Source organism: Eggerthella timonensis, assembly GCF_900184265.1.
GTDB classification, from domain to species: domain Bacteria; phylum Actinomycetota; class Coriobacteriia; order Coriobacteriales; family Eggerthellaceae; genus Eggerthella; species Eggerthella timonensis.
Genome location: NZ_FXXA01000002.1, coordinates 3,220,851 through 3,446,646, shown reverse-complemented (window position 1 = coordinate 3,446,646; position 225,796 = coordinate 3,220,851). Strand labels below are relative to the sequence as shown.

The 225,796-nt window shown below is 64.7% G+C and carries 230 protein-coding genes (1 of these 230 running past the window's edge); 169 read left to right on the top strand and 61 right to left on the bottom strand.

The genetic code is table 11. The features are described from left to right. Positions 1–62: 62 nt before the first annotated feature. The 4 genes from pheT to C1A15_RS14660 all read left to right on the top strand — a co-directional run bounded on the left by pheT (position 63) and on the right by C1A15_RS14660 (position 5,604). Positions 63–2,501 carry a phenylalanine--tRNA ligase subunit beta gene (pheT, locus tag C1A15_RS14675; RefSeq protein ID WP_101723254.1) on the top strand — a complete coding sequence of 813 codons (2,439 nt, stop codon included), beginning with the start codon at positions 63–65 and terminating at the stop codon, positions 2,499–2,501. A gap of 223 nt (positions 2,502–2,724) precedes the next feature. Further along, positions 2,725–3,591, top strand: coding sequence for a DegV family protein (locus C1A15_RS14670; protein ID WP_101723253.1), 867 nt, complete (start codon positions 2,725–2,727; stop codon positions 3,589–3,591). Positions 3,592–3,706: 115 nt separating this feature from the next. After that, the gene (locus C1A15_RS14665) at positions 3,707–4,417 is read left to right on the top strand and encodes a TVP38/TMEM64 family protein (protein WP_101723252.1); all 711 of its coding nucleotides are present in this window, start codon (positions 3,707–3,709) and stop codon (positions 4,415–4,417) included. Between the two features lie 302 nt (positions 4,418–4,719). Next, a complete protein-coding gene (locus tag C1A15_RS14660; protein WP_101723251.1) occupies positions 4,720–5,604 on the top strand; it encodes a methionyl aminopeptidase in 885 nt (294 codons plus the stop codon). 175 nt (positions 5,605–5,779) lie between these two features. Here C1A15_RS14660 and C1A15_RS14655 read toward each other — a convergent pair whose 3' ends face one another. Then, positions 5,780–7,435: an FAD-dependent oxidoreductase gene (locus C1A15_RS14655; protein ID WP_101723250.1), complete on the bottom strand. Its 1,656-nt coding sequence runs from the start codon at positions 7,433–7,435 to the stop codon at positions 5,780–5,782. A 291-nt stretch (positions 7,436–7,726) separates the two neighbouring features. Here C1A15_RS14655 and C1A15_RS14650 point away from each other — a divergent pair, with 291 nt between their 5' ends. From C1A15_RS14650 to C1A15_RS14640, 3 genes are all read left to right on the top strand, one after another. Then, positions 7,727–9,211 carry a helix-turn-helix transcriptional regulator gene (locus C1A15_RS14650; protein ID WP_101723249.1) on the top strand — a complete coding sequence of 495 codons (1,485 nt, stop codon included), beginning with the start codon at positions 7,727–7,729 and terminating at the stop codon, positions 9,209–9,211. 192 nt (positions 9,212–9,403) lie between these two features. Further along, entirely contained in the window at positions 9,404–9,649 is a 246-nt protein-coding gene (locus C1A15_RS14645; protein ID WP_101723248.1) for a hypothetical protein, read from the top strand. Continuing rightward, a complete protein-coding gene (locus C1A15_RS14640; protein WP_101723247.1) occupies positions 9,636–10,472 on the top strand; it encodes a hypothetical protein in 837 nt (278 codons plus the stop codon). Before C1A15_RS14645 ends, C1A15_RS14640 begins: the two co-directional genes overlap by 14 nt. A gap of 96 nt (positions 10,473–10,568) precedes the next feature. On the opposite strand, the gene C1A15_RS14635 is transcribed toward C1A15_RS14640, so the two are convergent. From C1A15_RS14635 to C1A15_RS14625, 3 genes are all read right to left on the bottom strand, one after another. Next, positions 10,569–10,997, bottom strand: a complete 429-nt coding sequence (locus C1A15_RS14635; protein ID WP_101723246.1) for an FKBP-type peptidyl-prolyl cis-trans isomerase — start codon at positions 10,995–10,997, stop codon at positions 10,569–10,571. A gap of 226 nt (positions 10,998–11,223) precedes the next feature. Continuing rightward, positions 11,224–11,658 carry an FKBP-type peptidyl-prolyl cis-trans isomerase gene (locus C1A15_RS14630; RefSeq protein ID WP_101723245.1) on the bottom strand — a complete coding sequence of 145 codons (435 nt, stop codon included), beginning with the start codon at positions 11,656–11,658 and terminating at the stop codon, positions 11,224–11,226. Beyond that, a complete protein-coding gene (locus tag C1A15_RS14625) occupies positions 11,655–12,938 on the bottom strand; it encodes a glutamate-cysteine ligase family protein (RefSeq protein WP_101723244.1) in 1,284 nt (427 codons plus the stop codon). The genes C1A15_RS14630 and C1A15_RS14625 overlap by 4 nt, the downstream gene beginning before the upstream one ends. Positions 12,939–13,076: 138 nt before the next feature. On the opposite strand from C1A15_RS14625, the gene C1A15_RS14620 reads away from it, so the two are divergent. The 20 genes from C1A15_RS14620 (at position 13,077) to C1A15_RS14525 (ending at position 39,674) form a co-directional block, all read left to right on the top strand. Then, entirely contained in the window at positions 13,077–14,936 is a 1,860-nt protein-coding gene (locus C1A15_RS14620; protein ID WP_101723243.1) for a polysaccharide biosynthesis protein, read from the top strand. Between the two features lie 362 nt (positions 14,937–15,298). Further along, the gene (gene argC / locus C1A15_RS14615) at positions 15,299–16,363 is read left to right on the top strand and encodes an N-acetyl-gamma-glutamyl-phosphate reductase (protein ID WP_101723242.1); all 1,065 of its coding nucleotides are present in this window, start codon (positions 15,299–15,301) and stop codon (positions 16,361–16,363) included. A gap of 36 nt (positions 16,364–16,399) precedes the next feature. Further along, the gene (gene argJ / locus C1A15_RS14610) at positions 16,400–17,662 is read left to right on the top strand and encodes a bifunctional glutamate N-acetyltransferase/amino-acid acetyltransferase ArgJ (RefSeq protein ID WP_101723241.1); all 1,263 of its coding nucleotides are present in this window, start codon (positions 16,400–16,402) and stop codon (positions 17,660–17,662) included. After that, positions 17,659–18,645: an acetylglutamate kinase gene (argB, locus tag C1A15_RS14605; protein ID WP_101723240.1), complete on the top strand. Its 987-nt coding sequence runs from the start codon at positions 17,659–17,661 to the stop codon at positions 18,643–18,645. The genes argJ and argB overlap by 4 nt, the downstream gene beginning before the upstream one ends. A 21-nt stretch (positions 18,646–18,666) precedes the next feature. Beyond that, positions 18,667–19,947, top strand: a complete 1,281-nt coding sequence (locus tag C1A15_RS14600; RefSeq protein WP_101723239.1) for an aminotransferase class III-fold pyridoxal phosphate-dependent enzyme — start codon at positions 18,667–18,669, stop codon at positions 19,945–19,947. 202 nt (positions 19,948–20,149) lie between these two features. After that, complete coding sequence (locus tag C1A15_RS14595; protein WP_101723238.1) at positions 20,150–20,578, top strand: arginine repressor; 429 nt, start codon at positions 20,150–20,152, stop codon at positions 20,576–20,578. 179 nt (positions 20,579–20,757) lie between these two features. Beyond that, on the top strand, positions 20,758–22,131 hold the full coding sequence (locus C1A15_RS14590) for an argininosuccinate synthase (protein ID WP_101723237.1): 1,374 nt from the start codon (positions 20,758–20,760) through the stop codon (positions 22,129–22,131). Positions 22,132–22,140: 9 nt separating this feature from the next. Beyond that, positions 22,141–23,541 carry an argininosuccinate lyase gene (gene argH / locus C1A15_RS14585; protein ID WP_101723236.1) on the top strand — a complete coding sequence of 467 codons (1,401 nt, stop codon included), beginning with the start codon at positions 22,141–22,143 and terminating at the stop codon, positions 23,539–23,541. A gap of 201 nt (positions 23,542–23,742) precedes the next feature. Continuing rightward, positions 23,743–25,992 carry a transglycosylase domain-containing protein gene (locus C1A15_RS14580; RefSeq protein WP_101723235.1) on the top strand — a complete coding sequence of 750 codons (2,250 nt, stop codon included), beginning with the start codon at positions 23,743–23,745 and terminating at the stop codon, positions 25,990–25,992. A gap of 112 nt (positions 25,993–26,104) precedes the next feature. Continuing rightward, the gene (locus C1A15_RS14575) at positions 26,105–26,611 is read left to right on the top strand and encodes a hypothetical protein (protein ID WP_101723808.1); all 507 of its coding nucleotides are present in this window, start codon (positions 26,105–26,107) and stop codon (positions 26,609–26,611) included. Between the two features lie 200 nt (positions 26,612–26,811). Continuing rightward, the gene (locus tag C1A15_RS14570; protein ID WP_101723234.1) at positions 26,812–27,417 is read left to right on the top strand and encodes a HEAT repeat domain-containing protein; all 606 of its coding nucleotides are present in this window, start codon (positions 26,812–26,814) and stop codon (positions 27,415–27,417) included. Positions 27,418–27,515: 98 nt separating this feature from the next. Continuing rightward, on the top strand, positions 27,516–28,613 hold the full coding sequence (locus C1A15_RS14565; protein ID WP_101723233.1) for an isocitrate/isopropylmalate dehydrogenase family protein: 1,098 nt from the start codon (positions 27,516–27,518) through the stop codon (positions 28,611–28,613). 9 nt (positions 28,614–28,622) lie between these two features. After that, on the top strand, positions 28,623–31,283 hold the full coding sequence (gene acnA / locus C1A15_RS14560) for an aconitate hydratase AcnA (protein ID WP_101723232.1): 2,661 nt from the start codon (positions 28,623–28,625) through the stop codon (positions 31,281–31,283). Between the two features lie 96 nt (positions 31,284–31,379). Continuing rightward, a complete protein-coding gene (locus C1A15_RS14555; protein ID WP_101723231.1) occupies positions 31,380–33,302 on the top strand; it encodes a Tat pathway signal sequence in 1,923 nt (640 codons plus the stop codon). Positions 33,303–33,579: 277 nt separating this feature from the next. Beyond that, positions 33,580–34,101 carry a 50S ribosomal protein L10 gene (rplJ, locus tag C1A15_RS14550; protein WP_101723230.1) on the top strand — a complete coding sequence of 174 codons (522 nt, stop codon included), beginning with the start codon at positions 33,580–33,582 and terminating at the stop codon, positions 34,099–34,101. A gap of 90 nt (positions 34,102–34,191) precedes the next feature. Then, entirely contained in the window at positions 34,192–34,569 is a 378-nt protein-coding gene (rplL, locus tag C1A15_RS14545) for a 50S ribosomal protein L7/L12 (protein WP_009305030.1), read from the top strand. Between the two features lie 221 nt (positions 34,570–34,790). Next, entirely contained in the window at positions 34,791–35,711 is a 921-nt protein-coding gene (locus C1A15_RS14540) for a DUF4013 domain-containing protein (protein WP_101723229.1), read from the top strand. Positions 35,712–35,816: 105 nt separating this feature from the next. Next, positions 35,817–37,880, top strand: a complete 2,064-nt coding sequence (locus C1A15_RS14535) for a YgiQ family radical SAM protein (RefSeq protein ID WP_101723228.1) — start codon at positions 35,817–35,819, stop codon at positions 37,878–37,880. Next, positions 37,877–39,283: a uracil-xanthine permease family protein gene (locus tag C1A15_RS14530; RefSeq protein ID WP_101723227.1), complete on the top strand. Its 1,407-nt coding sequence runs from the start codon at positions 37,877–37,879 to the stop codon at positions 39,281–39,283. Before C1A15_RS14535 ends, C1A15_RS14530 begins: the two co-directional genes overlap by 4 nt. 16 nt (positions 39,284–39,299) lie before the next feature. Then, a complete protein-coding gene (locus C1A15_RS14525) occupies positions 39,300–39,674 on the top strand; it encodes a VOC family protein (RefSeq protein WP_101723226.1) in 375 nt (124 codons plus the stop codon). A 3-nt stretch (positions 39,675–39,677) separates the two neighbouring features. Here the strand turns inward: C1A15_RS14525 and C1A15_RS14520 are convergent, their stop codons facing one another. After that, positions 39,678–40,508 carry a NisI/SpaI family lantibiotic immunity lipoprotein gene (locus C1A15_RS14520; RefSeq protein ID WP_101723225.1) on the bottom strand — a complete coding sequence of 277 codons (831 nt, stop codon included), beginning with the start codon at positions 40,506–40,508 and terminating at the stop codon, positions 39,678–39,680. A 507-nt stretch (positions 40,509–41,015) separates the two neighbouring features. Here C1A15_RS14520 and feoB point away from each other — a divergent pair. After that, complete coding sequence (gene feoB, locus C1A15_RS14515) at positions 41,016–43,559, top strand: ferrous iron transport protein B (RefSeq protein ID WP_101723224.1); 2,544 nt, start codon at positions 41,016–41,018, stop codon at positions 43,557–43,559. Between the two features lie 87 nt (positions 43,560–43,646). Here the strand turns inward: feoB and C1A15_RS14510 are convergent, their stop codons facing one another. Beyond that, positions 43,647–44,849, bottom strand: a complete 1,203-nt coding sequence (locus C1A15_RS14510; RefSeq protein ID WP_101723223.1) for an MFS transporter — start codon at positions 44,847–44,849, stop codon at positions 43,647–43,649. A gap of 244 nt (positions 44,850–45,093) precedes the next feature. On the opposite strand from C1A15_RS14510, the gene ahpC reads away from it, so the two are divergent. Beyond that, a complete protein-coding gene (gene ahpC / locus C1A15_RS14505) occupies positions 45,094–45,657 on the top strand; it encodes an alkyl hydroperoxide reductase subunit C (RefSeq protein WP_101723222.1) in 564 nt (187 codons plus the stop codon). A 489-nt stretch (positions 45,658–46,146) separates the two neighbouring features. Here the strand turns inward: ahpC and C1A15_RS14500 are convergent, their stop codons facing one another. From C1A15_RS14500 to C1A15_RS14490, 3 genes are read right to left on the bottom strand one after another with little or no spacing between them, the layout of a single operon-like run. Beyond that, complete coding sequence (locus tag C1A15_RS14500) at positions 46,147–46,803, bottom strand: DUF6320 domain-containing protein (protein WP_101723221.1); 657 nt, start codon at positions 46,801–46,803, stop codon at positions 46,147–46,149. After that, a complete protein-coding gene (locus C1A15_RS14495; RefSeq protein ID WP_101723220.1) occupies positions 46,800–48,149 on the bottom strand; it encodes a phthiocerol/phthiodiolone dimycocerosyl transferase family protein in 1,350 nt (449 codons plus the stop codon). The genes C1A15_RS14500 and C1A15_RS14495 overlap by 4 nt, the downstream gene beginning before the upstream one ends. Further along, the gene (locus C1A15_RS14490; protein ID WP_101723219.1) at positions 48,122–49,141 is read right to left on the bottom strand and encodes an alpha/beta hydrolase; all 1,020 of its coding nucleotides are present in this window, start codon (positions 49,139–49,141) and stop codon (positions 48,122–48,124) included. Before C1A15_RS14490 ends, C1A15_RS14495 begins: the two co-directional genes overlap by 28 nt. Before the next feature lie 481 nt (positions 49,142–49,622). Here C1A15_RS14490 and C1A15_RS14485 point away from each other — a divergent pair, with 481 nt between their 5' ends. From C1A15_RS14485 to C1A15_RS14475, 3 genes are all read left to right on the top strand, one after another. Beyond that, a complete protein-coding gene (locus C1A15_RS14485) occupies positions 49,623–50,207 on the top strand; it encodes a TetR/AcrR family transcriptional regulator (RefSeq protein ID WP_101723218.1) in 585 nt (194 codons plus the stop codon). An 87-nt stretch (positions 50,208–50,294) separates the two neighbouring features. After that, positions 50,295–50,927 (top strand): class I SAM-dependent methyltransferase, encoded by a 633-nt coding sequence (locus C1A15_RS14480; RefSeq protein WP_101723217.1) that lies wholly within the window; start codon positions 50,295–50,297, stop codon positions 50,925–50,927. Then, complete coding sequence (locus C1A15_RS14475) at positions 50,924–51,253, top strand: metal-dependent transcriptional regulator (protein ID WP_101723216.1); 330 nt, start codon at positions 50,924–50,926, stop codon at positions 51,251–51,253. Before C1A15_RS14480 ends, C1A15_RS14475 begins: the two co-directional genes overlap by 4 nt. A 33-nt stretch (positions 51,254–51,286) precedes the next feature. On the opposite strand, the gene C1A15_RS14470 is transcribed toward C1A15_RS14475, so the two are convergent. Both C1A15_RS14470 and C1A15_RS14465 read right to left on the bottom strand, forming a co-directional pair. After that, complete coding sequence (locus C1A15_RS14470; RefSeq protein WP_101723215.1) at positions 51,287–52,327, bottom strand: LCP family protein; 1,041 nt, start codon at positions 52,325–52,327, stop codon at positions 51,287–51,289. Between the two features lie 83 nt (positions 52,328–52,410). Then, positions 52,411–52,863, bottom strand: a complete 453-nt coding sequence (locus C1A15_RS14465; RefSeq protein WP_101723214.1) for a C-GCAxxG-C-C family protein — start codon at positions 52,861–52,863, stop codon at positions 52,411–52,413. Between the two features lie 102 nt (positions 52,864–52,965). Between C1A15_RS14465 and C1A15_RS14460 the strand changes: the two genes are divergently transcribed. From C1A15_RS14460 to C1A15_RS14445, 4 genes are all read left to right on the top strand, one after another. Next, positions 52,966–53,670, top strand: a complete 705-nt coding sequence (locus C1A15_RS14460; protein WP_101723213.1) for a response regulator transcription factor — start codon at positions 52,966–52,968, stop codon at positions 53,668–53,670. A gap of 109 nt (positions 53,671–53,779) precedes the next feature. Beyond that, complete coding sequence (locus C1A15_RS14455; protein WP_245865039.1) at positions 53,780–54,706, top strand: ABC transporter ATP-binding protein; 927 nt, start codon at positions 53,780–53,782, stop codon at positions 54,704–54,706. After that, positions 54,706–55,476: an ABC transporter permease gene (locus C1A15_RS14450; protein ID WP_245865100.1), complete on the top strand. Its 771-nt coding sequence runs from the start codon at positions 54,706–54,708 to the stop codon at positions 55,474–55,476. Before C1A15_RS14455 ends, C1A15_RS14450 begins: the two co-directional genes overlap by 1 nt. A 41-nt stretch (positions 55,477–55,517) precedes the next feature. Next, a complete protein-coding gene (locus C1A15_RS14445; RefSeq protein ID WP_101723211.1) occupies positions 55,518–56,450 on the top strand; it encodes a sensor histidine kinase in 933 nt (310 codons plus the stop codon). Between the two features lie 89 nt (positions 56,451–56,539). Here C1A15_RS14445 and C1A15_RS14440 read toward each other — a convergent pair whose 3' ends face one another. Together C1A15_RS14440 and C1A15_RS14435 are read right to left on the bottom strand one after the other, a co-directional pair. Beyond that, positions 56,540–58,243: an FAD-dependent oxidoreductase gene (locus C1A15_RS14440; protein WP_101723210.1), complete on the bottom strand. Its 1,704-nt coding sequence runs from the start codon at positions 58,241–58,243 to the stop codon at positions 56,540–56,542. Positions 58,244–58,409: 166 nt separating this feature from the next. Next, the gene (locus C1A15_RS14435) at positions 58,410–59,891 is read right to left on the bottom strand and encodes a helix-turn-helix domain-containing protein (protein WP_101723209.1); all 1,482 of its coding nucleotides are present in this window, start codon (positions 59,889–59,891) and stop codon (positions 58,410–58,412) included. 777 nt (positions 59,892–60,668) lie between these two features. Between C1A15_RS14435 and C1A15_RS14430 the strand changes: the two genes are divergently transcribed. From C1A15_RS14430 to C1A15_RS14410, 5 genes are all read left to right on the top strand, one after another. After that, positions 60,669–63,200 (top strand): ribonucleoside-diphosphate reductase subunit alpha, encoded by a 2,532-nt coding sequence (locus tag C1A15_RS14430; RefSeq protein WP_101723208.1) that lies wholly within the window; start codon positions 60,669–60,671, stop codon positions 63,198–63,200. A gap of 324 nt (positions 63,201–63,524) precedes the next feature. Next, complete coding sequence (locus tag C1A15_RS14425) at positions 63,525–64,568, top strand: ribonucleotide-diphosphate reductase subunit beta (protein ID WP_101723207.1); 1,044 nt, start codon at positions 63,525–63,527, stop codon at positions 64,566–64,568. 458 nt (positions 64,569–65,026) lie between these two features. Continuing rightward, positions 65,027–65,347: a nucleotidyltransferase family protein gene (locus C1A15_RS14420; RefSeq protein WP_101723206.1), complete on the top strand. Its 321-nt coding sequence runs from the start codon at positions 65,027–65,029 to the stop codon at positions 65,345–65,347. Next, positions 65,334–65,681, top strand: coding sequence for a HepT-like ribonuclease domain-containing protein (locus tag C1A15_RS14415; RefSeq protein WP_101723205.1), 348 nt, complete (start codon positions 65,334–65,336; stop codon positions 65,679–65,681). Before C1A15_RS14420 ends, C1A15_RS14415 begins: the two co-directional genes overlap by 14 nt. After that, entirely contained in the window at positions 65,671–66,837 is a 1,167-nt protein-coding gene (locus C1A15_RS14410) for a DUF3810 domain-containing protein (RefSeq protein ID WP_101723204.1), read from the top strand. The genes C1A15_RS14415 and C1A15_RS14410 overlap by 11 nt, the downstream gene beginning before the upstream one ends. 24 nt (positions 66,838–66,861) lie before the next feature. On the opposite strand, the gene C1A15_RS14405 is transcribed toward C1A15_RS14410, so the two are convergent. Together C1A15_RS14405 and C1A15_RS14400 are read right to left on the bottom strand one after the other, a co-directional pair. After that, a complete protein-coding gene (locus C1A15_RS14405; RefSeq protein ID WP_101723203.1) occupies positions 66,862–67,860 on the bottom strand; it encodes a Fic family protein in 999 nt (332 codons plus the stop codon). A gap of 109 nt (positions 67,861–67,969) precedes the next feature. Then, positions 67,970–68,926 (bottom strand): DUF2268 domain-containing putative Zn-dependent protease, encoded by a 957-nt coding sequence (locus C1A15_RS14400; RefSeq protein WP_101723202.1) that lies wholly within the window; start codon positions 68,924–68,926, stop codon positions 67,970–67,972. A 144-nt stretch (positions 68,927–69,070) separates the two neighbouring features. On the opposite strand from C1A15_RS14400, the gene C1A15_RS14395 reads away from it, so the two are divergent. The 3 genes from C1A15_RS14395 to cysK all read left to right on the top strand — a co-directional run bounded on the left by C1A15_RS14395 (position 69,071) and on the right by cysK (position 72,978). Further along, positions 69,071–70,522 (top strand): M20/M25/M40 family metallo-hydrolase, encoded by a 1,452-nt coding sequence (locus C1A15_RS14395; protein WP_101723201.1) that lies wholly within the window; start codon positions 69,071–69,073, stop codon positions 70,520–70,522. Positions 70,523–70,528: 6 nt separating this feature from the next. Next, complete coding sequence (locus C1A15_RS14390; protein WP_101723200.1) at positions 70,529–71,902, top strand: MFS transporter; 1,374 nt, start codon at positions 70,529–70,531, stop codon at positions 71,900–71,902. Between the two features lie 146 nt (positions 71,903–72,048). After that, positions 72,049–72,978: a cysteine synthase A gene (gene cysK, locus C1A15_RS14385; protein WP_101723199.1), complete on the top strand. Its 930-nt coding sequence runs from the start codon at positions 72,049–72,051 to the stop codon at positions 72,976–72,978. A gap of 142 nt (positions 72,979–73,120) precedes the next feature. On the opposite strand, the gene fic is transcribed toward cysK, so the two are convergent. Next, entirely contained in the window at positions 73,121–73,726 is a 606-nt protein-coding gene (gene fic / locus C1A15_RS14380) for a protein adenylyltransferase Fic (protein ID WP_101723198.1), read from the bottom strand. A gap of 34 nt (positions 73,727–73,760) precedes the next feature. Further along, positions 73,761–74,561, bottom strand: a complete 801-nt coding sequence (proC, locus tag C1A15_RS14375; RefSeq protein WP_101723197.1) for a pyrroline-5-carboxylate reductase — start codon at positions 74,559–74,561, stop codon at positions 73,761–73,763. Between the two features lie 175 nt (positions 74,562–74,736). Between proC and C1A15_RS14370 the strand changes: the two genes are divergently transcribed. Next, the gene (locus tag C1A15_RS14370; RefSeq protein WP_101723196.1) at positions 74,737–75,330 is read left to right on the top strand and encodes a hypothetical protein; all 594 of its coding nucleotides are present in this window, start codon (positions 74,737–74,739) and stop codon (positions 75,328–75,330) included. Between the two features lie 54 nt (positions 75,331–75,384). Here the strand turns inward: C1A15_RS14370 and C1A15_RS14365 are convergent, their stop codons facing one another. Beyond that, complete coding sequence (locus tag C1A15_RS14365; protein ID WP_101723195.1) at positions 75,385–76,374, bottom strand: bile acid:sodium symporter family protein; 990 nt, start codon at positions 76,372–76,374, stop codon at positions 75,385–75,387. 276 nt (positions 76,375–76,650) lie between these two features. On the opposite strand from C1A15_RS14365, the gene C1A15_RS14360 reads away from it, so the two are divergent. The 5 genes from C1A15_RS14360 to C1A15_RS14340 all read left to right on the top strand — a co-directional run bounded on the left by C1A15_RS14360 (position 76,651) and on the right by C1A15_RS14340 (position 81,326). Further along, entirely contained in the window at positions 76,651–77,403 is a 753-nt protein-coding gene (locus C1A15_RS14360) for a M23 family metallopeptidase (protein WP_101723194.1), read from the top strand. Between the two features lie 208 nt (positions 77,404–77,611). After that, entirely contained in the window at positions 77,612–78,115 is a 504-nt protein-coding gene (locus C1A15_RS14355) for an RNA polymerase sigma factor (protein WP_101723193.1), read from the top strand. After that, positions 78,112–78,915 carry a hypothetical protein gene (locus C1A15_RS14350; RefSeq protein WP_101723192.1) on the top strand — a complete coding sequence of 268 codons (804 nt, stop codon included), beginning with the start codon at positions 78,112–78,114 and terminating at the stop codon, positions 78,913–78,915. Before C1A15_RS14355 ends, C1A15_RS14350 begins: the two co-directional genes overlap by 4 nt. A gap of 96 nt (positions 78,916–79,011) precedes the next feature. Beyond that, the gene (locus C1A15_RS14345) at positions 79,012–79,893 is read left to right on the top strand and encodes an ABC transporter ATP-binding protein (protein WP_101723191.1); all 882 of its coding nucleotides are present in this window, start codon (positions 79,012–79,014) and stop codon (positions 79,891–79,893) included. A 167-nt stretch (positions 79,894–80,060) separates the two neighbouring features. Beyond that, positions 80,061–81,326, top strand: a complete 1,266-nt coding sequence (locus C1A15_RS14340) for an ABC transporter permease (RefSeq protein WP_101723190.1) — start codon at positions 80,061–80,063, stop codon at positions 81,324–81,326. A 273-nt stretch (positions 81,327–81,599) separates the two neighbouring features. Here the strand turns inward: C1A15_RS14340 and sufU are convergent, their stop codons facing one another. From sufU to sufC, 5 genes are read right to left on the bottom strand one after another with little or no spacing between them, the layout of a single operon-like run. After that, the gene (gene sufU, locus C1A15_RS14335; RefSeq protein WP_101723189.1) at positions 81,600–82,034 is read right to left on the bottom strand and encodes a Fe-S cluster assembly sulfur transfer protein SufU; all 435 of its coding nucleotides are present in this window, start codon (positions 82,032–82,034) and stop codon (positions 81,600–81,602) included. Then, positions 82,027–83,271, bottom strand: a complete 1,245-nt coding sequence (locus C1A15_RS14330; RefSeq protein WP_101723188.1) for an aminotransferase class V-fold PLP-dependent enzyme — start codon at positions 83,269–83,271, stop codon at positions 82,027–82,029. The genes sufU and C1A15_RS14330 overlap by 8 nt, the downstream gene beginning before the upstream one ends. Beyond that, entirely contained in the window at positions 83,268–84,527 is a 1,260-nt protein-coding gene (locus C1A15_RS14325) for a SufB/SufD family protein (protein WP_101723187.1), read from the bottom strand. The genes C1A15_RS14330 and C1A15_RS14325 overlap by 4 nt, the downstream gene beginning before the upstream one ends. Further along, positions 84,527–85,942, bottom strand: coding sequence for a Fe-S cluster assembly protein SufB (gene sufB, locus C1A15_RS14320; protein ID WP_101723186.1), 1,416 nt, complete (start codon positions 85,940–85,942; stop codon positions 84,527–84,529). Before sufB ends, C1A15_RS14325 begins: the two co-directional genes overlap by 1 nt. Positions 85,943–85,951: 9 nt before the next feature. Further along, positions 85,952–86,719, bottom strand: coding sequence for a Fe-S cluster assembly ATPase SufC (gene sufC / locus C1A15_RS14315; RefSeq protein ID WP_101723185.1), 768 nt, complete (start codon positions 86,717–86,719; stop codon positions 85,952–85,954). 527 nt (positions 86,720–87,246) lie between these two features. Between sufC and C1A15_RS14310 the strand changes: the two genes are divergently transcribed. From C1A15_RS14310 to C1A15_RS14265, 10 genes are all read left to right on the top strand, one after another. After that, positions 87,247–87,681 (top strand): RrF2 family transcriptional regulator, encoded by a 435-nt coding sequence (locus tag C1A15_RS14310; RefSeq protein WP_101723184.1) that lies wholly within the window; start codon positions 87,247–87,249, stop codon positions 87,679–87,681. 117 nt (positions 87,682–87,798) lie between these two features. Further along, positions 87,799–89,295 (top strand): phytoene desaturase family protein, encoded by a 1,497-nt coding sequence (locus tag C1A15_RS14305; protein ID WP_101723183.1) that lies wholly within the window; start codon positions 87,799–87,801, stop codon positions 89,293–89,295. Then, positions 89,279–90,160, top strand: coding sequence for a phytoene/squalene synthase family protein (locus C1A15_RS14300; protein ID WP_245865038.1), 882 nt, complete (start codon positions 89,279–89,281; stop codon positions 90,158–90,160). Before C1A15_RS14305 ends, C1A15_RS14300 begins: the two co-directional genes overlap by 17 nt. After that, the gene (locus tag C1A15_RS14295; RefSeq protein WP_101723182.1) at positions 90,157–91,635 is read left to right on the top strand and encodes a DUF92 domain-containing protein; all 1,479 of its coding nucleotides are present in this window, start codon (positions 90,157–90,159) and stop codon (positions 91,633–91,635) included. Before C1A15_RS14300 ends, C1A15_RS14295 begins: the two co-directional genes overlap by 4 nt. A 468-nt stretch (positions 91,636–92,103) precedes the next feature. Continuing rightward, entirely contained in the window at positions 92,104–93,228 is a 1,125-nt protein-coding gene (locus tag C1A15_RS14290; protein WP_101723181.1) for a hypothetical protein, read from the top strand. Positions 93,229–93,256: 28 nt separating this feature from the next. Further along, positions 93,257–94,177 carry a patatin-like phospholipase family protein gene (locus tag C1A15_RS14285; protein WP_101723180.1) on the top strand — a complete coding sequence of 307 codons (921 nt, stop codon included), beginning with the start codon at positions 93,257–93,259 and terminating at the stop codon, positions 94,175–94,177. A 3-nt stretch (positions 94,178–94,180) separates the two neighbouring features. Continuing rightward, positions 94,181–94,711, top strand: coding sequence for a DUF6933 domain-containing protein (locus C1A15_RS14280; protein ID WP_101723179.1), 531 nt, complete (start codon positions 94,181–94,183; stop codon positions 94,709–94,711). A 119-nt stretch (positions 94,712–94,830) separates the two neighbouring features. Continuing rightward, entirely contained in the window at positions 94,831–95,589 is a 759-nt protein-coding gene (locus tag C1A15_RS14275) for a tRNA threonylcarbamoyladenosine dehydratase (RefSeq protein ID WP_101723178.1), read from the top strand. After that, positions 95,586–96,401, top strand: a complete 816-nt coding sequence (locus C1A15_RS14270) for a TatD family hydrolase (RefSeq protein ID WP_101723177.1) — start codon at positions 95,586–95,588, stop codon at positions 96,399–96,401. Before C1A15_RS14275 ends, C1A15_RS14270 begins: the two co-directional genes overlap by 4 nt. A 114-nt stretch (positions 96,402–96,515) precedes the next feature. Continuing rightward, positions 96,516–96,887: a transcriptional regulator gene (locus C1A15_RS14265; protein ID WP_101723176.1), complete on the top strand. Its 372-nt coding sequence runs from the start codon at positions 96,516–96,518 to the stop codon at positions 96,885–96,887. 66 nt (positions 96,888–96,953) lie between these two features. Here C1A15_RS14265 and C1A15_RS14260 read toward each other — a convergent pair whose 3' ends face one another. Beyond that, positions 96,954–98,618 (bottom strand): FAD-dependent oxidoreductase, encoded by a 1,665-nt coding sequence (locus tag C1A15_RS14260; protein WP_101723175.1) that lies wholly within the window; start codon positions 98,616–98,618, stop codon positions 96,954–96,956. Between the two features lie 189 nt (positions 98,619–98,807). Between C1A15_RS14260 and C1A15_RS14255 the strand changes: the two genes are divergently transcribed. Then, the gene (locus tag C1A15_RS14255; protein WP_180953114.1) at positions 98,808–100,217 is read left to right on the top strand and encodes a response regulator transcription factor; all 1,410 of its coding nucleotides are present in this window, start codon (positions 98,808–98,810) and stop codon (positions 100,215–100,217) included. Positions 100,218–100,367: 150 nt separating this feature from the next. Next, entirely contained in the window at positions 100,368–101,255 is an 888-nt protein-coding gene (locus C1A15_RS14250) for a patatin-like phospholipase family protein (RefSeq protein ID WP_101723173.1), read from the top strand. Between the two features lie 234 nt (positions 101,256–101,489). Here the strand turns inward: C1A15_RS14250 and C1A15_RS14245 are convergent, their stop codons facing one another. Next, positions 101,490–102,071 carry a hypothetical protein gene (locus C1A15_RS14245; RefSeq protein WP_101723172.1) on the bottom strand — a complete coding sequence of 194 codons (582 nt, stop codon included), beginning with the start codon at positions 102,069–102,071 and terminating at the stop codon, positions 101,490–101,492. Between the two features lie 96 nt (positions 102,072–102,167). Between C1A15_RS14245 and C1A15_RS14240 the strand changes: the two genes are divergently transcribed. Further along, positions 102,168–103,004: a TrmH family RNA methyltransferase gene (locus tag C1A15_RS14240; RefSeq protein ID WP_101723171.1), complete on the top strand. Its 837-nt coding sequence runs from the start codon at positions 102,168–102,170 to the stop codon at positions 103,002–103,004. Then, positions 102,995–103,174 (top strand): hypothetical protein, encoded by a 180-nt coding sequence (locus C1A15_RS16880; RefSeq protein ID WP_146001867.1) that lies wholly within the window; start codon positions 102,995–102,997, stop codon positions 103,172–103,174. Before C1A15_RS14240 ends, C1A15_RS16880 begins: the two co-directional genes overlap by 10 nt. 7 nt (positions 103,175–103,181) lie before the next feature. Here the strand turns inward: C1A15_RS16880 and C1A15_RS14235 are convergent, their stop codons facing one another. Continuing rightward, positions 103,182–104,138: an L-lactate dehydrogenase gene (locus C1A15_RS14235; RefSeq protein ID WP_092199767.1), complete on the bottom strand. Its 957-nt coding sequence runs from the start codon at positions 104,136–104,138 to the stop codon at positions 103,182–103,184. Between the two features lie 169 nt (positions 104,139–104,307). Between C1A15_RS14235 and C1A15_RS14230 the strand changes: the two genes are divergently transcribed. Then, positions 104,308–105,291: a helix-turn-helix transcriptional regulator gene (locus tag C1A15_RS14230; protein WP_101723170.1), complete on the top strand. Its 984-nt coding sequence runs from the start codon at positions 104,308–104,310 to the stop codon at positions 105,289–105,291. A gap of 44 nt (positions 105,292–105,335) precedes the next feature. On the opposite strand, the gene C1A15_RS14225 is transcribed toward C1A15_RS14230, so the two are convergent. Next, on the bottom strand, positions 105,336–105,812 hold the full coding sequence (locus C1A15_RS14225; RefSeq protein ID WP_092199773.1) for a hypothetical protein: 477 nt from the start codon (positions 105,810–105,812) through the stop codon (positions 105,336–105,338). Then, entirely contained in the window at positions 105,809–106,135 is a 327-nt protein-coding gene (locus tag C1A15_RS14220; protein ID WP_101723169.1) for an HIRAN domain-containing protein, read from the bottom strand. The genes C1A15_RS14225 and C1A15_RS14220 overlap by 4 nt, the downstream gene beginning before the upstream one ends. Before the next feature lie 235 nt (positions 106,136–106,370). Here C1A15_RS14220 and C1A15_RS14215 point away from each other — a divergent pair, with 235 nt between their 5' ends. The 4 genes from C1A15_RS14215 to C1A15_RS14200 all read left to right on the top strand — a co-directional run bounded on the left by C1A15_RS14215 (position 106,371) and on the right by C1A15_RS14200 (position 113,600). Beyond that, the gene (locus C1A15_RS14215; protein WP_101721182.1) at positions 106,371–107,390 is read left to right on the top strand and encodes an IS1595 family transposase; all 1,020 of its coding nucleotides are present in this window, start codon (positions 106,371–106,373) and stop codon (positions 107,388–107,390) included. Positions 107,391–107,901: 511 nt separating this feature from the next. Continuing rightward, positions 107,902–109,740: an NAD(P)-binding protein gene (locus C1A15_RS14210; RefSeq protein ID WP_219618197.1), complete on the top strand. Its 1,839-nt coding sequence runs from the start codon at positions 107,902–107,904 to the stop codon at positions 109,738–109,740. After that, positions 109,733–112,444: a formate dehydrogenase subunit alpha gene (gene fdhF, locus C1A15_RS14205; protein WP_101723168.1), complete on the top strand. Its 2,712-nt coding sequence runs from the start codon at positions 109,733–109,735 to the stop codon at positions 112,442–112,444. The genes C1A15_RS14210 and fdhF overlap by 8 nt, the downstream gene beginning before the upstream one ends. A 166-nt stretch (positions 112,445–112,610) precedes the next feature. Then, positions 112,611–113,600: a diaminopimelate dehydrogenase gene (locus tag C1A15_RS14200; protein ID WP_092199782.1), complete on the top strand. Its 990-nt coding sequence runs from the start codon at positions 112,611–112,613 to the stop codon at positions 113,598–113,600. A gap of 269 nt (positions 113,601–113,869) precedes the next feature. On the opposite strand, the gene C1A15_RS14195 is transcribed toward C1A15_RS14200, so the two are convergent. Continuing rightward, a complete protein-coding gene (locus C1A15_RS14195) occupies positions 113,870–115,570 on the bottom strand; it encodes an FAD-binding protein (RefSeq protein WP_101723167.1) in 1,701 nt (566 codons plus the stop codon). A 197-nt stretch (positions 115,571–115,767) separates the two neighbouring features. On the opposite strand from C1A15_RS14195, the gene C1A15_RS14190 reads away from it, so the two are divergent. Continuing rightward, on the top strand, positions 115,768–117,246 hold the full coding sequence (locus C1A15_RS14190) for a helix-turn-helix transcriptional regulator (protein ID WP_092199788.1): 1,479 nt from the start codon (positions 115,768–115,770) through the stop codon (positions 117,244–117,246). Positions 117,247–117,309: 63 nt separating this feature from the next. Here the strand turns inward: C1A15_RS14190 and C1A15_RS14185 are convergent, their stop codons facing one another. Beyond that, a complete protein-coding gene (locus C1A15_RS14185; RefSeq protein WP_245865037.1) occupies positions 117,310–117,705 on the bottom strand; it encodes a peptide deformylase in 396 nt (131 codons plus the stop codon). Here C1A15_RS14185 and C1A15_RS14180 point away from each other — a divergent pair. Next, complete coding sequence (locus C1A15_RS14180; protein ID WP_245865036.1) at positions 117,610–118,509, top strand: Fic family protein; 900 nt, start codon at positions 117,610–117,612, stop codon at positions 118,507–118,509. The genes C1A15_RS14185 and C1A15_RS14180 overlap by 96 nt on opposite strands. Here C1A15_RS14180 and C1A15_RS14175 read toward each other — a convergent pair. From C1A15_RS14175 to C1A15_RS14165, 3 genes are all read right to left on the bottom strand, one after another. Next, positions 118,503–118,754, bottom strand: coding sequence for a translation initiation factor 2 (locus tag C1A15_RS14175; RefSeq protein WP_101723164.1), 252 nt, complete (start codon positions 118,752–118,754; stop codon positions 118,503–118,505). The two genes, C1A15_RS14180 and C1A15_RS14175, sit on opposite strands and share 7 nt — an antisense overlap. A gap of 278 nt (positions 118,755–119,032) precedes the next feature. Then, positions 119,033–120,460, bottom strand: a complete 1,428-nt coding sequence (locus C1A15_RS14170; RefSeq protein ID WP_101723163.1) for an amidophosphoribosyltransferase — start codon at positions 120,458–120,460, stop codon at positions 119,033–119,035. 154 nt (positions 120,461–120,614) lie between these two features. Beyond that, positions 120,615–121,958: a Na+/H+ antiporter NhaC family protein gene (locus C1A15_RS14165; protein ID WP_101723162.1), complete on the bottom strand. Its 1,344-nt coding sequence runs from the start codon at positions 121,956–121,958 to the stop codon at positions 120,615–120,617. 133 nt (positions 121,959–122,091) lie between these two features. Between C1A15_RS14165 and C1A15_RS14160 the strand changes: the two genes are divergently transcribed. After that, positions 122,092–123,099, top strand: coding sequence for an asparaginase (locus tag C1A15_RS14160; protein ID WP_101723161.1), 1,008 nt, complete (start codon positions 122,092–122,094; stop codon positions 123,097–123,099). On the opposite strand, the gene thpR is transcribed toward C1A15_RS14160, so the two are convergent. The 10 genes from thpR to guaA form a co-directional block, all read right to left on the bottom strand. After that, on the bottom strand, positions 123,096–123,650 hold the full coding sequence (gene thpR, locus C1A15_RS14155; protein WP_101723160.1) for an RNA 2',3'-cyclic phosphodiesterase: 555 nt from the start codon (positions 123,648–123,650) through the stop codon (positions 123,096–123,098). The two genes, C1A15_RS14160 and thpR, sit on opposite strands and share 4 nt — an antisense overlap. A gap of 9 nt (positions 123,651–123,659) precedes the next feature. Further along, entirely contained in the window at positions 123,660–124,523 is an 864-nt protein-coding gene (locus C1A15_RS14150) for an aldo/keto reductase (RefSeq protein ID WP_101723159.1), read from the bottom strand. Between the two features lie 100 nt (positions 124,524–124,623). Continuing rightward, positions 124,624–124,758 (bottom strand): hypothetical protein, encoded by a 135-nt coding sequence (locus C1A15_RS17365; protein WP_281254142.1) that lies wholly within the window; start codon positions 124,756–124,758, stop codon positions 124,624–124,626. 4 nt (positions 124,759–124,762) lie between these two features. Further along, positions 124,763–125,182, bottom strand: a complete 420-nt coding sequence (locus C1A15_RS14145) for a peptide deformylase (RefSeq protein WP_101723158.1) — start codon at positions 125,180–125,182, stop codon at positions 124,763–124,765. 51 nt (positions 125,183–125,233) lie between these two features. Beyond that, entirely contained in the window at positions 125,234–125,764 is a 531-nt protein-coding gene (locus C1A15_RS14140; RefSeq protein ID WP_180953113.1) for a hypothetical protein, read from the bottom strand. A gap of 57 nt (positions 125,765–125,821) precedes the next feature. Next, positions 125,822–126,724 carry a restriction endonuclease gene (locus tag C1A15_RS14135; RefSeq protein ID WP_101723157.1) on the bottom strand — a complete coding sequence of 301 codons (903 nt, stop codon included), beginning with the start codon at positions 126,722–126,724 and terminating at the stop codon, positions 125,822–125,824. Positions 126,725–126,891: 167 nt separating this feature from the next. Beyond that, complete coding sequence (locus C1A15_RS14130; RefSeq protein ID WP_101723156.1) at positions 126,892–127,368, bottom strand: helix-turn-helix domain-containing protein; 477 nt, start codon at positions 127,366–127,368, stop codon at positions 126,892–126,894. A 195-nt stretch (positions 127,369–127,563) separates the two neighbouring features. Next, entirely contained in the window at positions 127,564–129,924 is a 2,361-nt protein-coding gene (locus tag C1A15_RS14125; protein WP_101723155.1) for a DGQHR domain-containing protein, read from the bottom strand. A gap of 23 nt (positions 129,925–129,947) precedes the next feature. Beyond that, positions 129,948–130,793, bottom strand: coding sequence for a DNA adenine methylase (locus tag C1A15_RS14120; RefSeq protein WP_101723154.1), 846 nt, complete (start codon positions 130,791–130,793; stop codon positions 129,948–129,950). Positions 130,794–130,861: 68 nt separating this feature from the next. After that, a complete protein-coding gene (guaA, locus tag C1A15_RS14115) occupies positions 130,862–132,475 on the bottom strand; it encodes a glutamine-hydrolyzing GMP synthase (RefSeq protein WP_425430950.1) in 1,614 nt (537 codons plus the stop codon). Between the two features lie 400 nt (positions 132,476–132,875). Between guaA and C1A15_RS14110 the strand changes: the two genes are divergently transcribed. From C1A15_RS14110 to C1A15_RS14100, 3 genes are all read left to right on the top strand, one after another. Beyond that, a complete protein-coding gene (locus C1A15_RS14110) occupies positions 132,876–135,179 on the top strand; it encodes a hypothetical protein (protein ID WP_101723152.1) in 2,304 nt (767 codons plus the stop codon). Positions 135,180–135,365: 186 nt separating this feature from the next. Continuing rightward, positions 135,366–135,692, top strand: a complete 327-nt coding sequence (locus C1A15_RS14105; protein ID WP_101723151.1) for a propionyl-CoA carboxylase subunit beta — start codon at positions 135,366–135,368, stop codon at positions 135,690–135,692. 30 nt (positions 135,693–135,722) lie between these two features. Next, complete coding sequence (locus tag C1A15_RS14100) at positions 135,723–136,658, top strand: undecaprenyl-diphosphate phosphatase (RefSeq protein ID WP_101723150.1); 936 nt, start codon at positions 135,723–135,725, stop codon at positions 136,656–136,658. 118 nt (positions 136,659–136,776) lie between these two features. On the opposite strand, the gene C1A15_RS14095 is transcribed toward C1A15_RS14100, so the two are convergent. Next, positions 136,777–137,715 carry an AEC family transporter gene (locus C1A15_RS14095; RefSeq protein ID WP_101723149.1) on the bottom strand — a complete coding sequence of 313 codons (939 nt, stop codon included), beginning with the start codon at positions 137,713–137,715 and terminating at the stop codon, positions 136,777–136,779. Positions 137,716–137,950: 235 nt separating this feature from the next. Here C1A15_RS14095 and C1A15_RS14090 point away from each other — a divergent pair, with 235 nt between their 5' ends. From C1A15_RS14090 to C1A15_RS14070, 5 genes are all read left to right on the top strand, one after another. After that, complete coding sequence (locus tag C1A15_RS14090; protein ID WP_101723148.1) at positions 137,951–138,232, top strand: chorismate mutase; 282 nt, start codon at positions 137,951–137,953, stop codon at positions 138,230–138,232. Further along, positions 138,229–139,029, top strand: a complete 801-nt coding sequence (gene aroF / locus C1A15_RS14085) for a 3-deoxy-7-phosphoheptulonate synthase (protein WP_101723147.1) — start codon at positions 138,229–138,231, stop codon at positions 139,027–139,029. Before C1A15_RS14090 ends, aroF begins: the two co-directional genes overlap by 4 nt. A gap of 165 nt (positions 139,030–139,194) precedes the next feature. After that, positions 139,195–140,919: a Na/Pi cotransporter family protein gene (locus tag C1A15_RS14080; RefSeq protein ID WP_101723146.1), complete on the top strand. Its 1,725-nt coding sequence runs from the start codon at positions 139,195–139,197 to the stop codon at positions 140,917–140,919. A gap of 106 nt (positions 140,920–141,025) precedes the next feature. After that, on the top strand, positions 141,026–143,377 hold the full coding sequence (locus C1A15_RS14075; RefSeq protein ID WP_101723145.1) for an ATP-dependent helicase: 2,352 nt from the start codon (positions 141,026–141,028) through the stop codon (positions 143,375–143,377). A gap of 422 nt (positions 143,378–143,799) precedes the next feature. Next, positions 143,800–144,654: a DegV family protein gene (locus C1A15_RS14070; protein ID WP_101723144.1), complete on the top strand. Its 855-nt coding sequence runs from the start codon at positions 143,800–143,802 to the stop codon at positions 144,652–144,654. A gap of 219 nt (positions 144,655–144,873) precedes the next feature. On the opposite strand, the gene sdaAA is transcribed toward C1A15_RS14070, so the two are convergent. After that, a complete protein-coding gene (gene sdaAA / locus C1A15_RS14065; protein ID WP_101723143.1) occupies positions 144,874–146,496 on the bottom strand; it encodes an L-serine ammonia-lyase, iron-sulfur-dependent, subunit alpha in 1,623 nt (540 codons plus the stop codon). A gap of 295 nt (positions 146,497–146,791) precedes the next feature. Between sdaAA and C1A15_RS14060 the strand changes: the two genes are divergently transcribed. Beyond that, a complete protein-coding gene (locus C1A15_RS14060; RefSeq protein ID WP_101723142.1) occupies positions 146,792–148,159 on the top strand; it encodes a putative manganese-dependent inorganic diphosphatase in 1,368 nt (455 codons plus the stop codon). Here C1A15_RS14060 and C1A15_RS14055 read toward each other — a convergent pair. Then, positions 148,148–149,020, bottom strand: coding sequence for a LysR family transcriptional regulator (locus tag C1A15_RS14055; RefSeq protein ID WP_101723141.1), 873 nt, complete (start codon positions 149,018–149,020; stop codon positions 148,148–148,150). The two genes, C1A15_RS14060 and C1A15_RS14055, sit on opposite strands and share 12 nt — an antisense overlap. 173 nt (positions 149,021–149,193) lie before the next feature. On the opposite strand from C1A15_RS14055, the gene C1A15_RS14050 reads away from it, so the two are divergent. Then, positions 149,194–149,490 carry a hypothetical protein gene (locus tag C1A15_RS14050; protein ID WP_101723140.1) on the top strand — a complete coding sequence of 99 codons (297 nt, stop codon included), beginning with the start codon at positions 149,194–149,196 and terminating at the stop codon, positions 149,488–149,490. Between the two features lie 45 nt (positions 149,491–149,535). Here C1A15_RS14050 and C1A15_RS14045 read toward each other — a convergent pair whose 3' ends face one another. Beyond that, the gene (locus tag C1A15_RS14045) at positions 149,536–150,111 is read right to left on the bottom strand and encodes a nitroreductase family protein (protein WP_101723139.1); all 576 of its coding nucleotides are present in this window, start codon (positions 150,109–150,111) and stop codon (positions 149,536–149,538) included. 155 nt (positions 150,112–150,266) lie between these two features. Here C1A15_RS14045 and C1A15_RS14040 point away from each other — a divergent pair, with 155 nt between their 5' ends. The 11 genes from C1A15_RS14040 (at position 150,267) to C1A15_RS13990 (ending at position 163,068) form a co-directional block, all read left to right on the top strand. Beyond that, complete coding sequence (locus C1A15_RS14040; RefSeq protein ID WP_101723138.1) at positions 150,267–151,379, top strand: M20/M25/M40 family metallo-hydrolase; 1,113 nt, start codon at positions 150,267–150,269, stop codon at positions 151,377–151,379. A 539-nt stretch (positions 151,380–151,918) separates the two neighbouring features. After that, positions 151,919–152,290: a 30S ribosomal protein S12 gene (gene rpsL / locus C1A15_RS14035; RefSeq protein WP_035586133.1), complete on the top strand. Its 372-nt coding sequence runs from the start codon at positions 151,919–151,921 to the stop codon at positions 152,288–152,290. Positions 152,291–152,409: 119 nt separating this feature from the next. Next, positions 152,410–152,880, top strand: a complete 471-nt coding sequence (rpsG, locus tag C1A15_RS14030; protein ID WP_035586130.1) for a 30S ribosomal protein S7 — start codon at positions 152,410–152,412, stop codon at positions 152,878–152,880. Between the two features lie 15 nt (positions 152,881–152,895). Further along, positions 152,896–155,013: an elongation factor G gene (fusA, locus tag C1A15_RS14025; RefSeq protein WP_101723137.1), complete on the top strand. Its 2,118-nt coding sequence runs from the start codon at positions 152,896–152,898 to the stop codon at positions 155,011–155,013. Between the two features lie 33 nt (positions 155,014–155,046). Beyond that, a complete protein-coding gene (gene rpsJ, locus C1A15_RS14020) occupies positions 155,047–155,355 on the top strand; it encodes a 30S ribosomal protein S10 (protein WP_009304899.1) in 309 nt (102 codons plus the stop codon). Between the two features lie 15 nt (positions 155,356–155,370). After that, entirely contained in the window at positions 155,371–155,991 is a 621-nt protein-coding gene (gene rplC, locus C1A15_RS14015) for a 50S ribosomal protein L3 (RefSeq protein ID WP_101723136.1), read from the top strand. 30 nt (positions 155,992–156,021) lie between these two features. Then, on the top strand, positions 156,022–156,645 hold the full coding sequence (gene rplD / locus C1A15_RS14010) for a 50S ribosomal protein L4 (RefSeq protein ID WP_101723135.1): 624 nt from the start codon (positions 156,022–156,024) through the stop codon (positions 156,643–156,645). Next, positions 156,645–156,929 carry a 50S ribosomal protein L23 gene (gene rplW, locus C1A15_RS14005; protein WP_101723134.1) on the top strand — a complete coding sequence of 95 codons (285 nt, stop codon included), beginning with the start codon at positions 156,645–156,647 and terminating at the stop codon, positions 156,927–156,929. The genes rplD and rplW overlap by 1 nt, the downstream gene beginning before the upstream one ends. A gap of 494 nt (positions 156,930–157,423) precedes the next feature. Beyond that, a complete protein-coding gene (locus tag C1A15_RS14000) occupies positions 157,424–158,125 on the top strand; it encodes an ABC transporter ATP-binding protein (RefSeq protein WP_101723133.1) in 702 nt (233 codons plus the stop codon). Positions 158,126–158,135: 10 nt separating this feature from the next. Next, positions 158,136–161,714, top strand: a complete 3,579-nt coding sequence (locus C1A15_RS13995; protein ID WP_101723132.1) for an FtsX-like permease family protein — start codon at positions 158,136–158,138, stop codon at positions 161,712–161,714. A 46-nt stretch (positions 161,715–161,760) separates the two neighbouring features. Beyond that, the gene (locus C1A15_RS13990) at positions 161,761–163,068 is read left to right on the top strand and encodes a trigger factor (RefSeq protein ID WP_101723131.1); all 1,308 of its coding nucleotides are present in this window, start codon (positions 161,761–161,763) and stop codon (positions 163,066–163,068) included. A gap of 110 nt (positions 163,069–163,178) precedes the next feature. Here the strand turns inward: C1A15_RS13990 and C1A15_RS13985 are convergent, their stop codons facing one another. After that, positions 163,179–165,125, bottom strand: a complete 1,947-nt coding sequence (locus C1A15_RS13985; protein WP_101723130.1) for a putative bifunctional diguanylate cyclase/phosphodiesterase — start codon at positions 165,123–165,125, stop codon at positions 163,179–163,181. Between the two features lie 424 nt (positions 165,126–165,549). Between C1A15_RS13985 and rplB the strand changes: the two genes are divergently transcribed. The 23 genes from rplB to C1A15_RS13870 all read left to right on the top strand — a co-directional run bounded on the left by rplB (position 165,550) and on the right by C1A15_RS13870 (position 181,230). Next, on the top strand, positions 165,550–166,380 hold the full coding sequence (gene rplB / locus C1A15_RS13980; protein ID WP_009306353.1) for a 50S ribosomal protein L2: 831 nt from the start codon (positions 165,550–165,552) through the stop codon (positions 166,378–166,380). A 22-nt stretch (positions 166,381–166,402) separates the two neighbouring features. Further along, positions 166,403–166,678 carry a 30S ribosomal protein S19 gene (gene rpsS / locus C1A15_RS13975; protein ID WP_009306352.1) on the top strand — a complete coding sequence of 92 codons (276 nt, stop codon included), beginning with the start codon at positions 166,403–166,405 and terminating at the stop codon, positions 166,676–166,678. 15 nt (positions 166,679–166,693) lie between these two features. Further along, positions 166,694–167,035 carry a 50S ribosomal protein L22 gene (rplV, locus tag C1A15_RS13970; RefSeq protein ID WP_101723129.1) on the top strand — a complete coding sequence of 114 codons (342 nt, stop codon included), beginning with the start codon at positions 166,694–166,696 and terminating at the stop codon, positions 167,033–167,035. Between the two features lie 5 nt (positions 167,036–167,040). Continuing rightward, complete coding sequence (rpsC, locus tag C1A15_RS13965; protein WP_101723128.1) at positions 167,041–167,754, top strand: 30S ribosomal protein S3; 714 nt, start codon at positions 167,041–167,043, stop codon at positions 167,752–167,754. After that, complete coding sequence (rplP, locus tag C1A15_RS13960; protein ID WP_101723127.1) at positions 167,755–168,177, top strand: 50S ribosomal protein L16; 423 nt, start codon at positions 167,755–167,757, stop codon at positions 168,175–168,177. Next, positions 168,178–168,372: a 50S ribosomal protein L29 gene (gene rpmC, locus C1A15_RS13955; RefSeq protein ID WP_009306348.1), complete on the top strand. Its 195-nt coding sequence runs from the start codon at positions 168,178–168,180 to the stop codon at positions 168,370–168,372. 23 nt (positions 168,373–168,395) lie between these two features. Next, a complete protein-coding gene (rpsQ, locus tag C1A15_RS13950) occupies positions 168,396–168,656 on the top strand; it encodes a 30S ribosomal protein S17 (protein ID WP_101723126.1) in 261 nt (86 codons plus the stop codon). Between the two features lie 51 nt (positions 168,657–168,707). Further along, on the top strand, positions 168,708–169,076 hold the full coding sequence (rplN, locus tag C1A15_RS13945) for a 50S ribosomal protein L14 (RefSeq protein WP_101723125.1): 369 nt from the start codon (positions 168,708–168,710) through the stop codon (positions 169,074–169,076). Positions 169,077–169,089: 13 nt separating this feature from the next. Beyond that, positions 169,090–169,410, top strand: a complete 321-nt coding sequence (gene rplX / locus C1A15_RS13940) for a 50S ribosomal protein L24 (protein WP_101723124.1) — start codon at positions 169,090–169,092, stop codon at positions 169,408–169,410. 128 nt (positions 169,411–169,538) lie between these two features. Next, a complete protein-coding gene (gene rplE, locus C1A15_RS13935) occupies positions 169,539–170,090 on the top strand; it encodes a 50S ribosomal protein L5 (protein WP_101723123.1) in 552 nt (183 codons plus the stop codon). 107 nt (positions 170,091–170,197) lie between these two features. Then, positions 170,198–170,383: a type Z 30S ribosomal protein S14 gene (locus tag C1A15_RS13930; protein WP_101723122.1), complete on the top strand. Its 186-nt coding sequence runs from the start codon at positions 170,198–170,200 to the stop codon at positions 170,381–170,383. Between the two features lie 107 nt (positions 170,384–170,490). After that, complete coding sequence (gene rpsH, locus C1A15_RS13925) at positions 170,491–170,889, top strand: 30S ribosomal protein S8 (protein WP_101723121.1); 399 nt, start codon at positions 170,491–170,493, stop codon at positions 170,887–170,889. A gap of 16 nt (positions 170,890–170,905) precedes the next feature. Next, the gene (rplF, locus tag C1A15_RS13920; protein ID WP_101723120.1) at positions 170,906–171,448 is read left to right on the top strand and encodes a 50S ribosomal protein L6; all 543 of its coding nucleotides are present in this window, start codon (positions 170,906–170,908) and stop codon (positions 171,446–171,448) included. A gap of 36 nt (positions 171,449–171,484) precedes the next feature. Next, positions 171,485–171,853 (top strand): 50S ribosomal protein L18, encoded by a 369-nt coding sequence (rplR, locus tag C1A15_RS13915; protein ID WP_101723119.1) that lies wholly within the window; start codon positions 171,485–171,487, stop codon positions 171,851–171,853. A gap of 15 nt (positions 171,854–171,868) precedes the next feature. Next, entirely contained in the window at positions 171,869–172,396 is a 528-nt protein-coding gene (gene rpsE / locus C1A15_RS13910; protein WP_101723118.1) for a 30S ribosomal protein S5, read from the top strand. Next, positions 172,396–172,587 (top strand): 50S ribosomal protein L30, encoded by a 192-nt coding sequence (gene rpmD, locus C1A15_RS13905; RefSeq protein ID WP_101723117.1) that lies wholly within the window; start codon positions 172,396–172,398, stop codon positions 172,585–172,587. The genes rpsE and rpmD overlap by 1 nt, the downstream gene beginning before the upstream one ends. A gap of 143 nt (positions 172,588–172,730) precedes the next feature. Beyond that, the gene (gene rplO / locus C1A15_RS13900; protein WP_101723116.1) at positions 172,731–173,180 is read left to right on the top strand and encodes a 50S ribosomal protein L15; all 450 of its coding nucleotides are present in this window, start codon (positions 172,731–172,733) and stop codon (positions 173,178–173,180) included. Next, positions 173,174–174,454 carry a preprotein translocase subunit SecY gene (gene secY, locus C1A15_RS13895; protein WP_101723115.1) on the top strand — a complete coding sequence of 427 codons (1,281 nt, stop codon included), beginning with the start codon at positions 173,174–173,176 and terminating at the stop codon, positions 174,452–174,454. The genes rplO and secY overlap by 7 nt, the downstream gene beginning before the upstream one ends. A 404-nt stretch (positions 174,455–174,858) precedes the next feature. Beyond that, a complete protein-coding gene (locus C1A15_RS13890) occupies positions 174,859–175,485 on the top strand; it encodes an adenylate kinase (protein WP_101723114.1) in 627 nt (208 codons plus the stop codon). 94 nt (positions 175,486–175,579) lie between these two features. Further along, a complete protein-coding gene (locus C1A15_RS13885; protein WP_101723113.1) occupies positions 175,580–177,757 on the top strand; it encodes a cytochrome C oxidase Cbb3 in 2,178 nt (725 codons plus the stop codon). A 39-nt stretch (positions 177,758–177,796) separates the two neighbouring features. Continuing rightward, complete coding sequence (gene nagB, locus C1A15_RS13880; protein WP_101723112.1) at positions 177,797–178,525, top strand: glucosamine-6-phosphate deaminase; 729 nt, start codon at positions 177,797–177,799, stop codon at positions 178,523–178,525. Next, positions 178,516–179,652 (top strand): N-acetylglucosamine-6-phosphate deacetylase, encoded by a 1,137-nt coding sequence (gene nagA / locus C1A15_RS13875; protein WP_101723111.1) that lies wholly within the window; start codon positions 178,516–178,518, stop codon positions 179,650–179,652. Before nagB ends, nagA begins: the two co-directional genes overlap by 10 nt. Before the next feature lie 165 nt (positions 179,653–179,817). After that, the gene (locus C1A15_RS13870; RefSeq protein ID WP_101723110.1) at positions 179,818–181,230 is read left to right on the top strand and encodes an L-cystine transporter; all 1,413 of its coding nucleotides are present in this window, start codon (positions 179,818–179,820) and stop codon (positions 181,228–181,230) included. A 100-nt stretch (positions 181,231–181,330) separates the two neighbouring features. Here C1A15_RS13870 and C1A15_RS13865 read toward each other — a convergent pair whose 3' ends face one another. The 8 genes from C1A15_RS13865 to C1A15_RS13830 all read right to left on the bottom strand — a co-directional run bounded on the left by C1A15_RS13865 (position 181,331) and on the right by C1A15_RS13830 (position 190,722). Continuing rightward, positions 181,331–182,005, bottom strand: coding sequence for an N-acetylmannosamine-6-phosphate 2-epimerase (locus C1A15_RS13865; protein ID WP_101723109.1), 675 nt, complete (start codon positions 182,003–182,005; stop codon positions 181,331–181,333). A 2-nt stretch (positions 182,006–182,007) separates the two neighbouring features. Next, positions 182,008–182,952, bottom strand: coding sequence for an ROK family protein (locus C1A15_RS13860; RefSeq protein WP_101723108.1), 945 nt, complete (start codon positions 182,950–182,952; stop codon positions 182,008–182,010). 13 nt (positions 182,953–182,965) lie between these two features. Continuing rightward, positions 182,966–183,958 (bottom strand): dihydrodipicolinate synthase family protein, encoded by a 993-nt coding sequence (locus tag C1A15_RS13855; protein ID WP_101723107.1) that lies wholly within the window; start codon positions 183,956–183,958, stop codon positions 182,966–182,968. Positions 183,959–184,100: 142 nt separating this feature from the next. After that, the gene (locus tag C1A15_RS13850; protein ID WP_101723106.1) at positions 184,101–184,961 is read right to left on the bottom strand and encodes an ABC transporter ATP-binding protein; all 861 of its coding nucleotides are present in this window, start codon (positions 184,959–184,961) and stop codon (positions 184,101–184,103) included. Next, complete coding sequence (locus tag C1A15_RS13845; protein ID WP_101723105.1) at positions 184,958–186,985, bottom strand: dipeptide/oligopeptide/nickel ABC transporter permease/ATP-binding protein; 2,028 nt, start codon at positions 186,983–186,985, stop codon at positions 184,958–184,960. Before C1A15_RS13845 ends, C1A15_RS13850 begins: the two co-directional genes overlap by 4 nt. Before the next feature lie 4 nt (positions 186,986–186,989). After that, positions 186,990–187,946 carry an ABC transporter permease gene (locus tag C1A15_RS13840; RefSeq protein WP_101723104.1) on the bottom strand — a complete coding sequence of 319 codons (957 nt, stop codon included), beginning with the start codon at positions 187,944–187,946 and terminating at the stop codon, positions 186,990–186,992. Positions 187,947–188,136: 190 nt separating this feature from the next. After that, positions 188,137–189,021, bottom strand: coding sequence for an SGNH/GDSL hydrolase family protein (locus tag C1A15_RS13835; protein WP_101723103.1), 885 nt, complete (start codon positions 189,019–189,021; stop codon positions 188,137–188,139). Between the two features lie 81 nt (positions 189,022–189,102). Then, positions 189,103–190,722 (bottom strand): ABC transporter substrate-binding protein, encoded by a 1,620-nt coding sequence (locus C1A15_RS13830; RefSeq protein ID WP_101723102.1) that lies wholly within the window; start codon positions 190,720–190,722, stop codon positions 189,103–189,105. A 231-nt stretch (positions 190,723–190,953) separates the two neighbouring features. On the opposite strand from C1A15_RS13830, the gene C1A15_RS13825 reads away from it, so the two are divergent. Further along, positions 190,954–191,247 carry a PDDEXK family nuclease gene (locus tag C1A15_RS13825; RefSeq protein WP_245865035.1) on the top strand — a complete coding sequence of 98 codons (294 nt, stop codon included), beginning with the start codon at positions 190,954–190,956 and terminating at the stop codon, positions 191,245–191,247. Positions 191,248–191,254: 7 nt separating this feature from the next. Here the strand turns inward: C1A15_RS13825 and C1A15_RS13820 are convergent, their stop codons facing one another. The 3 genes from C1A15_RS13820 to C1A15_RS13810 form a co-directional block, all read right to left on the bottom strand. After that, a complete protein-coding gene (locus C1A15_RS13820) occupies positions 191,255–192,802 on the bottom strand; it encodes a recombinase family protein (protein WP_101723101.1) in 1,548 nt (515 codons plus the stop codon). An 81-nt stretch (positions 192,803–192,883) separates the two neighbouring features. Continuing rightward, positions 192,884–193,360, bottom strand: coding sequence for a hypothetical protein (locus C1A15_RS13815; RefSeq protein ID WP_146001866.1), 477 nt, complete (start codon positions 193,358–193,360; stop codon positions 192,884–192,886). A gap of 47 nt (positions 193,361–193,407) precedes the next feature. After that, positions 193,408–193,827, bottom strand: a complete 420-nt coding sequence (locus C1A15_RS13810) for a helix-turn-helix domain-containing protein (RefSeq protein WP_180953112.1) — start codon at positions 193,825–193,827, stop codon at positions 193,408–193,410. Positions 193,828–193,974: 147 nt separating this feature from the next. On the opposite strand from C1A15_RS13810, the gene C1A15_RS13805 reads away from it, so the two are divergent. Genes C1A15_RS13805 through C1A15_RS13795 form a run of 3 tightly spaced genes read left to right on the top strand, consistent with a single transcriptional unit; the run spans position 193,975 to position 194,682 of the window. After that, entirely contained in the window at positions 193,975–194,187 is a 213-nt protein-coding gene (locus C1A15_RS13805) for a helix-turn-helix transcriptional regulator (protein ID WP_101723099.1), read from the top strand. A 14-nt stretch (positions 194,188–194,201) separates the two neighbouring features. Further along, the gene (locus C1A15_RS13800) at positions 194,202–194,423 is read left to right on the top strand and encodes a hypothetical protein (RefSeq protein ID WP_101723098.1); all 222 of its coding nucleotides are present in this window, start codon (positions 194,202–194,204) and stop codon (positions 194,421–194,423) included. A 13-nt stretch (positions 194,424–194,436) separates the two neighbouring features. Continuing rightward, a complete protein-coding gene (locus tag C1A15_RS13795; protein ID WP_101723097.1) occupies positions 194,437–194,682 on the top strand; it encodes a hypothetical protein in 246 nt (81 codons plus the stop codon). A gap of 152 nt (positions 194,683–194,834) precedes the next feature. On the opposite strand, the gene C1A15_RS13790 is transcribed toward C1A15_RS13795, so the two are convergent. Beyond that, the gene (locus C1A15_RS13790) at positions 194,835–195,257 is read right to left on the bottom strand and encodes a hypothetical protein (protein ID WP_101723096.1); all 423 of its coding nucleotides are present in this window, start codon (positions 195,255–195,257) and stop codon (positions 194,835–194,837) included. Positions 195,258–195,339: 82 nt separating this feature from the next. On the opposite strand from C1A15_RS13790, the gene C1A15_RS13785 reads away from it, so the two are divergent. From C1A15_RS13785 to C1A15_RS13695, 24 genes are all read left to right on the top strand, one after another. Next, positions 195,340–195,522, top strand: a complete 183-nt coding sequence (locus tag C1A15_RS13785) for a hypothetical protein (protein WP_101723095.1) — start codon at positions 195,340–195,342, stop codon at positions 195,520–195,522. After that, on the top strand, positions 195,512–195,679 hold the full coding sequence (locus tag C1A15_RS17085) for a hypothetical protein (protein WP_180953111.1): 168 nt from the start codon (positions 195,512–195,514) through the stop codon (positions 195,677–195,679). Before C1A15_RS13785 ends, C1A15_RS17085 begins: the two co-directional genes overlap by 11 nt. Beyond that, positions 195,676–195,978: a hypothetical protein gene (locus C1A15_RS13780; RefSeq protein ID WP_101723094.1), complete on the top strand. Its 303-nt coding sequence runs from the start codon at positions 195,676–195,678 to the stop codon at positions 195,976–195,978. Before C1A15_RS17085 ends, C1A15_RS13780 begins: the two co-directional genes overlap by 4 nt. Then, positions 195,975–196,175 carry a hypothetical protein gene (locus C1A15_RS13775; RefSeq protein WP_101723093.1) on the top strand — a complete coding sequence of 67 codons (201 nt, stop codon included), beginning with the start codon at positions 195,975–195,977 and terminating at the stop codon, positions 196,173–196,175. Before C1A15_RS13780 ends, C1A15_RS13775 begins: the two co-directional genes overlap by 4 nt. Beyond that, positions 196,168–196,515 carry a hypothetical protein gene (locus C1A15_RS17080; protein WP_180953110.1) on the top strand — a complete coding sequence of 116 codons (348 nt, stop codon included), beginning with the start codon at positions 196,168–196,170 and terminating at the stop codon, positions 196,513–196,515. The genes C1A15_RS13775 and C1A15_RS17080 overlap by 8 nt, the downstream gene beginning before the upstream one ends. Before the next feature lie 19 nt (positions 196,516–196,534). Continuing rightward, positions 196,535–197,710: a tyrosine-type recombinase/integrase gene (locus C1A15_RS17385; protein ID WP_180953109.1), complete on the top strand. Its 1,176-nt coding sequence runs from the start codon at positions 196,535–196,537 to the stop codon at positions 197,708–197,710. Continuing rightward, on the top strand, positions 197,707–197,931 hold the full coding sequence (locus tag C1A15_RS13765) for a hypothetical protein (RefSeq protein WP_101723091.1): 225 nt from the start codon (positions 197,707–197,709) through the stop codon (positions 197,929–197,931). Before C1A15_RS17385 ends, C1A15_RS13765 begins: the two co-directional genes overlap by 4 nt. Next, a complete protein-coding gene (locus C1A15_RS13760; protein ID WP_101723090.1) occupies positions 197,928–198,317 on the top strand; it encodes a Lin1244/Lin1753 domain-containing protein in 390 nt (129 codons plus the stop codon). The genes C1A15_RS13765 and C1A15_RS13760 overlap by 4 nt, the downstream gene beginning before the upstream one ends. Positions 198,318–198,466: 149 nt before the next feature. Then, positions 198,467–198,883 carry a hypothetical protein gene (locus C1A15_RS13755; protein ID WP_101723089.1) on the top strand — a complete coding sequence of 139 codons (417 nt, stop codon included), beginning with the start codon at positions 198,467–198,469 and terminating at the stop codon, positions 198,881–198,883. After that, positions 198,880–199,368: a hypothetical protein gene (locus tag C1A15_RS13750; RefSeq protein WP_101723088.1), complete on the top strand. Its 489-nt coding sequence runs from the start codon at positions 198,880–198,882 to the stop codon at positions 199,366–199,368. Before C1A15_RS13755 ends, C1A15_RS13750 begins: the two co-directional genes overlap by 4 nt. A gap of 29 nt (positions 199,369–199,397) precedes the next feature. Further along, the gene (locus C1A15_RS13745; RefSeq protein ID WP_101723087.1) at positions 199,398–200,207 is read left to right on the top strand and encodes a hypothetical protein; all 810 of its coding nucleotides are present in this window, start codon (positions 199,398–199,400) and stop codon (positions 200,205–200,207) included. 5 nt (positions 200,208–200,212) lie between these two features. Further along, on the top strand, positions 200,213–200,536 hold the full coding sequence (locus C1A15_RS13740; protein ID WP_146001865.1) for a hypothetical protein: 324 nt from the start codon (positions 200,213–200,215) through the stop codon (positions 200,534–200,536). Then, positions 200,533–200,709, top strand: coding sequence for a hypothetical protein (locus tag C1A15_RS17075; RefSeq protein ID WP_180953108.1), 177 nt, complete (start codon positions 200,533–200,535; stop codon positions 200,707–200,709). Before C1A15_RS13740 ends, C1A15_RS17075 begins: the two co-directional genes overlap by 4 nt. Then, the gene (locus C1A15_RS13735; protein ID WP_101723085.1) at positions 200,706–201,002 is read left to right on the top strand and encodes a hypothetical protein; all 297 of its coding nucleotides are present in this window, start codon (positions 200,706–200,708) and stop codon (positions 201,000–201,002) included. Before C1A15_RS17075 ends, C1A15_RS13735 begins: the two co-directional genes overlap by 4 nt. Next, a complete protein-coding gene (locus C1A15_RS13730) occupies positions 200,989–201,651 on the top strand; it encodes a hypothetical protein (RefSeq protein WP_101723084.1) in 663 nt (220 codons plus the stop codon). The genes C1A15_RS13735 and C1A15_RS13730 overlap by 14 nt, the downstream gene beginning before the upstream one ends. Further along, on the top strand, positions 201,648–201,797 hold the full coding sequence (locus C1A15_RS17070; protein ID WP_180953107.1) for a hypothetical protein: 150 nt from the start codon (positions 201,648–201,650) through the stop codon (positions 201,795–201,797). Before C1A15_RS13730 ends, C1A15_RS17070 begins: the two co-directional genes overlap by 4 nt. Beyond that, positions 201,794–202,288: a hypothetical protein gene (locus C1A15_RS13725; RefSeq protein WP_146001864.1), complete on the top strand. Its 495-nt coding sequence runs from the start codon at positions 201,794–201,796 to the stop codon at positions 202,286–202,288. The genes C1A15_RS17070 and C1A15_RS13725 overlap by 4 nt, the downstream gene beginning before the upstream one ends. Then, positions 202,285–202,467 carry a hypothetical protein gene (locus C1A15_RS13720; protein ID WP_101723082.1) on the top strand — a complete coding sequence of 61 codons (183 nt, stop codon included), beginning with the start codon at positions 202,285–202,287 and terminating at the stop codon, positions 202,465–202,467. The genes C1A15_RS13725 and C1A15_RS13720 overlap by 4 nt, the downstream gene beginning before the upstream one ends. After that, positions 202,460–202,711 carry a hypothetical protein gene (locus tag C1A15_RS13715; RefSeq protein ID WP_101723081.1) on the top strand — a complete coding sequence of 84 codons (252 nt, stop codon included), beginning with the start codon at positions 202,460–202,462 and terminating at the stop codon, positions 202,709–202,711. The genes C1A15_RS13720 and C1A15_RS13715 overlap by 8 nt, the downstream gene beginning before the upstream one ends. Next, positions 202,704–203,066, top strand: coding sequence for a hypothetical protein (locus C1A15_RS13710; protein WP_101723080.1), 363 nt, complete (start codon positions 202,704–202,706; stop codon positions 203,064–203,066). The genes C1A15_RS13715 and C1A15_RS13710 overlap by 8 nt, the downstream gene beginning before the upstream one ends. Continuing rightward, the gene (locus C1A15_RS13705; protein WP_101723079.1) at positions 203,066–203,347 is read left to right on the top strand and encodes a hypothetical protein; all 282 of its coding nucleotides are present in this window, start codon (positions 203,066–203,068) and stop codon (positions 203,345–203,347) included. Before C1A15_RS13710 ends, C1A15_RS13705 begins: the two co-directional genes overlap by 1 nt. Continuing rightward, the gene (locus C1A15_RS16875; RefSeq protein WP_146001863.1) at positions 203,344–203,538 is read left to right on the top strand and encodes a hypothetical protein; all 195 of its coding nucleotides are present in this window, start codon (positions 203,344–203,346) and stop codon (positions 203,536–203,538) included. The genes C1A15_RS13705 and C1A15_RS16875 overlap by 4 nt, the downstream gene beginning before the upstream one ends. Next, positions 203,535–203,891, top strand: a complete 357-nt coding sequence (locus C1A15_RS13700) for a hypothetical protein (protein ID WP_101723078.1) — start codon at positions 203,535–203,537, stop codon at positions 203,889–203,891. Before C1A15_RS16875 ends, C1A15_RS13700 begins: the two co-directional genes overlap by 4 nt. Positions 203,892–204,047: 156 nt before the next feature. After that, on the top strand, positions 204,048–204,275 hold the full coding sequence (locus C1A15_RS13695) for a hypothetical protein (RefSeq protein WP_101723077.1): 228 nt from the start codon (positions 204,048–204,050) through the stop codon (positions 204,273–204,275). On the opposite strand, the gene C1A15_RS13690 is transcribed toward C1A15_RS13695, so the two are convergent. Next, on the bottom strand, positions 204,247–204,555 hold the full coding sequence (locus C1A15_RS13690) for an outer dense fiber protein 1 (RefSeq protein ID WP_101723076.1): 309 nt from the start codon (positions 204,553–204,555) through the stop codon (positions 204,247–204,249). The two genes, C1A15_RS13695 and C1A15_RS13690, sit on opposite strands and share 29 nt — an antisense overlap. Before the next feature lie 215 nt (positions 204,556–204,770). Between C1A15_RS13690 and C1A15_RS13685 the strand changes: the two genes are divergently transcribed. From C1A15_RS13685 to C1A15_RS13570, 25 genes are all read left to right on the top strand, one after another. Further along, complete coding sequence (locus C1A15_RS13685; protein WP_101723075.1) at positions 204,771–205,073, top strand: hypothetical protein; 303 nt, start codon at positions 204,771–204,773, stop codon at positions 205,071–205,073. Continuing rightward, a complete protein-coding gene (locus C1A15_RS13680) occupies positions 205,066–205,551 on the top strand; it encodes a hypothetical protein (RefSeq protein ID WP_146001862.1) in 486 nt (161 codons plus the stop codon). Before C1A15_RS13685 ends, C1A15_RS13680 begins: the two co-directional genes overlap by 8 nt. A gap of 384 nt (positions 205,552–205,935) precedes the next feature. After that, the gene (locus tag C1A15_RS17435; protein WP_101723072.1) at positions 205,936–206,298 is read left to right on the top strand and encodes an HNH endonuclease; all 363 of its coding nucleotides are present in this window, start codon (positions 205,936–205,938) and stop codon (positions 206,296–206,298) included. 127 nt (positions 206,299–206,425) lie between these two features. After that, positions 206,426–206,797 carry a hypothetical protein gene (locus C1A15_RS13665; protein WP_101723071.1) on the top strand — a complete coding sequence of 124 codons (372 nt, stop codon included), beginning with the start codon at positions 206,426–206,428 and terminating at the stop codon, positions 206,795–206,797. After that, positions 206,790–208,487 (top strand): terminase TerL endonuclease subunit, encoded by a 1,698-nt coding sequence (locus C1A15_RS13660; RefSeq protein ID WP_101723070.1) that lies wholly within the window; start codon positions 206,790–206,792, stop codon positions 208,485–208,487. Before C1A15_RS13665 ends, C1A15_RS13660 begins: the two co-directional genes overlap by 8 nt. 24 nt (positions 208,488–208,511) lie before the next feature. Further along, positions 208,512–209,825, top strand: coding sequence for a phage portal protein (locus C1A15_RS13655; protein ID WP_245865099.1), 1,314 nt, complete (start codon positions 208,512–208,514; stop codon positions 209,823–209,825). Continuing rightward, positions 209,818–210,399 (top strand): HK97 family phage prohead protease, encoded by a 582-nt coding sequence (locus C1A15_RS13650; protein ID WP_245865098.1) that lies wholly within the window; start codon positions 209,818–209,820, stop codon positions 210,397–210,399. Before C1A15_RS13655 ends, C1A15_RS13650 begins: the two co-directional genes overlap by 8 nt. A gap of 78 nt (positions 210,400–210,477) precedes the next feature. Then, positions 210,478–211,638, top strand: a complete 1,161-nt coding sequence (locus tag C1A15_RS13645; RefSeq protein WP_101723067.1) for a phage major capsid protein — start codon at positions 210,478–210,480, stop codon at positions 211,636–211,638. A gap of 4 nt (positions 211,639–211,642) precedes the next feature. Beyond that, entirely contained in the window at positions 211,643–211,819 is a 177-nt protein-coding gene (locus C1A15_RS17065) for a hypothetical protein (protein ID WP_180953106.1), read from the top strand. Next, positions 211,776–212,090: a head-tail connector protein gene (locus C1A15_RS13640; protein WP_101723066.1), complete on the top strand. Its 315-nt coding sequence runs from the start codon at positions 211,776–211,778 to the stop codon at positions 212,088–212,090. Before C1A15_RS17065 ends, C1A15_RS13640 begins: the two co-directional genes overlap by 44 nt. Before the next feature lie 8 nt (positions 212,091–212,098). Continuing rightward, positions 212,099–212,422 carry a phage head closure protein gene (locus tag C1A15_RS13635; RefSeq protein WP_101723065.1) on the top strand — a complete coding sequence of 108 codons (324 nt, stop codon included), beginning with the start codon at positions 212,099–212,101 and terminating at the stop codon, positions 212,420–212,422. Further along, complete coding sequence (locus tag C1A15_RS13630; RefSeq protein WP_101723064.1) at positions 212,415–212,822, top strand: hypothetical protein; 408 nt, start codon at positions 212,415–212,417, stop codon at positions 212,820–212,822. Before C1A15_RS13635 ends, C1A15_RS13630 begins: the two co-directional genes overlap by 8 nt. Continuing rightward, positions 212,809–213,147 carry a hypothetical protein gene (locus C1A15_RS13625; protein ID WP_101723063.1) on the top strand — a complete coding sequence of 113 codons (339 nt, stop codon included), beginning with the start codon at positions 212,809–212,811 and terminating at the stop codon, positions 213,145–213,147. Before C1A15_RS13630 ends, C1A15_RS13625 begins: the two co-directional genes overlap by 14 nt. Further along, positions 213,140–213,736 (top strand): major tail protein, encoded by a 597-nt coding sequence (locus C1A15_RS13620; protein WP_101723062.1) that lies wholly within the window; start codon positions 213,140–213,142, stop codon positions 213,734–213,736. The genes C1A15_RS13625 and C1A15_RS13620 overlap by 8 nt, the downstream gene beginning before the upstream one ends. Further along, the gene (locus tag C1A15_RS13615) at positions 213,736–214,131 is read left to right on the top strand and encodes a hypothetical protein (protein WP_101723061.1); all 396 of its coding nucleotides are present in this window, start codon (positions 213,736–213,738) and stop codon (positions 214,129–214,131) included. Before C1A15_RS13620 ends, C1A15_RS13615 begins: the two co-directional genes overlap by 1 nt. A gap of 152 nt (positions 214,132–214,283) precedes the next feature. Then, positions 214,284–218,204, top strand: coding sequence for a phage tail tape measure protein (locus C1A15_RS13610; protein ID WP_101723060.1), 3,921 nt, complete (start codon positions 214,284–214,286; stop codon positions 218,202–218,204). Continuing rightward, entirely contained in the window at positions 218,201–219,052 is an 852-nt protein-coding gene (locus C1A15_RS13605) for a hypothetical protein (RefSeq protein ID WP_101723059.1), read from the top strand. The genes C1A15_RS13610 and C1A15_RS13605 overlap by 4 nt, the downstream gene beginning before the upstream one ends. Beyond that, positions 219,049–221,883, top strand: a complete 2,835-nt coding sequence (locus C1A15_RS13600) for a siphovirus ReqiPepy6 Gp37-like family protein (RefSeq protein WP_245865097.1) — start codon at positions 219,049–219,051, stop codon at positions 221,881–221,883. Before C1A15_RS13605 ends, C1A15_RS13600 begins: the two co-directional genes overlap by 4 nt. 43 nt (positions 221,884–221,926) lie before the next feature. Further along, on the top strand, positions 221,927–222,874 hold the full coding sequence (locus tag C1A15_RS13595; protein ID WP_101723057.1) for a phage baseplate protein: 948 nt from the start codon (positions 221,927–221,929) through the stop codon (positions 222,872–222,874). A 12-nt stretch (positions 222,875–222,886) separates the two neighbouring features. Next, positions 222,887–223,453 carry a hypothetical protein gene (locus C1A15_RS13590; RefSeq protein ID WP_101723056.1) on the top strand — a complete coding sequence of 189 codons (567 nt, stop codon included), beginning with the start codon at positions 222,887–222,889 and terminating at the stop codon, positions 223,451–223,453. 2 nt (positions 223,454–223,455) lie between these two features. Continuing rightward, positions 223,456–223,587: a hypothetical protein gene (locus tag C1A15_RS17355; RefSeq protein WP_281254137.1), complete on the top strand. Its 132-nt coding sequence runs from the start codon at positions 223,456–223,458 to the stop codon at positions 223,585–223,587. After that, complete coding sequence (locus C1A15_RS13585; protein WP_101723055.1) at positions 223,588–223,998, top strand: hypothetical protein; 411 nt, start codon at positions 223,588–223,590, stop codon at positions 223,996–223,998. It begins immediately after the preceding gene. Next, the gene (locus C1A15_RS13580; RefSeq protein ID WP_101723054.1) at positions 223,995–224,237 is read left to right on the top strand and encodes a holin; all 243 of its coding nucleotides are present in this window, start codon (positions 223,995–223,997) and stop codon (positions 224,235–224,237) included. Before C1A15_RS13585 ends, C1A15_RS13580 begins: the two co-directional genes overlap by 4 nt. After that, positions 224,234–225,235 (top strand): N-acetylmuramoyl-L-alanine amidase, encoded by a 1,002-nt coding sequence (locus C1A15_RS13575; RefSeq protein ID WP_101723053.1) that lies wholly within the window; start codon positions 224,234–224,236, stop codon positions 225,233–225,235. The genes C1A15_RS13580 and C1A15_RS13575 overlap by 4 nt, the downstream gene beginning before the upstream one ends. Before the next feature lie 331 nt (positions 225,236–225,566). Continuing rightward, a protein-coding gene (locus C1A15_RS13570; RefSeq protein ID WP_146001860.1) for a hypothetical protein crosses the window boundary here: on the top strand, positions 225,567–225,796 show its start. The gene runs 406 nt beyond the window's last position; the window shows 230 of its 636 coding nt (coding positions 1–230); it begins with the start codon at positions 225,567–225,569; its stop codon lies off the right edge, out of view.

Sequence of the window (225,796 nt, the reverse complement as noted above, 5' to 3'; positions counted from 1 at the left end):
CTCGGCCGTATCGGGTCGGGGGATTCAGTCAGACGGGCGCTTGGTGGAAAGAGGAAGAACTGATGAAAGTATCTCTGAAATGGTTGAGTGAATACGTGGACGTGCCTGCGGACACGAAGGCGTTCTGCGACCGGCTCGATTTGACGGGCACAGGCGTCGAGGCGGTGGAGAAGACCGGCGAAGCGTACGATGGCGTGGTCGTGGGCTTTGTGGAGACGTGCGAGCAGCACCCCGACAGCGACCACATGCACGTGGTCACGGTGGACGTGGGCGCGGGCGAGCCGGTGCAGATCGTGTGCGGCGCGCCGAACATCGCGGCCGGCATCAAGGTGCCGGTGGCCACCATCGGCGCAGTGCTGCCCGGCGACTTCAAGATCAAGAAGTCGAAGCTGCGCGGCGTCACGAGCTGCGGCATGTGCTGCTCGCAGCGCGAGCTGGGGATGGGCAGCAACCACGAGGGCATCTGGATCCTGCCCGAGGACGCGCCCGTGGGCGCGCCCGTCGCCGACTACCTCAAGTTGTCCGACACGGTGCTCGACCTCGAGGTCACGCCGAACCGTCCCGACTGCCTGAGCATGGCGGGCATGGCGCGCGAGGTGGGCGCGATGTACCGCACCGACGTGGCGTACCCGCAGATCGACCTCGTGGAGGACGCCGACGCCGTCCCTGCGGCCGACCAGGTGAGCGTCGAGATCACCGATAGCTCCCGCTGCTGCCGCTACACGGCGCGCGTCATCCGCAACGTGAAGGTGGGTCCGAGCCCCGACTGGCTGGCCGAGCGCGTGGCCGCCGCGGGCGCGCGTTCCATCAACAACATCGTGGACGTGACGAACTACATCCTGTTCCTGCTGGGCCAGCCGCTCCACGCGTTCGACTTCGACACGTTGGCGGGCGCGGACGGCAAGGCGCACATCATCGTGCGCCCGGCGGCCGAGGGCGAGCGGTTCACCACGCTCGACGGCGAAGATCGCGAGCTGGCGGGCGACATGACCGTCATCGCCACGCCTGAGCGCGCCGTGGCGTTGGCCGGCGTCATGGGAGGCCTCGAGACCGAGGTCACCGAAGCCACCACCACGGTGCTGCTGGAGGCGGCCGCGTTCGACCGTGCGCACACGAGCCGCACGAGCCGCAACTTGGGCCTGATCAGCGAGGCGTCCATGCGCTACGAGCGCGGGGTGGACGACAACCCGGTGGCCCTCAACGCCGATATGGCCGCCGCGCTCATCGCCGAGGTGTCGGGCGGCACGGTGTGCCCCGGCATGGTGGACGTGTGGCTGGAGAAGACCGAGCCCGTCGACCTGACGTTCCGCGTTCCGCGTTTCTGCGCCATGATGGGCGCCGAGATCCCGCGCGAGGAGGTCGTCGACATCCTCAGCCGCCTGGGCTGCGCGGTTGCCGAGACCGACGACGCCGACGTGCTGTCCGTGACGGCGCCGACGTTCCGCCCCGACCTCGAGCGCGAGATCGACCTGTACGAGGAAGTGGTGCGCCTCTGGGGCATGGACCGCATCCCGGCCACGCTGCCGGGCGGCCGCGGCCGCTACGGCACGCGCTCGCACCTCGAGCACGTGACCGACGTCATCAACCGTGCGATGTGCGCGAGCGGCCTCAACGAGACGATGACCTACTCGTTCGCCGAGCCGGGCGACCTCGATCGCCTGCGCATGAGCCCTGAGGGCCTCGGCCAGCCGGTGGAGCTCATCAACCCGCTGAACGCCGACCAGTCCATCATGCGCCAGAGCATCATCCCCGGCCTCGTGCGCAGCGTCGCCTACAACCAGAGCCGCGGCGTGAAGAACGTGCAGCTCTACGAGACGGGCGCCGTGTTCTTCGCCCATGAGGGCAAAAAGCAGCCGAAGGAGCGCCGCCGCCTTGCCGCCGTCATGGCCGGCGCCATGGGGGAGGCCGGATGGAACGTCGCGCCCGCCGCGTTCGACTTCTTCGACGGCAAGGGAGCGGTGGAGAGCCTCGCGCGCGAGCTGGCGCTGCCGAAGCTGCGCTTCAAGGCGCTCGCGGCCGACGAGGCGCCGCACTTGCAGCCCGGCCGCGCGGCCGCGGTGCTGTCGGGCGGCACCGAACTCGGCTGGGTTGGCGAGCTGCACCCGCTGGCGGTGGACGCGTATCACGCGACGGCGCCCATCGTGGCGTTCGAGTTGGACGTGGAGGCGCTCGCGAAGGCCAGCCGCCCGGCGCGCGACTACGTGGACGTGCCCACGTTCCCGGCCGTGTCGATGGACGTGGCGTTCGTCGTGGACGAGGGCGTCACCCACGAGAAGCTCGTGCAGTGCATGACCTCGGCGGGCGGCAAGCTCCTGGAGGACGTGCGCCTATTCGACGTGTATCGCGACGACGCGCGCGTCGGCGTCGGAAAGAAGTCCATGGCCTACGCGCTCACGTACCGTGCCGCCGACCGCACGCTTACGAGCGAAGAGGTGGACAAGGCGCACGATCGCCTGGTCAAGAAGGTGTCCGGCGCCACCGGCGCCGAAGTGCGCGGGTAAGCCGGCCGCAGCGGGCCGCTCCCCGCATCGGTTGGGGATCGCGGCCCGTTCGGCGCGGTTGGTGAAGATGGTGTGACTCCGCAATCGCCGACGATGCGCGGAATCGCGCCATCGGGCATAATGGGAGCATATGAACGTTGCGGACGCCGAGGGGCGTCGGCGCACATCGGGCGGCAGAGTTTTCTGCCGCCCGATGCATGATGGGACGAAAGACGGGGCGATCATGGGGCAGAGCCGAAACGTTGCGGTGGTGACCGACACCAACAGCGGCATCATGGAAGACGAGGCCGCGCGCCTAGGGGTGTTCGTGGTGCCCATGCCCTTCGTCGTCGATGGCGTGGAGTGCTTCGAGGGCATCGACCTCGATGCAAAGCGTTTCTACGAACGGCAGCGCGCCGGCGCGGACATCGCCACCTCGCAGCCTTCCATCGTCGATTTGGGAAAACGGTGGAGCACGCTGTTGGAAACGCATGACGAGATCATCTACATCCCCATGTCAAGCGGGTTGTCCGGGTCGTGCGAGACGGCGCGCAGCCTGGCCGAGCACCTGGACGGCCGCGTGCACGTGGTGGACGACCAGCGTATCTCGGTCACGCAGCGCGAGGCGGTGCTCGATGCGCGCGCGTGGCTCGACTCCGGAAAAAGCGCAGCTGAAACGTGCGCGCTGCTTGAGCAGACGAAGCTCGACGCCAGCATCTACATCATGGTGGATACGATGTCCTACCTCCATCGAAGCGGTCGCATCACGCCGGCTGCCGCCACCATCGGCTCGGTGCTCAAGATCAAGCCGGTGTTGCAGATCCAGGGCGATAAATTGGATGCGTTCTCGGTGGTCAAAACGCTCAAGGCGGCCAAGCGGGCCATGATCAAGGCCCTGGCCAACGACGTGCGGGAGCGTTTCGGCGGCATGGAGAACGTTCATCTCTACGTGGCGCACACCGATCGCGAGGACGATGCGCAGGCCTTTGCCGGCGAGGTGCGCGCGGCGTTCGGCGCCGCCGATGTGTACGTGGATCGCCTCCCCTTGAGCATCGCCTGCCACGTGGGGCCCGGCGCCCTCGGCATCGGCTGCGCCAAACGCCAGATCTGAGGCTCGGGGCGCGACGTTGCCGAGCCGTTGCCGGACGGCAACCACTTCTGCGCCACCTCGTCCGATAATCGTCCCAGGCACGATCGCCCGGACGGTCGGCCGGGAAGGCGGCGATATGGACGATGGCAAGCGGTTGCGCAGACGGCGATGGGCGATCCTCGCCGTGATCGTCTGCGTGCTTGCGGCCGTCCTCGTGGCGATGCTCCTGCACGGTCGCGAGGTGCTCGCGTTCTTCACGAACGGCCATCGCGTCCAGCAGCAGGTGGAGCGCCTGGGGCCGCTCGCCCCCGTCGCGCTCGGGGCGCTCGTAGTGCTGCAGGAGGCGACCGTCGTCGTGCCGAGCGAGCCGCTCGAGCTGGCGGCGGGCTACGCGTTCGGTTTCTGGAAGGGAGCGCTCGTCTACCTCGCCGCCAGCGTGGTCGGCTGCCTCGCCATCATCGGCATCGTGCGGCTGTGGGGCGACAAGGTGTTGGTCGCGTTCCTTTCGCCGAAGCGGCGGGCGGAGCTGGCGCGTTTGCGCGAGGCGCGAAAGCTCGACCTCGCCATCCTCGCGGCGTTCTTCATCCCCGGCTTGCCGAAGGATCTCATGGCCTACTTCGCCGCGCTCGCCGGCATGCGCCCTGCGCACCTCGTGATCGTTACGACGGCGGGAAGGTTGCCGTCGGTGCTGGCCATCACGCTGGGATCCTCGCTTGCCGCCGCGGGCGACTGGCGGGCCATGGCCGTCGTGTTCGCCGTCACGGCCGCAGCCGTGCTGATCGGCGTCCTCGTCTACCACCGCTTCAAGCGCCGCCACGGCGGGAGCGCGGGGGCGTCGCGGAAGTAGCCTTTCGCGGCGCGTGCGGATGCCCCCGCTTCCGGTTTTTGGGCGCAAATCGGCACCCATGACAATTCGGAGGATGAAATCGAGCGGCCAAAGAACGAGCGAGCTCCCGTCACCTGGGTTTTCTTGTGACCCCAGCGTGGCAAACCGCCTCCTGCCCGCCCCGAGATTGTCAGGAGTGCCGTTTTGCGCCCAAGGTCGGGGGTTCTGCGTTTCGATTGCGGAAACCCTCGCACCGGCGGGCTTTCACGATGTTCGCGGGGGCTAACAGGGGTACAATAGCCCGCGAACGAAAGGACAACGCTATGTATGACGGCAAAGGACAGCCCGGTCGCAACGACGAATGCTGGTGCGGCAGCGGCAAGAAGTACAAGAAGTGCCACCTCGATTTCGACGAGCGCCTGCAGAGCCTCTACGAGCAGGGCTTCGAGCTGCCCGAGCGCGCGCTGCTGAAGAGTTCCGCCGACATCGAGGGCATCAAGAAGAGCGCGGCCATCAACATCGGCGTGCTCGACTACGTGTCCGGGCGCATCGGGCCGGGCACGACCACCGGCGAGGTGGACCGGTGGGTGCACGACTACACGGTGGAGCGCGGCGGCATCCCCGCGGACCTCGGCTACGAGGGTTTCCCCAACAGCGTGTGCACGTCGGTGAACGAAGTGGTCTGCCATGGCATCCCCTCCGACGACCATGTGCTGGTGGAGGGCGACATCGTGAACGTGGACTGCTCCACCATCCTCGACGGCTACTACTCGGATTCCTCGCGCATGTTCTGCATCGGGGACGTGTCGCCCGAGCGGCAGCGCCTGGTGGACGAGACGAAGAAGGCCATGGAAGCGGGCCTCGCCGCCATCGAGCCCTGGGGGCTGCTCGGCGACGTGGGCGCGGCCGTGAACGCGTACGCGAAGGAGCAGGGCTTCTCGGTGGTGCGCGAGTTCGGCGGCCACGGCATCGGGTTCGACTTCCACGAGGACCCGTTCGTGAGCCATGTGGCCGAGGCGGGCACGGGCATGGTGCTCGTGCCGGGGCTCGTGTTCACCATCGAACCCATGGTGAACGCCGGCGAGGCGCCCATCGACATGTCCGATCCCAACGGCTGGACCGTGCGCACGGCCGACCGCTCGGACACGGCCCAGTGGGAGGTCCAGGTGGCTATCACGGAAGACGGTTACGAGCTGCTGAGCTGGTAGCTCACGATCGGTCGGCGGCCGCGCAACGCGAACGCCCGGCGCCGCATCGGCGCGCCGGGCGTTCGGGAATCGCATATTCGCCCCAAACACACGCCTCAGCGCAACCAGGCGTGTTTTCGGAGCGAATATGGTTGCGGAGGAGCCGGGAAGGGGGTCGGCTCTCCTGCGCGGGCCGCTACTTCTCGGCCACCATGCGGCCGATGACGTAGCCTTCGGTGTAGCAGCGGCCCAGCGACAGGCCGAACACGGTCAGCGGGTAGTCGATGCCGCCGTAGAAGCCGCCCGAGCAGTTGCCGATGGCGTACAGGTTCTCGATGACCTCGCCTTCCGGGGTGAGGCACTCGTGGTTCGGGTTCACGTCCACGCCCGAGCAGATGGCGCTCATGCGCACGTGGCGATGGATGCCGTAGAAGGGCGGGGTGTCCACGGGGATCAGGTAGTTCGCAGGCTTGCCGAAGTCCTCGTCCTTGCCGGCGGCGACCAGCTCGTTGTAGCGCTTGACGCTCTCGACGAACGCGGCCTTGTCGGTGATCTCCAGCTTGTCTGCTAACTCTTCCAGCGTGTCGGCCTTGAACGTGTTGATCTGGCCTTCGAACACTCCTTCGCGCTCCACGTCCTCCTCGGGCATGTACACTTTGAGCGCCTCGGGGTCTACGAGCTTGCCCGGCCACTCGGCCGCCGCTTCCATGTAGTTGCTGTCGAACACCTGGCAGTAATGGCCGGAATCCTCCTTCGAGCGCAGGTAGCAGTTCATAAGCGACATCTCCACCGTCTCGCTGGCGAAGCGCTTGCCGTTCATCTTCACGGCCAGAAACGGCATGTCGCACATGGAAGCCGGGCCCGCATCGAAGTCGTGGAGCATCTTCGTGTGCGCGAGGTCCTCGATCTTGCCGCCGGCCCACACCACCATCTTGTGGCCGTCGCCGGTCTTGTTCGTCTGCTTGGGCTCGAAGTTCGTCATGTCGGGCTGGTAGTAGTGCAGCATCTCCTCGTCGTTCTGGTAGTCGCCGCACGCCACGATCACGCCTTTCGAGGCGTTGAACTGCACGTGCCCGTCCTTGCCCTTCGCGATGACCCCGGTAACCTTGCCGCCATCGTCGGTGACGAGCTGCTCGGCGGGCGTTGAGTAGAAGATCTCGACGCCCTCCTTCTCGGCGGTGGCGGCCAGCGCGCGCATGCCGTCGCCGGTGTTGTAGGGCTTGGGGCCGAAGAACGACGTGATGAAGTTGATCTGGTAGCCGTGCTTGTTGATCAGGGGCATATGTTGCACGTTGCCCTGGTCGATCACCTGCGCGCCGCCTTCGAGCGACTTCTCGATGACCCACTTCACGGCCTCGCCTGAGTTCTGCGCCCACAGCTCCACGAGCTCGCGGTTGGGACGGTGCTGGCTGTCGGCGATGAGCCGCGACACGAGGTTGGCGATGTCGGCGGGATCGCTCGTGGCCAGGTCGATGCCGCTTCCCGAGTTGCCCTGGGCGATGGCCTGCGACTCCTTCTGCAGCAGCGCCACCTTCGCGCCCGCCTCGAGGGCCGACAGCGCGGCCGGCACGCCCGACGCGCCGGCGCCTATGACCACGACGTCGAAGTCCTTCGTCTCCTTGACGTCGGCGATGGCTTCGGGCGCGGCGAGGAAGCTCGGCATGCCGGTGCGCAGGTGGCCGGCGGCCGTGGTAGCCTCGTCGGTCGTGCTCGCAGCGCTGGCCGAGCCTGCGCCGTTCGTTGCCTGCGGTGCGCAGGATGCCAGCGCCCCGGCGCCCACGACGCCCGCAGCCGCGAGGCCTCCGAACTTGAACAGATCGCGCCTGCTGATTCCATTGACGTGCTCGTGCATGATGCCCTCCTAGCGTGACGGTCCTTCGTGTTCGCCCCGCCCGGCGGTGGCGAACCCCTCGAAACGCACCATAGCCCGCCGCCGCGCGCTTGTCGTTCGTCCACGGGCCAGAAAACCGGGGTTATTTTCATCATCCTTAGGCATCATCCCATTGATGATCAGGCATTACGATGAGCAATCACCCACGTGTCGCACTGAGCGCTCTGGGCATCGGACGGCGGGTTCGCTACAATGGAGGCCACCGAAACGCTGGGGAGGGGGTGTCGGCAGGCTGTGCGCCGGCTTCGTAGTATGGTGAACGATGAGAGGGTAGAGGAAGATATCGCATCCGAGGAGCGCGACGGGGACGCGAGCGCGACGGGCGTGCGCCCTCCGGGGCCGCTGCTGCCATGGTTGCCGTCCATTCCGCTGTTCTTCCTCGGGCTGGGCGTGTACCGCGCGTGGATCGAAATTGTGTTCGTGGGCTCGTTCGTCGAGTTTCCTGCGGCCGCCGTCGCAGGCCATGACGCGTTCGACATCGTGATGATCGCCACGATGTTCGTCTGCGCCGCCTGTGCGAAGCGCATCGGGCCGCTGTTCGGGAAGCGTTCGGTGTACGTCGTCGCGGGCTTGTCGCTCACGGCGTCAACGCTCGGCATGTTCGCGTCGATCTGGGTTCCAGGGTGGGCCGACGCGCTTGCCGTGCCGGCCGTGCTGCTGGGAGGCTTCGGCATCGCGCTCGTCATCCTGCTGTGGTCGGAGCTGTACGGCTGCCTCAACCCGTTCCGCGTGGCGCTGTACTACTCGGCGTCCATGATCGTGGCCGCGCTCGTCATCTACGGCTGCCGCGGGCTGCTGCTGCCGTGGCTCGGCGCCATCGTGCTCGTGCTGCCCATCCTGTCGCTCACCACCTGCGCGGCCGGGTTCCGCTCGCTGCCGCCCGACGAGCTTCCGCGGGCCGAGCCGTCGCGGTTCTCGTTCCCGTGGAAGATCGTGCTGCTCATGGCCATCTACGCGTTCGCGTACGGGCTGAAGGAGTCGTCGATGTACCAGTCGACGTTCGGGCCGCACTCGGCGTTCGGCACGCTGGCGGTGGCCGGCATCGTGTTCGCGGGCGTCATCGCGCGCGGTGGCAAGTTCGACTTCGGCGTGATCTACCGCATCGCGCTGCCGCTCATGGTGGCGGCGTTCCTCATCCTGCCGAACGTGGGCGTGCTGGGGCAGGCCGCGTCCGATTTCTGCACGAGCGCCTCGTACACGGCGTTCTCCATCCTCATCATGCTCATCATGGCGAACCTGTGCTACCGCTACGGTATGTCGGCCGTGTGGCTGTTCGGTATCGAACGCGGCGTTCGCGCGCTGTTCACCCTGTTCGGACGGCAGGCCGAGCAGCTGCTGGGCGCGCCGGCGTTCGGGCTCGCCGGGTCGCAGGCCGTCGTCAGCGCGCTCGTGGTCATCCTCGTGGTGGCGGCCACGATGATCCTGTTCTCGGAGAAGGAGCTGTCCAGCCGCTGGGGCGTGTCGTTTTTGGGCGAAGAGGGCGACGCGGGCGACCGGGCCATCGTGAAGAAGCAGGAGCTGGCGAACCGGTGCCAGGAACTGGCGCGCACCTACGGGCTTTCGCCGCGTGAGGAGGAGGTGCTGCTGTTGCTGGCGCAGCATAAGACCGTCGGCTCCATCGAGCGCGAGCTGTTCATCGCGAACGGCACGGCAAAAACCCATATCCGCCACATCTATCGCAAGCTCGACATCCACTCGCGCGACGAGCTGACCGATTTGCTTGGATTGTTCGAATAAATTACAAACAAATGTTCGTATAGTGTGATATACTGTCGTCAACCGAAAAGAGCCAGTGCAAGCGCTGAACCGGCATCCTCGCCTTAGCCGGGCAGCCCATAGATGACAGCGGTGTTCCACGCCGTCCGTACCACGCTTGCAGGATCGAGCATCCTCCCCACGCCCTGGAACATCGTTATGAGGTGTTGCATCATGTCTGCATTCGGACAACGGTCGTCGTGCGCCTATCCCGCATCGCTCGTGCTCATCGAAACGCTGCCCCTGTGCCGCATCGTCGTGTCGGACGAGCCGGGGGAGGAGGTGCCATCCGATATCCCCCTGTTCGACGACGAGGTCGCGGCTGCGGCGGTGCCCGAATGCCCGGCGCGCTGCGTTGCGGTCATGCCGTGCGCCGACGCGCTCGCGCTGTTGGAGGAGGTCGGCCATGTCGGATGGTAGCGCTTGGGAACGCGAGGCGCTCGACGTCAAGCAGATCCCCTCGCTGCAGATGCTGTTGCGCTGCTGCGACGAGAAGCTGCTCGTTCGCGCCATTGTCGAGGATCATGCGGCGCGCGCGGGCGACTGGGGCGCGCTTCCTGCGAAGCGGCGCCGTGCGGCGGAGAAGCGCCTGACGGCCACGATCGCCACGATGCGCGGCTTGCCGCTCGACAAGAAGCGCGCACGCGGAAGCCTGCTGTTGCCGGACGAGTCGTTCGTGCTGCACGCGCGCAGCGGGCTGATCGAGCGGCGCGTATCCGCTGCGCTCGTCTCGCTCGACGACGTGCCTCGTGCGCGCCAAGCGGTCGTGCGCGGAGACGCGGCCGCCGGGGAAGGCGAGGGGCCCGCACCCCGCCCCTATACGCTCGAGCCGTGGGAGCGGACGCTCGCTTGCCGGGTATGGCTCGGCGGCTCGTGGTGCTGCCGGGAACGCTACCTCGTGCTGGCCTCGGCGTTTTGGGAGATGACGTACCTCGGGTTCGAGTACGAGCGCGTCAGCGCACGCCAAGCCGAAGAGAAGGCGCGCCGTTTGGTGGAGGAAGGGGCGCCCGATGGGGACGATGCCCGCGCGCCTTCGGGGGCGGGGACGAAGCCTGCTGAGCCGCGATCGGCGGCCGACGAGCGGCTGCGTCAGGCGAATGCGTACGGGCTCGTCGAGCCCGACCTGTTCGCGCGCGACTACCGCGATCGGCTCGCAGCATGCGTCGCGCGGCTCAACGGACAAAGCCGGCAGGCGCTTTGGTCGCGTTTGCTCGACGTGGCCGATCGCCTGGGGAAGGGCTGAGCGACGGGCAACGGATCGCGTCCGCGCGGTGACGGGCAAACGGGAAGAGGCGCCCGCAGGCGCCTCTTCCCGAGAAAAACCGATGATCGGTCGACGTTAGTCGGCGACCTCGACGAGCGTGATCTCGAAGTTGAGGTCCTTGCCCGCCAGCTCGTGGTTCATGTCGAACGTTGCGATGCCGTCCTCGATGGAGCGCACGAACACGGGGAAGGGCTGGCCGCCCGGGCCCATCATGTACACCGTCTGACCGACGGGAAGCTGGTCGCCGTTCGGGATCTGGTCGACGGGAACCTGCTGCACCATGGCCTCGTCGCGCTCGCCGTACGCCTCGGCGGCGGGGATGTGCACGTTCTTCGTGTCGCCCTGGGCCATGTCCTTCACGGCCGTGTCGAACCCGGGGATCATCTGGCCGGCCATGCAGGTGAACTCGATGGGCTCGCCGCGGTCGACCGAGGAGTCGAACTTCGAGCCATCATCGAGCGTGCCCGTGTAGTGGACCTTGACCTTCTTGCCTTCGTTGCTCATGAAGAGCTCCTTTCGAGAGAATGCAATGCCCCACAGTCTACCCGAGGGTCTCGGGCTTTCCGGATCGCGCGGCAAACTTGCTCCAAGTCGCCATAAGTCCGTAACCCCTGCTGCACCGCCCGCTTGCATCATTGGGCGCTGCCTATGAGCCACCGCGCCATGGGCGTGCCCTCATCGCCCGCGCCCGCCCGCCGCGCCACCGCGCCGTGCGCCCGCCGGCACCGGGCTAGCGATCCGGCAGGTCGTACACGTCGAGCAGCGTGATCTCGAAGTTGAGCGCCTTGGCGATGGCCTCGTCGTTCATGTCGAACACGGCAAGCTCGTCGTCGAGCTCGACGAGGCGCGCGGGGAACGTCTGCCCGTCGGGCTGCTCCAGGTTGACCAGCTCGCCCACCACGAGCTTGACGCTTGCGGGTATCTTCGCGCGCTCCACCCGGATCACGCGTTCGTCGGTGTGCTCTTCCCATGCCTCGTTCGCGCCCACGTGCGCGCAGCGCGTCTCGCCAACCGCCATGTCCCGCACCGTCTCGATGAACACCGGCGGCATCCATCCTTCCACGCAGGGGAACTCGATGGGCTGCTCGATCTGCTCGATGAACGTGGCGCCGTCGTCGAAGTAGCCGCGATAGGCCACCTTCACCATGCGGTTCTCGTTGCTCACGCTTGCTCGCCTCGCTCCGCGAGGTCGGCCAGCGTGACGCGGCGCGCGACGAGGTCGGCGAGCGGCTCCAGAAAGCTTCGCTCGTCGTCGGCCAGCCCGCGTCGCGCGATCTCGACGACGCGGTCGCACAGCTCGGCCACCGGCTTGCCGTACACCTCGGCCTCGTAGCCGCGCGCCATGAGGTCGCTCTGAGCGGCCAGGTAGTCGGCGCGCCGCACGTCGGCGAACAGCTCGTCGAGCGCATCGAGGCTTTCCGCAGCGTAGAACAGCCCCTTGACGAGCGCCGCATAGGCGATGACGTAGGGGATGGGCATGGCGTCGGCCGGCCGGATCTCGATGTAGGTCTTCAGGCGCACGTCCGTGAAGAACATGGACACCGCATGCTCCACTTCGGCGCGCGTCATCGTGCGCGTGGCGTAGATGTCGCCGAACGTGCGGTCGGAGTAGCACCACTGCTCCTTGTGGCAGGGGATGAGGATGGCCACGGTGTCGAGGATGTACTCCGCGTAGCGGCGCAGGTCGAACGAAGGGTCCAGCACGTCGGGGACGAGGCCGCAGCGGTCGTTGTCCACGTGCTGCCAGATGTCCGTGCGCACCAGCTGATGCTTGCGCGGCTTGCCCTCGAACACAGGCGTGTTGTCGCACATGAGCGAGAGCATCGGCACGAGGGCGAACGCCAGCCGCAGCTTGCGCAGGCAGTCGGCCGTGCTCGTGTAGTCGATGGACACCTGCGTCGACGCGCTGCCGCGCATCATGCAGGGGCCGTATGCGTCGCGTTCGCCCAGGTAGAGGTTCATGAACTGGTACCGGCGCTTCGGGATGAGCTCGAGCGAGCGCGCCGTGGCCGTGGGATGGTAGCCTACCGGCAGCGCCTTCTCGCCCACGGGTTCGAGGATGGAGGCAAGGCGCTGCACGAACCCGTCGAACGCGTCGCGCGCGCAGGCGAGGTCGGCGAACGGGCCTGCGGACAGCTCGATCTGCGCCGCGGGCTCGATGGTGACGGCCTCGCTTTGACGGGCGACGCCCAAGAGGTCGCCGTGCTCGTCGGTGGTGGTGCGCGGGTAGTCGGCCTCGAGCTGGCGCAGCACCCACGCAACGCCGTGCTCTCCGCTGTAGGAGACGGGGCTCAGGTCGTCGTGCACGATGATCTGCTCCAGCTCGATGCCCAGTTCGCCCGGGCCTCCGTAAGGCTTGATGCCGCTCTCGAAGTAGCTGACGATGGCGTTGATGTTGCTTTCGCGTGCGGGCTGCGCCTGCCCGGTTGCGGCTGTTTTATTCATGTAGCAAGCTCCTGAACTTCGCGTGTCCTGTGCAATCGTGCGTTACTTTGTATACAATACCGCTTTGGTCGCCGAGCATGTCGACATGTCGGCAAATCCATATCGTTTCGCTGCCCTATTCGAAGACGAGGCCCGATTTTGGACGCTCATATCACAAAACGCACAGCGATCCTGCTGCTGCTCGACATCGTCGCGACGTACGCCGCATACTGGCTTGCATCGCTGCTCACCGATGTCGAGGGTGAGGTGTTCGTCAACAACGAGATCTACTTCATGCTGGGCATCCTCGCGCTCATCAACGTGGCCGTGCTCGGCCTGTTCCACCTGTACAACAACCTCTGGGAGTACGCCAGCGTCGACGAGGCCATCCAGATCGTGCTGGCCGTCGTGCTGTCCACCCTGGTGGGCGCCGTGTTCCTGTGGATCATCGACGTGAGGCTTCCCATCCGCGTGTTCTTCGTCTCGTGCTTCATGCTCATATTCTTCATGGGCGGCATCCGCCTCGTGTTCCGCGTCATGCGCCAGAAGAAGCGCGTGCTGGCGTCCACGCAGCGCGCGTGCGACCGCCCGCGCACGCTCGTGGTGGGCGCGGGGGAGACGGGCTCGCTGGCCATCGGCCGCATGGCCTCCAAGGACCCGCTCATGCCGGGCATCCCCATCGTGGCCACCGACGACGATCCTGCGAAGTGCGGCTCGCGCATCCACGGCGTGAAGGTGGCCGGCACCACGAACGACATCGTCGAGCTCGTGGACCGCTACAACATCGACCAGATCGTCGTGGCCATCCCGTCGTCCACGCCCGAGGAGCGCAAGCGCATCTACGGCGAGTGCACGAAGACCGACTGCAAGCTGCGCACCCTGCCCAACGTGCGCGAGCTGTCGCTCGACGAGATCGGCGACGTGCGCCTGCGCGACGTCGACGTGGCCGACCTGTTGGGCCGCGAGGAGATCATCCTCAACACGCGCGCCGTGTCGGGCTACATCGCCGGCGAGACCGTGCTGGTCACGGGCGGTGGCGGCTCCATCGGCAGCGAGCTGTGCCGCCAGCTGTGCAAGGTGGCGCCCGCGCGCATCGTCATCTTCGACATGTACGAGAACGACGCCTACATGCTGCGCAACGAGCTGCTGGCCGAGTACGACGACATCGACCTCGTCATAGAGATCGGCAACGTCTGCGACGAGGCGCGCATCAACGAGGTGTTCGCGAAGTACCTGCCGGGCGCCGTGTTCCATGCGGCCGCCCACAAGCACGTGCCCCTCATGGAGCAGTGCCCGCGCGAGGCGCTCCACAACAACGTGTTCGGCACGCTCAACGCCGTGCGCGCCGCCGACGCCTACGGGGCCGCGCGCTTCATCTTCATCTCCACCGACAAGGCCGTGAACCCCACCAGCGTCATGGGCGCCACGAAGCGCATGGGCGAGATGGTCATGCAGTACTACGCGCGCACGTCGAAGACCATCTTCTCGGCGGTTCGCTTCGGCAACGTGCTGGGTTCCAACGGCAGCGTGATCCCCGTGTTCCAGCGCCAGATCGCCGCAGGCGGCCCCATCACCGTCACGCATCCCGACATCGAGCGCTTCTTCATGACCATCCCCGAGGCGTCGCGCCTCGTCATCCAGGCGGGCGGCATGGCGAAGGGCGGCGAGATCTTCATCCTCGACATGGGCGAGCCCGTGAAGATCGTCGACTTGGCGAAGGGCCTCATCCAGCTGCAGGGCCTCACGCCCGACGTCGACGTCAAAATCGTATTCACGGGCCTGCGCGAGGGCGAGAAGATGTACGAGGAGCTGCTCATGGACGAGGAGAGCACGCTGCCCACGGACAACCATTCCATCCTCATCTCCACCGGCCAGGAGATCAGCTACAGCGAGGTGGCGGCGAAGCTCGACGAGCTGGAGGCCGCACTCACCCTCACCGACGAAGAGGCCGTGCGCGTGCTGGAGAAAACCGTGTGCACGTACTGCCACACCCCCAACAAGCACGCCTTGGCGTCCTGAGCGGCGGGGCCGCTCACCGTGCCGCGCCGAAGGCTTCCGCTGTCATCCCGAGCAAGCGAAGCGAGTCGAAGGATCCCCCTCGGCGCCAGCCCCACGATGAGCGGGCGTGCTGCCGCCCTTGCCGTGGGCGCATCGTCGCCTGAAAAAAACGCTTAGGGGCCCGTTTCCGTGTTTTTCAGGCGACGATGCGCCCGAGCGACCCGCCAATTTGCACTCTAATCTTGTCAAACGCGCCGTTCTTTCATAGGATGGGTTGCAGCACTCAAAGCGCCTCAGTTTTGTGCATACGCACAAATCGGAGGCGACGCAACGGCTTGAACGTCGCGTCCGCACGGCGGACGGCAGGTACGAAGGGGATCGACATGGCGATCACGACAGGCATCGTTGGAGCGGCCGGCTTCGCCGGCATCGAGCTGACCAGGCTCGCGTTGCGCCATCCCGACCTCGATCTCAAGGTGGTCACCTCCAACGAGCTGGCTGGCACGCCCGTGGCCGCGGAGTACCCCGGCTTCATCGGAGCCACCGACCTGGCCTTCGCCACGCACGACGATCCTGCGCTCGATGCGTGCGACCTCGTGTTCCTCGCCGTGCCGCACACCGCAGCGCTCGCGATGGCGCCGAAGCTCGTCGCGCGCGGCGCGACGGTCGTCGATCTGTCGGCCGACTTCCGCCTGAAGGACCCCGCCGTCTACGAGCGTTGGTACGCCACGCCGCACACGGCCACGGGCCTGCTCGAACGCGCCGCCTTCGGCCTGCCCGAGCTGTTTCCCGACGACCTCGAACGCGTCGCGGCCGCCCGCGCGGCGGGCGAGGGCGTGCTCGTCGCCTGCGCCGGCTGCTATCCTACGGCAACCTCGCTCGCCGCGGCGCCGGCCGTCCGCGCCGGGCTCGTGCGATCCGACGCCGCCGTGGTCGTCGACGCCATCTCGGGCGTCACGGGCGCCGGCAAGAAGGCCTCGGCGCGCACGCATTTCTGCTTCGCCGACGAGAACCTCGAGGCGTACGGCGTGGCCACCCACCGCCATACGCCCGAGATCGAGCAGATCCTCGGCCTCGAGGGACGCCTCGTGTTCACCCCGCACCTCGCGCCGCTCAATCGCGGCCTGCTGTCCACCGTGAACCTGCCGCTCGCGCCCGAAGCGCCCGCCGACGCGGGGGGGATCGTCGAGCTGTACCGGCGGTTCTACGAGGGCGACCCGTTCGTGCACGTGCTGCCGTCCGGCACCATGCCGAAGACGTCGTCGGTTGTGGGCACGAACTACGCGCACGTGGGCCTCGCCGTCAACGCGACGGCCCGCATGCTCGTGGCCGTGGGCGCGATCGACAACCTGGGCAAAGGCGCGGCCAGCCAGGCCGTGCAGTGCGCGAACGCGGTGCTGGGCCTGCCTCAGACCCGCGGGCTCGAGCCGATCTCCGTCCCGGTGTAGAAGGCCGCATCCGCCCGCAACGAGAAAGAAGCCGCTATGACCGACCAACAGATCGCTGCAATGCATCCCGCCCGTGGCGGCGTGACGGCGGCGCGCGGGTTCCGCGCTGCCGGCGTGCACGCGGGTTTCCGCAAGGATCCCGAGCGCCGCGACCTCGCGCTCGTGGTCGCCGACGAGCCGTGCGCGTGCGCGGCCGTGTTCACCCAGAACGTGTTCTGCTCGGCGCCCGTCACCGTGTCGCGCGAGCATCTCGAGGGCGTAGGCTACGGCACCGCGCGCGCCGTGGTGGTGAACTCGGGCAACGCGAACGCTGCCACGGGAGAGCCCGGGCTCGAGGCCGCGCGCGAGACGGCGCGCATCGCAGGAGACGCGGTGGGCTGCCCCGCATCCGAGGTGCTCGTCGCATCGACGGGCGTCATCGGGGTGCAGCTGCCCCTCGCCCCCTTCGGAACCGGCCTGCCGGCGGCGGTGTCGCTGCTGTCGGCCGACGGCGGCGCCGATGCGGCGCGCGCCATCATGACCACCGACACGTGCCCGAAGGAGGCCGCCGTCACGTTTTCGGGCGACGGCATCGGCTACGACGGCTGCACGTTCACGGTGGGCGGCATGGCCAAGGGCTCGGGCATGATCATGCCGAGCATGGCCACGATGATCTCCGTCCTCACCACCGACGCGCCGGTTGCTCCGAACGCGCTGCACGAGGCTCTCGTGCGCGCCGTGGGTTGCAGCTTCAACAAGGTGACGGTGGATTCCGACACGTCCACGAACGACTCCTGCTTCCTCTTCGCCAGCGGTGACGCGGCGCCGGCGGGCGCGGGCGCGTTCGATCCGGACGGGCCGGCCTTCGCCCGCTTCGAGGCCGCGCTGACGAGCGTCTGCGAGACGCTCGCGCGCATGATGGCGGCCGACGGGGAAGGGGCCTCGCGCCTCGTCACCGTGCACCTGACCGGCGCGGCCGACGACGCGGACGCCGACCTCGCGGCCCGCGCCGTGGCGAACTCGCCGCTCGTGAAGACGGCCATCTGCGGCCACGACGCGAACTGGGGCCGCATCGCCATGGCCATCGGCAAGTCGGGAGCGTCGTTCAGGCAGGAAGACGCGTCCATCGACATCATGGGCCTGCCCGTGTGCCGAGGCGGGCTCGCGCAAGCGTTCGACGAGGACGAGGCGCTGCGCCGCTTCGAGCAGCCCGAGATCGTCATCGACGTCGACCTCGGCGCGGGCGAGGCTGAAACCACGGTTTGGACGTGCGACTTCACGCACGAATACATCACGATCAACGGAGACTATCGCTCATGAAGTACGCGAAGGACACGCGCCCGAAAGGCGTATCGCACAAAGCGGCGGAAGTGCTCGTCGAGGCGCTTCCCTGGATCAAGAACATCACCGGCAAGACCGTCGTCATCAAGTACGGCGGCTCGGCCATGGTCGACGCGCAGCTGCGCGCCGACGTGATGAACGACATCGTGCTGCTGAAGATCGTCGGCGTGAACCCCGTCATCGTGCACGGAGGCGGCAAGGCCATCACCGAGGCGATGGACTTCGTGAAGCTGCCCGTGGAGTTCAAGGACGGCCAGCGCGTCACCACGCCCGAGGCCATGGACCTCGTGCGCACCGTGCTCATGGGCAAGGTGAACCAGGAGCTCGTCGAGGCGCTCAACGAGCACGGCAACTTCGCCGTGGGCGTGAGCGGCGCCGACGCGGGCGTCATCGTGGCCGAGCAGGCCAGCCCCGACTTGGGACGCGTGGGGCGCATCACGCGCATCAACAGCCCGCTCATCGACGATCTCGTGGCCGGCGACTACATCCCCGTCATCGCCTCGGTGGCCCTCGGCGAGGACGGCGGGTTCTACAACGTGAACGCGGACATGGTGGCGGGCCATATCGCGGCCGCCATCGGCGCGCACAAGGTGGTGTTCCTCACCGACGTGGACGGCCTGTACGAGAACTTCGAGAACAAGGACTCGCTCATCTCGAACCTCACGCTGTTCGAAGCGCAGTACATGGTGGAGAACAACATCGTGTCCACGGGCATGATCCCCAAGCTGAAGTCGTGCATCCACGCGCTCGACTCGGGCGTGTTCCGCGCGCACATCATCAACGGCATCACGCCGCACTCGCTGCTGCTCGAGCTTCTGACCAGCACCGGCGTGGGCACCACGATGCACTCGACTGAGGAGTCGTGCACGTTCGACACGCATCCGCTGGGCAACTTCGCCTCCAAGCTGCTGGAGAACCGCCAGCACGCCGCGGGCGCCACGCCGAACACCAAGGGCTTCTAAGGAAACGAAAGAGGGACCGCTATGGGCTTCAACGAGGAACGTCAGCTCGAATCCGAATACGTCATGGGAACCTACGCCCGCAAGCCGGTGGAGCTTGTGCGCGGGCGCGGCACGGAGGTGGAGGACGCGGAGGGGCGCACGTACCTCGACTTCGTCTCGGGCGTGGGCGCGGTGAGCCTGGGCCATTGCCATCCGGCGCTCGTGTCGGCCCTCGAGGAGCAGGCGCGCACGCTCGTCCACGTGAGCAACTACTACTACATCGAGCACCGCGGCGAGGTGGCGAAGCTCGTGTCCGATCTGCTGAACGAACGCGTTCCCGAGGGCGAGCGCGTGCCGTGGCGGAGCTTCTTCTCCAACTCGGGCGCCGAGGCGAACGAGTGCGCCTTCAAGCTGGCGCGCCTGCACGCCAAGAAGCGCGCGATGGCCGCGGCCGAGGCCGCCGGCGCCGACGAGGAGGCCGTGCGCGCCGCCTCGCTGAACGCGCCGCGCGTCATCGTCACGCTCGACGCCAGCTTCCACGGCCGCACGCTGGCCACGCTGGCCGCCACGGCGCAGCCCGCCAAGCAGGAGGCGTTCCAGCCCCTGCCCGACGGTTTCATCCGCACGCCCCTCAACGACGTCGAGGCGCTCGAGGCGCTGTTCGCCAGCCAGGGCGACGCCATCTGCGCCGTCATGGTGGAGTGCGTCCAGGGCGAGAGCGGCGTGCATCCGTGCACTCCCGAGTTCTTGGCGGCGGTGCGCCGCCTCACCGCCGAACGGGGCGCGCTCTTCATGTGCGACGAGATCCAGTGCGGCATGTACCGTTGCGGCACGTACCCCTTCGGGTTCCAGCACTTCGGCGTCACGCCCGACGTGGTGACCATCGCCAAGGGCATCGCTTCGGGCTTCCCCATGGGCATGTGCGCGGCTCGCGCGCAGGTGGCCGCCTCCTTCGATGCCGGCGACCACGGCTCCACGTTCGGCGGCAGCTGCCTTGCCGTCGCAGCCGCCGAGGCCACCGTGAAAGCGCTCGCCGCCGAGAACCTGGCCGAGAACGCCGAGCGCGTGGGCGCGTACCTGCGGGCGCAGTTGGCGACGCTGCCCCAGGTGGAGGAGGTGCGCGGCCTCGGGCTTATGGTGGCCGTGGACCTCGCCGAGGACGCGAGCGCTCCCGACGTGGTGTTGGCCGGGCTCGACGTGGGCCTGCTGCTCAACTACACGGGTCCGCGCACGCTGCGCTTCCTGCCGCCGCTCGTGTGCGCGGAGGCCGACGTCGACGTCTTGGTGGGCAAGCTGAGGGCGCTGCTGAGCGCGGCAGGCTAGCTCCACCGAGCGCGCAGTGGGGGCGTTTCGCCGAGAATCTTTCTGCACTTTTTGAAATTCTGGGGTCGGAACGCTCACGGATAGGGTACTATTTAATGCATATTTTCGCCGGGTCTTGCGCAATTCTGCATACCGCGCGAAGGTGCTTGTGATCGGAACCGTATGTGATCGTTCTCGGACGGGAACAGAGAGTATCGAGGGCATGAGGAAACGTCAACAACGGCACGACATCATTCGCGACATCATTCGCGAACATAATGTCAAGACGCAGCGCGATCTCGCTCATCAGCTGCAAGCCGCTGGGTACGAGTGCACTCAGGCCACGATCTCCCGCGACATCATGGACATGGGCCTGGTGAAGTCCCGCGAGGGTTATTACGTCCTCCCCGAGGAAATGCGGCTCCAACGCATGGTTTCCGAATTGGTTGAAGAGGTGCACGTGGCAGGCAACATGGTCGTAGTGAAGACGTTCTCCGGCGGAGCCGCCGGTGTCTCCGCTGCGCTCGATAAGGCCAGCCTGCGCGGTGCATTGGGCACGGTGGCTGGCGACAACACGATCATGATCGCGGCGGAGAGCCCTGAGGCTGCCGTCGAAGTTGAGCGCGCCATCGACCGACTGCGACGACGCTAGTCGTCGACTATATTTCTTGGCAGGGAAGCTTTTCTCCCTGCACTCACCCCCACGCTTAGTACAAGCAACAGCGTCCGAGCCGCCCGGCTCGCTCGCCTGTACCCACGAAAAGCCGTGGTGCGCATACGCGCATCATGACCGGGCATCCTCGTATCGAAATCCAGGGAAGGACCCTTGCAATGGAACAGCAAAAAGAAAAAGCCGTGCTCGCGTATTCGGGCGGTCTGGACACCTCCGTGTGCATCAAATGGCTCCAGGAAGAGAAGAACCTCGACGTCATCGCCGTGGTGGGCGACGTGGGACAGGAGCACGAGGGCCTCGAGAAGATCAAGCAGAAGGCGTTGAAGACCGGCGCCGTGGAATGCCTGGTCGTGGACATGCGCGACGTGTTCGCCCAGGACTACCTGTCCAAGGCGCTGGCGGCCAACGCCATGTACGAGAACAAGTACCCGCTCGTGTCCGCGCTGTCCCGGCCGCTGATCTCCAAGCATCTCGTCGACGCCGCGCACAAGTTCGGCGCGAAGTACATCGCGCACGGCTGCACGGGCAAGGGCAACGACCAGGTGCGCTTCGAGGCGAGCATCCTCATGCTCGATCCGGACATCGAGATTATCGCCCCGGTGCGCGAATGGGACCTGCACACCCGCCCCGAGGAGATCGACTGGGCCATCGCGCACGGCATCGACGTGCCGGCCACGAAGAAGTCGCCGTACTCCATCGACGACAACCTGTGGGGCCGGGCCATCGAGTGCGGCATCCTCGAGGATCCCTGGATGGAGCCGCCGGCGGACATCTACACGATGACGGTCGATCCCACCGAGGCGCCCGACGAACCGCAGTACGTGGAGCTCGAGTTCGCGCGCGGGCTGCCCTACGCCATCGACGGCAATCAGAAGAGCTTCCTCGGCATCATCTACGCGCTCAACGAGATCGCCGGCGCGCACGGCTACGGCCGCATCGACATGGTGGAGAACCGGCTCGTGGGCGTGAAGAGCCGCGAGTGCTACGAGGTGCCGGGCGCGCTGTCGCTCATCCAGGCGCACAAGGCGCTCGAGGACCTCGTGCTCGAGCGCGAGGTGCTGCACTTCAAGCTGGGCATGGAGCAGGAGTGGGCCAAGTGCGTGTACAACGGCCAGTGGTTCTCACCCCTCAAGGAGGCCCTCGACGCGTTCCTCGCCTCCACGCAGCGCTGCCTGGCAGGCACGGTGAAGCTCAAGTTCTACAAGGGCTCCTGCACGGTTGTGGGGCGGAAGAGCGCCTACTCGCTGTACGATTACGCGCTGGCCACCTACGACAAGGACGACGCGTTCGACCACACGGCGGCGAAGGGCTTCATCCAGCTGCAAACGCTGTCGGCGAAGACGTGGGCGGCGAATCGCCGTCAGGAGGGCGCTCCGGCCGAGCTGTTCGACGCACAGAAGAAGGTCGGCCCGCTGACGAAGGGCAAGTACGAGGACGTGACGCCGGTGTGGAAGCAGGTGGTCGAGGCGGAGAACGCCGCCGTGGTCGAAGAAGCGGAAGCGGCCCTGCAGGGCGCGTCCGAGAAGGCGTAGGGGGAGAGCATGGCTTTGTGGTCGGGCAGGTTCACCGAGAACGTGAGCGAGTTCACCCAGCGGTTCGGCGCGTCGCTGCCGGTCGACAAGGCGCTGTACGCGCAGGACATCGCCGGGTCGCAGGCGCATGCGCGCATGCTGGCGAAGGCGGGGGTCATAGCTCCCGCCGACGCCGCGGCCATCGTCGACGGGCTCGATCGCGTGAAGGCGCGCATCGAAGCGGGCGACTTCGCGTTCGACATCAACGACGAGGACATCCACATGTCCGTGGAGCGGGCGCTCATAGCCGACATCGGCGATGCGGGAGCGCGCCTGCACACGGGGCGGAGCCGCAACGACCAGGTGGCCACCGACACGCGCCTGTTCGCCAAGCAGCGTTGCAGCGACCTCATGGCGGCGAACGTGGCCCTGCGCAGCGCGCTCATCGCGCAGGCCGAGGCGCATTTCGACGTCATCCTGCCCGGCTACACCCATATGCAGCACGCTCAGCCGGTGCTGTTCTCGCATCACCTGCTGGCCTACGTGTGGATGCTCACGCGCGACTTCGAGCGCCTGGCTGCCGCACGCACGGCGGCCGACGCGAGCCCGCTCGGCTCGGCGGCGCTCGCGGGCACGACGTATCCGCTCGATCGGCAGATGACGGCGGCGGAGCTCGGCTTCTCCACCGTCATCCCGAACTCGCTCGACGCCGTGTCCGACCGCGACTTCCTGCTCGACCTGTCGTACGCGTGCAGCGTGTCCTGCATGCACCTGTCGCGTCTGTGCGAGGAGATCGTGCTGTGGTCCAGCTCCGAGTTCGCGTTCATCGAGCTGTCCGACGCGTTCTCCACGGGCTCGTCCATCATGCCGCAGAAGAAGAACCCCGACTTCGCCGAGCTCATCCGCGGCAAGACGGGCCGCGTGGTGGGCGACCTCGTGGCGCTGCTGGTCACCATGAAGGCGCTGCCGTTGGCGTACAACAAGGACCTCCAGGAGGACAAGGAGGGTGCCATCGACGCGGCCAAGACGCTCGAGGACTGCCTCGTGTGCGCCGCCGGCATGATCGAGACGATGCGCGTGGTGCCCGAGGCCATGATGGTGCAAGCGAAGAAGGGCTATCTGGCGGCCACCGACGTGGCCGACTACCTGGCCAAGAAGGGGATGCCGTTCAGGCGCGCTCACGAAGTGGTGGGGCATCTCGTGCTCGTGTGCGAGCAGCGCGGCTGCGACCTCGACGATTTGTCGCTGGCCGATTTCAAGGCCGAGAGCGACCTGTTCGAAGAGGACATCACCGCGTCGCTCGACGTGACGAGCATCGTGGCCGCCCGTACCACCGAGGGCGGCACGGGCCACGCCGCGGTGCGCGCGCAGCTGGCGCTTGCCAAGGACGCGCTCGCGGCCGATATGAATGAGACAAAGGGACGGGGATAATGTCTCATTCTGCAACGTGACCGAGAGCGGCGATTCTTCTGGGAATGAGACATTATCCCCGTCCCTTTGTCTCATTCTCAACCGCTTTTTGAGCCTCCGACCGGGCATTTCTCGTTATGACCTTTTTCCAACAAACTTGTGTTGTTTCACGGGTGGTAAAGACCCGATGGTACAATGGGCGAAGTTTTTTGGAGGTGACACGTGGCTTCACGTTCGATAAAGAATCGGCCGGGGATCAAAAAAAAGCATCCGTCCATCGGCTTTCTCATGGTGTTCACGGTGATTCTCGCCGTGATCGTTGCAGGCTGTTCGGGCATCTACGCCCTTGGCTCGTCGTGGATCGGCGATCTCGAGGACTACGATGTGTCCGACGCCTCCCAGCTCAATTCATCGCTGCCGTCCGTCGTTCTGGCGAGCGACGGCACGCAGCTCGCGCGCTTCCAGGTGGAGTACCGCGATCCGGTCGAGCTCGACGAGATCAGCGACTACGTGCTGGAAGGCACGGTGGCCACCGAGGACGAGCGCTTCTACGAGCACGGCGGGTTCGACCTCGCCGGCATCGCCCGCGCGGTGTACGTCAACCTCACCGGCTCGGGCAAGGAAGGCGCGTCAACCATCACGCAGCAGTACGTGCGCAACACCATCCTCGCCGACGAGATGACCGACATCTCGTTCAAGCGCAAGGTGCGCGAGATGTACCTGTCCGTCAAGATGGAGGAGCAGTACTCCAAAGACGAGATTCTGCTCATGTACCTCAACACCATCAACTACGGCTCGGGCGCCTACGGCATCCAGGCCGCCTCGCAGCGTTACTTCTCGAAGGACGCGAGCGAGCTGACGCTGGTCGAAGCGGCCACGCTCATCGGCATCCCCCAGTCGCCGACGTACAACAATCCCATCGACAACAAGGACAACTGCCTCGCGCGCCGCAACCTCGTGCTCGACCGCATGCTGACGAACGGCTACATCACGCAGGAGGAGCACGACGCGGCCCAGGCCGAGGAGATCGTGCTCAACCCCACTGAGACGACGGTGGACGGCCTGGAGAAATACCCCTACTTCGCAAGCTACGTGCGCGACCTGCTCATGGACGAGGACGGCGACTACCGCTACTCCGAGGACGAGATCTTCAAGGGCGGCCTCACCATCCAGACGACGCTCGACGTGAACACGCAGGAAGCCGCCGAGGCCGCCGTGAGGGAGAAGCGCGACAACCTCGATCCCGCGATCCAAGGCGCGCTCGTGTCCATCGAGCCCGAGACCGGCTACATCAAGGCGATGGTCGGCGGCGACGATTGGGAGAACAACAAGCTCAACCTGGCCACCGGCGAGCGCGGCGTCGCGAACCCCGGCCGTCCCTGCGGCTCCTCGTTCAAGGTGTTCACGCTCATTGCGGCGCTCGAGGCGGGCATCAGTCCGCAGACGATGGTCGACTGCTCGTCGCCGTCGAACATCCCCAACACGGGATACACCGGATCGAACGCGCTGCAGAACATCAACAACAACAACTACGGCACTATCAGCATCCAGCGCGCGTTCGCGAAGTCGTCGAATACGGGCTTCGTGCGGCTCGAGATGGCGGTCGGCATCGACAAGGTTATCGATACGGCCAAGAAGATGGGCATCAACTCCACGCTGGAGCCGAACCCTTCGCTGACGCTCGGCCAATCGAACGTGACGATGCTCGACATGGCCAGCGCCTACGCGATCATCGCGAACGGGGGCGTGCGCATCGACCCCACGCCCATTCTCACCATTACGAACTCGAAGGGCGAGGTGGTCGTTGACAACACCACGCCCGACACCTCGCTTTCGAAGACGCACCGCGAGCAGGTCATCTCTCCTGAGGTCGCCCACGCTGCCACCGAGGTCATGAAGACCGTCGTCAACTCCGCCGACGGTACGGGCACGAAGGCGGCCTTGGCGAACGGGCAGCCCGTCGCGGCGAAAACGGGTACCTCCACTTCGTACATGGACATCACCTTCTGCGGCATCACCCCGCAACTGTCCACGGCTATCTGGTTGGGCGACCCGAACAACGTCGAGCCGATTCCTCCGAGCGTGGGCGCCGACGACGTGTTCAGCAGCTTCATGAACGTCGTGCTCGACGGGCAGCAGGTCGAGCAGTTCCCCAACGCGTCCGATCCGGCGTACAAGACCTTCTCCGACTCGACGTACCATATCGGCGGGTACTCGTCGAACTCGTCCGACAAGAGCAAAGATGAGGACAAGGACGGGGAGAAGGACAAGGAGGACACGGACAAGTCCGACGACAAGAAGAAGGACGATCCCGCGCCCGCTCCGACTCCGACGCCCGATCCCGATCCCGCGCCCGCGCCCGATCCGAAGCCCGAACCCGAGCCGAAGCCCGAACCGAAACCGGATCCCGAGCCGACCCCGACGCCAACGCCGGATGGGAAACCCAATACGGGCGGAGGAACGACAAGCTAGATTTGCAGGCTCGGAAACCGTTCTGATACGATCGCCCCGCATGCGCGGCGCGCAGCGGGGCGAACCGCTACGATAGTCCAACGATGATTCGATGCAAGAGAGCAGGTACGACATGAAACATACGAGATTCGCCAAGGTGCTCGTCGCCATGTTCGCGGGCGTTTTGATGGTGGCGGCCTTGGGCGGATGCGCGCAGCAGGATACGGCGGCCACGCAGCAGCAATCCGAGAACCGTCAATACATGACCCAGGTCAACCAAGTAATGGACGACTTGAAGACGCGCCTGGAAAGCTTCACCGACGCGGTGTCGCGCGGCGACGTGGTGGGCATGCGCACGCAAGCCGATAACGCGTTCAAGGCCATCGACGACCTGAACAACATCAACGTCCCCGACGCCCTCAAGGACATCCAGAAGGAATACGTCGACGGCACGACCGACCTCAAGGACGCGCTCAACTCCTACATCGACCTGTACACGGAAATCGACAGCGCCACCGAGGAGCAGCCGTTCGACTACTCCACGTACGACCAGCGCATCCAGGACATCAAGTCGAAGTACGACGAGGGCATCGGCAAGCTCCAGTCCGGCGACAACAAAGCCAGCGAGCTTCCCGAATAGACCCAGATCGACCTTGTGCGAACAAAGGCAGCCTTGGGCTGCCTTTGTTCTTTTTCTCGCCGCCCACGTCGCCCTTCTGGTTCCATGCGCTGTTGCGGTCGTGTTAATTCTGCGCTCGCGATCGGGGGGTTCGGAGGCGAAGGGTATAATGGAAAAGGAGAATAGCATCTGTTTTCCCACATGAGGACGAGGAGCGAGCGGTGAGCGAAAAGACGCAGGGAGCGAGAAACATCGCCGAAGAGGCTTTCGGCAACGAACGCAAGTTCAAGCAGCTGGTGGATGCGCTGTCGGGTCCGTCGCGGCGCGAGCGCCAGAACGCCGCAGCTGCGCTGTCCTTCTTCGCGAAGGACCACCCCGACTTGATGATCCCGTTCGGCACCGCCGTCATCGACGCGCTCAACCGCCCCGAAGCGCAGACGCGCTGGGAGTGCCTCGACATCCTGACCACGATGGTCGACCACGATTCCCGCACGTGCGACAAGGCGGTTCCCGGAGCCGAGACGGCGCTGTTCGACGAGGAGAGCGGTCCGGTGCGCCTGGCGGCCATGCGATTCCTCTGCAAGCTGGGCTCCACGACCGAGAACCGCTCGGAGCGGGTGTGGCCCCTCATCGACGAGGCCATCCAGTGCTACCACGGAGACCTCGAATTCCAGGACATGCTCGTGTCCGTCATCGACTTCTCCGCAGGCAAGCTGGCTCCGTCCGTGAAGGACGAGCTGGGTGCCCGCATGGCGTTCGACGCGTCCAACGGCCGCGGGCCGCTCAAGCGTCGCGCGCAGCAGATCGTCGACAACGTGCAGAAATAGTTCGCGCACGGTTTCCAACGGGCCTGTCGGCCCGTTTTCCGTCGCGCCGGAAAGGCGGGCGCGCGGGTACCGGTTGAACAATTGCAGAAGGAGAGAACATGGCATCGCATACCGTGACCCTCATACCCGGTGACGGCATCGGTCCGGAGACGACGGCCGCCATGCGGCGGGTCGTGGAGGCGAGCGGCGCCGATATCGCGTGGGAGGTCGCCGAGGCGGGCGCGCACCTCATGGAGGAGCACGGCACGCCGCTGCCCTCGTCCACCGTGGACGCGGTCAAGCGGAACAAGGTGGCCATCAAAGGCCCCGTCACCACGCCGGTGGGCACGGGCTTCCGAAGCGTGAACGTGGCGCTGCGCCAGGCGCTCGACCTGTACGTGTGCCTGCGCCCCGTGCTGTCCATCCCGGGGGCGGGCGGCCGCTACGACGACGTCGACCTCGTCATCGTGCGCGAGAACTCCGAGGACCTGTACGCCGGCATCGAGTTCGAGGCAGCCTCCGAGGGCGCGCGCAAGCTCATCGCGCTGTGCGCGGAGGAAGGCGCCGGCACGATCCGTCCCGATTCCGGCATCTCCGTCAAGCCGATATCGGCGGCAGCCTCCGAGCGCATCGTGCGCTACGCGTTCGACTACGCCGAGAAGCACGGGCGCGCCAAGGTGACCGCGGTGCACAAGGCCAACATCATGAAGCACACCGACGGCCTGTTCCTGCGGGCGGCGCGCGACGTGGCGGCCGCGCGCGAGAGCGCGGTGGCGTTCGACGAGCGCATCGTCGACGCGTTCTGCATGAACATGGTGGCGGATCCCGCGCAGTTCGACGTGGTGGTGTTCCCGAACCTGTACGGCGACATCGCCAGCGACCTGGCCGCGGGCCTCGTGGGCGGCCTCGGCATCGCGCCGGGGGCGAACATCGGCGACGAGTACGCCGTGTTCGAGGCGGTGCACGGCTCGGCGCCCGACATCGCGGGGCAGAACAAGGCCAACCCCACGGCGCAGGTGCTGTCGGCGGCCATGATGCTCGACCACCTGGGCGAGCCCGAGGCGGCCGAGCGCATCCGGCGAGCGGTGCGCGCGGTGTACGCCGAGGGCGCGTGCCTGACGGGGGACATTCGCAAGGCAACCGGCTGCGATAGGCCGGCGGCAAGCTGTACGGAATTCACCGATGCCCTGATCGTGGCCATCGGAACGTTGGAGTAAGGAGAACCCATGACGCAAGAGAACAGCCGATTCGCTTCGACGCTCGAGGTTGACGGCGCATCGTACACCTACTATCCGGTTTCCGCCATCGCGGGCTCCGAGGAGCTGCCGTACGCGCTGACGGTGCTCTTGGAGAACGTGCTGCGCAACGCCGAGACCCCGCAGGCGGCCGAGGAGCTGGCCGCGCGCATCGTCGAGGCGGGACGTGCGGGCGCGGTGGGCAGCGAGATCGAGTTCTCGCCGGCGCGCGTGCTGTTCCAGGACTTCACGGGCGTGCCCGTGTTCGTGGACTTCGCCGTCATGCGCGAGGCCTGCGCCCAGCTGGGCGGCGACCCGACGAAGATCAACCCGCAAATCCCGTGCGACCTCGTGATCGACCATTCGGTCATCGCCGACGTGGCCGGCTGCGCGGGCGCGCTCGAGCAGAACATGGAGCTGGAGTTCTCGCGCAACAAGGAGCGCTACGACTTCTTGAAGTGGTCGCAGGAGTCGTTCGAGAACGTGCGCATCGTGCCGCCCGGAGCCGGCATCTGCCACCAGCTGAACATCGAGCAGTTCGCCCACGTGGCCATGACCGCCGCGGGCGCGCCGGGCGAGACCGTGGCCTACTTCGACACGCTCGTGGGCACCGACAGCCACACGCCTACGGCCAACGGCATCGGCGTGCTGGGCTGGGGCGTGGGCGGCATCGAGGCCGAGGCGGCCGCGCTCGGCCAGCCCATCACGACGCTCGTGCCGAAGGTGGTGGGCGTGCGCCTGACCGGCGAGCTGGGCGAGGGCGTCACCGCCATGGACGTGGCCCTGACGTTCGCCCAGATGCTGCGCGCCAAGGGCGTGGTCGGCTGCTTCGTGGAGTGCTTCGGCCCCGGCCTGGCTCACCTGAGTGCCACGCAGCGCACGTGCATATCGAACATGACGCCCGAATACGGCAGCACGTGCACGCTGTTCCCCGTGGACGATCAGACGCTCGCGTACCTGCGCCTCACCGGACGCGCCGACGAGCAGGTGGCGCTCGTGGAGGCCTACGCGAAGGCGCAGGGCTTCTGGAACGACCCGGATGCTCCGGCGCGCACGTACGCCGAAATCGTCGAGTTCGACCTCGGCGCGGTGGAGCGCTCGATCGCCGGGCCTTCGCGCCCGCACGACCGCATCCCGCTGGCCGAGGCCCAGGAGCGCTTCCGCGCCGTGTGCGACGAGCGCGGGCTCGACCTGGGGCGGCATGTGGCGGTCGACCTTGACGGCGCGACCTGCGAGCTGACCCACGGCGCGCTGGCCATCGCGGCGGTGACGAGCTGCACGACGGCGACCGACCCTTCCATGATGCTGGCAGCGGGCCTCGTCGCGAAGAAGGCGGCGGAGGCGGGGCTCAAGCCCCGTCCGTGGGTGAAGTGCGTGCTCGCGCCGGGCAGCAAGGCCACCGAGCTTCTGCTCGAGCGCGCCGGGCTGCTGGACGGCCTGCGGGCGCTCGGCTTCTACACCTGCGGCTTCGGGTGCATGAGCTGCATCGGCAACTCGGGTCCCATCAGGGCCGAGCTGCACGAGGCGGCCGAGGACATCGAGCTGGCCAGCGTGCTGTCGGGCAACCGCAACTTCGAGGGGCGCATCTCGCCCGACGTGTCGCAGAACTACCTGGCAGCCCCGGCCACGGTCATCGCCTACGCGCTGGCGGGCACGATGGACGTCGACCTCGAGCACGACGTGCTGGGCACGCGCCCGGACGGCGCCCCGGTGCGCCTCGCGGACATCTGGCCGACCGACGAGGAGATCGCCGCGCTCGTGGAAAGCCACGTCGACCGCGCGCTGTACGAGGAGGGCACGCAGGGCCTGTACGACGGCGACGCGGCATGGGCTTCGCTGGGAAGCGAGCCGAGCGACACGTTCACCTGGGACGATGCGTCCACCTACGTGCGTCGCGCGCCGTACTTCGACGGCATGGAGCGCGAGCCCTCGGCGCCCGGTCGCATCGAAGGCGCCCGCGCGCTGGCGCTGCTGGGCGACTTCATCACCACCGACCACATCTCGCCCGCAGGCTCCATCGCCCCCGACTCGCCCGCGGCCCGCTACCTGGAGGAGCGCGGCGTGGCGCCGGCCGATTTCAACACCTACGGTGCGCGCCGCGGCAACCACGAGGTGATGATGCGCGGCACCTTCGCCAACGTGAAGCTGCAGAACAAGCTGGCCGACGGCAGGAAGGGCGGCTGGACGCGCGACTTCGCCACGGGCGAGGTGGCGCCGCTGTTCGACGCGGCCATGGGCTACGAGGCCGCCGGCGAGCCGCTCGTGGTGCTGGCCGGCAAGATGTACGGCAGCGGCTCCTCGCGCGACTGGGCGGCGAAGGGCCCGGCGCTGCTCGGCATCCGCGCCGCGTTCGCCGAGAGCTTCGAGCGCATCCATCGGTCGAACCTCATCGGCATGGGCATCCTGCCGCTGCAGTTCCAGGAGGGCGAGAACGCCGAGAGCCTGGGGCTCGACGGCTCGGAGCGCTTCACGGTTGAGCCCGTCGATTTCTCGCAAGGGCTGCCCGAGCCGCGCGTGGTGGACGTGACCGCCGAGCGCGCGGACGGCGAGACGGTGGCGTTCCGGGCCACGGTGCGCGTGGACACGCCCACGGAGGGCCGCTATTACGAACACGGCGGCATCCTGCCGTTCGTGCTGCGCAACCTTTTGTAAAGAAGAGGTAACGTCGGCGCCCGATCGCGATGAGCGATCGGGCGCTTTGTCGTATACTGGATACTTTAACTATTGGTACACTTGGGAAGGGATGCCGTGAAACAGACATCCGGTTTCGATGCGCTGATTGAAGCGCTCAAGCAATCAGGGGTCAACGTGGACGGTCGGTTCGACGCCGACCATGAAGCGCCGTCCGAAGGCGCGGGCCGCTCGGGCAACGGGGGAGGCTCGCAGCCTCCGCACGTGAACGTGGAGATCCCGTTCGCCGACCGCATGGCCTCGTGGGGCAAGCGCGCCCTCATCGTGGCGGCGATCGTCATCGTCCTCGTCGGCCTCGCGGCCTACTGGTGGTTCCATCCGCCCATCAACATCCACTCCACCGACACATGGATGTTCGTGGCCGTGTTCATCCTGCTGCCGCTGTTCTTGCTGTTCTGGAGCAGGTCGCACAGCTACAAGACCGGCACGAGCAAGGTCGAGCCGAACGCGGGCAAGGCCAAGGCGTTCAAGTGGGCGTCGTACCTGCCGGTGCTCGTCGCGGTGATCGGCGTGATCGGCGCCGTGGCGTCGCTGTCGATCTTCCCCGGCAACGCCGCGAAGTACGCCAACGTGCTGCAGACGACCGAGGACAAGTTCTCCGAGGACATCAAGGAAGTCAACTACTCCGAGATCCCGGTCATCGACCGCAGCTCGGCCATCCTGCTGGGCAACCGCGAGATGGGCTCCATCCCCGATTTCGTCAGCCAGTTCGAAATCTCGCCTTTGTACAGCCAGATCAACTACCAGAGCGCTCCGGTGCGCGTGAGCCCGCTGAGCTACGCCGACCTGTTCAAGTGGTTCACGAACCGTGACGGCGGCATCCCGGCGTACGCGCTCGTGAACATGACGACGCAGGACGCCGAGATCGTGCGGCTCGACGACAGCCCTATCTACTACTCGGAGTCCGAGCCGCTCGCACGCAACATCGACCGCCACGTGCAGCTGAGCTACCCGTTCTACATGTTCGACCAGAAGTCGTTCGAGATCGACGACGAAGGCCATCCGTGGTGGATCTGCCCGGTGCAGTCGCGCACCATCGGCCTGTTCGGCGGCACCACCATCAGCCGCGTGGTCATGGTTGACGCCACCACGGGCGAGACGCAGGATTTGGCCATCGAGGACGTGCCGCAGTGGGTCGACCACGCCTATCCCACCGACCTCTTGCTGGAGCAGTACAACTGGTCGGGCAAGTACAAGGACGGCTGGCTGAACTCGGTGCTGGGCCAGCGCAACGTCGTGCAGACCACGCCGGGCACCGACGGCAACCTGGGGTACAACTACATCGCCAAGGACGACGACGTGTGGGTGTACACGGGCGTCACCTCGGCCACTGCGGACAACTCCATCGTGGGCTTCGTGCTGATCAACCAGCGCACGGCCGAGTCGCACTTCTACTCGGTGTCGGGCGCGACCGAGGACTCGGCCATGCAGTCGGCCGAGGGCCAGGTGCAGAACCTGCGCTACCAGGCCACGTTCCCGCTGCTGATCAACGTGTCGGGGCAGCCGACGTACTTCATGGCGCTCAAGGACGACGCGGGCCTCGTGAAGCAGTTCGCCATGCTCGACATCCAGCGCTACCAGAACGTGGCCGTGGGCAACACGGTGGCCGAGTGCCAGAAGGCCTACCAGGCGCTGCTCGCAACGAACGGCGTGCTGTCCGAGGAGGGCGTCGACACCGGATCGCTTGAGATGCAGGGCACCATCAGCCACATCGCGCAGGCGGTGGTTGAGGGCAACTCGCACTTCTACGTGACGCTTGCCGAGGGCGACGGCATCTACGACTTCGCGCTGCCCGGCCTCATCGAGATCGTCGGGTACAAGGAAGGCGACCCCATCGCGTTCAAGTACGTGGAAGCCGAGCCGACGAACCCCGTCGAGGAGATCCTCGATAGCCCGAAGACGGGCACGGGCGAGAAGGCCGCCGAGCAGACCGCGAAGGAGGCCGACGCGACGGCCGATGCCAAGGGAGACGCAGCGTAGGGCGGCACCCGGCGTTAGCGCGGAGCGTGAAAAACGCTTGACATTCGTTTTGGGCAGGGTACAATAAACAAGCTGTTTAGTTTGTTCCGCTGCCCAAGACAGCTGGTACCGTTGAGGTTTAATCGCAGGAATGCGGCCCGCCGAGGTGGTTCTGATAAGTTTCGCGCTTTGACGACCCCTGCTGTCATGAGACGGCGGGGGTCGTTTCTTGTTCTCAAGCGACGATTCCCACCCGCGAGGGGCGGAACCCGAGTTTGAGAAGAAGGAGGTGTACTACATGCCCAACGCAAAGAATCAAGAGACGCTGGTCAAGATCAAGGAAGACCTCGCTGGCGTTTCCGCCGTGTGGGTCGTGGACTACTGCGGCCTGACGGTGAAGGAGATCCAGGCGCTGCGTACGGCAATTCGCGAATCCGGTGCGAGCTTGAAGGTGTACAAGAACACGCTCATGCACATCGCCCTGGAAGAGTCGAGCCTGCCCACGCTCGACGACATGCTTGCGGGTCCGAGCGCGTTCGTGTTCGCCGGCGACGACGTGGCTGCTGCCGCCAAGGCCGTGAAGACGTTCGCCAAGACCAACAAGAACCTGGAGATCAAGGGTGGCTTGATGGAAGGCGAGCAGGTGTCCGCCGCTCAGGTGGAGGCTATCGCATCGCTGCCGTCCCGCGAAGAGCTCCTGGCTCAGATCGCCGGCGCCATCTCCGGTGTCGCCCGCGGCCTCGCTGTTGCCCTCAACGGCGTGCCGAGCGGCCTCGCCCAGGTCACGAAGGCTGTGGCCGACCAGAAAGAAGCTGCTTAACCGCAGCGCCGGCAGCGTGATGAGCGCTGCCTAACCGAAAGTTGAAACGTACCGGTCGGACGAGATCCGACCACTTTGAAAGGAACTGACATGGCTGTTACTCGCGAAGAGATCATTGAGGCCCTCAAGGAGATGTCCCTGCTCGAGGCGTCCGAACTGGTGAAGGACATCGAGGAGACCTTTGGCGTTTCCGCCGCCGCCCCCGTGGCCGTGGCCGCCGCCGCTCCTGCCGAGGGTGGCGCTGCCGCCGAGGAGAAGACCGACTTCGACGTCGTGCTCGAGGGCTTCGGCGACAACAAGATCGCCGTCATCAAGGTCGTCCGTGAGATCACGGGCCTGGGCCTGAAGGAAGCCAAGGAAGCCGTCGAGGGTGCCCCGAAGGCCATCCAGGAGGGCGTGAACAAGGAGAAGGCCGAGGAGATCAAGGCCAAGCTCGAGGAAGCCGGCGCGGCCGTCACCCTCAAGTAACTTCTGTTCCGCTGGTCTCACGACCGCCGAACGTGCTTGAAGAAGAGACCCCCAGAATCTGGGGGTCTCTTACTGTCCGGCAGGGACGCCGTGCTGCGGGCGGCGGGGGAGCGCTGCTCAGGGAAACGGCTTCACCTTACTGACGGAATGGCAACGAAACGGACGCTGGCGAGGGCGCGCGCTTATAGTGAGTGCCAAACGCTATGGAAAAGAAGGTCACTATGCAAACCGGTTACTTCAACGCCGCTTGGCAGGACATCAAGAACTCGCCGGGTTGGTTCGGCAAGCTCGTGCTGCTGTCGCTGCTCAGCCTCATTCCCATCTTCGGCTGGCTCGTCGTGCTGGGATATCTCTACGGGTGGGCGCGCGACATCGCGTGGAACGTGCACGGCCCCCTGCCGCAGCGCATCTTCGGCAACGAGGACGGCAAGCTGTACAGCCGCGGGTTCTTCGCGCTGGTCATCGGCTTCGTGTTCATGCTGGCGCCGTGGGTGCTGGAAATGGTGTGGGGCTTCATCACCGGCATGGGAACGGCCTGGTCGGGGCGCGGACACGGCGGCGTATTCATGTTCGTTGGCTTGTCGACGATGATATTCTCCCTGCTCATCATCGCGGCGTCCTTCTTTGCGACGCTGTTCTCGTGGGTGGGCTCCATGCGCATGAGCGTGTACGGTCGTTTGGGTGCCGGCTTCCAGTTCGGCAAGATCTGGGCGATGGTCCGCCACGATTTCGGCGGCCTGCTGCGTATTCTCGGCATGGCCATCGTGCTGGCGATCGTCATCGGCATCGTCGTGTCCATCCTCGTCTTCGTGCTCGTGCTCATCGGATTGTTCATCGGCTTCGCGATGACGGGCGGCAACCTGAACATCCAGTCTTCGCATCCCGGCGCCGCCGTCTGGGCCATCGTGTTCGCCACGGGCGGCGTCATCCTCGTGTTCGCGCTGCTGTGCGGCATCCTGAGCACGGGCATGTACGTGTTCGTCGAGATGATGATCGTGCGCGCGCTGGGCTACTGGACGCGTCAGTTCGACGTGCCCGCGTGGCGCGGCCAGGACGATCCCATGCCCTTCGAGCTCGCCGGCGCTGCGGGGTACCCGCCCGCGCAGCAGCCGCCCACCGGGCAGCCGCCGATGCAGGGCTAACCTCCCGCTGTTTGTGCGATTTTGGGCCGCCGAGGCGTTGTGCTTCGGCGGCCCTTTGCGTTTGCGGTAGACTCGATGCGTACGCAAGACGGGAAGGTTGGTGCCATGGAAGCGGCGTTTCTGCCGGTAACGCGCGAGGAGATGCTCGAACGCGGCTGGGATCAGGTGGATTTCGTGTACGTGTCGGGAGACGCGTACGTCGACCATCCTTCGTTCGGCATGGCCATCATCACCCGCTTGCTGGAGGCGAACGGCTACCGCGTGGGCGTCATCGCCCAACCCGACTGGAACGACCCGCAGAGCATCGCCGAGTTCGGCGCGCCGCGGCTGGCATTCCTCGTGTCGGGCGGCAACATGGACTCGATGGTGAACCACTACACGGTGGCGAAGAAGCGCCGCCGCAGCGACGCGTACTCCCCGGGCGGCGAAGCGGGCAAGCGCCCGAACCATGCGGCCGTGGTGTACGGCAACCTGATCAGGCGCACCTACAAGACGGCTCCCATCGTCCTCGGCGGCATCGAGGCCAGTTTGCGCAGGCTCGCGCACTACGACTACTGGTCGGACAAGCTTAAGCGCTCCATCCTGCTGGATTCCGGCGCCGACCTCGTGTCGTACGGCATGGGCGAGCATTCCATCATCGAGATCGCCGACGCCCTGAACGCCGGGCTTTCCATCGAGGACCTCACGTTCATCGACGGCACGGTGTTCCGAGCCTCCTCGCTCGAGCATGTCTACGACTACGAGACGCTTCCGTCGTTTGCGGACATGCAGGCCGACAAGCTGCACTATGCGCGCAGCTTCGCGGTGCAGTACGCGAACAGCGATCCGTTCGCCGGCAAACGCCTCGTGGAACCGTATTCCGATCATGAGTTCGTCGTGCAGAACCCGCCGGCCGCGCCCCTTTCGGAAAGCGAGATGGACGCCGTGTACCGGTTGCCGTACGCGCGCACGTACCACCCGATGTACGAGGCTGCGGGAGGGGTGCCCGCCATCAGCGAGGTGAAGTTCAGCTTGACCAGCAACCGCGGGTGCTTCGGCGAATGCTCGTTCTGCGCGCTCACGTTCCATCAGGGGCGCATCGTGCAGGCGCGCAGCCACGACTCGCTCGTGGAGGAGGCCCGTGCCATCATCGAGGAACCCGACTTCAAGGGCTACATCCACGACGTGGGCGGCCCGACCGCGAACTTCCGCGGCCCCGCGTGCGCCAAGCAGCTCAAGGCGGGCGCCTGCCCGCACAAGCGATGCCTGTACCCGGAGCCCTGCAAGCAGCTGAACGCCGACCACGGCGACTACCTGCGCCTGCTGCGCCGGCTGCGCAAGCTGCCGGGCGTGAAGAAGGTGTTCGTGCGCTCGGGCATCCGGTTCGACTTCGCGCTGGCGGACAAGGAGCACGGCGACGAGTTCCTGCGCGAGCTGTGCGCCCATCACGTGAGCGGCCAGCTGCGGGTGGCGCCCGAGCACGTGTCGGATGCGGTGCTGTCGGTGATGGGCAAGCCGCGCAACCTCGTGTATCGGCGCTTCTCCGAGCGCTTCACGCGCGTCAACGAACAGCTGGACAAGAAGCAGTACCTCGTGCCGTACCTCATGTCGTCGCATCCCGGCTCCACGCTCGACGAGGCCGTCGAGCTGGCGGAGTACTGCCGCGATCTCGGCTACATGCCCGAACAGGTGCAGGACTTCTATCCCACGCCGTCGACGATGTCCACGGCCATGTACTTCACCGGCGTGGATCCGCGCACCATGCAGCCGGTGTACGTGCCGAAGAGCCCCCACGAGAAGGCGCTGCAGCGCGCGCTCATCCAGTACCGCGACCCGAAGAACCGCGAGCTCGTGCTGGAGGCGCTGCGCCGTGCCGGGCGCATGGACTTGGTGGGGTTCGGGCCCACGTGCCTGCTGCACCCAAAACCGGCGCGAAGCCGAAATCCGGCTCGAAGCCCCAAGCTGCCGCGAAGCCCAAAGCCGGCGCGAAGCCCCAGTCCCCGACAAAGCTCCAAGGCGGGCGCTCGGGCGCTGGCGCTTCCGACGGCCGTCGAGGGAAAAGTAAGGCGCCCCGTCGGCATTGATGCCGCACGACGCCCCATGTTGTGGCAAAATACTACTGGTCAGCTCGGGTCTCCTGGGTCGGGCGGCCGGAAGGCGAAGGCTCGACAGACAAGGGGTACCACGTGAGCGAGGGCAAAGCGACGCCGACGATGGGGGCTCAAGACAGCCCCGAGGCAATCTACGATGCACGGAAGCTCGGCAAGCCGAAGATGGCGGTGTTCGGGCTGCAGCACATGTTCGCCATGTTCGGCGCCACCATCCTGGTGCCGACGCTGACCGGCCTGTCCGTTTCCGCGACGCTGCTGTTCGCGGGCTTGGGCACGCTGCTGTTCCATTTCATCTCGAAGGGCAAGGTGCCCGCGTTCCTCGGCTCGTCGTTCGCGTTCATCGCGGGCTATGCGGCCATCGCGCCGAACGGCGAGGCCGACCTGCTGCCGTACGCCTGCTTGGGCGTGGCGTGCGCAGGCCTTTTGTACCTCGTGTTGTCGGCGCTGTTCAAGGTGTTCGGGCCCACGCGGGTCATGCGCTTCTTCCCGCCCGTGGTCACCGGCCCTATCGTGATCTCCATCGGGCTCATCCTGGCCAGCTCCGCCATCGGCAACGCGTCGACGAACTGGCCGATCGCGCTCGTGGCCATCGCCATCATCGTCATCGCGAACATCTGGGGCAAGGGCATGATCAAGATCATCCCCATCCTGCTGGGCGTGGTGGGATCCTATATCGTGGCGTCCGCCGCGGGCGTCGTCGACTTCACGGGCGTCGCGGAGGCGGCATGGATCGGCTTGCCGTTCACCTGGAACGATACGGTGTTCTCCATCTTCGGTGCGAACTTCGACGCGGGCCTGGCCATCACGGCCATCATCACCATCATGCCGCTCGCGTTCGCCACGATGATCGAGCACATCGGCGACGTGTCGGCCATCAGCTCCACCTGCAACCGCAACTACATCGCCGAGCCCGGCCTGCATCGCACGCTCTTGGGCGACGGCCTTGCCACCATCCTCGCGTCGCTGTTCGGCGCGCCGGCGAACACGACGTACGGCGAGAACACGGGCGTGCTGGCGCTGACGAAGGTGTTCGATCCGCGCGTCATCCGCATCGCGGCGCTGTTCGCCATCGCGTTCTCGTTCTGCCCGAAGTTCGCGGCCGTCATCGCGGCCATGCCGGCCTGCGTCATCGGCGGCGTGTCGCTCGTGCTGTACGGCATGATCTCGGCGGTGGGCATCCGCAACCTCGTGGAGAACCACGTCGACTTCATGAAGAGCCGCAACGTGCTGATCACGGCGCTCATCCTCGTGCTGTCGCTGGGCATCGCCTACAGCACGGCCGGCGCGATCGTGGTGCCGCTCGGCGGAATCACCATCTCGCTGTCCGGGTTGGCCGTGGGGTCGATCGTGGGCATCGTGCTGAACATGATCCTGCCCGGGCACGAGGACGCGGCCGGCGCGAGCGCTGCGGAAGACGAGGAGATGGACGGCCCGCTGCCGTTGGAAGGCAATCTCGAAGAGTTGAGCACGCAGAACGGCTAGAGATAAGGAGCACGCTATGATCGACCATGTGAGCATCAAGGTGAAGGATGTCGAGCAAGCCAAGGCGTTCTACGAGGCCGCGCTTGCCCCGCTGGGGTACGTGAAGGGCATCGAGTATCCCGGCGGCATGCAGCTGCTGGTGGAGGGCGAGCCCGGCGACGTGTGGGTGGCCCCGTTGCCCGAAGGGGCCGAGGCGGTTCCGACCCATCTCGCGCTGCACGCATCCGATGCCGCTGCCGTGGCCGCGTTCTACGAGGCGGCGCTGGCCGCTGGCGGCACGGACAACGGCGCGCCCGGCCCGCGCGACTACCATCCGGGTTACTACGCCGCGTTCGTGTACGATCCGGAAGGCAACAACATCGAGGCCGTCATCCACGACTGGGCCGAGTAGGCGCTAGCGCGCACGCGCGGCGAACCATACGCCGTCGATCTCGACGGCGAGAGCGACCGAGGGGTCCGCGTCCGCAAGGGCGCGGACTTCTCCGTAGAAGCGGGTCTCCCGCCGCTCGGTGCGGTCCTGCCCGCTCCAATCGAGGGAGAGGAGCTCGTCGTGCGAGAGGGGGCGGAGCGTGTCCGCGTCGTAGGTGACGGAGGCCGCGATGACGCCCAGCAGGGTGCCTGGGTTCTCGACGCCGCCGTTGGCGAGGGGCTCGTCATCTACTTGGTAGCAAATCGAGTCGGACAAAAGCTGGGTCGCGTTCTGGGGGTTGACGGCGAACGAGGAGGACGCGTGGGCGGCCGCGGCTGCGGGGTCGAAGGGGCTGTCGGCCGAGGTGAGCCGGGAGGCGGGGACGGCGCGATGTACGGAGTCGTCGACGTCGACGAGGAGCACGGGAAAGGGCGCGCCGTCGTGCGGAGGAGCGTCGCGCGGTTCGTACACGTTGACGTACGACACGATGCCCACTGCCGTGTCGGCGGCTGCCGCCAGCTTGTCCATGTCGAGCCGCAGCGTGTCGGCCAGGCTCTGCTGCGCGACGACGGCTCCCTGCGCGTCCACGGCGGCGTTCACATGCAAACGGCCCGCCCATGCGCCGATCTCGCTTTGCGAGACGACGTCGTCCAAGATGACGTAACCGGTGCCGCCGCAGGTGAACTCCGCGGCGTTGGCAGGGTTGAGCGCGCAGGGCGCGAGGTCGTCCGGCTGTGCGGCGCAACCGGCGAGGACCCCCAACGCGAGCGTTGCTGCGAGGGAGATGCGGGCGAGGGCTTTGGCGGGGGCGGTCATGGGCGAGGCTCCTTTCCGAGGTTCGTGGGAACAGGATAGGCGGCGTTCTCAAAGATTCTCTAAAGACGATTGTGAAGAAATTGTATGCATAAGCTAACTTTCATTGCTGGATGATATATGTTAGCCTAATATAACTTTCATCGAAAGCGAAGCGATCGAAGGAACTGAAACTCGGGTGGCGACGCCACGGCAGTCCGATGCTCGCCCAGCTTCGAAACAGTCTGCTGACCCGGCGGCGGAAGCTCCTCTCGTCTGGCTATCCGTCGCGCTTGCAAGCGGAGGGAACCCCCCTTTCCCTCCGCTTTTCCTTTTGCCCCGAACCTCTCATACGAACGAATGTTTCACGTGAAACATCGGGGCACGGTCTCGGCTCGTGGCGCGCGAACGCGTTCACCATGGGAAACTTTTTCGTGCGTCGTATGAGGTTTCGCGGTACCATGGATGCGGACAGAAACGAGCAAGGCGGCAGGGCGAGGGGGTCGTCCCGCCGATGCGAGGAGATACGCGTTGACAACTCTGAACGATCTTCCAATCGGCAAGACCGCGACTGTGGCCGCGGTGGGCGGCGAAGGGTCGCTTCGACAGCATTTCCTGGACATGGGCATCATCCCGCTGGTCGACGTGACCATGGTGAAGCATGCGCCCATGGGCGACCCGATCGAGGTGCGCATCCACAGCTACGAGCTGACGCTCAGGCGCGACGACGCGCGCAAGATCGAGATCGACGACGTGCGGGACGCATCCGACGCGCGGGAAAGCCACGCGCCCGGCAAGCCCGTTCCGCATCCGGGCCTCGGCGAGGGCGGCAAGTTCCACGACCGGGCGGACGAGAACCCCCTGCCCGAGGGCACGCCGCTCACCTTCGCCCTCGTGGGCAACCAGAACTGCGGCAAGACCACGCTGTTCAACCAGCTGACCGGGTCGAACCAGCACGTGGGCAACTTCCCCGGCGTGACGGTGGATCGCAAAGACGGCTGCATCAAAGGCCATCCCGAAGCGCTCGTCACCGACCTGCCGGGCATCTACTCCATGTCGCCGTACTCGAGCGAGGAAGTGGTCACGCGCCGTTTATTGCTGGACGAGCAGCCGCGCGGCATCATCAACATCGTGGATGCCACGAACGTCGAGCGCAACCTGTACCTGACGATGCAGCTCATGGAGCTGGGCTTCCCGATGGTGTTGGCGCTCAACATGATGGACGAGGTGGAGGGCAACGGCGGCACCATCCACGTGAACGAGATGGAGCGGCTGCTGGGCATCCCCGTCATCCCCATCTCGGCGTCGAAGAACGAGGGCATCGCCGAGCTTGTGGACCATGCCCTGCACGTGGCGCGGTTCCAGGAGCCGCCTGTGCGCCAGGACTTCTGCGCTCCCGACGAGCACGGCGGGGCCGTGCACCGCTGCCTGCACAGCATCATGGCGCTCATCGAGGACCATGCCGAGCGCGCGGGCATCCCGCCGCGGTTCGCTGCGAGCAAGCTGGCCGAGGGCGACCAGCTCGTGCTCGATCGGCTCGATCTCGATCAGAACGAGAAGGATGCGCTCGAGCACATCATCCGCCAGATGGAGGCGGAGCGCGGCCTCGACCGCTCGGCGGCCGTCGCCGACATGCGGTTCGGCTTCATCGGCCGGGTGTGCGAGCAAACGGTGGTGAAGCCGTCGACGAGCCGCGAGCACGCGCGCAGCACGCGCATCGACAAGCTGCTGACCGGCCCTTTCACGGCCATCCCCGCGTTCGTCGCCATCATGGCGCTCGTGTTCTGGCTCACGTTCAACGTGGTGGGGGCGTGGCTGTCCGAGCTGCTCGAAGGCGGGATCGCGGCGCTCACCGACGTGGTGGCGTCGGGGCTTGCGGCGGCGCACGTGAACGAGGTGCTGCAATCGCTCATCATCGACGGCGTGTTCAACGGCGTGGGAAGCGTGCTGAGCTTTCTGCCCACCATCGTCACGCTGTTCTTCTTCCTGTCGCTTTTGGAGGATTCCGGCTACATGGCGCGCGTGGCGTTCGTCATGGACAAGCTGCTGAGGCGCATCGGGCTGTCGGGGCGGTCCATCGTGCCCATGCTCGTGGGCTTCGGCTGTACGGTGCCGGCCGTCATGGCCAGCCGCACGCTGCCGTCCGAGCGCGACCGCAAGATGACGATCCTGCTCACGCCGTTCATGAGCTGCTCGGCTAAGCTTCCCATCTACGCGTTCTTCACCGCGGCGTTCTTCCCGGCGAACGGGGCGGCGGTGATGGTGGGCCTGTACTTCGGCGGCCTCGCGGCCGGCGTGCTCGTGGCGCTGCTCATGCGCTCGTCGATGTTCTCGGGCGAGGCGGTGCCGTTCGTCATGGAGCTGCCGAACTACCGCATGCCGAGCGCCCGCAACGTGGCGCAGATGCTGTGGGAGAAGGCGAAGGACTTCCTCGAGCGCGCCTTCACCATCATCTTTCTGGCCACGATCGTCATCTGGTTTTTGCAGACGTTCGACTTCGGGCTGAACGTGGTGGCCGACTCGCAGGACAGCATGCTGGCCGTGGTGGCCGGCTGGATCGCCCCGGTGTTCGCGCCGCTCGGCTTCGACGACTGGCGCATCTCGACGGCGCTCGTCACGGGCGTCATGGCGAAGGAGAGCGTCGTGTCCACGTTGTCGGTGCTGTTCGGCAGCACGGCGACCCTCGTGGCGGCCATCACGCCGCTCGCGGCGCTCGGGCTGTTGGTGTTCTGCCTGCTGTACACGCCATGCATCGCGGCCATCGCGTCGGTGAAGCGCGAGCTGGGCGGCCGGTGGGCGCTCGGCATGGCGTTCGGGCAGCTGGCCGTGGCGTGGGTGGCGGCGCTCGCGGTGCGCGGCGTCGGCTTGGCGCTCGAGGAGGGGCCGGCGGGCGCGGCGAGCCTTGCGGCGGCTGCCATCGTGGTCGCGCTGGCGGTGCTCGCGGCGCGGCGCATAGGGCGCAAGCGCCGCGAAGGCGCGACGGGGATAGGATGCGGCGGGTCGTGCGACGGCTGCGAGGGCTGCGCGGCGGGGTCGCGCGAGCCCGAGGAGAAGGCGGACGCGGGGGTGCGGTAGCGGCTGCCGGGGTTTGTGCGGCGGACGGGGCGCGTCGGCACGGAAGCCTCACGCGCACCGCCCGCTCGCGCAACTTGGGGCACCTCTTTATTGGGCGGTACCGATGGCTTCGGCCATGCCGTCCGGCGCGCCCGCAGGGCGGTAACGGCGCTCGTAGCGCGCGGCGAACGCCGCGAGCAGTACCACGGCGAGCAGCGAGAAGGGCACGCCGGCCAGGCTCGGCCACACGTAGGACGCCCCCGTGTTGAGCACGGCCTGGCCGATGGTGGCGCCGCATGCGTTGCCCAGGTTGAACGCCACCTGCACGCACGCCGACCCGATCATCTCGCCTCCGCCGCGCCCAACCTTCACCATGAGCAGCTGCTGGGGGCTCGATACGAAGAACATGCCGAAGGAGCACAGGAGCATGAGGCCGGCCGCCGAGACGGGCGTGCCGGAGAACGCGAAGATGAGCGCGAGCGTGACGCAGCCGATGGCCTGGCCGGCCGCCGCCATCTTGCCGGGCGACGTGCGGTCGGTGAGCCGCCCGCCCACGAGCGACCCGGCCACCATGCCGAAGCCCGCCAGCACGAGCAGCGCCGGCAGCGCGTCGGCGGGAAACCCGCCGACGTTCGTCAGCCACGGCGACACGTAGCTCCACCAGCAGAACACGCCGGTGTTGCCCAGCAGCACCGCGCCGATGACCAGCCAGGGGCCGGGCTTCTTGAGGAAGCGGAACTGGCCCGCGAGGCCCGCGTCGGGGATGGGGCGCACGGCGGGCACGAGGCGCGCGACGAGCGCAAACGAGCCGACCGCCCACACGGCGACGAACACGAACGCCGCGCGCCACGACAGGAGGCCGGCCAGCAACGTCCCGCCGGGAACGCCCACCATGTTCGCCACCGTCTGGCCCAGCACCATGATGGAAACGGCGCGGCCCTCGCAGCCGGGGTCGGCCAGCTCGCGGGCCACGATGGTGGCGGTGCCGAAGAACGCGCCGTGCGGCAGGCCCGACACGAAGCGCGCCGCCACGAGCACGTCGGCGTTCGGCGCGAGGGCGGCCGCGGCGTTGCCGAGGGCCACGAGCGCCACGAAGCCAAGCAGCAGCCGCTTGGGCGGCACCCGCCGGCCGAACACGAGGAACAGGGTGCCCACGCACACGCCGAGGGCGTACGCGGAGATAAAGGTGCCGGCCGCAGGCACGCTGACGTGCAGGCCGGAGGCCGTGGCGGGGAGGATGCCCATCATCACGAACTCGGCGAATCCGAGCGCGAACGATCCGGTGGCGAGGGCGAGCAGGCTGTTCTTCATGGCGGGAGCGGTTTCCTTCGTAGCGCGGGAGACGGGGCCGGGATAGTATGACATCGCCGCGCGCCCGGCGGGGAAAACTTGTCGGGAATATGACAAACCTTCCATCGGACGAACCCGAACCGCCGGCAAGCTTTTGGAGATTGTCCGGAGACGCTACAATACGATGCTTGAGAAGTAGCATTTATGAGAAAGTTCGCTTTGGATAACAACTCGCGAAGACAGATCGCAGATAGGAGCAGCAACCATGTCCATGATCAACAAGGAAATCGACGACTTCAGCGTCCAGGCGTTCCACAACGACGACTTCGAAACCGTGACGAAGGACGACGTGCTGGGGAAGTGGGGCGTGTTCTTCTTCTACCCGGCCGACTTCACGTTCGTGTGCCCGACCGAGCTTGAGGACCTCGGCGCGCTGTACGACCAGTTCCAGGAAGCGAACTGCGAGATCTACGCGGTGTCGTGCGACACGCATTTCGCGCACAAGGCCTGGCACGACGCGTCCGAGAACATCAAGAACCTGCCGTATCCGATGCTGGCCGACCCCACCCACAAGCTGGCGGACATCTTCGACGTCTACATCGAGGAGGAGGGCGTTGCCGAGCGCGGCAGCTTCGTGGTGAACCCCGAGGGCAAGATCGTGTGCTACGAGGTGAACGCCGGCAACATCGGCCGCAACGCCGCCGAGCTGCTGCGCCGCGTGCAGGCCAGCCAGTTCGTGGCCGAGCACGGCGACTCGGTGTGCCCCGCCCGCTGGGTGCCGGGCGCCGAGGTGCTGCACCCGGGCATCGACCTGGTGGGCAAGCTGTAAGGAGTGCCGTCGGCTTTTGTCGTCGGCTTCGCCTCGAACGCCGCAGCGGATGTTTCCGCTGCGGCGCTCGAGCATATCGGAGACCGTCTTTCGCCCAGATATTCGCCGCCCGACCTCCGTGCGCGTCTTCGTCCTTCTTTGCAAGTTTTTCGAGGTTGTGGCAAGCTCAAGCACGTTGCGATTTCGTTGACCAGGGCTTTCTCGGAAGCGTTTTGGGAGAGAGCGATTGGGAGCCCGCCAGAGGCGCGTTTTGAGCGTCTAAACCTGCCACAAAGTCGAAAAACTTGCACAAAGCGGCCGAAAAACGGTTTCGAGGGAAAGGCGGGGGCTGTGGATGATCTCGGCGTTGTCGGGGCGCATGAGCGGGATTTCGTCAAGCCGGCGGTGCGGATGGGTCTTCGGAGCGTCGAGGAGAACGCCGATATGCGTCGATGCCGTTTCGCTCGACCCTCCCTCTCAAAACGGGTTGGCAAGCGGACATCCGTTTCCCTACGCCGAGAACAGCTTGCGCACTTCGGCTACGAGCTGCTTGCGGGTGAACACGACGAGGCCCAGCAAAAACACGCTGGCGGTGAGCGCGCTCGCATAGGCCGGCACGTCCCAGGTGGTCAGGCCGAGCGCGGACAGCGCGAGCGGGATGAGGCCCAGCCCGACGTCGAACAGCAGGTACTTGGCGTAGCCCGACACGAACGTGCCGCGGAACACCGCGAGCAGCACGCCGTCGAACACGAGCGCCACGAGGCAGATGCCGGGGATGACGAACGTCGTCACCACGAGGTTGCGCGACACGAGGAACCAGACGGCGGCGATGGCCAGCAGCACGAGGAAGTAGCGCGCCACCACGCGCAAGAAGTCGGGCGTGTGCGTGATGATGTTGCGCACGAACAGGTAGTTCACCACGAGCCCGAGGCATACGGTGAGCACGATGTCGCCCGGCAGGCTCAGCAGTCTCCCCAAGAACAGCATGGCGAGCAGGCACGCCCCGGTGGCGAACGCGAGCACCGCCAGCGCCAGCGCGCCCGACTTGCGCACCTCGTTCTTCGGGAACACCGATGGCGACGCGTCGCCCTCGAGCTCGGATTGGCACAGCGGGCACCGGTCGAGGTCGCCCGACAGCCGCACGCCGCATTTTCCGCATCGCTTCATCGGCCGTCGTCCTCCCTCGCGTCCGCCGCCCCGTCGCGCGCGGGCGTCTGACCGCCCAGGCGCTTCATCGACGCTTCGATCTTCGTCTCGATGCGGTCCTCGGCCACTTCTTCGCTCGTCTTGTTCAGGTTGAGGGTGCCCTCGATGCCGCGACCGGAGAAGAACCGGCAGAAGTTCTTGATGATGTCGGGGTTCGAGAACACCGTGGATATGCCGATGCTCAGGTCGTCGCCGAACGAGCACGCCATGAAGTTCATGCCGGTGGTAGACGTGAGGATGTTGACGTCGCGGACGTAGGGGGCCAGCCGCTCGTCGATGCGGATGGCGCCGAGGTTCGACAGCGTGGTGGTCACGTCGCGCGCGGCCACGCGGTCGGCCAGCTCCAGGATGGCGTCCTTCACGAACAGCGGGGCCAGGCGCAAAAGCGGGTTCTTCTCGAGCTTGATCATGCGGTTCATGCGGCTCTTCAGCTCGTCGGCCTGCGTCGCGGCCTTCAGCTGGGCGTGCACTTGCCGGGCCACGGTCTCGACGGGCTCGTCCTCATCGCCGGGGATGTAGGACACGAAGGCCAGCCCGAAGAAGTTCTTGACCGTGGTCGACTTGAAGAAACGTCGCAGGTCGACCGGCACGTCCATGCGGATGGCCCGGTTGCGCTCGCGGCGCGGCATCTCGGCGCGGATGGAGCACATGATGACGGCGATCAGCAGCGCGGTGAGGCTGACGCCGCAGTCGTGCGCGAGGTCGAGCACCCGGCTGGCGGGCAGGTGGTACTCGAAGAACGTGGGGTCGGCCTGGTCGCGCCAGCCGGAGAGGCGGTGCACCTTCGGCGTGCGCGAGGAGGCGGCCAAGTCGGGCTCGAAGTACTTGTCGAAGCTGTTCTCCGCTTTCTGGTGATCGGACCCGTCGTACTCGGCCGGCACGCCCTCCACCCCGTAGCGTTCCTCGATGTAGGCGTGCAGCAGCGCCTTGAAGAAGCTTAAGCTGCCGCGGCCGTCCGACACGATATGCGAGACTTCGAGGTTGATGCGCGCGGCGTGATAGCTGACGCGGAACAGCACGCTCTTCGCGTGGACGTGCAGGCCGTAGCAGATGGGCAGGTTCTCGCGCTGCACGGCCGGCGGCTCGGCGGCCTGCTCGAGGTAGTGCCAGAACATGCCGCTGCGCAGGCATACGTTGAAGTTGGGGAAGACGGCCACCGTCCGCTCGAGGGCGCGCTGCAGCGCCGCAGGATCCGCATCGTCGCGCATGGTGGCGGCGTAGCGGAACACCGTCTGGGCCGAGCTGCCCGCCTGGGATGAGTAGAACTTGCCGACGTTGTCTAGTCGGTACCAAGTATCCCGAGCCATGCGGGTTCACCTTCCTGCGTCAGCTCGTCATCGTCCAAGAAGTGCTTGATGATGCGGTACGTGTCTTTGACCAGGCTGAGGATCGACGGGTACAGCAGGTAGCCGTGCACGGCGTCCAACATGCGGTAGCATTGCACCTCGCTGCCCTCCAGCTCCAGGCGCCCGGCGTACGCTTCGCCCTCGTCGCGCAGCGGGCAGTACTCGGCGCTGATCACGAGCGTGCGCGGCTGGCCCGACAGGTCGGGGTCGAGCAGCGGGGCGAAGTAGGGGTTGTCGAGGTCGGCGGGGCAGGAGCGGTACAGCTCCATGTAGCCTTCGATGTCGCGCCAGGTGAGCAGGTAGTCCTCGCCGTTCTCGCGCACCGAGTCGAACCACGAGGTGAAGGGGTCGTGGTCGTTGTACGTCACGGGGTACAGCAGCATCTGCGTGCGCGGCTCGAAGTCGCCGCGGTCGCGCGCCATGAGCGACAGCACCGCCGCGAGGTTGCCGCCTGCGCTGTCGCCGAACAGCACCACGTGCTCGGGGTCGACGTCGGCCAGCAGCGTGCCCGCGTACAGCTGGCGCGCCACCTCGTAGCAGTCCTCGGCCGCCTGGGGGAAGCGGTGCTCGGGCGCGCGGCGATAGTCCACCGACACCACGCGCCGCTCCAGCTGGATGGCCATGGTGGTGCACGCGTCGATGTAGAAGTCCACGGTGCCGTTCACCCACCCGCCGCCGTGGAAGAACAGGATGGTGCCGCGGGAGTCCTCGCACACCTTGAGCCCTTCGGCGAGCGAGAAGTCGAAGTCGAGCGGGGTGAACACGCGCAGCGGCACCTCGAAGCCGTCGGGCATCGTGGCGGTTGCCTCGTCGATGCGGCAGCGGGGGTTGGGCAGCATGAGCTTGGCGCTGACGTCTTCGGCGAAGCGCTGCGCCTTGTAGAACTCCCTGATGTCGGGCCGAAGCCTCGTTGCTGCCTTGAATGCGGCGAGTACCGCCTTGTTGATGGGCATGCGATGGCGTCCTTTCTCGGAATCCCATCGTAGCATATGCGCGCCCCGCCAAGCAGAGCGTTACGCAAGGCTCATCCAAGCGGGAAGGCTTCGCTTCCCGCTCACGTCGTGCAATCGCATCGCTCGGGAGGGGCGCGGCGTGCATGCTTTCGAGTTTCGGCTGCGACGTTTCGAAACGCAGGCGAACGGATGTTTCACGTGAAACATCCAGAACCTGTCGACGTCTCGACACGTGGGGCTCGAGGTGCGAAGGGCGCTGGGGCAATGAAGGATAAGCGAAATGGGTTGCGAGGAGGGGCGGTCCCGACTGGATGAGGCGCGCCGATCGAGCCGGGGGATCGGTGGGGCAGGCGACCGGTCCGTCGAGCATTCTCCGCCCACCTGAAATTCGTGTCGGATCTCGTTAAACATTGTTCATTGACAATCGTTCAATGACGTGGCATGATCGGTGGGGTACCGTAGCGAAACGGAAGGGTGCAGCATGGCACGAACGGTGAAGGATCCGGAGGAGCGGAAGCGCGACATCCTCGAGACGGCCATGGCGCTGTTCGTGGAGCGCGGCTACGAGGCAGTGTCCATGCGCGATATCTCGCATGCGGCGGGCATCACGCCCGGACTGTGCTACCACTACTTCGACTCCAAGCAGAAGCTGTTCTCCGCCGCCCTCGAGGCGTACGCAGAGGACTGCTGCCGCGACTATATCCGCATTCTCGACGACGTAAGCATCTCGCTGGCCGACAAGATCGATGCGCTGTTCGACGCCGTTGCCGATGAGGAGAGCTTGCGCTATCACGATTTCTTTCACGAGGAGGGCAATCGGGAATTCCATCGCCAGCTCGGCTTCGAGCTATGCGACCGCCTTCGCCCGCACATGGTAGCCGCTCTCAAGGCCGATGCCCGCAAGCGAGGCGCGACGGTGGCATCGCCCGAAGTGCTCGTCGACTTCATCACGCATGGGCAGCTGAATATCCTCGCGAGCATGGGTGCGCCCGACCCTGAAACGATGCGGCTTGTCCGAAGCTACGTCTGCACGCTGCTCGACGCGCAAACCAAGCCGCTGGACTAGTTGATGCGATCTGCCCCGGCCAGCCGGGGCATTCTTCGGACCAGTGATTGAACAATGTTTAATGAAGGTATGATGAAAGGAGCGGATATGAGCGAATCATCGACCGACGCCGTACGCGATGCCAAGGAGGTTTCGCGCCGGGCCTTCGACGCGCAGTCACCGACGTACGACAACGACATGAAGGGGGAGCATGCGCGCAGGCTCTATCCCTACGTGTTGGAAGAGGTTGCCGCCGCAGCACCCAAGCGCGTGCTGGACGTGGGGTGCGGAACCGGCGCGCTCGCGCAGCTCGTGCTGGAGGCGCTTCCCGGCTGCGAGCTGTCTGGGATCGACCTGTCTGCGGGCATGCTCGACCGTGCGCGACAGCGGCTGGGACGGTGCGCAGCGCTGCACGAGGCGGACAGCGAGCACCTCCCTTTCGCCGACGAGACGTTTGACGTGGCCTATTGCAACGATTCGTTTCACCACTACCCCGATCCGCGCCGCGCGGCGTTCGAGGCATGGCGCGTGTTGCGTCCGGGGGGCATGCTCATCGTGGGCGATTGCTGGCTGCCGGCTCCAGCCCGCTGGGTGATGAACGCGTTCATGCCGTACAACAACGCGGGCGATGTGCGCATCTACTCCGAGCGCGAGCTTCGCGATATCCTGGGAACGTGGTTCGGCGAGGTGGGGTGGAAGCGAGCCGGCGCTCACGCGTGCCTCGCGAGGGCGGTGAAATGAGCGGGTTAACCCCGGCCCTCGCGCGCTACCTGCTGGCCATCCAAGATGGCGTCGATCGGCGCGTGGGGCTGGCTGATCGGCTTGCGGTTTCGAGGCCGAGCGTGACGAAGGCCGTTGAGCGCCTTGAGGCGATGGGGCTCGTGACGGAGGACCGCGCCCATGTTCTGGTGCTCACCGCCTGCGGAGAAGGGGAGGCGCGCGCCCTTGCGGCCTCCGTGGAAGCCGTCGAGCGGTGCCTCGTCGCCCAAGGCATGGCTCCCGGTTGCGCCTATCGTATGGCCCGTGAGGGCGCTCTTACTCTGCCGTGTCCTTTGTTCCGACGGTGACGTTCGCCGCGCAAGCAGCTGACGGGCGAAGCTCTACGGCAGCTCGATCACCGTGGTGGTGCTCACCGGGGCTTCGGGGGACTCGGTGTCAGCGCTCCAGACGCTGACGGCGGGGGCCGGATCCTCTCCGGCGTCTACGGCGTCCATGAGCGCGTTCCACTCCTCGGGGCTCTCGGGCACGAGCCACAGGCCGCCGAGCTCTTCGAGGAAGTCGCCGTAGTAGGGGCCGGTGGTGCCGTACACGGTGATCTCGTCGCCCGAAGCCAGCTCGTCCGCCCAGGCCAGCTGATCGTCGAGCGGCACGTTCGTGGTGACGAGCCCCTGCAGCAGCGTGAGCAGCGCGCCGGTTTGCGTCGGATCGGCGTACGCCAGCTCGATGAAGCGGGTCATCATCTGGCGATCGACCACCTGGCGGATCATCTCTTGCTGATAGCCGGTGTCGCCGTAGCCGGTGCGAGCGCGGGACAGCGCCATCGTTCTCCACGGCGTGAGCGTCTGCTCGCCGGCTTCGTACACCTCGTCAGGATAGTCCTTCGTGTAGAAGTTGTACGTCAGGCCGTAGGGAAGGTCCACGTCGAGGCCGCCGAAATGCTCCACGATGCCCTGCAATCCGTCGAACCCGACGACGACGTACTGCGACACGTCGACGCCCACGACGTCGGACGCGGCGGCGCATTGGGCTTCGGGGCCGGCGTTGGTGAGCATTTGGTTGAGCTTGGCGGTATTGCCGTCGGGGAAGACGTAGGCGGTGTCGCGCGGCACGGTGACGAGCGTGATCTGATGACGTTCGAAGTCGAGGCGCATGAGCATCATGAGGTCGGCGTGGCCGGGCGTGTACTCCTCCCAGGAGTCGTCGCCGATGACGAGGATGTACTCGGGTTCGGGCGCAGGAGGCTCGGGCGTGTCGTTCACGACGAGGGGCTCGGACGGCGCCTGCTGTGCATCGCTTTCCTGCGGCGCCGGAGCGGAGCAGGCGCCGAGCGCGATGGAGAGCGCCGCCGCCGACGCGACGAGCAGGGAGAGCAGCCCGAGACGGCTCTTCGACGGTGTGCAGCGCAGTGCTTTGGCGATCATGCGAACCACTTCCTCATACGATAGTGCGCGACGGTTCCGTCTATGATACCCGATAGGCGGCGCGCACGGGGCGCCTATCGGGTTCAGCGGGCCGAACGCTCCAGCGCGTCGGCGGCGAGGTTGAGCGCGTCGAGGATGCAGCCGTTGCAGCTGCGCAAGGGCTGCGAGGACCCGATCCCCTTGAGCTCCGGGCACAGCGTGGAGCCGTTCTGCGCGCGGAAGTCGGCCACCAGCTGGCGCACGATGCGGTAGGTCGCCTGCTTGCTCGTGGGGTCGTCCGAGCCGTTGCTGTTCGCCATGCCGATGATCACGGCGGCTCCCGTGACGGCCCCGCAGGTTTCGGTCAGCCCGCCCATGCCGGCGCCGAGCGCCTCGGTGGCGCGGAAGCACAGGTCCTCGTCGGCGCGCACGGCGGGCGCGAGCGTGCAGGCGACCGCCTGCGCGCAGTTGTAGTTCATGCCGTGCAGCTCGAGCGCGCGGCGTTCGAGCGCTTCGCGGTCGAGCAGGCGCGGGGCGCAGGGGTCGGCGTTCGTCATGGGGATGCTCCTTTCGTGTGGTCGCAGCTATGATAGCGCTTCAGCGCGGCAGACGGTATCATGGGCCGAAGGTTTCACGTCGGTCGGTTCGGAAGGAGCGTTGTGGGCGCGCAGACCATTCTCATCGTGGAGGACGACGCGGACATCAACGCGCTGCTCGCGAAGATCGCGCAGCGCGAGGGGTTCGCCTTCGTGCAGGCGTTCTCAGGCACTGAGGCGCTGCTGCAGATGGAGCGCGCGGCGTTCGATCTCGTCCTGCTCGACATGATGCTGCCGGGGATGGAGGGATCCGAGCTCATGGCGCGCCTGAGGGGCGAGCTGGGCTCGTCGGTGCCGGTGATCGTGGTGTCGGCGAAGGCGGGCTCCGCCGACAAGGTGGGCATGCTGGCCGCAGGCGCGGACGACTACGTGACCAAGCCCTTCGACCCCGACGAGGTGGCCGCGCGCATCCATGCGGTGCTGCGCCGCACTGCAGGCGGGACGCCGACGGACGCTGGGACGGGGTGCGGCGGCGTGTTCTCCCATCGCGGTCTGCAGCTGGACGTCGAGCGGCGCCGCGTGGAGCTCGGGGGAGCCGAGATCGCGTTGACCGCGCACGAGTTCGACATCCTGCACGTGCTCATGCAGGCGCCCGACAAGGTGTTCTCGCGCGAGCTTCTGTACGAGCTGGTGTGGAAGAGCGGCTACTACGGCGAGGAGAACGCCATCAACGTGCACGTCAGCAACATCCGCAAGAAGCTGGCGGCGGCGGGAGCCGAGGGCGATTACATCAAAACCGTCTGGGGCATCGGCTTCAGGCTGGCGTGACGGGGCGACGGCGCATCTTTATGCTTTCCTTACCCTTTCTTGAGGACTTATTTCCAGCCAACATCGTAGAGTGCTCCCCGAAGCGAACCGCAAACGGGAGAAAGGGAGCATGGACATCATGGACGCGGTAATCGAAACGAGGGGGCTGACGAAGCGCTACGGCGGCTTCGCGGCGCTCGACGACGTGAGCATCTCCGTGCGTCGCGGTGGGATATTCGGGTTGGTGGGCGACAACGGCGCCGGCAAGTCAACCCTGTTCAAGCTGTTGTGCGGCCTGGCGTTTCCCACCGAGGGGGAGGTGCGGCTGTTCGGTGCGCACGAGCGCGGAGAGGTGGAGCGGCAGCGGGCGCGCATCGGGTGCATCATCGAGAGCCCCGGTTACTACCCGCAGCTCAGCATCGAGAAGAACCTCGAGTGCTGCCGCATCCAGAAGGGCGTGCCGGGCAAGGACGCGGTGGCTCGCTTGCTGGATACGGTGCAGCTGGCGCATGCGAAGGAGCGCCGGTGCAAGGACCTGTCGATGGGCATGAAGCAGCGGCTGGGGCTGGCCATGGCGCTGATGGGCGAGCCCGAGGTGCTCATCCTCGACGAGCCGGTGAACGGCCTGGATCCCAGCGGCATCGCCGAGATCCGCGCGCTTTTGCAGAAGCTCAACCGCGAGAAGGGCATCACCGTGGTGCTGTCGAGCCATCATCTGGCAGAGCTTGAGCAGGTTGCCACCGAGTACGCGTTTTTGTCCCACGGTCGGCTGTTGGAGCAGGTGAGCGCCGCGGTGCTGCAGGCCCGCTGCGCGGATTTCATCGACATCGCGGTGTCGGACGTCGAGCGCTACCTTGTGCTGCTGGAGCGCGAGCTGCATCACGAGCGGTACCAGGTGCTTCCCGATGGCGCCGTCCGCATCTTCGATCCGCAGCTGGAGGCGGAGGCGTACAGCCGCCTGGCCGCCGCGCAGGGCATGGGAGTGTCGCGCTTGGAGCGTCGCCGAATGTCGCTCGAGCAGTACTATTTCGACATGAAGGAGAAGGGGGCCGCGTGATGCTGAACTATATGAAGAGCGAATGGTACCGCATCGTGCACGGCCGCGAGCTGTACCTGTTCACCGGCGCGCTGTGCGCCATCGTGCTGGCGGGGAACGCGCTCTTGTGGGCCATGTCGACCACGCCCGACTTCCCCTATGCCACCGTGCGGTTCTCGATGAGCAACCTCATCTCGATGCTGACGCTGCTGTTCTTCATGGCGGGCTTGCTCGTGTGGGTGCTGTTCGCCGACGACCGTAAAGACGGCACGTTCAAGAACGCCATCGTGCACGGTTGCTCGCGACGAGATTTGTTCGTGGGCAAGTGTCTCGTGTCGACGACGCTCGGGCTGGGCGCCATGGCGGTTGTCCTCGCCGTGTACGTCGGCAGCGCGGTACTGTTGCTGGAAGGGCCAGCCGAGGCCGTATTCATCCTGCTCAAAGGCGTGGCGGCGGCGCTGCCGTTCACCGTGGCCTGCATCGTGCTGGGCGTGGCGGTGTGCTCTGCGCTGCCGAAGACGATCACCGCGTTTCTGGTGTGGGTGGCCATCGTGAGCATCGTCCCCGGGGTGTTGGGCGTCATCGGGATGGGCGTCGAACCGGTGGCGCGGCTCGCAAGCTGGCTGCCCGCGAACTTCTTCGCGAGCGAGGTGGCCATCAACCAGAGCGGCTTGGCGCAGTTTCTGTGGGACACGCCCGCGGGGTTGGCGAAATGCCTGATCGCCGGGTTCTCGGGGATTGCGGTGTTCGGCGTCGTCGGCCTGTGGCGCGCGAGCAAGGCTGAGCTGTAGGGGGCCCTGATGGGCTCGAGGGGCGAAGGAAGGATGCGGGTATGACGGTGGTCCTCGGCGTGCTGGCGGTGGTCGCGATGGCGGCTGCGGCGTACTTCGGCGCGCGCTACCTGCTGCTCAAGCGCTCGCTTCGGCAGGTGAACCGCGACTTGGCCGAGATCGTCGAGCGGCTCGAGGACAACCGCATCGTGAAGCTTCCCGTGCCCGAGGCAGAGCTGGAGGCATTGCTGGGCACCGTGAACCGCGCGCTCGAGATCATCCGGGGCAAGGCCGCGGCCTGCGCGCGCCACGAGGCGGAGCTGAAGACGCAGGTGGAGTGCATCAGCCACGACCTGCGCACCCCGCTGACGGCGATCCTCGGCTACCTGGCCCTCGTGGACGAGGGCGGCCTTGACGCGCAGACGCGCGCGTCGCTGGACACGGTGCGCCGCAAGGCGGGCGCGCTGCAGCGCCTCGTGACGCAGTTCTACGAGCTGTCGCAGGCGCGCAGCGAGGATGCGTCCCTTGAGCGGGGGGAGGTGGAGATCGGGCGCCTGCTGCGCGAGTCGGTGGCGGAGCGCTACCGCTTGTTCGAGGAGCGCGGGCTGGAGGTGCGGCTGCGCGCGCCCGACCGGGCGCTTTGGGTGCGAGGCGATCCGAACGCGCTCGAACGGGTGGTGGAGAACCTCGTCCACAATGCCGGCAAGTACGCGCGCGCAACCTTCGACGTGGAGGCGGTCGAAGAGGCGCGCGGGGTGCGCGTCGTGTTCTCGAACGATGTGGATGCGCTCTCGTCCGACGAGGTGGAGCGCCTGTTCGAGCCGTTCTACACGGCGGATGCGGCGCGCTCGGACGCATCGTCGGGGCTGGGCCTCGCCATTGCGCGGTCGTTGGCCCTGCAGATGGGCGGCACGTTGGACGCGCGGCTCGAGCGGGAGGACGGCGCGTCCTGGCTGCGCTTCGACCTGCGGCTGGAAGGGCTCGCGGGCCGATGAGACAGTAACCCCGTCCCTTTGTCTCATGACGAAGCGGCCGTCCGGGGACGGCCGCTTCGCGGGAGGGAAACCGTAGAGCGCGTTCGCGGTTAGGCGAAGTCGAGCTCGCCGATGGTGGTGTTCTGGGCGCACGCTTCGCCGACCAGTTGGCCGAACGTCACGCAGCGTCCGTGGCTGACGCCGGGGCAGTGCACCGGGTAGTCCTTGCCGAAGAAGTCGCCCTGCACGTTGCCGATGGCGAACAGGCCCTCGATGGGCTCGTCCTCGGCGGTGAGCACCTGGGAGTCGGCGTTCACGTGGAGGCCGAACGGGATGGTGAGCGTGGAGCACACGTTCTTCGTGGCGTAGAACGGCGCGGTCTTCACGGGCGCGAGCCACTGTGCGGGCACGTCGAAGTCGACGTCCTCGCCGGCCTCGGCCATGCTGTTGTAGCGCTCGACGGTGGCCTTGAACGTGTCGGCCGGGATGTCGAGCTGCTTGGCCAGGTCGTCGAGCGTATCGGCCTTGATGAGCTTGCCGTTGCCCAGCCACTTCTCCATGACGGCGTCGAGGCCGTCGGTGAAGCGGTCGTAGCGCTCGGGCTGCTGCTGCATGATGTACGTCTCGTAATCCGCGTCGAAGATGGACCACGCGACGTTGCCCGGAGTGTTCATGCGGGCGTTCGTCAGCATCGGCTCGAACGGCATTTCGGCGCCGTAGCGCTCGCCGTTGGCGTTCACCGCAAGCCAGCTCATGATGAAGGACGTCAGGTTGCACTCCAGCGTGTCGAGCGTGAACTGGTGGATCATCGGCGCGGCTTCGCTCTTGGACATGGCGGCTCCGGCCCACATGCCCATGGTCAGGCCGTCGCCGTTGTTGAAGCCGGCCGGCGCGTAGCAGTTGGAGTCCGAGCGGTTCGAGATGGGGCAGAACGCGTCCACCATCTCCTGGTTGCCGCCGATGTCGCCCGTGGCCAGGATGACGCCGTTCTTGGCGTTGTACTGCACGTGCTTGCCGTCCTTCGTGGTGACGATGACGCCGGTGATGCCGGCCTTCGCGTCGCCCACGAGCTGCTCGGCACGCGCCTCGAACACGAACTCGGCGCCGTTGTCGACGGCGGAGTTGTACACGAGCTCGCCCAGCGTCACGTTGACCGGCTGGCCGTCGTCGCGGGCGTCGTACTTCTCGCCGCCGCGCACGAACGACACGGCGTCGGGATAGACGCGCCACTGGCTGTCCAGCTTCGACCAGTTGCCGTACTTCGCGGTGCCGGACAGCGCGGGAACCATGCTCACGCCGTTCTTCGAGCCCAGCTCCTCGATGTAGTCGAACACCTCGCCGGAACGCGACGCCCACACGTAGATGAGGTCGTAGTTCGTGGTCTGGTGCGACGCCTGGTGCAGGAAACGGGTCGCCACGCGCGGGTCGAGGTCGAAGCCGTTCGCCTTGTGGAACTTGCTGCCGATATGGCCCACGTCCACGCCGCGCACGGAGAACGTGGTGTTGCGCTCGATGACCACCGTCTTGGCGCCGTTGCGGGCGGCCGCTTCGGCGGCGTTGATGCCCGCGAGGCCCGCGCCCACGACGACCACGTCAAAGTCCTGCGTCTCGGCGATGTCGGAGATGGGCTCGGGCGCGACTTCCCACGTGTGCTTCGTCGTGGTGGCGTCGCCCTTCGACGCGCCTGCGCTCGCGCTGTCGGACGCGGCGTCGGAGGACGCGGCGGGACTGCAAGCCGGCAGCGCGACGGCTGCGGCGGCGGCAGCGCCCGTGACGAGCGCGCCCTTCAAGAAATTCCTGCGATTGATATCCATGCAGATACCCCTTCCCTCAGGACCCCTCGGGGGTCCGTATCCCTTGGTGCCCGCTTAAGCGGGCTGCGCAGCTGAGGCGCCGCGCTGTGATCAGGGTGCGGGTTGGGGGCGTGCGCGCGCAACGCGCGAATCGCCTTATTTTGCAATATCAGGTGTCTCCCGTGACCTATTCCGCTTGCTCACGTGATTCGGGTGACGGCGTCTGATCAGGCGAGAATACGTAATCGATGAACTGCTGGCGGTCGTGCACCCCCGCCTTCTGGTAGATGTGTCGCACGTGGGTTCCCACGGTGTTCTCGGAGATGCTCAGGCGCTCGGCGATCCAAGGTTGCGTGCGCCCGTAGGCCAGCAGCACGCCGATCTCGCGCTCGCGCGTGGTAAGGCCGATGCTGTCGAACCACGCGTCGAGGCGCGCTTCCTGGTTTGCGCGCTCGTCTCCCGAGAGGTCGGGGCGTGCGCGGCCGAACAGCATCCACATGTCCTCGCTGCTGAGCAGCAGCACGGTGGCGATGACCACGAGGTAGCCCACCACGGTGGTCTCGGCGGCCACGTTGCCGTGCATCGTCTCGTCGTTGCCCACGAGCATGATGCCTATGACGGCGCCCACCACGTAGCACAGCACGGCCAAAAGCCGCATGAGCGCGATGGTTTTGAGCGGGTCGCGCGATTGGGCGTAGGATATCTGGGAGAATGCAACCCAGATGAGCAGGTCGAGGATCGTGTAGCCGCTGATGATGATGGCGCCTGAGACCCAGAACAGATCGGTGCCGAACAGAAACGCCATCATCATGAAACCGGCGATCATCGCCAGCAGCCCCACGCGGTACACGGTGCTGGCGCGTCGTTTCGCCAACACGACGATGGCGAAGACGAGCAGGCCGGTGATGCCGCGCGCCACCTGCACGAGGATGCCGTTGGAGTACCCGCCGCTTGCGATGGGAGAGAACGAGACGAGGTGCTGCAGGTAGCCGAACCCGGTCATGACGAGGGCCACGGCGCACAGCAGCATCATCGACGTGCCGAGGTGCACCTTCAGGCGCGAGCGGAGGTTGCGCTTCGGTCGCGGGTCAAGGGGAGTGGTGCGGCGATACGTGCGCAGCTCGGGAGCGATGGCCACGAACAGCGTGCCGGAAACGAGCGGAAGCAGCGCCGAGAACACGGCGGCGGCCTCGGGGATCATGAAAAGCAGCGGCGTGTCGATGACGATGGCGCACGCGAACCCGCCGGCCACGTAGGGAGTGGCGCTCCGCTCGCCGTCGTGGCAGTAGGCGGCGCCCCATCCCAGTTGGTAGGCCGCCATGAACGCGCCGGCGCACAGGCCCCCGGCCGCGAGCGCGATCCAATTGAGGTTTATGCCTGCGAGCAGGAACAACAGCGAGCCCGCCGTGCCGAGCGCGGCGAACGCGAGCGGCACGCGCTTCTGCGCGAGCAGGTTGTTGCACGCCGCAGGTTTGACGAGCGCGAGGGCGAGCCAGGGCAGCGCGAGCCCGAACACGGCCACGGTCGCGAGTTCCGCCATGAAGCCCTCGGCTTCGGGGCGGACGAAGAACATACTCATGAACAGCGCGTCGAGCCAGGCCCAGAAAAACGCCGAGCCGATGATGATCTTGATGCCGGTCGTGCCGTGCACCCGTTCCAACAGGTTCATGTCATCCCTTCCCGTTCCGGGCTTGGATTATACCAGCAATCGCTTCACGGACGCCCGCACTGAGAAGCCGGTGATAGGAAGGAGCGAAATCGTTGCTGGGGGAGGCACCGTGCCCTGCGGTTTCGCATAAGCATCCGTTCCGATTTGCCCTTTGATAGTAGAGCATGGTCGGTAGGGCGAGTTTTACGGTAATGAATCCGAGTGTTTGCGCCCGATATTTTACCGTAACAGCCGAACGAAGAACCGAGAACACCGCTTCCAGCTATTTTTGGTTGTATTTACAACGGAAAATGAACGAGATACTCGTTCAGATCGCTCCCAAAGAGCTGCTACGGTAAAATATCGGCGCAAACACTCGGATTCATTACCGAAACCCGCTTTTCGGTCAGAACGTTGCCATGTTCTTTCGAAGTCGCGACATGGCGAGGCCCCCGAAGCCTCAGGCGAGAGGCTCTTCTTCGCGCGCTTGATCCTATGATCGGGCCCTTCTTCGCGTCGTCTTTCTGAACTGGTCTGCGGACGGCGTGCGACGTCATGTTTCGGGCTTTTTGTAGCAGCGAAAGTGTTCTTCGAGCGACTGGCCGGACCCCGCTCCTCGTCTCTTTTCATGGCGCCTTGCGATCCGCCGGCCTCCCTGCGGACGCAAAGGGGTCGCTCGATGTGGTGCTCGTTACGCATTCGTTCCCCAATATGTTGCGTTTTTAGTAACATATTGTGGTACGATGGGCGCTCCAAAAACGCACTGCAATCGGAGAACGAACGAAGGACACAACCACTATGCAGATTTCCAAGCGCAACGGCAATGCGGAACCCTATGGTGCCGACAAGATCAAGCGCGCCATGGGCGCGGCGTTCGCCAGCGTGGGCAGCGTGTTGGCCGACGACGAGGCCGACCGTCTGGTCGCTGGCATCGAGCGGGCGATGGCCGATGTCGCAGCCGACGACACCATCGCGGTGGAGGACGTGCAGGACCTCGTCGAGCGCGCGCTCATGGAAGCGAACCATTACGAGGAGCTGAAAAGCTACATCCTGTACCGCGAGGACCGCGCCCGCAAACGTGCGGCGCGCGAGCGCTTGTGCGCCCAGCTCCCGGACGCGCCTGAGCTGGCCGCCGTGCTCGCTGCGGTGCAGAAGGAGTTCCCGGGCGAGGAGTACGAGCTGGCGCACCTCGCCGCCAAGTTCCTCTCGTTCGCGAAGCCCGACGCCTCCGCCGACCAGAAGCTGGCCATGCTCGTCAAGGCGGCTGTCGAGTTGACCACGCAGGAGGCCCCGCGTTGGGAGATCATCGCCGCGCGCCTGCTCATGGTGCAGTTCGATCGTGCGCTGGCGGAACGGCTGGCGTCCCGCCGCATCGAGACGTTCGCGCAGAAGGTGGCGTTCCTTGCCGAGGAGGGCCTGTACGGCGACTACATCCTGCACGCCTACACGCCCGCCGAGCTCGACGAGGCGGCCGGCTTCATCGACCTCGGCCGCAACGACCTGTTCACCTACGCGGGCCTGCAGCTGCTGCTCGACCGCTACGTCATCCGCACGCACCAGGGCGCGCCGCTCGAGTCGCCGCAGGAGATGTTCCTCGGCATCGCGTTGCATCTCGCCATGGAGGAGCGCGCGGACGAGCGCATGGGCTGGGTGCGCCGCTTCTACGACATGCTGTCCACGCTCAAGGTGACCATGGCCACGCCCACGCTGTCGAACGCGCGCAAGCCGTTCCACCAGCTGTCGTCGTGCTTCATCGACACGGTGCCCGACAGCTTGGACGGCATCTACCGCAGCATCGACAATTTCGCGAAGGTGAGCAAGTACGGCGGTGGGATGGGCCTGTACTTCGGCAAGGTGCGCGCGAGCGGAAGCGCCATCCGCGGCTTCGACGGCGCGGCCGGCGGCGTCATCCGGTGGATTCGCCTGGCCAACGACACGGCCGTGGCGGTGGACCAGCTGGGCATGCGCCAGGGCGCCGTGGCGGTGTACCTCGACGCGTGGCACCGCGATCTGCCCGAGTTCCTCGCCCTGCGCACGAACAACGGCGACGACCGCATGAAGGCGCACGACGTGTTCCCGGCCATATGCTACCCCGACTACTTCTGGCAGCAGGCGCGCGACAACATCGAGGGCGACTGGTACCTCATGTGCCCGCACGAGATCCTTACCGTGAAGGGCTACGCGCTGGAGGACTGCTTCGGCGAGGAGTGGACTCAGAAGTACCTCGAGTGCGTGGCCGATGCGCGCATCAAGAAGCGCGTCATCCCCATCAAGGACGTCATCCGCCTCATCATCAAGAGCGCCGTGGAGACGGGCACGCCGTTCACGTTCAACCGCGACGCGGTGAACCGCGCGAACCCGAACAAGCACCGGGGCGTCATCTACTGCAGCAACCTGTGCACCGAGATCGCGCAGAACATGGGCGCCATCGAGCAGCTGGAACAGCGCATCGAGGACGTGGACGGCGAGCAGGTGGTGGTGACCGTGACGAAGCCGGGGGCGTTCGTGGTGTGCAACCTGGCGAGCCTCTCGCTCGGTCACATCGACGTGGACGACCCGCGCGAGCTGGAACTGGTGACGGAAAGCGCGGTGCGCGCGCTCGACAACGTCATCGACCTCAACTTCTTCCCGGTACCCTACGCCGAGGTCAACAACCGCCAGTACCGCCCCATCGGCCTGGGCGTGAGCGGGTACCATCACCTGCTGGCGAAGCACGGCATCCGGTGGGAGAGCGAGGAGCACCTCGCGTTCGCCGACCGCGTGTTCGCCGACGTGCACTACGCGGCGGTGCGCGCGAGCTGCGCCATCGCGCGCGAGAAGGGCGCGTACGGCTACTTCGAGGGAAGCGGCTGGCAGACGGGCGATTACTTCCGCGACCGCGACCTTACGGAGGGGCGCTGGGCCGACCTCGCGCACGACGTGGCCGAGCACGGCCTGCGCAACGGCTACCTCTTGGCCGTGGCGCCCACGAGCTCCACGAGCATCATTGCCGGCACCACCGCGGGCCTCGACCCGGTGATGAACCGCTACTTCCTCGAGGAGAAGAAGAACGGCCTCATGCCGCGCGTAGCGCCCGAGCTGTCGATGGACACGTTCTGGTACTACAAGAACGCCCATCTCATCGACCAGGCGTGGTCGGTGCGCGCGTGCGGCGTGCGCCAGCGCCACATCGACCAGGCGCAGAGCATGAACCTCTACATCACGAACGAGTACACGTTCAGGCGCGTGCTCGATCTGTACCTGCTTGCCTGGGAGGAAGGCGTGAAAACCATCTACTACGTGCGCTCGAAGAGCCTCGAAGTGGAAGAATGCGAAGTGTGCTCGTCGTAGGTTGATTTCGTCCGCGGGGCGGCGAGTCGTCGGCGATACCCAGTCGCTGAGTTTCACCTGCGGGACGGGGACCGGCGCGCAGTGCCCAGTCGCTCAAACAGTCCTCGCTGCGCATGGGTGCGGCGCCGCGAAGCGAAGCGGAGCAAGTCCCCGAAGGGGAAACTCGCTTGGTGGGCACCGCGCCCCGATCCCCTGCATGTTGCTCGCTTGGTGGGCACCGCCGACGACTCGCCTAGCCGTGGGTTCAACCTGACGGGCGTCGCTTCGCTCGCCCTTTGCGCCATTGTTTGTCCGTAGCTGATTTTCTGAGAGGAAGCTCTTTTTATGAACCAGTTGAAGAAGAAGCCGCTGTTCAACCCGTTGGGGGACACTGATGTGCTCGATCGGCGGATGATCGGGGGCAACACGACGAACCTCAACGACTTCAACAACATGAAGTACGAGTGGGTGAGCGACTGGTACCGCCAGGCCATGAACAACTTCTGGATACCCGAGGAGATCAACCTCGGCGTGGACATCAAGGACTACCGCAAGCTGCCCGCGCCCGAGCGCCGTGCCTACGACAAGATCCTGTCGTTCCTCATCTTCCTCGACAGCCTGCAGTCGGCGAACCTGCCCAACGTGGGCGAGTACATCACCGCCAACGAGGTGAACCTGTGCCTGGCCATCCAGACGTTCCAGGAAACGGTGCACAGCCAGAGCTACAGCTACATGCTGGACACCATCTGCGAGCCGCAGGAGCGCAACGACGTGTTGTACCAGTGGAAGGAAGACGAGCACCTGCTGGCGCGCAACGAGTTCATCGGCAACCTGTACAACCAGTTCCAGGACGACAAGAGCCCCGAAGCGCTCGCGCGCGTGCTGGTGGCGAACTACATCCTGGAGGGCGTGTACTTCTACAGCGGCTTCATGTTCTTCTACAACCTGGGGCGCAACAACCTCATGCCGGGGTCGGTGCAGGAGATCCGCTACATCAACCGCGACGAGAACACGCACCTGTGGTTGTTCCGCAACATCTTGCTGGAGCTCAAGGAGGAGGAGCCCGCGCTGTTCGCACCCGAGCTGGTGGAGGAGTACCGTGCGATGATCAAGGAAGGCTGCGAGCAGGAGATTCGCTGGGGCCACTACGCCATCGGCGACGACGTGGCCGGCCTGAACAAGCAGATGGTGACCGACTACATCCAGTACCTCGGCAATCTGCGCTGCACGCAGCTGGGCTTCGAGCCGCTGTACGAGGGCCACGAGCGCGAGCCGGAAAGCATGTCGTGGGTGAGCCAGTTCTCGAACGCGAACATGATCAAGACCGACTTCTTCGAAGCTCGCAGCACCGCCTACGCGAAGTCGAGCGCCCTCGTGGACGATCTGTAGGAGGCGGAGATGCTGGTGCGGCCGGCGGTCGGCTCCGGTCGCGAACCAGCCAGCTGCCGTTCTTGCCGGTCCCTGCGCGCTCGGTGCGGCTGCGCCGCTGCGCCGATGCTCGGCTTTCGGCTCCTTGTGGGCGCAAAACGGCACTCATGACAATTTTCACCGGTCTGATTCTCGGCGTGAAGTCGAGAGGGATTTCGCCACCTGGGGTTTTGTGTTCAACAGGGGCTACGGTGCGTGCTGCATGCGCTGCGGAATTGTCATGGGTGCGCTTTTGCGCCCACGTTGGCGGAGCGGGGGTCGCGCCCTGGTTGGTTGGCGCGCCAGCGAAAAACCGCTTGGAGTGCGAACGAACCGCGCGTCCTGCCCACCGTTGCAGTAGATGATCCGTTGACTCGAGGCGCATTCGGGTGGGGTATACTGTGATCAATCGCCGCTGTCGAAGAGAAGAGGTGAGAACCATGCCTCCCTGTATGCTCGATGAGCTGAAGGGCAAAGTTGCCGAAGCTGCGCATGCCTACAACGAAAACGCCGAAGAACCGAACAAAATTCGAAGGGTCTCGCTCTTTGGCAGCTATGCCAAAGGGAGCGCAAGGCAAAACTCCGACGTCGATCTTCTCGTGTCGTTCACCTCTGCCGTCGTAAGCCTCTTCACGCTTGCGGAGGTGCTCTCGTCGATGGAGGAGCATCTTGAAACGCCCGTCGACATTGCACAAGAGCCTGTTCCCGATGATTCTCTTCTCGTAATCGAGGCGGTGATTCCCCTCTATGAAAGAAGTTGATCGGCGTATATTGTTGAAAATCGTATCGGAGATTCGGTATCTCGAACGTCTTCTTGGGCAGGTGGATGAAGACGCGTTCCTCGCCGATGAGACGATGGAGCGTGCTGCAGCCATGACCTCGATCAACATTGGGGAGTTGGCAAAGCGGCTCAGCGATGACTTCTTTCTCGAGAACCCTACGAGCGAGCTCAAGCTGGCTGCGAAAACGCGCGATGTATACGCGCAAGGCTACTTCACCTTATCATTCGCGACGGTGTATAAAACCGCCGTTGAAGACTACCCGCGCGTTCGCGTTTGGATAGAGGAGGCCTTGAAAGGCATGGATGGATCGTGAGCTGAGCGCGGGCGCCGATCGCCCGAAGCGCGGCATACGGAAGTTCTTGCTCAAGCGGATGCTGCTCATCCCGCTCGGCATCGTCGCGCTCGCGGCGACCGCGTACGCGCGAGCGAACCCCGATGCGGCCGAATGGTACGCTCGCGCGGTGTACCCGGCGCTGTCGAGCGTCGTGGGCTTCCTGCCGTCGCTCGTGCGCTTCTCAGTTGCCGAGTGGGTCACGGCGCTGTTCCTGCTGTTCTGCCTAGGCTACCTCATCTTCTGCATTCGCAAGCTCGTCGTGAGCAAGGGCGCGCGCCTCATGGTGGCCTACCGCAGCGCGATGGGGGTCGTGGCCATCTGCTCCACGGTGTACTTCCTGTTCACGGCCTTGTGCGGACTGAACTACTACCGGTACACCTTTACCGAGCACACCGGTTACGACGTGGAAGAGGCCGACGCCGAGCCGGCGCAGCGCCAGGAGGAGCTCGTGGCGCTCACTGCAACGCTGGCCGACGAGCTGGGGCAGACTCGGGCGCTGCTGGGCGACGACGCGGACCTGTTCGACGTCGAGCCGGGCCAGTTCGAGCGCTACGCGCAGGAGTCGGTGGATGCCATGCGGAAGCTGGCCGAGCAGTACCCGGCACTGGAGCGGCCGCTGTACTCGCCGCCGAAGCCGGTGCTCGCATCCGAGCTGATGTCGTACGCGAACATCGGCGGCATGTTCTTCCCCTTCACGATGGAATCGAACATCAACGTGGACAACCCGTCGTTCGCGATCCCCTGGGCTATGGCGCACGAGCTGGCGCATCAGTGCGGCTTCATGCGCGAGGACGAAGCGAACTTCATCGCGTACCTGGCGTGCAAGGAGTCGGACGATGCGCTGATGCGCTACAGCGGCTACCTGCTGGCGTACGACAACGCCATTTCGGCGCTGCGGAAGGTCGACCCCGAGGCGGCGAGCGCGATCGCCTCGGGGCTGTCGGCGGCGGTGCAGCGCGACCTCGCCCAGCGCGCGGAGCACTGGGCGAAGTACGAGGGTCCCGTCCAAGACGTCTCCAACGCCGCCAACGACACGTACCTGAAGGCGAACAACCAGACCGACGGCATGCGCAGCTACGGCCGCATGGTCGATCTCCTGCTGGCCGAGCAGCGGGCGGAGAGGGAGGGCGCCTAGCCCCAGAACCCCGCCGCCTCCTCCCTAGTCGCGCACTATCCAGCGACCGTTCTTGCTGGCTCCCGTACGATGGATGCGACCGTCTTTTTTGAGCGATGCGACTACGCGCTCGACCTGTCGCTTCGAAATGCCCAGCATGTCGGCCAATGCGGCCATGGTAACTGAGGGGTCGTCCCGCATGGCTGCCATGATTCTGACGTCGTTCGCCTTCGGATTTACACCGACATTTGTACCGACATTTGTACCGACATCGCGTTGTCCTTCGACGACCTCGTCAAGCGTATCGCTTATCATGCGCAACATGAATTCGACGAAGACGGTTGAATCGCTTGCTGCATCGGCTGCCGCCAGCGCGTCGTAGTATTCCTGCTGATGCTCCCCAACCATCGACTCTACGGGAAGCCAGGCGAACGCCGGCTCCCATTTCTGCAAAATGAGAGAATGCCAGAGCCTTCCCATGCGCCCGTTGCCGTCTTGGAAGGGGTGGATGAATTCGAACTCGTAATGAAAGACGCATGATTTGACGAGCGGGTGCATGGGCGATGCGCGCAGCCAGGAAAAGAGATCCTGCATGACTTCGGCAACGTAGTGTGCCGGCGTGCCTGCATGAACGAGCTTCTCGCCATCGTATACGCCTACGTTTTTGCTGCGGAAGCGACCGGATTCTTCCGTCAACCCGTTCATCATGAACAGATGTGCTTGCAAGAGATCTTCCATCGAGTAAGGATCCATGTCCGATAATGCCTCGTAGGCCTCATAGGCATTCTGCACTTCGCGAATGTCCTTCGGCGGGGCCAGGACACGCTTGCCATCCAGGACGGCGGTGACCTGCTCAATCGTCAGCGTGTTATTTTCTATGGCCAGCGAAGACTGAATGGTTTTGATCCGGTTCTCGCGACGCAATCGCGGACTGGCTGAAAGGCTTTCCTTTGCGAGGATATGACCGACCATCTGGCCTATGTCCACTATGCTGTTGACTATGGCGTCGTTCACGGTGAACGGCGGTTCGTACTTTTCGCCCATGAGCGCCTTTCCGGTGGGGAGCTTTTTCGGCAAACGGCCAGCAGGGATATTCTACTTCATGCGCATGCAGGAAGCGAATGGCGTACCCCAATCGCCTCCTGCGCTTCACCTAGCCCCAGAACCCCGCCGCCTCCACTTCTTGCAGGATGGCCTCGGCGGGCAGCAGCGTGGCTTCGGCTATGTCCGCGCCGGTGGAGTCCAGATAGCAGCGCACCAGGTCGTAGCCGCAAGCGTATCCGGCGCAGTAGGGCAGGCCCGCCGTCGGGTAGCCCTGCGCCGCAGCGATCTCGTCGCCGTAAAGGTACGCCGACAACCCGGCCATGCCCTGCACGTCGAGCGCGGCGCGGATGGCGGGCTTGACGGTGTTCTCAAGCACGTCGGTGCTCGTCTTCGTCACCCAGGGACCGGCGTTCTCCTCGCCGTACAGGCTGACGGCGAAGTTCTCGGCCAGCCCCTCGCTCACCATCATCTCGCCGAGGGTGATGTCGTCGCGCCAAGCGATGAACTGGAAGCGTACGTTGTGGTTCGTCTCGTGCGCGAGCGCGGCGGGCAGCCGGCGCACGGTGTCGTCGCTCGGCACGAGCCACGCCAGCACGTAGCCGGGGATGCCGCCGTCGCCGCAGTAGCCGTCGCTCGCGGCCAGCGCGGGATTGTCGGGGTCGCCCAGCAGGATGGAGAACAGGTAGTCCTGCACGCGCAGCTCGATGCCGCGCTCGACGAAGCGGGCGAGCGCGCGCTCGACGGCCTGCCGGCTCGCGCGCCACAGGTCGTCGTCGGCCAGGCGACGGACGGCGTCGGCCCAGCTTCCGTCCACGCGCGCGGGCGGCAGGATGCCCAGCATCTCGCTGGCCATCACCACGTCGTAGCCGCCGGGCTGCGCGGGATGCAGCGGCACGCGGTAGCAGTCCCATTTCGCCTTGAGGGGCGCCATGAGCTCGTGGCGGTAGATGTCGGCGCGCTTCGCGGGCGGCGCGGCGATCATGCGCGCGTACGCGTCGCCCGTGCGCAGCGCGCGTACGGCGGGCGGCGTAGGCGTCGTCGAGACGGCAGGTTTCTTGTGGGGCATGATGCCCTCCTCTCATCGGGGAGGCCCATCCTACGCCCTCACGTCGCGTGAGGGTCAACGCCTTCGCGCCCTTTTTTCTTCTCGTCGCCCGCATAGGCGGAAGGGCTATAATAACCGCATGTCAGCCGAAGGGGAGGAGCCCTCATGATCGTGCTTGCCGTCGTGGTCGCGCTTGTCGCGCTGCTTGCAATCGTGCTGGTGGTGAACGCGGCTCGGCTCAAGCCCACGTCCGTTCCCGACCCCCTGCCTCCCACCGACGCGTGCGGCGACGACGCCGCGGTCGCGCGCTTCCAGGAACTGCTGCGCTGTCCTACCGTATGGGACCTGCACAACCCCGACGCCGATCGCAGCGCGTTCGACGAGTTCGTCCCGCTGCTGCGCCGTCTGTACCCCACGGTGTTCGAGCGCTTGGAGCTGGAGCTGATCGACGGCTACGGCATCTCGCTTCTGTGGAAGGGAGCCGACCGCGCGCTGGCGCCGGTGGTGCTCATGGCGCACCACGACGTGGTGTCCGCCGACGCGTCCGAATGGACGCACGATCCCTTCGCCGCCGACATCGCGGACGGCAGGATATTCGCGCGCGGCGCGGTGGATACGAAGTGCATCTGGGCGGCGCTCATGGAAGCTGCCGAGCACCTGCTGGCGGAAGGGTACGTCCCTCCGCGCGACGTGTACTTCTTCTCGTCGAACGTGGAGGAGGACGGCGGCGACACGGCTCCGCACACGGTGGAGCACCTCAAGAGCATCGGGCGCGTGCCGTACATGGTGCTGGACGAGGGCGGCGCGGTCATCGACAACCCGCCGCTGGGCGTGAACGGCCAGTTCGCCGTCGTGGGCGTGGCCGAGAAGGGCGTCTTCAACGCGCGTATCGCCACGAGCGCCGAGGGCGGGCACGCGGCCCAGCCGTCGCTCGAGGATGCGACGGCGAAGCTCGTGTCGGGCCTCGACGGCTTGCAGAAGAACCCGCCTGCGTCCAAGCTGTCCGCGCCGGTGGCGGCCATGCTGCGCGAGCTGGCAGCGCACGGCGGTTTCGGCTTGCGCATCGTGTTCGCGAACCTGTGGCTGTTCCGGCCCGTGGTCGTCCGCATCATGCAGGGCGATTCCGAGACGGCGGCCATGGTGCGCACCACCTACGCGCTGACGCAGCTCGAGGGAAGCCCTGCGCACAACGTCATCCCGAAGCGGGCGGGCGCGACGGTGAACGTGCGCGTCGACCCGGGAGAGACGGTGGACGCGGCTTTCGCGCGCATCAAGGAGCGCTTCGACGAGCGCACCGCCTACGAGCTGTTCGAGGTCAGCGAGCCGTCGCCCATCGCGCCGTTCGCGGACGACCCCGCATTCGACTACCTGCGCGCCGTCATCGCGAGCGTGTATCCTGCGGCCGGCATCGCGCCGTACGTGCAGACCAGCTGCAGCGATGCGCGTCATTTCCATCGCGTCTGCCCGCGCACGTACCGCTTCGCCGGCATCTTGTTCAAGGGCGACCAGCGCAGCCGCGTGCACGGCCAGGACGAGAACCTCGACGTGGACAGCTTCAAGCGCGGCATCGGGTTCTACACGGAATTCATCCGGCATCTCGACCGATTGGGGAAGTGAGGCATCGTGGCCGACACGAAGGGGGCCGCGACAGCGGCGAAGGCGTCGAAGCAGGGCAGGTTCTTCTACGGATGGTGGATCGTGGCAGGCGGCCTTCTGATCATGGCGACCTGCTATACGGTGTTCGTGAACTGCATCCCGCTGTTCCAGACGCACATCGTGCGCGATCTGGGGCTGACGGTGGGACAGTTCAACACGGGCGTGTCCATCACCACGGTGGTGGCGGTGTTCGCGTCGCTCGTCATCGGGCGGCTCACCGACAAGTGCTCGGCGCGCGTGCTGGGCACGGTGACGGTGCTGACGAGCGCGCTCGTGCTGGTGGGGCTTTCGTTCATCACGGCCGTGTGGCAGCTGTACGCGCTGTGCGTGGTGGCCGGCATGGTGGTGGTGGCCGGTACGCGCCTTCTGGTGTCGGTGGTCATCTCGAACTGGTTCACGCTCAAGCGCGGCCTGGCGGTGTCCATCGCGCTGTCGGGCTCGGGCATCGGCGGCGTCGTGCTGTCGCCGGCCACGAGCGCGATGATCGAGGCGTCGGGCTGGCGCTCGGCGTTCCTGCTGCTGGCGGTGGTGTGCCTCGTGGCCGCGCTGCCGCTCGTGCTGGCAACGTTCAGCACCCGGCCGAGCGACAAGGGCCTGCTGCCGTACGGCGCGGGCCAGGTGGAGCAGACGAAGGCCGACCGCTCGCCCGACCGTCCCGTCAACGTGGCGGTGGGCTGGAAGACGCTGCGCTCGAGCGCAGCGTTCTGGCTGCTCGTGATCGGCTTCGTGGCCATGGGCATCACGAACGGGTGCATCATCACGAACTCCATCGCGAACATGACGAGCGTGACGGTAGGCGGCACCGAGGTGGTCACCGGCGGGCACTCTACCCTGTGGGCCGGCAGCGTGTGGTCGTTCTACCTGGCCGTGGTCATCGTGGCGAAGGTGGCGCTCGGCGCCATCTACGACCGCTGGGGCATGCGCATGGGCACGATCCTCGGCACGATCACGTCGGTGCTGGCTGGCACCATGCTGCTGTTCCCGACCACCGACTGGGGCCCCATTCTGGCCTGCCTGTTCTTCGGATTCGCCACCTGCATGGGCACGGTGGCACCGCCCATCATGGTGGTGAAGGAGTACGGCAAGAAGGACCTCGGCACGGTCACGGGCATCGTCACGGCGTTCGAGCTGCTGGGCGCCGCGGTGGGCGCGGTGGTGTCGGGCGTGATGTTCGACGCGTACCTGTCGTTCGCGCCGGTGTGGATCATGGTGATCGTGGCGAGCGTGGTCATGGGCGCGACGTTGCTGGCGTCCATCCCCGCGGCGCGCCGCCTGGTGGAGCGCCAGGTGGCTGCGGGCGCGCCCCAGCTGGACGCGGAGGGCTTCGAGATCGAGGCGTAGGCGAAGCGCTCCGTCCGGGCCGCCAAAACGCTTGACTAAAGCATAGCGTTCTAGTAGGATTTAGCGCGACACACAAGAAGCCCGCCCTGCGGGCGCCGGGCGCAGCCGGGATGGTCGCGGCCGGAAGACGGGAAAGCAGGCGCATCATGACCGTATTTGCAAGCGTAGCGGAGCTCATCGGCAACACGCCGCTCGTCGAGTTGACGAACTACGAGAAGAACCACGATCTGAAGGCTCGCATCGTGGGCAAGGTGGAGTCGTTCAACCCGGCCGGCTCCATCAAGGACCGCATCGCGAAGGCGATGATCGACGACGCGCTGGCGCGCGGAGCGATCGACGAGGACACGGTGCTCATCGAGCCCACCTCGGGCAACACCGGCATCGGTTTGGCCGCCATCGCGGCCGCGCGCGGCATGCGCCTCATCATCGCCATGCCCGAGACGATGTCCATCGAGCGCCGCAACCTCATGAAGGCCTACGGCGCCGAGCTCGTGCTGACCGACGGCGCGCAGGGCATGAAGGGCGCCATCGCGCGCGCCGAAGAGCTGGCGGTCGAGATCCCCAACTCGTTCATCGTCGGGCAGTTCACGAACCCGGCGAATCCGGCCGTCCACGAGGCGACGACGGGCCCCGAGATCTGGGAGGCCACCGGCGGCGACGTGGACATCTTCGTGGCGGGCGTGGGCACGGGCGGCACGGTAAGCGGCACGGGCGCGTACCTGAAGCGCATGAACCCCGACGTGCAGGTGGTGGCCGTGGAGCCGTCCGCGTCGCCGGTGCTGTCCGAGGGACGCGCGGGCGCGCACAAGATCCAGGGCATCGGCGCGGGCTTCGTGCCCGACACGCTGGACACCGAGGTGTACGACGAGGTGATCGCCGTCGCCGACGAGGACGCCTTCGCGGCAGGTCGCGAGCTGGTGGCGAAGGAGGGCCTGCTCGTGGGCATCTCGTCGGGCGCAGCCGTGGCCGCCGCCGCCGAGCTGGCGCGCCGCCCCGAGAACGAGGGAAAGACCATCGTGGTGATCCTTCCCGATACGGGCGAGCGCTACCTGACGACTGCGATGTTCGGCTTCTAGGGGCGACGCAACGACGCAACGACGAAGGGCCCGCCGCGGTTGCACGCGGCGGGCCCTTCTTGTTGTGGGATTGTCGCCCGAAACGGTCGGAATCAAGCCGAAAACCGACCGTTTCGGGCGACGGCAGTCTGGAAACGACGCGCTACAGATCCGCGGTTCTGTACACGGTGTAGCCCTCGTAGTGGTAGCTGGCGTCGATGCCCTTCATGTACACGTCCCGATCGTTCACCTTGTCGGTGAGCGCCTGTTTGAGCACGTGCTTGATCTCGATATCCTTGACGGGGCTTCGTTCCATTGCCAAGAGGTAGTCGTCCTTGTCGACCATGCTCCAATCGACGACCAGGCCGAGCTCTCTTTTCAGGATGAGGTCGAGCCGTATGCGCGTGCTACGGCCGTTGCCCTCCCGGAAGGGATGGGCGATGTTCATCTCGACGTACTTCTCGACGATCTCGTCGAACGATGATTGAGGCATCGAGGCAACGTGCTCCAAAGACGCTTCGAGGTACATGAGAGGCGCGAACCTGAACGAGCCTTTCGCAATGTTCGCGTCGCGGAGCGTGCCGGCGAACTCGTAGACGTCTTGGAAAAGATATCGATGAATGGCCATCAGGCATTCGGCAGTTCCGGCTTGCAGCTGTTCGAGCATGCCGTTCTCGAACAGCTCAAGCGCTCGCTTTTTGCTGAGCAGCTCTTCGGTCCTCGCTAATTCTGCAGCATCGGTGATCCCGAGCTTGTTTTCGAGCGTCATGTCGCATCCCTTCGGATCGGTCCTGCTTAGCGCTCTACTCGCCTTCGATGGCGTCGATGGCGTCGATCACGCAGCCGCGGAAGCCGTCCTTCTCGAGCGCGGCCACGCCCTTGATGGTGGTGCCGCCCGGCGAGCAGACGGCGTCTTTCATCGCGCCGGGGTGCGTGCCGGTTTCCAGATGCAGCTTGGCAGTGCCCATCATCATCTGCGCCGCGAGGCGGTAGGCGGTTGCGCGCGGCAGGCCGTGCTTCACGCCGGCGTCGCCGAGGGCCTCCAGGAACATCGCGGCGAACGCGGGGCCGCAGCCGGCGATGGAGCTGGCCGTGGACAGCAGCTTGCCGTCGACCCACTCGATGAGGGCGATCTGGCCGAACAGGTTCTCGAACGTTTTCAGCTCCTCGTCGGTGAGCGAGTGGCGCTGCTCGCAGGCCACCACGCCCGCGCCCACGGCGATGGGCGTGTTGGGGATGGTGCTGAGATGGCGGCTGTTCGGGGCGAGGATGCCCTCGTAGAACGCGAAGTCGCGCCCGGCGGCCACCGAGATCACGGCCTTGTCGGCCAGCAGGTCGCGCACCGGCTCCACCACCTGTTCGATGAGGTAGGGCTTCACCGCGAGGATGACGAAGTCGCTCGCCTCCACCACCTCGCGCGCCTCGCGGTAGGCGTTCACGCCGAGCTTCTCGGCCGTCGCCTGCAGCTTGTCGAAATGCCCGGCGCACGCGTGGATATGCTCGCCCGAAAGCGCGCCCGAGTTCACGAGGCCCTGCGCCATCGCCTGGGCCATGTTGCCGAACCCGATGAAGCCGAGCTCGATGCTGCTTGCTGTGTCCGTCATGCTGGAGTCCTTCCGTCGCGACGCGTTTTTTGCTGGGTTGATTGTACGCTACCGGCAGCCCCCGGCCAAACGGCGATTGATGACGGGTGCGAAACCGAAGGCGCGGTTCCCTTCCAGCCGGCGTGCGTGGGCGCTAAGCTTTCGGCATGCAATCCGTCGCGACGAAGGAGCTCGCATGCCTGACGCCCATATCGAAGTTCCGGGAACGCTCGTCGGCGGGCACGTGTGCCTGGCGGTGTGCGCCGCGCTGTACTTGGCGTGGTGGTGGATATTCTTCAACCCGGCCCTGCCGAAGGCGACGGGTGCGCTGTACGCGGTGGGCGTAGGGTGCATCGTGGGAGCGGTGCTGTTCGGGATAGCGGCCGTCGTGCTGATCGGGATGGGGTTGGGGGCGTTCGCAGGCGCGTCGGCGGAAGCCGTCGTTCCCGGTTGGGCGTTCGCTGTGGGCGGAGTCGTCGCGTACTTCGGGTTGGCGTACGTCACGACGCGCTTCTTCCAGCGCCCGGTGACCACCGAGCTGCTGCTGTTCGTTCTATGGGCCGCGCTCGAGCTGGCCGTGGTGAACGCGCTTGCGGGCGTCGGCGCGGTTGAGCCAGGATTAACCGTAGTGCTCGCCGTGGCCGTCGCGGTGCTGTTCGTCGGATGCCTCGTGTGCTACGTGCTGTACTTCCGCCTGCCGCCGATGCCCTCGTTCGTGGACGGCGCGCTGCCGCTTGCGGCCGTCGGCGTGTTGGCCGCCGTCATGGCGGCGCTCATCGCCCGTATGTAAGAAAAGGGGCGCGAGCCGAAGCCCGCGCCCCTTGTGCGAATTCGATGCCGTACGCTATGCGGCGGCTTGCTCGGCTTCCTCGGAATCGTCCGCTTCGTCGGCATCCTTGTCGGCCGAGCGGGCGAGGATGTTCGCGTACACCGCGCCGGAGATGTTGTGCCACACGCTGAACACGGCGCCGGGCACTGCGGCCAGCGGCATGCTGGCGAAGTGCACCGTGGCGAGCGAGGTGGCCAGGCCGGAGTTCTGCATGCCCACCTCGATGGACAGCGTGCGCATCTGGGCCTTCGACAGGCGCAGCGCGCGTCCGGTGAGGTATCCCAGCGCGTAGCCCAGCACGTTGTGCAGCATGACCACCACGATGATAAGCGGCCCAACCGTCAGCAGCTTCGCCTGGTTGGCGGCCACCACGGCCATGATGATGAGCGAGATGCCCGTCACCGACACGAGCGGCAGCACCGCCGAGGCGGCTTCGGATGCCTTCGAGAAGAAGTAGTTGATGAGAAAGCCCAGCGCGATGGGCACGAGCACCACCTGCACGATGGACAGGAACATGTCCAGCACGTTCACGTCCACGGTCTGGCCGGCGAACAGCAGCACGAGCAGCGGCGTGACGATAGGCGCCATGATGGTGGTGCATGCGGTCATGCCCACCGACAGCGCCACGTCGCCTTTCGCCAGGTACGTCATGACGTTGGAGCTGGTGCCGCCGGGGCACGAGCCCACGAGGATCACGCCTACGGCCAGCTCGGGTGGCAGCTGGAACACCATCGTCAGCAGGAAGGCCAGCACCGGCATGATGACGAACTGGGCCAGGATGCCCACGATGACGGCCTTCGGCTTCGTGAACACCACCTTGAAGTCGGCAAGCTTGAGGGTCATGCCCATGCCGAACATCACGACGCCCAGCAAGATGTTCACGTAGCTGGTCTTCACGACGGCGGACACGGGGCCGGGAAAGACCAAGGCGATAATCGCGACCGCAAGCGCGATGATCGCCATGTACTTTCCCGCGAAGTCGCTGATCTTGGTAAGCGTCTTCACAAGGGTTCCTTTCTCGAACGGTGACAGGGTTGGGAAAGTATACCGCTGTTGTGGGCGATAGGCGAGGCCGGCATTGCGGACGTGCGGGCGATGTCGGGCGAAGGCGACTTGTCGCAGCAATGTTCTTTGTTGCTAGAAGCGATTGGCGACAAAAAACGTTGCCTGCTGTCAAAGCAGCGTGTCCTGTTGATATAGTGTGAGTCTCTGGCAAGCGGCTTCCATGATGAGGAGGCGCCCTTGCAGGCTGTGGTGCGCGGCAGGACGAAAGGGGTAGTCATGGGGAAGGGCGCGTTCTTTCTGCAGGCGGTGAAACAGGCCGGAGGCCTCATGGTCATGGCCGTGCGTTACGGTGGCAGGGAACCCGATAAGCGTACGGGTGCGTCGCTCGCAGAGTACGCGCTGCCGTTTGAGGGCGCATGGACCGTTCTCAACGGCGGCGTTGACAAAGACACCTCGCATTCATGGGGCGTGCTCACCCAACGCTACGCTTACGACTTCGTCGTGCTCGACGAGCAGGGGCGCAGCTGCCGCCCTGACGCCGACCCGGCCGATCCTGCCTCGTACTACTGCTACGGCCTGCCCATCCTGGCGCCTGCCGACGGCGTCGTGGCTGAAGTGGGGACGTCGTGTCCCAACGCGCAGATCATGCTTGATGACACGGTGCATTTCGGCGGAGATGACATACGCGGCAACTACGTAGTGATCGACCAAGGAAACGGCGAGTTCTCCTGCCTGTGCCACCTGAAGCCGGGAGGCGTTCTGGTGGAGGCGGGGCAGCGGGTGAGCTGTGGGCATCGCGTCGGCCTTTGCGGCAGCTCGGGCTGCAGCTCCGAGCCGCACCTGCACTTCCATGTGCAGAAAGGCCAGAGCTTCTATACCTCGCCCGGCGTGCCGGTGCGGTTCGCGGGTGCGACGGCCGTCCCCGCGCCGTGTTACGAGGCGGCCGACCCCCGTCCGGTTCCGCCTGGGGCATACGATGATTTCCCGCCGTTCCTCACGCGCGGCTTGAAGGTGGAAAGCAGCTCGTAGTCGCCGCATTCGTACGCAACCGATCCGATGCGCGCCCTTCGTTGATCGAAGGGCGCGTCCGCATTCTGCGCCTCCTGCGCCTGCGCTGGAACGTGTGCGCGGCACGGCTTCTCCGTGTCGCGCATGCCGCTTCCGAACTTTTTTCCGGCACGCCCGCACCGGTTGCCCGTAGGATTCGTTATAGAGGATAGAGGAGGTGAAGCGGGGCTTGAAGAACAGACTGCGAGACGGCGAGGCGTTCGATCGCTTGGTCGAGGAGCACTACGACGATGTGCTGGCGTACTGCCGACGGCATGCGCCGTCCTACGACGACGCGCCGGATGTGGCGCAGGAAACGTTCCTGCGATTCGTGCGCAGCGGGCGCTCGCCGGGCGAGGGCAAGCCGCTCGCGTACCTGTTCACCATCGCGCGCAACCTCTGCATCGACGCTGCGCGGGTTCGCCGCCTGCCCGTCGGGCCGCTCGATGCGGACGTGCCCGACGGCTCGCTCGATGCGGACCCGGCGGTGGCGATTGCGGGCGGCGAGGTGGGCGCGCTGGTTGAAGCGCTCGATCCCGAGCTGCGCGAGGCGGTGGAGCTGCGCTTCGATCAAGGGTTCAAGGTTGGCGAGATCGCGAGCGTGCTGGGAGTGTCGCGCTTCGCGGTGAACCGGCGGCTCAATCGGGCGCTCGCGGAGTTGCGGCGCGGCTTGGAAGGAAGGAGCGAGGCATGAGCGGCAAAAGCAAGCGGAACGTGGAGCGGGCGCTGCGGGCGCACTATCGCGCCGAGCGCGGCGCTCCGGACGCGGAGGCGAAGGCGGCGACTCTCGCGGCCGTGCGCGCTGCGGTGGCGTTGGAGCGGCCGACGGGCGAGCGGGGTGGCGGGATGACGTTCGCCGGGTTCGTGGCCGTTCAGGCGCGCTTCGTCCACCCGCGCGTGTGGGCAGCGCAGCTTGCGCTCGTGGCGATCATGGCGGCGGTCTGCTTGCCGTCGAGCGGCATGGCGCGCGGCTTCCCGGTCGTCTCGGGTATGCTGGCGGCGGCGACGGTGCTCGTAGGTCTGCCCGACCTGCTGGCCAGCGCCACGCACCGCGTGTCCGAGCTCGAGTACGCCTGCCGCTTCGATTGTCGCGCGGTCGCCTTGGCGCGGCTCATCGTGCTGGGGTGCTCGGACGTGGTGGCGGTCACGGCCATCGCGCTTGCGGCGCCGATCGCGCTGGGAGCCGATCCCTTCGCGTCGCTCGTGCACGCATGCGTGCCCTACTTCCTCGCGTGCGCGGGCGCCCTGCTCGTTGCGCGACGCTTCCCCTCTTCGCAGGCGTTGCCGCTAGCATGCGTGTGGACGCTGCTCGTGATGGCGGGGGCGTATGCGGTGCACGCCCTCGCGCCCGACGCGTACGCCCAGGCGTCGACGTGGGCGTGGGCGCTCGTGGCGGCCGGCTCGCTCGGTTGGGCCGCGCGCGAAGTGCGCACGTGGCTCGGCAGCATCGCGGCCGGCCTCGACGTGTTCGCGCCCGCATCGACGCCCCGATGAGCCCCGCGGGGGCGGTGGCCCGCGCGCACCGCGACTCACGCGAACCCTCGCAGTCCCTCGCGAATCCGACGACCCTACGATGACAAGGAGCATGGCATGGACCTGACGATAGACCGCCTGACCAAGCAGTTCGGATCGAAGATCGCGGTCGACCGCGTGTCGGCCCGGCTCGAGCCCGGCGTGTACGGCCTGCTGGGCGCGAACGGCGCGGGCAAGACCACCCTCATGCGCATGGTGTGCGACGTGCTGCGCCCCACCTCCGGCGAGATCCGCTTCGACGGCCGCGACGTGCGCATGCTCGGCGACGAGTACCGCGCCTGCCTCGGCTACCTCCCGCAGGATTTCGGCTACTACCCCGACTTCACGGCGCTCGACTTCATGTGCTATCTGGCCGCGCTCAAGGGGCTCGACCGCCGCGCGGCGCGCCGCCGCTCGCTCGGGCTGCTGGAGACGGTGGGGCTCGCCGACGTGGCGCGGGCGAAGATCCGCACGTTCTCGGGCGGCATGAAGCAGCGCCTGGGCATCGCGCAGGCCGTGCTGAACGACCCCGCGGTGCTCGTGCTCGACGAGCCGACGGCCGGCCTCGATCCGAAGGAGCGCGTGCGGTTCCGCAACCTCATCGCCAGCTTCGCGCAAGACAAGATCGTCATCCTGTCCACGCACATCGTGTCGGACATCGAGTACGTCGCCGATGAGATCCTCGTCATGCGCGCCGGCTCCTTCATCATGCAGGGCGCGCCGACGGACATCGTCGCGGCGGTGACGGGCAAGGTGTGGGAGTGCCATGTGGATGCGCGGCGCGCCGACGATCTGGCGGCTACGAACTGCGTGAGCAACGTCCACTACGCCGCGGACGGCCATGCGGTGGCGCGCGTCGTGGCCGACGAGCCGCCCGTGGCCGGCGCGCGGCCGCTCGAGCCTGCGCTGGAGGATGTGTACCTGTACGTGTTCCGCGACGAGGCGGTTCCGCTGTCCTGACTGACAGCGGAACATGCCGACGCTGCGAAGCGTCGATGCGCCCGACCTCGCCTCTTTTTCGCTTGCCCTCACGTGCGGAAGCATGCTCGGCCGCGAAACGAAGCGATCTCGGGCACCTCGACGCTTCTCGCTGACTTTTATTCAACTGGTGGGAGAAGGAATATACCATGTTTGATCTGGTGAGATTCGAGCTCAAGAAGTTGCTCGTACGCCGTACGTCGTTCATCGCCTGCGCGGGCATCCTCGTGATGCTGTGCGGGATCATGACGCTCAACATCGTGCAGACGAAGACGGCGTCCGACACGGGAGAGGTGCTGAACGGCACCGCCGCCATCGCGTACCAGAAGGAGAAGGCCGCCTCGCACGAAGGCGTGCTGAGCGTCGAGCGCGTGCAGGACGAGGTGGCCGCGTACAAGGAACTCGCGTTCTCGAAGGTGGACCCTGCCGACGTGAGCGGGCTCAGCGACGAGGCGGCGTACGCGCTCATGAAGCAGGCGTACGACGAGGACGAGTTCCGCGCGATCTACGACACCTACTATACCTACCTGTTCTCGCCGTGGAAGGCGGGCGCGCTCGAGCCGTACCAGGTGGCGGCCCAGCTCGACGACGGCGCTGCCGACGGGTTCTACGGAGCGATCGCCGACAAGCTGCAGCGCACGCTCGATGACGGCATGGGCGGCACCTGGACGTACTCCGACGCCGAGCGCGCGTACTGGACGGAGAAGCAGGCGGCAGTGGGCGAGCCGCTCGCATACGGGTACGCGGGCGGTTGGGGCGACGTGCTGGCGTGCATCGGGTTCTTCGCCTTCGCGATGGTGGCCGTCTGCGTGGCGCTCACGCCCGTGTTCGCGGGGGAGTACCAGGATCGCACCGATGCCGTGCTTCTGGCCGCGCGTTACGGGCGTTCGAAGCTCGTCGCAGCGAAGATCATCGCGGCGTTCGTCTTCGCCACGGCCTACTTCGCGCTGGCGGCGCTGATCATCATGGGCGCGGCGCTCGCATTCTTCGGCGCTGAGGGCGGGGACCTGCCGGTGCAGGTGCTGTCGCTCGGCATACCCTACGACCTCACGATGGCCGAAGCGACGTGGGTCGCGGTGGGGATCGCCTACCTCATCACCCTCGGCTTCGCGGCGCTCACGCTGTTGCTGTCGTCGAAGCTGCGCTCGCAGCTGGCCATCTTCGTCACCTGCGCGGCGCTCATCTTCCTGACGGGCATGGTCCCTTCCGGCGGCAACGCCATGCTGTTGCACGCGCTGTACCTGTTCCCTCTCAACGCCCTGGTCGATCAGGTGCTGTTCAACTCGCTCGTGTCGTACCAGGCGGGCCCGTTCGTGGTGGACCTCGTGGGCTTGCTCGTGGGCGTCTACGCGCTCGTGCTGGTCGTGTGCGTGCCCCTGGCCGCGAGGGCTTTCAGGAGGCACCAGGTGGTGTAACGGAGAAGCGGGGGCGCTTCGCGCGCGAGGCGCCCCCGCAGCTGGCAACCCTAGAGGAAAGTCGATGCGGATCTGCAAGTTTTGGCAAGTTCGAGCCGAAATGCGAGCTTTTCAGGGTACCTGAACAAGAGCGGGCATCCCTGGCTTTTACATTATGCCTGATCACGGTTTTGCGAAGGCGTATGATATTCGTTCGAGGATAGCCAAGACGGCGCGAACTTGCCAGAATTGCACGGTGTCATCTGAACGGCCTCGTATGTCGCGACGCTCGCCCTACGCCTTGTCCAGCTGCTGGTCGAGCAGCTTCTCCAGCGTCCTCCAGGCCAGCTCGGCGCACTTGACGCGGGCGGGCATGCGGGAGATGGTCGCCAGCTCGGCGGCCTCGTCGAGGTCGGCACGCTCCTCGTCGGTGAGCGGGCGGCCCTTGATCATGTCGAGGTAGAGGCCGGTCAGGCGCCGCGCTTCGTCGACCGTCTCGCCGGTGACGAGGTCGGCCATCATGTCGGCGGCGGCCTGGCTCACGGCGCAGCCGTGGCCGGTGAAAGCGGCCTCCTCGATCACGTCGCCCCTCAGGCGCAGCGCCAGCGTCAGCTCGTCGCCGCAGCTGGGGTTCACGCCGTCGTGGGTGCACGTGGGCTCGTCCATCTCGTACTTGTAGTCGGGATGCGCGTTGTGCTCCATGAGCGCCGCAGTGTAGATGCTAGCCATTGAAGGTCCTCCAAACGGTGTCCAAGCCGGCGATGAGCGCATCGATGTCGCCCTCGTCGTTGTAGAACGCAAGCGAGGCGCGGCAGCACGATTCCACCCCGAGCCACGCGAGCAAGGGCTGGGCGCAGTGATGTCCGGCGCGGATGGCCACGTTGCGCTCGTCGAGGATGCTCGCCACGTCGTGCGGGTGGATGCCGCGCACGTTGAAGCTGATGGCGCCGTGGTGCTGCTCCGGGTCCGGGTGGCCGATGATCTCGAGGTAGGGCAGCGCCGTCATGCGCTCCATGGCCGTGCGCACGAGCGCCTGCTCGCGCGCCTGCAGCGCGTCCCAGCCGATGCCCTCGAGGTAGCCGAGCGCAGCGGCGGTGCCCACGATGCCGGCGGCGTCCTGCGTGCCGGCCTCGAACTTCTCGGGCACCGGCGCCCATACGGCCTCGTCCTGCGTGACCGACGAGATCATCTCGCCGCCCGTGAGGAAGGGCGGCATGGCCTCGAGCAGCGCGAACGAGCCCCACAGCACGCCCACGCCGAAGGGACCGAGCGCCTTGTGCGCCGAGAACGCGAAGAAATCGCAGCCGAGCTCCTGCACGTCGACCGGCATGTGCGGCACCGATTGCGCACCGTCCACCACGAGGTAGCCGCCGTGCGCGTGCACGCGTTCGGCCATGGCGGTGACGGGGTTCTCGATGCCGAGGACGTTCGACACCTGGGCGGCGGCGACGATCTTCGTGCGCGGGCCGATCTTCGCGTCGAGCTCCGCCTCCGAGATCACGCCGTTCTCGTCGGGGAACAGGTACACGAGGCGCGCGCCCGCGGCGCGGCACGCCTGCTGCCAGGGGATGAGGTTCGAGTGGTGCTCCATGATGGTGATGCACACCTCGTCGCCCGGCTCGAGCACGGTGGGGGCGAACGCGTGCGCCACGAGGTTGAGCGCCTCGCTCGCGTTGCGGGTGAACACGATCTCGCGCGCATCGGCAGCGCCGATGAAGCGCGCGATATGGGCGCGCGCTTCATCGATGGCTTCGGTGGCCTCCACCGACAGGCGGTACAGGCCGCGCAGCGCGTTCGCGTTCATGGTCTCGTAGAAGTCGCGCTGCGCGTCGAGGGCGACGGCAGGGCGCTGGGCGGTTGCCGCGCTGTCGAGGAAGGCGAGGTCGGGGTTGGCCGCCAGCAGGGGGAAATCCTGCTGGTAGGGGTTCTCGGCGATGTCGGCGGGGCCGGTTGCGCGGGTGCTCATCGAGACGCCTCCTCGATCTCTACGCCGCGGGCTGCGGCGAGGCGGGCGACGGCGGCGCAGGTGCGCTCGTCGGGGGCGTTGACGGCCGCTTCCTGGTACGCGGCGGTGACGAACAGGCGCTCGGCGTCGTCGGGGGAGATGCCGCGGCTGGCCAGGTAGAGCAGCTGCTCGGGACGAACGTGGCCGATGGTGGCGCCGTGGTTGCCCGCTACGTCGTCCTCGTCGCAGAGGATGACGGGCACGCTGCGGTTCACGGCGCGCTCGTCGGCCAAGAGCACCGTCTCCTGTTCGGAGCCGACGGAGCCCTTGCAGCCGTGCACGAGCTCGATGGTGCCGCGCAGCGTCTTCTCCGACTGGCCGCCCAGCACGCCGCTGGCGTCGAGGTTGCACACGGTGCGGCGTCCGCGCTGGTGGGCGACGTAGTTGAAGTCGCGTTGCTGGGCGCCGTGCCCCAGATAGCGCGTGCGGATGTCGAGGCGCGCGTCGTCGCCGCGCACGTCGGCGTCGAGCCCCGTGAAGGAGCGGCCCGCGCCCAGCACGGTATGGCTCACCTGCACGCGAGCGCGCTCGTCGAGCACGATGCCCGCGTCGTCGAGGACGATCCAACTGTCGTCGAGCGTCTGCGTGCAGGTGATGTCCACGCGCGCGTCAAGGCCGGCGAACACGCGCAGCCGCGTGCCCACCACGCCCGCGCCCGGATCGGGCGAATCGAGCGCGATGGCGAGGGACAGCGACGATCCCGCGGCGGCCACGACGTCGACGGCGGCCGCGTTGGCCGCGCCGTCCACGCCCTCGACGCGCACCGCGGCGCATGTGCGCTCGCCAGGGCGCGTGGCGAACACGATGGGCTCGCCCGCCACGAACTCGAGGTACTCGCGCGCTTCGTCTCCCATGCCCGTGGCGAACACGTCGCCGGGGGAGAGGTAGCGGTTCTCGAGGGCCTGCTGCTGGTAGAGGGAGAGAGCCCCGTCCTCTATGGCTGTTGCCCCATCCTCCGTGGCTGCAGGGGAAGCTGCCTGGTCGTCAACCTGGTGCGCAGCAGACGTCGGGACGCTCGCAGGCTCGGCGGGGGAAAGCGCGGCCAGGGCGGCGTCGAACGCCCCAGCGTCTCCCCGCAGCCTTTCCTCGCATAGCACTTCCACCTGCTGGGCGGCGCTCAGATCGGCGGGCAGCTCGATGTCCGCGTCGTTCATCTTCAGGCGGTGCCACGTGGGGGCGGGCATCGCGTTCGCGTGTTCTATCGTGAGGGTTCCCATTATCCGATGGCCCCTTCCATTTCGAGCTTGATCAGATTGTTCATTTCCACGGCGTACTCGAGCGGCAGCTCCTTCGACACGGGGTCGGCGAAGCCGTTCACGATCATCGTGCGCGCCTCCTCTTCCGACATGCCGCGGCTCATCAGGTAGAACACCTTGTCGTCGCCGATGCGCCCGATAGTGGCCTCGTGGCCGATGTCCACGTGCTTGCAGCGGATGTCCATGGCCGGGATGGTGTCCGAGCGGCTGAGGTCGTCCAGCATGAGCGACTGGCACGACACGCTGGCGGCGGAGTTCCGCGCGTTCTCGGTGGCCACGATGGACGAGCGGAACGTGGACGTGCCGCCGCCCTTCGAGATGGACTTCGTCTCCACGGTGGCCGACGTGTCGGGCGCGGCCAGCACCACCTTGCAGCCGGTGTCGAGGTTCTGGCCCGCGCCGGCGAACGTGATGCCGGTGAAGCTCGACGTGGACTTCCGGCCGGCCAGGATGGACATGGGGTAGAGGTAGCCCACGTGGCTGCCGAACGACCCGCTGATCCACTCGACGGCGCCGCCTTCCTCCACCACGGCGCGCTTCGTGTTGAGGTTGTACATGTTCTTCGACCAGTTCTCGATCGTGGAATACCGCAGCGAGGCGCGCTTGCCCACGAACAGCTCCACCGCGCCGGCGTGCAGGTTCGCCACGTTGTACTTCGGTGCCGAGCAGCCTTCGATGAAGTGCAGGCTCGCGTCGTCCTCCACGATGATGAGCGTGTGCTCGAACTGCCCCGCGCCCTTCGCGTTCAGGCGGAAGTAGCTTTGCAGGGGGAAGTCCAGCTGCACGCCCTTCGGCACGTACACGAACGAGCCGCCGCTCCACACTGCGCCGTGCAGCGCGGCGAACTTGTGGTCGGAAGGCGGGATGAGCGTCATGAACTTCTCGCGGATGAGCGCCTCCCACTTCGGCTCGCGCAGCGCCTCCTCGATCCCCGAGTAGACGATCCCTAAGTCGGCGGCCGTTTTCTGCATGTTGTGGTACACCAGCTCGGAGTCGTACTGCGCGCCGACGCCGGCCAGGTAGGCGCGCTCGGCCTGCGGTATGCCCAGGCGGTCGAACGTGTTCTTCACGTCGTCGGGGAGGCTGTCCCAGTCGCTCGCCTGCTCGGCGTTCGGCTTCACGTACGTCACGATGTGGTCCATGTCGAGGCCCTCGAGGCCGGGGCCCCAGTCGGGCGCCTCCATGCGCTGGTAGGTGTCGAGCGCCTTCAGGCGGAAGTCGAGCATCCAGGCGGGCTCGTCCTTCTTGGCCGAGATCTCGCGGACGATGTCGGGCGTGAGGCCCGCATCGAGGTAGCGGGAGGCGTCGGTCGCGTCATGCACGTCGTACAGCGTGCGGTCGACGTCTTCGACGTAGGTGCGGAATTCTTTTGGCATGCGGGCCTCCTAGCGCTCGATCTGCTCGAATTGCTCGAAGCCCTGCTCGTCGATGGCGTCGATGAGGGACGCGTCGCCCTCGGCCACCATGCGGCCGCGCACCATGACATGGACGCGGTCGACGTCGAGGTGCTCGAGGATGCGCGTGTTGTGGGTGATCACCACGAGCGCGCCGCCGGTCGAGCGGCGGTACGCGTCGATGCCGCGGGACACCACGCCGAGCGCGTCCACGTCGAGGCCCGAGTCCGTCTCGTCGAGGATGGCCAGCTTGGGAGCGAGCAGCAGCAGCTGCAGCATCTCGAGCTTCTTCTTCTCGCCGCCCGAGAAGCCCACGCCCAGCTCGCGGTCGAGGTAGGCCGGGTCCATGTCCAGCTCGTCGGCCAGCGCGCGCACGTGCTTGCGGAACTGCTTGCCCTTGAGGTCGCCGGCGCCCTCGCGGCCCGCCATCGTGGCGCGCAGGAAGCTGGACAGCGGCACGCCGGGGATCTCGACGGGAGCCTGGAAGCTGAGGAACAGCCCCGCGCGCGAGCGCTTGTCGGGGGAGAGGTCGGTGATGTCCTGACCATCGAACTCGACCGTGCCGCCGTCCACCGTGTAGGCGTTGTCGCCCATGACGACGTGGCCGAGCGTGGACTTGCCCGCGCCGTTCGGGCCCATGATGACATGGGTCTCGCCTGCGCCCACGTCGAGGTCGATGCCGTGCAGGATGGGGGTTTCGTCGGCCGAGGCGGAAAGCCCGCGGACGGAGAGGAGCGTATCGCGCGTCGTGGTCGTCATGTGCCGTGCCTTTCTTTAATCATATAAGTTTGCTAGGATTAAGATAAGGGCAAGCGGGAAATTGTCAAGACTTAATCCTACTTGTTTGCTAGAATTTACGGAAAGCGGTCGAAGCCGCCTTCTTGGCGCGAAGCGTGGCTTGCGGTTCCCGTCTCTATGGCGCGGGAATGCGTTTGCGAGCTGATGCGCGCGTTCTGCGCCGATTCGCGACGGGCGCGACAGGCGCGGTGCGCGATCGGCGCGAAGCGGGACGCGCTGGCCCCACGGCTTTCGTCGCGCCAAAGAAACAGGGCAACCCTACCGCTTCGGCGGCTGCCCCCCTCCTCGGGCCCGCCGCCCGTGGATGGCCGGTTGCGAGAAGGTTGACCGTCTGGCGGGCACGGCACGAACGGATGTTTCACGTGAAACATCCGCAGGGAGGAACGCGGGGTTGCCGCGCAGACGCGCGGGGTCGACGCGCAGACGCGCGGGGTCGACGCGCAGACGCGCGGCGCTCGCGCGCGAAACGGAAACGGAAAGGACGACGGATGCTCGTATCGACAAAAGGGCGCTACGCGCTCAGGCTCATGGTATGCGTGGCGCGCGCCGGCGCGGAGGGCAAGGTCGCCTTGCGCGAGGTGTCGGAGCGCGAGGACATCTCGCTCAAGTACCTCGAGCAGCTCGCCCGCCCGCTCGTGCAGGCGGGCCTGCTGCGCAGCGTGCGCGGCAAGGGCGGCGGCTACGCGCTGGCCCGGGAGGCCGCCGCCATCAAGGCCGGCGACGTGCTGCGCGCCGTCGAGGGGACCACGGCCCCCGTCGCGTGCCTCGACCTGGAGGAGGGCATGGCCTGCCCGCGCGCGGGCGAGTGCAGCACCGTGCGCTTCTGGGCCGGCCTCGATGACGTTATCGAGCGCTACGTGGACGGCGTCACGCTCGCCGACCTGGCCGGCGAGCCCGGCCCCCTGCCCGTCCCTGCAATCTAACGCGGGTGTGACGAGGCCCTAACGAGTTAGATCACGATGACTTCTCCCCTTCGGGGAAGCGATGCGCGCGCCATACAATGACCGGACAGCGTATCGAGGTTCCACCGAAGGAGTTGCATGAAACGGGTTATCGTGATCGGCGCCGGCGTTGCCGGCTTGGCGGCGGCTGTGCGGTTGCAGCATGCCGGATACGAGGTGACGCTCTTCGAGAAGGAGCCGCTCGTCGGCGGCAAGATGAACCAGATCCGCGAGGACGGGTTCACCTTCGACGTGGGGCCGACCATCGTCATGATGCCCGAGCTGTACCGCGAGGTGTTCGAGGCGTGCGGCCGCGATGCGGACGACTACATCCCCATGGAGAAGGTCGAGCCGCTCATGGACATCTCCTTCGGCCCCGACGACCGCATGCGCTTGTCGAACGATCTCTCGTCCATCACCGCAACCGTGGAGGCCATCGGCGAGAAGGACGCGCAGGGCTACTTCGAATACCTCGCGCTGCTGTACAAACGCTACCTCATCGCGAAGGACAACTTCCTGCAGCGTTCGTTTCGCAAACCCTCCGACTTCTACAACCCGAAGAGCCTCGTGGCCGGCCTGCGCCTGCACACGCTCGGCGACGCGTACTCGTCGGTGGCGCGCCACGTGCGCGACGACCGGCTGCGCAAGGCGCTCGCGTTCCAGACGCTCTACATCGGCATCTCGCCGTTCGAGGGGCCGTCGCTGTACATGATCATCCCCATGATCGAGCTCGTGTACGGCGTGTGGTTCATGAAGGGCGGCATGTACACGATGGCGCAGGCGATGGGGAGGCTGTTCCTCGAACAGGGCGGCGACCTGCGCACGTCCACGCCGGTGGAGCGCATCGTGGTGGAGAACGGATGCGCGTGCGGCGTGGAGGCGGGCGGCGCCACGCACTACGCCGACTACCTCGTGTGCGACGCCGACTTCCCGTACGCCATCACGCAGCTCGTGGACGAGGCCGACGCGCGCGGCAAGTACACGCCGCGGAGGATCGAGGAGATGGAGTACTCCTGCTCGTGCTTCATCCTGTACCTCGGCCTGGACAAGCGCTATCCCGCCGATGCCGTGCACTCCATCAGGTTCGCCTCAGACTTCGAGCGCAACATCGACGACATCTTCGACGACGCGCGCTTCCCCGACGACCCGTCGTTCTACTGCTACGCGCCCTCGTCGCTCGACCGTTCGCTCGCGCCCGAGGGCTGCTCGACGCTGTACGTGCTCGTGCCGGTGCCGCCGCTGTCGCCCGCGTCGCCGCGCTGGACGGACGCGGAGGTGGCGCGCTATCGCGACCGGGTGCTCGATCTCATGGAGCGCGAGACGGTGTACGAGGACGTGCGCGACCACATCGTGTTCGAGCGCGCCTACACGCCGCTCGACTTCGCCGAGCGCTTCAACGCCTACGACGGCGCGACGTTCGGCCTGCGGCCGACGCTCGCTCAGAGCAACTACTGGCGGCCGCACAACAAGGCCGCCGACTGCAATCGCCTGTACTTCTGCGGCAGCAGCGTCCACCCGGGCGCGGGCGTGCCCATCGTGCTGATGAGCGCGAAGCTGGCGGTGGAGGAGTTGATGCGCGATGATCGCGTCTCCTAGCGCGTTCGCCGACCGCGCCGACGATTTCGCCTGGTGCGAGAACGTGATCGAACGGAATTCCAACAGCTTCTACCGGGCGTTCTCGCTGCTGCCGGAGCCGAAGCGCCAGAGCGTGTACGCGCTGTACGCGTTCTGCCGCCTGGCCGACGATTGCGTCGACGTCGACGCCAGCGCGGCGAAGCTCGAGCAGGTGAACAACGATCTCACAGGCTTCTTCGCGGGGCGCGTGCCCGACGCGCCGCTGTGGCGCGCGCTCGACGCCGTGTGCTCCCTGTTCGACCTGGAGGCGGCGCCCTTCTTCGATATGCTGGAGGGGCAGCGCCGCGACCTGGCGTTCCGCCAGCCCGAGACGATGGGCGACCTGGAGGAGTACGGCTACTACGTGGCGGGCTCGGTGGGGCTCATGCTGCTGCCGATCCTGCATGCCGGCTCCGAGGTGGACGACGGACTGCGCGACAGCGCGGTGGCGCTCGGCGTGGCCATGCAGCTGACCAACATCCTGCGCGACGTGGGCGAGGATCTGGAAAACGGGCGCGTCTACCTGCCCGTCCGGGTTCTGGAGGCCGCGTCGTACGGGCCGGAGCGCCTGCGCGCGCACGCGGTGGACGGGGCGTTCCGCGACGCATGGGAGGCGGTGGCGCACCGCTCGGAGGAGCTGTACCGGCCCATGGAGCGCGACGTGTTCGCGCTCGACGACGACAGCCGGCTGCCCACGCTGTCGTCGCTGTACCTGTACCGCGGCATCCTGGACGAGGTGCGTGCGGGCGGCTACCAGTGCTTCGAGCGCCGCGCCGCCGTGGGACAGGACGCCGCAGCGCGGCTGGTGGGCGACGCCGTGCGCGCGCTCGAGGAGGGAAGGCGATGATGGAGAGCCTGATCGGCCTGGGCGTTTCGCTCGCGTACGTGCTGGCGGTGCTGGGCGCGTCCAGCCTGGCCGCGCGTCGGGGCGCCACGTCGGAGGCCACCCGCAAGCTCGTGCACATCGCGCTGGGCGGCTGGTGGCTCATCGCGGCGGGGTTCTTCACCTCGGCCGTGTGGGCAGCGGTGCTGCCCGCCACGTTCATCCTCGTGAACGCGTACGCGTACCGTCGGCAGAAGCTGACGTTCATGGGACGCGACGGCGGCGAGGACACGCCGGGCACGGTGTACTACGCCGTGTCGCTGACGGCGCTCGCGCTGTTCTCGTTCGGCATCGGCGCGCCGTACGTGGGCGCGCTCGGCATCTTCTGCATGGCGTTCGGCGACGGGTTCGCCGCCGTGTTCGGCTCGCGGTTCGGGAAGCGGACGATTCCCGGCGCGCCGGGCAAGACCTTCGTGGGAAGCGCGACGATGTTCCTCGCGAGCTTCGCCTCGTGCGCCGCCGTGCTGGTGACGTCCGGCGTGCCGATGGCCACGGGTATCGCGCTCGTGCTGGCGGCGGCGGCCACGCTGCTCGAGCTGTTCTCCGTGGACGGTCTCGACAACCTGTTCGTGCCGCTGGGCGTGTCGGCGCTGTACGCGGCCGCGTTCCTGCCCGCCGCGGCGTACACGCCCGCGCTCGTGGGGCTGCTGCTGTCCGGCGCGGTGGCGCTCGCGTCGTTTCGGTTGCGCCTGCTCACGGTGCCGGGCGGCCTCGGCGCCGTGGCGGTTGGCACGCTCGCGTTCGCCATCGGCGGCTGGCCGCTATGGCTGCTGCTCATGTGGTTCTTCGGCAGCTCGAACATCGCCTCGAAGCTCATGGCGCTGCGGGCCGCGAAGCGCGACGGCGGCGCGCCCGCGTCGCGCAAGCACGGCGGCCCGCGCAAGCTGCGGCAGGTGCTGGCGAACAGCGTGCCGTTCCTCGCGTGCGCGCTGGCCTACACGGCGGTGGGCGACCCGTGGCTGCTCATCCTCGCGTCGGGCGCGCTGGCGGCCAGCACCGCCGACACGTGGGCGTCCGAGGTGGGCGTGTACAGCCGTCGGCCGCCCGTGAACATCCTCACGCGCGAGCCGATGCAGCGCGGGCTGTCGGGCGGCGTGAGCCCGCTCGGGCTCGCGGCCACCGTCGTCGGCGCGACGACCTCGGCGTTTCTGGCCATGCTGCTGTTCCACTCGTTCGGCTACGCGCTGCCCACCGGGCCCGACGCGTTCTTCTTCATCATCGCGTGCGGCATCGTGGGCTCGCTTGTGGACAGCGTGCTGGGCGTGCTCATGCAGGCGAAGTACCGCTGCCCGGGCGACGGCGAGGGCGACCTCGTGGAGACGCCGCCGTGCGGCGCGCAGGCCGCGCTCGTGTCCGGCTATGCCTGGGTGACGAACGACGCCGTGAACCTCATGAGCGGCGTCGCCGTCGTGCTGCTCGGGCTGCTCGTGGTGGTGTAGGGAAGCGCTGTTCCAGCTCCGTCGCGCGCCTCGCGGAGGCCTCGGCGATGTGGGCGAGGCCGGCCCCCGGCGATGTGGCCGAGGGTTGCCCCCGTCGATGTGGACAACGGCCGACTCCCCGACGATGCGGGTGGAGCCCCCCCTCGTCGGGCGAGGCCCCCCGACGATGTGGGTGCAAAACGGCACTCATGACAATGATTTCGCGCGTTCGGCCGCCTCGTCGCTTCGGTAACGCACAAAATCCCAGGTGGCGAAACCGCTATGCCCGTTCCTCGCGCGTTCCTCCCCTTCGGAATTGTCATGGGTGCCGTTTTGCGCCCAACAAGCTGGGTGCGGCGAGGTGCGAGGGTTCTGTGGCTTGCCGGTAACGGTTGGGTGGAGTGCGCAAGGGCTTCATATTCCTCGGGTATGTTCGAGGGGAGAGACCGGCGATGGGCGCCGGCGAGAGCGACGCGAGGAGGACATGCGATGGCGCAACGAGCAAGCGATGGAAAGACCAAAACGGGCGGCCTTTTCGACGATCTATCGTTTGCCCAGGTGATAGCCGGTGCTTTGGCGGCGGTCACCTCCATGCTGCTCGCTTCCCAAATCGGCATCTACGGATCGGTCATCGGCGTGGGCGTCGGCTCCGTGGTTTCGGCCGTGGCGTCCCAGCTGTACAAGAAGTTCCTGCAACGCTCGGCCGACAAGCTGCGCGACCTGCATCCCGGCGAGACGCTGGCGATGGGGGCGAAGGGCGCGAAGGACGGCGAGGGCGCGGGCGCGAAAGGCGATACGGCTCAGGGGTCGCGCGACGGGGCGACCGCGCGGCTCGACGCTGCCGAGACGACGGCGCTGCCGACGGCCTCGTCGCGCTCCCGTTCCCGTACGCCGCGCGTGGACGATGCCTCGCTCGACGGCGACGACGTCGTGCGGCGGGCGCGCGCCGAGCGCCAGCGCAAGAAGAAGTTCAAGCGCGGCGTGGTGATCGTGTCCGTCGTATCGGCGCTGCTGGCCGTGGCGGTGTCGGCGTTCGTCATCGACTTCGTGTCGGCAGGCCAAGGCGTGGGCGCGAAGACCGAGCCCATCCTGCCGTCGCGCAGCCAGTCGGTCGACGATGCGCCGGCCGCTTCGCCCGGCGCCGACGCTTCGTCGGGCTCCTCCTCGTCTGGGACGAAGGACGACGCGTCCAAGGACTCCTCGAAGGACCAGAACAAGGGCTCGTCGGGCGATCAGGGCTCGTCGGGCTCGGGCTCCGGCTCAGGAACCGATTCCGGGTCGAGCTCGGGGTCGGGGTCGTCGGGGTCCGGTTCGTCGTCGGGCTCGGGCTCCGGTTCGGATACGGGGTCGTCGGGTTCGGGCGGCTCCACGGGCTCCGACGGCTCGTCGGGCAGCGGCAGCGGCTCGGGCAGCGGCGATACGGGCTCGGGCGGTGCGACGCCCAACACGGGCAGCGACGGCTCCAGCGGCGGTTCCGGCTCCGGCTCGGGCAGCGCGAGCGGGTCGACGGGCTCCGGAAGCACGGCCGGCTCGACGACGGGCTCCGGCGCGTCCGGCACCCTCGGCTCCGCCCAGCCGGCTGCGGCCGCGACCGCAGGGGCCGCGGCGGCGTAACGGCGCGGCAAAGGGTATACTGGCCGGTATGCAATCCCTCGCCGTCAACATCCCCGACGTCGCGCTCATCATCGAGGGCGGCGGCATGCGCGCCAGCTACACGGCGGGCGCGGTGGTTACGCTGCTCGAGCGGCAGCTGAACTTCGGCCGCGTCTACGGCATCTCCGCCGGTTCCAGCCACACGGTGAACTACGTGTCGCGCGATATCGCGCGCACGAAGGCATCGTTCGTCGACCTCGTGAAGGACCCGCGCTTCGGCGGCCTCGGCAGCTTCGCGCGCGGCACCGGCTACTTCAACGCCCCGTACCTGTACGAGGGCATCGCCGAGGAGCACGCGGGCTCGGGCGACACGATGGCGTTCGATTGGGAGACGTTCCGGCGCAATCCCGCCGACGTGCACATCGAGGGCTTCGACGCGGAGACGGGCGCCACGGTCGCGTGGACGAAGGCTGACATGCCTACGATGCGCGCCATGATGCTGCGCGTGCGCGCGAGCTCCACGATGCCGCTGTTCATGCCGCCCACGACGATCGACGGGCGCACGTACCTCGACGGCGGCATGGGCGAGAGCTGGGGCATCCTGCTCGACGCGGCGCGGCGCGACGGCTTCGAGCGGTTCTTCATCATCCGCTCGCAGGTGCGCGGCTACCGCAAGAAGCCCCTCGCCGCGCCCGTGCGGGCCCTGTTCCGCACCGCGTTTCGGACGTATCCGGCGGTGGCCGCGTGCACCATCGAGCGCTGGCGCCCCTACAACGCGCTGTGCGACGAGGTGGAGCGGCTCGAGCGCGCGGGCGCGGCGTGCGTGTTCTATCCCGAGGAGATGCCCGTGTCGAACAAGGAGACGAGCTACGCGAAGCTGCAGGCGGCCTACGAGCGCGGCTACGCGCAGGCACGGCGCGAGGCCGATGCGTGGGAATCGTGGCTGCGTCCCTCGCAGGCGACGGGGTAGCGCGTGGAGCTTGGCATCACCATACCCCTGCAGCGTCGCCTGCGCCTGCCGCGGCCGCCGTACGGCGAGGTGGACGACCTGCTGTTCTGCTGGGAGGCGCATCGCAAGGCGCTCGGCGGCTGCGACATGCTCCTGTTGGTGAACGCAAGCAACCGGTTCGCGGCGTTCGCGTGCATGCAGCCGGGGGAGTGGCGCGACTGGGAGCGCGTCGCGCTCGCGGCGCTGCGCGCCTCGCTTGCGGCCAGCGGGTTCGACGAGGACGTGATCGACGCGTACCTGTTCTTCGGCGGCGCGGCCCATGTGACGCGCACGCACGGCCGACGGCCAGTCGCGTTCCTCAACGCGCTCGTGGACAAGCTGCTGCCGCTGACGCTTCCCCTCCCGTCCGACGCGGGCGCGCCGTTCCCGCGCGAGCTGTGCCGCCTCGCCAACGAGCGGACGGCGTGCAGGGCGGCCGGCTTCGAGGGCCTCGGCCTGCCGGCCGAGCGTTTCGCGGCCGATCTCAAGCGCCTGGGGATCGGCGCCCCGGCGTAAGCGCTGCATAGCGCGGGGGTTGCGAGAGCGGCCGTTCGCGCGTGAAGTGTCGGCCACCGCTTCTCGCGCGTCCGATCGCGCGGCCCGTGCTACCATGGTCGCCGACAGAAAGGATGCGCATGACGGCAACCGGCGACACCGCCACCTCGAAACTCGAACTGATCATGGGACGCGACGGCCTCGCGCGCCTCGCGGAGTCCACCGTCATGGTGCTGGGCGTGGGCGGCGTGGGCTCGAACTGCGTCGAGGCGCTCGCACGCGGCGGCGTGGGCAGGCTCATCGTGGTGGACCACGACGTGGTGCAGGCCAGCAACATCAACCGCCAGGCCATCGCGTTTCGCAGCACCATCGGCCGCAAGAAGGTGGACGTCGCGCGCGGCATGATCGCCGACATCAACCCCGATGCGCAGGTGGAAGCGCTCGACGAGTTCGTGCTGGCCGAGAACGTCCCCGCGTTCCTGGGCGCGTACGTCGACCGCGTGGACTACGTTGTCGACGCCATCGACACCATTTCGGCCAAGCTGGCCGTCGCGCAGTACGCCGACGCGCACGGCATGCGCCTCGTCAGCAGCATGGGCGCGGCGAACAAGCTGCGTCCCGACTGCTTTCGGTTCGCCGACGTGTTTGACACGGTGAACTGCCCGTTGTGCCGCATCATGCGCAAGGAGGCGCGCAAGCGCGGCATCCGCCACCTGCGCGTGCTGTACTCGTGCGAGCAACCGGTGGCCGTTCCCGTGCGCGAAGGCGCCGAGCGTCGCGAGCGGTCGAACCTGGGAACCGCGTCGTTCGTGCCGCCCATCATGGGCCAGATGATCGCCGGCGAGGTGCTGTGCGCGCTCGCGGGCGTGGGCGCCCATGCGGGGGAGGAGCGCGTATGACGGCGTGTCGTCCCGAGCGCAGTGCGCAGCGCGGAGTCGAAGGATTCTGTGCGGCATCGGCGGTAGGCCTGTTCGATATGCACTGCCATCTGGACTTCGCTCCCGACGCGCTGACGGCAGCGCGCGGGATGGCCGCCTACGGCATGGGGGCGTTTTCGGTGACGGTCACGCCGCGGGGATACGAGCGCGCGACCGAGCTGCTGGAAGCCTGCGATGCCGTGCGCGTGGGGCTGGGGCTGCATCCCTGGTGGATCGCCGACGGCAGCTGCGACGAGCGGGACGTGGCGCAGTTCGAGCGCCTGGCTGCGGGAGAGCGCTTCATCGGCGAGGTCGGCCTCGATTTCGCGGGCGATCGCGCGGCTGCGCGCGAGGCCCAGGTTGCGGCGTTCGGGCGCGTGGCGCAGGCGTGCGCGGGCGGCGGGAAGGTGCTGTCGATCCACGCGGTGCGCGCGGCGGGCGAGGTGCTCGACGTGCTCGAAGGCGCGGGGGCGCTGGCGGAGAACGCCTGCATCTTCCACTGGTTCTCGGGAACGTCGGACGAGCTGCAGCGGGCCCTGCGCGAAGGGAGCTTCTGCTCCGTCAACCCGCGCATGCTGGCTTCGAAGCGCGGTCGCGCTTACGCGCAGGCCGTGCCCGCCGAGCGCCTGCTGCTGGAAACCGACGCCCCGTCAAAGTCCGGCGAGCCCTACGATCCTGCCGCCGAGGACGCGCGCTTGGCCGCTCTGCTCGAAACCCTCGCCGCCCTGCGCCGCACGTCTCTCGACGAACTCGCCGACCGCATAGCCCGAACCAGCCGCGCGCTTCTGGGCTAGCCTGCGTCACCGTTGGTCAACGGCGTATCGACAGGGCCGCCCGAGCGTGCTCTTCGCTGCCGCTTCCTCCTATAGTGCCTGTATGGACGCCGAAAACCGGAAGGAGGCCGCGCAATGGAGCTGGGCACGCTGCCCGAGTGGTTCACCGCGTGCGCCGAGGTGCTGGCGGTGTGCACCGCGCTGTTCTTGCCGCAGTACACGGCGTACCGCAACCGCAAGGCGAGCTACGACCGCATGCGCCGCGTGACGTCGGGGTTGCTGCGTGAGCTGGCGGACGAGCTCGAGCGATGCGACGGCTGCGACGCGTCCCAGCTCGAGAGCGCCAAGGAGCTGGAGCTGTACCTGCGCGTCTCGTTCTACGCGCTGAGCGAAGCGAAGGAGATCGCTCTGCGCGCCGAGGTGGAGCGGCTGTATCGCCGCCTCGTCGCGCCGCACGCCGATCTGCCCGCGCTCCGCCGGGAGATCGCCGAGATCTCGCGCGCATGAAGGCGGCCCGCCGGGCTCGAGAACGTACGAGCCCGGCGGGTGGGAGGGAGGATGTGCGGGATCCGGTTACGCCTTCGCGATGAGCTCGCGGGCGGCGATGCGGCCGAACACCATGCATTCGGTGATGTTGCCGCTGCCCTGGTACTTCGCGGTCCAGATCGAGCCGAACTCGCCCGACGAGTACAGGTTGGGGATGGGCTCGCCGTCCACGTCGAGGATCTGCGCCTTCTCGTTGCGGCGCGGGCCGCCGTCGGTGTTCAGTATCTCGGGGATGCAGGGGATGGCGAAGAACGGCGGCGTGCTCACCGGCGCCAGCTGGTCGGAAGGACGGTGGAACTGCTCGTCGACGCCGTTCGCGCACGAGGCGTTCCACACGTTCACGGTGTTCACCAGCTCGTCGACCGGCACCTCCATGAGCGCGGCCAGCTCCTCGATGGTGTCGGCCGTGAGCGCGTACCCGTCGGCCACCGCGTCGATCGTCGGGTCGATCTCGGTCTTCTCGGTCTGGTTCTGCAGCGTGTTGTTGGCCACGTCCTTGCCCATGTAGGCGCCGAAGCGTCTGCCCTCGGAGTCGTACACGAACCACTGCTTGTCGGGCAGGGGTAGCATCTTCCATTCTCCGCCGAAGTTCTGGTGGCCGTGACGGCAGCCGTAGTGCAGCGAAAGCGGGCCCTCTTCGCCCTTCGTGAACATCGTGGTGCCTTCCCATTCTTGGTAGAAGCGCCGCCCGTTCACGCCTACCACGATGCCGAGGGCCTTCTTCAGGCTGCGGTACGGCATGGTTTTCTCGCCGTCCAGGCTGATGCCGTTCGACCATGCGCCTGCGAAGCTGTTCATGTGCCACATGCCGGCGCCCAGCTTCGCGCAGATGCGATGGCCGTCGCCGGTGTTGAGCGAGGCGCCCGCCGCATGCATGCGCTCGAAGGACAGGTAGTCCTGCAGCATCTCGGGGTCGTTCTCGAAACCTCCGCAGGTCATGACCACGCCCTTGCGCGCTTTCGCGTACACGCTCTTGCCCTTGTCCTCGTACACGCCGCCGAGCACGGCTTTCGTATCGGGATCCTGCACGAGCGCGGTCAAGGGCGCGTTCGTCTTGCGCGTCACCTGCTCGGGGTACTGCTCGAGCACCGAGCTCAGGAACTTGCTGATGTGCTTGCGATCCTCGTCTGCGTTGTCCGTTTTGAACTGGCACTTGGGGAACGAGCCCGAGTTCTCCAGCTCGAACCACTCGGCTTTGCCGTCGCCCTGCGGCGTGACCTTGACGTCGTCTTCGGTCATGCCCAGACCGGCGAGCCAGTCCCAGTTCTCGGCTGCGCCCTGCGCGTACGTCTCGTAGACGGATGCAGGCGTGGCGGTCATGCCGCCGAGCATCGCCTTCATGTACACGGCGAACGCGTCGGGGTCGTCGGTGATGTGGAACGATCCGCTGCAGACCGGCGAGTTGCCGCTGCCGATGAGCGTGGCGCCCTTCTCGAGCAGCAGCGTGGCGTTGTCGCCGCCTTCGGTGGCCATCGCGACGGCAGTGGCGAGGCCCGCCGCGCCCGCGCCCACCACGATGACGTCGTACTCCTCGTCCCATGAAATGTCGGCGACGGACGTCGCGACGTCGTTGGCGGCGTTCTGCGCGGGCTTAGGCCCGCATCCGGCCAACCCGAAAGCTGCAGCCCCTAGAGCGGCAACGCCGCTCGCTTTGATGAAGTTGCGGCGCGAGAGCGCGTTGTTCTTATCCATGTCTCCTCCTTGGTTTCGGTGCCTCTGCTCGCTCAGCGTACGACGATTCGACCGTCTGCGATGAGACCCGGATCGGAGCAAACGCCTGGTGAGCGTGTCGCCCGAATCGGGCGAACTTGGCTTTGCCCTCGTTTGGGGAGGGACGCGGGCTTCGTTCCGTGCGATAATGCGGCGTGGGGAGGGATGGAGATGGAAGAGAAGCGGGATCGCGGAGCGTTGTGGGCGGGTACCGCCGCGATGGCGGTGGGATTCTTCGTGTGGTACACGTGCTCCAACTGGGTGAGCGCGCTGACGTACGACGCCTCGTTCTCGTACTGGTGGCTCAACAAGTCGGGTGCCGTGGTGCTGGTCACGGTGCTCGCGTGCGCCGTTTTGTGGTGGGTTTCCGTTCCTGCGCGCATTGCGCGGGTGCTCGACTGGGCGTTCGCCGGCGTGTACGCCTGCTCGCTCGCCGTGCTGCTTGGAGGGACGGGCATGGCGAAGCCGTTCGCCGAGATGTGCGGTCTTCTTCTGTTCGCGGCGGCGCAAACGTGGATGGTCGTGCGCTGGGGGTCGTGCTACGCGCGCTCGTCCACCGACGAGGTGACGCGCGCGCTGCTGCTGGCCATCGTGCTTGTTGCCGCCGCGAAATGCGTGACGACGTTCTTGCCTGAGGCGGCGACGATGGTGCTCATGCTGGCGTTGCCGTTCCTATCGATGGGGATGCTTGCGGTGCGCCTGCATGATGCGGGCGACGAACGCCGTGCCGAGCAGTGGTTCACGCGCGCGTCGCTTCCCTCGTTCGGCCGCATCGTGGTGGCGATGGCGGTGTTCTTCTTCATCTGGTCCATCCTCAACATGACCCTCAAGCACGGCACCGGCCACTACAGCTTCGGTGCGGCCGCCACGCCGGTGTACACGCTGCTGTCGCAGGTCATCCTCTTCGCGTTCTGCGCGTTCACGTACTGGTGGGTGTTCGAGCGCCGCCGTCATCTCGACATCACCGTGGTATGGCGCTTCACGTACGTGCTCATGGCGCTCGCGCTGTTCATGCTGTCGGCGTTCGGCATGGCGCAGTTCATCCAGGCGTTCACGGGCGCGGCCGTGGTGGTGGCGAAGATGTTTCTGTGGCTGGGGCTGGCGAACGTCGCGCATCACGGTCCGTTCAGGCCGCTCATGGTGTTCTGCCCGGGCATGTTGCTGTACTCGCTGCCCGACTGGCTGGGGCGCAGCGCCGCGTCGTTTCTGGGGTTGGAGTCGCTCAATCCCGCCATCGCCTCGTTCATGCTCGTGGTGACCGTGGTGATGGTGGCGTTCTTCCTGCCGTCGCGCTCGCCCGACGTGCAGCTGCTGCTGTCCGATCTGAACGACGGCGGGCCCCGGGCCATCGGGGACGGCGACGGCATCGACGAGCGCTGCCGCGCGGTGGGGGAGCGTCGCGGTCTTTCTCCGCGCGAGATCGAGATCATGCAGTACCTGTGCAAAGGTCGTTCTCGTCCCTACATCGCCGAGACGCTGTACTTATCGGAGAACACGGTGCGCACCCATTCGCGCCGAATCTACGGCAAGCTCGACGTGCACAACAAGCAGGAGCTGCTCGACCTCGTGCGCGGGGAGTGACGGCCGTCGTCTCGCCGTTCGTCGGCGCTCTGCGCTACAGCCCCTCGCCGGCACGGTGACGGTTGCGCGCGCTTGCGTTCGGCGCGGGGCGCGCACGCGTATCGTGGACGGGTACGCAGGCGGCAGCGGCGGCGAAGGAGGCAGCAGGGCATGTTGACGAGCACCGTGCACGACGTGGCCCTCGTGTTCGAGGGCGGCGGGATGCGCAACTCGTACTCGGCCGGCGCGATCAGCGTCATGCTGGAGCACGGGCTGTTCTTCGACGACGTGTACGGGCTGTCCGCAGGCGCGACGAACGTGATCGACTACCTCTCGCGCGACGCGCGTCGCAACGAGGCCTCGTTCACCACCTGCCTCGACGGCCTGTCGTTTCGCTGGCGGGTGATGCCGTTCGTGGACACCGACGGCGTCAGCGCGGCGCTGCATGGGGACGCGCGGGCCCGCTCGGGCTGCGCGCTGCCGTTCGACTTCGACTCCTTCCAAGCGAACCCGGCGCGCGCGACCATGCAGGCCATCGACCGCGACACCGGCGAGACCGTGTACTTCACCCGCGACGATTTCCCCACAGAGGCTGCGCTCATGGAGCGCGTCCGCGCCTCGACGAGCTATCCCATCGCGCTGCCGCCCACCGTCATCGACGGGCGTGCGCTGTACGACGGCGGCATCGGCCGGGGCGGCGGCATCATGGTGCCGCGCGCGATGGACGACGGGCTGCAAAAGTTCTTCGTGGTGTGCACGCGCCCGCGCGGCTTTCGCCGGCCCGCGCGCTCGAAGCGTTTCTACGATGCGTTCTTCTGGCGACGCCCTCACATGCGGGAGGCGCTGGACACCTGGAACCGGCGCTACGACGACGAGCTCGACCGGCTCGATCGGCTCGAGGCCGAAGGCCGCGCCTACGTGTTCTACGCGAACGACCAGGGCGTGCGCAACACCGAGCGCGATGTGGAGAAGCTCGCGCGCAACTACGAGCGCGGCCGCATGCAGGCCTTGTCCGAATTCGACAAGTGGGAGAGGTTTCTCTCGGGGCAGGGGGTTTGAGCTTCCGGCCGCCGCCTTGCGCACGAATTCGGGGGTCTATGTGATGCAAAATGAGGTTTTTGGCACGATGAGATGATGCGCGGCTTGACAACTCGAAACCCCACCTGGGGTTTTGGCGGCACGTGTGAGCGCGATGCCCCTCCGACGGCGCGAACCGAGCGCCCCGTGTGCCAAAAATCGGATTTTGCCGCACATGGGGCTCTGAAGACGCGCGCGGACGCGGCTCGACGACCCTTAGCGGAAGTCTTCCTCGTCGGCATGTTCCCAGCCGAACAGCGCGTCGCCCACGAGGCGGAACGCGAAGGGCAACGGCGGGCGCACGTCGCCGTTGTCGATGCGCTCGGCAATGCCTTCCAACTCCTCCAGAAGGTCGAAGAACGACAGCTCGTCGAGCGAGGGCATGCCTTCGGCCACCTCTTCCGGCGAGATCAGCAGGATCTGCAGCACGATGTCGAGATAGCCGTCGAGGTCGGCATTGCTGGCCAGCAGCTCCTCTGCCTTGTCGCGGGCGAAGAACGACTTCTCCACGCAGTACCAGCCCTTGGCCTCGGGCGCGTCCTCATCGTCCAGGTAGTCGCTGAGGATGATGCCGTTGCCTTCGAGGTCGTCCACCGAGTAGCACGACACGAGCGTCTCGGGGGTCACGAGCGGCTCGTCGTCCTCGTCGAGGTCGCTCATCACGTACACGAGCTCGGCGGCCAGCCCGTCCGCGCCCACCTCGAGCGCCAGCCCGTAGCAATAGCCCGGGTTCGCCTTGCGCGTGCCCCAGTAGAGCTCGCCGTGATGCTCGAGAAACGTTTTGACGGTAGCGGCCATGGGGATTCCCTTCGCGACGTGCCTGATCGGATCAGTCGAGTATAGAGCATCGCGGCCCGCGGTGGTACGATGGTCGTCGACCGAAAGGAAAACGACATGCCGATCATCCATCTCGACGACCTCGACGACCCGCGGCTCGCGGCGTACTCGGGCATGACCGACGCGCAGCTGCGCGATTGCCCCGACAGCGCGCACGGCCTGTTCATCGGCGAGTCGCGCAAGGTCATCGAGCGCGCGCTGGCCGCCGGCGTGCGGATGCGCTCGCTGTTCATGGAGGAGAAGTGGCTCGACCAGACGATGCCGCTCGTCGATTCGCTGCTGGACGGCGACCCTGCCTTCCCGGTGCTCGTGGCCACGCGCGAGCAGTTCCATGCGCTGACCGGCTACGAGGTCACGCGCGGCGCGTTGGCCGCGTTCGAGCGGCCTGCGCTGCCAAGCGTGCCCGACCTCCTGGCGAACGCGCGCCGGGTGGCCGTGCTCGAGGACATTACGAACTACACGAACATCGGGGCCGTGTTCCGCTCGGCGGCGGCGCTCGGCATCGACGCGGTGCTGGTCACCCCGTCGTGCCACGACCCGCTGTACCGCCGCGCCGCGCGCGTGTCGATGGGGACGGTGTTCCAGGTGCCGTGGACGCGCATCGGAGGCGAGCGCGCCTGGGCGACCGAGGGCGTGCCGCTGCTGCGCTCGCTGGGCTTCGCCACCGCCGCGCTCGCGTTGTCCGATGACGCGCTCTATCTGCACGACGAGCGCCTGCGTTCCTGCGAGCGCCTGGCCCTCGTGCTGGGGACCGAAGGCGACGGACTGGCCCCTGCGACGATCGCCACCTGCGATTACACGGTGAAGATCCCCATGGACCACGAGGTGGACTCCCTCAACGTGGCCGCCGCCAGCGCCGTTGCGTTCTGGGAGCTGAGGACGAAGTGGCGGTAGAACGTGTGCTGGATTCTCTGCTTTCCCTGCTCATCGACACGCCTCTGCCCTCATTGCGCGACGAAGACGGCGAAGTCCGTCTGTTCTGGATCGTCGTCGCAATCGCAGTCCCGTTTTTCGCCGTCGTGGCGCTTATCTTCGCAGCGCTCGTATTCGCAGGCGGCCGCTGAGCGTCTTCTACTCTAAGTCCAGCCCGGCCATCACTTCCCGCATCGTCTCCGCCGACTCCTGCAGCCTTGCCAGCTCGTCGTCCGACAGCGGCGCGGGCACCTGGTACTCGATGCCGTCCTTACCCACCACGGCGGGCATCGACAGCACCACGTCGTGCAGGTCGTGGACGCCGTGCTGGAAGTTCGACACGGGCAGGATGGGCTTCTCGTCGCGGACGATGGCCTCGCAGATGCGCTTCACCGACATGGCGATGCCGTAATAGGTCGCCTTCTTCTTCGCGATGATCTCGTAGGCGCTGTTCTTCACGTCCTCGGCGATACGCTGCATGGACTCGTCGTGGTCGAAATGGCCGCGCAGCTCGCAGAAGTCGTTCACCGGGATGCCCGACACGTTCGCCGTGCTCCAAACCGCGATCTCGCTGTCGCCGTGCTCGCCGATGATGCGCGCGTGCACGTTGCGCGGGTCCACGCCGAGGTGCTCGCCGAGGATGTACTTGAAGCGTGCGGTGTCCAGCACGGTGCCTGAGCCGATGACGCGGTTCTCGGGCATGCCCGAGAGCTTCAGCGCCACGTGCGTAAGGATGTCCACCGGGTTCGACACCACCAGCAGGATTCCCTGGTAGTCGCGGCGCGCTATCTCGGGGATGATGGACTTGAAGATGCGCACGTTCTTGTGCACGAGGTCGAGGCGCGTCTCGCCGGGCTGCTGGTTCGCGCCGGCCGTGACGATGATGATGGCCGCGTCCGCCGCGTCGTCGTAGTCGCCCGCGTAGATGTTCATGGGGCCCGCGAAGGGCATGCCGTGCGCGATGTCGAGCGCCTCGCCCTCGGCGCGGTCGCGATCGACGTCGATGAGCACCATCTCGGTGAACAGCTCGCTCTGCATGAGTGCGAACGCCGTGGCCGAGCCCACGAACCCGCATCCGACGATGGCCACTTTCCGATCATTGACAACGCGCTGCATAGGCACCCTTCCGCTGGCTCGTACGCTTATGTTCGACTGAGAACCTACTGCATGCCGCTGCCCGCGTCAAGGACGTTCATCGATTGTCTGTACCGAAAGAGGGATAGGGGTCCTATACTGATCTCATGCGCGCGAGATGCGCCGCACCGGGCCGATGCGAGGAGGAGCCATGTCCGTGAACCGTCAGAAGCTCAAGCTGCTGTACCTCATGCAGATGCTCGAGGAGCAGACCGATGCCGAACGTGGCCTCACGATGACGCAGATCCTCGAGAATCTGGAGGATCTGGGCATCTCGGCGGAGCGCAAGTCCATCTACCGCGACATCGAGGCGCTGCGCGAGTTCGGCGTGGACGTCCGCACCTACCAGCGCGCGCCGGTGGAGTACGCCGTGGAGCACCGCGCGTTCGCGTTCGCCGAGCTGCAGCTGCTCGTGGACGCGGTGCAGAGCTCGCGCTTCCTCACGCAGCGCAAAAGCGATGCGCTCGTGGAAGGCGTGAAGCAGCTTGCCTCGCAGCGGCAGCGGGAGTTGCTCGACAAGCGCGTGCACGTGGAAGGTCGCATCAAGATGCAGAACGAGTCGGTGTTCGGCAGCGTCGACCGCATCCAGGAGGCTATCGCGCGCAAGCGCAAGATATCGTTCACCTACTTCAAGTACGACGCGGCGAAGCACAAGGCTCCGCAACACGGCGGCGAGCGCTATGTCGAGACGCCCGTGCAGCTCGTGTACGCCGAGGGGTACTACTACCTGGTGGTGTTCAACGAGAAGCACGACGGCTTCGCGAACTACCGCGTGGACCGCATGGATCGCATCGAGGTGACGGATGAGCCGGCGCTCAAGAACGAGCGCATCGCCACCTTCGACGCGCGCGAGCTGGAGAGCCGCGCGTTCGGCATGTACAGCGGCGAGCCGGTGGCGGCCACGCTGCTGGTGGACGAGGAGGTCATGGGCGCGGTCATCGACCGGTTCGGCAAGGACGTGGAGTCGATGCCGACGGGGGAGGGCCGGGCGCGCGTGTACGCGACGGTGATGAAGAGCCCCGTGCTGTTCGGCTGGCTGGCCCAGTTCGGCGCGCGCATCAGCATCGAGAAGCCGGCGTCGCTCGCGCAGGAGTACCGCGCCTACCTCGCGGACATCGTCGCCGCGTACGAGTAGGGCGACAGCGCGCCTGGCCAGCCGCCCTTCGTTCATCCGCAACCTCACATCGCGCGCGGCAGCGACGCCGCATCGCGCTCGCGGACGGGCTGGCCTCCGCCGACGACGAGCCGCCCGCCGTCGTCGAGGACGACTTCGAGCTCCACGAGCAGCCCGCGTTCGTCGGCGGTCGTCACAAGATCGCTCACCCGCCGTCCGATGGCGTACGAGCAGGGGCGCAGGCTCTTCCAACGCAGCCCCGCAACGGGCGCGTCGGTTTCCACGCTGCCCACATGCAACGCGATGTGCGGCCCCCGCATCACGAACGCGGCGAGGTCGCACGTCTCGAGCCTGAGGATGGTGGGCGCGCCGGGCAGGTAGGCGCGGGAGCGATCGTCCCAGAGGGTGAGCACATCGGCCACGTACGCCCCGATCGCTGCCCGCGCCTGCCGCCGGTTGGCGACGGCCAGGCTGTGTGCGTCGTCGAACCATCGCTGGTACAGGTTCGCGAACGCCGTGGCGGCGTCGACGGGTGCGCTCATCGCGCATCCCTCACATACAGCCCCACGCGCACCTGGTGCCAAGGGTCGGCTTCCGCGTCGACCTGCAACACGCGCAGCTCGAATGCATCGGCGTGCCCGTAGCGGCACATGACCGACACCGTGCCGTTCTCGGAGGCGGGGACGTAGCCGAGCTTCGTCTGCCCGAAGTAGATGGCCATCGCTTCGGGGTCGTAGGGGTTGTCGGGCTCGGGCGCGAGGCGCAGCTCCGCTCCCGGCTTGAGCTCGCCGAGGGCGAGCGCGCCGTCCCAATGTTGGAATCCCGCGATGTGATAGGTCGCCATATGGCGCGACGGTTCGTACATGATGCTTCCTCCTCCTTCGCTTCGTTGCCGTCCATCCTACCCGCGTGCATGGGCGACGCGTGTCCCTCGCATGGGACACGCTCGCGGTTTTTCGCGGCCGCATGCGTCGATGTGCGCGAATGGCGGGGCTCCGCTGTTAAACCAAGATTGACATAGTACCCTTTCCGGGACACGGAAAGCGGGTCCCCAGCCCTACGATGCGGTTGTCGAAAGAGCATCGGGGAAAGGACCCGCCATGAGCATTATAGGCCAAGTGAAGGACATGACCCTCGCCGAGAAGCGGGATCTCGCCGACGCGCTCAGGGAGGCCATTGCCGAGGACCTCGCGCTGGCGGGGCGGGGCGAGCCCGACCGCTGCCCGAGGTGCGGCTGCCCCTCCTTCGTGCGGAAGGGCCGCGACGCGGGCGGCTCCCAGCGCTGGCTGTGCCGGGGCTGCGGGCGCACGTTCGGGGCGAAGACGCTCGGCCTGCTGGGCCGGTCCAAGCTGCCGCCCGCCGCTTGGATGGAGTTCGCGGCCTGCGCGGCCGACGCGCTGCCCCTGCGGGAGACGGCCCGCCGCTGCGGGACGAGCCTGTACACCGCCTGGTTCATGAGGATGCGGGCCTGCGAGGTCATGGGGCGCAGGCTCCTGCCCCTGCGTGGCGATTCCTTCGAGGTGGACGGCACCTACCTCCACGAGTCCATGCCGGGCAACCACTCGCGGAGCCGGTGGTTCGATCTGGGCCGCCGGCCCCACCGCACCGGGCACGACGCGGGGTCGGCGGGGCTGGCGAAAGGAGTCTGCGTGCTGTGCGGGGTAAGCGAGCTCGGGGACTGCTTCTGCGAGCTGGCGGAGGCCGAGGATTCCGCCGACATCGGGATCGTCTTGGGGGCGAAGCTGCCGGCGGGGTGCTCGGTGGCGACCGACGGGTGGAGGTCCTACAACCGCGCGGCGCTCGGGGGAAGGCCCCACGAGGTGCGCGGCGGCAGGGGCCTCGCGGCGGTCAACTCGCTCCACTCGCGCCTCAAGGCGTTCGTCGGGAGGTTCAACGGAGTGTCGAACCGCCGCCTGCAGCGCTACTTGGACTGGTTCTGCTACCGGGAGCAGTTCCGGAGCTGCGCCGGGGACCGCAGGGAGCTCCTGTACTCCCACGAGGTCTCGGGGCGCTACGTCTGCACGAGGGAGCTGGTGCACCTCGAGCCGCGTCCGTTCTTCAGCTGCATCAACAGGTGGGCCGTCGGCGAGAGGTACGGGTATATGTCAATGGTGGTTTAACAGCGGAGGCGGGGCTATGTGATGCAAAATCGGGTTTTTGGCAGTCCGCGCCCGTCTGAGACTGCTGTTTTGCGACCGCGGAAAACAGCGACCTGGGGTTTCGTGCACGACTGTTGCCGAGAAGAGCGCCAAGATTGCCAAAAACCCGATTTTGCATCACATAGCCCTGTTCCGTTGTGCATCCGGGCCCCGTTCCGCCGTGCATCCGGACTCCGTAATGCCGTGCGCTCGGGCCTCCTGCCGCCGCGCATCCGGGCCCCGTTCCGCCGTGCGTTCGGTTCCTATCCGCTGCCCATCCGAAGGTCGCGCCCCCTATTCGAGCGCATAGGCTCTCGTCGTGGAGGCGCGGTGCGCTCGGAGGACGCCGGCGCGTCCGTCCATCCCATGTGCCTTCTTCGCCGGTTGGCCCGCTGGGGGCCGCGAGCCGCTCCGTTGCGCTAGAATGACGCACGGAGACTGCGAGGCGCGCAGGCGCGCGGCCTCGATTTCGAGCGAAGTGGACGGAGAACCGTTGAGCAAGCTATCGATAGCGTCCCGTTCGCGCGACGACGCACGCATCGCCGCGCAGCTGGACGCGTACGGGCGGCGCGTGGAGGCCACCCCGCCGGGCATGTGCCCGCTGGTCGTGCAGCTGGGGATGCTGCAGGCGAGCGGCGCGCAGACCTGCGGCAAGTGCGTTCCGTGCCGCGACGGCATCCCGCAGCTGGCCGCCATGCTGCAGCGCGTGGTGGACTGCGACGCCGACGAGGCCGTGCTGGAGAACCTGCGCGCGCTCGCCGAGATGATCCGCGACACGTCCGATTGCGCCATCGGCTACGAGGCTGCGCGCCTCGTGCTCGAGGGCCTCGAGACGTTCGCCGACGAGTACGCCAGCCATCTGCACGCCCATTCCTGTCGGGCGGGCATCGGCCAGACGGTGCCGTGCGAGACGATGTGCCCGGCGCACGTGGACGTCCCCGCCTATATCGCGCTGACCGCGGAAGGGCGCTACGCCGATGCGGTGAACATGGTGCGCAAGGACAACCCGTTCCCCACGGCCTGCGCGTTCGTGTGCGAGCACCCCTGCGAGGCGCGGTGCCGGCGCACGCTCATCGACGCACCGCTCAACATCCGCGGCATCAAGAAGTTCGCCGTCGACCAGATGCCGGCCGACCGGGTGGCGCCGCCGCAGCGCAGCGTCGACACCGCGCGCACCGTGGCCGTCATCGGCGGCGGCCCGAGCGGGCTCACCTGCGCGTACTTCCTCGCGCTCATGGGGCACCGCGTGACGGTGTTCGAGGAGCGCGCGCAGCTGGGCGGCATGCTGCGCTACGGCATCCCCGCCTACCGCTTCCCGCGCGAGCGCCTCGACGAGGACATCCGCGGCATCCTCGGCGCCGGCACCATCACGGCGCGCTGCGGCGAGGCGATCGGCGCGAACGAGATGGCCGAGATCGCCGACACCTACCATGCCGTGTACGTGGCCATCGGAGCCCAGACGGGCAAGACGTTGCGCATTGACGGCGTGGATGCCGAGGGCGTCATGTCGGCCGTCGACCTGCTCGGCGCCATCGGCGACGGCGCCTACCCCGACTTCACGGGCAAGCGCGTGGTCGTGGTGGGCGGCGGCAACGTGGCCATGGACTGCGCGCGCACGTCGGTGCGCGCGGGCGCGTCCGAGGTGTCGGTGGTGTACCGAAGGCGCCAGGACGACATGACCGCGCTGCCGGCCGAGGTGGAAAGCGCCATCGCCGAGGGCGTGGAGATGATCGTGCTCGAAGCGCCGGCGTCCATCGAGACGGACGAGCGGGGGCGCTGCACGGCGCTCGTCACGCAGCCCCAGATGATCGGCCCGGTGCGCGGCGGCCGGCCGGCACCGGTGGCGGCCGACAAGCCGGCGCGCCGCATCGAGGCCGACATCGTCCTCATCGCCGTGGGCCAGAACGTGGTGTCGGCTCCGTTCGAGGAGTTCGGCATGCGGACCACTTGGGGCTGCTTCGACGCCGACGAGCATCTCGCGGCCGAAGGCTACGAGAACGTGTTCGTGGGCGGCGACTGCCAGACCGGTCCCTCCACGGTCATCCGCGCCATCGGGGCGGGGAAGGTGGCCGCGCGCAACATCGACGAGTTCCTGGGCTACCACCATAAGCTGCCCTGCGACATCGAAGTGCCGCCCGTCCGTCCGAACGATCGCACGCCCACGGGGCGCGTGGAGATCGTCGAGCGGCCTGCGCGCGAGCGCAAGCGCGACTTCGACGGGGTGGAGACGGGCATGAGCCGCGAGGAAGTCGTGCAGGAATGCGGACGTTGTCTGCGCTGCGACCATTTCGGGTGCGGCGTGTTGGAAGGAGGCAGGCACCAGTATGCCTAGCATCACGATAGACGGAACCACCCTCGACGTCGCCGAGGGCGCAACCATCCTCGATGCCGCGCAGCAGGCAGGCATCCGCATCCCCACGCTGTGCTTCCTGCGCGAGCGCAGCGCCGTCGCGTCGTGCCGCGTGTGCGTCGTGGACGTGGAGGGGCTCGACCAGCCGGTGCCCTCGTGCGCCACGCCCGTGCAGGACGGCATGGCGGTGCGCACGAGCTCGCCGCGCATCGAGGCGTACCGAAGGGTCGCGCTCGAGCTCATCATCGCCGATCACGGGCTGGATTCCACGAACTACTGCTTCTCGTGCGACAAGAACGGCGCCTGCGAGCTGCAGGCCGTCTGCCGCGAGTACGGGGTGCTCGAATCGCCCTTCGAGGCGGCGCGGAAGCGCGAGCCGGTGCTCGATTCGAACCCCTTCCTCTCCTACGACCCCAACCTGTGCATCCGCTGCCAGCGCTGCGTGGGCGTGTGCAACGACGCCGCGCACAACCACACGCTGCGCGCGGGCAAGCGCGGGACGCGCACGCTCATCGAGGCTCCGTTCGGCGAGGGCTGGCGCGCCACCGACTGCGAGTCGTGCGGAAACTGCGCGCAGGCGTGCCCGACGGGCGCGCTCACCGAGAAGCGCCGCGCGGCCTACCGTTCGTGGGAAACCGAGCGCGTGCGCACCACGTGCCCGCACTGCGGCGTGGGCTGCCAGCTCGACCTCCGGGTGTTGGACGGCGCCATCGTGGACGCCGAGGCCGCACCGGGACCCTCGAACCGCGGGCTTCTGTGCGTGAAGGGGCGTTCGGCCAGCTTCGACTTCGTCGATTCGCCCGACCGCATCCGCACGCCGCTCGTCAAGAACCGCGAGACGGGCGAGTTCGAGCCCGTCACCTGGGACGAGGCGCTCGACCTCGTGACCCGGCGCTTCACGGAGCTCATCGACGCCCACGGCGGCGAGTCACTGGCGGCGTTCGCCTGCTCGCGCTCGACGAACGAGGACATCTACCTGTTCCAGAAGATGGCGCGAACCGCCCTCCAAACGAACAACGTGGACTGTTGCGCGCGTGTTTGACACGCCCCCACGGTCGCCGGTCTGGCGACCATGCTCGGTTCCGGCGCGATGACGAACTCCATCCAGGACGTCACGCGCGAGGCGGAGGTCATCATGCTCGTGGGGTCGAACCCCGAGGAGGCGCACCCCGTCATCGGCATGCAGATCCGCGCGGCGGTCGAGCGCGGCTGCCGCCTCATCGTGGTCGATCCCCGCGACATCGGCCTGGCGGCTCATGCCGACATCCATCTGAAACTGCGGCCGGGAACGAACGTCGCGTTCGCGAACGGCATCGTGAACTACCTGATCCAGCACGAGCTGTACGACGAGGACTTCGTGCGCGAGCGCACCGAGGGCTTCGAGATACTCGCGGCCACCGTACGCGACTACACGCCGGAGCTGGTGGAGGACATCTGCGGCATCGACCGGCGCGACCTTGTGGCCGCGGCCAAGATGTACGCGACGGCCAACGCCGCCGCCATCGTGTACTGCCTCGGCGTGACGGAGCACTCGACGGGCACCGACGGAGTCATGGCGCTGTCCAACATCGCGATGATCTCCGGCAACTTGGGGAAGCCCGGCGGCGGGGTGAACCCGCTGCGCGGCCAGAACAACGTGCAGGGCGCCTGCGACATGGGCGCGGGTCCCGACGATTTGCCCGGGTACCAGAAGGTGGCCGACCCCGAGGTGGTGCGTCGCTTCGAGAAGGCATGGGGCGCGGCGCTGCCCCGCACGCGCGGCCTCAAGGCCACCGAGTGCTTCCCGGCCATGGTGGAAGGCGGCATCAAGGGCCTGTTCCTGTTCGGCGAGGATCCCGTGCGCACCGATCCCGACACGCACCACGTGATCCGCGCGCTCGAGTCGCTCGAGTTCTTCGTGGTGGACGATCTGTTCATGACCGAGACGGCGAAGCACGCCGACGTCATCCTGCCCGGTCGCAGCTATGCCGAGAAGGAGGGCACGTTCACGAACACCGAGCGGCGCGTGCAGCGCGTGCGCAAGGCCGTGGACATTGCGGGCGACACGAAGTTGGACACTGACATCTTCATCGAGGTCATGAACCGCATGGGCTACGAGCAGCCGCGTTTGACGGCGGCCGAGGTGATGGGCGAGATCGCGGAGGTCACGCCCACGTACGGCGGCATGAGCCACGCGCGCCTCGACGGCGACGAGGTGGCCGGTCGCGGCCTGCAGTGGCCCTGCCCGAGCGCGGAGCATCCCGGCACGCCCATCCTGCACATGGGGGAGTTCGCCCAAGGTCTCGGCGCGTTCTCGACACCCGACTACCAGCCTTCGGCCGAGCTGCCGGACGAGGAGTACCCGCTGGTCATGATGACGGGCCGTATCCTGTACCAGTACAACGCCTGCGCCATGACCGGGCGCACCGACGGCGTGAACGAGATCGCGGACAGCTCGTTCATAGAGCTCAACGCGCGCGACGCCGAAGCGCTCGGTATCGCCGACGGCGACCCCGTGCGCGTCTCGTCGCGCCGCGGCACCATCGCGTCCACCGCCCACGTGTCCGAGAAGACGAACCCCGGCGAGACGTGGATGCCCTTCCATTTCCAAGACGGCAACAGCAACTGGCTCACTATTGCTGCGCTGGACCGCGTGTCGAAGGCTCCCGAGTACAAGGTGTGCGCGGTAAGGGTGGAGAAGGCGTAAGCGGTTGCGCGGGAGGGACGCCCCGAAGCGTTCCTCCCGCTAGATTTCCAAAAGATTTCAAGGGCGTGGGGCTTTGTTGAAGTTGACCTTCGCGCGTTGACGATGCGGGCGGTGTCCATGCATCATTGAGCCATACTTTTTCGGAGCATCACGGTGAGGAGCGCACATGACGAAAACACGCGTCGGCATATTCGGATACGGCAACCTCGGGCGCGGCGTCGAGCTGGCCTGCAGGCAGAACGACGACTTGGAGCTGGTGGCGCTGTTCACGCGCCGCGACCCGTCAACGGTGAAGCCCGCCACCGAGGGCGTGGCGGTGTACGCCGCCGACGATCTGGCGGCGCATGCGGACGACGTCGACGTGCTCGTCCTGTGCGGCGGCAGCGCGAACGACCTGCCGGAGCAGACGCCGGCGTGCGCGAGCCTGTTCAACGTCGTGGACTCGTTCGACACGCACGCGAACATCCCCGCCCATTTCGCGCAGGTGGACGCCGCCGCGCAGGCGGGCGGCAAGGTGGCCGTCATCTCGGCGGGCTGGGATCCGGGCATGTTCTCGCTCGCGCGCCTGTACGCCTCCAGCGTGCTGCCCGACGGGCGCGACTACACGTTCTGGGGCCGCGGCGTCTCGCAGGGGCACAGCGACGCCATCCGCCGCGTCGAGGGCGTGGCCGACGCGCGCCAGTACACGGTGCCCGTTCCGGAAGCGCTCGAGGCCGTGCGCAACGGCGAGAACCCGCAGCTGACCACGCGTCAGAAGCACACGCGCGAGTGCTTCGTCGTGGCCGAGGAGGGTGCTGATCTGGCCGCCATAGAGCGGATGATCGTCGAGATGCCGAACTACTTCGCCGACTACGACACCACGGTTACCTTCATCTCGCAGGAGGAGCTCGACCGCGACCACGCCGGCATCCCGCACGGCGGCTCGGTGATCCGCTCGGGCGTGACCGGCGAGAGGGGCGAGCACACCCACGTGGTGGAGTACTCGCTCAAGCTGGACTCGAACCCCGAGTTCACCGGCAGCGTGCTGGCGGCCTGCGCCCGCGCCGCGCATCGTCTGAGCGCCGAGGGCGTCGTCGGCTGCAAGACGCTGTTCGACATCGCGCCGGCCTACCTCTCCGCGAAGAGCGACGAGGATCTGCGCGCCGAAATGCTGTAACTCGCGCGAGCCGTGCACGTCTGCGCACCGCCGCAGGTAAAACGAGCCAGGGACGGACGATTCACCATCGCCTGTCCCTGGCTCGTCCGTTTCGCGATGCAGGGTGCGCGGCTCCGCATTCTTAGCGACGCCTGGTCAGGAGACGGCTTACGCGATGCGGCCAGCCCTGTCTCGTCGGATCGAAATCCCGTTGCAGCGGGTAGGCGCCTCGAGCGCCCAGCTCACGCGCTCGAGGCAGAATGAGGAGGGGTCGACGGAGGATCGCTCCTTTAAAGGGCGAATTCCTCGTCCCATGTGCCCAACATGTGCTTCACGCTCAGCATGCCGCTCGTGACCGCGTTGAGCTTGTTGCTTCCGAACGACTTCCAAAGGTAGTGCGTGCTGCAAAGTCCCGAACGGATATTGCCCGCTGCATACAATCCCTCGATGGGCTCGCGCTCGTCGTCGAGCACCTGTCCGTAGCGGTTCGTGTTAACGCCGCCGTCGGTCCACTGCTTGTACACTACGCGATGCATGCAGTAGAACGGGGGCTCCGTAACGGATGTGTTTGCGAGGTACTCTGCGGGAACGCCGAAGTCGATATCGCTTCCACCGGCGCACACTCCATTGTATCGTGCGACGGATTCAAGGAATCGCTCCTTGTTCGTGAAGCCTACCTTGTCGGCGAGCTCCTCGAGGGTGTCGGCCGAGTGGATGACCTTGCGCTCGACGCAGTCCTCGAAGATGGCGATTTCACTCTCGTCGTTATCGAGGATCGCGGGATACTTGCTGTCGCAAATCTGATATCCGGTGTGTCCGGGCTGCTTGACGTCGGCGAGGCACATGGGGCTGGTGGAGTACCATTCGTGCGTACCCAGCGTCTCGTTGGTGTAGCGCTCGCCGGCGATATTCAAGCGAAGCCAAGGCTTCGATCCCCAACGTGACGGAGAATTCTCGACGAATTCGAAGTCATGAGGCCAGCACAGGCCGATGTCGAACGGCCCCGTGTCCTTGCCGGCTCCGATCCACCACGCCATCTTCTGCCCGTCGCCTTGCGCCGTGCCGTAGGGATTGCGTGAGAACAGGTCGCCGGTCATGCAGGGCAGCCAGTCTTGCAACATGGCATCGTTTTGATGAAAGTCTCCCGTGGCGAGAAGCACGCCCTTCGAGGCGTTCACTTTCACGTACGTGCCGTCTTCCTTCAAGCCGTAAGCCCCTGTCACGCGGCCGGTGCCGTCTCCTTCGCGAATAAGCTGCTGGGCGGGCGTCGAGTAGAAGATGCGCGCCCCCTTGCTCTCCGCCTTGTCGCAGGCTGCTTTGAGGAACTTGGGAAACCCGTTGTACACGCGATACTGTTCCTGCTTTTCGTCGGGATCGGGGAAGACGTACACCATATGGGTTGCCGTGCTGCGCTTATGGATGCCTTCGTCGATGGTGTTGTCCGGCCCGCATTCGTATGCCCAAACGTCCTTGCAGTACTCCGCGAACCACTCGACGGCATTGCCGGAGCGATCCCAAATGGTGCCCGTCACGTCGCCGTTGTTGGAACCTTGGCCCCAGTAAGCGTACGAGGCGCGCAGTCCTGCAGCATCGTATTCGATTCCGTGCTCGGCGTCGTGGGGAGAATTGTAGGCCCCGATGTAGGCGCCTTCGCCTTCCGGCGTCGAGCTCGCATTCAAGGCCACGACGTTCGCGCCGGATGCTGCTGCGTATACCGTTGCCGGCACGCCTGCCGATCCCAAACCGAGAACCAGCACCTCGCAGTCGACCTCTTCCGAGACTTTGTCGTCCGGGATGGGCGCAGGCGGGTTCTGCCAAGGCTGTTCTGACGTGGTGGCGGCATCGGCTTGTCCTTCGCTGCCGCTCGCTGCGTTTTTCGATGCGGAGCCTCCCGATTGAGGCGCGCAGCCGATGATGCCGGCTGCTGCCGTGCCCGCAGCCAGTATGCCCGCTCCCGTAAGGAAGTTTCGACGCGTCATTTCTTTACTCATCGTGCAATCCCCTTTCCAAACTGCTTTGGACCATGCGGTCGATATCCAAAGTACGCCGTGCCGCGGGATATGTATTCATCCCGGAGGGGGCAAAAGGCGTACTACCGGAAGGGGTATTTTGCTATTTGCGCAGGCGAAGAAACCGGTGAAGCGGTATATTTGACGTTCAAGAGATAAGGGGAGAGGGGCTTCCTGAGATGACTGGGGTTATAGTTCGCGGCGCTGCTCGAAACATGGTGCTTATTGTGGGAAAGGCGTGCGCTCTCAGCGTGCTCATGATGTCCCTGTCGGATCATATGAGCTCCATTGCGGGGATGCCCTATGTCGATCCTGCCTCGTTCGCTCTGTGCGCCGCCATCGCCCTTGCGATGATGCTTCTTGTCCGGCCGATGAAGAAGCGTCTCGTTCGAATAGGATTCTCGATGGCCACGCTCGTGCTCATGCTCGTCTGGTGCGGCTTGGTTGTTGCGCTTTGGGGGGATGGGCCGTTGGAGGCCGATGCGTCCAGCGTGATCCTCCTTGGCTATGCGACCGTCGGCAGGATAACCACGTTGCTCATGAACGCACAGTGGAACGTGCATATCTCGCTCAGCAAGGTCTCCGAATCCGCTCGCATTTCCTCCGCGTCGATCATGTTGGCCGTGCTCGTATTCATCTGCTCGTACTTTCTTGAGGGTTTGTTCGCGCTGTTCCTGCTCGTTGCGGCGAGTCTGGCGTCGTGCATTCTGAACATCGTCATGGAGGTATCGGTGTCTTCGAACGATGATTCGGGCTACTCGTACGCGAATGTGCGCGAACTTGACGATTTCGCATCCGTTTCCGACGAGGCCGCCAAGAGGACGCGCATTCTGTTCTTCGGATCGCGCATTCTGTACGGGATACTGCTGGGCGCAGTGGTCGGCTTGTCCCTGTACGCGCAGCCGGTGCATGTCCATGAGGTTCCCATCGCATTGTTCTGCGTGGCGGCCTTGACGCTTGGCATCGTCGGCTCGGGCTTCTTCTTCCTCGACGGCAGGTCTTCGTCGTACGTTATCGCGGTGCTTCCCCTCGCTTTGGTGCTGCTGGTGTCGACGTGCTTCTTCTCGCGGGATATCGCGCAGATGACCCGGGTGTTCGTCGTTATGACCGAGGTGGTTTGGATCACCCAGAACATTCTCCAGCTGCCTTCGTACCGAAAGATGACGAAACTCGACCCCACCTCGTTCGCCTTCGTCGAATACGCTTTTCAGATCATCCCCTTCTACCTCGTGGCTTGGTTGTTCACGTCGTACGGCGACGCGCTTCACATGATGCTGGCGGCGGGGGAGTCGCTTGCGATCGTCGAGCTGTTTGGGCTTGCATGCCTGGTCGTTGTGGCGAGTATCGCCATAGTAAGGCATATCGTGCGTTATCATCCCGCACCGCGCAACGACGAGGAATCCTTCGGCTCGGAAGCTCTGATGGCGGATACGGCGGCCATCGCGGCAATGGCGGACGAATACGGGCTCACCCCTCGCGAACGGGAGGTGTGCGGCTTTTTGGCCATGGGCTACAGCCGTCCCTATATTGCGAAGATGCTGTACATATCGCCCGATACCGCGAAGACGCACACCAAACATATCTACGCGAAGATGAGCGTCGACTCGCAGGATGCGCTCATCGGACTCATTCGCGGTGATGGCAGGCGGCAAAGATAGCGCGGCCGCGCGGACGGGCTCCTGCGGGCGTGGGACGCGGTCCTCTTTCGAGAGCCTCCTCCGTCAGATCAAAATGCCGTTGCAGTGGTCGAGCTCGTGCTGGATGATCTGGGCGGCGAAGCCCGTGAACGTGCCGGTGCGCGGCTTCATGCCGAGGTCCTGGTAGCGTACCTTGACGGTGCGGTAGCGTGTCGCGGGCCGCGTGCCCGCAAGCGACAGGCAGCCCTCTTCGGCGGGGTAGGCGCCCGCCTGCGACACGATCTCGGGATTCAGCATGACGAGGTAGGAGCCGTCGTTGTCGAAGACGATGATGCGCTTGAGCTCGCCGATCATGTTCGCGGCCATGCCCACGCAGGAATGGCGGTGCGCTTCGAGCGTGTCGAGCAGATCCTGAGCGATGGGCAGGTCGGCTTCGGTTGCCGGCGCCGATGGGCGTTGCAGGACCAGCTCGTTTCTCATGATGGGACGGATCATTGCGGGACCTTTCAGGATGACGTGGCTCTGTCGTTTGATGCGGCGTGCCTCGTTTTTCGGTGCTCTCTTGGTATAGTGTACGTGAACTTGACGGACAAGGAGGCGCGCATCGTGGACGTGATCGCATTCATGCATGACAATCGGGCGTACTTCGAGGACTTCATCACCAGAAGCACCTATCACTCGAACGCAATCGAAGGCAGCACGCTTTCGTACGCCGAAACCTATGCGATCCTCTGGAACGACAACTCGTTGCAGGTGACCGCTACCGCACGGGAGTTGTACGAGGCCATCAACCATAAATATGCGCTGGACATCGCTTTGAAAGACGTGTCGGTTCCTTTGAGCGAACGCCTCATCAAAGACGTCGCGTGCGCCATCAACAAGAATATCAACGAGATCGGCGGCTATCGCACAGTCTCCGTGCTCATCCGGGGCGCAGAGCATATCCCTCCGAAACCGAACCAGATCAATCAGCTCATGATGCAGCTCGTGTACGAACGCAATCACGACGACGATGCCGATCCGTATCTGCGCGAGGCGCGTTTCCATATCCGCTTCGAGCGCATCCACCCTTTCGAGGACGGCAACGGTCGCACGGGAAGGATACTGGTGAACCGCGGGCTTTTGGAGGCGGGCTTCGCTCCCGTCGTGATTCCCTTCGAGCGCCGTGCCGCGTATCTCTCGATGCTCGCCGACGGTGACGCGGAAGGGCTCGCCGATATGTTCCGAGCGCTCTCCCGCGACGAGGAAGAGCGCATCGCGACATTCGCCGAAGCTGCTCAGTAGATCGCCACGATCAGCGCCGCGAGGGCGAACAGGGTGCCGAACGCGGCGGCGCAGAGGCGCTCGCGGGCGGAGAGGCCGAAGCCGGCGCCGCGCATGCCGTGGGTCAGGCCAGCCTTCGCATGATGCGGGAGTGGCTCTTCGCGTAGCAGGCCGCCGGGGATGACGCGGATCTCGACGGGGGCGGTCGTGCGTTCGTGGGCTCCGTGCGTCTGGCGGGGCGGGGTTGCGAGGGCTGCGCTGCTCATGGGGGTCCTCCTTCGTCTGCTTGGTTCTCATACCGTGCATGATACCGGAGGAGCGGGGCACACCTGTCCCACTATAGGGACATGAGATAGGGGCGAGACGGAGGGGCGGGCAGTGAGACAGAGGGACGGGGTAATTGTCTCATTTTTGCTCGCAAGATGAGACAATTACCCCGTCCCTCTGTCTCACTGCCCGCCCCTCCGTCTCGCTGCCACGAAAAAGCCCGACGGCGATGCGTCGGGCTTTGCGGGTCGAAGCGGGTCGCGCGAATCCGGCGCGGTTACTCTTTGCCGGTCCAGCAGTACGTGCACACCTTCTCGGGGTCGATGCCGATGGCTTCCAGCATGCCGTCGAGCGACTGATAGCCCAGCGAGTCGAAGCGCATCTGCTCGCAGATGGAGCGCAGCAGGCACTTCCCGCGCTCGGTGGAACCGTCGGCATACTCGTCGAGGTGCTGCGCGCCCTCGTCGCCTTCCAGCTGGTGCACCACGCGGCGCGCGAGCAGCTCCATATCGGAGCGGCTGCTGGAGAAGCTCAGGTACTTGCAGCTGAACATGATGGGCGGGCAGGCCGAGCGCATGTGCACTTCCTCGGCGCCGCACTTGTACAGGAAGTCAACCGTCTCGTGCAGCTGCGTGCCGCGCACGATGGAGTCGTCCACGAACAGCAGCTTCTTGTCGCTGATCAGCTCGGGGATATGTATCTGCTTCATCTTCGCCACGCGGTTGCGCACCTCTTGGTTGCTCGGCATGAACGAGCGCGCCCACGTGGGGGTGTACTTGATGAACGGGCGGGCGAAGGGGGTCTTGCACTCCGTCGCATAGCCGATGGCGTGGGGCACGCCCGAGTCGGGCACGCCGGCCACGTAGTCGAGCGCGGGTACGCCGCCGTCGGCCGCCTCGTCGCGTGCCATGATGGCGCCGTTGCGGTAGCGCATGACCTCGACGTTCACGCCCTCGTAGTTCGAGTTCGGGTAGCCGTAGTACACCCACAGGAACGCGCAGATCTTCATCTTGTCGCCGGCGGGGGAGATGGTGCGGTACTCGTCGGGGTTCACGAGCACGATCTCGCCGGGGCCCAGCTCGTACTCGTCGCGGAAGCCCAGCTTGTGGTACGCGAACGACTCGAACGAGATGCAGAAGCCGTCCTCGCTCTTGCCGATGAGCACGGGCAGGCGGCCCATCTTGTCGCGCGCGGCGATGATCTGGCCGTCCTGGGTGATGATGAGCAGCGTGAGCGACCCGTCGATGGATTCCTGCGCGTGCTTGATGCCCGAGACGAAATCGTCCTTCTGGTTGATGAGCGCGGCGACGAGCTCCGTGGTGTTCACCTTCCCCGAGCTCATGGCCATGAACTGCCGTCCGCCGCTGGCGAAGTTGGCTTCCACCAGCTCTTCGGCGTTGTTGATGGCGCCCACGGTGGTGATGCCGAACGTGCCCAGGTGCGAGCGCACGAGCAGCGGCTGCGGGTCGGTGTCGCTGATGCAGCCGATGCCGCTGCATCCGTGGAAGCCTTGCAGGTCGTCCTCGAAGCGCGTGCGGAACGGGGTGTTCTCGATCGAGTGGATCTCGCGCTGGAAGCAGCCTTCCTCGGCGTCGTGGAAGATCATGCCTGCGCATTTCGTTCCCAGGTGGGAGTGGTAGTCCACGCCGAAGAACACGTCCAGCACCACGTCGTGGTGCGCCGCCGCCCCAAAAAATCCGCCCATTGCTTGCCTTTCGTCTTGCCCGTTGCCCGTCCGTGCCAACAAAGATTTCAGTATACGGCTCTCAGCGGCCCGAAGGAACCGGGCGCGCGCACGATTCGCGGTTTCTGCACGAGTTGCGAGCTCGGGCGCGGCACCGGATTCGCCGCGCCCGCAACTAGTTCTGCTTATCGGCCCTGTCGGGCACCAGGAAGATGAATACGAGCGAGCTGATCAGCAGCAGGAAGGGATAGAACAGAAACGGGATGATCTGGAACGCCGACACCGCGTGTCCCAGCTCGGTGGCGGCGGAGATGGCCACGAGCATCTGCGCGCCGTAAGGCAGGATGCCCTGGAACACGCACGAGAACGTGTCGAGCAGCGACGCCGTCTTGCGCTTCGAGATGCCATACGTCTTCGCCATGTCGGCCGCGATGGGGTTCGAGATGACGATGGCCACGGTGTTATTCGCGGTGGCGATGTCCATGGCGCCCACGAGCAGGCCCATGCCCAGCTGACCGCCCTTCTTGCTCTTGAACAGGCTCTTGATGCCGTTCAGCAGCGCCACGAAGCCGCCGTACTCGCGGATGAGCGCGCAGATGGCCGACACGAGCAGCGCCACCATCGTCGTCTCGAACATGCCCGCAGCGCCCGAGCCCATGTTGGCGAGGAGGTCGGTGGCGGCGGTGGCGCCCGTGGCCACCATGATGATGGAGCCCGACAGGATGCCCAGCAGCAGCACGACGAACACGTTCACGCCGATGATGCCGCCGACGAGAACGATGAGGTAGGGGATGAGCTGGACCAGGTCGTACTCGTGCACGACGCTGCCGCCGAGATCCGCGCCGAACGACAGCACGAGGATGATGACGAGCGACACGACGGCCGCCGGCAGGGCGATCTTGAAGTTCTCGCGGAACTTGTCCTTCATTTGGCAACCTTGGCCCTGGCAGGCCGCGATGGTGGTGTCGGAGATGAACGAGAGGTTGTCGCCGAACATAGCCCCGCCCATGACGCTGGCGACGCACAGCGGCAGGCTGAAGCCGGACGCGGCCGATACCGCCACGGCGATGGGCGTGATGAGCGTGATGGTTCCCACCGAGGTGCCCATCGACAGCGACACGAAGCAGCTCACCACGAACAGCACGGCCACGGCGAACTGCACGGGGACGACGGAAAGCAGCAGGTAGGCCACGCTTTCAGCGCTGTCGCGACCCACGGTGCCCACGAAGATGCCGGCCACCATGAAGATGAGCACCATGGTGACGATGGTCTTGTCGCCCATGCCGCGGCCCATGATGACGAGCTTGTCGTCGAAGGGGAGGCCCCGGTTCTGGAAGCATGCCACGAGCAGCGCGAGCAGGAAGATCACGACGACGGGGATGCTGTAGAACCCCATGGGTATGCCCATCCCGTACTCGAACAGAATGCCGAGCCCCAGGTAGCACACCAAAAACACCCCGATCGGCAGCAGCGCTTTGACATTGCCCTTCTTGGCAGCCTCGGTGGTTTTCTCCTCCATGTTCGCCCCTTCTTACCTTCGGTCGTTACGTGCGGTTTCCCATGATACCGCAAGGTGCGCGCGATGGGGGCCGGGGCGCGCGTTCGGAATGCTACACTGTGTCCGGAACGGTTGAGCGGAGGAAAGCGACGACATGAAGAAGATACTGCTGGTGGCGACGGGCGGGACCATCGCGTCGGTGGAGGACGGGCACGGCCTTGCGCCCGCCCTCGGAGGCGAGGAACTGGCGCGCTACGTCCCCGAGATCGAGGGGCTGTGCGACTTCGACGTGGTGCAGCCGATGAACATCGACAGCACGAACATGCGCCCTGCCGACTGGATGCGCATCCGCGACGAGATCGTGGGCGCCTACGACGCCTACGACGGGTTCGTGGTGCTGCACGGCACCGACACGATGGCCTACACGGCCGCCGCGCTGTCCTACCTGGTGCAGGGCAGCCCGAAGCCCATCGTGCTGACCGGCTCGCAGCAGCCCATGGCCAGCCCCTTCACCGACGCGAAGCTCAACGTGTACCAGAGCCTGCTGTTCGCTTGCGACGACCGATCGTGCGACGTGTCCGTCGTGTTCGGCGGCGCGGTGATCGCGGGCACGCGGGCGCGCAAGCAGCGCACGATGAGCTTCAACGCGTTCACCAGCGTGAACTTCCCCGAGATCGCCCTCGTGCGCGGCGGGCGCGTCGTGCGGGCCGGGGCGCCGGTCACGTGCGCGGGCGGGTGCGGAGAGCCGCGCGTGTACGATCGGATGAACGAGCGCGTGTTCGTGCTCAAGCTGACGCCCGAGATGAACCCGAGCATCTTCGATCTGCTCAAGCGCGACTACGACGCCGTCATCCTCGAGACGTTCGGCATCGGCGGCATCCCCGACTACGGCGACTACCGCCGCGCCATCTTCGACTGGGTGGACTCCGGGCGCACGCTGGTCGTGACCACGCAGGTGCCCGAGGAGGGCTGCGACCTGGGCGTGTACGAGGTCGGGCGCGCGTATGCGGGTCATCGCGGCATCCTCAAGGGCGGCGACATGACCACCGAGGCGCTCGTGGCGAAGACCATGTGGGTGCTCGGCCAGACGAGCGATCCCGACGAGGTCCGCGACCTGTTCTACCGCGTGGTGAACCACGACCGGGCGGTGGAGGAGGGCTAGGCGTCCTCGCCCTCGGCGTGACCAGTGCCGAGGCGCACCGTGCGCAACGGCTTGTATATGGCGCCTACGCGGTCGAGCGTGCTCTTGTACAGCGTGACGGCGACGGCTTCGTCGTCTTGGGGAAATGCCAGATGGGGCAGGCCGACGTGCGGGATGCGGGCGCGGCGGGCGAGGGTGAGGTGCGCCTTGAACGGCTTGGCGTCGAAGGGCACGTCGCGGTCGCGCAGCTCGTCGCGGAGGCGCGTTGCCAGCTGTTTGAGCTCGGGCGCGGGGGCGATGCCGAGCCACAGGGTCGCGTCGCTAGCGCGGCCGAATTTCCCCAGGCCGTCACTGCGCAGCGGAACGGGGGACGCGCCGGTGCAGGCGGCTTCCAGCGCGTCGGTCGCGGCGGCGAGCTGCGTCTCGCCGACGTCGCCGAGGAAGGCGAGCGTGAGGTGGTAGGTGTCGCGCGGCAGGAATCGCCCCTCCATCGACGCGCTCAACCTACGGGCGAGCGCGGCCGCGTCGTCGGCGAAGTCCGGCGGCAGGTCGAGCGCGATGAACGTCCTCATGCGGCCCTCCTATTCCATGTCGAGCGGCATCTTGTGCGCAGGTGCGGGGAAGCGGCGGTCGAGCAGCGCGAGGTCGTCGCCGGTGAGGTGCAGATCGAGCGCGGCGGCGTTGTCGCGGGCGTGCTCGGGCGCGGCGGCCTTGGGGATGGCGACGACGTTGCCCGAGCGGATGGCGAACGCGAGCAGCACCTGCGCGGGCGTGGCATCGTGGCGCGCAGCCACCTCGGCGACGGCCGGATCCTGCAGCAGCCCGCGGGCGCGGGCGAGGCGGCCGGCCTGCGCGAGCGGGCAGTACGCCATGAGGGGGATGCCGCGCGCGGCCTGCCAGGGCGCGAGGTCGAACTCGATGCCGCGCGATCCCAGGTGATAGAGCACCTGATTGACGGCGCACGCGCCGCCGCCCGGCACGCTCATGAGCTCCTCCATGTCGGCCGCGTCGAAGTTCGACACGCCCCAGCGGCGGATGAGCCCCTCGGCCCGCAGCTCTTCCATGCAGGCCACCGTCTCGGCGAGGGGCACGTCGCCGCGCCAATGGAGCAGGTAGAGGTCGAGCGCGCCGGTGCCGAGCCGGTCGAGCGAAGCGCGGCAGCTGTCGAAGATGTGCGCGCGCCCGGCGTTGTGCGGGTAGACCTTCGACACGAGGAACAGCTCGTCGCGGTCGAGCGGGGCGATGGCCTCGCCCACGAGCCGCTCGGCAGCCCCCTCGCCGTACATCTCGGCTGTGTCGATGAGCGTCATGCCGCACGCGACCCCCGTGCGCAGCGCCTCGATCTCGCTCGCGCGCCGGGCAGGGTCGTCGCCCATATGCCACGTGCCCTGCCCGATGGCGGGCACGCGCGTCCCGTCGGGAAGCTTCACGGTGCGGTTCGTCATAGGGGGCTTCTTTCCGCGTGTATGCGTACGTGCCGATTGTACGCTTGCGAAGCGAAGACAGCGCTGTGACAAGACGATGTTGCCAAGACGACGAGGTTCGTTACCCCCGCTTGGAGCCCTGTCGGCTGATGCCGCCTTTGTGGTCCGATGCCTTGTTCGGGCCCAAGCCGCCGCGCAGGGCGCGGTTGAGCTTGGGCGGCAAAGGGCGCTCGGCGGCGTTCGGCTTCTTGTCCATGCGGCTAGACCAGCTTGCCCTTGCAGTGGTCGATGCCGTGCTGGATGATCTGCGCCGTCCAGCCGGTGAAATCCTTCTTGCGCGGTTTCAGCTCGCCGTCGACCAGCTCGTCGTACCCGACCTTGACGCGGTCGAAGCGCGTTACTTTGGAGTCGGCCTCCAGCGACAGGCACCCTTCGACCGTCTTGAACGCGCCGAGCGCCTGCAACAGGCGCGGGTTGTACATGGTGTGCGGCTGATCGTCGTCGTCCAGGTACGCGATAATGCAGGTCGTGGTGCCGATCTGGTTCGCTGCCAAGCAAGCGGCGCTGTCCATCGACGTCAGCGTTTCCACGAGGTCGTCCGCCACCTGCGCGTCCTCGGCCGTGGCGGGGGTGCACGGCTGCGAGAGGATGGCTTCGTCCTTTACCAGTTCTTTGATCATGATGCTCCGTTCAAGGATGTCTCGTCGTTTGATGCTTGTCCGAGGATTTTATCATGAAGAAGGAGGCGGGTTGCTGCTGTCGCTGTTTTTGCGCTTGAGCTTGCCGGCGATGCGCGAGGCCTTGTCGGCGGCAGCATGGCCGAGCTTGGGAGCGTCTTCGTGCACGCGGGTTGCGGCGGTCTTCGCGCCGTCGGACACCGCGTGCCCCAGCTTGGGAGCCGTTGCGCGTATGTGGCCGGCGGCTGTCTTCGCCCTGGTTTTCGCCGCTTGAGCGACCTCGGGTGCAACCCCTTTGGCTTTCGCTACCGCTTTTCGAACGTAGGGCTCGGCGACCGGAGCCACCATAGGCGCGACCTTCGCCGCTTTCTTCACTGTGGGCATGGCACGGGCTGCCACGCGCTTGGCGCCGGCAGGCAAGGGCGCGAAGCGCAGCACCTTCTCAGCAACATCGACGGCTTTGTTGAAGGTTCCAGCGTACTCGGCCGCGGTCTTGATCGGAGCAGACGCGTCGTGCGAAGGTTTACTCGCGGGGCCCTTGTCCCGAGGCTGCGAGTCCAAGGTGTCAGGTGCGTTCTCGTCCATGGCCCTCCTTTGCGCGCGGTTGAAATCGGTTCGCGATCATTGTGCCGAATCGAATAGTCAGGCTTGCTCGAAATAATCTATGTCTAATCGTTTGATCTGGAAACTTCTTTCAACGGTAACACCTAAATCGTACTTGATCATCAGTTCGGCCAACCGTTGTCCGTCAATCAGAACGATCGTTGCGTGAGGATACCTATTTGCGAAATCCACCGCACTTGAGTTGAAACTTGACGTAGTAATGAACACGCCTCGTGTAACGTTGCCGAGCGCGCCCGCGAATGCCCGCAATTCGGGTCTGCCGACTCTATGATCCTTGGAGTATCGTTTTGCTTGGGTGTAGATTGGATCAAATCCAAGCGCATCGGTAGTGATGATGCCGTCGATTCCACTATCGCCAACGTATTGCGTTGCCTTTCCTTGGCCGTATCCCATCTTTACAAGTAAATCGACAATGAGGTTTTCGAAAAACCGTGGATCCTTATCTAGGATCGTGTCAAGAAGCTCATCTGCAAGTGAAGAATTGATTTCCTCGATGCTGTCTTCTATTGCCTCTTGAGGAGACTTGATCTCCTCCTCGCTCTGGCATTCGTCGATTTTTGATTTGGTTTTGTTTCTTGCAGTGTTCCAAGGATTTCTCTGCTTAATTAGTTCGCAAGTCCTTTTGTATATCTCAAGGTCAGCCGGTTTTTCTGAGAGCATGTTCAAACCTTCGGCACTTATCCGATAAACGCCTCTGGAAATGCGATCGACCAAGCCTGCTCGATGCAAATGAGAAACTCCCCAGTCTGCTCTGCTCTTGTAGGTTGCTACACCGCTTGGAGTAGATTCTTCCATTTCCTGCTGGGTTAAACCGGTCTCGCGGGCTACATCGTCCTGTACATCTCGCCATCCTCGGTCAATCCCGTCTCCCATGACTCTCAAAACAACCCCAAACATTTCCGATTGTGTGGGAATTGCCACGATTACCCTCCTCCAGCATTGTGCTTTTGTCATCAGGTTTGGCATGCTTCTGAAAAGACTAATGCGCTTAGTGTCTATAAGCAAGCAGATTAACAATGCTACGAAGCTAATTGTGCGTTTCTTCGAGGAGTGCTGGCGCGAAAAGAGCGAGCTCTTATTACGCACTTCTACGATTGCGACAGGTATTCGAAAATGCTGCGCGTGGCCAGGAAGACGCCGATGAGGATCGTGCCGACGCCGATGCCGAACAGCACGCCGCGAAGGAAGTCGCTCGGCTCCGATCCGCCGAGCAGGGGCGATAGCGCGAGCAGGCCGATGCCCGTCACGATGAGCGCGATGGCGATGATGGTGATGCGCTGGCTTTCGAGGCGCTGGATTCGGGCGAGCATCTCGATCATCTGGCCGTTGTCGTACATGCACAGGTTCTCGCGCTCGTTCTCCTCGCCGTCGAGGAGCTCGCTCACGGTGATGCCGAGGGCGTCGCACAGCTCGTTCACGATGCCGTAGTCGGGCATGCATTTGCCGCGCTCCCACTTCGAGACGGACTTGCTCGAGATGCCGAGCCGCTCCGCCAGCTGCGCCTGCGTGAGATTGAGCTCTTTGCGCTTGCGCGCGATGAACATGCCGGTTGCGATCTGGTTCACGATGGGCCTCCTGGGGCGCGATTGGTTGGCGGGGCCATTGTCGCGTGTAGGAGCCGGCGAGTCCACCGCTTAAATGGCGAATATGGGGTGAATGACAATTCGAGCGCATCTCATAGTAACGTGATGAATGCTGCTTCTTCGGTGGGTGTTTAACATGGATGGAGATTCGTCGTAGGTCACATGCGAACTGATAGATTACAAGCCGCCCAGTGTGTTTCGCTCGCTTGTTGCATTATTCGGAAGAGTTGAGGCATTGCCCGCGTGCATGACGGGTTCTTCCTCTTTGTTTTCTAAGACTAGCCAGTCGTAAATTGAAGAGATGTATTCGAAGTTGATTTGAGAAACGCTGTAACCCGGCTTGCCGATGTTGTTCCCGATTTTTTGCATATCGTTAAGCCATTTGGTTTTTGCGTTCTTGGTGCCGCCTTTTCTTCCTCGCTCGGAGGGGCGAGTCAGTATTTCTTTAAGCCCTTCGGACCAATAACTTTTATGATGAGCAATTACCGAACAGTCAGACAGCGTCAAGATATCCCATCTGTTAATTGGAGGCAATCCCGCTTCCTTTCTCTCACTGTTGATTTTCAGCACTTTCGATTCAATTTCGAAGGGAAGGCTCAGAGAGTTGCTTTCAATGAATGTTTTTACTTCGTTGATCACTCTAGCTGTGATCTTGCTAATCATTTCTTCGGAGCTCGTATTGTATTGTTTTGAGTTGTTTGTCCACCAGTCTTCGAGTCCTGCAGGAGCGAATTCGCTGAACTGGTTGTGAATTGCCATTTGCAGAAAGCGCCAATGTCTCGAAGACCCTGTTGTTCCGTATTGTGTTTTGATCTCTGCTCTTAAATCAGAGTTAAGTGTTCTGTAAAAATCTACAATAATCTCGAAAAATGGCTTCGAATGCTTTAATAGTTCTTCCGGCGAGTTCAATTTCGCCCATGCGAGGTGTTTGTTTTCGCAAAACTCTAGAACGTCGCTAAAAATGTGTAGCAAAGCGTATATGCCAGTATTGTTGGTCAGAAGACCTTGCTCGCGATCGCCTCGCTCCCACTCTTCAGGCAAGGCCTTTTTGAAATATTCAAAAGCAAGTTTTAGAAAAGGAAGGGCGAGATTGAGTCCATAAGAGTTTTCGGGTGCCGTGTTATCAAATAATCCAATCTTTTCTGCAGCTTCATTATTTTTAAAGTTGGTGAAATAGCAGCCATCTTTCAGGCCGTTTTCGATAGCGCTCATAGTGATGCACTTGTTGCCTTGTTTCGTATTCTCTCCGATTAGAATTCGATTGAAGAGAGGGGAGCTGGGGTCTTCTCCCAACTCTTGAGCGATTTTCGATCGCAGGGATCTTCTGCGCTCTGCATAGTCTTCTGATGTCCAAAAAATGTCAGCGCTTAATGTGCTTCTAAGATTCTTGGGTACAGCTTGTTGATGTTCGTTAATTTCCATGAAGAGGCGTAACTGCTCTTCCTTGCTTAGGTTTTCGAAAGCGACGACTGGTATGGTGTTGTTGTCAGAATAAACCGTGTCGGAATATCCATAAAGCCTATGCTGGCCATCAATTATGTATGCTGAACAATACTTTTTAGGAAGATGGAGCATCCCTAGCTTTGAAATACCCTCGACTTCGTTCTCTTTGTCTGTTTTAAAGTCGAATTGAAGTCCTCTTGGAGCATCGATGCTGATGATTATGGAATTTGGAAAATATCCACCCTGGTTTACAAACTTCCTTACTTCCTCAAGTCTCTTCTTCTTAATGATTCGTTGATAAGTAGGCATCATGGTGTTGTTGGCGTCATCGCGATGGAGCACGTATCCGATTTTAAGAAGACGTGAAGGTTCGATTGAAAATGAATAATACGTATGTCCTCCCATTTTTCCTCGAATGGCAGGAACTACGCAATTCATGTTCCGGATTTCCTTTTTTGCAAAAAGTCTTCCTAATAACTGATATTTCGAAGCGGAGCCTAGATGTTGTGCCAGTTTAGCGTAGTAATCAATCGTCTCTTCATCGAAATGCTCGATGTCTGCGTTCTTCAAACGATCAAGATCCTTACCGAGCGTAATATTCGATGTCGCCCAGATATACTTAATTTGTACCTTTCTTCCGAATTTGCTTTTAACGCTTTGAGTGATGCCTTGCATATTCCCTTTGAATGCGTCGATTTCTTGTTTGAAATCTCTCCTTGTGCCAGGTGCTTGAGCTGACTTGCATTCAACTATGATCACCGTTTCATCATCGGCGGCAAAAACATCAATTTGCTGAGTCAGGCAGGGATTCTCTTTACTGCAAGATATTTTAAACGATGAGTCTTTGTTCATGATATCGAAGCCCATATTGCGAAAGAGGAGCCACACCTTATTTTCCCAGCAGACATTAAAGGCCTTAGGCTTTCTCATTTTTACGTAGTCGGGATTTTTGTAGTCGAAGATATGTTCGTATCCTTTGGATATAAGCGACTCCATGGCCTCTCGGCGCTCTTTGGTATCGATATAGGCGCGTTTTCTCTCCAATTGAGATTGTCTAAGATCTGATCCTTTGCCAAGTGCGTCCCAATTGGTCATTTTTTTGCTCCTGTCGCATTTACTCAAAGTGCCAGTTTGGACAAACGTTCGTCAGCTTCTGGAACGTTTGTAAAAATGCACTCTTCGATAATTCGTCTTTCGGCTTTTTTGCCGCCGAGTCCGCTAAACCGAGATAATTCAATTTTAGATCCGCACCCTTCAAATATGTCTCTTATCGTATCATGCGCTGCGTTTGTTAGAATGAAATATGCTCCACGCGAGCGGATGGCTTCGATATATTTTCTAAGATTAAACTGGTCGTCAATAGAGAACAGCTTCTTATTGTAAGCGATAAATCCGTTGTTATTGTGAGCGACAGTGTACGGAGGATCAAGGAAAACCAAATCATTCCGCTTAACTTTTTCAAGTGAAGACTGATAACTCCCTGCGGTAATTGATGCATTCGCAAGAGCTTCGCTGGCTTTTCTGATGCGATCGAAGTCGAACTGATAGTTGTCCCTATGTCCGTAGGGGACGTTGTATTCTCCGCTGCGATTTACTCGATATATTCCATTAAAAGAGAGTCGATTGAGGTAGATAAAGCGTGCTGCGCGGATGTGTCGATCCTCGGCTTTCAGGCTCCTTATCTCGTAATAAGTCGTTTCGTTTATCGGCCATGACTTTATTTGGCTAATCACAAGCTCGACATCAGATCGAACGGCCTTATAGGTGTCAATCAAGTCGACATTGGAATCTGACAGGAAGGCTTTGTTGGGATTAAGGAAGAAGAAAACTGAAGCTCCACCCAAAAAAGGCTCATGGTAGCATTTGAATTCCAAATCTCCAACAATAGTTGGCAGATATCTGATCAGCCAATTTTTGCCACCGGCCCATTTCAAAAAGGGTTTAAACAATCCTTCAGAGTTCATGCCAGCGCTTCTTTCTAGGTTCTGTAAAATCGGAGACATTCCGGCAGCGAGAAACATACGGTCCGGCTTTATTCCCACTCGATCGTCGCGGGGGGCTTGCTCGTGATGTCGTACGCAACCCGGTTGACCCCCGAGACCTCGGCCACGATGCGACCTGACACCCGCGCCAGCACGTCGTACGGCAGCTTCGCCCAGTCCGCGGTCATCGCGTCGCTTGACTCCACGGCTCGTAGGATGATGGGGTAGGCGTACGTGCGCTCGTCGCCCATGACGCCGACGCTCTTCACGTCGGGCAGCACGGCGAAGTACTGCCACACGCTGCGCTCTGAGTTGCGCTCGCCGGTCTCCTCGAACACGCGCACGTTGTAGGCGTCCAGCTCCTCGCGGACGATGGCGTCGGCGTTCTTCAGAATTTCCAGCTTCTCGCGCGTCACCGTGCCGATGATGCGGATGGCCAGGCCCGGGCCGGGGAAGGGCTGGCGGTGCACGATGTGGTCGGGCAGCCCGAGCGCGGTGCCGAGCGCGCGCACCTCGTCCTTGAAGAAGTGATCCAGGGGCTCGATCAGGTCGAACGACACGCCGTCGGGGAACGGGATGAGGTTGTGGTGGCTCTTGATGGTGGACGCCTTGCCGCCGGTCTTGCGGGCGCCGCTCTCGATGATGTCGGGGTAGATGGTGCCCTGGGCCAGGTACTTCACCGGACGCCCGCCCTCGGCGAGGTCCTCCGCCACGGCGAAGAACTCCTTCCAGAACTGCGAGCCGATGATGCGGCGCTTCTGCTCGGGCTCGACGACGTTGGCCAGCAGCGCGGCGTAGCGGTCCTCGGCGTGCACGTGCACGAAGTCCACGTCGAACTGCTTCGTGAACACCTCTTCCACTTCCTCGGGCTCGTTCTTGCGCAGGAGGCCATGATTGATGAACACGCAGGTCAGCTGCTTGCCGATGGCTTTCGCGCACAGCGCGGCCACCACGGAGGAGTCCACGCCGCCCGACAGGCCCAGGATCACGCGGTCGCCGCCCACCTGCGCGCGGATGGCTTCGACGGCGTCGTCGATGATGGAGTCCATCGTCCAGGAGGGCTCGAGGCCGCAGATGCCGAACAGGAAGTTGTGCAAAAGCTCGTCGCCGTGCGGCGTGTGGCGCACCTCGGGGTGGAACTGCGTCGCATACAAACGCCGCTCGGCGCACTCCATCGAGGCCACGGGGCACGTGCCGGTCGACGCCGTCACCGCGAAGCCCGCGGGCACCTCGGCCACGGCGTCGCGGTGGCTCATCCACACCGTCTGCTCGACGGGCGTCTCGCCGTACAGCTCAGACGCGCCCTTGTCGCAACGTGTCAAAGCAGCGGCCCCGTATTCCCCGGCGTCGGTATGGCCCACGGTGCCGCCCAGCGTGACGGCCATGATCTGCTGGCCGTAGCAGAAACCCAAAACCGGGATGCCCAGCTCGAAGATGCCCGGGTCGATGGACGGCGCGTCCTCGGCGTACACGCTGGCCGGCCCGCCCGACAGGATGATGGCCGCCGGCGCGAGGTCGCGCACTTCCTCGGCGGTGACGTCGCACGGGACGATCTCCGAGTACACGTGCAAATCGCGCACGCGGCGGGCGATCAGCTGCCCGTACTGGGCTCCGAAATCGACGACGATGACCAACTGGCTGGACGGGGTGGATGCGTGCGTCACAGATGCTCCTTTTTGGTACATTTGACATTGTATCGATCATTTTAATCTAACAGCATCTTACTCGAAAGTGTTATCGCATCTATGTAAACGGTCGTTTCAGATCAATGATCCTTATTCTCAAAGACAAAATCTATTGCCAGTATTACCCAATCATCAAATACAATCGCGTTCATCGGTGGCATTTGGAGCTCAACTTAGAAAGCGTTGTGCTCGAAACTTGTAAGCTGTCCGAAGGAGCAAGTAAAGGTTACTTTCAGTCTTCATCGAGTAGAGTCAAATCACGATTTAATGATAAGATTGATGGGAAACAAGCTGTCAATGTGAACAATTGCGCAAAGGGCTTTCGATCGTAATGCTGATTCGTTTTGCAGCGTAGGTGACTATTTAGAGGAGCACTCTTTTGATCAAATTTACAGATGAGCGTGAGGGTCAAGAGGCATTTTATAGAGAGTTTCTCTTGCGTATCGATAGCGGTTTAACGATCGACGATATTGTCGGCGATAATAACGATGGCGTCCTCAGAGGTAATTTGATAGAGTTTAAACTTGAAATCGCAAATCTGAATAGTGTTTTGTTTCAAGCTATCAAATATCTTTCTTCGAGGCGAATCAAAGGGAAGCCGATTCCGGCAAATATAATACTGGTTTCATTGAACACTTGTAAAGCGTACGTATACAGGTCAATGCACTATCTCGATAGTATCGAAAAAGTCTATATTGGAGCAGCCTCAAAAAGAAACAAAGGCTTCATAGCAGCAGCCCCTTCCATAGTGCTGAATTACGATGATGTTTCTGATGCGTCACGGTTGATCGGCATTTTGCGCGAAAACAACTTTACAAAAATTCATATCGATGCGAACTGCATCGTTGGCTGGGCAGAACATTATTACCGACTGAGACCAGCGGCGAGAAAAGCTGACTTTTTGGGTGACAGCGAAGGCAGAGTCAAAATTATTGGCGAGATAAGGAAGCCTTCGGTATTGGCAGATTATATCCATCCATATTTGGGTAAGACCAATGTTAAGTTCAATTACCTGATGGACCAGCTTAATGATTTCATAACAAAAAAGGATTTAGGAGCATTTTACACACCGGATCCTTATGCGAAAAAGGCCGTAGAGTTGGTTAGAAAAGCTATATCGAGGGTTCCTAGTGGCAATGATTACATCATCCTTGATAGATGCGCGGGAACGGGCAACCTCGAGCGCCATCTTAACGATGAAGAACTGTCGCACTGCATTCTTTCAACGTACGAGTATTACGAATATAAAGTAATGGTTGAACTTTTAGGCGACAAAGTTCTCGAAATAATTCCTCCCATCGAAAAGGAGGATACCTTTATGGGGGGAATGGTCAGGGGGTCCGATGCGCTCTCGAAAGATTTTGTCGATAATGCAATTGTAGCGAAATACCTAAATGATCCCAACGTCACGATCATTATGTTCGAGAATCCTCCATTTGCGGAAACAACTTCACTCGAACATCAGAGAGCTGGGAAAGGGAGGCATAGCTCTTCGCAATGGAAAAATAGCTACGTTGTTCAAGAGATGAAGAAGCATATCAAATCTATCAAAAATGTGCCGAATAGCGCTTCCAATGAGATGAGCAATGCTTTTATTTGGTCAGCTTTCAAATACTACTTGAGACAGCCTACGGATAGTTACGTAGTTTTTTCGCCAGTGAAATATTGGAAGGCTCAGCATTTAGTAAACAAGCGGCTGATCGATGGGTTCGCAGGGGACCGACACCATTTTCACGCTCGAAAACACTCCTGCGTTCTTGTAGCTTTATGGAGCAACGAGGATTCGGATATGGAGGCCTTCCAGGTTCCTGGATACGACATAGAGAATGATAATCTGGGCGATCCGGTAATGCTTGATTTCAGGAGAATCGGTGGTAGCTTTAGCAAACCGTACTACGATAGGCGTCCGATAAGCGATAGCTTGAACAAAGGGGTTCTGTGCGGATGCGATGGATTGGAAAAAATAGGCGGTAAGCATCGAATCAGGGCGTTTTCTGGTAAAGATATTCTGGGTTACATGGTTGTCGATGGATCTGGATTCGATCAGCCCGACTTGCACAGTTGTCTCACGGTAAGCGGGCGTTTCAACGGAAATGGCTTTTATCTTAGGCGTGACAACTACATAGAAAAGATGCCTCTATTTGCGGCGTCTAGGTACATTTCTTACATAAACTCGTGGACAGAGCGAGGCCGAATAATGAAATCAGGCGATGGTGCGGATCGGTATAGCCGATCTGTTAATTCGGGAAAGCTTGATGGATGGTTGAAAAAGTGTTTGCTGTTTACTTGTTTAGAGATGCAGAATCACATGCGATCCTTCGTTGCTAGTGACGGCACGATTTACCGTAACGAACTATGTCTCGATACAACCAATGGCGCAACGGTAGCCAGTGAGGAACTAAGCGCATTGAAAAAGAATGAGACGGAGGAGTCCTTGTTCGAGGCGTGGAGCAATGTTATTACCGCTGCCAGAAGTTGCGAGAATTACGACAAAACAAAGACTTACGGTGTTTACCAAATCGATACTGAGTTGAATACTAGGCATAAAGATTTGGATACTGGGGAAATCACCTTTGACTACCCCGAACTAAACGGCGATATAAAGACTCTGAAGGAGTTGAATAAACGCTACTACCTTGAAGAAATCGTGCCTTTTCTTTTTGAGTACGAGTTCTTGAAATAGTTATGCGAGTTGAAAAATAGTAATGGAGCAGAATCGAAGAGGTTAATCTAGTCTGGCCTTTGGAGCCTTCAGAGTGGAGTTTATGGGGTTTCGTAAACGTGTGTTCAGATCACATCTCAAAAACCCGCACGTGTACTCCCTCTGTTTTCTTCCCATCCGCCATTGTCCTCGTGTACAATTCCCCGCATGGAGAACGCACGGGACGACATAGAGGCGCTTGACGACCTGGAGCTGGACGCGCCCGCGCCGGTGCCGGCGGCCGACGATGCGCGTGCGGCGAAGCGCCCGCGTCGCGAGGCGCCCACCGACGAGGAGCGCCGGCAGATGCACGCCTCGTTCAACGACCGCATCTCCTACCTCTGCAAGATGGCGGCGCTCGTGGTAGCGCTCGTCTCCCTTGCCACCATCGCGCTCGGGCAAGAGCTTCCCCAGTTCGTCCTCATGGGGCTGTGCCTGTCGGTGGCGCTGCTGGCCATCGCCATGCTGCAAGACCACCACCAGCGCAAACGATAACCGCATCGACTCAACCAAGGATACGCGCGCATGATCATCGAAGCTTTGAAGGCCTTCCTCATCGGCATCGTGGAAGGCATCACCGAATGGCTGCCCATCTCCTCGACCGGCCACATGATCCTTGTGGACGAGTTCGTGAAGCTGCAGGTGTCCGACGAGTTCCTGGCCCTGTTCCTCGTGGTCATCCAGCTGGGCGCCATCATGGCCGTGCTCATCCTGTACTTCCACAAGCTCAACCCGTTCTCGCCGAAGAAGGACGCCGTCGAGAAGAAGAGCACCTGGCGCCTCTGGGGCATGGTGGCCATCGGCTGCATCCCGGCCGCCATCATCGGCCTGTTGTTCGACGACCTGGTCAACGAGTACTTCTACAACAAGGTGACCGTGGCGGCCATGCTCATCCTGTACGGCGTGGTGTTCATCGTGCTCGAGCGCCGCAACCGCCGCCGCCTGCGCGAGGCCGAGGCCGCCCTCGCCGCGCCGCGCGGCCGCCATGCGCGCGCGTCGTACGGCGATGCGGCCGACGAGGCCGAAGCGTCGCTGTTCAAGATCACCGACGTGGACGAGATCGACTGGAAGACCGCGCTCAAGATCGGCTGCTTCCAGGTGCTGGCCATCATTCCCGGCACGAGCCGCTCCGGCGCCACCATCATCGGCGGCATGCTGGCCGGCTGCTCGCGCACCGCGGCGGCCGAGTTCACGTTCTTCCTGGCCATCCCCATCATGTTCGGCTGGGGCCTCGTGAAGTGCATCAAGTTCGTCGCAGCCGGCATCGCGATGACCTCCACCGAGATCGTCGTGCTCGCGGTGGGCATCGTCACGGCGTTCGCCATGTCGGTGGTGGCCATCAAGTTCCTCATGGGCTACATCAAGAAGAACGACTTCACGGCGTTCGGCTGGTACCGCATCGTCGTGGGCGTGCTCGTCCTGGGCTACTTCGTCTTCGAGAGTATGGGCATGCTGCCGTAAGCGGCGAGGACGGAGAGACAAAGGCGGGTGAGACAAAGGGACGGGGTAATTGTCTCATTTGGCTCGCCAAATGAGACAATTACCCCGTCCCTTTGTCTCACCCGCCTCACCCGCCCGCCTACGCCGCGAACAGCACGGCGAGCACGGGGATGGTGACCACGGCGAGCAGCGTGGTGACGAACGTGCCCTGCGCCATGGTCTTGCTGTCGCCGCCGTACTGGAAGCACAGCATCGTGCCGTTCGTGGCCACCGGCATGGCCGACAGCACCACGATCACGCCGAGCAGCACGGGGTCGGACACGACGAAGTGCAGGGCCAGCCATACGAGCGCCGGCGCCGCCAGCAGGCGCACGAGCGCGGCCGCCATGAGGCGCGGCCCTCCCACCAGCTGTCGCACGGGCACGTTGGCCAGCGACGATCCGATGATGAGCATCGCCGCGGGCGTGGTGAGCGAGCCCAGCGTGTCCAGCGCCTCGCCGAGCACGGGCACGCCGTGGACGCCGGCGAACGCCAGCGCGATGGCCGCGACGCTGGCCACGATGCACGGCGAGAGAAACGCCTTCGGCCCCATCTTCACCTTCACGCCGTACTCGTTGTCCGTGGCGAGCAGCCACACGCCCAGCGAGAACACCAGCACGTTGAACACGAGGTTAAACACGGTCGCGTAGATGAGCGCCTCCATGCCGAAGATGGCCGCCGTCACGGGGAAGCCGATGAAGCCCGTGTTGCCGAACATCATCATGAACCGGAAGACGCCCTTGCGCCCGTCGGGCACGCGCAGCGCGGCCGTGAGCGCGAAACCGCTGGCGACCAGCACGACGTAGCTCGCGCACGACACGGCGATGGTCCACCCGAGCTGCGCGGGCGAGGGCAGCGCCTCGGCGGTGAGCACTGCGGCCAGCATGAGGGCGGGCAGGGCCGTGCTCAGGATGAGCTTCGAGAGCTTCCGGTCGAAGTCCTCGTCCATGAGCTTGAGCCGCTTGGCGGCGTAGCCCGTGGCCCCCACGGCGAACAGGACCACCATCTGCACGAATATGTCGGCGAACTGCGAGATCAAAGCGCTTCCTTCTCAGTCGGTTCCGGATCGATGCGGCTGCGCGGCGAACGCGCGCGATTCCCAGTGTACACCGCATGTCAAAGGCGCGCGTCCGCGCGATATCCCATGAACTTCCTCGTAAATTCGCGCGGCGCGTCATCGGATCGCGTCGCTTTTGCTATGATGTCAGGCACACGTGATGCCCGCGCCGCGGGTCGAGCGTTACCGCATTTGAGAGTCATGAGAGGAAAAGCCGATGTCTGAGAGAGACAGCTCCCTGGCGGAGATCCAAGAACATCGTGCCAAGATCGACGAGATCGATCAGCAGATCGTCGCGCTGCTCAACAAGCGCGCCGGCCATTCGCTGGTCATCCGCGGTCTCAAGCCCGGAGCCCATCTGGGGCTGTACGACGCCAAGCGCGAAGAGGAGATATTCGCGAAGGTGAGCAGCTACAACGAGGGTCCCCTGTACAACGAGAACCTGTGCGAGATCTACGCCACCATTCTCAAGATCATGAAGGAGACCCCGTCCGTATGAGCGAAGCGAAGATAGCCCCCATCCCCGACTTGGGCACCCGCACCGACGAGATCACCATCTTCGCCGGCCCCTGCTCCGTCGAGTCGGTCGAGCAGTTCGACGAAGTGGCGGAATGCGTCGCAGGCCTCGGATTGCAGTGGATTCGCGGCGGCGCGTTCAAGCCCCGCACGAACCCGCACTCGTTCCAGGGCCTGGGCGAGGAAGCCCTCAAGATCATGCGCGACGCGGGCGAGAAGCACGGCCTGAAGACGCTCACCGAGGTCATGGACTCGGCGCATTGCGAGCTGGTCCACTCCTACGTGGACGGCCTGCAGGTAGGTGCGCGCAACTTCCAGAACTTCAGCCTGCTGAAGAAGATCGGCCAGGTCACCGCCGAATCGCACAAGATGGTGCTGTACAAGCGCGGCTTCGCGGGCACCATCGCCGAGTGGTTGGCCGCCACCGACTACCTCACCGCCGAGGGCAACGACAACGTGGTGCTGTGCGAGCGCGGCATCCGCACGTTCGAGACGGCCACGCGCTTCACGCTGGACATCGCCGCCATCCCGGTGATCCACAAGCAGTCGCTGTGCCCGGTGTGCATCGACGTGTCGCATCCCGCCGGCCAGCGCGACCTCGTGCCGGCGCTCGCCTACGCGGCCGTGGCGGCCGGCGCCGACTCCCTCATGATCGAGGTGCACCCCAACCCGCCCGTGGCCCTGTCCGACGGCCCGCAGCAGCTGACGCCTGCCCAGTTCGAGGTGCTCGTCGCCAAGCTGCGCGAGATCGCCGCCGTCTTCGGCAAGAAGATCGTGTAAAGAATCGGGCGCGTCCGACGGCCTGAAAACCGTCGGATGCGCCCCTTTTGTAAAAACTTTACCCGAACTTTACCTTCCCTTGACCGAGGCCTTACCGTCTCCCCGGTATCCTTTCGATTCGCGTGCTTGAGCGCTTGCAACCGACGATGCGAAGGGGAGTCCCGCGTGAACGCTCCGATGGAAACCGTGTTCGGCCTGGCTGGCGGACTGGCCGTGTTCCTGTTCGGCATGAACATGATGTCCGAGGGCCTGCAGAAGGCCGCCGGCGCCAAGATGAAGTCCATCCTGTCCCTGCTCACCTCGAATCCCGTGCTGGGCGTGCTGGCCGGTGCGGTGGCCACCGCCGTGCTGCAAAGCTCGAGCGCCACCACGGTCATGGCCATCGGCTTCGTCAGCGCGCGCCTCATGACGCTGCGTCAGGCCATCGCCGTCATCTTCGGCGCCAACATCGGCACCACGATGACCGCGCAGCTCATGGCGTTCAAGATCAGCGACTACATCTGGCTCATCGTGTTCGTCGGCTTCATCGTGTGGTTCGTGGCGAAGGATGAGCGCATCAAGAACATCGGCCAGACCGTGTTCGCGTTCGGCCTGCTGTTCGTCGGCATCGACACGATGGGCGCGGTCATGAAGCCGCTCGCGCAAAGCGACGTGTTCCTGGGGCTCATCGATCAGGTGAAGGGCATCCCCGCGCTCGGCGTGGTGGTTGGCACCGTGATGACGCTCGTCGTGCAAAGCTCGAGCGCCACCATCGCGGTGCTGCAGAGCTTCGCCTCGCAGCCCGGCCCCGACAGCGTGACCAGCGTGCTGGGGCTCCAAGGCTCCATCCCCATCCTGCTGGGCGACAACATCGGCACCACCATCACGGCGCTGCTGGCCTGCATCGGGCAATCGCGCGACGCGAAGCGCACGGCCGTGGCGCACAGCGTGTTCAACATCACGGGCGCGTTCGTGTTCATCTGGTTCGTGCCCCTCATCGCGCAGTTCGTGCAGTTTCTCACGCCCGGCCCCGAGGTGGACGTCATCGCGCGCCAGATAGCGAACGCGCACACCACGTTCAACGTCGTGTGCACGCTCATGTGGCTGCCGTTCATCGGGGTGATGGTGAAGATCGTGACGTTCCTCGTGCCGGGCAAGGCCGGCGGGGAGACGCACGATGCGCTCGTCACCCTCGACGACAAGATCCTCGGCCAGCCGGTGTTCGCCATCAGGATGTTCGGCGAGGAGCTGCAGACGTACTGCGACAAGGTGCGCTCCATGCTGGGCGCCCTGCCCGGGGCGATCGCGAACCGGGACGCCGCGGCGCTCAAGGCGCTCCAGGCCGATTGCGCGCAGGTGGAGGCCGCCGAAGGGGAGCTTGCGAACTACGCGGTGGAGCTGCTGAGCGCGGGCGCGACCTCCGAGCGGCAGGCCGCGGAGATATCCGACCTCATGTTCATCGTGGACGCGGTGGGGCGCATCGGCTCGCGCTGCGGCGAGACGGCCGCGCTGTACGGTGAGCGCCTCTCGTCCAAGAAGCCGTTCTCGGACGAGGCGCGCGAGGAGCTGGCCGAGAGCGCCGCGATGGTGTCGGACATGTACGACGCGGTGCTGCGGTTCCTGAGCGACCAGGACGCCGCGTCCGAGCAGGTGCTCGACGAGCGCCGCCGTCAGATCATCAAGCGGCAGAGCCGGGCGCGCAAGGCGCACTTCCGCCGCGTGAGCAGCCAGCTGTGCGCTCCCGAGAACAAGGCGGTGTACAACCAGCTGCTGCTGTGCTTGGAGCGTGCGGGCAACGAGTGCTCGAACCTCGTGGAGCACGGAGCCGAGCTGTCCATGTGGGGCGATGCGCTGGGCGCCGACCGGCATCCGGACGCGCCCGCCGGCGAGCTGGCCGAGGCGCTCGCGTAGCGGTTCGCGCGCTTGCGCAGATTGCGCGCGTTTGCCCGTCGCCGGCCGGGAAAAGCGGTAGAATACGGAAGCTTGATTTCACCTCCATCCGTAGGAGACTGCTCATATGTCAATCGATATCGACAGCTTGAACGGGCCGCAGCGCGAGGCGGTCGTCACCATCGACGGGCCGCTGCTCGTGCTCGCGGGCGCCGGCTCGGGCAAGACGCGCGTGCTCACGTACCGCATCGCGAACCTCATCGAGAACCACGACGTGGCCCCGTGGGAGATCCTGGCCATCACGTTCACGAACAAGGCGGCTGCCGAGATGCGCGAGCGCCTGAACGGCCTGGTGGGCCCGCGCTGCCGCGGTATGTGGGTGTCGACGTTCCACAGCATGTGCGTGCGCATGCTGCGCTCCGACGCCGAGAAGCTGGGCTTCACGCGCAACTTCACCATCTACGACACCGACGACCAGAAGCGCCTGTACAAAGAGATCATGGCCGAGTTCGACATCGATCCGAAGCGCTTCCCCGTGAACGCCCTCATGAACCGCATCTCCACGGCGAAGAACGAGCTCGTCGTGCCGAGCGCCTTCGAGAAGGAAGCCAACGACCCGGTGGGGAAGGTGGCCGCGCGCGTGTACACGCGTCTGCAAGAGCGCCTCAAGGCCGCGAACGCCTTCGACTTCGACGACCTCTTGCTGTACGCCTACCTCTTGCTCAAGAACCACGAGGACGTGCGGTCGGCCTATCAGAGCCGCTTCCGCTACATCATGGTGGACGAGTACCAGGACACGAACCACGCCCAGTACTCCATCACGGGCCTGTTGGCCGAGGGGCACAAGAACATCATGGTGGTGGGCGACGACGACCAGTCCATCTACTCGTGGCGCGGCGCCGATTTGCGCAACATCCTCGAGTTCGAGCAGGACTACCCGAGCGCCCACACGGTGAAGCTCGAGCAGAACTACCGCAGCGTGGGCAACGTGCTTGCGGCCGCGAACGCCGTCATCGCGAACAACCAGCACCGCAAGGCGAAGAAGCTGTTCACGAGCGCCGAGGACGGCGACAAGATCCAGGTGTACATGGCCGCCGACGAGCGCGACGAGGGCCGCTGGATCGCCGGCGAGATCGAGAAGCAGCGCGCGGCGGGGCTGTCGTACAACCAGGTGGCCGTGTTCTACCGCACGAACGCGCAGAGCCGCATGCTCGAAGACATGCTGCTGCGCGCCGGCGTGCCGTACCGCATCGTCGGCGGCACGCGCTTCTTCGACCGCGCCGAGATCCGCGACGTGATGGCCTACCTCACGCTCGTGGTGAACCCGGCCGACGACATCGCGGCAAAGCGCGTCATCAACGTGCCGCGCCGCGGCATCGGCAAAACCACCATCGAGCGCATCGAGCAGTTCGCGCGCGAGATGGGCATGACGTTCATGGAGGGCGCCGAGCTGGCCATCGTCGATCCGGAGCTGCGCGCGTCCGCGCGCCAGGCCATCGGCGAGTTCGTGGGCCTCATCAACGAGGCGCGCACCTACGGCGGCGACCTGCGCAAGGTCATCGAGATGATCATCGACAAGAGCGGCCTCATCGGCGCGTTGCAGGCCGAGAACACCGACGAGGCGCGTGGCCGCATCGAGAACATCCAGGAGTTCCTCGGCGTCGTCGACGAGTTCACCGAAACCCACGACGAGGACGAGGCGGACTACGCGGCCCCCACGGCAGCAGGCGATGGGGAAGGCGCCGCTCCCGCGCGCGTCCTGCGCGGCGACTCGTTGGCCGACTTCATCGAATGGGTGCGCCTGCGCACCGACCTCGACACGGTGGCCGAGGACGGCCATGCCGTCACCATGATGACCGTGCACTCTTCGAAGGGCCTCGAGTTCGACTGCGTGTTCGTGGCGGGCATGGAGGAGACGCTGTTCCCCCACATGAACAGCGTGGGAGACGCGGCCGGCATCGAGGAGGAGCGGCGGCTCGCCTACGTGGCCATCACGCGCGCTCGCAAGAAGCTGTTCCTCACCTGCGCGTACGCGCGCCAGATCTTCGGGCAGACGTCGTCGAACCCCATCTCCCGCTTCGTGCAGGAGATCCCCTACGAGCTGCGCCAGACCACGGGTCTCGGCTCGGCCGGCTTCAGCGGCACCGGCTGGGAGAAGCGCGGCAGCCGCAAGGGCATCGCCGGCAGCGGCACCGAGGCGGGCGGCGGCCGCGTGTTCGGGCGCTCGAGCGCGTCGGGCCCGAGCGGCCGCACCGACGAGCGCGCCGCGCGCGTGGGCGGCTCCTACGTGCGCCCCGGCGCCGAGAAGAAACCGGCTGCGAAGATGACGTTCGCCACCGGCGATACCGTCGACCACAAGACGTTCGGTCGCGGCAAGGTGACGAAGGTGGACGGCGACACGCTGTTCGTGAAGTTCTCCAAGACCGGCCAGACCAAGAAGCTCCTCAAAGACTACGCGCCCATCGTCAAGATCGGCTAGCGCGAAGCCCGCACCGAAAAAGGTGCGGGCTTCGTCGTTTCTGGGCGGTTTCAGCCCCCGTTTTCGCGCGATATGCCGGCAAGCCCCCCCCCTTCGAGCCGCATAATTCACCGCTGCGAAGCCAAAGGGCCGACCCGTGAGCACCCTGGCGCTGTACGATCTGGGGAAACGTTCGCGCATCCTGAAGCGTCGGCGACAAACGCGCCCGCGGCCGTCCCGAAGTCCCGGGACCGCTTCACAGCGGTGAATTTTGCGATGCCGGCCCTGTTCGCCTCGTCTCTTCGCGGTTTCGCATCCCGTTTTCGCGCAGCCCCTTGCAACGCGGCGCGCTATCCCCCATGATGGACGCATCGACGACGTGCGGCTGCCACCGGTCCACAACCCCGCGCTCTTCGTCCCGTTGGCGAGAGAAAGAGGTTCTCATGAAGATCGTCACCGACTCTTCCGTCATGTTCTCCGTGGAAGATGGCGCGCAGCGCGGCATGACCGTGCTTCCGCTCGTCGTGACCATCGACGGCCAAACCTGGCTCGAATACGAGGACATATCGGCCGAGGAATTCCTGGCGAAGGTGCGCGCGGGCGCGCTGCCGCAAAGCGCTTCGCCGCCCCCGGCGCTTACGCTCGAGGCTTACGACACCGACGACGAGGTGATCCACCTCGCCATGGCCGACGGGCTGTCGGGTGCCTACGAGGTGGCGTGCGGCCTCGTCAAGCAGGCGCGCCATCCCGAGCGCGTGCACGTGGTGAACACGCGCTCGCTGTGCGTGCCCCATCGGGTGCTGGCCTGCGCGGCGGTGCGGCTGGCCGGGCAGGGGCTCGACGCGCAGGCCGTGCTCGCGGCGCTGGACGCCCAGATCGCCACCGCGCATTCCTACCTCATCCCCGAAGACTTCGACTACCTGCGCCGCGGCGGGCGCCTCACGCCGCTCGCGGCCACGTTCGCTCACCTTGTGAAGGCGTTCCCCGTCATGAAGCAGACCGACGACGGCACCCGCCTCGAGAAGATGAAGGTGGCGCGCTCGTTCGCGAAAGCGCTCAACGCCATCGCCGACGATCTGGAGGCGCGCGGCGTAGGCGAGGGCTGCTTCCTCGGCGTGAGCCATGCCGACAACCGCGTGCAGGCCGAGGAGGCGTCGCGGATGCTGGCCGAGCGCTTCCCGGGATGCCGTCAAGGCATCTTCGAGCTGGGCCCCGCGTTCATCACGCAGGGCGGCCCCGGCTGCCTCGCCATCCAGGCCATCGATCTGGGAGTGCTTTCCGACCTCGAGATCGGCTGACGCGCGAAGGAGCCGTGCGCGTTCGACGAGGCGACGGAGGCTTCTCGACGGCGCCCGGCGCCATCGGCTTGCCGGCGAAGGCGCCCGAGCCGGGGAAGGCCGTTGCGTCTTGAGCTCGGGCGCCCCATGGGAATCAGAACAGATGTTTCACGTGAAACATCCCGGCTTCGCTCTTGCGTCCGCACGGCGGCTCGGGCTCGCGGCGCCCGCGTCCTCGCCTCACTCAGTGCGTTCGTTGCAGCCGGGGCAGTAGGCGCAGGCCGTCGGCGCGGCGGCGATGCCGCCGAGCGCGCTTTCGCGCAGCTCGAAGGGGAGCGTCCGTCCCACCTTGCGCATGGCTTCCACCGTCTGGTCGAAGTCGACGAGGTTGCCGATGCCTGCGAGCGCGATCTGGGCGCTGACCAGCGCGATGGCGGCCCCGGCGGCGTTGCGCTTCTGGCAGGGCTCCTCCACGAGGCCGGCGATGGGGTCGCACACGAGGCCCATCATGTTCGTCAACGCGTTGCTGGCCGCAGCGAAGCACTGCGCCGGCGTGCCGCCCATGAGCTCGACGGACGCGGCGGCGGCCATCGCGGACGCCGAGCCGATCTCGGCCTGGCAGCCCCCTTCGGCTCCCGATACCGTCGCGTTGCGCGTGATGAGGTAGCCGATGGCGGCTGCGGCTGCCAGGCCGCGCGCGAGATCGTCGTCGCCCAAGCCGCGCGTGCGCTGCAGCGCCAGCAGCACGCCGGGCACGACGCCCGCCGAGCCGGCCGTGGGGGCGGCCACGATGCGGCCCATCGACGCGTTCGTCTCGAGCACCGCCATCGCGTAGGCGGTGGCGCACGACAGCTGGTCGTCGCACAGCTCCCCGCCGCGCTCGTGCAGGTCGGCCAGCCTGCGCGCCTCCCCGCCGATGAGCCCGCCCATCGAGGGCAGCGCCTCGTCGATGGGGCGCTGCGCGGCCTCCTTCATCACGGCCAGCGCCTCGCACAGGTACGCCTGGGCGCCGTCGCCGTAGCCGAGGCTTTCGGCCAGCGCCGCCTCGCGTGCGAGGAACGCCTCCGACAGCGTCGCTTTGCGCGCATCGCAGTACGCCAAAAGCGCCGCGCCGTTGGCGAAGTCCAGGTCGGAGAACCGCTGGAGCGCGCCGGCCGCATCGGGCACGTCGACGCGCTCGACGTCGGCGCGCGCGTCGCCGGGGATGATGCGCACGTCGTAGATGGCGGGATGGTCCTCGATGGCCGCCTTCGCCGCCGCGTCCACCGCCTGGTCGGTCTCCAGCACGGTGTAGGCGATGTCGCCCTTGCGCTCGCGGTACATGCGCGTGGTGGCGATGTTCACGCCCTCGTCGCTGATGCTCTGCGCGATATGGGCCAGCACGCCCTTCTCGTCGCGCTGCCGCACGACGATGCTCGCGCTCTCGCCCGTGATGCGCACGTCGATGTCGTCGATCTTGCGGATGACGGCCGCCCCGCCGCCGATGCTCTCGCCGCGCACGCGCATCGCGTTGCCCGCGGCGTCCACGATGCGGATGTCGATGGTGTTGGGATGGTCGTACTCTTCGTCGGGAAGCGTGACGAACGAGAACGCGAGGCCCGCTTCGCGCGCCAGGTCGAAGGAATCGCGGATGCGCAGGTCGTCGGTGTCCAGGCCCAGCATGCCCGCCACGAGCGCCTTGTCGGTTCCGTGGCCGGTCAGCGTGTGGGCGAACGATCCCAGCAGCCTGAACTCCACCGTCCGCGGCTCGGCCAGGCACAGGCGGCGCGCCATGTAGGCGATGCGCAGCGCGCCCGCCGTATGCGAGCTCGAGGGACCCACCATGATGGGGCCGATGATGTCGGTGAGGCCGAGTGTTTTCATGGACGCTCCTCGTTCTGCTCGTTCTGCGTTCGTGCGGGGTCGGAATGTGCGCGCCTATGGTATCACGGACGGCTGCGGCCGTCTCGCGCGCGTGCTTTTTGGCTCTTTCGTGACAATTGCCCTCGAAACGGCTGATCGGGGGCCGCCCGTTTTGCCGGTACCGCTATACTGGGGCTCTCGGCGCCGCGCATGCGCGCGCATGCTCGATCCATGCGGCGACGGGGCATCCTCAAGTCAAGCAACGCGAACAGGGCCAAGGCGCATGCGCCGCGCTCTCAGGTAAGGAGTACAGAACATGGCGGCACCGATCATCGTCGTGGGCCACAAGAACCCGGACAACGATTCAATCTCCGCAGCGGTGGGCTACGCTTATTTGAAGAACGAGCTGGCCAGGCGCGCGGCGGGCGAAGGGGAGCCGTCGCAGGTGTACGTACCCGCCCGCTTGGGCCCGCTGCCTCCGGAGAGCGCCTGGGTCCTCGAGGAGAACGGCATCCCCGCTCCCGAGATCGTGGGCCACGTGCACGCACGCGTCGGCGACGTGATGACGCCGAACCCCATCTCCATCGACCACGGCGCAACGCTGCTCGAGGCCGGTCGGCTGCTGCGCCAGCACAACGTGCGCGCCCTCGTGGTGACGAACGACGACGGCACCTACCGCGGCCTCATCACCACGCGCATGATCGCCGAGCGCTACATCGCGGCCACCGACGCCCTCGAAGAAGGCGGCACGAACGAGATGGCCGTCGCCGGCGACCTCATCGCGTCGCTCGGTCAGAAAGTGGACGACATCACCGAGACCGACGTGCTCATCCTCGACAAAGAGGGCCTGCTCAAGGAGGCTATCGAGGATCTCATGTCCAGCGAGCTGCGCGAGGCCGTCGTGCTGAACGACGACGGGTTCGCCATCGGCATCGTCACGCGCTCCGACGTGGCCGTCCGCCCGAAGCGCAAGGTGGTGCTCGTCGACCACAACGAGACGCGCCAGGCGGCGAACGGCATCGAGGAGGCCGACGTGGTGGAGATCGTCGATCACCACCGCATCGCCGACGTGATGACGGCCAACCCCATCCAGTTCCTCAACCTGCCCGTGGGCTCCACGGCAACCATCGTCACGATGGAGTTCCGCCGCCACGGCGTGGAGATACCCCCGGCCATCGCGCGCGTGCTGCTGTCGGCCGTCATGACCGACACCGTCATCCTCAAGTCGCCCACCACCACACCCGTCGACCGCGAGCAGGTGGCCTATCTCGCGGACATCGCGGGCGTCGATCCCACCGAATTCGGCCTGGCCGTGTTCAAGTGCCGCGGCGGCGAGGACGACATGCCCGTGGACAAGCTCGTCGGCGCCGACGCCAAGGAGTTCCAGATCGGCGATGCCACCGTGCTCATCGCGCAGCACGAGACGGTGGACCTGCCCGCCGTCATGAAGCGCGAGGACGAGATCCGCGAGCACATGCGCCGCTTGCGCGACGACCACAACTACGAGTTCGTGCTGCTGCTCGTCACCGACATCGTGGCCGAGGGCAGCCAGTTCATGTGCGAGGGCAACCGCCGCATCGTCAACCGCGTGTTCGGCATCGAATGCACGGGCGAGGGCGGCACGTGGATGCCCGGCATTCTGAGCCGCAAGAAGCAGGTGGCGGCGCGCATCCTAGGCGCGTAAGGGCGACGGTTCGCGCCAGCGCTTTTCGAAATACGAGACGAGGAAGCCGTGGAATGCCGCGGCTTCCTCGTTGAGGGGGCCCTGCGCCGGCGCGATCTCGATGGTGCGGGCGAAGGGGGCGTCGACGATGGCCGCGAGCGAGGCGCTGCCGTCCTCGAGGCCGCCCCAGCTGCGTTCGGGCCAGAACCCCACGCCCAGCCCCAGCCCGATCATGTTCTTCACCACGGCAGGGCTGTCGCTCTCGAACGCCACGCGCGGCGCGAACCCCGCATGCGCGCACGCCTCGTCGCATACGGCGCGGAACGTGCGGCTGCCCGCCAGGCAGATGAAGGGCTCGTCTTCCAAGTCGGCCAGCGCGATCGGGCCGCTCGCGGCGCGCTCGGAGGGCACGGCGATGCCGATGCGCTCGGTGAAGCGGCGCGCGCCTGCGGTCGTCGCATCCGAGCGCACCGTGCGCAGCCGTACGTCCCAGCGCCGTGCGGCGGTCTCCTGCGCCACCACGAAGCGCGCGTCGGGGTGGGAGGCGCGGTACGCCGCGATGGCGTCCACCGCCATGCCCGAAGCCGATTCGATGGCGAGGTGCACGGCGGCCCGCTCGCGACCGGCCACCACCGCCAGCTCCTCGGGCAGCTCGTCGAGCGCGGCCAGCAGCGGCGCGATGCGCTTCTCGAGCGCTTCTCCGCAGGCGGTCAGCCGCACGTTGCGCCCGACGCGCTCGAACAGCGGCACGCCCAGCTCTCTTTCGAGCCGGCGGATGGACTGGGTCAGCGCGGGCTGGGCCACGTTGAGCTTCTTCGCGCTGTTCGTCACGTGCTGGGTGCGGGCCACTTCGTCGAAGTACCTGAGCTGCTGCAGTTCCACCGCGATCCTCCCATCCGCCGTCCATGCACTCAATTCATAAGGTTCATCATATCATTTAATCATGAATTCATATTGGACAACACGGGCGCGAGCGCGTAGGGTGGAGCCTGTTGCATGAAGGCGAGGCCGACGGTCGAAGGACGATCCGGCGCGGCGAAGGAGATGATGGGCTCGTGGCAGAGCTCCTGGAAGCGGCGATGCTCGTGTGTTTCGGGTTATCGTGGCCGCTCAACGCGTACAAGAATTTCAAAGCGGGAACCGCGGCCGGCTCGAGCTGGCAGTTCATCGCGCTCATCACGGCGGGCTACGTGGCCGGCATCGCGGCGAAGTTCGTGTCCGGCTCGGTGAACTGGGTGCTGGCGGTGTACCTACTCAACATCGCGTGCATCGGCGTCAACTGGCTCGTGTACTTCCGCAACCGCCGTCTTGATGCGCAGCGCCGCATCGAGCTCGAATGCCTGGAGGCGTAGGGCCCGCGCTCGCCGCCGAAGCGCTGCGGGCCCTACGCGAGAGGGCTACAGCAGCACGCTCGCCAGCGAGCGCTTCGGCACGTAGTGCACGCCGGCCTCGTCGCGCCAGTACTCGGTGGCGCCGCCTGCCGGCAGGTCGACGATGCGCACCTCTTCGACGGGGCGGCCCAGCGCCAGCACGAGGTCGGGCTGGAAGCGCTCCGAGTCGATTCCGAGTGCCTCGGACAAGCTGCGCTTCTTGAACGATGCGACGATGCAGCCGCCGAAGCCTGCCTCGGTGGCCTGCAGCATGATGGTTTGCGCGGCGATGCCCTCGTCCCATGCGGTGAAGGTGTCGGCCAGCGTGCGATCGTTGTCGCGGCACACCACGATGTAGGCGCTCGGCCGCTCGCCCGGCTCGGGTCCCGGCCAGTCGGGCAGGGCCTTCGCCCATGCGCAGCACGAGAACACGCGCTCGCAGGCGCGCTCGTCGCTGACGACGGCGTAGCGCAGCGGCTGCGCGTTGCCGCTCGACGCCACCAGGCGCGCGGCGTCCACCCATGCGGTGAGCAGCTTGCGATCGATGCGGTCGCCTTCGTCGAAACGGCGATAGCTTCGACAGGATTTGATGATGTCCTGCACTCGGAACCTCCCTCGATTTCGCGGTACGGATCGCGTGGCCCCGTTGCCGGGGTTCTCGCGAGTATAGTGCCGTTCCTGATTATAATGTCTTTCGGTAACCGAACGCATCGTCGTTGCCAAGCGTTTCCGCTTGGCGGCTGAAGGAAGTGACATCCATGCAAGCGAATCGTCTGCTCGACCTGTTCTGCGAGCTCGTCCGCATCGAGAGCCCGTCGTTCCACGAGGCCGCGATGGCCGCCCGTTGCGCCGACGAGCTGCGCGATCTCGGCTTCGAAGTGCGCTTCGACGACTCGGCTGCCCGGGTGGGCTCCGACACCGGCAACCTCGTCGCGCATCTTCCGGGCACGCGGGCAGGACACGTGGTGTTCTCGGCGCATCTGGACACCGTGCAGCCGTGCGCGGGCATCGAGCCCGTCGTCGTCGACGGCATCGTGCGCTCGGCGGGCGACACCATCCTGTCCGCCGACGACAAAGCGGGCGTGGCCGCCATCCTCGAAGCGCTGCGCTCCGTCCTCGAGACCGGCGCTCCGCGCCCCGACATCACCGTGCTGTTCACCACCTGCGAGGAGCAGCACCTGCTGGGCTCGAGCGCGCTGGACGCGTCCATGCTGCCCGCAGGCGCGCCCTGCTACGTGCTCGACGCCGACGGTGCGCCCGGCACCATCATCACGGGCGCCCCGTGCCACTGGTCGCTCAGCGCGACGTTCTCGGGTCGCGCCGCGCACGCGGGCGTGTGCCCCGAGGAAGGCGTCTCCGCCATCGCGATGGCCGCAGCGGCCGTCGCGGCCATGCCGCTCGGCCGCCTCGACGAGGCCACCACGGCGAACGTCGGGTTCATCGAGGGCGGCGGCGCCACGAACGTCGTGCCGGACGCCTGCACGCTGGCGGGGGAGTGCCGCTCGCTGTACGTCGAACGAGCCGAGGCGCAGAAGGCCGCCATGACCGAGGCGCTCGAGGCCGCGGCGGCGCGCTTCGGCGGAACGGTGGGCATCGAGTGGGAGAAGAGCTACGACGCCGTGCTGTTCGACGAGGGCGACGAGCTCGTGCAGGCCATCGCCCGCGCCGCCCGTGCGGCGGGCCTCGAGCCGCGGTTCCATCGCTCCGGCGGCGGCTCCGACGCGAACGTCCTGGTCGCGTGCGGCGTGCGCCCCATCACCTTGGGCGTGGGCATGGCCAGCTTCCACTCCGCCGACGAGCACATCGCCGTCGCCGATCTCGAAGGCACCGCCCGCCTCGTCGAGGCCCTCGTCGCCGAGGCCGCGGAGTAGGGGGCACGAGAAGCGCAAGGGGGGGCGAGTTACGCCGCGCGCGTTCCTCGCCCCTTGATCCTTGGTCCGACCCGAAACATCCGAATCCGGTGAAAACGTGCCATCCGAGCCCTCGTCGGAAGCGAGGGCGGGGCGCCGGGGGCGGGCATTGCTCGTCGGGCGCTTGCCGAAGGGCGTTCTTGTTCGCCATGCGCCCGCCTTGCGCCTCGAGCCGTCGGACGCGACCGCGCTGCTCAAGACGCTACGGGAAAACGATGTCGACCAGCTCTCGAAGTTTTTTGAGAAACGGTGAACTTTTCGTCGACGATTCGCCGCGCAACTGCGATTCACCTGCGAAAACGGATGTCAAGAGGTATAGATACTCCCGGGTGCGTGGCGTTTGACAACCCTGATGGGCGATGGTAGAGTTCACCTTCGCGTCTCTCAGGAGGCGAGTGTTTTCGTGTGCGTACCAGCTGAACGCACTTGGAAACGGTGTTCAAGCGGGCGTCTAGCGGTACTAGGCGCTCGGACAAGCAAGAGGTAAAAGGAGAGAAGCTTTGCCTACCATTAACCAGTTGGTCCGCAAGGGCCGCAAGCAGGCGGTCGACAAGAGCAAGACGCCTGCCCTCAAGGGCAACCCGCAGAAGCGCGGCGTGTGCACCCGCGTGTTCACGACCACGCCGAAGAAGCCGAACTCGGCCCTTCGCAAGGTCTGCCGCGTGCGCCTCGTCAACGGCATGGAAGTGACCGCCTACATCCCGGGCGTCGGCCACAACCTCCAGGAGCACTCCATGGTGCTCTTGCGCGGCGGCCGCGTGAAGGACCTCCCCGGTGTGCGCTACAAGGTCATCCGCGCCGCGCTCGACTGCGCCGCCGTGGACAACCGCAAGCAGGCTCGCAGCCGCTACGGTGCCAAGCGCCCGAAGTAACACCCGCTAAGACGCGCGGGCCGCACCTAACCGCCGAAGCCCAAAGGGGGATAAGGCGGGCGGCCTAATGAACGGGGAGAAAGCCGTTCCGAAGCGCGCAGGACCTAGAAGGAGAACACATGCCGCGTCGTGCAGCAGCAGTCCGTCGAGAAGTTCAGCCGGACGCCCAGTACAACAACCGTCTCGTCACGCAGCTGATCAACAAGATCCTGCTTGACGGCAAGAAGGCCACCGCCGAGAACATCGTCTACGGCGCCTTCGCCATCGTCGAGGAGAAGACCGGCGGCGATCCGCTGTCCGTGTTCAAGAAGGCCATGGACAACGTCCGTCCCACGCTCGAAGTCAAGCCGAAGCGTGTCGGCGGCGCCACCTACCAGGTGCCGATGGAGGTCAACTCCCGTCGCGCCACCACGCTTGCCATCCGCTGGATCGTCGACTTCTCGCGCAAGCGCAAGGAGCATACGATGAAGGAGCGCCTCGCCGCCGAGATCATGGACGCCGCCGAGAACACCGGCGCGTCGGTGAAGAAGCGCGAGGACCTGTACAAGATGGCCGAGTCGAACCGTGCGTTCTCGCACTACCGCTTCTAAAGGAGGATTCGACGCATGGCTAAACTGGAACTGAAGGATACGCGCAACATCGGCATCATGGCCCACATCGACGCGGGCAAGACGACGACGACCGAGCGCATCCTCTACTACACGGGCAAGACCCATAAGATCGGCGAGGTGCACGACGGCGCCGCGACGATGGACTGGATGGTGCAGGAGCAGGAGCGCGGCGTGACCATCACCGCCGCCGCTACGACGTGCTTCTGGAAGTACCCCGGTGGTGCTGACGACGGCAAAGAGTACCGTTTCCAGATCATCGACACCCCGGGCCACGTGGACTTCACGGCCGAGGTCGAGCGCTCCCTGCGCGTGCTCGACGGCGCCGTCGCGGTGTTCGACGCCGTGGCCGGCGTGCAGCCGCAGTCCGAGACGGTGTGGCGCCAGGCCAGCCGCTACGGCGTGCCCCGCATCGCCTACATCAACAAGTACGACCGCGTGGGCGCCGACTTCTTCCACGCCATCGACACCATGAAGGATCGCCTGGGCGCGCCGGCCGTCGCCGCGCAGATGCCCATGGGCGCCGAGGACAACTTCTGGGGCGTCATCGACCTCGTCACCATGACCGCGTGGGACTTCAAGGCCGACGACAAGGGCATGACCTACCCCGAGCCGATGGATGCCATCCCCGCCGAGTTCGCCGAGGAGGCCGAGCTGCGCCACCAGGAGCTGGTCGAGGCTGCCGCCGACTGCGACGACAACCTCATGGAGAAGGTCCTCATGGAGGAAGAGGTGACGGTCGACGAGCTGAAGGCCGCCATCCGCAAGGGCACCATCTCCTGCCAGATCCACCCCGTGTTCGTGGGCTCGTCCTACAAGAACAAGGGCGTGCAGGAGCTGCTCGACGCCGTGGTCGACTACATGCCGTCCCCGATCGACGTGCCGGCCATCAAGGGTACGAACCCGGACACGGGCGAGGAAGACGAGCGTCCCTCCGACGTGAAGGCGCCGTTCTCGGCTTTGGCCTTCAAGATCATGACGGACCCGTTCGTGGGCAAGCTTACCTACCTCCGCGTGTACTCGGGCCAGCTCGACTCGGGCTCCTACGTGAAGAACGCGTCGAAGGACAAGAAGGAGCGCATCGGTCGTCTGCTGCAGATGCACTCGAACCAGCGCGTCGACATCGACGGCTGCGCCGCGGGCGACATCGTCGCCGTCGTGGGCCTCAAGGACACCTCGACCGGCGACACGCTGTGCGACGCCGATCATCCGATCATCCTCGAGTCCATGGAATTCGCCGAGCCGGTTATCGACATCGCCGTCGAGCCGAAGACGAAGGCCGAGCAGGACAAGATGGGCATCGCGCTGCAGAAGCTCGCCGAGGAGGACCCGACGTTCCGCGTGTCCACCAACCAGGAGACCGGCCAGACCATCATCGCCGGCATGGGCGAGCTGCACCTCGAGATCATCGTCGACCGCCTGCTGCGCGAGTTCAAGGTCGAGGCGAACGTGGGCAAGCCGCAGGTTGCGTACCGCGAGACGGCCACGAAGGAAGCCGACAACGTCGAGGGCAAGTTCGTGCGCCAGTCCGGCGGTCGCGGCCAGTACGGTCACGCGGTCATCAACCTGCTTCCGCAGGAAGCCGGCAAGGGCTACGAGTTCGAGAACAAGATCGTGGGCGGCGTGATCCCCAAGGAGTACATCACCCCGATCGACAAGGGCATCCAGGAAGCCATCAACTCGGGCGTGCTCGCGGGCTACCCGGTTGTGGACATCAAGGTCGAGCTCGTCGACGGTTCCTACCACGACGTCGACTCCTCCGAGGCGGCGTTCAAGGTCGCCGGTTCCATGGCGGTCAAGGCTGCGCTCAAGAAGGCCGCTCCGGTCATTCTCGAGCCGATGATGGCCGTTGAGGTCGAGACGCCCGAGGAGTACATGGGCGACGTCATGGGCAACCTGTCCAGCCGTCGTGGCCAGATCCAGGGCATGGGCGACCGCGGCAACGCCAAGACCATCAAGGCGAAGGTTCCGCTGTCCGAGATGTTCGGCTACGCCACCGACCTGCGCTCCACGACGCAGGGTCGCGCTTCGTACACGATGCAGTTCGATTCGTACGAGGCAGTGCCGAAGAACGTGGCAGAGGAAATTATCAGCAAGGCCGGCGGCAACGCCTAGGGCGTGCGCGCGAGCATAACGGAGGTAAAGTAAGTGGCTAATCAAAAGATTCGCATCCGCTTGAAGGGGTACGATCATGAGATCGTGGACCAGTCCACGAAGCTCATCGTCGATACCGCGCAGAAGACGGGTGCCAAAGTGTCCGGTCCCATTCCGCTGCCGACGGAGCGCAACCTGTACTGCGTCGTCAAGGGCCCGCACGTCGACAAGGATTCGCGCGAGCAGTTCGAGATGCGCACGCACAAGCGTCTCATCGACATCCTGGAGCCGACCCCGAACACGGTCGATTCCCTGATGCGCCTCGATCTCCCTGCCGGCGTCGACATCGAGATCAAGCTGTAAAGGGGGATGTGCGATATGATCAACGCCATCTATGGTAAGAAAATCGGCATGACCCAGATCTTCAGCGAGGACGACCGCGTCATCCCCGTGACGGTGATCCAGGCCGAGCCGAACAAGATCTGCCAGGTCAAGACGAAGGACAGCGACGGCTACGAGGCCGTGCAGCTGGGCTTCGGCGCCATCAAGGAGAAGAAGGTCAACAAGCCCATGGCGGGTCACTTCGCCAAGCAGGGCACGGCTCCCACGCGCTACCTGCGCGAGGTGCGCGTCGAGAACGCCGGCGAGTACAACGTGGGCGACGAGCAGACGGTCGCCGCGTTCGCCGAGACGAAGAAGGTCGACGTGACCGGCACGTCCAAGGGTAAGGGCTTCGCCGGCGTCATGAAGCGCTACGGCTTCCGCGGCGGCCCGGGCGGCCACGGTGCGCACTTCCACCGCGCTCCCGGTTCGGTCGGCCAGTGCGCCACGCCGTCTCGCGTGTTCAAGGGGCTCAAGCTCCCGGGCCACATGGGCGTCGACACCGTGACCGTGAAGAACCTGGAAGTCGTCCGCATCGACGAGGAGCAGAACCTCATCCTCGTCAAGGGCGCCATTCCTGGCGGCAAGAACGCTGTCGTTCGCGTCCGCATGGCGTAGTTGAAGTAACCTATAAGGAGCTTGTATATCATGACGACTATCGAGATCAAAGACGCGAGCGGGAAGAAGGCCGGCACCGCCGACCTCACCGCTTCCGTGTTCGGCATCGAGCCGAACATGCCCGTCATGCACCAGGTGGTGCGCGCCCAGCGCGCGTCCTGGCGCCAGGGCACGCATGACACGAAGACGCGCGGCCAGGTGCGCGGCGGCGGCAAGAAGCCGTGGCGCCAGAAGGGCACCGGCCGTGCCCGCCAGGGCACCATCCGCGCCCCTCAGTGGGCCGGCGGCGGCACCGTGTTCGGTCCGCATCCGCGTTCCTACGCGTTCCGCGTGAACAACAAAGAGGTCAAGCTGGCCATGCGCTCCGCGCTGTCCGCGAAGCTGGCCGACGGCGAGCTGTTCGTTGTCGACACGTTCAACTTCGAGAAGCCCTCGACGAAGGCGGCTGCGGCCGTGCTCAAGGCCCTCGGCCTCGAGCGCCGCACGACTGTCGTCATCGCCGACGACGACGTGAACGCCTACCTGTCGTTCCGCAACTTGCCCCAGGTGAACATCCTGCCCGTGGCCGAGGCGAACACCTACGAGCTGATCGACAACAAGGCGCTCGTGTTCACGGCCGACGCCCTGAAGCGCATCGAGGAGGTGCTTGCATAATGAAGGACCCCCGCGAGATCATCATCCGCCCCGTCATCACGGAGCATAGCTACGATCAGATGGAGAAGAACACCTTCACCTTCGAGGTGGCCAAGGACGCCAACAAGGTCGAGATCCGTCAGGCCATCGAAGCCATCTTCAACGTGACGGTGGTCAAAGTCAACACGCTCAACGTGAAGCCGAAGCCGAAGCGCGTGCGCTACCAGCTCGGTAAGACCCGCACCTGGAAGAAGGCCATGGTCACCCTCAAAGAGGGCGATACCATCGAGCTCTTCGCTTCCTAAGCGACCCGCACATCGTGCACCCAAGCGCCCCTGCAATGCGGGGGCGCTTTTGCGTTCGGAGCCCAGGCCGGACCGCTGTCGTCATCTTGAGCGGAGCGCGCAACGCGGAGTCGAAGGATCCAACCCCGCGCCCGCCCGCTGTTCTACTGCCGTCGCCGACAGGGGAGGCTTCGGCGCTTGCCCGCGGGAGCTCTGCCTGGTCGCGTGGTGTTTTGGCAAGTTCGCGTCGTTTTGGCTATCTTCAACGGAGGATAGCGAGTAGCCACACGGCGATGAGCTGGGGAAACCAATCAGCTCGTTCGGGAGAGGTGGCTCGGGGTCGGAAAATATCCTCGCATATCGATCCGAACTTGCCAGAATCCTCGCCGATGCGCTCCGAAGGCCGGCGCGCAAGGGCCGTCCGTTCATGACGGCGGCGTGTTGTTGCTGGCGCTGGGAGGTCGCTTCGTGTATGGTGGGGAGAGCCGTATTCGAGCAGATGGAAGAAGGAAGACATGGCGTTCGTGGAGTTTCGCGACGTGCGCAAAGTGTACCGCATGGGCGAGGTGGAGGTCGCCGCCGTCGACGGCATGACCTTCGACATCGAGCGCGGCGAGCTCGTCGTGGTCGTGGGTCCGTCGGGCGCGGGCAAGACGACGCTGCTCAACATGCTGGGCGGCATGGACGCCTGCTCGTCGGGCACCATCATGCTCGACAACCGCGAGATCAGCGCCTTCTCCGAGAAGGAGCTCACGTACTACCGACGCTACGACATCGGGTTCGTCTTCCAATTCTACAACCTCGTGCAGAACCTTACGGCGCTCGAGAACGTGGAGCTGGCCAGCCAGATCTGCAAGGATCCGCTCGACGCGGCCACCGTGCTCAAGCAGGTGGGGCTGGGGCACCGCCTCGACAACTTCCCGGCGCAGCTCTCCGGCGGCGAGCAGCAGCGCGTGGCCATCGCCCGCGCGCTCGCCAAGAACCCCAAGCTGCTGCTGTGCGACGAGCCCACCGGCGCGCTCGACTACCACACGGGCAAGGCCATTTTGAAGCTGTTGCAGGACACGTGCTTCGAGACGGGCAAGACGGTGGTCCTCATCACGCACAACTCGGCGTTCACCGCCATCGCCGACCGGGTGATCCACATCCGAGAAGGCCGGGTGGCCGGCGTCGAAGTGAACGAGGCTCCCGTGTCGGCCGAGACGATCGAGTGGTAGCGACACAAGAGTGAGAAGCGCGTTCAACACCGAGACCCTGCGTTCGATCACCCACTCGCTCGGGCGCTTTTTAGCCATCGCGGCCATCGTCGCGCTGGGCACGGGCTTCTACGCCGGCCTGCGCATGACCGCGCCCGACATGAAGCTGGCGGCCGACGAGTACTTCGACGGCACGTCGCTCATGGACATTCGCGTGCTGTCGACCCTCGGCCTCACCGACGACGACATCGCGGCGCTGCGCCGTGTCGAAGGCGTCGAGGCCGTCATGCCCGCGCGCGAGACCGACGTCATGGCCGCCATCGGCTCCGAACAGTACGCGGTGCGCGTGCATTCGCTGCCGGGCGCCGCAAGCGCGAGCGACACCTCCGATGGCGTGCATGCGCGCTCCGACGATCCCGACTACCTGAACCGGCCCATCCTCGTGCGGGGCTCGTGGCCGCAGAAGGCGGGGGAGTGCGTGCTGTCGGCCAACCTCGTGGAGAACGACGGCATCGCCGTCGGCGACACGGTGTCCATCACCGAGGGCACGCGGGATGTGGACGACACCCTCGTCACGCGCGCCTACACGGTGACGGGTTTCGTGAACGCGCCGTACTACGCCACGTCGTCGAGCATGGGCGAGACCACGCTGGGATCGGGCTCCATCCAGCAGTATATGTACGTGCCCGAGAGCGACTTCTCGGCCGACCTTCCCTATACCGAAGCGTACCTCGCCGTGCGCGGCGCGGCGGGCGAGCGCGCCTCGAGCGACGCGTACCAGCAGCGCGTGGACGAGGTGATGGAGCGCATCGAGGCGCTCGCCCCCGAGCGCGAGCAGGCGCGCGTCGACGGGCTGAAGGCCGACGCCCAAAAGGAGCTCGACGAGAAGCGCGCCGACTACGAGCGCGAGAAGGCCGACGCGCAGTCCCAGCTCGACGATGCGCAGCGCCAGCTCGACGACGCGGCCGCCGTGATCGCCCAGAGCGAGCAGCAGCTGGCCGACGGCCAGGCGGCCTACGACAGCGGCGCGGCCGAGCTGGCGAACCAGCGCGCGAGCGCCGAAGCGCAGCTGGCCGACGCCGAGCGGCAGATCGCCGACGGCCAGGCCCAGCTCGACGCGCAGCGTCCCGCGCTCGAGGACGGCGCCGCTCGGCTGCAAGACGGTTGGGCGCAGTGGCAGGAGCAAAGCGACGCGTTCGCCGCGCAGCTTTCCGCATGGCAAAGCGGCTCGGACAAGCTGGCGGCCGGCATCGCGCAGGCGCAGCAGGGAATCCAGCAGCTGCAGGACGGCATCGCGCAGGCGCAGACGGCCTCCGAACGGGCCTCGGCCGGCATCGCCGAGATCCAACAGCGGATCGAAGCGCTCGATCCGGCCGATCCGGCATTCGAGGAGACGAAGGCCGCGCTCGAGTCCCAGCTGGCCGAGCTCGAGACCGCCCGGCAGACCGCCGAAGCGACGAGGCAGCAGCTCGAGGCCGGGCTCGCCGAGGCCCAGCAGACGCTCGACGGGCTCAACGCCCAGAAAGCGGAGCTCGACGCCGCCAAGCCTGCCCTCGACGAAGGGCGGCAGGCCCTCGCCGCCGCCAAGGCCCAGCTCGACCAGCAGCAGGCGACCTACGACGCCGGCAAGGCGCAGTTCGATGCGAGCGCCCAGCAGCTCGAGCAGGCGCGCGCCGAGCTGGCCGCCGCGCGCTCGCAGGCCGACTCCCAGATCGCCGCCGCGCAGCAGCAGCTCGACAGCGCCGCCGCGCAGCTGCAGGACGGCCGCGCCCAGCTCGAGCAGGGCCGCGCCGACTACGAGCGCGGCCTCGCCGAATACGAGGAGCAGAAGGCCGACGCCGACGAGCAGCTCGCCGACGCCGAGCGCCAGCTCGACGACGCCCAACAGCAGATCGACGACCTGGAGCGCCCCGAGTGGCTCGTCATGGACCGCACCGCGAACTACGGTGCCGCCAGCTTCGAAGCGGACGCCGACCGCGTGGACAGCATCGCCGCGGTGTTCCCGTTCATCTTCTTCCTCGTGGCGGCCCTCGTGGCCCTCACCACCATGACGCGCATGGTGGAAGAGGAGCGCGCGCTCATCGGCACGTTCAAAGCTCTCGGCTACCGTCGGGGGCGCATCGCGTCGAAGTACCTCGCGTACGCGGCCGTGGCCAGCGGCGCCGGCAGCCTCTTCGGCATCCTCGTGCTGTCGCAGGTGCTGCCCGCCGTCATCATGAAAGCCTACGGCATCATCTACTTCGTGCCCGAGCTGCCGTTGCCGCTGCCCATCGACCCCTGGTTCGCCGGGCTCGCGGCCGGCCTCGGCATCGGCGTCACGCTGTTCGCCACCTGGGCCGCCGTCACTGCCACGCTGCGCGAGCGCCCGGCGCAGCTCATGCTGCCGCGCGCGCCGAAGGCCGGCAAGCGCATCCTGCTCGAGCGCGTAGGGCCGCTGTGGCGGCACCTCTCGTTCTCGTGGAAGGTGACGTTCCGCAACCTGTTCCGCTACAAGAAGCGCTTCATCATGACGGTCATCGGCATCGCGGGCTGCACGGCCCTGCTGCTCACCGGCCTCGGGCTGTCGAACGCCATCAACGACATCATCGACAAGCAGTTCGGCGAGATCACGAAGTACAACGCCACCGTCACATTGGCCGACGACCTGTCCGACGACGAGCAGCGGCGCGTCGACGAGGTGCTCGACGACGGCGAGCTCGTCACGGCGCACACGATGGTCATGCGCCAGAACATGCTGGCGAGCGGGCCGGACGAGCAGGACAAGCGCATGGAGCTGGTCGTGCCCGAGGACCCGTCGTCCTTCGACGAATTCGTGGCCCTCGACACCCGCGTCGGCCATCATCCGGTGGAGCTTGCCGACGACGGCCTCGTGCTCACCGAGAAGATGGCGGGCGAGCTGGGCGTGCGCGTGGGCGATGCCGTCACGCTGACCGAGCAGGACGCCATCGGCAACGCGACGAGCGCATCCTACGAGGCCACGGTCACGGGCATCGTCGAGAACTACGTGTACCACTACGCCTACATGGGCCCCGCGCTCTACGAGCGGCTCATGGGCGAGGCGCCCGACTACCGCACCGTGCTGGCCGTCACCACATCCGATCCCGACCTGCGCACGCAGCTCTCGAACGACCTGCTGGCCGCAGGCGGCGTGAAGACCGTGGCGTACAACGACGAGACCATCGATGCGTACCGCGACATGATGTCGAGCGTGAACATGATCGTGGTGGTGCTCGTCACGGCCGCGGCGGCGCTCGCGTTCATCGTGCTGTACAACCTCACGAACATCAACATCACCGAGCGCATGCGCGAGATCGCCACGCTCAAGGTGCTCGGCTTCACGCCGCGCGAGATGAACGCCTACATCTTCCGCGAGATATTCCTGCTCGCGGCCATCGGCTGCGCGGTCGGCCTCGTGCTGGGCGTGTGGATGGAGGGCTTCGTCGTGGTCACGGCCGAAGTGGACCAGATCATGTTCGGCCGCGAGATCCACGCAACCAGCTTCCTGCTGGCGTTTTTGCTGACCATGCTGTTTACCGTGCTCGTCATGCTGGCCATGCGCGGCAAGCTGCGCCGCATCGACATGGTGGAAAGCCTCAAGTCGAACGAGTAATGCGCTACAATGAGCGCTTGACGATCAAAACAGAAGGGGACTCCTTATGAAGGTAACCGAAAAGAAGCTCGACGACGGCCGCATCCTGCTCGAGGCCGTCGCGTCCACCGCCGAGGTCAGCCACGCCCTCACGGTGGCGCAATACGGGTTCGCCCAGCAGATGGGCATCCAGCCCACGCCGGGCATGTCCGTGGAGCAGGCCGTGGAGAAGCAGCTGGGCATCAAGGATCTCGACGCCGTCGTACAGCAGCAGGCCATCGAGTACCTCGTGCCGTTCGCCATCGACAAGCGCAACATCACCCCGGCCTTTCCCGCCCAGCCGAAGGCCGACGGCCCGCTCAAGCGCGGCCAGACGTTCTCGTTCGAGCTGCGCGTTGCGCCGAAGCCCGACTACGAGCTGACGTCGTACGAGCCCGTGTCCATCACCGTGCCGCCCTTCGAGGTGGAGCAGGCCGAGGTTGAGGCGCAGATCGCCCAGATCGCCGAGAGCTACGCGGAGTTCGTCGCGTGCGAGCCGCATCCGGTGGAGAAGGGCGACGGCTTCCTGCTGGCGCTCGACGCCTCCCAGAACGGCGAGAAGATGGACAACCTGTCCACCGAAGGGCGCACGTACCTCACCGGCATGGGCCTCATGCCCGAGGACTTCGAGAAGCATCTCATCGGCATGAACGTGGGCGAGACGAAGTCGTTCTCGTTCGATCTGCCGGGCCTGAACGCCGGCGACAAGGGCGACACCATCGACTGCACCGTCACCGTCAAGGAGATGCAGGAGAAGGTCATCCCCGCCATCGACGACGAGTGGGTGGCGAAGAACCTGCCCATGTACCGCGACGCGGCCGCGCTGCGCGGCGGCATAACCGACCGCCTGACGGCCGACCGCCGCGCCCAGTACGAGGCGTACAAGCTGCAGGTGGCGGCCTCCGAGCTGGCCAAGCGCTTCCAGGGGCGCATCCAGGACGAGGTGTACGAGGCCATGCAGAAGACGCTCGTGTCCAACCTGCGCGGCCAGCTGCAGCAGCAGGGCATCCCGTTCGAGCAGTTCGTGCAGAGCCAGGGCGGCGAGCAGCAGTTCGGCATGCTCATGATGATGCAGACCCGCGAGATGCTCGTGCAGGGCTATGCGCTCGACGCGCTGTTCCGCCACGAGAAGCTCACGCTCACCGACGAGGACATCGACGCGGCCTGCCGCTCGATGAACCCGCAGAACCCCGACGCCGTGAAGCGCGAGATGCAGGAGAACGGGCGCGGGTTCGCCCTGCGCGAGGCCGCCGAGCGCATGAAGGCGAACCAGTGGCTGCTCGACCACGCCGAGGTCACCGTGGAGGACGCGAAGGAGCCGGCGCCGCAGCAGTAAGCGCCGCACGTCCTCGAACGCGGACGAGGGGGAACGCGACTTCGATCGAATGCGAGAAGGGGGAAGGTTTCGGCCGGTTCCCCCTTCTTTGCTCGTTGCGAGGCGACCCCCTAGGAGCGCTCGCTCGCCGCGATGGTGGCCGCCGCATCGCCGGGCGGCAGCGGCCGGGAGAACAGGTAGCCCTGCATGAGGTCGCAGCCGCAGTGGCCGAGGTAGGCGCGCTGCCCCTCGGTCTCCACGCCCTCCGTCAGCGCCTCGGAGCCGATGGACGAGAAGCAGGCGATGAGGTACGGCAAGAACGCCGCGTTGTCGCTTCCGATGGTGGCCGACCACAGGATGCTCTTGTCGATCTTCACCACGTCGAACGGCAAGTTCAGCACCGTGGACAGGTTCGAGTAGCCCGTGCCGAAGTCGTCGAGGTAAAAGCGCACGCCCTCTTCGTTCATGCGGGTCATGAACGAGCGCACGGCTTCGGGGTTCGCGATGATGGCGCTCTCGGTGATCTCGATGCGCAGGCACGATGCCGGGATGCCGTGGCGCTCCACGATGGCGAGCACCTTTTCCGCCAGGTCGTTCTGGACGAACTGCACCGTCGAGAAGTTCACCGACACGCCGCGAAAGCCGGTGCCCGGATGCTCGGCGCGGTAGGCTTGCACGAACGCGCACGCCTGGTCGAGCACCTCGTAGGTGAGCTCGGGGATGATGCCGGTCTCCTCTGCGATGGGAATGAACTCGTCGGGCGGGATGGGGCCCAGCTCGTCGTCGTACAGCCGGCACAACGCCTCGGCGGTGACGAAGGCGCCCGCTTTCTCGGACCAGATGGGCTGGTAGTGCACGGTCAGGCTGTTGTCGGCCACCGCCTGGCGCACGATGTCGGCGATGGTGCTGCGCCGGTTGATGGCGTCCATGATGGCGGGCGTGCAGATGCACGACGACCCCGATTCGAGGTGCTTCGCCTTTGCGGCGGTGTACTCGAGGGCCGCCACCACGTCGGCCGGAGCATGGGCGATGTCGGGGTAGGACACCACGCCGATCGCGGCTGCCATCGTGTAGGAATAACCGCCGATGGTCCAGGGTTCTTCCAGGCGCTTGCGCAGGGCGTCGAGCACCGCCGTCGCATCGTGGCTCGGGTCGTTGCGCGCCTCCTCGTCGTCCAAGAGCAGCGCGAACTGGTCGCCGCTGTAGCGGTAGACGCGCACGGTGGGCCCGAGGGTCTCGAGGAACTGCGCGAACTGGCGCAGGAAGCGGTCGCCGTTGTCATGCCCGAACTTGTCGTTGATGAACTTGAAGTTTGACAGCGACACGAGCAGCGTGGTGAACGGCCGCCGCTTGTCGTGCATGAGCGCCACCATGGACAGGAACTCCTGGCGGTTCGGCGTGCCGGTCAGCAGGTCCACCGACAGGCGCTTGTTCTGCAGGTACAGGTAGATGATCAGCAGCGAGCACGCCGCGGCCGATCCGGACAGCAGGTAGGAAGGGAACATCTGCTGCACCGCGATGACGCCCACGGCCACGAGCGGGAACACCGCCAGGATGCGCTTGATGGCCGGGTCGATGGGGGAGCGCGTGAACACGACGAGCGCGAAGCACGCGATGCAGTAGAAGTAGAACACGAGGTACGTGGTCAGGATGAGCGGGCCTTGATGGTAGCCGCCCGCGTCGTCGAACCAGAACAGGCAGTCCGTGGCGAAGTTCGCGACGACGCAGAAGAAGTACAGCACGCAGGGAATGGCGCTCACGGCGATCTGCCAGCGTCCCACCGAACGCGCCTCGCCGACCACGGCGACGGCGTAGTAGAAGTACACGGTGCCCAGAAGCGGCGTGAGCACGAAGTAGACGGCCGTCACGAGCCAGGTGAGGGGCAGCAGCTCCACGGGCGCGTAGGCGATCATGAGCGTGGAGGCCAGGTTCGTCCCGATGGCGCCCAGCGTGGTGACGAGGCAGAGTCGGAACAGCAGGTTCTTGCGCGAGGGAACCGCATGGCTTTTGCGCGAGTACACCGAGATGATGAGCACGATGATGAAGGCGATCATTTCCGCCGAGACGTTCCATGCCATAGTGTCCGCGTCCACGCTTTCTCGCGACTTCCCCTATGCGCCAAGCGCATCGCCCACATTGTACCCTACCTTGGGCTCCGCACGCGCGCATTTGGCAGGGGGATGCGACGTTGCACCCGCGGTTGAACCGCCTGCGCCGCGTGCTCGCGGCGCAGGCGGCGGGGGAGGCCCGCAGGGGCGTGCACGCGTGGAGCACTTGTGCGCAGGTTGTGTCCGAGAAATTGCTTCTTGAATACAAGGCGTTTTCTGCGTATAATTCTCGGTTGCGTCTGGACTTAGATGGATACACCCGGACGCGTGGCAACCGGAGTCGCACGTACCCAGCCTCCCTGCGGTACACCGGCGGCAATCGGAGCCACGAAGAGACGAAGGATTTTCGGTGTACGGAGAGGCGTGCGAGCGAGAATCCGCAGAAAGGAAAGCAATGGGAGTCAAACAGTACAAGCCGACCAGCCCCGGCCGACGCTTCCAAACGGTCTCGGACTTTGCCGAGATCACGACGTCGACGCCGGAGAAGTCGCTGCTTGCGCCGCTGTCCAACAAGGCAGGACGCAACAACAACGGCCGCATCACCACCCGTCACCAGGGCGGTGGCAACAAGCGCCGTTACCGCATCATCGACTTCAAGCGCAACAAGGACGGCGTCCCCGCGAAGGTCGCGACCATCGAGTACGACCCGAACCGCAGCGCCCGCATCGCCCTGTTGCACTACGTTGACGGCGAGAAGCGCTACATCCTTCATCCGAAGGGCCTCCGCGTGGGCGACACCGTCATGAGCGGCGTCGAGGCCGACATCAAGCCGGGCAACGCCCTGCCGTTGGCCAACATCCCCGTCGGTACGCTCATCCACGCCGTGGAGCTGCAGCCGGGCAAGGGCGCGGCTATCGCCCGTTCCGCCGGCACGAGCATCCAGCTCATGGGCAAGGAAGGCGACTACGCCATCCTGCGCATGCCTTCCTCCGAAATGCGCCGCGTGCTTATCACGTGCCGCGCGACGGTGGGCGAGGTCGGCAACGCCGAGCATTCCAACATCAAGATCGGCAAGGCCGGTCGCAACCGTTGGAAGGGCATCCGTCCGAGCGTCCGCGGTACCGTCATGAACCCGGTCGACCACCCGCACGGCGGCGGCGAGGGCAAGAACAAGTCCGCTGGTCGTCACCCGGTCACCCCGTGGGGCGTTCCCACGAAGGGCCATCGCACCCGCAATCCCAAGAAGGCTTCGAGCCGCTTGATCATCCGCCGTCGCAAGAAGTAGCGCAAAGCGTTAAGGAGTAATAGTGAGTAGAAGTTTGAAGAAGGGTCCTTTCGTTGAACCGCGACTTCTTGATCGTATCGAGAAGATGAATGCGGCGGGCGAGAAGAACGTCGTGAAGACCTGGTCGCGCTCGAGCACCATCTTCCCGGAAATGGTGGGTCACACCATCGCCGTGCACGATGGCCGCAAGCACGTGCCGGTATACGTTACGGAATCCATGGTCGGCCACAAGCTGGGCGAATTCGCCCCGACCCGCACGTTCAAGGGTCATTCCGCCGACAAGGGCAAGAAGAGATAAGAAGGGGTGAAAACAATGGAAGCTAAAGCAATTGCACGCTACGTCCGCGTTTCGCCCCGCAAGGCGCGCATCGTCATCGATCTGATTCGTGGCAAGTCCGTGCCCGCCGCTCGCGAGATCCTGCAGTTCTCCGACCGCGCCATCGCCGAGGTCGTCGCCAAGACGCTGAACTCCGCTGTCGCCAACGCCGAGAACCAGCACCACGTGCGTCCGGAAACGCTCGTCGTGAAGACGGCCTTCGCCGACGAAGGCCCCACGCTCAAGCGCATCCGTCCGCGCGCCAAGGGCTCCGCTTCGCGCATCCGCAAGCGCACGAGCCATATCACCATCATCGTTGCACCGCGAGAGGAGGCATAAGCCGCATGGGTCAGAAAGTAAGCCCCACCGGGTTCCGCCTCGGCATCACCGAGGAATGGCGTAGCCGCTGGTATGCCGACAAAGACTATGCCAAGAACCTGGCAAACGACTTGGCCATCAGGAAGTTTTTGGACAAGCAGCTCGCCCGTGCCGCCGTCTCCAAGGTCGAGATCGAGCGCGCTGGCGACAAGATCAAGATCATCGTGACCACCGCCCGCCCGGGCGTCGTGATCGGCAAGAAGGGCGCTGAGATCGACTCGCTGCGCAAGAAGCTCGAGAAGGTCGCCAACGGCCCCGTGTCCATCGAGGTCGTCGAGGTCAAGCGTCCCGAGCTCGACGCCGCGCTCATCGCGCAGTCCGTCGCCGAGCAGCTCGAGGGCCGTGTTGCCTTCCGTCGCGCCATGCGCAAGGCGGTCCAGTCCGCCCGCAAGAGCGGCGCCAAGGGCATCCGCATCCAGTGCTCCGGCCGTCTCGGCGGTGCCGAGATGAGCCGTCGCGAGTGGTATCGCGAGGGTCGCGTGCCGCTGCACACGCTGCGCGCCAAGATCGACTACGGTTTCGCCACGGCCGCCACGACGATGGGCTCCATCGGCGTGCAGGTGTGGGTGTACCACGGCGAAGTGCTCCCCGGCCAGAAGGCGCCCCAGCCGGCGCTCGAGGGCAGCTCTCGCCCCAGCCGTCCCCGTCGCAACGATCGTAACGATAGGAGGGCAAAGTAAATGCTCGTACCTAAGCGCGTTAAGCACCGCAAGGTGCAGCGTGGTTCCATGAAGGGCAAGGCCAAAGGCGGCACCCGGTTGAACCACGGCGAATATGGCATCCAGGCGCTCGAAGCCGCATGGATCACCAACCGTCAGATTGAGGCAGCCCGTATCGCCATGACCCGCTACATGAAGCGTGGCGGTAAAGTGTGGATCACGATCTTCCCGGACAAGCCCATCACGCAGAAGCCTGCCGAGACCCGCATGGGCTCCGGCAAGGGCAACCCCGAGGCGTGGGTCGCGGTCGTCAAGCCCGGCCGCATCATGTTCGAGATCGGCGGCGTCGATCAGGAGACCGCTAAGGAAGCGCTCCGTCTCGCCATCAACAAGTTGCCCATCAAGTGCAAGATTGTTTCTCGTGAAACGGAAGGGCAGGAATAAATGAAAGCAGCAGAGATCCGTGAGCTGTCTGCCGACGATTTGCAGGCGAAACTCAAGGAAGCGCGCGCGGAGCTTTTCAACCTGCGCTTCCAGATGGCCACGAGCCAGCTTGACAACACCGCCCGCGTGAAGCAGGTCAAAAAGGACATCGCGCGTATTCAGACCGAGATGCGCGCCCGCGAGCTGAGCGCTTAGCTCGTCAGGAAGGTAGAGTACCCATGAGCGAAGATCGTAACTCCCGCAAGGTTCGTCAGGGCGTCGTCGTGAGCGCCGTCAACGACAAGACCTGCGTCGTGCAAGTCAAGGAGCGCAAGCCGCATCCGGTGTACGGCAAGATGATGACGACGACGAAGAAGTTCCATGCCCATGACGAGAACAACGAAGCCGGCCTCGGCGACACCGTTCAGATCATGGAAACGCGTCCGCTGTCGAAGATGAAGCGCTGGCGCCTCGTCAAGATCGTCGAGAAGGCCCAGTAGCCTCGCGCGTTTATCGCGAGAGACTATCGAGATGAAAGTTAGGTTGAAGCAATGATTCAGATGCAAACCATGCTCGCAGTGGCCGATAACTCCGGCGCTCGCAAGGTGCAGTGCATCAAGGTCCTGGGCGGCTCCAAGCGCCGCTACGCGGGACTGGGCGATGTCATCATCTGCAGCGTTAAAGAAGCCGCGCCGAACACCAACGTGAAGAAGGGCGATGTCGTCCGCTGCGTGGTCGTGCGCGTGAAGAAGGAAGTTCGTCGTCCCGACGGCAGCTACATCAAGTTCGATCAGAACGCAGCTGTCCTGATCGACACGAACGGCGCGCCGCGCGGCACGCGTATCTTCGGGCCCGTCGCCCGCGAGCTGCGCGACAAGAAGTACATGAAGATCGTGTCCCTGGCTCCCGAAACGCTCTAAGGAGGTGTGCGCAATGAACAGCATGAACATCAAAAAGGGCGATAAGGTGAAGGTCCTGGCCGGTAAGGACAAGGGCAAGGAAGCCACGGTCCTGCGCGCGCTCCCGCAGAAGGAACGCGTCGTGGTCGAGAAGGTCAACGTCGTCAAGAAGGCGCTGCGTCCCACGCAGCAGAACCCGCAGGGCGGCATCTCCTCGGTGGAGGCCCCCATCCACGTGTCGAACGTGATGCTGGTGTGCCCGAGCTGCAAGCAGCCCACGCGCGTCAGCAACAAGCGCGACGAGAACGGCAAGAAGGTCCGCGTCTGCAAGAAGTGCGGCAAGGACATCGACTAGGTAGACGAAGGTGGCGCGGCGCTTCGGCGGCGTGCCCCTTCGAGCAATGACCCCCGCCGGCCACGAGGCCGGTTGGGGACGCAGGGTCGGAAATCCTGCGTTTAATTCATCGAAAGGATTAAGGACATATGACTGCTCCTCGCTTGAAGGAAAAGTACACCAACGAGATCGTGGCCAAGCTCGAGAAGGAACTGGGCTTCGACAACGTGAACAAGGTTCCGCGTCTCGAGAAGATCGTCGTGAACATGGGCGTGGGCGCCGCTGCGGCCGACCACAAGCTGCTCGACGCCGCCATGGGCGACCTGCGCATCATCACGGGCCAGCAGCCCTGCGTCACGCGCGCCAAGAAGTCCATCGCCGGTTTCCATGTGCGCGAGGGCCAGCCTATCGGCTGCAAGGTCACCCTGCGCGGCGACCGCATGTGGGAGTTCCTCGACCGTCTGCTGGCCACCGCGCTTCCCCGCGTGCGCGACTTCCGCGGCATCTCGCCGACCAGCTTCGACGGCCGTGGCAACTACACCATGGGCGTGACCGAGCAGCTCATCTTCTCGGAGATCGACTACGACAAGATCGATCGTACGCGCGGCATGGACATCACGTTCGTGACGACCGCTCAGAACGACGACGACGCCTTCGCGCTGCTCGACGCGCTGGGCTTCCCGTTCAAGGACAAGGAATAACAGCCCGCGAAACTCCGCCCAAGGCTGTCGCTGGCAGCCTGCGCTGCAAGTGCACTCGAGCCTGTCCGGATGATCGGACGGGCTGGATATAAGAAAGAAGGATTTGCATGGCTAAGAAATCGATGGTCGCCAAGGCCAAGCGCGAGCCGAAGTTCTCGACGCGTCAGCACAATCGCTGCACGCGCTGCGGACGTCCCCGCGCCTACTACCGCAAGTTCGGCCTGTGCCGTATCTGCTTGCGCGAGTTGGCCAACAAAGGCGAACTGCCCGGCGTGACCAAGGCCTCGTGGTAGGCGCTACGACGGACTACGCTCGGGTGTGCCACGGTTCAGGCGGAGGCGTTATGGGCGCCGACGAACCGAACCGATAGGCTCATCACGGACCAAAGGAGAAAATCACTATGACCATGACCGACCCCATTGCAGATATGCTTACGCGCGTGCGTAACGCTAACTCTGCCGGCAAGCCGACGGTGTCCATGCCGTCGAGCAAGAAACTTGTCGAGATAGCCCGCATCATGCAGGAAGAGGGCTATGTCCAGGGCTTCGACGTCGTCGAGGGCGAGCCGCGCGCGACGCTCGAGATCACGTTGAAGTACGGCGACAAGAAGGCCAAGACGATCCGCGGCATCAAGCGCATCTCGAAGCCCGGCCTGCGTATCTACGCGGGCAAGGACGAGCTGCCTCGCGTGCTCGGCGGCCTCGGCACGGCGATCATTTCGACGAGCAACGGCGTGATGACCGATCGCGACGCCCGCAAAAAGGGCGTTGGCGGCGAAGTCATCGCCTACATCTGGTAGGAAAGGGAGGTTTGATATGTCTCGTATCGGCAAACAGCCCATCACCGTTCCTGCCGGCGTCGATGTGACCATCGACGGCACCACCGTGACGGTGAAGGGCCCGAAGGGCGAGCTCACGCGTAGCTTCCCCTCCATCATGATCATCAAGCGCGAAGGCGACGACGTTCTCGTCGAGCGCCCGAACGACACCCGCGAAGCCAAGGCCTACCACGGCCTCGTGCGCACGCTCATCGCCAACATGGTGGAAGGCGTGTCCACGGGCTTCACCAAGAAGCTCCAGCTCGTCGGCGTCGGCTATCGTGCCGCGCTCAAGGGCAAGGACCTGGAGCTGCAGCTCGGCTTCTCGCACCCGGTTTCCATTGAAGCCCCCGAGAACATCACGTTCGAAGTCCCGAGCCAGACCGAGATCATCGTGTCGGGCCCGAGCAAGGAGCAGGTTGGCCAGGTGGCCGCCAACATCCGCAAGTGGCGCAAGCCTGAGCCGTACAAGGGCAAGGGCATCCGCTACGAGGGCGAGCACGTCCGCCGTAAGCTCGGCAAGGCCGCTAAGGGCGACTAAGCGTAGCCGCGAACGATTGAGATCGAAGGGATTATCATGAACAAGCTTCAGAAAAAGCAAGCTGCGCTGGCTCGTCGCCATCGTCGCGTTCGCGGAAAGATCGCCGGTACGGCGGCTCGTCCCCGCGTGTGCGTCACGCGCAGCAACTCCAACCTGTACGTGCAGGTGATCGACGACGTCGCCGGCAAGACGATCTGCGGCGTTTCCACGCTCGGCCCTGACTTCAAGGCCACGGGCAAGAGCGGCGCGACCGTCGAGGGCGCTGCCGCGCTCGGCGAGATCGTGGGCAAGAAGGCGCAGGAATCCGGTGTCACGGAAGTCGTGTTCGACCGTGGCGGCAACCTGTATCACGGGCGCATCAAGGCTTTGGCCGATGCCGCTCGCGAAGCAGGCTTGAAATTCTAGAAGGGGTTAAGGTCTATGGCTCGTAACAAACAAGACAACGCCGCGGTCCCCGAGCTTCAGGAACGCGTCGTCTACATCAACCGCGTGTCCAAGGTTGTCAAGGGCGGCCGCCGCTTCGCGCTTACCGCGCTCGTGGTGGTCGGCGACGGCAACGGCCGCGTCGGCGTGGGCATGGGCAAGTCCCAGGAAGTGCCGATCGCCATCAAGAAGGGCGTCGAGGACGCGAAGAAGAACATGTTCAGCGTGCCGCTGACGGCCGAGAAGACGCTGCCGCACGAGATCGTCGGCGAGTACGGTGCCGGCCGCGTGCTCATCAAGCCGGCTACGCCCGGTACCGGCGTTATCGCCGGCGGCGCTGCCCGTGCGGTCATGGAGCTCGCCGGCGTGACCGACGTGTTCGCCAAGTCGCTCGGCACCGACAACGTGATGAACGTGGTCAAGGCGACCGCCGAGGGCCTCAAGAGCATGGAGAGCCCCGAGCAGGTCGCGGAGCGCCGCGGTCTGTCCGTCGCTCAGATCTATGGCTGGAAGGAGCAGAAGTAATGGCTGACGCAAAGAAGACGCTGCGCATCACCCAGGTGAAGAGCTCCATCGGCTTCAAGGAAGATCAGGCCAAGACGCTGCGCGCGCTGGGCCTCGGCAAGATCAACCGCTCGGTGGACCAGGTGGACAACGAGTCCGTCCGCGGCATGATCTTCAAGGTGAAGCACCTCGTCAAGGTTGAGGAAATCTAAACTCCTTGGTCCTTGGCAAGTAAGATATAATGATTCGTCGGCGTGCCGCAACGGCACGCCGATGGTCGATTTACGGAAGTTTGCTGGCGGCGAGCTGCCAGCGCCGGGATGCGTCCCGGACAGCGAAAGAAGGAGAAACGAACATGGAACTCAAGGATCTCAAGCCGGCTGAAGGTTCGCGCAAGCCCCGCAAGCGCGTTGGTCGCGGTCCCGCGTCCGGCACCGGCAAGACGGCCGGCCGTGGCATGAACGGCCAGAAGTCGCGTGCTGGCGGCGGCAAGGGTGCCGGCTTCGAGGGCGGTCAGACGCCGCTCGCTCGTCGTCTTCCCAAGCTCCCCGGCTTCAAGAACATCAACCACGTGGAGTACCTGCCCGTCAACGTCAAGCGTCTCGAGGACGTCTTCGAGGCCGGCGACGTGGTGAACGGCGAGAGCCTCAAGGCCAAGGGTGTCATCAAGCACGCCGACGCGCTCGTGAAGGTGCTCGGCGACGGCGAGATCACCAAGGCCCTCACCGTGCAGGTGGATAAGGTGTCTGCTTCGGCCAAGGCGAAAATCGAAGCAGCCGGAGGAAAGGTCGAAGAGCCTTGCTAAGCTCGATCATCGATGCATTCAAGGTACCGGAGCTGCGCAAGAAGATCTTGTTCACTCTGGCCATCCTCGCGCTGTATCGTTTCGGCGCGTACGTGCCGGTGCCCGGTATCCCGTTCAACGAGTTCGCGAACTCGTTCCAGGATTCGGGCGTGTCCATGACCATGCTCGACCTGTTCACGGGCGGCGCGCTGTCGAACTTCTCGGTGTTCTCGCTCGGCATCATGCCCTACATCACGGCATCGATCATCATGCAGCTGATGCAGGGCGTGATCCCCGCCATCGGCCGTTGGGCCAAGGAAGGCGAGACGGGTCGTCGCAAGATCACGCAGATCACGCGCTACCTGACGCTGGGCCTGGGCCTGATCAACGCCATCGGCTACCTGCTGCTGTTCAAGTCGCCGCAGTACGGCGTGGTGTTCTCCACCGAGGTGCCGGAGATCCTCACCGACATCCTCGTCGTGTTCACGCTCGTGGCGGGCACCGCGTTCATCATGTGGATGGGCGAGCTCATCACGCAGCGCGGCATCGGCAACGGCATGTCGCTCATCATCTTCGTGAGCATCGTGTCGCGCGTGCCGAGCGCCATCTTCTCGTCGATGAACCTGACGGCGGACACGGGCATGGGCATCGCCATCACGGTGCTGACCCTGATCGTGGTGCTTGCCTGCATCCCGGCGATCATCTTCGTGGAACGCGCGCAGCGCCGCATCCCGGTGAACTACGCCAAGCGCGTGCAGGGTCGCAAGATGATGGGCGGACAGTCCACCTACATTCCCCTCAAGGTGAATGCGGCGGGCGTCATCCCGATCATCTTCGCGAGCTGCCTGATCTACTTCCCGGCGCAGCTGGCGGCCCTGTTCAACGTGGGCTGGCTGACGGCGGTGGCCGACGCCATCTCCACCGGCTGGGTCAACTGGATCCTCACCGTGCTGCTCATCGTGTTCTTCGCGTACTTCTACACCTCCATGGTGTTCAACCCGGAGGAGACGGCCGACAACCTGCGCAAGCAGGGCGGCTTCATCCCCGGCGTGCGCCCGGGCACGGCGACGGTGACGTACATCAAGAACGTGCTGCATCGCGTCACGCTGCCCGGCGGCATCTTCATCGCCGCCATCGCGGTCGTGCCGACGATCATCTTCTACTTCACCGGCAACACGCTCATTCAGGCGTTCGGCGGCACCTCGATCCTCATCATGATCGGCGTGGCCCTCGACACCATGAACAAGGTGGAAAGCCAGCTGAAGATGCACAACTACGACGGCTTCTTCAAGTAGCCTGTTCGTAAAGACAAACGCCCTGGTCAGAAAGCCGACCAGGGCGTTTTTTGTTGCCCATAACCGTTCTGTGTACAAGGTTTGTACAAAAATACCAGGCCGGCGCACATGCAGTAGCTTCTGAAAGGCCTTTGTTCTCACGAACGACCTGCCTGGTATCGAACTTGTAAATGCACGCTTCTGTCAAGCAAAACAGGCTCGTATGCCTGCAAATGGTTGACAAAAGCGTGCGCGAGCGGGAAAGGCGGACTGCGGGTGTCGGGCGCGGGTTGCTCCGCACGCTCTGCGCCCTCCCGGGTGCATTCGTGCTTTGCGGCCTGTCTTTCTGTTGAAATATGCGCTTCCGGCGCAGGGCTTTGGTACAATACGGCGCATCGATTGTATGTCGAAAGGATAGAACCATCATGAATATCGTGTTGTTGGGGGCGCCGGGTGCCGGTAAGGGCACGCAGGCGGCCAAGCTGGTCGAAGAGTTCGGTACGCCGCACATCTCCACGGGCGACATGCTCCGCGCCGCCGTGAAGGCCGGCACGCCGCTGGGCCAGAAGGCGAAGTCCTACATGGACGCGGGCGATCTCGTGCCCGACGACGTCATCATCGGCCTCGTCACCGAGCGTCTGCAGGATCCGGACACCGAGAAGGGCTTCATCCTCGACGGCTTCCCGCGCACGTCCGCCCAGGCGGTCGCGCTCGACGCCGAGCTGTCCAAGCTGGGCCGCCCGCTCGATGCGGCGCTGCTCGTGGACGTGGACCCCGAGGTCATCGTCAAGCGCCTCACCTCGCGCCGCATGTGCCGTGACTGCAACTACATCGGCACCGCTGCCGACGAGACCTGCCCCAAGTGCGGCGGCGAGATGTACCAGCGCGACGACGACAACGAGGCCACGGTGCGCAACCGCCTCGACGTGTACGAGAAGTCCACGGCGCCGCTCATCGACTACTACCGCGGCTGCGACCTGCTCGTCTCCATTGACGGCGACCGCGATCCGAACGTGGTGTACGGCGATGTGAAGCAGGCGCTGGGTCTGTAAGCGCGCCGCGCGCGGCTTTTTGCACGCAATCTTGAAGGCGGATGGGGCTTGAGCTGCCCCCTCCGCCTTTTTTCATCTATAATTCTTTACCATTATGCCGACCGTACGCCAGAACATAGCCTATGCCTATACCGGCTTCATGAGCAGGCACCGCCCGACGGTGGTCCACTTCGCCAAAAGCGCGCTCGTCATCGTGCTGATCGCGCTTCTTCTGGAGACGTTCCTGTTCAACATCAACTATTTCACGTCGGCCAAGTACAACACCATATCGCTTAACGACAAGCTCACCTTGCAGGAGACTGCCGACGACCAGTACAAGGTGACGGCGGTGAACCACGTGCTGGAGTTCTCGAACCTCAACACCGAGGTGCACAACATCTGGCTCAACTTCGATTACCTGCAACCCGCCCAGCAGCTGACGGTGAAGATCCAGTTCACCGACGACGCGCACCACACGTACTTCGACTCCACCGAGTACACGGTGGGCGTGCCGCCCGTCGAGGTGTCCACGTTCAGCGATCAGAGCGAGTACATCAACCTCAACACCACGGGCCTCGTGAAGAACCTGCGCATCGAGATCACGGGCGACGACGTGAGCTACCCCATCAAGCTGAGCGACGTGTGCATCAACGCTCATCATCCGTTCGACTTCAACACGACGCGCTTCTTCGTCTGCGTGGGCCTCTTGGCGCTTGTGTTCGCGTTTCGTCCGCGCTCCGCCATCTACCGTATCGGCATCGTCAGCGAGCCGCGCAAATCGAAAGCGGCGATCATCGCCACGGTGGCCATCGAAGTGTGCCTGCTCGGCTCGTTTTTGTTCCTGGGGTCGAACCTCGTGGGCGTCGCCACGCAAAGCTACAACAGCGGGTCGTGGGACGGCAAGAGCCTCGTCAACACGTTCGAGGTGGGCGGCGACAACGCGCAGCAGTACGCGGAGCTCGCGAAGGCCATGGCGCACGGGCAGCTGTACCTGGAAGAGGAGCCGCCGCAGTGGCTCCAAGACTCCGACGACCCCTACGACAAGGGCGCACGCGACGAGATGCAGAAGGAGACGGGGGAGTCCTACCTCTTCGACGTGGCGTACTACGAAGGGCACTACTACGTCTACTTCGGCGTGGTGCCGGTCATCCTGTTCTACCTGCCGTTCTACCTGCTTACCGGCGCGAACTTCCCCACGGCCATCGGGGTGCTCATCGCGGTGGTGGCGTTCGTGCTGGGCTGTTCGGCGCTGCTCGACCGGTTCGCGCGCTACCATTTCAAACGGGTGAGCCTGGGGCTGTACCTGCTGCTGCAGATACCGCTCGTCATGTGCTGCGGCGTGCTGTACCTGCTGAAGTTTCCGACGTTCTACTCGCTGCCCATCGCGCTGGGCCTGGCGTTCTCGGTGTGGGGCCTGTACTTCTGGATGAAGGGCCGCGCCTCGGCGGGACCCGAGAAATGGTACCTGGCAGGGTCGCTGTGCATGGCGCTCGTGGCGGGGTGCCGCCCGCAGCTGCTCGTGCTGTCGCTGCTTGCCTTCCCGCTGTTCTGGCGCACGTACATCACGAAGCGCCGGCTGCTCACCCCGCGCGGCGCGCGGGAGTTCGGCTGCCTGATCGCGCCCTACCTCGTGGTGGCTGCGGGGCTGATGGCCTACAACTACGCGCGCTTCGGCTCGTTCACGGACTTCGGCGCGAACTACAACCTCACGGTGAACGACATGACGAAGCGCGGCTGGAACATCGGGCGCTTGGCCCCGGCCCTGTTCGCGTACTTCCTGCAACCGCCGAGCGCGACGGGCGTGTTCCCGTACCTGCAAGCGGCGCCGTTCGACACCACGTACATGGGGCAGACCATCAAGGAAGTCACGTTCGGCGGCATCTTCGCGTGCCTGCCCGTGCTGTGGGTGCTGCCGTTCGCGAAGCGCATCCTCCAGCTGCGCATCAGCCAGCGCTCCACCCGCACCATCGCGGGCGTCATCATCGTGCTGCTGCTGGGCGGCGTCATCGTAGCGCTGGCCGACGCGGAGATGGCCGGCATCCTGCAGCGCTACTTCGCCGACTTCAGCTTCATGTTCCTGGCGGCGGTGGTGCTGCTCGTGTTCATCGTGAACGAGCATCTGACGCCGGGCTCCGTCGTGCAGAACCTCCTCATGAAGGTGCTGCTCGTGCTCGTGGCCGTTTCGGTGCTGTACAGCGCGCTGCTGTGCTTCGTACCCGAGACGGGCTGGTACTCGGACGTGTACCCGTGGGCGTATCAGAACATCATCGAAACCGCCCAGTTCTGGACATAGGTTCGCATTCGCATCCGTTCGATCTGAGAGAGAGGTTCTATGGAATTCATCATCGCTGAGAGCACCGAGGATATGAGCCGCCAGGCGGCCGACCGCATCGCGTCGTTCGTCGAGGCCGATCCCACGTGCGTGCTGGGTTTGGCTACGGGTACGACGCCCATCGGCCTGTACACCTGCCTCGTTGACGATTGCGCGAAGGGGAAGATCAGCTTCGCGGACGTCACCACCTTCAACCTGGACGAGTACCGCGGCCTCGATCCCGAGCACGACCAGAGCTACCGGTACTTCATGAAGAAGCACCTGTTCGACCATGTGGACATCGATCAGGCGCGCACCCATGTTCCCGAGGGGTCGAATCCCGACGCCGAGGCCGTGTGCTCGGCCTACGAGCAGGCGATCGAGGGGGCGGGCGGCATCGATCTGCAGCTGCTCGGCCTGGGGCCGAACGGCCATATCGGCTTCAACGAGCCCGAAGACACCTTCCCGAAGGCCACGCACTGCGTCGACCTCACCGAGAGCACCATCCAGGCGAACAGCCGCCTGTTCGACCGCGTCGAGGACGTGCCGCGCCAGGCCTACACCATGGGCATCGGCACCATCATGGCCGCGCGCAGCGTGCTCGTCGTGGTGGAGGGATCCCATAAGGCGGAGATCGTGAAGCAGGCGTTCTTCGGCCCGGTGACGCCCGAGGTGCCGGCGTCCATCCTGCAGTTCCACCCCAACGCCACCGTCATCGTCGATCCGGCAGCGGGCGCGCTGTGCAAGTAACGGGCGGTTCGGTTCTGACGGACGCGGGGTTCGTCTCCGCTGATATCGCGATCGAAGGCGAACGCTTCGCGGCCGTCGAGCCGCGAGGCGCGGCAACGCGCGCCGACGAAGCCGTGATCGACGCCGCGGGATGCTACGTCATACCCGGCCTCATCGACCTGCACTTCCACGGGTGCGTGGGATACGATTTCTGCGACGGCACCGAGGAGGCGATCGACGCCATCGCTCGGCATGAGGCGTCGTGCGGCGTCACGGCCATCTGCCCGGCCACGATGACCTATCCCGAGGACGTGCTCGGCCCCATCATGGACGCGGCGGCCTCCTACGAGGCAAAGCGCGACGGGGCGGCGCTCGTGGGCATCAACATGGAGGGGCCCTACATCTCGCCCGACAACATCGGAGCGCAGAACCCGGCTTACCTCCACCTGCCCGACGAGGCGATGTTCCGCCGCTTGCAGGAGCGATCGGGCGACCTCATCAAACTCGTGGACGTGGCGCCCGAAGTGGACGGGGCACTCGACTTCATCCGCTCGGTGGCGCCTGGGGTGCGCGTGTCCATCGCGCATACGCAGGCCGACTACGATACGTCGTGCGCGGCCATCAAGGCCGGCGCGCGGCAGATGACGCACCTGTGCAACGCCATGCCGCCGTTGCATCATCGCAAGCCCGGCCCCATCGGCGCCGCGTTCGACCATCCCGAGGTGACACCCGAGCTTATCGCCGACGGCGTGCACATCCATCCGTCCATGGTGCGGCTGCTGTTCGCGGCGTTCGGCAGCGAGCGCATTATCCTCATCAGCGACTCGATGATGGCGACGGGGCTCGATGACGGCGAGTACTCGCTGGGCGGCCAGGACGTCACGGTGCGCGGCAACCGCGCGACGCTGCACGACGGCACCATCGCCGGCTCGGCCACCGACCTCATGGCGTGCGTGCGCGTGGCGGTGCGCGACATGGGCATCCCGCTCGATGCAGCCGTGAGGGCGGCCAGCGCCAACCCGGCCCGCGCGCTCGGCTTGGATGGCGAGCGCGGCAGCATCGAGGTCGGCAAGATCGCCGACGCCGTCGTGCTGGACGAAGATCTCAACGTGAAGCACGTGATCGTGCGAGGCGAGCTGCTGGGGTAGGGAGGCAGAGGCTGGGGCGCCCCCCCCGCGCAGCAGGTCGACTCGGAACCCCTCCATCTCACCGTACGGTGACGCCCTTCCTTCGCGTTGGCGACGGAGGCGCGGGTTCGCTTCCTCGCATCCTATACTCTTCTTTTACGTTGTATGAAAAGGAGAGGCGAGCCTATGTCGATGGATGTCGTGCTGCCGACCGTCGGCGCTCTGGCGGTGTTCGTCGTCATGCTCGTCATGCTCAAGGCCATGCGCTCGAAAGGCCTGAGCTTCACCGTGCGGGTGTTCTCCGCCCTCGGGTTGGGCATCGTGCTGGGCCTGGGCATCCAAATGCTGCTCGGCCGCAACGGAGACGTCACGACGACGGTGCTCGACTGGATTTCCATCGTGGGGCAGGGCTATATCGGCCTGCTCAAGATGCTCGTCATGCCGCTCGTGTTCGTGGCCATCCTCGGGGCGTTCACGCGCGCGGAGGTCACCGAGCACTTCGGGCGCATCGCTGCGGTCGTGCTGGCCGTGCTGCTGGGGACGGTGACCGTCGCCGCCGTCGTAGGGTGGGGCGCGACGGTGCTGACCGGCCTCACACATGCGGGCTTCCTCGACGGCGCGACGCCCGACGCCTCGGAGCTGTCCGCGCTCGCCTCCCAGCAAGGGCAGGTGAGCGACCTTACGCTTCCTCAAGAGATCCTCTCGTTCATCCCCACGAACCCCTTCGCCGACCTCGCGGGCATGCGCTCCACGTCCACCATCGCGGTCGTCATCTTCTCAGCCATCCTCGGGGTGGCCTACCTCAGGCTGCGCGACAAGGACGGCGAGCAGGCCGACTTCTTCAAGCGCCTCATCGACAGCCTGTACGGCATCGTCATGCGCGTGGTGGCCATGGTGCTGGGGCTCACGCCCTACGGCATCCTCGCGCTCATCGCGAAGGTGATGGCCACGAGCGACTACCAGGCAATACTCGGTCTGGGGAAGTTCGTGCTCGTGTCGTACGGCGCGCTGCTGACGGTGCTCGGGGTGCACTGCCTCGTTCTGCTGGCGAACCGTGTGAACCCAGTGACGTACTTCAAGAAGGTGTTTCCCGTGCTCAGCTTCGCGTTCGTCTCGCGTTCGAGCGCGGGCGCGCTGCCGCTCAACATCGAGACGCAGCATCGCGCCCTCGGCGTGGACGGCGCCTCGGCCAACCTCGCGGCCAGCTTCGGCATGTCGATCGGGCAGAACGGATGCGCGGGCGTGTACCCGGCGATGCTCGCCACCATCGTGGCACCGACGGTGGGCATCGACGTGCTGTCGCCCGCCTTCTTCGTGCCGCTCATCGCCGTGGTTGCCATCAGCTCGTTCGGCGTGGCCGGCGTAGGCGGCGGCGCAACGTTCGCCTCGCTCATCGTGCTGGGGACGATGGGGCTGCCCATCGAGGTGGTGGCCGTGCTCGCATCGGTCGAGCCGCTCATCGACATGGGACGCACCGCGCTCAACGTGAACGACTCCTTGGTGGCCGGCATCACCGCCTCGCACGTCACCGGCAACTTCGACCGCGCGGTCCTCCACGACCCTGAAGCCCGCGTCGCCGCCGATGCCCACGTGAATTGAGATAAGAGGAGACAGAGGGACGGGGATAATGTCTCATTTCACGAATGAGACATTATCCCCGTCCCCCTTGTCTCACGCGTCCCTCCGTCTCACGGTGGTTCTACGCGATGGCGTTGGCGAACCAGGAGGTGATGGACTGGGGGTGCGTGATGGCGGTGCCCACGACGATGGCGAACGCTCCGGCTTCCATGGCAGCCTGCGCGTCGGCGAGCGTGTGGATGCGGCCCTCGCAGAACACGGGCACGTCGCCCGCCGCGGCGACGGCTTCGCGCAGGAAGGCGAGGTCGGGGCCGTCGGTCTTCTGGCGGCCGCCCGGCACGTAGCCGGCGAGCGTGGTGGACACGATGTCCACGCCTGCTTCGAGCGCGCGGTGCACGTCGTCCATGCAGGCGCAGTCGGCCATGACGAGCGTCTCGCCGCGCAGGGCCGTCACGGTCTCCTCGAAGGTGCGTCCGTCGGGGCGGGGGCGTCCTGTGGCGTCGAGCGCCACCACGTCGGCACCGGCGGCGATGCAGGCGCGCGCGTGGCGCAGCGTCGGGGTGATGTAGACGCCGTCGTGGCCCTCTTTCCACAGGCCGATGACGGGGATCTCCACCTGGCCCTTGATGGCTGCAATGTCGGCGAGGCCCTGGCAGCGGATGGCCGCTGCGCCGCCGCGTTCGGCGGACAGCGCCACCTGTGCCATCGTCTCGGGGTGGCGCATCGGCTCGCCCACGTAGGCCTGGCAGCTGACGATGAGCTTGCCTTCGAGGGCTGCGATCTTAGGATCGGTCATGTTCATCCTTTCAAGGAGTCGAGCAGGTATTCGGCGGCGCCGACGAGGGGGGCTCGGCCACCCAGCGCGGCGTCGACGATGGGCAGTCCGTGCATGATGGGAGGGGCTTGCCGCTCGAAGCCCTCGTGCAGAGCCGCGCGCCATAGGGGCCCGGCGTTGCATACCGAGCCGGAGAGCACGACGAACTCGGGGTCGAGCAGGTCGGCCCACGTGGCGATGGCCTCGCCGAGGACCGCGCCCGCCTCGCGAATGACGCGCCCGGCGAGCTCCTCGCCGTCCGCGGCGCGGCGCGCGATCTCGCCGCCGGCGACGCGCTCGCCTCCGGCGGCGACGTAGCGGGCCTCGATGCCGCTGCCGGCGGCGATGGACTCCAGCTCGCTTGCGGTGCCGCACGTGCGCGGCGTGCCGAGCGCGTCGGGGCAGGGCGTGCGCCCCAGCTCACCGGCGAACCCGTGCGCGCCCAGCAGCACGCGGCCTTCCGCCACGACGGCGCCGCCGAGTCCGGTGCCCGCGGCGATGACGAGGCAGGTCTGCGCGCCGCGCGCCGCGCCCCAGCGGGCTTCGCCGAGGGCGTGCGCCTTCACGTCGTTGAGCACGGCCACGGGCAGGCCGAACGTGGCGCCCAGGTGCGCGGCGACGGGTTGGCCGGTCCAGCCGGGCATGAGCTCGTTGGCGAACGCGATGCCGCCCGTGCGCACGTCCACGCACCCGGCCGTCCCCACGCCGATGCCGGCGATGGTGCCGTCGGCATCGGCCGCCACGTCGCCGACGAGGGCGGTCAGCGTGTCGAGCACGGCATCGCCGCCGCGACCGGCTTCGGTGGGAACGCTGCGCAGCGCAACAACCTCCGGCGCAGCGCCGGCGGCGGGGTAGCGCACAAGCGCCCCCGCCATTTTCGTGCCGCCCACGTCGAGGGCGGCGATCGTGCACGGGTATTCGACGCTCATGCGGTGCCCCCGGCTACTTGCAGGCCGGGGTGCCGGGGACGACGGGGCACGCATCCCAGTGCGCCTGGCGAACCGGCGCGTCGGCGTCCATGAGGCCTGCGCCCTTCAGCACCTCGACGATGTGCTCCACGTCTTCGCCCTCGAGCGCGCACACGGGCTCGCGCATCTGGTTCGTGTTGAACACGCCCATCTGCCACAGCGCCGTTTTGAACGCGCCCACGCCGGCGCCGAAGCCCACGGTGGCCTTCACTTCGCGCGTGACGAACATGAGGCGGGCGAGGTGGTTCTGGATCTCGCGCACGCGCTCCCAGTCGCCGGCCTGCGCCGCGCGCCATTGCTCCACGTAGCTGGCCGGGTCGATGTTCGCGAGGCCCGGCACCGAACCGTCGGCGCCGCTGAGGTACGCGCCGTCGACGACCACCTCGTGGCCGGTCAGCAGCTGCAGCGGGTGGCCGGCGTCCTCGTTCTGCAGGCACAGCCAGCGGAACGACACGTCGTCGCCCGAGGAGTCCTTCACGCCTTGCAGCACGCCGTCCTCGCCGAGGCGTACGAGCATCGTGGGGTCGAGCTTCGTGTGCACGCACGCAGGCAGGTCGTAGGCGAACAGCGGCAGGTCGGTGTACTCGCGGATGGCGCGGAAGTGGCGCTCCACCTCTTTGGGGCCGCCGAGGGCGTAGAAGGGGGCGGTGGCCACGAGGGCGTCCACGCCGTAGCCCGTGGCGCGCTTGGCCTGGTCGACCACGCGCATGGTCTCCATGTCGATGATGCCCGTGAGCACCGGCACTCGGCCGTGAACCATGGCGATGGCCTCCTGCAGCACATGGTAGCGCTGCGCGTCGGTGAGGAAGGCCACCTCGCCGGAGGATCCCAGGAAGAACAGACCGTCGACGCCGGCCTCGATCATGCGGTTGATGGAGCGCTCGAGCGCTTCGAGGTCGAGCTGGCGCTTCTCGGTCAGCGGGATGACGACCGGGGGGATGACGCCGCGGAACGGTGAATCAGTCATAGGAACAAGCCTCTCTTCGTTCGTCGGTAAACGGTAAAAGGGTAAACTCCCTCAGCGCAAGCGTCAACGAATGAGGGCAGGTCACCACAAAGAAAGCGCCCCCGGATCGCAAACCGGGGGCGCGGGCAAAACGGGGTGGGCGCTACTTGCCCAATTCAGGGTGGAGCAGCGATGGGGCTGCGCCCAGCAACAACTTCGTGTAGTCGTGCTGAGGGCGCTCGAACACGTCCTTCGACGCGCCGCGCTCCACGGCCTCGCCGGCGTTCATCACGATGATCTGGTCGGAGATGTAGCGCACCGTCTGGATGTCGTGGCTGATGAACACCATGGACAGGCCGAGATCGCGCTTGAGGTCCATGAGCAGGTTCAGGATCTGCGCGCGCACCGACACGTCCAGCGCGCTCGTGGGCTCGTCGGCGATGATGGCGTCGGGTTCGAGCGACAGGGCGCGCGCGATGGCGACGCGCTGGCGCTGGCCGCCGGACAGCTGGCCCGGCAGGGCGTCGAGCACGGAGTTCGGCAGGCCCACCATCTCGATGAGGTCGAGCACGCGACGCTCGCGCGAATTCTTGTCGCCCACCTTGTGCACCACGAGCGGGTCCATGAGCTGATCGTGCACGCTCATGCGGGCGTTGAGCGCCGTCGCGGGATCCTGGAACACCACCGAGATCACGCGGCCGATGAGGCGCCGCTCGGCGGCCGTGCGCTTCGTCACGTCCTGGCCCTTGAAGTACACCTTGCCCGACGTGGGCTGCTGCAGGCCGCACATCACGTTGGCCGTGGTGGACTTGCCGCAGCCGGACTCGCCCACGATGCCGAGCGTCTGGCCCGGCATGAGCTTGAGGGTGAGGCCGCGCACGGCTTGCACCTTGTTCGGGTGCAGGATGGAGCCCGTGCGCGTCTTGAACGTCACGCGGATATCGTCGAGGAAGATGATGGGGGTGGGCTCGCCCGCCTCCGCTGCGGGCTGGACGCCCGCGTTCATGCGCTCCTGCTCGCTCATATGATGGCACCTCCTGGGACGTACGGTTTGATGCCGAGGCGCTTGAGCTCGCTGTCGGGCAGCTCGGCGAAGTAGTGATCGGTGTCGGCAACGCGCTTGAGCACCGGACGCAGCTGCGAGACCTTGTCAGGATGGCTCGAACGCGGCGTGAAGCGGTCGCCCTCGGGGAAGTCCTTGGGGCTGGGAACGCTGCCGGGCACCTGGTGCAGACGCGTGCCGCCGGCTTCGATGGACAGCACCGAGCCCAAGAGGCCGCGCGTGTACTCGTGCACGGGGTGGCACAGGATGTCGGTGACGGGACCCTGCTCGACCACCTGGCCGGCGTACATGACGGTGATGGAGTTGGCCACTTCGGCGACGAGCGCGAGGTCGTGGCTCACGAACACCATCGCGAAGCCCAGCTCCTTCTGCAGCTTGTTCAAAAGGTCGATGACCTGCTTCTGCACGGTCACGTCGAGGGCCGTGGTGGGCTCGTCGGCGATGATGACCTTCGGGTCGCGCGTCAGCGCCATGGCGATGAGCACGCGCTGGCGCTGGCCGCCCGACAGCTCGTGGGGGTAGGAGTCCAGCGTGCGCTTCGGGTCGAGGCCCACAAGCTCCAGCAGCTCCTCGGCCGTGCGTGTGCCGCCGCGCTTGGTGAGCTGCTTCATCTGCGCCTTGATGAGCATGGACGGGTTGAGCGAGGACAGCGCGTCCTGGTAGATCATGGCGATCTCGCGGCCGCGCAGGGCGTTCATCTGCTTCTGGTTCATGTCGAGCAGGTTCTGCCCGTCGTAGAGCACCTCGCCCGTGACGGTGGCCTTCGGGTCGAGCAGGCCCATGATGGTGAGCGAGGTGATGGACTTGCCGCAGCCGGACTCGCCCACGAGGCCCATGGTCTGGCGCGGGCGCACCACGAAGCTCACGTGGTCGACCACGTTCACGTCGCCGTGGCGCGGGAACTTGATGCACAGGTCCTTGACTTCCAGGATGGGCGGCACGTCGGTGCGCGCCTCGAAGCGGTCGGTGCGCGTCTTCTCGATGGCCTGCAGCTGGGAGAGGCGCTGCTCGAGCATCTCGGCCTGGGCGGCGTAGGCCAGCGTCGGGTCGGCGACCATCTTGTCGGCCTCGCGGTTGGCGGCCAGCGCGTCGTCGGCGGCCTTGACCGGCGCCTTCGGCGCAGCGGCCATGGCGTCGGTGATGCCCTCGGACAGGATGTTGAGGCACAGCACGGTGATCATGATGGCGAGGCCCGGGAACAGCGCCTGCCACCAACGGCCCGCCAGCACGCCCGCACGCGCGTCGGACAAGATGTTGCCCCACGTCGGCGTCGGCTCGGGGATGCCGGCCGAGATGAACGACAGCGAGGCCTCGAACACGATGGCGTCGGCCACGAGCACGATGGTGAACACCATGACCGGGGCGATGCAGTTGCGGATGACGTGCTTCACGAGGATCCACGGGGCGCGGGCGCCCGACACGACGACGGCGCGCACGTAATCCTGGTTGTACTCGCTCACCACGTTGGCGCGCACGATGCGCGCGATCTGCGGGATGTACAGAAAGCCGATGGCGAAGATGAGCGAGGGCACCGAGGGCTTGAACGCGATGACGAACGTGGCGGCCAGCGCGATGCCGGGGAAGGACATGACGACGTCGAGGATGCGCATGATGACTTCCGACACCCATTTGCGCGACACCGCGGCGATGGCGCCGATGATGGAGCCGCAGATGAGCGCGAAGGCCGTGGCGCCGAGGCCGATGACGAGCGAGTAGCGCGCGCCGTACATCATGCGCGACAGCACGTCGCGGCCCTTGTCGTCGGTGCCGAACAGGAACTGGGCGTCGGGAGCCTGGCGTGCCGTGAAGATCTGGAACGGGTCGTGCGGGGCGATGACGTTGGCCAGCACGGCGATCATCGCGATGAGAACGAGCACGACCAGCGAGATGCGCGATCCGATGCTCATGGCCTTCCAGCGGCGGAAATGCACCTTGCCGGGGTTGGCTTCCATCTTCTCAGTGAGGTTTCCACGTAGTTTCACCATGTTGCTACACCGTCCTGATTCGCGGATCGATCAGGATATAAAGCATATCCACGATAATGTTGATAACGATGAACGTGATGGCCACCACGAGCACGACGCCCTGCACGAGCATCGTGTAGCTGGACTGGATGCCCGAGAGGATGGCCATGCCCATGCCGGGGAGGTTGAAGATGACCTCGATGACCACGGCGCCGCCGATGAGGTAGCCGATGCGCAGGCCGAGCACCGTCACGGGGGTGATCAGCGCGTTGCGCAACACGTTGCGGGCCACCACGATGCGCTTCGGGATGCCGGCGCCGAGGGCCGTGCGCACGTAGTCCTTGTCGAGCTCCTCGACCATGGACGTGCGGATGACGCGGGTGAGCTGTCCGGCTACGGGGATGCCCAGCGCGAAGGCCGGCATGGCCATGCGGGCGAACCATCCGGCGGGATCGGCCGTGATGGAGGGCAGCGGCCCGGAGGCGGGCAGCACATGCAGCATCGACGAGAACAGAAGGATCATGAGCACCGCCAGCCAGAACGACGGCGTCGCGATGCAGGCGATGGAGAACACGCGGATGATCTGGTCGGGCCATCGATCTCGGTACAGGGCCGAGATCACGCCTAAGATCACCGCGATCACCACGCCGATGATGAGGCCGAAGAACGTCAGCTGCAACGTGACGGGCAGCGCCTCTCCGATGCGGTCGGCCACCGAAGCGCTGTTCGCGCCGTAGGTGCCCAGGTCGCCTTGGAATAGGCCGACGATGAAGTTGCCGTATTGGACGAGGACGGGATCGTTCAATCCGTGCTCCTCGCGATACTGCTCGGCTTGGGCTTCAGTGGCATTCTCGCCAAGGACCGAATACGCCTGGTCGATGGGAGAGAGCGCCATGATGAAGAAGACGAGGATGGTGACACCGAAGATCATGATCGGCAGCGCTATGAGGCGTCTTCCGATTAATCGTAGCAGGTTGCTCACCGTATCCCCCTTTCGCTTCGTGGGCCCGAAAGCCCGCTTGCACTGACAACTGCTGCCTGCATCGCGCGCGCAGGCGCGGTAAGCGTGTAGACAACCAACCGTATTTTATCTGATCTGCGGTGATTATGCAGAGAAATAAGAGCGATCTTGAGCCATATCCGACGCCGCCGGAGCGGGCGTGCCGTCGAGGCTATTCCCGGCCCCGCTCGCACACGAGAAACCAGCTGCTTCCCGTGCCGCGCGCGTGCGCGCAGCCCACGCACGCGTCGCCGCGGCAGAGCTCTTCGGAGCGCAAGGAGGCGTCGAAGAGGCCGGCTGGCAGCGAGCGCGCGTCGGCGTCTCCGTCCTCGACGCACGACGCGACCATCGCGGCCAGCTGGCGCATGCCGCGCGCGTCGGGATGGGTGCCGTCCACGGCCTCGTAGTCGACGCCGTAGGCCTCGAGGTCGGCCACGCGGCAGCCGTGCTCGCGCGCCGACGTGCGGATGGCGTCGTTGTAGGCGCGAAACGGCGCGCCGCGCAGATTCCAGGCGAACGTGGGGCGTTCCTCGCCTGCCACGCGGCCAGGGCAGAGCGTGCAGCACCACACGTCGGTCTGCGGATACGTTGCGCGCAGCCGGCTGAGCAGCAGGTCGTAGGCGGCGCGGAATCGCGCGACGGCGTCGGGGGAGGCGTATCCGGGGGCGTGCGGTGCGATGGCGTCGAGGTCGAGCGTTGCGGGCAGCGCGTTGCCGCGACCGGCGGCCTGCGCCGCCGCGCCGCCCCAGCCGTAGTCGTTGATGCCCATGAACACGATGACGACATCGGGCTGCACGCCGTCTTCGGCCAGGGCGTCGATGCGCTCCTGGCTGCTTCCGGCAGGAAAGCCCGCTCCTTCCACGAGGCTGCCCGAGAAGGAGCTGTTCGCCAGCAGGCGTGCGCCCAAGCGGGCGACCACCTGGGACCACCAGGTGTCGGCGGGGTTCTGCACGCCGGTGCTCGCGCGGCGCTCGCCCTCGTAGAACACGCGGTAACCCGGCGGGTTGCATCCGTCGAACGTGCTGATGGAGTCACCGAGAATGGAGATGGATCGCATGGGGCCTCTTTCTCAAAAGCAAGGGCCCGCCCCTTGCGGAGCGAGCCCTTTCGTTGCGTTTACCTCAGATGATGCGTGCGCTTACGCCTTCGCGCTGGCGCCGAGGAACACGAGGCCCGTCGTGGCGATGGGCTCGAAGCCGGTGATCTGCTCGGCCTGGTAGCCGGTGGCGACCGCACGATGGAACAGCGGGTACAGCGGCACTTCTTCGGCCAGCAGGTCGAAGCACTTGTTCCACAGCTCCTGCTGCTCGTTGCCGGTGGCTTCGCGAGCCTGCTGCATGAGCGTCTGCAGCTCGTCGAACTTGCCGTCGCCGGCCTTCTTCCAGCACGTGCGGCCCTGGGTCCAGATGTTGTCGCCGTACCACCAGGACATCAGCAGGTCGGGGTCGTTGCCGAAGCAGGTCGGGTCGCCCGGGGTGAGCATGACGTCGTAGGACAGCACGTCGGCGGACTCGGCGTACTCGCTCCAGTTGATCTTCTGTTCGGCGATGGTGCAGTCGACGCCCGCGGCCTTGAGGTCTTCCTTGATCTGCGGGGCGAGGTCCTTCACCCAGTTGTTGTTCACGACGAGCGTGAAGGCCAGGTTCTCGGCACCGGCTTCCGCCAGCAGGCTCTTCGCCTTCTCCACGTCGTGCGTGTACACCGTGGACGCCTTGTGGAAGTTCGGATGCTCCTTGTTCAGGAAGCCCTCGACGGCGGCAGCATGGCCGGCCATCTGGTTGTTGATGAGCTTGTCCACGTCGACGGCATAGTAGAACGCCTGGCGGACGCGCTTGTCGTTGAAGGGCTCCTTCAGCGTGTTGAACATGAAGAACGGCTGGTTGAAGCCCTGGATGTAGTCGACGGACGCGCCGGCGGCCGTGAGCTGCTCGGCGTTGGCGTCGGGCACGTTCTCCATGACCTGGACCGTGGCCTCCTGCAGGGCGGTCGTGCGGGCCGTGTTGTCAAGCAGGATGTTCCAATGCATCTCGTCGGCCGTGGGCACGTAGGTGCCGTTGTAGTTCTCGTTCGGCAGGAACTTGATGGTGCCGCCGTCGTCGCCGTTCACCGTGTCGTACTTCCACGGGCCGGAGCCGATGGGCATGGTCTTCAGCTGATCGTCGGTCAGGGACGCGGGGAACACCTTGACCACGCTCAGACGGCCCTTGAGCAGGCTGTCGAAGGGGTACTTGAGCGTGATGGTCACCGTCTTGTCGTCCTTGGCGGCCACCGTGTCGATGAACGACAGGAAGGCGCCGCAGGTGGCGTCGGCCATGTTCAGCTCGAACGCGTTCACCACGTCGGCCGTGGTCACGTCCGTGCCGTCGGAGAACTTGGCGCCGTCGCGCAGGGCGACCTCGTACTCGGTGTCGGAGACCTTCGTGGGCTCGCCGGCGGCAAGCGCGTTGTAGGTCTTGTAGGTGTGCAGGTCGAGGTCGTACAGGCCCTCGAACACGTGCCACGTGGCCGCCAGCATGAGCGCCGAGCCGCCGTTGAGGCCGACCGGGTTGACGTTGGTGGACGTGTAGGCGCAGGCGCCGGTCAGCGTGCCGCCCTGAGCGGCCGCACCGGTGTCGGTCGTGCCCGCATCGGTCGACGGGGTGTCCGTCGTGCTGCCGCCACCGCAACCGGCCAGGCTCAGGCCGGCCGCTGCGGCTGCAACGGCGCTGCCCGCCAGAAACGTGCGGCGAGACAAAGACGCTTTCATAGGCTGTTCCATTTGGTTTCCCTCCATTTCGGTATCGGGGCAGGAGGCCCCGAACGTACGTGCGTGCTTGCGCACGCGCACAACAGCACTGCACATTATCGGGGAAAACCCTGAGAAAATAAAGAACCTGTAAGCTCAATGTTGCGATTATTATTTCGATGAGAGAATAATTCACCTGGGGAAATCAGTGGTATCATGCGCGGCATGGTTCGAACTACACATAAAAGTAACGGTTGGCTAACGGTGTTCCTCAGGGCCGAAAACGAGCCGTTTCCCGCGCTGGCGGCCCGTCTTGGGCGTCCGGCGCTGCCTGCGCCCGCCAAGCTTCTGGCACCGCCCGCATCGAGCGAGGCCGTGCGCAAGTCGATGATGGGCAACAAGCGCAGCAACACGAAGCCCGAGCTGCTCGTGCGCCAGCGCCTGCGCGCGGCGGGCCTGACGGGCTACCGGCTGCAGTGGAAGGTGCCCGGGCACCCCGACATCGCGTGGCCCGGCAAGAAGGTGGCGCTGTTCGTGAACGGGTGCTTCGATTGGTGATACATGTCTACCGCAAAAAAATTACGAGACGCACTTTGTTATCCGGCACGTACGGCGCTGTATCGTTGTAGTAGTCGATGCGCTTGATAATACCCCTGAGCACGTCGTTCTTCGCTTTCGCCGACAGATCGTCATCAAGCAGGGCCTCGATGCAGCCCCTCAACGAGGCGACTGTGGCTTCGCTGTACTCAGGAGGCTTGGCATCTGCGATAGCTTGCTCCACTTCTTCGATGTGGTTGTCGATGGCTTCCTTGCGAACCTTGAATTCTTCGATGGTATATGCGCCGGCTTCGTAGGCCTCCATCGCCCTGCTGCGTGCTGCACCTGCTTTGATCAGCTCGGACTTAAGGGCGTTGAGGTGAATCGTATACTCGCTTGTTTTATCGATCTCGCCGACATGAAATTCGACATCAGCTAAGAGCTTGCGCAAGGCTGTCACCAAAACATCCATGACGAGCGTTTCCCTTGCCCCACGGCATCCGTCGCAGGGGCGCGTCATGGCTTTCGGTCGCTTATGCACGAAGAAGTAGGCTTGGCTTTTACCCGAACTCATCTGATGGTGATCCATGGCGTAGCCGCATTTCCCGCATTTGAGGAGCTGGCTCAATGGATTTTTGAGCTGTAGGCCCTTGCGCAGGTGAGCGGACTCGACGAGCTTGCCGGTGATCTTCTTGAAGCGCTCCTCGCTGATGCCGCCTTTTCCGTAGTGGAGGCCCTTTACGCAAATTGGGTTTTGGTTTTGTGCCCGAACTTTTCGCGTTTCGAAAGTCTCGGGATCAAATACACGCTTGGTAACGTTTTTACCGTAGGTCACATAGCCGCAATTTGCAACGTTGAGGGCGATTGCGCGAATTGCCGCCGCCGTCCAATGATGTCCGCCTCGCGCGGTACGGATGCCCTCGTTGCTGTACATCGTCGCGATGGCGTTGCAGCCTACATCCGACTCAAGTAGATCGTAAATGCGAAGCATGTTGCCGTGGTTCTCGTCCGGCTCAAGCTGCCATAGACCCTTGATGCGTACTGCACGCCATCCATAAGGCGTGCGCCCGGTAGCCTGCCAACGCCCCTCCTTCGCCGAGCTCACCTTTCCGCGCGTCAGGCGCGAGGTGATGCTGTCGAGCTCGTCTTCCGAGTTCCGCAGATCGTTTTTGAGCTGCTTCATGTCGGACTTCGAATTCGGATCGTAGTTCTTCTCCTCGGTGAGGAGCCACGTGTTCGTGTAACGAAATGCGTTTACGATCTTCTCTTGGTCGCTGCCGCCGCCGCGACCCAACCGCGATGCTTCGACGGCATAGACCGCATCCCATGTATTGCTTGCGATGTCGGCGAGGAGTTGTTTGACATCCGGGCGTCCACTGATGGTTTCCCCGCTTACGACTTCGCGGTACCACTTCGCTATCTTGTGGCCGTTGTCTTCGGCCAATCCTTCTATGATTGCTTGGTGACGCTCGAGCGTCTTGTATGCACCGAGTTTCTCGCGCTCCTCGTCTTCGCGAGACTTACGCAGATACGCACAACACGCCCAGTCGGTGGGCGTAGGCATGGTAGAATGCATGCGACCGCTCCTTCCGTTGGAGTTGGTTTTATTGCCGAGCCTCGCGCAGGGTTGCAGCCCATATGCGCGAGGCTTTTCTTGCTACAGAAAATCTCGACTCAGATTGTCGGTCTTAGTAGCGATTCCACAGAGCTTTCTCAATATGTCAGCAGTCGTATCAAGAGATGACGATTGCTGATCCGGATCCGTGAAGACAAGATTCTCATCGCTGCCACCACCACTCCTGTAATCAATCACGAGTGCGGTCTTGCGAGTTTTCCCTTTGAGGGCAGATGCAGCGCCGGCAATAGCACCTACGCCGCCGAGTAAGATTCCTCCAGTGACGGCTCTTCCGACCGCTGATGCCTCGTTTTCAAACAGTTCACTACCACAGCGAACATCGGTCACCTGATCGTACTTGAGCTTGGCAACTTTGCTTTTGTCTACGGATTCGATTTTCATGTAGTCGTCGTAGAGCAACACATTACATGGCTCGTTAGGCTTAAAAGAACCGAAAGGCTCGGCTGTTTGAAGACGTAGCTTGAGAAGATGTTTGTCCTTATTCGAAAAGAATCCCATGTAGCCTCCTAATTGATAACGTGCGCTTATAGCGTAAATTTTATACGTCAAGCGATGCCGGAACTTTGATTATCTTGCACATGGGTACTTTTGACGTCAATGACCATCTCCGGGTTGCAAGTTAGATCCTCCGCGTAGGTGACGACTTTTCTTTTCCCTTTGTCATTGAGCTTGTCGCAAGCAATATGGAGAGCCCTCATGATCGGATCTTCTGGATCAAGATGTTCTCCTTCATCCTTTACACCAAGGAGCCAGCTGGTAGAGCATTCGAGGAGTTCGCAGAGCTGAACAATCATGCTTGATCGTATTTCGCGTCCGTATTCGTAGTTTTGATAAGCGGGCTGGGTAATACCAAAAAACTCAGCCATTTGGGATTGTGTGTATCCCTTAGCTTTCCGAGCGGTTGCAAGTCGCATGCCAAGTTCTTTATCAATCCTCTCCTTGGCGGTGGTTTTCTTTTTGGTCATATCAGACTCCTGTTCCTTGTCTACAGGAACTATAACAACTATTTGGTCATAGCACAAGAAATTGTTATAAACTGCTTGAACTATAAGATATGCTTTGTTATATTCGGAACACATACAAGTACTTATATTCCTTTTGGAGGTGATCTGATGCAAAACAACATTGCCAAGCTGCGTAATGATCTCGGGATTAGCCGCCAGCAGCTCGCGGAAAAGATCGGCGTCCATAAGAACACGGTCATCAATTGGGAGACCGGGGCGACCGATATGAAGTCGACCGACCTGGTGAAGATGGCGGAAGTGTTCGGTTGTGGGACTGACGAAATTCTGCTTCCAGGCCTTGACGAGCTCAAAGCAAGCTAAGGAGCGATCCGGCTATGGACGAAAACACGAATGAACCGCTGCTGTCTGTCATCGCAGAACTGCGGAATATGCGCGCCCGTGCAGCTCGTTCAGAGAATCGCATGCATTGCAGGATCCTCGATGCTGAAGCAGATGCCGACGAACTATTGCATCACGAGTGGCTGCTCGGTCGGTTCTCGGGCATCTCCGAAGCGCTTGCATGCGTTGAGAGCTTCGTCGAGCGCGAAGCGAATTAGGGAAGGAGCAGGTATGAGCTGCAAAGAACTGACCGTCAAGATCGACGGTTCCGAGATTAAGGATGCCGTGGCTGCCGCGATCCGCGAGTACAAAGCTGAGCAGCGGCGCGCGTTTTCGCGCGTCGGGGACACGCTCATCGATCTCGATACCGGGCGGAAGTACGTGGTGACGAGCGTCGATGGTTATAAAACTTATGTCGGAGATCTCCGCATGAGCGTCAGTTCGGAGCCAGTCAGCCTGACCGTAAGGCCGATCTAGCTCCAATCTGTACCTTCAAAACTGAATACCTGCATGCTTGGCGGCTGGAAAGGAGCCTCCAATGAGTAAAAGATCCTGGGTGCTGCTCGCTGTTGCATTCATCGTGAGCTACACGGTCGCGTTCATGTTGGGCAGACTGCTTTACCTGTCTCTCATCGGTTGAAGAAGTAGGAGAGCCAGCTTAAGAGCCATGATCCAAGCGCACCGCTGAACAATCCTAGAATGCCTCCAGCTACGGCACCGTAAGACGCAACTTTGTAATCATGCCGTCTCTGATCGTCGGAGCGCTTCTTCTCTGCCGCGACGCTCGCTTCGTAGTCGCGAATGAAATCGATCCCTTTTTGGGTCAGCTCGAAGAATACGAAACCGTCGTCGACGCTGAAGCCGGTTATCAGGCCGACGCTGTCAAGGCCCCTATACACCTCGCTGCGCCTATCGTCGAATCCCGCTCCGTTGGGCTGGAGCCTGTTCGTTGCCAGTTCCTTGACGTTATCGCCGTGTTCCTCTGCTTCGACCAGAAGGGCCAGCTCGTCGTACTCGCTGCTTTGCAGATCGATCATGTTGACTGTATACATGCTCGCCTCCGTTTCTATGAGGACGATTCTACCAAAGCCGCTAGGCATGCAGGTATTCCGGATAACGAAAGGAGTGAAGAGGATGAACGACATGGACGCTGTGGTGATCCGCGAGGGCACGTACGAACACCAAAGCAAGCACGGAATCGCTGTCGTGCACGTGCCTCACGATGTGACGGTGGGAGACATCGCGCCGACGTTCGCGCGCTTCGTGCGTGCATGCCAAACCGACGAAGACAAGAAAGGAAGTAAGGATGCCGCATAAAAAAGAAGCGCGCCAGACCTGGAAAGCTGGGCGCGCAACTGTGCGAGAGCACGACCGCAGTATATCACAAGCCGAGTTCGAGCGGGGTTGCCGCACGCTGCCGCTCGCGTTCGTGGCCATGGTCGCGCTGTACGCGCTTTGGGAGGTGCTCGTATGATCGGCCAGGACGTTTCAGCCAACGAAAAGACTTACACCAAGGCCGACGTGATGCGCGCGCTCGCGCTTGTTGAGGCGCCGATCGCGAAAGACCCTAAAGCTATCGTTCTTGAGAAGGCCGTCGCGGAGTTCAATCTGGTCAATACCGGAGCCAACCTCTTGGCTGATGCCCTCATCGACGGTATGGGCCAGGAAGAGGTGAGCCGCCGCAAGCTCGCGGAGTGCTTCAAGATCGCGCTCCGCAATATTCTCGAAATGGCGCGCAAAGGCATCAATACCGACCTGGGAGGCATCGCGTGAGGGGCTTTCGCGCGGCGAAACGCCCGAGCGCCGCCGCGGGCCCCATCGCATCCGGTCGAAGCGAACGCGCCGGCAAGGTCTACCTGCCGCCGATCCGCGAGGTGCTGCGCGAGAACGCGAGGCTTCGCCGCGAGAACGTGGAGATGCGCATCGAGCTCGACTGCTTGCGTGAGATGGGAGGAGAGCGCCATGGGTAGCATCGCGCGTCCGAGCCTAGTCACCGTCAAGATTATCGACGACGGGGAGGGATCGGGCCCCAAATCCGGCATTATGGTCTACCGCTCGCAGGTTGACTCTTTCGGCGAGCAGATCGTGGAGAGCTGCATGCGAGGCGGGATGCGCCGCTTCGATTTCAGTCTAGGAATCGCCGCCGCAGTGGATGCGATCGCCAACGGTAGGCTCGATATCCTGCGCCCCATTGAAACGGTGGCGATGCTGCAGCACGATGTGTACAGCGTCAACGCATGCAAACGTCCCCAGGCGACCGATGTTATGGATCGCTACTGCCGCAGCCTCGGAGGCGGCAGTGCAAGCTAGGCCGGCAGACTTCCCCTCGATGCACCAGAGTGCAGACGGCGTGTGGTGGACGCGGCCCTATCTGGGAACGGATAAGGTGACGCATAAGCCAATTAGGCCATACAAGCGCTTCCCCGAGGCGAGAGACGAGGACGAGGCGCGCACGCTCGCGATCGAGTGGCTGGCGGGCATGTCGGAGTTCACGGAGCTTCAGATCGGCCCCACCGTGGCCGACATGGTGGGGCGCTACATCGGCATGCTGCCGGTGCTCGGCGACTATTCGCCGAGCACCGTGGAGACCTACCGATCGTCTTACGAGTGCCATGTCATTCCGCTGCTAGGCGATATACGAGCGCGCGAGCTTAAGCCCTACCACGTCACCACGGCATTCCAGATAATGGCTATTCGGGGCGGCAAGCGGGGAAAGCCCGTGGACAGGGCTTCGATCCTCAAGGTGCATGCGCTCTTGTCCGGGGCTTACCGGTGGATGGTGGAGTCGCACGTGTGCGACGTAAACCCCATCGCCTCGGTTCCGCGTCCGAAGCCCGGTCCGAGCATGGCCGTGGCGTACGACGAGGACGAGTTCGGAACGATCTGCGAGGCGCTGCTGGCGATGATGGAGAGTGACAAGACCACTCGGGATAACATCGCACGCCGCAACCTCGCGATGGCGAGCTACGTCGAGCTCAACACCGGCGCGCGCTTGGGAGAGGTATGCGCCCAGGCGCGCGCCGATGTCCGTCGAAGGTTCTGCGATTTCCACGTGGGCCACACGATGATCGAGCGTCCGAACCTGCGGCGCAAGAGGATGCCGAAGAACGCGTCGAGCGTACGCAACATATCGGTCGATGACGAGGTGATGGGAGTCGCCGACGCCCACTTCGCGTGGCAGGACGGCTACCTCGACGATGCGGGCCCCAAGACGCCGCTCGTGTGCACCGAGCGAGCGACGTGGATGAGGCCGTCCACCCTCTCGGCGCAGTACACCGCACTGCGTAAGAGCCTGGGGCTGCCTGAGGGCACTACCTCGCACACGCTGAGGCATACGCACGCGACGTGGCTCATATACGAGGGCGCAGATATCAAGACCATCCAGGGTAGGCTCGGGCACGCGTCGATCAATACGACACTCAACCTCTACGCCCACATCCTCCCGGGTGCCGATGCTGCAGCGGCCCGGGCGTTCGCGGACGCCCGGAGGAGGTGCGTTCCATGAGCGGCGAGCTTGAGCGTGCGAAGCGGGCGGCGGAGGAGGCGTGGCGGCGCAAGTGGGAGCAGCAGCCGCCCGACGAGGAGCCGATCTACCACTACGCGATAGGCCTCGACTGCGCCCCATCGGTGTTTGAGCAGATACAGCGCGTCATAGCGACGCAGAAGACGTACAACCGCACGTATCGGTACTACCCTGCGGCGGACGGAAAGAACAGGAGAGAATGATGGCAAAACCCTACATTAAACTCGATCTGGACTGGCGCGAGGACTCGAAGGTAATTCTTTTCGAATCGCGCTACAAGAAAGCGGCGCTCGTTGATCTCGTGCAGCTCTTCGTGCTGCTCGGCGAATTCGGTGGGAGCATCGACATGACCGACGAGGGTGCGCGTCTGCGCGTGCAGAAGGTGCTCGGTAAGAGTGCTGCGGAGACGAGGCGCTTCATCGACCGGTGCGCCGAGTGCGGCATAGTGTCGAAGGAGGCGTGGGAGGCGCTCGAGCGCGTCGGCAGCGAGCGGTCGGAGAAGGACGGGACGGCGCGCAAGAAGCGCCGCGACTACGCGCTGGCGGCGTCTGCCGCTGCGGCGGACAAGAGGGATACCGTGACACCGTGACGGATGCCGCCACGGATTGATTCCGCGAATTACGCACTTCCACCCATTATTAATTACCTATTGTCTATTACCCATTATCAATCAGAGAGTCCATCCCGGAGCGCTTGCGTGTCGTAACGCCGCTAAGCACTGGGAAGATCGGAGGCGTCATGCCCATCAAGAATTACACGACGAAGATCGCCGCCGTCAGGACGGTTGGCGAGATCCAGGAGATACTCGGCACCCACGGCGCGAAGGGCGTGCTCACCGAGTACGGGGCGGACGGCAAGGTGGGCTCGGTGTCGTTCTCCTACGCCGCCGCCTACGGCGATCGGTCGTTCAGGCTTCCCGCCAACGTCTCGGGCGTGCACGGTGCTCTGATCGCCGAGGGCGTCAAGTGCGACCGCGATCAGGCCGAGCGCGTGGCTTGGCGCATCCTGCGCGATTGGGTCGATGCGCAGATGGCGATCGTGGAGGCGGGTCAGGCGAGCGTGGACGAGGTGTTCATGCCCTACATGCTCGACGGCGGGCGCACGCTCTACGCGGCCTACGCCGGAATGCTGGGAGAGGGGGCGAGCGAGCGATGAGCGACGAGCGCACCCTGCCCATGCTCGACGAGCGCGAACCTAACCCCGCCTCCGCTGCTCTACTGGCCTCTGCCGAGCGCATCGTGCACGAGGAGTGCTGTGCGAACGGCTGTGCCGTCTACGACGATGCGATGGGTGACAGCCCGCTCGTCTGCACCTCCTTCGCCCCGTCCTTGCGTGCTCCGTTGGAATGCACGGGGTTCCGCTGCGATGCGGCAGGCGTCGAGCTGCCCGCGTGCGAGCCCATGACGGTGGGGGAGATGGTCTATGGATCAGACCACCTGACGGGGCTTCCAGATTTCGGATTCGGAGCGCCGATCATGTGCGGCATCGACTACGCGGGCGACCCTGACAAGACGGCCGGGGCGGTGTGCCAACACCCTGCCAACAGCCCAGCGATCAGAACGGAGCTGCGCGTCGTGAAAGACCTGATGGATGCGATCGAATCGGGCGAGGCCTGCGCGACCGTTGCAAAGAACAAGTAATTCTTTTGAATTTGATTGAGGAGCACGATATGAGAGACATGGATAAGTACGTCGTGTCTGGTGATTACGCCGCCGAGCGCATCCGCAAGGCCGTCGAGGGCGCGCCGAAGCCGGATGCCGAGAGCGACGCAGAGCGCGCGTGCGCCGCGCTGCTGGATTGGCGCGACCAGGTGGCCGGCATGCTCGGCATCGACGCCGGGAGCATGGCCGACGAGGTGCAGGACGCCATCATGGCCGAGCTGGACAAGCGCCTGATGCCTCCTGGTATGGAGTGGATGAGGTTCGGTGACGGCGAGCGCGTAGAGTTCGGGGACGCCTGGCTCGATGGCGTCGGCGATCCGCACGTGCTCCATGCCGTCGAGTTCCTCGACGAAAAAGCGGCGTTGATGGGCGCACGCGTGATCATGCGAGGGCGGACGTACTCAAACGACGATTCCATCGAGTACAACCTGTGGCCCGGCGAGCGTGTCAAGCGCCCCGAGCCGGAGGTGCTGGGAGCGGACGGCTTGCCGATCAAGGTTGGCGATACGGTGTACACGCCAGCCGGAACGAAGATGACCGTGCGAAATATTACGGGCGACATGGTGTCTGCTGGCATCCCGACCTCAGACCGCGCTCACGCTCACATGCTAGCGCGTTTTCTCACCCACACCACTCCGGACACCAATGAGCGCATCGACAAGGATGCGAGCATGCCCCCTCGGCGCTACTACGCAGACAAGATCGGCCACGATGTCGGACTCAAAGACGACGAAGAGGTGTTCGCCGCGGTTGCGCTCGACCTGCTGCGCCGACAGCGCGAGCTGGACGCCAAGACGATGGGAGGCGATGCGGAATGAGCTGCGTGATCGAAGACAAGCCTCGCGGCGTGCTCTCCGAAGCGACGCGAGACAGCGCAGACGCGGTGCTCGGACGCAAGCTGACGGAGGGCGAGCTGCGCCTGATGCCGTACCTGATCCATTGCGCGATGGATCAGCAGCCGGTGGAGCGAGCCAAGGTCACGCCTGACGAGAAGGAGATCCTAAAAGACTGGACGGAGCGCGGCGTTTGCCGTTGCTACCCATTCAACGTGCCCGTCGCCGCCACCAAGGAGTTCTGGCTGCTCATGGCGGACGCGGCGTTCGAAGGGTACGTGCTGGAGCTGCCCGGAGGAGGCGATGCCTCATGAGCGTGCTCTACGCCGGGTGGGACGTCGAATCGCTCGTCCGCCGCCTCAAGGAGCGCATGGACGGCATCCGCGCCCTGTGCGCGACCGTGCTTGAGCGCGACGATGCGGGCGAGGACGCACGCGAGCTTGCCGAGGGCGTGCTGTACGAGCTGGAAGGGGGCGATGCGGAATGATGCCACCGACCCCGTGGCAGTGGCAGTTCCCGCCGCGCCAGGAGCGGGTGCCGCGCGACGACTACGAGCGCGACAGACAGAACAGGCAGATCCACAAGGGGGAGGTTAGGGCACACATCGCGTTCAGCAGCCGCGACGATGACGGATTGCTGCCCTACGCCATGGAGCTGATGGACGTGATCCACACATGCGAGACGGCGCTGAGGGAGTTCGATCCATGCCAGCTCGACAGGATCAAGGCGCTGGTGATCAGGAAAAACGACGACAGGGGGTACTACGATGGGCGAGCTTAAACCCCTATCGCAAGACGACCGCGAGTTTCTGGCCGACCTGCAGCGCGAACTGCTTACCCAAGATCACGACTGCCAAGCGGCTCCAAGGTTCTGGGTGGTTCGAGATAAGGACTGGGAAACCTGCTGGGAGGAAAATGCCGAGCGGACGGCGCTCTGCTGCTGCGATGGCGAGGTAGACATCGAAACAGCTCTTGAGTGTTTAGGTAGCAAGTTGTTCGAGGACGAGAGCGACGAGGAAAAGATCGACTCGATCATAGAGCTTGGGAAAGGCGAATACTGGAAAGCCCCGGTGAGGATCGAGACCCGCATAGTTCCGAACACCATGTTTTTAACAAAACGCGAGGCGCAGGAGTACATACGAATCCAGCGCCACAACCTGCGCATGGAGCCTCATACCTACGCTATGGGAACCTACTACAGCACGCAAGTAGAAAGGCTGCTTGAACTGCTTGAAACGACTGACTGGAACGCCCGCTGGGAGCGCACGTGCCATGCGGTTGGCAACGATGGCAAGCCGTACGAACCTGATCGCTCTTGCTATCTGCTCGAGGCGCATTGCGACGAATGTTGGGGCTATCTCGGAGGCCGCGATCAGAGCCATGTCGGCGAGTACTGCCCAGAGTGCGGCGCGAAGGTGGTGGAGCGATGAATCAATGGGGTCTAGCCGGATTGTTGATGACGTACTCGGAGAAGGCGCGAAAAGCAAGCAGCACCGAGCGTTTGCAGGAGCTGGCGCGCGAGCTGAAACGCGAGCTGAACGCCTCCGAGATAAAGCGGATGAAGGTGGAGAGATGAGCGCGAGGAGCGATACGACCGCCATGCTGTCGGCCCTCGTCGAGAAGCGCCTGAAATCGCGCTACCGCCTGTGGGCGGCCGAGGTGAGCTTCGGCAAGAACACGTCCGAAGAGGTGCGGGTGGACTACATGGGGTTCAAGCCGCGATCCGTCGGCTACGTCATAGGCCCCGCGAGCGTGGAGATGGGGGAGTTCGACTGCTACGAGGTCAAATCGTGCATGGCGGACTTCGCCAGCGGCCACGGCCTCAACTTCGTCGGCGACCGTAACTACCTGGTGTGCACGCGCGATCTGGCCGAACGGTTGCGCGACGAGCGGAAGCTACCATGGGATGCGAGCGCGGTGCTCGTGCCCGACAAGGGCTGCACGAAGCTGCTCACATGGGTGGATCGCAGCCATTGCGCGGAGTCGAGGCGCGTGCACCCGGCCTCCGAGATGCTGTGGCAGATGGTGACTGCGCATTACACGAGATACGAGAGCGAGGAGCGATGACCAACTGGGAGAAGTACTTCGGCACGGCCGATCTGGCCGCGCTGTCCACGATAGAGCCGTACGCAGACGCGCTGAGCGGCGCGCAGATGATCCGCGTGACGCACGAGGGCCGCGAGGTCGCCGTGGCCAAGGCGCGCTACTTCGGCGTGTGGCTCAAGATGGAGGACGACCATGACTAGGCCGACCGATCTGCTGAGGGAATACGGCAGCGCCGTAAGGGGCTATTGGGGCGATCACGACGGCAGGGGCGTGAAAGCGCGCCTCGACGATCTCGCCGACTTGATCGAGGAGACTGGCAATGCCGATCTGCACGACGGTGCATCGTCCGAAGAACGCAGCTATTTGGAGCTGTGCCAGCACGGGAGAGGGCATTGGGCGAGCTTTTGCGACGCCTACGGGTGCGAGGAGGCCGACCATGACTAGCCCCATGCCCCGCGACAGCCTGGGGCGCATCGTGTACGTCGGGGACGTGCTGGATGGAGGCGCGGTTATCATGACGATTCTGCGCGATGACGAAGCGAAAATTGCGTTTCCGACCGGCGGCGTGGGGTTCATCCCACTGCGCTTCGTCGAAATCTGCCTCGCAGCCTCACCACTGAGCACCAACTACGAGCGGTACTTCGCCGATCTGGGGGCGCGCGAGGAAGTCGAGTTCGCATTCTTCTCATGGCCGTGCAAAAACGTCGATGCGCCAGAATGCGTTACGTGCCCGTTCGAGCTTGTCGCTGGTGAATGCCGGTACTTTCCTGTTTGGCTGGACGAAAAGGCGGTGGTCTGATGGTCGAGTACGTAATCGCCGAAGACGAGTACCGAGCCGCGATGCGCAAAGCGTACGAGGCGGGAGCGTCGGGGCGCGAGGTCTACACGGCCCGCGACTACCTGACTCGAGAGCTGGTGAGGTGCGGGGATTGCAAGCACTACGATGGATACGACACATGCGATCTGCTCACCCACGCGCTCATCAAGCTGCACGACCGCAAGCACATGGCAAGAAGCTGGCACGTCGGTCAATACCACTACTGCGCCTGGGGCGAACGGATGGAGGAGCCATGCCGATGAGCGAAGGGGTCGCCAGGACGAGAACCATGCGCCGCGTCGGTGCCGAACCGATACCCGGCAAGGGGTGCGCCATGCGCTACGAGCACTTCTGCGGCTCATGCGGCAAGCGCATAAGCCGCTTCGCGCGGGTCTGCCCGTCGTGCCGCACGCCCGTGCTGCTGCCCGAGAGTGAGGGGGGCGATGCGCGATGACGCCGATGGTCACCACATGGACGGTTGATGACGACGACGAGTGCAGCGTGCCGCCGGAGTTCGGCGGCATGTCGTGGGAGCCGCGAAAGACGTGCGGGACGTGCGCGATTGGCGACGACACGACCGTGTGGTGCGCCAAGCGCGGGAGACGCGTGCCGGTGTGCCATGAGGTTTGCGACGAACACGAGGAGCGCGCCGACAGCGTGGAGCAGGTGGCCCGGGAGGCCGTATACAGCTTGGTTGCGATAGGCGAGGCGCAGTTCGCTCGAGGCAATATGTCCACAGCGCAATGCGCGCTGGATTGGGCTAAGGAGTGCATCGACAGGCTCAATGCACTGGGGGTGGAGGTGTGAGTATCCACTATCGGCAGCGACAGCCGTCCGGCTGCTGCGGGTGTGCGGCGGCGCTTGCGATCGTCTTCGGTTTGACTGGCGTCACGGCGTACTTGTGCTGGGGTATCGGATGCTGGGCGTTGAGAGGCGTTTCCGTCGCAAGGGAAAGCGGGAGACATGCGCGAGTATAAGATATGCGTCTGGGGGCGAAACTACATCACCCTCGACGTTGTAGGCGAGGTGGCTGTCACGACCGACCGAAAGCGCCAGCTCGTGCACCTCGAAGCCGCCGGCAAGGCGAGCGCAAAGGAGGTTGCGATAGCTTGCGACGGGGTTGCGGCAAGCGTGCGGGTGCTCGATGACGTGCTTGACGGTATCAAGGCGGTGGCGGATCCTCGGGGATGACCTGCTCGACGAACCATTTCGACCTGGTGGGAGAGACGCGCGTTCCCACGTCCTCGAGGAAAAGGAACGTGCGCTTTCCTCCCACCTGCACGTCGTATCGCAAGCCGAAGCCGCCGACTTTGAGCGACGTGCAGGTTCGAGGGTTGCCGAACTGGCTCTCCACGTCGAAGCGGCGCCCGTCTCCCCATACGACGGCCAAGGGCTGTATGCGCCCGTCATCGCACCACCTCGCGATCACTTCGACGTATCGTTTCTTGTAGCCGGCGATTCTCTGAACCATGTCTTCTGCGCTCCTTCCGGGCGAAGATAATAGAACAAACGTATGTGCATGGCAACATGACGATCAATGTGATCATGTTTGCGGCTGGCGCTCCAACGTCTGCACCTTACGCATCGCTTCGGCGGTGCATTTTCGTATATATCCTGATCGTAAACTGATAACTAAAGCGATAAATGTATAATGGAGCAATCTGCAGACGCGAAGGACGGAGGGTCATGGCAGTACAAATGGGTAAGGGCCAGCTCAAAACATACCTATGCAACGTGATCGACCATATGGAGGAGGACAGCGAGCGTTACCGCAGGTTCTCCAAGCTTTTCTTGACGGCGACGGGAGTGATCGACGCCGAAGGAAACCTCACCGAAGAGTACCGCTGCTCTCCGTACTGGGTGGGAGGCGATGACGGCACGCCTTTACGCGCGAGCGTTCAAGCCGAGCTGATGGGCAAGCTCTCGCCTGATGTCCGCGCCGCGATCATCGAGATGGAGAGCGGGCGGAATGGCGGTGCCGATGCCTAGCCAACTCTCGCGTTCGCCGAAGTATAGGGAGGCCATGCGCTACTATTCCGGCGTGCTCGCAAACGAGCGGCGTATCCGCTGCCTCGAGTCGGAGATAGAGCGCCAGCAGTCGCGCCTTGCCCTCAACGGCGTCGATGGAGGGGAACAGGTGAGCCGCACCATCGCTGGCGACGCGATGGAGCGCGGTTTCGTCAAGCTCTACGATCTGATCGACGATCTTAAAACAGAGCTTGCTGGCTACGTGGACGAGCGCGCGGCCGCTATGCGAACCCTCGACGATCTGCCCGACGGCGACATGGTGGAGATCGTATACCTGCGCTACTTCGAGGGCATGCGCTTCAACGCGATACACAGGCTGCTGACGCTCGACGGGCGGCCCATGAGCGAGCGTAAGATGTACTCGCTGCATGAGCAAGCCCTGTGCAGACTGTGGCGCTCCATCCCGCGCGAGGAACGCCAGAGAAAAATCGTGCAGTAAATTGCAGTAAAAACTGCGCTATAGTGATATTCAGGTTGAGCCGTCCCGTTCGGGGCGGCTCTTTTCATGCCCTGCGTGTTCGGGATGTCAGGTAATCCGAGGTGCGCGGCAACCGCACGGGGACGCTGGTTCGAGTCCAGCCGCAGGGCTCATCATACGTTCGATCGAAGGAGGTTTCGTTGGCTTACTGTTTGACGTGCGGGAAGCTGCGCGAGATCAGGGGCGGCATGTGCGACCAATGCCGCAAAGATGAGGCGGCGCGCAAGGGCCAGCGTTCTCGATGCGAATCACCGAAGATAGAGGTTCGGGTACGCGACGGCAAGATGTTTGCCGTCGTGCCGAAAGGGTTCGTCTGCGCGGTGCGCGACCGCTTTCTCCAAGGCGATGCTTAGGGCATGCCCTGTCTGCGGGCGCATCCACGACGCGTCGCGCAAATGCAGAGCGAAGAGAGCACCGAGGCTGTCGGCGGCTGATCGGTTTCGTAACACCAAGGAGTGGCAGGATGCGCGGGACGAGGCGCGCGAGCGCGACATGAGCATGTGTGTGGTGTGCCGCAGTAAAGGGATCGTCACTGTCGATGACCTTTCGGTGCATCACATTGTTCCACTTGAGGAGGACTACGAGCTGCGTGCGGAGTTGGACAACCTGGCAACGGTTTGCGGTGAGCATCACCGCGAGGCTGAGCGAGGCGATATAAGCCGCGATTTTCTGCGTGACTTGATAGGACGGTATTTGTGTCGCGGATGAGTATCCCCCCGGCTGTAGCGCGTTCTCGTGGCCTCTCAGCTATACACCACTGCCACACCCCTAAACACGACGCAAATGATTTCCCGTGGGTTTTTTGGAAAGAGACACGAGAGGAGGTGCAAGCCCCATGGCCCAAAACAAGGTGATCGACCTGCGCGCCAAGGCTGAGGAGATCATGCGGATCGCTGAAACGTACAGCGTGGACAAGAACTTTCTGTTCCTCACGACGTTCAAGCGCTACCAGTTTCAGATCGGCGCGCTCGAGCAGCTTGAGGAAACGCTCAACGAGGACAAGCTCTTGGTGACCAAGGAGTATGTAAAAGGCCGCAAGAACCTCTATGCACATCCGGCGCTTGCCGAGTACGCAAAAATGTCGACGGCGGCAGACCGCACCGTTGCCACGCTCATCAAAATCGTCAACTCCTTCAAGGAGGGGGAAGACGACGATGACGGCGAGGATCCGTTGATGGCCGCGCTGCGCGGCGAGCCGGTTGAATGAGCATCCGAGCTACCGCTACGCGCGGGCCGCCGTCGATGGGGAACTGACCGACGCCTGGGGCAAGCCGACCAAGGCACCGGCCTACGTCATCAAGCAGTGCAGAGAGTTCGTGGCGATTTGCGATGGTGAGAGCGAAGAATGGATGATCGACGAGAAACGGGCGCGCGTCATCGATAACATCCTCAAGCTGCTTGTCATGCCGAAGGGGCTCAAAGCCGGTCGGCCCATCTACGATTGCACGATGGGGTACCAGTGGCTCATCTACATCGCGATCTTCTGCGTTGTGTACCAGGACAACCCGGCGAAGCGCCGCTACGAGACGGCGGTGCTCGAGATCTGCCGCAAGAACTTCAAGACCTACACGGTGGCGATCATCTTCATTATTGCGTTTCTGCTCGAGCCGGCATTCTCGAAGTTCTACAGCGTGGCTCCGGACGGTGCGCTATCGCGCGAAGTGCAAGAGGCTATTTCGGAAACGCTCAAGTCGAGTCCGGCGGTGTACAAGCGTAAGAACAAGAACAGGTTCAAAATCTTGCGTGACTACATCAAGTTTTTGCCGACCGAAACGAAGTACATACCGCTGAACTACACCAACAGCAGATTCGACGGAAGACTGCCGAACGTGTTTCTCGCTGACGAGGTGGGAGCGCTGCCGAACTCGTATGCCGTGGAGTCGATGCGCTCGGGTCAGCTCAACGTGGTGAACAAGCTCGGGTGCATCATCTCGACGAAGTATCCGACCTTCGACAACCCGTTCGAGGATGAAGTCGACTATGCCAAAAAGGTGCTCGACGGCATACAGGACGATGTGACGGTGTTCGCGCTTCTGTACGAGCCTGATGAAACGAAAGCGTGGATGAGCGACGACCTCATAATGCAGCAGGGAAACCCGGTCGCTTTGGAGATCGCGGAAATCTGGGAAGACCTCGTGAAGAAGCGCTCGCGCGCCATCGCTTCGGAGAGCGCTCGGGAGAACTTTTTGACCAAGCACTGCAATATCGTCTACCAGTGCAGCACCGAAAGCTACGTGCCAATCGACGCCGTGCGTGCCGGATCGCTTCCAGGAATCGATTTTTCGGGACGCGAGCTGTACGTAGGCGTCGACCTTGCCATGACCAACGACAACTGCGCCGTCGCCGTCGCGTTCGAAGAAGACGATGAAATCTACTGCGACGTGAAAGCGTTCTTCCCTGCCGACCGCCAGAGTGAGAAGTCGATGTCGGAGAAGATCGATTATCAGCAGTTCGTAGACGCAGGATGCGCCGTGCCCTGCGGAGGTATGGTGGTCGACTACTCGCAGATCGAAGAATTCGTCATGCGCATCGAGCGGGAATACGGCGGCACGGTCGTTTCGGTCGGCTACGACCGCTTCAATGCGATTTCGAGCGTGGGGAAGTGGGAGGGTGCGGGACTCACCTGCGTAGAGATCAAGCAGCATTCGAGCGTTTTGCATCCACCCACAAAGCTCCTGTCCGAGAAGATCGAGGGCGGGCGCTTCCATTTTCAGCCGAACAGGCTTTTGGAGATCAACTTCCAGAACGCCAGGTGCACCTACGACACGAACCTGAACCGCTACGTGAACAAGAAGCGCTCCAATGGCAAGGTCGATATGGTGGCGGCGCTGCTCAACGCTGTGTACCTGCTGCAACAAGACATCATCTTCGGCGATGACTTCATCGCCCAGTACTAGAGAGGAGGTGCGATATTGGGAATCATGCAATTTATGACACGGACGGCAGATGCTCAACCGGCCCAAGAAGAAGTGACGTCGGATGACCTACTGGTCGGCTCGACCTCCTGCGCTGTGACAATTACGAAGAAGGAGGCCATGGCTATACCGGCGTTCTCGTCGTGTGTTGACACCATATCGGGAACCGTCGCGTCGCTGCCGATCAAGCTCTACCGCAGATGTGGTGACAGCATTGAGGAGATGGAGGACGATCCACGCGTACTTATGCTCAACGGCGATACTGGCGACACGCTCACGGGTCCGGAAATGATCAAGGCTATGGTGGAGGATTACTACTGCTCGGACACGGGCGGCAACATGTTCATAAACCGCCCGTACGAGTTTTCCAACAAAATCCAGAGCTTGCATTACGTCAAAGCCGAAGACGTGCAGCCGCTCGAAAACAAGTACGACCCGATCTTCAAGCTTGTCCGATACAACGTTGCCGGGCGCGTGTACGAGCCGTGGCAATTCGTTCGAATACTTCGCTCGACACGCAACGGACGCTTCGGACGCAGTGTCATCACGGCGAACCAGGAAGCGCTGCAAGTTGCCTACATGACAATGCTCTACGAGCGGGCTCTTGTTCAGCGCGGCGGCAGCAAGCGCGGATTCTTGTCAGCGCCGAGAAAGCTCGGAAAGAAAGCACTCGATGCGCTGAGAGGTGCATGGCGGCGGTTTTACGGAACCACCGACGAATCGGTTGTCATCATGAACGACGGGCTCACCTTTCAAGAAGCGTCAACGACCTCAACCGAAATGCAGCTCAACGAGAACAAGCAGACCAACGCAAATGACATCTACAGCATGTTCAAGATGCCGCCTGAGATTATCAGGGCGGGAGGAACGAAGGATGCTTCGAAGAACGCCCGCGAGAACTACGTGCGTTTTTGCATCATGTCGCTTCTTGCCGAATTCGCCGCAGCGCTCAACCGTTCGCTTCTCCTCGAATCGGAGAAGCCCGATTGTTTCTTCGGCTTTGATTTGTCGGAGTTCACCAAGGCCGACATGAAAGAGCGGTGGGAGGCATGGAGGATCGCCAAAGAGGGTGGCTTCGTGATGCCCGACGAGGTTCGCAAGCGCGAAAACATGCCGCCACTTGGATTGAACCACGTGAGCATGAACCTTCGCGACGTGCTCTTCGATGTCGCCGCGCAGAAGATCATCGTGCCGAACACCGGCAGCGTGATCGATTTGAACAACCTTCCAGCGGCCCAAGGCCAAATGCCTGTAATCCAAGCGGAAGAAACCGGAGAACAACCAATTGAAGGAGGTGAGATTTTTGAAGGTAGTGCTTAGAAGCGATTCGGTGGAGATCGATGGGTATGTGAACGCCGTGGGGCGTGAGTCTCGCGTTCTGCGCGACAGCGACGGGTACTTTACTGAAACGATTGCGCCAGGCGCGTTCGCCCGTGCGCTTGCTCGCGGCAAACGCAAGATGTTGCTCAATCACGATGAAGAGCGTGTGATCGGCACCGAGGGCGAGAACCTCGAACTCAAAGAGGATGCCATCGGCTTGCATGCCCACGCGACCGTGACCGATGCCGAGGTGATTGAGAAAGCGCGCAAGAACGAACTGCGAGGATGGAGCTTCGGCTTTTACCCCGTCAGGCAGCGTTTCGACGAGGCGAATGGGATGCGTCACCGCACCGTGGAGGATATGGAGCTCACCGAGGTGTCCATCATCGATACGCGAAAGCTCCCCGCATACGTCGCAACGAGCGTGTACACGCGCGATGCCGGAGATGACACGCAGATCGAGATCCGCACGATGGATCTGCAAGACGTGGAGATGAGCGAGGAGCGTGCGGCAGAGCCGCCTATCGACTACTCGTATTACCGCAACGCCATCAGCGAGCTCAAAGCCGAATAAGCGGCGAGGACAACCAGAGGGACAAGCGCCAGAAGGGCGCTTTTTTTATGCCCGGAAACAACAGGAGGAACCTACACCATGGAGAAACTGAAAGCGCTCATGGAAAAGCGCAACGCCAAGGTTGACGAGATGAACGCCATCACCAACAAGGCAGTGGAAGAGGTACGTGCCATCACCACCGAGGAGGACGAGAAGTTCAAGGCGCTTGAGAACGAGGTGCGCGCCCTCGACGGCACCATCGAGCTTGTCAAGAGCCAGCGGGAGAAGCTGACCGTCCCTGCCGATTCGAGCAACGGAGACGGCAGTGAGGACACCGAAGAGGCCGAACTGCGGGCGTTTGCGACCTACATTCGTTGGGGTAATGCGTCAGGCTTGGAACAGCGCGCCTCCGATAACAACTTCACCCCAGCCGGCAACGCAGCGATCATCCCTAAGACCATCGCGGATCGCATGGTCAAGAAGGTTTACGAGATCAGTCCGATCGCTAACGAATCGGCACACTTCACGGTGAAGGGCCAGCTCGATCTCCCGTACTACGACGAGGAAACGAGCGCTATCACGGTCGCCTACGCCGATGAGTTCGCCACGCTGACGGCCAATGCCGGACAGTTCAAGAAGATCAGCCTCAACGGCTTTTTGGCCGGCGCGCTCACCAAGGTGTCTCGCTCGCTCATGAACGGAACCGACGTCGACCTGGTTGCGTTCGTCGTTGACGACATGGCGATGAAGATCGCGCGTTGGCTCGAGCACGAGCTGCTGATCGGCACGGCTGGCAAGATCGAGGGTCTTTCCGGCTGCAAGCAGACCGTGACGGCGGCTTCCGCAAGCGCGGTGACCATCGACGAGCTGATCGATCTGCAGGATGAGGTGATCGACTACTACCAGGGTAGCGCCATGTGGATCATGAACCGCAAGACGCGCACCGCGATCCGCAAGCTTGAGGACAAACAGGGTCGCAAGTACTTGCAAAACGACATCACCGCGCCGTTCGGCAAGGTGCTGCTCGGCAAGCCCGTGTACACCTCCGACAACATGCCTGGGATGGAGGCTGGCAAGACGGCGATCTTCTACGGCGACTTCTCTGGCCTCGCCGTCAAGTTCGCAGAAGACCCGTCCATCCAGATCCTTCAAGAGGTCTACGCGACGCAGCATGCCGTCGGCGCGGTCGGCTGGCTCGAGGTCGACGCGAAGATCCAGATCGAACAGGCTATCGCCCAATTGAAGATGAAGGCGGCCTAGGAGCATGAAGCTCGAAGTCGAGAAGTCCTTCTCCGGTGCGCTTGGATGCGCCGGTGTTGGGCAGACCATCGAAGTTTCTGCCGCAGTTGGAAAGCGGATGATCAAAGAGGGGTACCCCGTCGTGGAGGTGAAAGAGCGTGGAGGAAATCGAAAAGCTCAAGGCGACGAAGCTGCCCAATGAAGCGGTGTTGAGGCATTTGAGACTCGATCCCGCATACACCGACACGGAAGAAATCGCTGCAATCGGGCTTATGCGCGACGCTGCAGTGTCCTACGTCAAGGAGCGCTGCAACATCGACGAGCAATACGCCGACGATCATCCCGACATAGCCATCGCTGTCCTCGTGCTTGTCCGTGATATGTACGACAACCGCCAGATGTACGTTGACAAGACGAGCGTCAATCGCACCGTCGAATCGATTCTGTCGTTGCATGACTTCAACCTTCTGTGAGGTGCCTCATGGATTACAGGGAGAGGTTCGAGCTGCAAGAGCAGAGTGCGACGCAAAACGACAAGGGCGATAGCTCGGTTGAGTGGGTGACGATCTATGCGGGGTATGCCCGGGTTTCGAATTTGGGTTCGCGCGAGTACTGGCAAGCGGCGGCGGTGAACGCGGAAAGCACGTTGAAATTATTCTGTCGCTATCATCCAGCACTCGATATGACCGACACCCGAAGGGTTCGCCTTTTGTGGCGCGGGAAGCAGCTCGATATCAAGTCGATTGACAACACGAATTTTCAGAACGACCAGGTGGTTATCAAGGCGGTGATAAGAGATGAGTGAGTCGGGCGTGGTGCTTACCGGGGTATCCGGTTTCGATTCCGCGTTTGCTACACTCTTCGCCGATTTTTTCGATTCTACGGTCATGGACAGCAAGCGCGCAGTGTCAGCTGGCGGTAAGGCATGCAGGGATATGCTCCAGGGCACCACCGATCCCGGCTTGACGGGAGAGTACGCGTCCGGCTGGCGTATGCAGATGAAAAGCGACCATTTCGGCGGCTACTACGTACGCATCTACAACGCTACTAAGCCATCGCTCACGCACCTCTTGGAGATGGGGCACGAAATGTTCGTCCATGGCAAAGACACGGGCCAGCGCGTGTCCGCCCACCCGCACATCGCCGATGCAGCAGAGCATGGCGAAGGAGTGATGCTGAGGGTGATGGCTGATGGCAAGGGCTGATGTTTTCTCGATGCTCAAAGCATCTGGGTTGCCCGTCACCTATCGGACGTGGGGAGAAGCGGTGCCGCCGCCCCTCCCTTACGTCGCATATTTCTACATCGGCGACAGCGACCTCGCAGCGGACGATTCGAACTACTGCGAGGTCGCGCGCTGGTGCGCGGAACTGTACAGCGAAGACAAGGATGACGAATCAGAAGCGGCCATTGCGACGCAGCTCAAGAACAAAGAGATCCCGTACTCGAAAAACGAGATAGGGCCAATAGACGGCGACCGATTCATGGTCGCTTTTTACTTTACAACAATAGGAGGAGGAAACAATGCCTGAAACGAACAACACCGTGCAGTTCGGCCTTTCCGAGGTGGCGATTGCGATGAAGACGGGTGAAGCGACTTATGACACGCCCATCATGATTCCTGGTGCGGTCACGCTTTCTGCTGACCCCGAAGGAAGCTCTGAAAAGTTCTACGCCGACGATTGCACGTACTACAGCGTCGTCACGAACGACGGGTATACGGGCGAACTCGAAGTTGCACTCGTCCCTGACGAGGTGAAAGTGAAGGTATTCGGCTGGGAAATCGACAAGAACGGTGCGCTTGTCGAGATCGCCGATGCCATCCCCAAGCCCTTCGCGCTGCTGTTTCGTATCAAGGGAGATGCGAAGAAGCGATACAGCGTCTTTTACAACGTTGGTGCCGAGCGTCCGAAGAACGAGCATAAGACCACCGAGGACAAGGCCAATCCCGCAACGGAGAAGATGCCTATCACCATGACGCCGGAGAAGATCGGCTCGAAGAGGGTGACTAAGCTGTCCATCCCCGAAACCTCCGAGAACGCTGCAGTCATCGGTAAATTCTACGATGCTGTGTATCTTCCTGATTTCGACACCGCCACTCCTGCGGAGGGCGGCGAGTAATGCGCCGCGCGGTCATCTATGACCGCGAGATAGTCATGCAAGGGTCGCCCTACACCTTCCTGGTCTACAGGACGGCGTTCAAGGGCGACCTTTTCAATGACTTGGTGGATGCGTACGAGCATGGCCGCCCGGAAATGTCTGTCATGCTTCAATTCGCCTGGGCGATGGCACGTACCCACGATGACGCGGTTTCAGACTATCCAGATTGGCTCAGGGAGTTCGACCCTAAATCCTTCACGCTCGGCGATGCCGACGCGGTGGGGGTGATCGACTCGGCCATCAGCGCCGAGCTGTTTCGTGTCAGAAAGACCGGGAGAATCAAGCGATGGCTCGGTAGACGAATGGTCGCCGTGGCGCAACGTCTTGGCGCTCAAGCGCATCGGGTTCTCGCTTGACGAAGCACGACACACGACTATGCGAGATTTCATCGCATACACCGATCTTGCGTTTGCTGATTCCGGAGAAGTGGACGATGAGCCGAAAGCTCGTCAAGCGACGCAAGCGGATATAGACAGGTTTTTGTCATAAGACCAGGAGAAAATCGAATATGGCAGACGTTTACAAAGGGCTGACCGTTAAGCTCGGCGTTGATATTTCCAGTCTTTCGAGCGCGCTTCGCAAAGCTCGAAGCGAAGTCAGCGGCGTCGCCACCGACCTGCGAAAGGTTGAGCGCGCGCTTAAGCTCGACCCGGGCAATGTTAAGCTTCTCGCGCAGCAGCAGCGAGACTACCAGCGCCAAATCGAGTCCACCAAAAAGCAGCTCGACCTGCTCAAGCAGGCTGAGAAGCAGATGGAGGAGATGGATGCGTTCACTCCCGAGCAAGAGGCTCAGTGGACGAAGCTGCAATCCGACATCGTACTCACCGAGCAGAAGCTCAAGGGCTACCAGCAAGCGCTTACCGACTCTATCGTGAAGCAGGGGGCGGCAACGTCTTTGCTTGGAAAACTCGGTTCGAGCGTCGAGAAGTTCGGCTCGCACGTTCAGGGCTTCGGTCGTGGCATGGAGACGGTGGGAAACGGGCTCACGCGCACGCTCACCCCGGCGGTGATTGGCGTCGGGGCGGCTTCGGTTGCTGCAGCGGTGCAGATCGACACGTCGCTGACGAACGTGAAGAAGACCGTTGACGGAACCGACGAACAGTACCAGAAGCTCAAGCAATCTGCTATCGAATTCTCGAAGACCAACGCCGTTGACGCTTCGCAGATCCTTGATATCCAAGCGCTTGGCGCACAGCTCGGTTTTGCCATCGATGAGCTTGACGAGTTCGGCCAGGTGGTATCGGGCCTCGACATCGCCACGAACATGGACGCCGAGACGGCGGCCACCGAGATGGCCCAGTTCGCGAACATCACCAAGATGAGCCACGAGGAGATCCGAAACTACGGCAGCGCCATCGTCGGGCTCGGCAACTCGTACGCGACGACCGAGTCGGACATCAGCGCCCTCGCCATGCGCGTGGCCGCCGCCGGAACGCAGGTGCACATGTCCCAGGCGGACATCCTGGGCCTATCGACCGCGCTCGCGTCCATGGGCGTCGAGGCGGAGGCGGGCGGCACCGCGATCAGCACCCTAATGGCGCAGATCGACAAGGACATCGCCCTCGCGGGAGCAGCCATGGCGGGCACGAGCGACATGACGCAGAAGGAGATCGACAAGGTGAACGCCGCGCTCGGCACATGGGCGTCCACCGCCGGCATGTCCGCAACCGAGTTCGCCGAAGCATGGAAGAACGACCCCGTGCAGGCGCTCGCGGCCCTCCTGTCCAACATGGAGGCGGCCACCGCCGAGGGCGGCAACATGTCCGTGATGCTGCAAGAGCTGGGAATCGACTCGATCCGCCAAACGGACGTGATGAAGCGTCTGGCAGGCAACTCGCAGTTCGTGGCCGACGCGGTGGCCACGGCCAACGACGAGTGGTCGGCGAACACCGCGCTCCAGAAGGAGGTCGACAACCGCAACCAGTCGCTTGCCGCCCAATTCGAGATGCTCAAGAACCGCGTGATCGCGGTGGCGAACGACGTGGGCGGGCCGCTCGCAAGCGCGCTGCTCGATATCGTCGATCAAGCGGAGCCGCTCATCAAGATGATCGGAGAAGGCGCGAAGCAGTTCTCCGAGATGAGCAAGTCGGAGCAGCAAGCGGTTCTCAAGGCCGTGGCGCTTTCCGCCGCCATCGGGCCGCTGCTCACGGTCGTCGGGAAGGGCACCCAGAAGATCGAGGCGTTCGGCAAGGGCATCCAAAAGGTTGCCGAGTTCTTCGCCAGAATGGACGTGAAGGTATCGAGCACCGCCGACACGCTCGGCGACCTCGAATCGAGCACGAAGAAATCGGAATCGGCGACGAAGAAGAACACCGAGACGGTGAAGAAATCATCCGTCGCCATCGGGGCCGCGAAGACGGCCATGGTCGGGCTGATCGCCGTGGTTGCCGGGTTCGTGCTCAAGCAGATCATCGACGAGGTGATCGCCTACAACAACGCCTTGAAGACCGCCGAGGGCGCTACGGACGGCTTGCGCGATGCGGTGAGTACGTCGAAGAAAGACTTCTCCGACGCGGTTCCGAGCATCGTGATCGCATCCGGGGCGATAGACGGGTATTCGGAGAGCGCGCGCGATGCGATGCAGAGTCAAGCCGACCTTGCTCAGGAGATCAAAGAGGCATGGACGGACATAGGCACGAACCGAGCGATCATCGATGAATGCACGGCGACCATCGAACGGCTCACGAGCAAGTATGACGAAAATGGCAGCAAGGCGCAGCTCACCGCTACCGAGCAAAGCGAGCTGCAAACCGCCGTGAGTATGGTGAACGATGTATGCGGTACGTCGTACTCGGTCATCGACGCGCAGAACGGAATACTGTCCGAATCTGTAGATAAGATCAAAGCTACTACCGACGCCTGGATCGCCAACGCGGAAGCGCAAGCAGCCCAAGAGCAGATGGTGGAGCTGAAGAAGCGCGAGTACGAGCTGAACGGATGGCTGGCGAAATCGACCGACGAGCTTAGGGAAAAGGGCGACAGGCTGGCCGAGCTGCAAACGCATAGAACAGACCTCACCATCGAGGAGCGGCAGGAGCAGCAGAGGTTGTCGAAGGAGCTTGACGAAGCCCACAACAACTACGACTGGCTCACCGATGCCATAGAGGAGAACAAGGGCGCTCAGGAGAGCCTGAGCAACACTTACTCCGACGCGCAGCAGAAGCTGCAAGGAACCTCCGCTGCTATCACCGACGCGATCAGCGCGCACGAAGGATGGGGTGACAATCTGGCCGAAGCTGGGGTGGATGTTGATTCTTTCGCCCAAAAGCTGTCCGAGCTTGGTTTTACCTCGTCGGAAGTCTATGCGCTGTCCGACGAGAACATGATGCTGCTCGCTCAATCGTACAACCTGAGCATCGACGAGATCATCGCGGCGTGCGACGAGGCCGGCATCGCTGTGCCGGAGAAGATGCGGCAGGCGGCCACCGGTGCGACGGCTGCTATCCAAACAGAAGCGCCGAACGCGGCGGCTGCCATGTACATCATGAAGGACGGCATTCTCCAAGCCTACGATCCCATCACTGGAGAACTGTCGGCGGCGACGGTGGACGCGACGGATAAGATCGTCAGCAGCATCGTATCGGGAACTCCAGGCGCTGTAGGATCTATGACCGCGATGAAGGACGGCGTGGTGTACGCCTACGATCCGGTCACCGGCCAGCTATCTCAGCTCACTGTCGAAGCTATGGCTGGGGTTGCGAAAGGCGTTAAAGACGGGAAACCGAACGTCGTCAACGAGACGGCGGCACTTGAAATAGCGGCTGTCGGAGCTGTTGACCCGATCAAAGCCGACTTGCCGAACGCGGCGTCGGAAGGCTCGCAGGGTTTTGGCGACAGTCTTGCAGACGGCCAATCGACGGCAACTAAAAACGCTGGGTCGATGGCGGCAGCGGCGATGATCATGAACATGTACTCGGCGATGTTTCGCAGTTGGGGATCACACGCGTCGCACAACTTCGCTGCTGGCATCATGTCTGGCTACGGCGCTGCGGTCAATGCGGCGACGACGATTGCGAATGCGGTTAAGAACATCCTGGGGCACTCAGTGCCGAAATCGGGCCCGCTTCGAAATAACGGGAAAGGCGAGAAGGAGTGGGGTGCGCACGCCGCTCAGAACTGGATCGGCGGGTTCCGCTCGGAGATTCCTAATCTGCAATCGACTATGGACGAAATGGCCGACGTCGTTTCCGGTGTTATGGGGGTTGGTGCGAGATCGCGTTCGAGCATCAACGTGTCCGCTGCCGCCACGCGCGCTGCGTCGGCTCCTCAGATGAGCGTCAGCGTTGATGCTTCGGGCGGCCTGACGAAAGTCGATGTGTACGAGGCTGTGGGCGCTGCGATGGCTGACGCGCTATCACACCAACCTGACGTAGTGCTAAAGATCAGCGACAGGGAGCTTGCGAGGGCGAACAGGAGGGCCGGACGATGAAGGGCGAAGCGAAGTACGTCAATCATCTGGGGCGCTCGGTCGGACTTAACGGAGACGGCGTGCATCTCAACAGCGGGGAGCTTGCCGATTGGTCGGTGGGATACGCGACCCTCAACGGGCGCATAGCCTCCTTCCGGCGCGAGCGGCGCGAAACCCCGGTGACAGCCGTGATCGCTTGTTCCACCAGCGCCGCCGGCATGGCGAAGCGAAACGAGATATACGAGGTCGCCGCAGTGGACGTGGAGGCCGCCAAGCCGGGGAGGCTCTACGTCGGAGACTGGTACGTGCCCGGCTACATCGTGGCATCGAAGAAAGACCGCTACTGGTACACCGGGGCGGCTGCCGACTACGAGCTGACGTTCGCATCCGACGACCCGCGCTGGACGCTCGAGCACGAGAGCTCTTTCGCTCCCGGCGCGAACAGGGACGGCGGGTTCACCTACCCCCGCGATTACCCGTACAACTACGGCACCACGATGGGATCCATGGCGATCGACAACCCGTCGTTTCTGCCGTCCGCCGCGAAGATCATCGTGTACGGCCCGGCGACCAACCCCTACGTGATCGTGGGCGGCAACCGCTACGAGGTGGAGGTCATGGTGAGAAACGGCGGCTACCTCGTCATCGACGGGGCGGGAAGACCGCCGACCATAACCCTGTACAACGAGGACGGGACGACCGAGAACGTGTTCCACCGCCGCCGTGGCAACCAGAAGAAGGGCGGAGGCTCCTACGTGTTCGAGCCGGTTCCTCCCGGTGTGTCGGCGGTCACGTGGGACGGGTCGTTCGGCTTCGACCTGATCCTCTACGAAAAGAGAGACGAAAGGAGATGGATCGATTGGAAGTGACATACACGGACGAGAACCGGGTCGAGCTCGGCATGATCGATTCGTACTCCCTCGATCTTGCTTACGGAAGCGAAGAGAACGAATTCGATCTGACGGTGCCGATAGGCTTCACTCTGCCGCGAAAATCGCTCGTGTACATCGACGGCACGGAATGGGGCGGCGTCGTGAGGGGGTGCCGCCCCTCCACGCTCGGCGAGGAGCCCACGAACACCATCACCGGGCAGACCTGGCACGGCGTCCTGTCCGAGTCGTGCATCATCCCCGATGCGGGCAGCGACCATTACAAATCTTCCGGCGAGGCGAACGCGGCGATCCGAGCCATACTCGCGCGCCAGGGGCTCGACGAGCTGTTCGACGCGTCCGACGAGGACAGCGGCATCATGGTCGAGCACTCACACGACCGGTTCGCCGACGCCTACGCATCCATCCGCAAGATGTTGAGGAAATCCGGCGCGAAACTCAAGATAGCCAAGGAGCCGGGACGCAAGCCAACGCTCTACGCCGTTGAGATCGGATCGTACGTAGACGACGGCAGCTCGGAGCGGTTCGCCTACGAGATCCGCGAGGGAACGCCGCACAACCACATCATATGCCTCGGCAACGGCGAGATGCAGGATCGAGTGGTCGTGCATCTTTACGCCGATGCCGACGGCGTGGTGTCCGAGACTCAAACGTTCTACGGCCTCGACGAGCGCCAGTACGTCTACGAGCTGTCCAACAACGACGAGGAGAACCTGCGGGAGGAGGGCAAGAAGAAGCTCGAGGAGCTCCAGAACACGGACTCGGTAGACCTCCGCTTGCCCGATGGAGAGTCTTACGACGTAGGCGACATCGTGGGCATCTCGAACGACGACACGGGCGTGTCTGTCATGGCCGACATCACCAAGGTAATCGTCAAGGTCGATGATCGCGGCATCGTGTCAGTGTCGAATGAAGTGGGCGAGGTGAGATCCTCGAGCTCCATGCAGGGCGGCTACTCTTCGGGATCTACCGGACTTGCCTACAAGGGCGGTCCCGGCATCGGGATCGTCGGCGCGGTCATATCGGCCGACGTGACCAATGAGAAGCTTGCCGCAGTCGAGGCAAAGGCCGACTCGGCCGGCAAGGTCGCCGCAGCCGCCGTCAAGCATGTCAAAGGATCGGCACCCATCGTCGCGGAGGAATCCGGCGGCACCGTGTCGGTGTCGCATGCGGCCTCCGGCGTGGCGGGAGGATCGTACGGCCCGGCGTCAGACTCGTCCCCGTCGTGGGGCGATGCGGTCACGGTCGGCTCGCGCCTCGTCATAGACGGCGCAGGGCACGTCAAGGACGCTGCCGGGCGAAAGCTCGTCCTGCCGTCGAACGTGGCAACGCAGAGCGCGAAGGGCCTCATGAGCGCAGCCGACAAGCAGCGCATCGATGCCTACCCGTGGGACGCGATCAGCGGCAAGCCCGCTACGTTCGCGCCCGCCGCGCACAACCACGACGACAGGTACTACACCGAAGCAGAGATGGACACGAAGCTTGCCGGGAAATCAGACGCGTCGCATGTCCATGCCTGGGAGGCGATAACCGGAAAGCCCGCCAGCTTCCCGGCAGCAAGCCACACCCACGACGATCGCTATTACACCGAGAGCGAGATGAACACGAAGCTTGCCGGGAAGTCGGACACGTCCCACACTCACGCTTGGAACGGCATCACGGGCAAACCGGCGAGCTACCCGCCGGCGACGCACAACCACGATGCGGCGTACGCTGCCAAGTCCCATGCCCATCCGTGGGCCGATGTGACGGGCAAGCCCGCCAGCTTCCCGCCGAGCGCCCATACCCATGCGTGGGCGGACGTGAGCGGCAAGCCGACGAGTTTCACGCCGTCTGCTCACTCTCACGACTGGGCGTCGATCACCGGGAAACCTGCATCGTTCCCCCCGTCGTCGCATTCTCACGACTGGTCTGCGCTGACCGGCAAGCCCGCGAGCTTCCCTCCGTCCTCGCACTCCCACGGCGTGGCGACGGCATCGGCGGCTGGCTTCATGTCCGCAGCAGACAAACAGGCAATCGAATCGCTCAAAACGGGAGCGGTGACAGGGGTCAAGGGTAACTCCGAATCGGCGTACAGAAAAGGCAACGTCAACCTGACCGCCGCCAACGTCGGGGCGCTCCCGACCGCTGGCGGCACGCTCGATGCGACGGCTCAGATCAAACGCGTCGGCAGGTCCATGTCGTGGATGAACGGGCGCGACGGGGCGCCGGTCAGGCAGACGAGCTACACGGGTTACAACCCCGTGTGGTCGGCGAAGACGACGAACGGCTCCTGGGAGATGGGGCCGTACACGAACAACAACCTGTACTTCAACTACATCACCGACGCGAACTACAACGCGGGGACGAACTCCCCGACCGCCCAGATCGTGTTCGGCTCGGACGGATCAGTGTCCGCGCCTGGGCTCATTGTCGCGGGCAAGACGCTGCTCGACAGGACGTACCCCGTCGGCGCGGTGTACCTGAGCTTCAGCGCGACCAGCCCTGCCTCCCTCTTCGGGGGCACTTGGGTTCAGATCACGGGCAGGTTCCTCCGCACGGCGAACGACACGGGCACGGGCGGCAGCGACGCCCACACGCTCACTGCGGCGCAGATGCCGGGCCACTACCACGGGGTCGTCCGCGAGCAGGACGGCGATTGGGCCGGATACTGGCAGTCTAACGCGTCGGGGGGAGGCCTCTGGTGGATCGTTTCCAACGGCACCCCAGGCGCTAACAGGGGGCTTAAAACCACATCGGTCGGCAGCGGACAATCGCACAACAACATGCCCGCTTACCAGGACGTGTACGCCTGGAGGCGAACGGCGTAAAGGAGGAGATCAACATGGAAATATATGAAAGAGGTGATGCAGAATGACCCACATCGTCACCGCGAAGAAGCTGGAGCTGCACGTGAGCTCCGGAGACGACGGTGCCCTCAACGCGGCGTTGTTCGGCCCTGACCTGTACGTGCTATCGGGGTGCGTCGCATCGGTCGTCAATTCGAACAAAGTCACCGTGTCGGGCGGCGAGATTCTCATGCACGGGCGTCATATCAGGGTTGACGCTTCGGGCGAGTCGGTAACGATCGAGAACGGCGCGCAGTCGAAGAAGCGAAACGACCTCGTCGGGATCTTGTACAAGCGCGATGCCGCGAACCAGGACGTCGAGGACGCCCAGCTGCACGTGCTGAAAGGAACCCCGGTGCCGGACGCGCCGGCTGATCCGGCCTACAACGCCTCGGCGTCGATTCTCAAAGGAGATGCCGAGGTGTTCCGTCCGCTCTACCGAATTCCCATCGACGGGCTTTCTGTCGGCGCGCCGGTGCCGCTGTACAAGACGCTAGACAGTTTGTCCGAGGCTTTCGAGCTGATCGGCAGCCACAAGCACTCCGCATCCGACATCGCGAGCGGGACGCTGCCGACCATCCGCGGAGGGACGGGCGTGACGACGGACGCTGCAATCGGCCTCAAGGCGTGGCCGGTCGGCTCTGTCTATTCCAGCTACGACCCCACCAGCCCCGCAGCGCGCTTCGGCGGGACGTGGACGGCGATAACGGGCGCGTTCCCGTACTTCAACGCCGGCACCGCGACGGGCGGTTCGAACACCCACACGCTGACCACCGCGCAGCTGCCAAAGAACAAGGCCTACTCGTCGTCAGACGTCAACGGCAACGCGGGCTTCAGCGACGCGCTCTATACGGGCGCGTTCAGCCAAGGCTCCGAGTACGCCTATCTTAGCCTGACGTACATCGGCGGCGGGCAGGCCCACAACAACATGCCCGCGTACCAGACGCTGTACGCGTGGCGCAGAACCGCATAAGGAGGAGATCACATGCTGATACTCGACGAGCGCGGGGCGGTCGTGACCGACCCCGACGAGAAGATCGGGCGGCTCGAAGCCCGAGAGCGAAACGTGACGCACCGCTACGTCGTGGATGTAGCGGAGGAGTCGCATGAGGAGGTGGTGCGCAAGTATCCCGAGACGGGCGGCAAGGACGTGGAAATCGTCGTCGATGTGGAGGAGCAGGGTCACTGGGAGACGCGCCTGGAAACCGGCGAGCTGGTCGAGTTCGACGGCACGATCCCGGAGGACATGCCGCACGAGTTGGAGCTTGCCGACGTGCAGTCCTACATGCTCTACGTGCCCTACACGGACGAGGAGCTGGCGGAGATCGCCCGCCTTGAGGAGGAGCGCAAGCGCATGGAGGCCGAGGCCGCAGAACGCGAGGCGTTCCTGGCCGCGGCACCCGAGCGCATGGAGACGGTGGAAACCACCCAGGCCGACACCGACGACGCGCTGTGCGCCATGTTCGAGGCGAACCTCGCGCTGCAGACCACGATGGAGGATCAGGACGCTGCCATCTGCGCCCTGTACGAGATGACGTTGGGAGGTGCATAGGCATGGATGCAATCGCAAAGGCGTACGCCCGCCGCATCGAGCGCGGCGCGATCACGCTGGAGGACGTGCCGGCGGCGATCCGCCCCCTCGTGGAGGCGGCGCTGGCGGCGGCCGCGGGGAAAGGGGCGATGTAGATGCCCTACGAGGAGGCGATGACCGCCCTGTCGGTCGCCATAGCCCGCGAGGGGCCTGCGTGGATCGTGGCGGCCATGGTCGTCATCGCGGCCGCCGTGCTGCTCGCCAAGGGCGTGCCGGCGTGGACGGCCTACATGGACAGGCGCGCGGCGGTCGAGGAGGAGCGCGAGCGGCGCAAGTCGCGGGAGAGCGAGGAGCGCGCCCGCACGGAGGGCCAGTGGATACAGGCCATCGACCGCAGCAACGACGTGTCGGAGCGGGTGGCGTCGGCGCTCGACTCCTCGACCCGGATGATCGGGCAGGTGTCGCGCAAACTCGACGACGACGCGCGCCAGGCCGACCGCAACGCGGCTCGGCTTGAGAAGATAGAGACGGATATGCAGGTTTTGCTGGAGAGGACTAAGAGATGAAAGACAAGGTCAAAGAATGGGCCAAGGCCGCAGGCGTGCGCGCGGTCAAGACGGCGGCGCAGACGGCCGTCGGCGTGATCGGCGCGGCGGCGGTCATGGGCGAGGTGCAGTGGGCCGTGGTCGGCAGCGCGGCGGCCCTGGCGGCCGTCGTGAGCCTGCTCACGAGCGTGGCTGGCATGCCCGAGGTCGAGGGCGGCGCGAGCGTCGCCAAGATCGCGAAGGGCGGCGATGGGCGATGAGGATCACCGTCAACGGCGGGCACACGCCGACCAGCCCCGGCGCGGGCAAGTACCTCGACGAGGTGCGATGCGACCGCGCGGTCAAGGACGCCCTGATCGCCGAGCTTCGCGCGCGCGGCCACGAGGTGGCCGACTGCACGGCCGACGACCGGATGCCGTACCCCGACGAGCTCGACGCCCAGGTGGCGCGAGCCAACGCGAGCGGCGCCGAGCTGGGGATCAGCATCCACCTCAACGCGGGCGGCGGCACGGGCTGCGAGGTGCTCTACCACCCGGCGAGCGCGGGCGGCGAGGGCGAGCGCGTCGCCGCGAAGATCAGCTCCGCGCTAGCCTCGCTCATGCGCATCCCCAACCGGGGGGCTAAGCAGCGCGGCGACCTGGGCTGGCTCAACGGCACGGACATGACGGCCGTTCTCGTCGAGGTGTGCTTCGTCGACCACCGCGCGGACGAGGCCGCCTACAACCGCGTGGGGCCTGCCGCCATCGCGCGCGCCATCGCCGACGCCGTGGTCGGCGGCGCGTCGAGCGGCGAGTGGGTCAAGGACGCGAAGGGCTGGTGGTACCGCCGCCCCGACGGCTCTTGGCCGGCGGGCGAGTGGCTGCTGCTCGACGCATGGTACCGGTTCGACGCGGACGGCTACGCCGCGACCGGCTGGCGCGAGGTGGACGGCAAGTGGTACCTGCTCGGGGACGACTGCCGCATGCTCACGGGCTGGCAGAGCGTCGGGGGCAAGTGGTACTACCTCGACGGATCCGGCGCGATGGCGACCGGCTGGCGCGAGGTCGGCGGCAGGTGGTACTGGCTCGACGGGTCGGGGGCCATGAAGACCGGCTGGCTGCTCGATGGCGGGAAATGGTACTGGCTCGACGGCTCCGGCGCCATGGCGGAGTCCTCGTGCCGCAGCATCGACGGCAAGTGGTACGCCTTCGGCGCTTCGGGGGCGATGATCTCCGGGGAGGTGCCGACCGCCGAGGGCGGGGACATGATCCTGGGATAGCCGACCGCGGTGCGCCGTCACCGCCGAACGCCCCGGATCAGCGACCTGCTGGCGGCGGGCTGCACGGTTGGCACCGTGGGCATCGGCAAGCAGATCGAGGCGGTGCGGTTCAAGCTGGCGTGATCAGCTCGCGCGTGCTACTATGCATTCATCGAGTGGGTCCCGGCAACCCACTCCCTTCTGGGCTCGCACTCTCTCGGGGGTGCGAGCCATTTTTTTGCGTTTAGGGCAGGGGTCGGCAAGCGGATCTTCGGCAATCGTCGTGCGTGATCATGATCGGGTGTATAATCTTTACTGGAAAGGTAATATTATGCTCGGAAAGGAGATCGGCATGGACGAGAAGATGACGCGCAAGGGGTTCCTCGCGGCGGCTGCGGCGGCGGGGGTCGCGGCTCTGGTGCCGACCGCGGCCAGCGCGGCCGAGGAGGAGGGCACGGATGCCGAGACGGCGCTCCTCGACGAGCTAGGGGTGGAGGTCGAGCACGGGGCGGAGGCGCTCGCGGACAGCGAGTGGGCCGAGCTCGCGGCGTCGCAGACCGACGTCTACAAGTCCCACAGCGG

Excerpts from the sequence above, each read along its gene's own strand:
- pheT (WP_101723254.1), top strand. The coding sequence starts at position 63 with ATGAAAGTATCTCTGAAATGGTTGAGTGAATACGTGGACGTGCCTGCG.
- C1A15_RS14670 (WP_101723253.1), top strand. The coding sequence starts at position 2,725 with ATGGGGCAGAGCCGAAACGTTGCGGTGGTGACCGACACCAACAGCGGC.
- C1A15_RS14665 (WP_101723252.1), top strand. The coding sequence starts at position 3,707 with ATGGACGATGGCAAGCGGTTGCGCAGACGGCGATGGGCGATCCTCGCC.
- C1A15_RS14660 (WP_101723251.1), top strand. The coding sequence starts at position 4,720 with ATGTATGACGGCAAAGGACAGCCCGGTCGCAACGACGAATGCTGGTGC.
- C1A15_RS14655 (WP_101723250.1), bottom strand. The coding sequence starts at position 7,435 with ATGCACGAGCACGTCAATGGAATCAGCAGGCGCGATCTGTTCAAGTTC.
- C1A15_RS14650 (WP_101723249.1), top strand. The coding sequence starts at position 7,727 with ATGGTGAACGATGAGAGGGTAGAGGAAGATATCGCATCCGAGGAGCGC.
- C1A15_RS14645 (WP_101723248.1), top strand. The coding sequence starts at position 9,404 with ATGTCTGCATTCGGACAACGGTCGTCGTGCGCCTATCCCGCATCGCTC.
- C1A15_RS14640 (WP_101723247.1), top strand. The coding sequence starts at position 9,636 with ATGTCGGATGGTAGCGCTTGGGAACGCGAGGCGCTCGACGTCAAGCAG.
- C1A15_RS14635 (WP_101723246.1), bottom strand. The coding sequence starts at position 10,997 with ATGAGCAACGAAGGCAAGAAGGTCAAGGTCCACTACACGGGCACGCTC.
- C1A15_RS14625 (WP_101723244.1), bottom strand. The coding sequence starts at position 12,938 with ATGAATAAAACAGCCGCAACCGGGCAGGCGCAGCCCGCACGCGAAAGC.
- argC (WP_101723242.1), top strand. The coding sequence starts at position 15,299 with ATGGCGATCACGACAGGCATCGTTGGAGCGGCCGGCTTCGCCGGCATC.
- argJ (WP_101723241.1), top strand. The coding sequence starts at position 16,400 with ATGACCGACCAACAGATCGCTGCAATGCATCCCGCCCGTGGCGGCGTG.
- argB (WP_101723240.1), top strand. The coding sequence starts at position 17,659 with ATGAAGTACGCGAAGGACACGCGCCCGAAAGGCGTATCGCACAAAGCG.
- C1A15_RS14600 (WP_101723239.1), top strand. The coding sequence starts at position 18,667 with ATGGGCTTCAACGAGGAACGTCAGCTCGAATCCGAATACGTCATGGGA.
- C1A15_RS14595 (WP_101723238.1), top strand. The coding sequence starts at position 20,150 with ATGAGGAAACGTCAACAACGGCACGACATCATTCGCGACATCATTCGC.
- C1A15_RS14590 (WP_101723237.1), top strand. The coding sequence starts at position 20,758 with ATGGAACAGCAAAAAGAAAAAGCCGTGCTCGCGTATTCGGGCGGTCTG.
- argH (WP_101723236.1), top strand. The coding sequence starts at position 22,141 with ATGGCTTTGTGGTCGGGCAGGTTCACCGAGAACGTGAGCGAGTTCACC.
- C1A15_RS14575 (WP_101723808.1), top strand. The coding sequence starts at position 26,105 with ATGAAACATACGAGATTCGCCAAGGTGCTCGTCGCCATGTTCGCGGGC.
- C1A15_RS14565 (WP_101723233.1), top strand. The coding sequence starts at position 27,516 with ATGGCATCGCATACCGTGACCCTCATACCCGGTGACGGCATCGGTCCG.
- acnA (WP_101723232.1), top strand. The coding sequence starts at position 28,623 with ATGACGCAAGAGAACAGCCGATTCGCTTCGACGCTCGAGGTTGACGGC.
- rplJ (WP_101723230.1), top strand. The coding sequence starts at position 33,580 with ATGCCCAACGCAAAGAATCAAGAGACGCTGGTCAAGATCAAGGAAGAC.
- rplL (WP_009305030.1), top strand. The coding sequence starts at position 34,192 with ATGGCTGTTACTCGCGAAGAGATCATTGAGGCCCTCAAGGAGATGTCC.
- C1A15_RS14540 (WP_101723229.1), top strand. The coding sequence starts at position 34,791 with ATGCAAACCGGTTACTTCAACGCCGCTTGGCAGGACATCAAGAACTCG.
- C1A15_RS14535 (WP_101723228.1), top strand. The coding sequence starts at position 35,817 with ATGGAAGCGGCGTTTCTGCCGGTAACGCGCGAGGAGATGCTCGAACGC.
- C1A15_RS14525 (WP_101723226.1), top strand. The coding sequence starts at position 39,300 with ATGATCGACCATGTGAGCATCAAGGTGAAGGATGTCGAGCAAGCCAAG.
- C1A15_RS14520 (WP_101723225.1), bottom strand. The coding sequence starts at position 40,508 with ATGACCGCCCCCGCCAAAGCCCTCGCCCGCATCTCCCTCGCAGCAACG.
- C1A15_RS14510 (WP_101723223.1), bottom strand. The coding sequence starts at position 44,849 with ATGAAGAACAGCCTGCTCGCCCTCGCCACCGGATCGTTCGCGCTCGGA.
- ahpC (WP_101723222.1), top strand. The coding sequence starts at position 45,094 with ATGTCCATGATCAACAAGGAAATCGACGACTTCAGCGTCCAGGCGTTC.
- C1A15_RS14500 (WP_101723221.1), bottom strand. The coding sequence starts at position 46,803 with ATGAAGCGATGCGGAAAATGCGGCGTGCGGCTGTCGGGCGACCTCGAC.
- C1A15_RS14495 (WP_101723220.1), bottom strand. The coding sequence starts at position 48,149 with ATGGCTCGGGATACTTGGTACCGACTAGACAACGTCGGCAAGTTCTAC.
- C1A15_RS14490 (WP_101723219.1), bottom strand. The coding sequence starts at position 49,141 with ATGCCCATCAACAAGGCGGTACTCGCCGCATTCAAGGCAGCAACGAGG.
- C1A15_RS14485 (WP_101723218.1), top strand. The coding sequence starts at position 49,623 with ATGGCACGAACGGTGAAGGATCCGGAGGAGCGGAAGCGCGACATCCTC.
- C1A15_RS14480 (WP_101723217.1), top strand. The coding sequence starts at position 50,295 with ATGAGCGAATCATCGACCGACGCCGTACGCGATGCCAAGGAGGTTTCG.
- C1A15_RS14475 (WP_101723216.1), top strand. The coding sequence starts at position 50,924 with ATGAGCGGGTTAACCCCGGCCCTCGCGCGCTACCTGCTGGCCATCCAA.
- C1A15_RS14470 (WP_101723215.1), bottom strand. The coding sequence starts at position 52,327 with ATGATCGCCAAAGCACTGCGCTGCACACCGTCGAAGAGCCGTCTCGGG.
- C1A15_RS14465 (WP_101723214.1), bottom strand. The coding sequence starts at position 52,863 with ATGACGAACGCCGACCCCTGCGCCCCGCGCCTGCTCGACCGCGAAGCG.
- C1A15_RS14455 (WP_245865039.1), top strand. The coding sequence starts at position 53,780 with ATGGACATCATGGACGCGGTAATCGAAACGAGGGGGCTGACGAAGCGC.
- C1A15_RS14450 (WP_245865100.1), top strand. The coding sequence starts at position 54,706 with ATGCTGAACTATATGAAGAGCGAATGGTACCGCATCGTGCACGGCCGC.
- C1A15_RS14445 (WP_101723211.1), top strand. The coding sequence starts at position 55,518 with ATGACGGTGGTCCTCGGCGTGCTGGCGGTGGTCGCGATGGCGGCTGCG.
- C1A15_RS14440 (WP_101723210.1), bottom strand. The coding sequence starts at position 58,243 with ATGGATATCAATCGCAGGAATTTCTTGAAGGGCGCGCTCGTCACGGGC.
- C1A15_RS14435 (WP_101723209.1), bottom strand. The coding sequence starts at position 59,891 with ATGAACCTGTTGGAACGGGTGCACGGCACGACCGGCATCAAGATCATC.
- C1A15_RS14430 (WP_101723208.1), top strand. The coding sequence starts at position 60,669 with ATGCAGATTTCCAAGCGCAACGGCAATGCGGAACCCTATGGTGCCGAC.
- C1A15_RS14425 (WP_101723207.1), top strand. The coding sequence starts at position 63,525 with ATGAACCAGTTGAAGAAGAAGCCGCTGTTCAACCCGTTGGGGGACACT.
- C1A15_RS14420 (WP_101723206.1), top strand. The coding sequence starts at position 65,027 with ATGCCTCCCTGTATGCTCGATGAGCTGAAGGGCAAAGTTGCCGAAGCT.
- C1A15_RS14415 (WP_101723205.1), top strand. The coding sequence starts at position 65,334 with ATGAAAGAAGTTGATCGGCGTATATTGTTGAAAATCGTATCGGAGATT.
- C1A15_RS14410 (WP_101723204.1), top strand. The coding sequence starts at position 65,671 with ATGGATCGTGAGCTGAGCGCGGGCGCCGATCGCCCGAAGCGCGGCATA.
- C1A15_RS14405 (WP_101723203.1), bottom strand. The coding sequence starts at position 67,860 with ATGGGCGAAAAGTACGAACCGCCGTTCACCGTGAACGACGCCATAGTC.
- C1A15_RS14400 (WP_101723202.1), bottom strand. The coding sequence starts at position 68,926 with ATGCCCCACAAGAAACCTGCCGTCTCGACGACGCCTACGCCGCCCGCC.
- C1A15_RS14395 (WP_101723201.1), top strand. The coding sequence starts at position 69,071 with ATGATCGTGCTTGCCGTCGTGGTCGCGCTTGTCGCGCTGCTTGCAATC.
- cysK (WP_101723199.1), top strand. The coding sequence starts at position 72,049 with ATGACCGTATTTGCAAGCGTAGCGGAGCTCATCGGCAACACGCCGCTC.
- fic (WP_101723198.1), bottom strand. The coding sequence starts at position 73,726 with ATGACGCTCGAAAACAAGCTCGGGATCACCGATGCTGCAGAATTAGCG.
- proC (WP_101723197.1), bottom strand. The coding sequence starts at position 74,561 with ATGACGGACACAGCAAGCAGCATCGAGCTCGGCTTCATCGGGTTCGGC.
- C1A15_RS14370 (WP_101723196.1), top strand. The coding sequence starts at position 74,737 with ATGCCTGACGCCCATATCGAAGTTCCGGGAACGCTCGTCGGCGGGCAC.
- C1A15_RS14360 (WP_101723194.1), top strand. The coding sequence starts at position 76,651 with ATGGGGAAGGGCGCGTTCTTTCTGCAGGCGGTGAAACAGGCCGGAGGC.
- C1A15_RS14350 (WP_101723192.1), top strand. The coding sequence starts at position 78,112 with ATGAGCGGCAAAAGCAAGCGGAACGTGGAGCGGGCGCTGCGGGCGCAC.
- C1A15_RS14345 (WP_101723191.1), top strand. The coding sequence starts at position 79,012 with ATGGACCTGACGATAGACCGCCTGACCAAGCAGTTCGGATCGAAGATC.
- C1A15_RS14340 (WP_101723190.1), top strand. The coding sequence starts at position 80,061 with ATGTTTGATCTGGTGAGATTCGAGCTCAAGAAGTTGCTCGTACGCCGT.
- sufU (WP_101723189.1), bottom strand. The coding sequence starts at position 82,034 with ATGGCTAGCATCTACACTGCGGCGCTCATGGAGCACAACGCGCATCCC.
- C1A15_RS14330 (WP_101723188.1), bottom strand. The coding sequence starts at position 83,271 with ATGAGCACCCGCGCAACCGGCCCCGCCGACATCGCCGAGAACCCCTAC.
- C1A15_RS14325 (WP_101723187.1), bottom strand. The coding sequence starts at position 84,527 with ATGGGAACCCTCACGATAGAACACGCGAACGCGATGCCCGCCCCCACG.
- sufB (WP_101723186.1), bottom strand. The coding sequence starts at position 85,942 with ATGCCAAAAGAATTCCGCACCTACGTCGAAGACGTCGACCGCACGCTG.
- sufC (WP_101723185.1), bottom strand. The coding sequence starts at position 86,719 with ATGACGACCACGACGCGCGATACGCTCCTCTCCGTCCGCGGGCTTTCC.
- C1A15_RS14310 (WP_101723184.1), top strand. The coding sequence starts at position 87,247 with ATGCTCGTATCGACAAAAGGGCGCTACGCGCTCAGGCTCATGGTATGC.
- C1A15_RS14305 (WP_101723183.1), top strand. The coding sequence starts at position 87,799 with ATGAAACGGGTTATCGTGATCGGCGCCGGCGTTGCCGGCTTGGCGGCG.
- C1A15_RS14300 (WP_245865038.1), top strand. The coding sequence starts at position 89,279 with ATGATCGCGTCTCCTAGCGCGTTCGCCGACCGCGCCGACGATTTCGCC.
- C1A15_RS14295 (WP_101723182.1), top strand. The coding sequence starts at position 90,157 with ATGATGGAGAGCCTGATCGGCCTGGGCGTTTCGCTCGCGTACGTGCTG.
- C1A15_RS14290 (WP_101723181.1), top strand. The coding sequence starts at position 92,104 with ATGGCGCAACGAGCAAGCGATGGAAAGACCAAAACGGGCGGCCTTTTC.
- C1A15_RS14285 (WP_101723180.1), top strand. The coding sequence starts at position 93,257 with ATGCAATCCCTCGCCGTCAACATCCCCGACGTCGCGCTCATCATCGAG.
- C1A15_RS14275 (WP_101723178.1), top strand. The coding sequence starts at position 94,831 with ATGACGGCAACCGGCGACACCGCCACCTCGAAACTCGAACTGATCATG.
- C1A15_RS14270 (WP_101723177.1), top strand. The coding sequence starts at position 95,586 with ATGACGGCGTGTCGTCCCGAGCGCAGTGCGCAGCGCGGAGTCGAAGGA.
- C1A15_RS14265 (WP_101723176.1), top strand. The coding sequence starts at position 96,516 with ATGGAGCTGGGCACGCTGCCCGAGTGGTTCACCGCGTGCGCCGAGGTG.
- C1A15_RS14260 (WP_101723175.1), bottom strand. The coding sequence starts at position 98,618 with ATGGATAAGAACAACGCGCTCTCGCGCCGCAACTTCATCAAAGCGAGC.
- C1A15_RS14255 (WP_180953114.1), top strand. The coding sequence starts at position 98,808 with ATGGAAGAGAAGCGGGATCGCGGAGCGTTGTGGGCGGGTACCGCCGCG.
- C1A15_RS14250 (WP_101723173.1), top strand. The coding sequence starts at position 100,368 with ATGTTGACGAGCACCGTGCACGACGTGGCCCTCGTGTTCGAGGGCGGC.
- C1A15_RS14245 (WP_101723172.1), bottom strand. The coding sequence starts at position 102,071 with ATGGCCGCTACCGTCAAAACGTTTCTCGAGCATCACGGCGAGCTCTAC.
- C1A15_RS14240 (WP_101723171.1), top strand. The coding sequence starts at position 102,168 with ATGCCGATCATCCATCTCGACGACCTCGACGACCCGCGGCTCGCGGCG.
- C1A15_RS14235 (WP_092199767.1), bottom strand. The coding sequence starts at position 104,138 with ATGCAGCGCGTTGTCAATGATCGGAAAGTGGCCATCGTCGGATGCGGG.
- C1A15_RS14230 (WP_101723170.1), top strand. The coding sequence starts at position 104,308 with ATGTCCGTGAACCGTCAGAAGCTCAAGCTGCTGTACCTCATGCAGATG.
- C1A15_RS14225 (WP_092199773.1), bottom strand. The coding sequence starts at position 105,812 with ATGAGCGCACCCGTCGACGCCGCCACGGCGTTCGCGAACCTGTACCAG.
- C1A15_RS14220 (WP_101723169.1), bottom strand. The coding sequence starts at position 106,135 with ATGTACGAACCGTCGCGCCATATGGCGACCTATCACATCGCGGGATTC.
- C1A15_RS14215 (WP_101721182.1), top strand. The coding sequence starts at position 106,371 with ATGAGCATTATAGGCCAAGTGAAGGACATGACCCTCGCCGAGAAGCGG.
- C1A15_RS14200 (WP_092199782.1), top strand. The coding sequence starts at position 112,611 with ATGACGAAAACACGCGTCGGCATATTCGGATACGGCAACCTCGGGCGC.
- C1A15_RS14195 (WP_101723167.1), bottom strand. The coding sequence starts at position 115,570 with ATGAGTAAAGAAATGACGCGTCGAAACTTCCTTACGGGAGCGGGCATA.
- C1A15_RS14190 (WP_092199788.1), top strand. The coding sequence starts at position 115,768 with ATGACTGGGGTTATAGTTCGCGGCGCTGCTCGAAACATGGTGCTTATT.
- C1A15_RS14185 (WP_245865037.1), bottom strand. The coding sequence starts at position 117,705 with ATGAGAAACGAGCTGGTCCTGCAACGCCCATCGGCGCCGGCAACCGAA.
- C1A15_RS14175 (WP_101723164.1), bottom strand. The coding sequence starts at position 118,754 with ATGAGCAGCGCAGCCCTCGCAACCCCGCCCCGCCAGACGCACGGAGCC.
- C1A15_RS14170 (WP_101723163.1), bottom strand. The coding sequence starts at position 120,460 with ATGGGCGGATTTTTTGGGGCGGCGGCGCACCACGACGTGGTGCTGGAC.
- C1A15_RS14165 (WP_101723162.1), bottom strand. The coding sequence starts at position 121,958 with ATGGAGGAGAAAACCACCGAGGCTGCCAAGAAGGGCAATGTCAAAGCG.
- C1A15_RS14160 (WP_101723161.1), top strand. The coding sequence starts at position 122,092 with ATGAAGAAGATACTGCTGGTGGCGACGGGCGGGACCATCGCGTCGGTG.
- thpR (WP_101723160.1), bottom strand. The coding sequence starts at position 123,650 with ATGAGGACGTTCATCGCGCTCGACCTGCCGCCGGACTTCGCCGACGAC.
- C1A15_RS14150 (WP_101723159.1), bottom strand. The coding sequence starts at position 124,523 with ATGACGAACCGCACCGTGAAGCTTCCCGACGGGACGCGCGTGCCCGCC.
- C1A15_RS17365 (WP_281254142.1), bottom strand. The coding sequence starts at position 124,758 with ATGGACAAGAAGCCGAACGCCGCCGAGCGCCCTTTGCCGCCCAAGCTC.
- C1A15_RS14145 (WP_101723158.1), bottom strand. The coding sequence starts at position 125,182 with ATGATCAAAGAACTGGTAAAGGACGAAGCCATCCTCTCGCAGCCGTGC.
- C1A15_RS14140 (WP_180953113.1), bottom strand. The coding sequence starts at position 125,764 with ATGGACGAGAACGCACCTGACACCTTGGACTCGCAGCCTCGGGACAAG.
- C1A15_RS14125 (WP_101723155.1), bottom strand. The coding sequence starts at position 129,924 with ATGACCAATTGGGACGCACTTGGCAAAGGATCAGATCTTAGACAATCT.
- C1A15_RS14120 (WP_101723154.1), bottom strand. The coding sequence starts at position 130,793 with ATGAACTCTGAAGGATTGTTTAAACCCTTTTTGAAATGGGCCGGTGGC.
- C1A15_RS14105 (WP_101723151.1), top strand. The coding sequence starts at position 135,366 with ATGGAGAACGCACGGGACGACATAGAGGCGCTTGACGACCTGGAGCTG.
- C1A15_RS14100 (WP_101723150.1), top strand. The coding sequence starts at position 135,723 with ATGATCATCGAAGCTTTGAAGGCCTTCCTCATCGGCATCGTGGAAGGC.
- C1A15_RS14090 (WP_101723148.1), top strand. The coding sequence starts at position 137,951 with ATGTCTGAGAGAGACAGCTCCCTGGCGGAGATCCAAGAACATCGTGCC.
- aroF (WP_101723147.1), top strand. The coding sequence starts at position 138,229 with ATGAGCGAAGCGAAGATAGCCCCCATCCCCGACTTGGGCACCCGCACC.
- C1A15_RS14075 (WP_101723145.1), top strand. The coding sequence starts at position 141,026 with ATGTCAATCGATATCGACAGCTTGAACGGGCCGCAGCGCGAGGCGGTC.
- C1A15_RS14070 (WP_101723144.1), top strand. The coding sequence starts at position 143,800 with ATGAAGATCGTCACCGACTCTTCCGTCATGTTCTCCGTGGAAGATGGC.
- sdaAA (WP_101723143.1), bottom strand. The coding sequence starts at position 146,496 with ATGAAAACACTCGGCCTCACCGACATCATCGGCCCCATCATGGTGGGT.
- C1A15_RS14060 (WP_101723142.1), top strand. The coding sequence starts at position 146,792 with ATGGCGGCACCGATCATCGTCGTGGGCCACAAGAACCCGGACAACGAT.
- C1A15_RS14040 (WP_101723138.1), top strand. The coding sequence starts at position 150,267 with ATGCAAGCGAATCGTCTGCTCGACCTGTTCTGCGAGCTCGTCCGCATC.
- rpsG (WP_035586130.1), top strand. The coding sequence starts at position 152,410 with ATGCCGCGTCGTGCAGCAGCAGTCCGTCGAGAAGTTCAGCCGGACGCC.
- fusA (WP_101723137.1), top strand. The coding sequence starts at position 152,896 with ATGGCTAAACTGGAACTGAAGGATACGCGCAACATCGGCATCATGGCC.
- rplC (WP_101723136.1), top strand. The coding sequence starts at position 155,371 with ATGATCAACGCCATCTATGGTAAGAAAATCGGCATGACCCAGATCTTC.
- rplD (WP_101723135.1), top strand. The coding sequence starts at position 156,022 with ATGACGACTATCGAGATCAAAGACGCGAGCGGGAAGAAGGCCGGCACC.
- rplW (WP_101723134.1), top strand. The coding sequence starts at position 156,645 with ATGAAGGACCCCCGCGAGATCATCATCCGCCCCGTCATCACGGAGCAT.
- C1A15_RS14000 (WP_101723133.1), top strand. The coding sequence starts at position 157,424 with ATGGCGTTCGTGGAGTTTCGCGACGTGCGCAAAGTGTACCGCATGGGC.
- C1A15_RS13990 (WP_101723131.1), top strand. The coding sequence starts at position 161,761 with ATGAAGGTAACCGAAAAGAAGCTCGACGACGGCCGCATCCTGCTCGAG.
- C1A15_RS13985 (WP_101723130.1), bottom strand. The coding sequence starts at position 165,125 with ATGGCATGGAACGTCTCGGCGGAAATGATCGCCTTCATCATCGTGCTC.
- rplB (WP_009306353.1), top strand. The coding sequence starts at position 165,550 with ATGGGAGTCAAACAGTACAAGCCGACCAGCCCCGGCCGACGCTTCCAA.
- rplV (WP_101723129.1), top strand. The coding sequence starts at position 166,694 with ATGGAAGCTAAAGCAATTGCACGCTACGTCCGCGTTTCGCCCCGCAAG.
- rpsC (WP_101723128.1), top strand. The coding sequence starts at position 167,041 with ATGGGTCAGAAAGTAAGCCCCACCGGGTTCCGCCTCGGCATCACCGAG.
- rplP (WP_101723127.1), top strand. The coding sequence starts at position 167,755 with ATGCTCGTACCTAAGCGCGTTAAGCACCGCAAGGTGCAGCGTGGTTCC.
- rpmC (WP_009306348.1), top strand. The coding sequence starts at position 168,178 with ATGAAAGCAGCAGAGATCCGTGAGCTGTCTGCCGACGATTTGCAGGCG.
- rpsQ (WP_101723126.1), top strand. The coding sequence starts at position 168,396 with ATGAGCGAAGATCGTAACTCCCGCAAGGTTCGTCAGGGCGTCGTCGTG.
- rplN (WP_101723125.1), top strand. The coding sequence starts at position 168,708 with ATGATTCAGATGCAAACCATGCTCGCAGTGGCCGATAACTCCGGCGCT.
- rplX (WP_101723124.1), top strand. The coding sequence starts at position 169,090 with ATGAACAGCATGAACATCAAAAAGGGCGATAAGGTGAAGGTCCTGGCC.
- rplE (WP_101723123.1), top strand. The coding sequence starts at position 169,539 with ATGACTGCTCCTCGCTTGAAGGAAAAGTACACCAACGAGATCGTGGCC.
- C1A15_RS13930 (WP_101723122.1), top strand. The coding sequence starts at position 170,198 with ATGGCTAAGAAATCGATGGTCGCCAAGGCCAAGCGCGAGCCGAAGTTC.
- rpsH (WP_101723121.1), top strand. The coding sequence starts at position 170,491 with ATGACCATGACCGACCCCATTGCAGATATGCTTACGCGCGTGCGTAAC.
- rplF (WP_101723120.1), top strand. The coding sequence starts at position 170,906 with ATGTCTCGTATCGGCAAACAGCCCATCACCGTTCCTGCCGGCGTCGAT.
- rplR (WP_101723119.1), top strand. The coding sequence starts at position 171,485 with ATGAACAAGCTTCAGAAAAAGCAAGCTGCGCTGGCTCGTCGCCATCGT.
- rpsE (WP_101723118.1), top strand. The coding sequence starts at position 171,869 with ATGGCTCGTAACAAACAAGACAACGCCGCGGTCCCCGAGCTTCAGGAA.
- rpmD (WP_101723117.1), top strand. The coding sequence starts at position 172,396 with ATGGCTGACGCAAAGAAGACGCTGCGCATCACCCAGGTGAAGAGCTCC.
- rplO (WP_101723116.1), top strand. The coding sequence starts at position 172,731 with ATGGAACTCAAGGATCTCAAGCCGGCTGAAGGTTCGCGCAAGCCCCGC.
- C1A15_RS13890 (WP_101723114.1), top strand. The coding sequence starts at position 174,859 with ATGAATATCGTGTTGTTGGGGGCGCCGGGTGCCGGTAAGGGCACGCAG.
- C1A15_RS13885 (WP_101723113.1), top strand. The coding sequence starts at position 175,580 with ATGCCGACCGTACGCCAGAACATAGCCTATGCCTATACCGGCTTCATG.
- nagB (WP_101723112.1), top strand. The coding sequence starts at position 177,797 with ATGGAATTCATCATCGCTGAGAGCACCGAGGATATGAGCCGCCAGGCG.
- C1A15_RS13870 (WP_101723110.1), top strand. The coding sequence starts at position 179,818 with ATGTCGATGGATGTCGTGCTGCCGACCGTCGGCGCTCTGGCGGTGTTC.
- C1A15_RS13865 (WP_101723109.1), bottom strand. The coding sequence starts at position 182,005 with ATGACCGATCCTAAGATCGCAGCCCTCGAAGGCAAGCTCATCGTCAGC.
- C1A15_RS13860 (WP_101723108.1), bottom strand. The coding sequence starts at position 182,952 with ATGAGCGTCGAATACCCGTGCACGATCGCCGCCCTCGACGTGGGCGGC.
- C1A15_RS13855 (WP_101723107.1), bottom strand. The coding sequence starts at position 183,958 with ATGACTGATTCACCGTTCCGCGGCGTCATCCCCCCGGTCGTCATCCCG.
- C1A15_RS13850 (WP_101723106.1), bottom strand. The coding sequence starts at position 184,961 with ATGAGCGAGCAGGAGCGCATGAACGCGGGCGTCCAGCCCGCAGCGGAG.
- C1A15_RS13845 (WP_101723105.1), bottom strand. The coding sequence starts at position 186,985 with ATGGTGAAACTACGTGGAAACCTCACTGAGAAGATGGAAGCCAACCCC.
- C1A15_RS13835 (WP_101723103.1), bottom strand. The coding sequence starts at position 189,021 with ATGCGATCCATCTCCATTCTCGGTGACTCCATCAGCACGTTCGACGGA.
- C1A15_RS13830 (WP_101723102.1), bottom strand. The coding sequence starts at position 190,722 with ATGGAACAGCCTATGAAAGCGTCTTTGTCTCGCCGCACGTTTCTGGCG.
- C1A15_RS13820 (WP_101723101.1), bottom strand. The coding sequence starts at position 192,802 with ATGCATTCTACCATGCCTACGCCCACCGACTGGGCGTGTTGTGCGTAT.
- C1A15_RS13815 (WP_146001866.1), bottom strand. The coding sequence starts at position 193,360 with ATGGGATTCTTTTCGAATAAGGACAAACATCTTCTCAAGCTACGTCTT.
- C1A15_RS13810 (WP_180953112.1), bottom strand. The coding sequence starts at position 193,827 with ATGACCAAAAAGAAAACCACCGCCAAGGAGAGGATTGATAAAGAACTT.
- C1A15_RS13805 (WP_101723099.1), top strand. The coding sequence starts at position 193,975 with ATGCAAAACAACATTGCCAAGCTGCGTAATGATCTCGGGATTAGCCGC.
- C1A15_RS13800 (WP_101723098.1), top strand. The coding sequence starts at position 194,202 with ATGGACGAAAACACGAATGAACCGCTGCTGTCTGTCATCGCAGAACTG.
- C1A15_RS13795 (WP_101723097.1), top strand. The coding sequence starts at position 194,437 with ATGAGCTGCAAAGAACTGACCGTCAAGATCGACGGTTCCGAGATTAAG.
- C1A15_RS13790 (WP_101723096.1), bottom strand. The coding sequence starts at position 195,257 with ATGTATACAGTCAACATGATCGATCTGCAAAGCAGCGAGTACGACGAG.
- C1A15_RS13785 (WP_101723095.1), top strand. The coding sequence starts at position 195,340 with ATGAACGACATGGACGCTGTGGTGATCCGCGAGGGCACGTACGAACAC.
- C1A15_RS17085 (WP_180953111.1), top strand. The coding sequence starts at position 195,512 with ATGCCGCATAAAAAAGAAGCGCGCCAGACCTGGAAAGCTGGGCGCGCA.
- C1A15_RS13780 (WP_101723094.1), top strand. The coding sequence starts at position 195,676 with ATGATCGGCCAGGACGTTTCAGCCAACGAAAAGACTTACACCAAGGCC.
- C1A15_RS17080 (WP_180953110.1), top strand. The coding sequence starts at position 196,168 with ATGGGTAGCATCGCGCGTCCGAGCCTAGTCACCGTCAAGATTATCGAC.
- C1A15_RS17385 (WP_180953109.1), top strand. The coding sequence starts at position 196,535 with ATGCACCAGAGTGCAGACGGCGTGTGGTGGACGCGGCCCTATCTGGGA.
- C1A15_RS13765 (WP_101723091.1), top strand. The coding sequence starts at position 197,707 with ATGAGCGGCGAGCTTGAGCGTGCGAAGCGGGCGGCGGAGGAGGCGTGG.
- C1A15_RS13760 (WP_101723090.1), top strand. The coding sequence starts at position 197,928 with ATGATGGCAAAACCCTACATTAAACTCGATCTGGACTGGCGCGAGGAC.
- C1A15_RS13755 (WP_101723089.1), top strand. The coding sequence starts at position 198,467 with ATGCCCATCAAGAATTACACGACGAAGATCGCCGCCGTCAGGACGGTT.
- C1A15_RS13750 (WP_101723088.1), top strand. The coding sequence starts at position 198,880 with ATGAGCGACGAGCGCACCCTGCCCATGCTCGACGAGCGCGAACCTAAC.
- C1A15_RS13745 (WP_101723087.1), top strand. The coding sequence starts at position 199,398 with ATGAGAGACATGGATAAGTACGTCGTGTCTGGTGATTACGCCGCCGAG.
- C1A15_RS17075 (WP_180953108.1), top strand. The coding sequence starts at position 200,533 with ATGAGCGTGCTCTACGCCGGGTGGGACGTCGAATCGCTCGTCCGCCGC.
- C1A15_RS13735 (WP_101723085.1), top strand. The coding sequence starts at position 200,706 with ATGATGCCACCGACCCCGTGGCAGTGGCAGTTCCCGCCGCGCCAGGAG.
- C1A15_RS13730 (WP_101723084.1), top strand. The coding sequence starts at position 200,989 with ATGGGCGAGCTTAAACCCCTATCGCAAGACGACCGCGAGTTTCTGGCC.
- C1A15_RS17070 (WP_180953107.1), top strand. The coding sequence starts at position 201,648 with ATGAATCAATGGGGTCTAGCCGGATTGTTGATGACGTACTCGGAGAAG.
- C1A15_RS13725 (WP_146001864.1), top strand. The coding sequence starts at position 201,794 with ATGAGCGCGAGGAGCGATACGACCGCCATGCTGTCGGCCCTCGTCGAG.
- C1A15_RS13720 (WP_101723082.1), top strand. The coding sequence starts at position 202,285 with ATGACCAACTGGGAGAAGTACTTCGGCACGGCCGATCTGGCCGCGCTG.
- C1A15_RS13715 (WP_101723081.1), top strand. The coding sequence starts at position 202,460 with ATGACTAGGCCGACCGATCTGCTGAGGGAATACGGCAGCGCCGTAAGG.
- C1A15_RS13710 (WP_101723080.1), top strand. The coding sequence starts at position 202,704 with ATGACTAGCCCCATGCCCCGCGACAGCCTGGGGCGCATCGTGTACGTC.
- C1A15_RS13705 (WP_101723079.1), top strand. The coding sequence starts at position 203,066 with ATGGTCGAGTACGTAATCGCCGAAGACGAGTACCGAGCCGCGATGCGC.
- C1A15_RS16875 (WP_146001863.1), top strand. The coding sequence starts at position 203,344 with ATGAGCGAAGGGGTCGCCAGGACGAGAACCATGCGCCGCGTCGGTGCC.
- C1A15_RS13700 (WP_101723078.1), top strand. The coding sequence starts at position 203,535 with ATGACGCCGATGGTCACCACATGGACGGTTGATGACGACGACGAGTGC.
- C1A15_RS13695 (WP_101723077.1), top strand. The coding sequence starts at position 204,048 with ATGCGCGAGTATAAGATATGCGTCTGGGGGCGAAACTACATCACCCTC.
- C1A15_RS13690 (WP_101723076.1), bottom strand. The coding sequence starts at position 204,555 with ATGGTTCAGAGAATCGCCGGCTACAAGAAACGATACGTCGAAGTGATC.
- C1A15_RS13685 (WP_101723075.1), top strand. The coding sequence starts at position 204,771 with ATGGCAGTACAAATGGGTAAGGGCCAGCTCAAAACATACCTATGCAAC.
- C1A15_RS13680 (WP_146001862.1), top strand. The coding sequence starts at position 205,066 with ATGCCTAGCCAACTCTCGCGTTCGCCGAAGTATAGGGAGGCCATGCGC.
- C1A15_RS17435 (WP_101723072.1), top strand. The coding sequence starts at position 205,936 with ATGCTTAGGGCATGCCCTGTCTGCGGGCGCATCCACGACGCGTCGCGC.
- C1A15_RS13665 (WP_101723071.1), top strand. The coding sequence starts at position 206,426 with ATGGCCCAAAACAAGGTGATCGACCTGCGCGCCAAGGCTGAGGAGATC.
- C1A15_RS13655 (WP_245865099.1), top strand. The coding sequence starts at position 208,512 with ATGCAATTTATGACACGGACGGCAGATGCTCAACCGGCCCAAGAAGAA.
- C1A15_RS13645 (WP_101723067.1), top strand. The coding sequence starts at position 210,478 with ATGGAGAAACTGAAAGCGCTCATGGAAAAGCGCAACGCCAAGGTTGAC.
- C1A15_RS17065 (WP_180953106.1), top strand. The coding sequence starts at position 211,643 with ATGAAGCTCGAAGTCGAGAAGTCCTTCTCCGGTGCGCTTGGATGCGCC.
- C1A15_RS13635 (WP_101723065.1), top strand. The coding sequence starts at position 212,099 with ATGGATTACAGGGAGAGGTTCGAGCTGCAAGAGCAGAGTGCGACGCAA.
- C1A15_RS13630 (WP_101723064.1), top strand. The coding sequence starts at position 212,415 with ATGAGTGAGTCGGGCGTGGTGCTTACCGGGGTATCCGGTTTCGATTCC.
- C1A15_RS13625 (WP_101723063.1), top strand. The coding sequence starts at position 212,809 with ATGGCAAGGGCTGATGTTTTCTCGATGCTCAAAGCATCTGGGTTGCCC.
- C1A15_RS13620 (WP_101723062.1), top strand. The coding sequence starts at position 213,140 with ATGCCTGAAACGAACAACACCGTGCAGTTCGGCCTTTCCGAGGTGGCG.
- C1A15_RS13615 (WP_101723061.1), top strand. The coding sequence starts at position 213,736 with ATGCGCCGCGCGGTCATCTATGACCGCGAGATAGTCATGCAAGGGTCG.
- C1A15_RS13610 (WP_101723060.1), top strand. The coding sequence starts at position 214,284 with ATGGCAGACGTTTACAAAGGGCTGACCGTTAAGCTCGGCGTTGATATT.
- C1A15_RS13605 (WP_101723059.1), top strand. The coding sequence starts at position 218,201 with ATGAAGGGCGAAGCGAAGTACGTCAATCATCTGGGGCGCTCGGTCGGA.
- C1A15_RS13595 (WP_101723057.1), top strand. The coding sequence starts at position 221,927 with ATGACCCACATCGTCACCGCGAAGAAGCTGGAGCTGCACGTGAGCTCC.
- C1A15_RS13590 (WP_101723056.1), top strand. The coding sequence starts at position 222,887 with ATGCTGATACTCGACGAGCGCGGGGCGGTCGTGACCGACCCCGACGAG.
- C1A15_RS17355 (WP_281254137.1), top strand. The coding sequence starts at position 223,456 with ATGGATGCAATCGCAAAGGCGTACGCCCGCCGCATCGAGCGCGGCGCG.
- C1A15_RS13585 (WP_101723055.1), top strand. The coding sequence starts at position 223,588 with ATGCCCTACGAGGAGGCGATGACCGCCCTGTCGGTCGCCATAGCCCGC.
- C1A15_RS13580 (WP_101723054.1), top strand. The coding sequence starts at position 223,995 with ATGAAAGACAAGGTCAAAGAATGGGCCAAGGCCGCAGGCGTGCGCGCG.
- C1A15_RS13575 (WP_101723053.1), top strand. The coding sequence starts at position 224,234 with ATGAGGATCACCGTCAACGGCGGGCACACGCCGACCAGCCCCGGCGCG.